Annotated in this window: 203 protein-coding genes and 1 tRNA gene (1 of these 204 running past the window's edge); 103 read left to right on the top strand and 101 right to left on the bottom strand. The window is 71.9% G+C overall.

What is annotated here, in order from left to right; translation table 11 throughout:
• Positions 1-781 carry the 5' portion of a M48 family metallopeptidase gene (locus ISG29_RS06210; protein ID WP_194502520.1) on the bottom strand. Its footprint begins 290 nt before the window's first position, so only the first 781 of its 1,071 coding nucleotides appear in the window; the start codon lies at positions 779-781; the stop codon falls past the left edge of the window.
• 25 nt (positions 782-806) lie between these two features.
• Here ISG29_RS06210 and dtd point away from each other — a divergent pair, with 25 nt between their 5' ends.
• The 5 genes from dtd (at position 807) to ISG29_RS06185 (ending at position 10,360) form a co-directional block, all read left to right on the top strand.
• Complete coding sequence (gene dtd, locus ISG29_RS06205) at positions 807-1,241, top strand: D-aminoacyl-tRNA deacylase (protein ID WP_194502519.1); 435 nt, start codon at positions 807-809, stop codon at positions 1,239-1,241.
• A 176-nt stretch (positions 1,242-1,417) separates the two neighbouring features.
• Entirely contained in the window at positions 1,418-2,752 is a 1,335-nt protein-coding gene (locus ISG29_RS06200; protein WP_194502518.1) for a choice-of-anchor P family protein, read from the top strand.
• A 113-nt stretch (positions 2,753-2,865) separates the two neighbouring features.
• Positions 2,866-4,071: an MFS transporter gene (locus tag ISG29_RS06195; protein WP_328828168.1), complete on the top strand. Its 1,206-nt coding sequence runs from the start codon at positions 2,866-2,868 to the stop codon at positions 4,069-4,071.
• Between the two features lie 83 nt (positions 4,072-4,154).
• The gene (locus tag ISG29_RS06190) at positions 4,155-6,644 is read left to right on the top strand and encodes an amidohydrolase family protein (protein WP_194502516.1); all 2,490 of its coding nucleotides are present in this window, start codon (positions 4,155-4,157) and stop codon (positions 6,642-6,644) included.
• Positions 6,645-6,781: 137 nt separating this feature from the next.
• Positions 6,782-10,360, top strand: a complete 3,579-nt coding sequence (locus ISG29_RS06185; protein ID WP_194502515.1) for a (Fe-S)-binding protein — start codon at positions 6,782-6,784, stop codon at positions 10,358-10,360.
• A gap of 243 nt (positions 10,361-10,603) precedes the next feature.
• Here the strand turns inward: ISG29_RS06185 and ISG29_RS20460 are convergent, their stop codons facing one another.
• Both ISG29_RS20460 and ISG29_RS20455 read right to left on the bottom strand, forming a co-directional pair.
• Positions 10,604-11,050 carry a hypothetical protein gene (locus ISG29_RS20460; protein WP_207792814.1) on the bottom strand — a complete coding sequence of 149 codons (447 nt, stop codon included), beginning with the start codon at positions 11,048-11,050 and terminating at the stop codon, positions 10,604-10,606.
• 57 nt (positions 11,051-11,107) lie between these two features.
• Complete coding sequence (locus ISG29_RS20455) at positions 11,108-11,398, bottom strand: hypothetical protein (protein WP_207792813.1); 291 nt, start codon at positions 11,396-11,398, stop codon at positions 11,108-11,110.
• Between the two features lie 132 nt (positions 11,399-11,530).
• Between ISG29_RS20455 and ISG29_RS06175 the strand changes: the two genes are divergently transcribed.
• From ISG29_RS06175 to ISG29_RS06165, 3 genes are all read left to right on the top strand, one after another.
• Positions 11,531-12,010: a SigE family RNA polymerase sigma factor gene (locus ISG29_RS06175; RefSeq protein ID WP_194502514.1), complete on the top strand. Its 480-nt coding sequence runs from the start codon at positions 11,531-11,533 to the stop codon at positions 12,008-12,010.
• Entirely contained in the window at positions 12,007-12,927 is a 921-nt protein-coding gene (locus ISG29_RS06170; protein ID WP_194502513.1) for a PASTA domain-containing protein, read from the top strand. Before ISG29_RS06175 ends, ISG29_RS06170 begins: the two co-directional genes overlap by 4 nt.
• A 91-nt stretch (positions 12,928-13,018) precedes the next feature.
• On the top strand, positions 13,019-14,935 hold the full coding sequence (locus ISG29_RS06165) for a CocE/NonD family hydrolase (protein WP_194502512.1): 1,917 nt from the start codon (positions 13,019-13,021) through the stop codon (positions 14,933-14,935).
• Between the two features lie 105 nt (positions 14,936-15,040).
• Here the strand turns inward: ISG29_RS06165 and ISG29_RS06160 are convergent, their stop codons facing one another.
• Genes ISG29_RS06160 through ISG29_RS06145 form a run of 4 tightly spaced genes read right to left on the bottom strand, consistent with a single transcriptional unit; the run spans position 15,041 to position 19,200 of the window.
• Entirely contained in the window at positions 15,041-15,973 is a 933-nt protein-coding gene (locus ISG29_RS06160; RefSeq protein WP_235958602.1) for an SDR family NAD(P)-dependent oxidoreductase, read from the bottom strand.
• A 17-nt stretch (positions 15,974-15,990) separates the two neighbouring features.
• On the bottom strand, positions 15,991-16,818 hold the full coding sequence (locus tag ISG29_RS06155) for a maleylpyruvate isomerase family mycothiol-dependent enzyme (protein ID WP_194502510.1): 828 nt from the start codon (positions 16,816-16,818) through the stop codon (positions 15,991-15,993).
• Positions 16,811-17,458, bottom strand: coding sequence for a hypothetical protein (locus ISG29_RS06150; RefSeq protein WP_194502509.1), 648 nt, complete (start codon positions 17,456-17,458; stop codon positions 16,811-16,813). The genes ISG29_RS06155 and ISG29_RS06150 overlap by 8 nt, the downstream gene beginning before the upstream one ends.
• The gene (locus tag ISG29_RS06145; protein WP_194502508.1) at positions 17,455-19,200 is read right to left on the bottom strand and encodes a SpoIIE family protein phosphatase; all 1,746 of its coding nucleotides are present in this window, start codon (positions 19,198-19,200) and stop codon (positions 17,455-17,457) included. The genes ISG29_RS06150 and ISG29_RS06145 overlap by 4 nt, the downstream gene beginning before the upstream one ends.
• An 81-nt stretch (positions 19,201-19,281) precedes the next feature.
• Between ISG29_RS06145 and ISG29_RS06140 the strand changes: the two genes are divergently transcribed.
• Positions 19,282-21,039 (top strand): thioredoxin-like domain-containing protein, encoded by a 1,758-nt coding sequence (locus tag ISG29_RS06140; protein WP_194502507.1) that lies wholly within the window; start codon positions 19,282-19,284, stop codon positions 21,037-21,039.
• A gap of 7 nt (positions 21,040-21,046) precedes the next feature.
• On the opposite strand, the gene ISG29_RS06135 is transcribed toward ISG29_RS06140, so the two are convergent.
• From ISG29_RS06135 to ISG29_RS06105, 7 genes are all read right to left on the bottom strand, one after another.
• On the bottom strand, positions 21,047-21,496 hold the full coding sequence (locus ISG29_RS06135) for a hypothetical protein (RefSeq protein WP_194502506.1): 450 nt from the start codon (positions 21,494-21,496) through the stop codon (positions 21,047-21,049).
• Entirely contained in the window at positions 21,493-22,878 is a 1,386-nt protein-coding gene (locus ISG29_RS06130; protein WP_194502505.1) for a lipase family protein, read from the bottom strand. Before ISG29_RS06130 ends, ISG29_RS06135 begins: the two co-directional genes overlap by 4 nt.
• On the bottom strand, positions 22,875-23,699 hold the full coding sequence (locus ISG29_RS06125) for a hypothetical protein (protein ID WP_194502504.1): 825 nt from the start codon (positions 23,697-23,699) through the stop codon (positions 22,875-22,877). Before ISG29_RS06125 ends, ISG29_RS06130 begins: the two co-directional genes overlap by 4 nt.
• Entirely contained in the window at positions 23,696-24,139 is a 444-nt protein-coding gene (locus ISG29_RS06120; protein ID WP_194502503.1) for a YtxH domain-containing protein, read from the bottom strand. The genes ISG29_RS06125 and ISG29_RS06120 overlap by 4 nt, the downstream gene beginning before the upstream one ends.
• A 97-nt stretch (positions 24,140-24,236) precedes the next feature.
• A complete protein-coding gene (locus ISG29_RS06115; protein WP_194502502.1) occupies positions 24,237-25,343 on the bottom strand; it encodes a sterol desaturase family protein in 1,107 nt (368 codons plus the stop codon).
• Between the two features lie 71 nt (positions 25,344-25,414).
• Positions 25,415-26,020 carry a LysE/ArgO family amino acid transporter gene (locus tag ISG29_RS06110; protein ID WP_194502501.1) on the bottom strand — a complete coding sequence of 202 codons (606 nt, stop codon included), beginning with the start codon at positions 26,018-26,020 and terminating at the stop codon, positions 25,415-25,417.
• A gap of 130 nt (positions 26,021-26,150) precedes the next feature.
• Positions 26,151-28,013 carry an acyl-CoA dehydrogenase gene (locus ISG29_RS06105; protein WP_194502500.1) on the bottom strand — a complete coding sequence of 621 codons (1,863 nt, stop codon included), beginning with the start codon at positions 28,011-28,013 and terminating at the stop codon, positions 26,151-26,153.
• A 222-nt stretch (positions 28,014-28,235) separates the two neighbouring features.
• Between ISG29_RS06105 and ISG29_RS06100 the strand changes: the two genes are divergently transcribed.
• Positions 28,236-32,144: a hypothetical protein gene (locus ISG29_RS06100; protein WP_194502499.1), complete on the top strand. Its 3,909-nt coding sequence runs from the start codon at positions 28,236-28,238 to the stop codon at positions 32,142-32,144.
• 12 nt (positions 32,145-32,156) lie between these two features.
• Here ISG29_RS06100 and ISG29_RS06095 read toward each other — a convergent pair whose 3' ends face one another.
• The gene (locus ISG29_RS06095) at positions 32,157-35,483 is read right to left on the bottom strand and encodes a BTAD domain-containing putative transcriptional regulator (protein ID WP_194502498.1); all 3,327 of its coding nucleotides are present in this window, start codon (positions 35,481-35,483) and stop codon (positions 32,157-32,159) included.
• 231 nt (positions 35,484-35,714) lie between these two features.
• Here ISG29_RS06095 and ISG29_RS06090 point away from each other — a divergent pair, with 231 nt between their 5' ends.
• Entirely contained in the window at positions 35,715-36,173 is a 459-nt protein-coding gene (locus ISG29_RS06090; protein ID WP_194502497.1) for an RrF2 family transcriptional regulator, read from the top strand.
• A 15-nt stretch (positions 36,174-36,188) separates the two neighbouring features.
• On the opposite strand, the gene ISG29_RS06085 is transcribed toward ISG29_RS06090, so the two are convergent.
• Positions 36,189-37,310 carry a hypothetical protein gene (locus ISG29_RS06085; RefSeq protein WP_194502496.1) on the bottom strand — a complete coding sequence of 374 codons (1,122 nt, stop codon included), beginning with the start codon at positions 37,308-37,310 and terminating at the stop codon, positions 36,189-36,191.
• Between the two features lie 120 nt (positions 37,311-37,430).
• Between ISG29_RS06085 and ISG29_RS06080 the strand changes: the two genes are divergently transcribed.
• From ISG29_RS06080 to ISG29_RS06070, 3 genes are all read left to right on the top strand, one after another.
• Positions 37,431-38,132 (top strand): GntR family transcriptional regulator, encoded by a 702-nt coding sequence (locus tag ISG29_RS06080; RefSeq protein ID WP_194502495.1) that lies wholly within the window; start codon positions 37,431-37,433, stop codon positions 38,130-38,132.
• Positions 38,133-38,296: 164 nt separating this feature from the next.
• On the top strand, positions 38,297-39,847 hold the full coding sequence (locus ISG29_RS06075) for an NCS1 family nucleobase:cation symporter-1 (protein WP_194502494.1): 1,551 nt from the start codon (positions 38,297-38,299) through the stop codon (positions 39,845-39,847).
• Positions 39,844-40,566 (top strand): aspartate/glutamate racemase family protein, encoded by a 723-nt coding sequence (locus ISG29_RS06070; RefSeq protein ID WP_194502493.1) that lies wholly within the window; start codon positions 39,844-39,846, stop codon positions 40,564-40,566. Before ISG29_RS06075 ends, ISG29_RS06070 begins: the two co-directional genes overlap by 4 nt.
• On the opposite strand, the gene ISG29_RS06065 is transcribed toward ISG29_RS06070, so the two are convergent.
• Positions 40,553-41,002 carry an MOSC domain-containing protein gene (locus ISG29_RS06065; protein ID WP_207792811.1) on the bottom strand — a complete coding sequence of 150 codons (450 nt, stop codon included), beginning with the start codon at positions 41,000-41,002 and terminating at the stop codon, positions 40,553-40,555. The two genes, ISG29_RS06070 and ISG29_RS06065, sit on opposite strands and share 14 nt — an antisense overlap.
• A 5-nt stretch (positions 41,003-41,007) precedes the next feature.
• Complete coding sequence (locus ISG29_RS06060) at positions 41,008-41,487, bottom strand: nuclear transport factor 2 family protein (protein WP_194502492.1); 480 nt, start codon at positions 41,485-41,487, stop codon at positions 41,008-41,010.
• 180 nt (positions 41,488-41,667) lie between these two features.
• Here ISG29_RS06060 and ISG29_RS06055 point away from each other — a divergent pair, with 180 nt between their 5' ends.
• The 3 genes from ISG29_RS06055 to ISG29_RS06045 are packed head-to-tail and all read left to right on the top strand — an operon-like array spanning position 41,668 to position 44,545.
• The gene (locus ISG29_RS06055) at positions 41,668-42,570 is read left to right on the top strand and encodes a hypothetical protein (RefSeq protein ID WP_194502491.1); all 903 of its coding nucleotides are present in this window, start codon (positions 41,668-41,670) and stop codon (positions 42,568-42,570) included.
• Positions 42,567-43,874, top strand: coding sequence for a methyltransferase (locus ISG29_RS06050; protein ID WP_194502490.1), 1,308 nt, complete (start codon positions 42,567-42,569; stop codon positions 43,872-43,874). The genes ISG29_RS06055 and ISG29_RS06050 overlap by 4 nt, the downstream gene beginning before the upstream one ends.
• On the top strand, positions 43,871-44,545 hold the full coding sequence (locus ISG29_RS06045) for a TetR family transcriptional regulator (RefSeq protein WP_194502489.1): 675 nt from the start codon (positions 43,871-43,873) through the stop codon (positions 44,543-44,545). The genes ISG29_RS06050 and ISG29_RS06045 overlap by 4 nt, the downstream gene beginning before the upstream one ends.
• Positions 44,546-44,606: 61 nt before the next feature.
• Here the strand turns inward: ISG29_RS06045 and ISG29_RS06040 are convergent, their stop codons facing one another.
• Complete coding sequence (locus ISG29_RS06040; protein WP_194502488.1) at positions 44,607-45,239, bottom strand: DUF2461 domain-containing protein; 633 nt, start codon at positions 45,237-45,239, stop codon at positions 44,607-44,609.
• Between the two features lie 33 nt (positions 45,240-45,272).
• Entirely contained in the window at positions 45,273-45,593 is a 321-nt protein-coding gene (locus ISG29_RS06035; RefSeq protein WP_194502487.1) for a hypothetical protein, read from the bottom strand.
• 104 nt (positions 45,594-45,697) lie between these two features.
• Here ISG29_RS06035 and ISG29_RS06030 point away from each other — a divergent pair, with 104 nt between their 5' ends.
• Positions 45,698-46,489: a glucose 1-dehydrogenase gene (locus ISG29_RS06030; protein WP_194502486.1), complete on the top strand. Its 792-nt coding sequence runs from the start codon at positions 45,698-45,700 to the stop codon at positions 46,487-46,489.
• A complete protein-coding gene (locus tag ISG29_RS06025) occupies positions 46,486-47,133 on the top strand; it encodes a TetR family transcriptional regulator (RefSeq protein WP_194502485.1) in 648 nt (215 codons plus the stop codon). Before ISG29_RS06030 ends, ISG29_RS06025 begins: the two co-directional genes overlap by 4 nt.
• Before the next feature lie 37 nt (positions 47,134-47,170).
• Here the strand turns inward: ISG29_RS06025 and ISG29_RS06020 are convergent, their stop codons facing one another.
• The 5 genes from ISG29_RS06020 to ISG29_RS06000 form a co-directional block, all read right to left on the bottom strand.
• Positions 47,171-47,971: a hypothetical protein gene (locus ISG29_RS06020; protein WP_194502484.1), complete on the bottom strand. Its 801-nt coding sequence runs from the start codon at positions 47,969-47,971 to the stop codon at positions 47,171-47,173.
• Complete coding sequence (locus ISG29_RS06015) at positions 47,955-49,286, bottom strand: C2 family cysteine protease (RefSeq protein ID WP_194502483.1); 1,332 nt, start codon at positions 49,284-49,286, stop codon at positions 47,955-47,957. The genes ISG29_RS06020 and ISG29_RS06015 overlap by 17 nt, the downstream gene beginning before the upstream one ends.
• Positions 49,276-49,569 carry a hypothetical protein gene (locus ISG29_RS06010; RefSeq protein ID WP_194502482.1) on the bottom strand — a complete coding sequence of 98 codons (294 nt, stop codon included), beginning with the start codon at positions 49,567-49,569 and terminating at the stop codon, positions 49,276-49,278. Before ISG29_RS06010 ends, ISG29_RS06015 begins: the two co-directional genes overlap by 11 nt.
• Before the next feature lie 372 nt (positions 49,570-49,941).
• Positions 49,942-50,017: transfer RNA gene (locus tag ISG29_RS06005), tRNA-Gly, on the bottom strand.
• 35 nt (positions 50,018-50,052) lie between these two features.
• Complete coding sequence (locus tag ISG29_RS06000) at positions 50,053-50,844, bottom strand: SGNH/GDSL hydrolase family protein (protein WP_194502481.1); 792 nt, start codon at positions 50,842-50,844, stop codon at positions 50,053-50,055.
• Between the two features lie 51 nt (positions 50,845-50,895).
• Between ISG29_RS06000 and dcd the strand changes: the two genes are divergently transcribed.
• The 15 genes from dcd to ISG29_RS05925 all read left to right on the top strand — a co-directional run bounded on the left by dcd (position 50,896) and on the right by ISG29_RS05925 (position 66,861).
• Positions 50,896-51,471 (top strand): dCTP deaminase, encoded by a 576-nt coding sequence (gene dcd / locus ISG29_RS05995; protein WP_194502480.1) that lies wholly within the window; start codon positions 50,896-50,898, stop codon positions 51,469-51,471.
• A gap of 53 nt (positions 51,472-51,524) precedes the next feature.
• Positions 51,525-51,827 (top strand): TraR/DksA family transcriptional regulator, encoded by a 303-nt coding sequence (locus ISG29_RS05990; protein WP_194502479.1) that lies wholly within the window; start codon positions 51,525-51,527, stop codon positions 51,825-51,827.
• Between the two features lie 26 nt (positions 51,828-51,853).
• Entirely contained in the window at positions 51,854-52,984 is a 1,131-nt protein-coding gene (locus ISG29_RS05985) for an acetamidase/formamidase family protein (RefSeq protein WP_194502478.1), read from the top strand.
• A complete protein-coding gene (locus tag ISG29_RS05980; protein ID WP_328828150.1) occupies positions 52,981-54,477 on the top strand; it encodes an AtzH-like domain-containing protein in 1,497 nt (498 codons plus the stop codon). The genes ISG29_RS05985 and ISG29_RS05980 overlap by 4 nt, the downstream gene beginning before the upstream one ends.
• Before the next feature lie 96 nt (positions 54,478-54,573).
• Positions 54,574-55,089 carry a 2-oxo-4-hydroxy-4-carboxy-5-ureidoimidazoline decarboxylase gene (gene uraD / locus ISG29_RS05975; RefSeq protein WP_194502477.1) on the top strand — a complete coding sequence of 172 codons (516 nt, stop codon included), beginning with the start codon at positions 54,574-54,576 and terminating at the stop codon, positions 55,087-55,089.
• Positions 55,086-55,409 (top strand): hydroxyisourate hydrolase, encoded by a 324-nt coding sequence (gene uraH, locus ISG29_RS05970; protein ID WP_194502476.1) that lies wholly within the window; start codon positions 55,086-55,088, stop codon positions 55,407-55,409. The genes uraD and uraH overlap by 4 nt, the downstream gene beginning before the upstream one ends.
• Position 55,410: 1 nt before the next feature.
• A complete protein-coding gene (gene pucL / locus ISG29_RS05965) occupies positions 55,411-56,352 on the top strand; it encodes a factor-independent urate hydroxylase (RefSeq protein WP_235958601.1) in 942 nt (313 codons plus the stop codon).
• Between the two features lie 59 nt (positions 56,353-56,411).
• Positions 56,412-57,914, top strand: coding sequence for a nucleobase:cation symporter-2 family protein (locus tag ISG29_RS05960; RefSeq protein WP_194502475.1), 1,503 nt, complete (start codon positions 56,412-56,414; stop codon positions 57,912-57,914).
• A 3-nt stretch (positions 57,915-57,917) separates the two neighbouring features.
• Positions 57,918-59,264, top strand: a complete 1,347-nt coding sequence (gene allB, locus ISG29_RS05955) for an allantoinase AllB (RefSeq protein WP_194502474.1) — start codon at positions 57,918-57,920, stop codon at positions 59,262-59,264.
• A 276-nt stretch (positions 59,265-59,540) separates the two neighbouring features.
• Positions 59,541-60,785: a pyridoxal-phosphate-dependent aminotransferase family protein gene (locus ISG29_RS05950; protein ID WP_235958600.1), complete on the top strand. Its 1,245-nt coding sequence runs from the start codon at positions 59,541-59,543 to the stop codon at positions 60,783-60,785.
• Positions 60,782-62,050 (top strand): allantoate amidohydrolase, encoded by a 1,269-nt coding sequence (locus ISG29_RS05945; RefSeq protein ID WP_194502473.1) that lies wholly within the window; start codon positions 60,782-60,784, stop codon positions 62,048-62,050. The genes ISG29_RS05950 and ISG29_RS05945 overlap by 4 nt, the downstream gene beginning before the upstream one ends.
• On the top strand, positions 62,047-62,868 hold the full coding sequence (locus tag ISG29_RS05940; protein ID WP_194502472.1) for a MurR/RpiR family transcriptional regulator: 822 nt from the start codon (positions 62,047-62,049) through the stop codon (positions 62,866-62,868). Before ISG29_RS05945 ends, ISG29_RS05940 begins: the two co-directional genes overlap by 4 nt.
• Complete coding sequence (locus tag ISG29_RS05935; protein WP_194502471.1) at positions 62,868-63,662, top strand: FAD binding domain-containing protein; 795 nt, start codon at positions 62,868-62,870, stop codon at positions 63,660-63,662. Before ISG29_RS05940 ends, ISG29_RS05935 begins: the two co-directional genes overlap by 1 nt.
• A complete protein-coding gene (locus ISG29_RS05930; RefSeq protein ID WP_194502470.1) occupies positions 63,659-66,385 on the top strand; it encodes a molybdopterin-dependent oxidoreductase in 2,727 nt (908 codons plus the stop codon). Before ISG29_RS05935 ends, ISG29_RS05930 begins: the two co-directional genes overlap by 4 nt.
• Positions 66,382-66,861, top strand: coding sequence for a nucleoside deaminase (locus ISG29_RS05925; protein ID WP_194502469.1), 480 nt, complete (start codon positions 66,382-66,384; stop codon positions 66,859-66,861). Before ISG29_RS05930 ends, ISG29_RS05925 begins: the two co-directional genes overlap by 4 nt.
• 146 nt (positions 66,862-67,007) lie before the next feature.
• On the opposite strand, the gene ISG29_RS05920 is transcribed toward ISG29_RS05925, so the two are convergent.
• A complete protein-coding gene (locus ISG29_RS05920) occupies positions 67,008-67,706 on the bottom strand; it encodes a YoaK family protein (protein ID WP_194502468.1) in 699 nt (232 codons plus the stop codon).
• Between the two features lie 230 nt (positions 67,707-67,936).
• On the opposite strand from ISG29_RS05920, the gene ISG29_RS05915 reads away from it, so the two are divergent.
• Positions 67,937-69,679: a sodium:solute symporter family protein gene (locus ISG29_RS05915; protein WP_194502467.1), complete on the top strand. Its 1,743-nt coding sequence runs from the start codon at positions 67,937-67,939 to the stop codon at positions 69,677-69,679.
• A 25-nt stretch (positions 69,680-69,704) separates the two neighbouring features.
• Complete coding sequence (locus ISG29_RS05910; protein ID WP_194502466.1) at positions 69,705-69,959, top strand: hypothetical protein; 255 nt, start codon at positions 69,705-69,707, stop codon at positions 69,957-69,959.
• A gap of 74 nt (positions 69,960-70,033) precedes the next feature.
• On the opposite strand, the gene ISG29_RS05905 is transcribed toward ISG29_RS05910, so the two are convergent.
• From ISG29_RS05905 to ISG29_RS05890, 4 genes are read right to left on the bottom strand one after another with little or no spacing between them, the layout of a single operon-like run.
• Complete coding sequence (locus ISG29_RS05905; protein ID WP_194502465.1) at positions 70,034-70,843, bottom strand: hypothetical protein; 810 nt, start codon at positions 70,841-70,843, stop codon at positions 70,034-70,036.
• A gap of 4 nt (positions 70,844-70,847) precedes the next feature.
• Positions 70,848-71,534 carry a hypothetical protein gene (locus ISG29_RS05900; RefSeq protein WP_194502464.1) on the bottom strand — a complete coding sequence of 229 codons (687 nt, stop codon included), beginning with the start codon at positions 71,532-71,534 and terminating at the stop codon, positions 70,848-70,850.
• Positions 71,535-71,577: 43 nt separating this feature from the next.
• On the bottom strand, positions 71,578-73,203 hold the full coding sequence (locus tag ISG29_RS05895) for a hypothetical protein (protein WP_207792810.1): 1,626 nt from the start codon (positions 73,201-73,203) through the stop codon (positions 71,578-71,580).
• Positions 73,204-73,233: 30 nt separating this feature from the next.
• Complete coding sequence (locus tag ISG29_RS05890) at positions 73,234-74,028, bottom strand: crotonase/enoyl-CoA hydratase family protein (protein WP_194502462.1); 795 nt, start codon at positions 74,026-74,028, stop codon at positions 73,234-73,236.
• 92 nt (positions 74,029-74,120) lie between these two features.
• Here ISG29_RS05890 and pgm point away from each other — a divergent pair, with 92 nt between their 5' ends.
• Entirely contained in the window at positions 74,121-75,761 is a 1,641-nt protein-coding gene (gene pgm / locus ISG29_RS05885) for a phosphoglucomutase (alpha-D-glucose-1,6-bisphosphate-dependent) (protein WP_194502461.1), read from the top strand.
• A gap of 369 nt (positions 75,762-76,130) precedes the next feature.
• Here pgm and ISG29_RS05880 read toward each other — a convergent pair whose 3' ends face one another.
• The gene (locus ISG29_RS05880) at positions 76,131-76,847 is read right to left on the bottom strand and encodes an MOSC domain-containing protein (RefSeq protein ID WP_194502460.1); all 717 of its coding nucleotides are present in this window, start codon (positions 76,845-76,847) and stop codon (positions 76,131-76,133) included.
• A gap of 96 nt (positions 76,848-76,943) precedes the next feature.
• Here ISG29_RS05880 and ISG29_RS05875 point away from each other — a divergent pair, with 96 nt between their 5' ends.
• A complete protein-coding gene (locus ISG29_RS05875) occupies positions 76,944-78,239 on the top strand; it encodes a lipase family protein (protein ID WP_194502459.1) in 1,296 nt (431 codons plus the stop codon).
• 173 nt (positions 78,240-78,412) lie between these two features.
• Here the strand turns inward: ISG29_RS05875 and ISG29_RS05870 are convergent, their stop codons facing one another.
• Together ISG29_RS05870 and ISG29_RS05865 are read right to left on the bottom strand one after the other, a co-directional pair.
• Complete coding sequence (locus ISG29_RS05870) at positions 78,413-79,648, bottom strand: fatty acid desaturase family protein (protein WP_194502458.1); 1,236 nt, start codon at positions 79,646-79,648, stop codon at positions 78,413-78,415.
• Positions 79,649-79,674: 26 nt separating this feature from the next.
• Positions 79,675-80,802 carry a ferredoxin reductase gene (locus tag ISG29_RS05865; RefSeq protein WP_194502457.1) on the bottom strand — a complete coding sequence of 376 codons (1,128 nt, stop codon included), beginning with the start codon at positions 80,800-80,802 and terminating at the stop codon, positions 79,675-79,677.
• Between the two features lie 93 nt (positions 80,803-80,895).
• Between ISG29_RS05865 and ISG29_RS05860 the strand changes: the two genes are divergently transcribed.
• The gene (locus ISG29_RS05860) at positions 80,896-82,053 is read left to right on the top strand and encodes a PucR family transcriptional regulator (protein WP_207792809.1); all 1,158 of its coding nucleotides are present in this window, start codon (positions 80,896-80,898) and stop codon (positions 82,051-82,053) included.
• Positions 82,054-82,692: 639 nt separating this feature from the next.
• Here ISG29_RS05860 and ISG29_RS05855 read toward each other — a convergent pair.
• On the bottom strand, positions 82,693-83,655 hold the full coding sequence (locus tag ISG29_RS05855; RefSeq protein WP_328828137.1) for a cation diffusion facilitator family transporter: 963 nt from the start codon (positions 83,653-83,655) through the stop codon (positions 82,693-82,695).
• Positions 83,656-83,714: 59 nt separating this feature from the next.
• Between ISG29_RS05855 and ISG29_RS05850 the strand changes: the two genes are divergently transcribed.
• Complete coding sequence (locus ISG29_RS05850; protein WP_194502456.1) at positions 83,715-84,662, top strand: SGNH/GDSL hydrolase family protein; 948 nt, start codon at positions 83,715-83,717, stop codon at positions 84,660-84,662.
• A 51-nt stretch (positions 84,663-84,713) separates the two neighbouring features.
• Here ISG29_RS05850 and ISG29_RS05845 read toward each other — a convergent pair whose 3' ends face one another.
• Positions 84,714-86,204, bottom strand: a complete 1,491-nt coding sequence (locus ISG29_RS05845; protein ID WP_328828135.1) for an amidohydrolase — start codon at positions 86,202-86,204, stop codon at positions 84,714-84,716.
• Between the two features lie 18 nt (positions 86,205-86,222).
• Here ISG29_RS05845 and ISG29_RS05840 point away from each other — a divergent pair, with 18 nt between their 5' ends.
• Positions 86,223-86,882: a hypothetical protein gene (locus ISG29_RS05840; RefSeq protein WP_194502867.1), complete on the top strand. Its 660-nt coding sequence runs from the start codon at positions 86,223-86,225 to the stop codon at positions 86,880-86,882.
• Positions 86,883-86,946: 64 nt separating this feature from the next.
• On the opposite strand, the gene ISG29_RS05835 is transcribed toward ISG29_RS05840, so the two are convergent.
• Entirely contained in the window at positions 86,947-88,467 is a 1,521-nt protein-coding gene (locus tag ISG29_RS05835; protein WP_194502455.1) for a serine/threonine-protein kinase, read from the bottom strand.
• A gap of 45 nt (positions 88,468-88,512) precedes the next feature.
• Here ISG29_RS05835 and ISG29_RS05830 point away from each other — a divergent pair, with 45 nt between their 5' ends.
• The 4 genes from ISG29_RS05830 to ISG29_RS05815 all read left to right on the top strand — a co-directional run bounded on the left by ISG29_RS05830 (position 88,513) and on the right by ISG29_RS05815 (position 92,884).
• Positions 88,513-89,088, top strand: a complete 576-nt coding sequence (locus ISG29_RS05830) for an RNA polymerase sigma factor (RefSeq protein ID WP_194502454.1) — start codon at positions 88,513-88,515, stop codon at positions 89,086-89,088.
• 194 nt (positions 89,089-89,282) lie between these two features.
• Positions 89,283-90,281, top strand: a complete 999-nt coding sequence (locus tag ISG29_RS05825) for an NAD-dependent epimerase/dehydratase family protein (protein WP_194502453.1) — start codon at positions 89,283-89,285, stop codon at positions 90,279-90,281.
• Positions 90,282-90,306: 25 nt separating this feature from the next.
• Positions 90,307-91,209: an aldo/keto reductase gene (locus ISG29_RS05820; protein ID WP_194502452.1), complete on the top strand. Its 903-nt coding sequence runs from the start codon at positions 90,307-90,309 to the stop codon at positions 91,207-91,209.
• A 181-nt stretch (positions 91,210-91,390) separates the two neighbouring features.
• A complete protein-coding gene (locus ISG29_RS05815; protein ID WP_194502451.1) occupies positions 91,391-92,884 on the top strand; it encodes a carboxyl transferase domain-containing protein in 1,494 nt (497 codons plus the stop codon).
• A 91-nt stretch (positions 92,885-92,975) separates the two neighbouring features.
• Here the strand turns inward: ISG29_RS05815 and ISG29_RS05810 are convergent, their stop codons facing one another.
• The 7 genes from ISG29_RS05810 to pdhA all read right to left on the bottom strand — a co-directional run bounded on the left by ISG29_RS05810 (position 92,976) and on the right by pdhA (position 99,071).
• Positions 92,976-93,419, bottom strand: coding sequence for a hypothetical protein (locus ISG29_RS05810; protein WP_194502450.1), 444 nt, complete (start codon positions 93,417-93,419; stop codon positions 92,976-92,978).
• Entirely contained in the window at positions 93,416-94,063 is a 648-nt protein-coding gene (locus tag ISG29_RS05805; protein ID WP_194502449.1) for a SipW-dependent-type signal peptide-containing protein, read from the bottom strand. Before ISG29_RS05805 ends, ISG29_RS05810 begins: the two co-directional genes overlap by 4 nt.
• Positions 94,060-94,656 (bottom strand): signal peptidase I, encoded by a 597-nt coding sequence (locus ISG29_RS05800; protein ID WP_328828127.1) that lies wholly within the window; start codon positions 94,654-94,656, stop codon positions 94,060-94,062. The genes ISG29_RS05805 and ISG29_RS05800 overlap by 4 nt, the downstream gene beginning before the upstream one ends.
• Positions 94,657-94,663: 7 nt before the next feature.
• The gene (locus tag ISG29_RS05795; RefSeq protein WP_194502448.1) at positions 94,664-95,215 is read right to left on the bottom strand and encodes an alternate-type signal peptide domain-containing protein; all 552 of its coding nucleotides are present in this window, start codon (positions 95,213-95,215) and stop codon (positions 94,664-94,666) included.
• A 246-nt stretch (positions 95,216-95,461) separates the two neighbouring features.
• Positions 95,462-96,892, bottom strand: a complete 1,431-nt coding sequence (locus tag ISG29_RS05790; protein ID WP_194502447.1) for a dihydrolipoamide acetyltransferase family protein — start codon at positions 96,890-96,892, stop codon at positions 95,462-95,464.
• Positions 96,893-96,903: 11 nt separating this feature from the next.
• The gene (locus ISG29_RS05785; protein ID WP_194502446.1) at positions 96,904-97,947 is read right to left on the bottom strand and encodes an alpha-ketoacid dehydrogenase subunit beta; all 1,044 of its coding nucleotides are present in this window, start codon (positions 97,945-97,947) and stop codon (positions 96,904-96,906) included.
• Positions 97,944-99,071, bottom strand: coding sequence for a pyruvate dehydrogenase (acetyl-transferring) E1 component subunit alpha (gene pdhA / locus ISG29_RS05780; RefSeq protein WP_235958641.1), 1,128 nt, complete (start codon positions 99,069-99,071; stop codon positions 97,944-97,946). Before pdhA ends, ISG29_RS05785 begins: the two co-directional genes overlap by 4 nt.
• A 356-nt stretch (positions 99,072-99,427) precedes the next feature.
• On the opposite strand from pdhA, the gene ISG29_RS05775 reads away from it, so the two are divergent.
• Both ISG29_RS05775 and ISG29_RS05770 read left to right on the top strand, forming a co-directional pair.
• Positions 99,428-99,868, top strand: a complete 441-nt coding sequence (locus ISG29_RS05775; RefSeq protein WP_194502444.1) for an SRPBCC family protein — start codon at positions 99,428-99,430, stop codon at positions 99,866-99,868.
• Positions 99,865-100,077 carry a hypervirulence associated TUDOR domain-containing protein gene (locus ISG29_RS05770; RefSeq protein ID WP_194502443.1) on the top strand — a complete coding sequence of 71 codons (213 nt, stop codon included), beginning with the start codon at positions 99,865-99,867 and terminating at the stop codon, positions 100,075-100,077. Before ISG29_RS05775 ends, ISG29_RS05770 begins: the two co-directional genes overlap by 4 nt.
• Positions 100,078-100,194: 117 nt before the next feature.
• Here ISG29_RS05770 and ISG29_RS05765 read toward each other — a convergent pair whose 3' ends face one another.
• Together ISG29_RS05765 and ISG29_RS05760 are read right to left on the bottom strand one after the other, a co-directional pair.
• Positions 100,195-102,477 carry a solute carrier family 23 protein gene (locus ISG29_RS05765; protein WP_194502442.1) on the bottom strand — a complete coding sequence of 761 codons (2,283 nt, stop codon included), beginning with the start codon at positions 102,475-102,477 and terminating at the stop codon, positions 100,195-100,197.
• Positions 102,478-102,819: 342 nt separating this feature from the next.
• Positions 102,820-103,788 (bottom strand): glutathione S-transferase C-terminal domain-containing protein, encoded by a 969-nt coding sequence (locus ISG29_RS05760; RefSeq protein ID WP_194502441.1) that lies wholly within the window; start codon positions 103,786-103,788, stop codon positions 102,820-102,822.
• A 66-nt stretch (positions 103,789-103,854) separates the two neighbouring features.
• Between ISG29_RS05760 and ISG29_RS05755 the strand changes: the two genes are divergently transcribed.
• A complete protein-coding gene (locus ISG29_RS05755) occupies positions 103,855-104,748 on the top strand; it encodes a M15 family metallopeptidase (protein WP_194502811.1) in 894 nt (297 codons plus the stop codon).
• Between the two features lie 49 nt (positions 104,749-104,797).
• On the opposite strand, the gene ISG29_RS05750 is transcribed toward ISG29_RS05755, so the two are convergent.
• Genes ISG29_RS05750 through ISG29_RS05735 form a run of 4 tightly spaced genes read right to left on the bottom strand, consistent with a single transcriptional unit; the run spans position 104,798 to position 112,617 of the window.
• On the bottom strand, positions 104,798-105,793 hold the full coding sequence (locus tag ISG29_RS05750) for a zinc-binding metallopeptidase family protein (protein WP_194502440.1): 996 nt from the start codon (positions 105,791-105,793) through the stop codon (positions 104,798-104,800).
• Complete coding sequence (locus tag ISG29_RS05745; RefSeq protein WP_194502439.1) at positions 105,790-106,758, bottom strand: transglutaminase family protein; 969 nt, start codon at positions 106,756-106,758, stop codon at positions 105,790-105,792. Before ISG29_RS05745 ends, ISG29_RS05750 begins: the two co-directional genes overlap by 4 nt.
• The gene (locus ISG29_RS05740) at positions 106,755-109,304 is read right to left on the bottom strand and encodes a circularly permuted type 2 ATP-grasp protein (RefSeq protein ID WP_194502438.1); all 2,550 of its coding nucleotides are present in this window, start codon (positions 109,302-109,304) and stop codon (positions 106,755-106,757) included. The genes ISG29_RS05745 and ISG29_RS05740 overlap by 4 nt, the downstream gene beginning before the upstream one ends.
• A gap of 34 nt (positions 109,305-109,338) precedes the next feature.
• Positions 109,339-112,617: a transglutaminase family protein gene (locus ISG29_RS05735; RefSeq protein ID WP_194502437.1), complete on the bottom strand. Its 3,279-nt coding sequence runs from the start codon at positions 112,615-112,617 to the stop codon at positions 109,339-109,341.
• A gap of 214 nt (positions 112,618-112,831) precedes the next feature.
• Between ISG29_RS05735 and ISG29_RS05730 the strand changes: the two genes are divergently transcribed.
• Positions 112,832-113,407 (top strand): ArsR/SmtB family transcription factor, encoded by a 576-nt coding sequence (locus tag ISG29_RS05730; protein WP_194502436.1) that lies wholly within the window; start codon positions 112,832-112,834, stop codon positions 113,405-113,407.
• Complete coding sequence (locus ISG29_RS05725; protein ID WP_207792808.1) at positions 113,404-114,672, top strand: MFS transporter; 1,269 nt, start codon at positions 113,404-113,406, stop codon at positions 114,670-114,672. Before ISG29_RS05730 ends, ISG29_RS05725 begins: the two co-directional genes overlap by 4 nt.
• 86 nt (positions 114,673-114,758) lie before the next feature.
• On the opposite strand, the gene hisC is transcribed toward ISG29_RS05725, so the two are convergent.
• Positions 114,759-115,826 (bottom strand): histidinol-phosphate transaminase, encoded by a 1,068-nt coding sequence (gene hisC, locus ISG29_RS05720; protein ID WP_194502435.1) that lies wholly within the window; start codon positions 115,824-115,826, stop codon positions 114,759-114,761.
• Between the two features lie 251 nt (positions 115,827-116,077).
• Positions 116,078-116,647: a VanZ family protein gene (locus ISG29_RS21530; protein ID WP_194502434.1), complete on the bottom strand. Its 570-nt coding sequence runs from the start codon at positions 116,645-116,647 to the stop codon at positions 116,078-116,080.
• Between the two features lie 92 nt (positions 116,648-116,739).
• On the opposite strand from ISG29_RS21530, the gene ISG29_RS05710 reads away from it, so the two are divergent.
• The 5 genes from ISG29_RS05710 to ISG29_RS05690 all read left to right on the top strand — a co-directional run bounded on the left by ISG29_RS05710 (position 116,740) and on the right by ISG29_RS05690 (position 120,781).
• Positions 116,740-117,120, top strand: coding sequence for a phage holin family protein (locus ISG29_RS05710; RefSeq protein WP_328828118.1), 381 nt, complete (start codon positions 116,740-116,742; stop codon positions 117,118-117,120).
• Positions 117,121-117,140: 20 nt separating this feature from the next.
• A complete protein-coding gene (locus ISG29_RS05705) occupies positions 117,141-117,656 on the top strand; it encodes a low molecular weight protein-tyrosine-phosphatase (RefSeq protein WP_194502432.1) in 516 nt (171 codons plus the stop codon).
• Entirely contained in the window at positions 117,653-118,534 is an 882-nt protein-coding gene (locus ISG29_RS05700) for a fructosamine kinase family protein (protein ID WP_194502431.1), read from the top strand. Before ISG29_RS05705 ends, ISG29_RS05700 begins: the two co-directional genes overlap by 4 nt.
• A gap of 75 nt (positions 118,535-118,609) precedes the next feature.
• Positions 118,610-119,305, top strand: a complete 696-nt coding sequence (locus tag ISG29_RS05695; protein ID WP_328828116.1) for a response regulator transcription factor — start codon at positions 118,610-118,612, stop codon at positions 119,303-119,305.
• 42 nt (positions 119,306-119,347) lie between these two features.
• Positions 119,348-120,781, top strand: coding sequence for a HAMP domain-containing sensor histidine kinase (locus tag ISG29_RS05690; RefSeq protein ID WP_194502430.1), 1,434 nt, complete (start codon positions 119,348-119,350; stop codon positions 120,779-120,781).
• Between the two features lie 194 nt (positions 120,782-120,975).
• Here the strand turns inward: ISG29_RS05690 and zwf are convergent, their stop codons facing one another.
• The 5 genes from zwf to ISG29_RS05665 all read right to left on the bottom strand — a co-directional run bounded on the left by zwf (position 120,976) and on the right by ISG29_RS05665 (position 128,830).
• The gene (gene zwf / locus ISG29_RS05685; RefSeq protein ID WP_194502429.1) at positions 120,976-122,418 is read right to left on the bottom strand and encodes a glucose-6-phosphate dehydrogenase; all 1,443 of its coding nucleotides are present in this window, start codon (positions 122,416-122,418) and stop codon (positions 120,976-120,978) included.
• Between the two features lie 49 nt (positions 122,419-122,467).
• Complete coding sequence (locus ISG29_RS05680; RefSeq protein ID WP_194502428.1) at positions 122,468-123,730, bottom strand: anthranilate synthase component I family protein; 1,263 nt, start codon at positions 123,728-123,730, stop codon at positions 122,468-122,470.
• Positions 123,727-124,311 carry an anthranilate synthase component II gene (locus ISG29_RS05675; protein ID WP_194502808.1) on the bottom strand — a complete coding sequence of 195 codons (585 nt, stop codon included), beginning with the start codon at positions 124,309-124,311 and terminating at the stop codon, positions 123,727-123,729. The genes ISG29_RS05680 and ISG29_RS05675 overlap by 4 nt, the downstream gene beginning before the upstream one ends.
• Positions 124,312-124,552: 241 nt before the next feature.
• Positions 124,553-126,484, bottom strand: coding sequence for an anthranilate synthase family protein (locus ISG29_RS05670; RefSeq protein WP_194502427.1), 1,932 nt, complete (start codon positions 126,482-126,484; stop codon positions 124,553-124,555).
• Positions 126,485-126,685: 201 nt separating this feature from the next.
• Positions 126,686-128,830 carry a HelD family protein gene (locus ISG29_RS05665; protein ID WP_194502426.1) on the bottom strand — a complete coding sequence of 715 codons (2,145 nt, stop codon included), beginning with the start codon at positions 128,828-128,830 and terminating at the stop codon, positions 126,686-126,688.
• A 201-nt stretch (positions 128,831-129,031) separates the two neighbouring features.
• Between ISG29_RS05665 and ISG29_RS05660 the strand changes: the two genes are divergently transcribed.
• Positions 129,032-130,615, top strand: a complete 1,584-nt coding sequence (locus ISG29_RS05660; protein WP_194502425.1) for a sulfatase family protein — start codon at positions 129,032-129,034, stop codon at positions 130,613-130,615.
• Between the two features lie 57 nt (positions 130,616-130,672).
• Here ISG29_RS05660 and ISG29_RS05655 read toward each other — a convergent pair whose 3' ends face one another.
• Positions 130,673-131,440 (bottom strand): enoyl-CoA hydratase family protein, encoded by a 768-nt coding sequence (locus tag ISG29_RS05655; RefSeq protein ID WP_194502424.1) that lies wholly within the window; start codon positions 131,438-131,440, stop codon positions 130,673-130,675.
• 56 nt (positions 131,441-131,496) lie between these two features.
• Here ISG29_RS05655 and ISG29_RS05650 point away from each other — a divergent pair, with 56 nt between their 5' ends.
• A complete protein-coding gene (locus ISG29_RS05650) occupies positions 131,497-133,059 on the top strand; it encodes a molybdopterin-dependent oxidoreductase (RefSeq protein ID WP_194502423.1) in 1,563 nt (520 codons plus the stop codon).
• Here the strand turns inward: ISG29_RS05650 and ISG29_RS05645 are convergent.
• Positions 133,052-133,687, bottom strand: coding sequence for a TetR/AcrR family transcriptional regulator (locus tag ISG29_RS05645; RefSeq protein WP_194502422.1), 636 nt, complete (start codon positions 133,685-133,687; stop codon positions 133,052-133,054). The two genes, ISG29_RS05650 and ISG29_RS05645, sit on opposite strands and share 8 nt — an antisense overlap.
• A gap of 153 nt (positions 133,688-133,840) precedes the next feature.
• Here ISG29_RS05645 and paaK point away from each other — a divergent pair, with 153 nt between their 5' ends.
• Entirely contained in the window at positions 133,841-135,148 is a 1,308-nt protein-coding gene (paaK, locus tag ISG29_RS05640; RefSeq protein WP_194502421.1) for a phenylacetate--CoA ligase PaaK, read from the top strand.
• Between the two features lie 16 nt (positions 135,149-135,164).
• Here the strand turns inward: paaK and ISG29_RS05635 are convergent, their stop codons facing one another.
• The 3 genes from ISG29_RS05635 to paaZ form a co-directional block, all read right to left on the bottom strand.
• On the bottom strand, positions 135,165-135,785 hold the full coding sequence (locus ISG29_RS05635) for a TetR/AcrR family transcriptional regulator (RefSeq protein WP_194502420.1): 621 nt from the start codon (positions 135,783-135,785) through the stop codon (positions 135,165-135,167).
• 205 nt (positions 135,786-135,990) lie between these two features.
• Positions 135,991-136,290 carry an EthD family reductase gene (locus ISG29_RS05630; protein WP_194502419.1) on the bottom strand — a complete coding sequence of 100 codons (300 nt, stop codon included), beginning with the start codon at positions 136,288-136,290 and terminating at the stop codon, positions 135,991-135,993.
• Positions 136,290-138,347, bottom strand: coding sequence for a phenylacetic acid degradation bifunctional protein PaaZ (gene paaZ, locus ISG29_RS05625; protein WP_194502418.1), 2,058 nt, complete (start codon positions 138,345-138,347; stop codon positions 136,290-136,292). Before paaZ ends, ISG29_RS05630 begins: the two co-directional genes overlap by 1 nt.
• Positions 138,348-138,447: 100 nt before the next feature.
• Between paaZ and paaA the strand changes: the two genes are divergently transcribed.
• From paaA to ISG29_RS05550, 15 genes are all read left to right on the top strand, one after another.
• Positions 138,448-139,401, top strand: coding sequence for a 1,2-phenylacetyl-CoA epoxidase subunit PaaA (gene paaA, locus ISG29_RS05620; protein ID WP_194502417.1), 954 nt, complete (start codon positions 138,448-138,450; stop codon positions 139,399-139,401).
• Complete coding sequence (gene paaB, locus ISG29_RS05615) at positions 139,398-139,697, top strand: 1,2-phenylacetyl-CoA epoxidase subunit PaaB (protein WP_194502416.1); 300 nt, start codon at positions 139,398-139,400, stop codon at positions 139,695-139,697. Before paaA ends, paaB begins: the two co-directional genes overlap by 4 nt.
• A gap of 11 nt (positions 139,698-139,708) precedes the next feature.
• Positions 139,709-140,644, top strand: a complete 936-nt coding sequence (gene paaC, locus ISG29_RS05610) for a 1,2-phenylacetyl-CoA epoxidase subunit PaaC (protein ID WP_194502415.1) — start codon at positions 139,709-139,711, stop codon at positions 140,642-140,644.
• A gap of 8 nt (positions 140,645-140,652) precedes the next feature.
• Positions 140,653-141,198: a 1,2-phenylacetyl-CoA epoxidase subunit PaaD gene (paaD, locus tag ISG29_RS05605; RefSeq protein ID WP_328828112.1), complete on the top strand. Its 546-nt coding sequence runs from the start codon at positions 140,653-140,655 to the stop codon at positions 141,196-141,198.
• A gap of 1 nt (position 141,199) precedes the next feature.
• Positions 141,200-142,255: a 1,2-phenylacetyl-CoA epoxidase subunit PaaE gene (paaE, locus tag ISG29_RS05600; protein ID WP_194502413.1), complete on the top strand. Its 1,056-nt coding sequence runs from the start codon at positions 141,200-141,202 to the stop codon at positions 142,253-142,255.
• Positions 142,252-142,719: a hydroxyphenylacetyl-CoA thioesterase PaaI gene (gene paaI / locus ISG29_RS05595; protein WP_235958598.1), complete on the top strand. Its 468-nt coding sequence runs from the start codon at positions 142,252-142,254 to the stop codon at positions 142,717-142,719. Before paaE ends, paaI begins: the two co-directional genes overlap by 4 nt.
• Entirely contained in the window at positions 142,716-143,486 is a 771-nt protein-coding gene (locus ISG29_RS05590) for an enoyl-CoA hydratase/isomerase family protein (RefSeq protein WP_194502412.1), read from the top strand. The genes paaI and ISG29_RS05590 overlap by 4 nt, the downstream gene beginning before the upstream one ends.
• 94 nt (positions 143,487-143,580) lie before the next feature.
• Complete coding sequence (locus ISG29_RS05585) at positions 143,581-143,976, top strand: hypothetical protein (RefSeq protein ID WP_194502411.1); 396 nt, start codon at positions 143,581-143,583, stop codon at positions 143,974-143,976.
• Between the two features lie 301 nt (positions 143,977-144,277).
• The gene (locus ISG29_RS05580) at positions 144,278-144,538 is read left to right on the top strand and encodes a hypothetical protein (RefSeq protein ID WP_194502410.1); all 261 of its coding nucleotides are present in this window, start codon (positions 144,278-144,280) and stop codon (positions 144,536-144,538) included.
• 203 nt (positions 144,539-144,741) lie between these two features.
• A complete protein-coding gene (locus ISG29_RS05575) occupies positions 144,742-145,401 on the top strand; it encodes a fasciclin domain-containing protein (RefSeq protein ID WP_194502409.1) in 660 nt (219 codons plus the stop codon).
• Between the two features lie 79 nt (positions 145,402-145,480).
• Positions 145,481-146,083 (top strand): ECF RNA polymerase sigma factor SigK, encoded by a 603-nt coding sequence (gene sigK / locus ISG29_RS05570; protein ID WP_194502408.1) that lies wholly within the window; start codon positions 145,481-145,483, stop codon positions 146,081-146,083.
• Entirely contained in the window at positions 146,080-146,820 is a 741-nt protein-coding gene (locus tag ISG29_RS05565; RefSeq protein WP_194502407.1) for an anti-sigma factor, read from the top strand. Before sigK ends, ISG29_RS05565 begins: the two co-directional genes overlap by 4 nt.
• Before the next feature lie 2 nt (positions 146,821-146,822).
• Complete coding sequence (locus ISG29_RS05560) at positions 146,823-148,871, top strand: FAD-dependent oxidoreductase (protein WP_328828105.1); 2,049 nt, start codon at positions 146,823-146,825, stop codon at positions 148,869-148,871.
• On the top strand, positions 148,868-150,196 hold the full coding sequence (locus ISG29_RS05555) for an SAM-dependent methyltransferase (protein WP_194502406.1): 1,329 nt from the start codon (positions 148,868-148,870) through the stop codon (positions 150,194-150,196). The genes ISG29_RS05560 and ISG29_RS05555 overlap by 4 nt, the downstream gene beginning before the upstream one ends.
• A complete protein-coding gene (locus ISG29_RS05550) occupies positions 150,193-151,512 on the top strand; it encodes an SAM-dependent methyltransferase (RefSeq protein WP_194502405.1) in 1,320 nt (439 codons plus the stop codon). Before ISG29_RS05555 ends, ISG29_RS05550 begins: the two co-directional genes overlap by 4 nt.
• A 67-nt stretch (positions 151,513-151,579) precedes the next feature.
• Here ISG29_RS05550 and ISG29_RS05545 read toward each other — a convergent pair whose 3' ends face one another.
• Both ISG29_RS05545 and ISG29_RS05540 read right to left on the bottom strand, forming a co-directional pair.
• The gene (locus ISG29_RS05545; RefSeq protein ID WP_194502404.1) at positions 151,580-151,771 is read right to left on the bottom strand and encodes a hypothetical protein; all 192 of its coding nucleotides are present in this window, start codon (positions 151,769-151,771) and stop codon (positions 151,580-151,582) included.
• Between the two features lie 47 nt (positions 151,772-151,818).
• On the bottom strand, positions 151,819-152,520 hold the full coding sequence (locus ISG29_RS05540) for a class I SAM-dependent methyltransferase (protein WP_194502403.1): 702 nt from the start codon (positions 152,518-152,520) through the stop codon (positions 151,819-151,821).
• Positions 152,521-152,621: 101 nt separating this feature from the next.
• Between ISG29_RS05540 and ISG29_RS05535 the strand changes: the two genes are divergently transcribed.
• The gene (locus ISG29_RS05535) at positions 152,622-153,428 is read left to right on the top strand and encodes a DUF1295 domain-containing protein (protein ID WP_328828100.1); all 807 of its coding nucleotides are present in this window, start codon (positions 152,622-152,624) and stop codon (positions 153,426-153,428) included.
• A 359-nt stretch (positions 153,429-153,787) separates the two neighbouring features.
• Here the strand turns inward: ISG29_RS05535 and ISG29_RS05530 are convergent, their stop codons facing one another.
• Positions 153,788-154,975, bottom strand: coding sequence for an endonuclease (locus ISG29_RS05530; protein WP_194502401.1), 1,188 nt, complete (start codon positions 154,973-154,975; stop codon positions 153,788-153,790).
• 104 nt (positions 154,976-155,079) lie between these two features.
• Here ISG29_RS05530 and ISG29_RS05525 point away from each other — a divergent pair, with 104 nt between their 5' ends.
• Positions 155,080-157,200, top strand: a complete 2,121-nt coding sequence (locus ISG29_RS05525) for an acyltransferase family protein (protein ID WP_194502400.1) — start codon at positions 155,080-155,082, stop codon at positions 157,198-157,200.
• Between the two features lie 175 nt (positions 157,201-157,375).
• Here the strand turns inward: ISG29_RS05525 and ISG29_RS05520 are convergent, their stop codons facing one another.
• From ISG29_RS05520 to ISG29_RS05455, 14 genes are all read right to left on the bottom strand, one after another.
• Complete coding sequence (locus tag ISG29_RS05520; RefSeq protein ID WP_194502399.1) at positions 157,376-158,155, bottom strand: tyrosine-protein phosphatase; 780 nt, start codon at positions 158,153-158,155, stop codon at positions 157,376-157,378.
• Positions 158,152-159,225, bottom strand: coding sequence for a YihY/virulence factor BrkB family protein (locus tag ISG29_RS05515; protein ID WP_328828096.1), 1,074 nt, complete (start codon positions 159,223-159,225; stop codon positions 158,152-158,154). Before ISG29_RS05515 ends, ISG29_RS05520 begins: the two co-directional genes overlap by 4 nt.
• A 79-nt stretch (positions 159,226-159,304) precedes the next feature.
• Positions 159,305-160,465, bottom strand: coding sequence for an acyl-CoA dehydrogenase family protein (locus tag ISG29_RS05510; protein ID WP_194502398.1), 1,161 nt, complete (start codon positions 160,463-160,465; stop codon positions 159,305-159,307).
• 148 nt (positions 160,466-160,613) lie between these two features.
• A complete protein-coding gene (locus ISG29_RS05505; protein WP_194502397.1) occupies positions 160,614-162,536 on the bottom strand; it encodes an acetyl/propionyl/methylcrotonyl-CoA carboxylase subunit alpha in 1,923 nt (640 codons plus the stop codon).
• Between the two features lie 5 nt (positions 162,537-162,541).
• Complete coding sequence (locus ISG29_RS05500) at positions 162,542-164,092, bottom strand: acyl-CoA carboxylase subunit beta (RefSeq protein WP_194502804.1); 1,551 nt, start codon at positions 164,090-164,092, stop codon at positions 162,542-162,544.
• Positions 164,093-164,139: 47 nt separating this feature from the next.
• A complete protein-coding gene (locus ISG29_RS05495) occupies positions 164,140-164,610 on the bottom strand; it encodes an SRPBCC family protein (RefSeq protein WP_235958596.1) in 471 nt (156 codons plus the stop codon).
• A gap of 90 nt (positions 164,611-164,700) precedes the next feature.
• On the bottom strand, positions 164,701-165,843 hold the full coding sequence (locus tag ISG29_RS05490; RefSeq protein WP_194502395.1) for an acyl-CoA dehydrogenase family protein: 1,143 nt from the start codon (positions 165,841-165,843) through the stop codon (positions 164,701-164,703).
• Entirely contained in the window at positions 165,840-167,585 is a 1,746-nt protein-coding gene (locus tag ISG29_RS05485) for an acyclic terpene utilization AtuA family protein (RefSeq protein WP_194502394.1), read from the bottom strand. The genes ISG29_RS05490 and ISG29_RS05485 overlap by 4 nt, the downstream gene beginning before the upstream one ends.
• A complete protein-coding gene (locus ISG29_RS05480; RefSeq protein ID WP_194502393.1) occupies positions 167,582-168,391 on the bottom strand; it encodes a TIGR03084 family metal-binding protein in 810 nt (269 codons plus the stop codon). Before ISG29_RS05480 ends, ISG29_RS05485 begins: the two co-directional genes overlap by 4 nt.
• Positions 168,388-168,987 (bottom strand): TetR/AcrR family transcriptional regulator, encoded by a 600-nt coding sequence (locus tag ISG29_RS05475; protein WP_328828091.1) that lies wholly within the window; start codon positions 168,985-168,987, stop codon positions 168,388-168,390. Before ISG29_RS05475 ends, ISG29_RS05480 begins: the two co-directional genes overlap by 4 nt.
• 160 nt (positions 168,988-169,147) lie before the next feature.
• The gene (locus ISG29_RS05470) at positions 169,148-171,796 is read right to left on the bottom strand and encodes an ABC transporter permease (protein WP_194502392.1); all 2,649 of its coding nucleotides are present in this window, start codon (positions 171,794-171,796) and stop codon (positions 169,148-169,150) included.
• Positions 171,793-172,518 carry an ABC transporter ATP-binding protein gene (locus ISG29_RS05465; RefSeq protein ID WP_194502391.1) on the bottom strand — a complete coding sequence of 242 codons (726 nt, stop codon included), beginning with the start codon at positions 172,516-172,518 and terminating at the stop codon, positions 171,793-171,795. Before ISG29_RS05465 ends, ISG29_RS05470 begins: the two co-directional genes overlap by 4 nt.
• Entirely contained in the window at positions 172,515-173,111 is a 597-nt protein-coding gene (locus ISG29_RS05460; RefSeq protein ID WP_194502390.1) for a PadR family transcriptional regulator, read from the bottom strand. Before ISG29_RS05460 ends, ISG29_RS05465 begins: the two co-directional genes overlap by 4 nt.
• A gap of 305 nt (positions 173,112-173,416) precedes the next feature.
• Positions 173,417-176,494, bottom strand: a complete 3,078-nt coding sequence (locus ISG29_RS05455; protein WP_194502389.1) for a S8 family serine peptidase — start codon at positions 176,492-176,494, stop codon at positions 173,417-173,419.
• A 200-nt stretch (positions 176,495-176,694) separates the two neighbouring features.
• Here ISG29_RS05455 and ISG29_RS05450 point away from each other — a divergent pair, with 200 nt between their 5' ends.
• On the top strand, positions 176,695-177,450 hold the full coding sequence (locus tag ISG29_RS05450; RefSeq protein ID WP_194502388.1) for an SDR family oxidoreductase: 756 nt from the start codon (positions 176,695-176,697) through the stop codon (positions 177,448-177,450).
• Here ISG29_RS05450 and ISG29_RS05445 read toward each other — a convergent pair.
• From ISG29_RS05445 to ISG29_RS05410, 8 genes are all read right to left on the bottom strand, one after another.
• The gene (locus tag ISG29_RS05445; protein WP_194502387.1) at positions 177,434-178,513 is read right to left on the bottom strand and encodes a VanZ family protein; all 1,080 of its coding nucleotides are present in this window, start codon (positions 178,511-178,513) and stop codon (positions 177,434-177,436) included. The two genes, ISG29_RS05450 and ISG29_RS05445, sit on opposite strands and share 17 nt — an antisense overlap.
• A 4-nt stretch (positions 178,514-178,517) precedes the next feature.
• Complete coding sequence (locus ISG29_RS05440) at positions 178,518-179,300, bottom strand: SDR family NAD(P)-dependent oxidoreductase (protein ID WP_207792805.1); 783 nt, start codon at positions 179,298-179,300, stop codon at positions 178,518-178,520.
• An 11-nt stretch (positions 179,301-179,311) separates the two neighbouring features.
• The gene (locus tag ISG29_RS05435; RefSeq protein ID WP_194502386.1) at positions 179,312-180,232 is read right to left on the bottom strand and encodes an NADP-dependent oxidoreductase; all 921 of its coding nucleotides are present in this window, start codon (positions 180,230-180,232) and stop codon (positions 179,312-179,314) included.
• 12 nt (positions 180,233-180,244) lie between these two features.
• A complete protein-coding gene (locus tag ISG29_RS05430) occupies positions 180,245-181,147 on the bottom strand; it encodes an LLM class flavin-dependent oxidoreductase (RefSeq protein WP_194502385.1) in 903 nt (300 codons plus the stop codon).
• Positions 181,148-181,159: 12 nt separating this feature from the next.
• Positions 181,160-182,713 (bottom strand): hypothetical protein, encoded by a 1,554-nt coding sequence (locus tag ISG29_RS05425; RefSeq protein WP_194502384.1) that lies wholly within the window; start codon positions 182,711-182,713, stop codon positions 181,160-181,162.
• Complete coding sequence (locus ISG29_RS05420) at positions 182,688-183,410, bottom strand: ABC transporter ATP-binding protein (RefSeq protein WP_194502383.1); 723 nt, start codon at positions 183,408-183,410, stop codon at positions 182,688-182,690. The genes ISG29_RS05425 and ISG29_RS05420 overlap by 26 nt, the downstream gene beginning before the upstream one ends.
• Positions 183,411-183,532: 122 nt before the next feature.
• Positions 183,533-185,749 carry a 3-hydroxyacyl-CoA dehydrogenase NAD-binding domain-containing protein gene (locus ISG29_RS05415; RefSeq protein ID WP_194502382.1) on the bottom strand — a complete coding sequence of 739 codons (2,217 nt, stop codon included), beginning with the start codon at positions 185,747-185,749 and terminating at the stop codon, positions 183,533-183,535.
• 167 nt (positions 185,750-185,916) lie between these two features.
• Positions 185,917-187,128, bottom strand: coding sequence for an acetyl-CoA C-acetyltransferase (locus ISG29_RS05410; protein WP_194502381.1), 1,212 nt, complete (start codon positions 187,126-187,128; stop codon positions 185,917-185,919).
• Positions 187,129-187,401: 273 nt separating this feature from the next.
• On the opposite strand from ISG29_RS05410, the gene ISG29_RS05405 reads away from it, so the two are divergent.
• The 3 genes from ISG29_RS05405 (at position 187,402) to ISG29_RS05395 (ending at position 190,098) form a co-directional block, all read left to right on the top strand.
• The gene (locus ISG29_RS05405; protein WP_194502380.1) at positions 187,402-188,295 is read left to right on the top strand and encodes an NAD(P)H-binding protein; all 894 of its coding nucleotides are present in this window, start codon (positions 187,402-187,404) and stop codon (positions 188,293-188,295) included.
• A gap of 57 nt (positions 188,296-188,352) precedes the next feature.
• The gene (locus tag ISG29_RS05400) at positions 188,353-189,540 is read left to right on the top strand and encodes an MFS transporter (RefSeq protein WP_194502379.1); all 1,188 of its coding nucleotides are present in this window, start codon (positions 188,353-188,355) and stop codon (positions 189,538-189,540) included.
• A gap of 63 nt (positions 189,541-189,603) precedes the next feature.
• Positions 189,604-190,098, top strand: coding sequence for a DUF3291 domain-containing protein (locus tag ISG29_RS05395; RefSeq protein WP_194502378.1), 495 nt, complete (start codon positions 189,604-189,606; stop codon positions 190,096-190,098).
• Positions 190,099-190,111: 13 nt separating this feature from the next.
• Here the strand turns inward: ISG29_RS05395 and yczR are convergent, their stop codons facing one another.
• Positions 190,112-191,626 (bottom strand): MocR-like transcription factor YczR, encoded by a 1,515-nt coding sequence (gene yczR / locus ISG29_RS05390; RefSeq protein ID WP_194502377.1) that lies wholly within the window; start codon positions 191,624-191,626, stop codon positions 190,112-190,114.
• A gap of 61 nt (positions 191,627-191,687) precedes the next feature.
• Between yczR and yczE the strand changes: the two genes are divergently transcribed.
• On the top strand, positions 191,688-192,389 hold the full coding sequence (gene yczE, locus ISG29_RS05385; RefSeq protein ID WP_194502376.1) for a membrane protein YczE: 702 nt from the start codon (positions 191,688-191,690) through the stop codon (positions 192,387-192,389).
• A 9-nt stretch (positions 192,390-192,398) separates the two neighbouring features.
• Here yczE and ISG29_RS05380 read toward each other — a convergent pair whose 3' ends face one another.
• The 8 genes from ISG29_RS05380 to ISG29_RS05345 all read right to left on the bottom strand — a co-directional run bounded on the left by ISG29_RS05380 (position 192,399) and on the right by ISG29_RS05345 (position 199,666).
• Positions 192,399-193,130: a CPBP family intramembrane glutamic endopeptidase gene (locus ISG29_RS05380; RefSeq protein ID WP_328828079.1), complete on the bottom strand. Its 732-nt coding sequence runs from the start codon at positions 193,128-193,130 to the stop codon at positions 192,399-192,401.
• A gap of 22 nt (positions 193,131-193,152) precedes the next feature.
• Complete coding sequence (locus ISG29_RS05375; RefSeq protein ID WP_194502375.1) at positions 193,153-193,347, bottom strand: CsbD family protein; 195 nt, start codon at positions 193,345-193,347, stop codon at positions 193,153-193,155.
• Positions 193,348-193,481: 134 nt separating this feature from the next.
• Entirely contained in the window at positions 193,482-194,924 is a 1,443-nt protein-coding gene (locus ISG29_RS05370) for a flavin-containing monooxygenase (RefSeq protein WP_194502374.1), read from the bottom strand.
• 146 nt (positions 194,925-195,070) lie between these two features.
• Complete coding sequence (locus ISG29_RS05365) at positions 195,071-195,814, bottom strand: glutamine amidotransferase (RefSeq protein WP_194502373.1); 744 nt, start codon at positions 195,812-195,814, stop codon at positions 195,071-195,073.
• Positions 195,811-196,983, bottom strand: coding sequence for a CaiB/BaiF CoA transferase family protein (locus tag ISG29_RS05360; protein ID WP_194502372.1), 1,173 nt, complete (start codon positions 196,981-196,983; stop codon positions 195,811-195,813). Before ISG29_RS05360 ends, ISG29_RS05365 begins: the two co-directional genes overlap by 4 nt.
• Positions 196,984-197,125: 142 nt before the next feature.
• The gene (locus ISG29_RS05355) at positions 197,126-197,899 is read right to left on the bottom strand and encodes an amino acid ABC transporter ATP-binding protein (RefSeq protein WP_194502371.1); all 774 of its coding nucleotides are present in this window, start codon (positions 197,897-197,899) and stop codon (positions 197,126-197,128) included.
• The gene (locus ISG29_RS05350) at positions 197,896-198,750 is read right to left on the bottom strand and encodes an amino acid ABC transporter permease (RefSeq protein ID WP_328828075.1); all 855 of its coding nucleotides are present in this window, start codon (positions 198,748-198,750) and stop codon (positions 197,896-197,898) included. The genes ISG29_RS05355 and ISG29_RS05350 overlap by 4 nt, the downstream gene beginning before the upstream one ends.
• A gap of 10 nt (positions 198,751-198,760) precedes the next feature.
• Complete coding sequence (locus ISG29_RS05345; RefSeq protein WP_194502370.1) at positions 198,761-199,666, bottom strand: ABC transporter substrate-binding protein; 906 nt, start codon at positions 199,664-199,666, stop codon at positions 198,761-198,763.
• A 94-nt stretch (positions 199,667-199,760) separates the two neighbouring features.
• On the opposite strand from ISG29_RS05345, the gene ISG29_RS05340 reads away from it, so the two are divergent.
• From ISG29_RS05340 to ISG29_RS05290, 11 genes are all read left to right on the top strand, one after another.
• A complete protein-coding gene (locus ISG29_RS05340) occupies positions 199,761-201,776 on the top strand; it encodes an NADPH-dependent 2,4-dienoyl-CoA reductase (RefSeq protein ID WP_194502369.1) in 2,016 nt (671 codons plus the stop codon).
• Between the two features lie 112 nt (positions 201,777-201,888).
• Positions 201,889-202,344, top strand: a complete 456-nt coding sequence (locus ISG29_RS05335; RefSeq protein WP_194502368.1) for a hypothetical protein — start codon at positions 201,889-201,891, stop codon at positions 202,342-202,344.
• A 78-nt stretch (positions 202,345-202,422) separates the two neighbouring features.
• A complete protein-coding gene (locus ISG29_RS05330) occupies positions 202,423-203,079 on the top strand; it encodes a M15 family metallopeptidase (protein ID WP_194502367.1) in 657 nt (218 codons plus the stop codon).
• The gene (gene alr, locus ISG29_RS05325) at positions 203,076-204,251 is read left to right on the top strand and encodes an alanine racemase (RefSeq protein WP_194502366.1); all 1,176 of its coding nucleotides are present in this window, start codon (positions 203,076-203,078) and stop codon (positions 204,249-204,251) included. The genes ISG29_RS05330 and alr overlap by 4 nt, the downstream gene beginning before the upstream one ends.
• The gene (locus ISG29_RS05320; RefSeq protein WP_194502365.1) at positions 204,248-205,216 is read left to right on the top strand and encodes a D-alanine--D-alanine ligase; all 969 of its coding nucleotides are present in this window, start codon (positions 204,248-204,250) and stop codon (positions 205,214-205,216) included. Before alr ends, ISG29_RS05320 begins: the two co-directional genes overlap by 4 nt.
• Positions 205,213-206,241, top strand: a complete 1,029-nt coding sequence (locus ISG29_RS05315) for an acyltransferase family protein (RefSeq protein ID WP_194502364.1) — start codon at positions 205,213-205,215, stop codon at positions 206,239-206,241. The genes ISG29_RS05320 and ISG29_RS05315 overlap by 4 nt, the downstream gene beginning before the upstream one ends.
• On the top strand, positions 206,238-207,536 hold the full coding sequence (locus ISG29_RS21525) for a sensor histidine kinase (protein ID WP_194502363.1): 1,299 nt from the start codon (positions 206,238-206,240) through the stop codon (positions 207,534-207,536). The genes ISG29_RS05315 and ISG29_RS21525 overlap by 4 nt, the downstream gene beginning before the upstream one ends.
• Positions 207,533-208,204 carry a response regulator gene (locus ISG29_RS05305; RefSeq protein ID WP_194502362.1) on the top strand — a complete coding sequence of 224 codons (672 nt, stop codon included), beginning with the start codon at positions 207,533-207,535 and terminating at the stop codon, positions 208,202-208,204. Before ISG29_RS21525 ends, ISG29_RS05305 begins: the two co-directional genes overlap by 4 nt.
• Before the next feature lie 179 nt (positions 208,205-208,383).
• The gene (locus tag ISG29_RS05300; RefSeq protein WP_194502361.1) at positions 208,384-208,821 is read left to right on the top strand and encodes an HIT family protein; all 438 of its coding nucleotides are present in this window, start codon (positions 208,384-208,386) and stop codon (positions 208,819-208,821) included.
• A gap of 23 nt (positions 208,822-208,844) precedes the next feature.
• Positions 208,845-209,996, top strand: coding sequence for a MalY/PatB family protein (locus tag ISG29_RS05295; RefSeq protein WP_194502360.1), 1,152 nt, complete (start codon positions 208,845-208,847; stop codon positions 209,994-209,996).
• Entirely contained in the window at positions 209,993-210,478 is a 486-nt protein-coding gene (locus ISG29_RS05290) for a hypothetical protein (RefSeq protein ID WP_194502359.1), read from the top strand. The genes ISG29_RS05295 and ISG29_RS05290 overlap by 4 nt, the downstream gene beginning before the upstream one ends.
• 128 nt (positions 210,479-210,606) lie before the next feature.
• Here ISG29_RS05290 and ISG29_RS05285 read toward each other — a convergent pair whose 3' ends face one another.
• The 3 genes from ISG29_RS05285 to ISG29_RS05275 are packed head-to-tail and all read right to left on the bottom strand — an operon-like array spanning position 210,607 to position 214,026.
• Positions 210,607-211,533 (bottom strand): glycosyltransferase family protein, encoded by a 927-nt coding sequence (locus ISG29_RS05285; protein ID WP_194502358.1) that lies wholly within the window; start codon positions 211,531-211,533, stop codon positions 210,607-210,609.
• The gene (locus ISG29_RS05280; protein ID WP_235958594.1) at positions 211,533-212,612 is read right to left on the bottom strand and encodes a sulfotransferase family protein; all 1,080 of its coding nucleotides are present in this window, start codon (positions 212,610-212,612) and stop codon (positions 211,533-211,535) included. The genes ISG29_RS05285 and ISG29_RS05280 overlap by 1 nt, the downstream gene beginning before the upstream one ends.
• Positions 212,613-212,658: 46 nt before the next feature.
• The gene (locus tag ISG29_RS05275) at positions 212,659-214,026 is read right to left on the bottom strand and encodes a glycoside hydrolase family 1 protein (RefSeq protein ID WP_194502357.1); all 1,368 of its coding nucleotides are present in this window, start codon (positions 214,024-214,026) and stop codon (positions 212,659-212,661) included.
• A gap of 64 nt (positions 214,027-214,090) precedes the next feature.
• Here ISG29_RS05275 and ISG29_RS05270 point away from each other — a divergent pair, with 64 nt between their 5' ends.
• From ISG29_RS05270 to ISG29_RS05260, 3 genes are all read left to right on the top strand, one after another.
• Entirely contained in the window at positions 214,091-214,708 is a 618-nt protein-coding gene (locus ISG29_RS05270) for a pirin family protein (protein ID WP_194502356.1), read from the top strand.
• Positions 214,709-214,858: 150 nt separating this feature from the next.
• On the top strand, positions 214,859-215,881 hold the full coding sequence (locus ISG29_RS05265) for a sigma-70 family RNA polymerase sigma factor (protein ID WP_207792804.1): 1,023 nt from the start codon (positions 214,859-214,861) through the stop codon (positions 215,879-215,881).
• On the top strand, positions 215,878-216,480 hold the full coding sequence (locus ISG29_RS05260; protein WP_194502355.1) for a DinB family protein: 603 nt from the start codon (positions 215,878-215,880) through the stop codon (positions 216,478-216,480). The genes ISG29_RS05265 and ISG29_RS05260 overlap by 4 nt, the downstream gene beginning before the upstream one ends.
• Here ISG29_RS05260 and ISG29_RS05255 read toward each other — a convergent pair whose 3' ends face one another.
• A complete protein-coding gene (locus ISG29_RS05255) occupies positions 216,481-217,149 on the bottom strand; it encodes a biliverdin-producing heme oxygenase (protein ID WP_194502354.1) in 669 nt (222 codons plus the stop codon).
• A 448-nt stretch (positions 217,150-217,597) separates the two neighbouring features.
• Between ISG29_RS05255 and ISG29_RS05250 the strand changes: the two genes are divergently transcribed.
• The 7 genes from ISG29_RS05250 to ISG29_RS05220 all read left to right on the top strand — a co-directional run bounded on the left by ISG29_RS05250 (position 217,598) and on the right by ISG29_RS05220 (position 225,824).
• Positions 217,598-218,665 carry a heme/hemin ABC transporter substrate-binding protein gene (locus tag ISG29_RS05250; protein WP_328828062.1) on the top strand — a complete coding sequence of 356 codons (1,068 nt, stop codon included), beginning with the start codon at positions 217,598-217,600 and terminating at the stop codon, positions 218,663-218,665.
• Positions 218,662-219,789: a FecCD family ABC transporter permease gene (locus tag ISG29_RS05245; RefSeq protein ID WP_194502353.1), complete on the top strand. Its 1,128-nt coding sequence runs from the start codon at positions 218,662-218,664 to the stop codon at positions 219,787-219,789. Before ISG29_RS05250 ends, ISG29_RS05245 begins: the two co-directional genes overlap by 4 nt.
• Positions 219,786-220,682, top strand: a complete 897-nt coding sequence (locus ISG29_RS05240) for a heme ABC transporter ATP-binding protein (RefSeq protein WP_328828059.1) — start codon at positions 219,786-219,788, stop codon at positions 220,680-220,682. Before ISG29_RS05245 ends, ISG29_RS05240 begins: the two co-directional genes overlap by 4 nt.
• Complete coding sequence (locus ISG29_RS05235; RefSeq protein ID WP_194502352.1) at positions 220,670-221,809, top strand: hypothetical protein; 1,140 nt, start codon at positions 220,670-220,672, stop codon at positions 221,807-221,809. Before ISG29_RS05240 ends, ISG29_RS05235 begins: the two co-directional genes overlap by 13 nt.
• Positions 221,802-223,160, top strand: coding sequence for an HtaA domain-containing protein (locus tag ISG29_RS05230; protein WP_194502351.1), 1,359 nt, complete (start codon positions 221,802-221,804; stop codon positions 223,158-223,160). Before ISG29_RS05235 ends, ISG29_RS05230 begins: the two co-directional genes overlap by 8 nt.
• Positions 223,161-223,223: 63 nt before the next feature.
• Positions 223,224-224,639, top strand: a complete 1,416-nt coding sequence (locus ISG29_RS05225; RefSeq protein WP_194502350.1) for an HtaA domain-containing protein — start codon at positions 223,224-223,226, stop codon at positions 224,637-224,639.
• Positions 224,640-224,834: 195 nt separating this feature from the next.
• A complete protein-coding gene (locus ISG29_RS05220; protein WP_194502349.1) occupies positions 224,835-225,824 on the top strand; it encodes a helix-turn-helix transcriptional regulator in 990 nt (329 codons plus the stop codon).
• Between the two features lie 41 nt (positions 225,825-225,865).
• Here the strand turns inward: ISG29_RS05220 and ISG29_RS05215 are convergent, their stop codons facing one another.
• The gene (locus tag ISG29_RS05215; RefSeq protein WP_194502348.1) at positions 225,866-226,873 is read right to left on the bottom strand and encodes a DUF2332 domain-containing protein; all 1,008 of its coding nucleotides are present in this window, start codon (positions 226,871-226,873) and stop codon (positions 225,866-225,868) included.
• A 55-nt stretch (positions 226,874-226,928) separates the two neighbouring features.
• Between ISG29_RS05215 and ISG29_RS05210 the strand changes: the two genes are divergently transcribed.
• Complete coding sequence (locus ISG29_RS05210; RefSeq protein ID WP_194502347.1) at positions 226,929-227,450, top strand: NfeD family protein; 522 nt, start codon at positions 226,929-226,931, stop codon at positions 227,448-227,450.
• 28 nt (positions 227,451-227,478) lie between these two features.
• Complete coding sequence (locus tag ISG29_RS05205) at positions 227,479-229,005, top strand: flotillin family protein (protein ID WP_328828055.1); 1,527 nt, start codon at positions 227,479-227,481, stop codon at positions 229,003-229,005.
• Positions 229,006-229,104: 99 nt separating this feature from the next.
• On the opposite strand, the gene ISG29_RS05200 is transcribed toward ISG29_RS05205, so the two are convergent.
• Positions 229,105-230,589, bottom strand: a complete 1,485-nt coding sequence (locus ISG29_RS05200) for an NAD-dependent succinate-semialdehyde dehydrogenase (RefSeq protein ID WP_194502346.1) — start codon at positions 230,587-230,589, stop codon at positions 229,105-229,107.
• Positions 230,590-230,686 lie beyond the last annotated feature (97 nt).

Genomic DNA, 230,686 nt, shown 5'->3' with positions numbered 1-230,686 from the left:
GCAACTCGGCCGCCCGCGACACCGCGAACGGATGGCTGGCGTTCTCCATGGCGAGCAGCTTGAGCACCGAGTCGCGCACATCGCCGGACTCGTCGTATTCCCGCGCCTGCTCGAGGAACGATGCCTGGTCGAGCTGCTCGAGGTGCCCGCCGCTGGCCAGCTGCATGTGCACCCGCACGACGACAGCAGGATCCTGGGTGGCGAGCAGGCCGGCGCGGTCAGCGGAGAGCTCGGCCTTGCGCGACCACTCGTACAACGCGGCGACGATCGCGCGCAGGCCCAGCCCGCCGAGAGGCACCGCACCGAACACCGCCGTCAGCTGGATCAGCCGCTGCAGCAACGTCTGGTACAGCGCGTGGCCCGACATTGCGTGGCCGAGCTCGTGGGCGATCGCGAACCTCAGCTCAGACTCGTCCAGCAGGTCGACCAAGCCCGAGTTGAGCACGATGACGGGCCGCTGCATGCCGATCGTCATGGCGTTGAGCATCGGGTTCGCGGTCACGTACATCTCGGGCAGCTCGGCGCAGTCGAGAGTCCGGCCGACCTCGCCGAGCAACCGGTGCAGCTCCGGGAACTGGCGGTCGTCGACGCGCACGGCCGAGCCGAGGAGCATCAGGCGCACGGCGCGTTCGTTGACCAGCCCCGAGAGCGCCTTGACCACGGAGTCGAAGCCCTTGAGCCGGCGCAGTGCCACCAGCGCACCCCGGTCGGCCGGGTGCTCCCAGGTTCGGGAACTGATGCCGGGCAGCAGCACCCGGGACCGAGCGATGTCGCCCACCATGGCCCCACTGTGTCACGGTGCGGTCATGCGCGCCGTCGTCCAACGCACCCTCTCTGCCCGCGTCGAGGTCGCAGGCGAGGTCGTCGGCAGCATCGAAGGGCAGGGCCTGCTGGTCTACCTCGGCATCACCCACGACGACACGGAGGCCGACGTCGCCTGGCTGGCCCGCAAGATCTGGGGGCTGCGGATCCTGCGTGAGGAGCGCTCGGCGTCCGACGTCGACGCACCCGTGCTCGTGATCAGCCAGTTCACGCTCTACGGCGACGCCCGCAAGGGCCGGCGTCCGAGCTGGACGGCGGCCGCACCCGGATCCGTGGCCGAACCGCTCTACCAGGCCTTCTGCGCCGAGCTCGAGACCCTCGGCGCGCACGTCGAGCGCGGGGTTTTCGGCGCCGACATGGCGGTGCACGGCGTGAACGACGGTCCGATCACCCTCCTGATCGACACGGCGACCCGCTGACCCCTCACCCGTTGTGGGTGTGACGCAGGCCACGTTCGTGCTCTATCGTTTCTTTACTTCTCGCCTATCCCAGCAATGCCCAGCGCGCGCGAGCCGCATCGGGTAACAATGCTGGCGTCAGCCCAGCCCCTCCCCCCACCGACCCGGATCCCCTGTCCGAGCCGCAAGGAGTACTCATGACATCCCGCACCCACCTCGCCGCCCTCGGCGTGGCGCTGACCCTGGCCGGTGCTGCGCTCGCGCCGACCTCCGCGCTCGCCGCTCCGGCGACCCCCAGCGCCCCGCCCGTGACCCAACCGGTGACCCAGCCCGAAAGCGGTCGCGTCACCACCGGAGCCACCACCCTCGACGTTCAGGGCAAGGGCCGCACGCCGTTCACCTACCAGGGCAGCGGCTACGGCACGTCCGTCACCGGCGGGCAGGTGCCGGTCGGCTCGGGCCGCACCGGCCTGACCCGCGTCTCGTGCACCAGCCAGACCGGCAAGTCCAACCGCAACTACGTCGCCGAGGCCGAACTGCCCGGCGCCGGCACCGTCGACGCCGTCAGCTCCAAGGTCGTCACGCGCCGCAAGGGCACCCGCTTCGAGACCTTCGCCAAGCACAAGGTCGCCTCGGTCGTGCTCGCCGACACCCCGCTGGGCTCACTCTCGGTGAGCGGCGTCGTCGCGGTCGCCAAGGCATTCCACACGCCGAAGGGCTTCGGTACCTACACGAACACCAAGATCGCGGGCATCACGTTCACCCCGCCGGTCGGCGACCCCCAGGTGATCCCGATCCCGACCCCCGGCCAGCCGGTCACCATCCCGGGCCTGGCCACCCTGACCCTGGGTCGCGGCATCGAGAAGCACAGCCAGCACGACGGTCGCGCCTTCGCCGTGGCCCTGGTCGTCAAGGTCATCCCGACCGAGACGGTGGTCAAGGTCGGCCGGAGCGTCGCGAAGATCACCGACGGCTACAAGACCGGCATCTTCCACGGCAGCTCGTTCCCGGCCAAGGCCTCCGTGCTCGGCGACATCGTCAAGGTCGGCCGCGTCATCAACCGCGTCATGCCGTGTGCCGGCACCGACGGCCAGCTCCAGGTCGAGAAGGCCGCCGACGTCAACATCGGCGACCAGGTCAAGGTCGGGGCCGCCGAGGCCAAGCAGATCGGACGCCAGAACCGTCAGCGTGCCACCGGTCGCGAGGCCTCGCAGGTGGCCGGCGTCGACATCGGCGGCCAGCTCCAGGTCGAGGCCATCAAGTCCTACGCCAAGATGACCCGCTACCGCTCGGGCAAGAGCAACCGCAACGCGGGTATGAGCGTCGGCGGCATCACCCTCGGCGGCCAGGAGATCTCGCTCGACCAGCTCAAGCAGGGCATCGAGATCCCGGGTCTGGCGAAGGTGCAGGCCGACATCCGCAAGAAGGTCGGCGGTGGCATCAAGGTCATCGGCCTGCGCATCACCCTGCTCGACGGCACCGGCGCCGTGGTCGACCTGGCCACCTCGCAGATCCGCATCGACAGCAAGTAGCACGTACGACGGCGCCCCTCCCCCCACTGGGGAGGGGCGCCGTCTGCTTTCTCACAGCTCGCTCCCCGGGACGCGCGTCACTCCAGGCATGCGGGTCATGTCTCATGAGGGGTGTGCGCTCCCTCCTCCCGAGTTCCCCGGTCACCGGGCCCGGCCCCGCTCGCCGCTGGGCCATGCTGGGTGCCTCGACGCTGGCGCAGGCGGCCGCGGCCACGGCGATCCACGGGCCGGCGTTCCTCATCCCGGTGCTGCACACGCAACGGGAGTTGAGCCTCGGGGCGGCAGGCCTGGTGGCCGCTGCCCCGACCATCGGCGTCATGCTCACCTTGGTCGGGTGGGGCTTCCTCACCGACCGCTACGGCGAGCGCGCCGTACTGCTCACCGGTCTCGGGGCCACCACGATCGCCAGCGGGGCCGCGGCCCGCGCCGACTCGACGACGCTCCTCGCAGTGACTCTGTTCCTCGCCGGGGCCGCGGCCAGCAGTACGGCCGCGGCGAGCGGCCGCGTCGTCGTGGGCTGGTTCCCGCCGCGTCGCCGGGGCCTGGCCATGGGCATCCGGCAGATGGCCCAGCCCGTGGGGGTCGGTGTGGCGGCGGTGAGCATCGCGGTCGTCGCGGAGTCGCGGGGTATCGGACACGCTCTGCTCGTGCCCACGGTCGCGACCGCGGCGGCCCTCGTCGTGGTCGCGCTCGTCGTGCTCGACCCGCCGCGGCCGGACCGCAGCCTGACGCCCGCACCGAATCCCTACCGCGACGGCTACCTGGCCCGCGTCCACGGCGTCTCGGTGCTGCTGGTGGTGCCGCAGTTCCTCGTGTGGACCTTCGCCCTCGTGTGGCTGGTCGACGACCGCGGCTGGTCGGCCGGCGCGGCCGGTACCCTCGTCGGCCTCGCCCAGGTCGCCGGCGCGCTGGGCCGGATCGCCGCCGGGCAGGTCAGCGACCTGGCGTCCAGCCGGCTCCGACCGCTGCGCTGGGTGGCGTGGATCGCCGCCGCCACCATGGCCCTGCTCGGCCTGACGGCGGCCCTGGGCCTGGCGGTCGCCGTCCCGCTCGTGGTCGTGGCGACGGTGGCGACGGTGGCCGACAACGGACTCGCCTTCACCGCGGTGGCCGAGCGTGCCGGGCCGTTCTGGTCCGGTCGGGCGCTCGGACTCCAAAACACCTCCCAGTTCCTCACGGCCTCGGCCGTGCCGCCGCTGGCCGGCCTGGCGGTCGGTCACCTCGGCTACGCCGCCACCTTCGCGATCGCCGCGCTGTTCCCCGTCGCCGCGGCCCCCCTCGTGCCCGTGCGTGGCGAGCATCCGCTGGGCCACAACTGAGAAACAGGTGAGGGAAAGAGGCGACAACCTCAGCGTCCGCGGCGCATGATGCGCGGATGCAGCGTCGCTCCCTCCGGTCCCGGGTGAGGCCCAGCCTCCGACTCGCCCTCGCCGCCGCCACCGCGGCAGGCCTGATCGGGGGCGCTCTGGTCGCCACCGGCACAGCCGGGCCGGTCGCAGCAGGCGACGTGCCGCGCGTCGACCTGCGCACGGTGCACGAGGTCGACAGCGGTCAGGGCCTGCCGCTGGTGACCGCGGACGGCGAGCGCATCCACGTGCACGCCGAGAACGGCGACAAGAACGCCATCTCCCGGGCAGTGCTGGCCGACGACTCCGACCAGAGCGTCGACGTCAGCGACCCCACCACGCCCGCCGAGCGGGTCTCGGCCGAGAACTACGTCGAGCGGGAGCGCGAGCGGCGCGACCCGCGCCTGACCACCGCGCCGATCACCCAGAAACGCCGTCTGCACCCGCAGGACCGCTACGCGCTCGCGAGCGGCTGCTACTCCTTGGTCGACGGCGGCGAGCCGCTGTACTTCAAGGCCACCGACCTCGGCACCTACCTCATCCAAGACGCCGACAGCCTGCTGCTGGCCGCCGGCGGCGAGCGCACGTCGTCCGCCACCTCCGAAAACGTGTGGACGGCGCGCGGACCCGGACGACGGCTGCGGTTCGCCGCGGGCGGGAGCGCGCTGGAGATCGGCGGCGCGAACGTCTTCGCGCCGACCCGCACGAGCGGCTGCTCGACGTTCCCCGAGTCGCAGATCTCGGTGAGCGGCCGGCCGCACGCGGGCGTGACGCCGTACCAGGAGGTGCGCGGCTACGTCGACGCGCACACCCACGGCATGGCCTTCGAGTTCCTCGGCGGCGACGCGCACTGCGGCAGGCCGTGGGATCCGTTCGGCGTGACCGTGGCGCTGGTCGACTGCCCCGACCACACCTACACCGACGGCTACGGCGCCCTCCTCGAGACCGCGCTGTCGGGCAAGCCCGGCCACGACCCGGTCGGCTGGCCGACCTTCAAGGACTGGCCGGCACCGGACTCACTGACCCACGAGGGCACCTACTACCGGTGGCTCGAGCGGTCGTGGCGCGGCGGTCAGCGGATCTTCGTGAACCTGCTGGTCGAGAACAACCAGCTCTGCCAGCTGTACCCCATCAAGCACAACTCCTGCGACGACATGGACTCCATCCGGCTCCAGGCCGCCGACATGTACGCGATGCAGGACTACATCGACGCGCAGTTCGGTGGCCCCGGCAAGGGGTTCTACCGGATCGTGAAGAACCCGTTCCAGGCCCGACGCGTGATCAACCGGGGCAAGCTCGCGGTGATCATGGGCATCGAGACCTCGGTGCCGTTCGGCTGCACGTTCAAGAGCGTGCCCGGCGTGGGCGACGTCCCGGCCTGCGACGCAGCAGACATCGACAAGCAGCTCGACGAGGTGCACGCGCTGGGTGTGCGCCAGATGGAGCTGGTGAACAAGTTCGACAACGCCCTCTCGGGCATCACCGGCGACAACGGCTCCACCGGCGTGCTCGTCAACGGCGCGAACTTCCTCGAGACCGGCACCTTCTGGGACATGCAGCACTGCGAGCCGGCCGACGGCGAGAGCAGTGACCACGAGCAGTACGCCGCGCCCACCATCTCAGCGGAGCAGCAAGACGCACTCTTCGGGGCGGTCGCGCAGGTCTTCGGGGCCGCGAGCCTGCCGGCAGTGCCGTTGTACCCGCCGCCCGCGCACTGCAACAGCCGAGGGCTCACGACGCTCGGCGAGCACACCATCGCCGGGCTCGCCGCGCGCAAGATGATCTTCGACCCCGACCACATGAGCGTGAAGGCGCGCAGCGCCGCGCTCGACCAGATCGACGCCATGGGCTACCACGGCGTCATCTCCAGCCACTCGTGGTCGACGCCCGACGCCTACCCGCGGGTCTACGCCGACGGCGGCACCATCACGCCCTACGCCGGCGACAGCACCGGCTTCGTGGCCAAGTGGCGCCGGCACCTCGGCTGGGCCGACTCGCGCTACTACTACGGCATCGGCTACGGCGCCGACATCAACGGCCTCGGCGCGCAGGGCGACCCGCGCGGAGCCGACGTCCCGAACCCGGTCACCTACCCCTTCGAGGGTCTGGGCGGTGTGACCATCAAGAAGCAGCACGCCGGAGAGCGCGTCTACGACATCAACGTCGACGGCGTCGCGCAGTACGGCCTCTACCCCGACTGGATCGAGGATCTGCGCAAGATCGCCGACGCCGAGCACGCCGGCGACGGCGCGAAGATCGTCGCCGACATGGAGCGCGGCCCCGAGGCCTACCTCCAGATGTGGGAGCGCGCCTACGGCATCGCCCCTGACTCCTGCCGCAATCCGGGCGAGCGCCAGTCCCTGACCCGAGTCAAGCACCGCCTGGGCACCGGCATGAGCACGACGCAGGTCATGCGCGCCGTCGGTCAGCCCACGACGCGCCTGGCCCACACCTTCGGCTTCTGCGCGAAGAACGGTCGCGGCGGCACCGTGCACGTCAAGGCGGTCTTCGACGCCTCCGGGCACCTGCGGGCCGTGCGCAGCTGAACCTCCGGCGCCTGCCCGAAGTTACCTCTCGGTAGGATCATGCTCATCCCGGACGGGGGCCACGCGCCGGCGTCCGAACCCCTAGGCTCGGCGGGCGGCCGTCGACGCGGCCGCAAGAGACGAGGAGCGCCCCCAGCATGCAGATCTTCGCCATCGTGGTGGCCCTGGCTTTCACAGCCGTGGCCGCCGTCATGACCGTCCGTGCGGTGCGGCACATCCTAGGGGTGGTGCGCATCGGCCAGCCGGCCACGCGCAGCGACAACCCCGGCGCCCGTACCGTGACGCTGCTCAAGGAGTCGTTCCTGCACACGCGGATGCTCCAGTGGACCTGGGTCGGCATCTTGCACTGGTTCGCCTACGCAGCGTTCCTGCTGCTCTCGACCGCGGTCGGCGCGGCCTACATCCAGCTCTTCGAGCCGGAGTGGGCGATCCCGCTCCTCGGCCACTTCTTCGTCTACGAGTGGCTGGCCGAGTTCCTGGGTCTCATGGGCTCGCTCGCGATCATCCCGCTCATCGTCTACCGGCTCACGCACACGCCGGCCAAGCTCGGACGCCGCAGCCGCTTCTTCGGCTCCACCATGTGGCAGGCCTACTTCGTCGAGGCGATGGTGCTCATCGAGAGCTCCGCGATCCTCTTCATCCGCGGTGCGGAGTACAACCTCGGTCAGGCGAACGGCGAAGACCACGCCAGCGGTCTCCACTTCCCGATCGCGCAGTTCTTCGGTCACCTCTACCCGACCGGCTCGGGCTCGATCGACACGCTCGAGAACATCATCATCGTCATCGCGCTCATCAAGATCGTCTCGGCGATGGTCTGGCTGATCGTGATCAGCGCGAACCTCACCATGGGTGTGGCCTGGCACCGGTTCGTCGCCTGGTTCAACATCTGGTTCAAGCGCGAGTCGGTCGGCCGTGCCACCGACGGCGCCACCACCGCGCTGGGCGCCGTCAAGCCGCTGACCAGCAACGGCGAGGCCGTCTCGCTCGACGACGTCGAGGAGCTCGACGAGGAGGCCACCCTCGGCGTCGGCTCGGTCGAGGACTTCGCCTGGAAGGGCATCCTCGACTTCACCACGTGCACCGAGTGCGGCCGCTGCCAGAGCCAGTGCCCGGCCTGGAACACCGACAAGCCGCTCTCCCCCAAGCTGCTCATCACCGCGTTGCGCGACCACGCCTACGCGAAGGCGCCCTACCTCCAGGCGCCCGAGGGCGAGCGCGAGGCCCTGCTGACGGAGGATCCCGCCCTCGCGGCCGAGGTCGAGAAGGCGCTGATCGGCGAGACCGGCGGCCGCCTCGACGGCATCGACGACGGCGAGTGGTTCTACAACCCGCCCGGTGGCGAGGCCGTGATCGACCCCGACGTGCTGTGGTCGTGCACCAACTGCGGCGCGTGCGTGCAGCAGTGCCCGGTCGACATCGAGCACGTCGACCACATCGTCGACATGCGCCGCTACCAGGTGCTCGTCGAGTCCAACTTCCCCGCGGAGCTCAACGGCCTCTTCAAGGGTCTGGAGAACAAGGGCAACCCGTGGAACATGAACGCCTCCGGGCGGCTGGACTGGGCCAAGGATCTGCCCTTCGAGGTCAAGGTGCTCGGCGAGGACGTCGAGTCGATGGACGACGTCGAGTGGCTGTTCTGGGTCGGCTGCGCCGGCGCCTACGAGGACCGCGCCAAGAAGACCACCCGCGCCGTCGCCGAGCTGCTCGACACCGCCGGCGTCGACTTCGCCGTGCTCGGCAAGGGCGAGACCTGCACCGGCGACCCCGCCCGCCGCGCGGGCAACGAGTTCGTCTTCCAGGGCCTGGCCAGCCAGAACGTCGAGACGTTCACCGAGTACAAGGTCAAGAAGGTCGTCTCGACCTGCGCGCACTGCTTCAACACGCTCAAGAACGAGTACAAGCAGTTCGGTGTCGAGCTCGAGGTCGTGCACCACACGCAGCTGCTCAACCGGCTGGTGCGTGAGGGCAAGCTGACCCCGGTCAAGGACGGCGCCGGCGCGCACAAGCGCTCGATCACCTACCACGACCCGTGCTTCATCGGCCGTCACAACGGTGTCTACGCCCCGCCGCGCGAGCTGCTCCAGGTGCTGCCCGGTGCCGAGGTCGTCGAGATGGAGCGCAACTCCGAGCGCTCGTTCTGCTGCGGCGCCGGCGGCGCGCGCATGTGGATGGAGGAGAACCTCGGCGAGCGGATCAACATCAACCGCACCACCGAGGCCATCGGCACCGGTGCCGACCAGATCGCCGTCGGCTGCCCCTTCTGCCGCGTGATGCTCTCCGACGGTCTCACCATGGCGCAGTCCAAGGGCGAGGCGCGCGAGGAGGTCGAGGTGCTCGACGTCGCGCAGATGCTGCTCGCCTCGGTCAAGGGCGAGCAGGCCACCAAGCTCGCTCCGGGCGAGGGGGCAGCGGCCGAGCCCGCGCCGGCAGCCAAGGCCGCACCGGCGGAGGAGACCAGCGAGGAGCCCGCGGACGCGCAGGACGTCGCCACCCAGGCGGAGCCCGAGGAGGGCGACGTCACCGACACCGACACCACGGTCACCGAGACTGCTGACGCCGGCCCGGCCGCCAAGGCCTCCGGCGGTTCCTCGCTCTTCGACGACGCGTCGTCGATGTTCGACGACGACGGCACCGACTCCGAGCCGGACGCCGAGCCCGAGACCGCAGCCGACGACAAGGCACCCGCCGAGGAGGCGAAGGCCGCCGAGTCCGCCGGTGACTCGTCCGGTGACTCGTCGGACGACGCGTCCGGCGACGCGTCGGACGACTCCGGCTCCGGCGGCGGTTCACTCTTCGACCTCGGCGGCGACGAGGACGACGAGCCGGCCGCGAAGACGGAGCCCGAGGCGAAGTCCGAGCCTTCGTCCAAGGAGTCGGCGGACAAGCCGGCAGACGAGGAGCCGGCTGCCAAGACGGAGGCGAAGCCGTCGGCCGACGAGGGCGACGACCTGGGTTCGGGGGGTTCGCTGTTCGACCTCGGTGGCGACGACGAGCCCGAGGAGAAGCCTGCCGCGAAGGCGGAGCCTGAGGCGAAGTCCGAGCCCGAGCCCGAGCCCGAGCCCGAGCCCGAGCCCGAGCCCGAGCCCGAGGCGGAGCCTGAGGCGGAGGCCGAGCCCGCGCCTGAGAGCACTGACGAGGCCGAGACCGAGACCGAGGCCGAGGAGTCCGCCGCCCAGGCGGAGTCCGAGCCGAAGGCGGACCTGGGTTCGGGCGGTTCGCTGTTCGACATCGCCGCACCCGAGGAGGCCGCTCCGGCCCCGAAGGCGCAGGACGAGGCCGAGCCCGAACCCGAGGACAAGGCCGAGCCGGAGGCCAAGGCCGAGCCGGAGCCGGAGTCAGAGGCCGAGCCCGAACCGGAGGCGAAGACCGAGCCGTCGCCGGCGTCGTCCGGCGAGGCGGTCGAGCCCCGCAGCGACGTAGACTTCGACGACCTGGGCTCGCTCTTCGACATCGAGGAACCCGAGACCACGGTCGCCTCGAGGCCAGCCGCCGCAGCGGCCCCCGAGCCAGAGCCGGAGCCCGAGCCGGAGCCCGAGCCCGAGCCCGAGCCCGAGGTCAAGCCCGAGCCGGAGCCGGAGCCCGAGCCCGAGCCCGAGCCGGAGAAGGCCGAGAAGGCCGAGAAGGCCGAGAAGGCTAAGCCGACCTCGAGCGGGGAGGCCCACCAGCCCAAGACCGACGTCGAGATCAGCGACGAGGGCTCGCTCTTCGACCTCTGAGGCCGGAAGTCTCCCCGTCGCCTCACTGTGTGGTGGATCGGTTCAACCAGGTTGAACCGATCCACCACACTGTCGTTTCAGGGGTGTCGGTCGGCGCACGGTTGGCAGGTCGTCGGCGCCCCGTACCAACCACGGCGGCGCAGCACGGCGGCGACTGCCCGTGCGGTCGCGCACGGCCGCTCGACCACCTGCCCCCACCCGAGCCGGACGACGCGACCCGACTCCGCCGCCGCCACGGCGAGGTCACGCTCGAGATCCCGGTCGCCGGGCTCGGGCCGAGGAGTGGTGCAGCCGACCGTCGAGCTCGACCACCACGCCCGCCACGTCGTACCGGACGTCCGCGAACCCCGTGTGGCCGCCGTACTCGATCCGGGCCTGCCGGGTGCCCGACGGCAGCCCGTGCGCTCGCTCCACCCGGCTCAGGTACTCGCGCTCGAGAACCGAGCACGTCCCGGCTGCGACGTCGTCGCGCACGCCCGCCAGCCACAGCCGGCGGCGCACCCGCGGGCGGCCGGCGAGCGCGCGACGCAGGTGCGCGGGCGTCGTCCGTCGTGACCCGCAGGCATCGGCCAGTGCCGCCACGGCATCGAGCAGGGAGTCCGCCTCGAGGGCGACGTCGAGTGCGGCCTCGGGGTAGAGGAGCCGCGGAGGACTCAGGTTCCAGGCCACCCGGTCGGTGAGCCCAGCCACCCGCAGCAGCCGCACATCATCGGGTGCCTTCCGGTGCCGCCCGCGCTCCACCACCACCTACAGCACCCGCGCGTCCCGGCCGGTGCGCCCGGGCCCGTCGTAGGCGCGCAACGCCGACTCACCTGTGAGTGCGGCCTCGGGGCCGGCCCAGAGCACGGCCGTCCAAGCGCGCTGGAGCCACGTGAGCGAGCCGTTGTGCCCCACGTAGACACCTGCGTGGACAGTCACCAGCTCCCGTCGACGGATCGTGCGCGTCACCGCCGTGCGGTCGACGTCGTCGATCGCGAGCAACTGACGCCGCGCGACGACGCCGTCCTGCTGGCGGAGCAGCCGCGCGATCTCGTCCATGCCTCTCACCCTGAGGCCGGCGCCGAGCGACGCACCCGCGCACGAGCGCGTCTGTGGAGAACGCGGGAACCAGATCGACCTGTGGACCAGTCATACGGTCAGCACACCCACCCACGGCCAGTAGAGGACGCCATGGAGCTCGCCGAGTACGTCGCCGCGCGCCGCACCGCCCTGGTGCGCAGCGCGGTGCTGCTCGGGTGCCCCGAGGCCGACGTCGAGGACGTCGTGCAGGCCACGCTGCTGCGCTGCCATCGCCAGTGGCGGCGCATCGGGCGCGCCGAGCGGCCCGACGCCTACGTGTACCGGATGCTCGTCAACGTCCTGCGCGATGCCCGTGCCCGACGGTGGAACGCCGAGCACCCGACGTCCGACCTGCCGGACGAGGCCCGCGAGCACGACCCCACCACCGGCCTCGCCGTGCGGGCGGCGCTCGCCCGGATGCCTGCCGAGCAGCGCGACGTGCTGGTGCTGCGCTACTACGCCGACCTCTCCGAGGCCGACATCGCCGCGGCCCTCGACATCGCGCCGGGCACGGTCAAGAGCCGAGCGTCGCGGGCGCTCGCGGCGCTGGCCTCCGACTCCAGCCTCACCCCCGACGGGAGCCACGGATGAGCGACCAGACGACCACCCCCGAGGCCGAGGACCACGCACGCACCCTGCTGCTCGCCGCGGCCGAGACCATCGACGTGCCGCCCGGCCTCGGCGTGCCGCAGAGCACCGGACGGCGCTGGGCTCTGCCCGCGATCGCGGCCGGGGTCGTGCTGGTGCTGGGCGTGGGGGTGGGCGTCGTCGCCCACCAGCTGCGCGTGCCGGTGAACGTGGAGCCTATGCCGCTCGAGGTTCCCGGGCACACCGTCGGCGGCGTCGTGCCACAGACGGGACTCATGACGCCCGACCAGGCCCGGACGACTCTGACCGACGCCGGGTACACCGTGCGACTGGTGGACTCCTCGAAGCTGGGGTGTCGCCCCCTGCTCGGCCGGGTGTTCGAGACTCGACCGATGGCCGGTAGCGCTGTGGAGCCCGGTTCGACCGTCACCGTGCGGGTGGCCGTGCCGGGACCGACCGACGACTGCATCATCCAGGAGAACCGACCCGAAGCCGTCGCGGCGGCTCTGCTCGACCGACTGCGGTTCGGCGCCCGGGCGCAGACCGAGGAGAAGTGGCTGCGCTACCGCGTCGAGTTCGCGCCCGAGGTGCAGGTCTACGTCGACGGCGACCTCGCCGGCATCGTGCTCGGCGACGAGACCACGTCTCTACCTCCCGAGCAGTGGCCCGACGCCGCGGTGGCCGCGTTCCTGCGCTCGCTGGAACGCGGCGTCGTCTCCGTCGGCGAGGACGACGGAGACGACTTCGCCTGCGGCGACACCGATCCACCGCGCGCTCTGCAGGGCCGGCCAAGCATCGTCGTCTCGTCCGGCGACCCCCGCCCCAGCGACTTCATCGCGGCCGGTTGCTCGTGGCTTCGCATCTACCGCGACGCCCGGGGCCGCATCGACGCCCTTGCCTGGACCCCCTGGCCCGAGTGAGATCGCGCCGCACATCATCGCTCCGATCCCGTGACGGCCACCACACTCACTCGTTACCCTTGTTGAACACCCGTCAACACCGGAGGTACCCGTGGCGCCCCGTCGTCCGCTCGCCGCCTTGCTCGGGCTCGCCCTCAGCGCCACCGCGCTGAGCTTCGCCGCGCCCAGCCAGGCCGCACCCGCCAGCCCGCACCGGCCACCCGTCGTACAGACGAAGGGCGCCGACGCCAAGGCGCCGCGCATGCACTGGACGCCGCGCAAGGCGCAGTACCCCGGCACCGTCACCCGCAGCGACCTGCCGATCACCATGTCGGACGGCGTGGTGCTGCGGGGAAACCTGACGCTGCCCGCCGACGCCGACGGGCAGGCCATCGGGAGGAGGTTCCCGGTGATCGTGACGATCACGGCCTACAACAAGTCCGCCACGAGCGGAACGCCGATCGCGGGCGACTCCGGCGACTACCTGGTGCGGCGCGGCTACGCCCGGCTCGTCGTCGATGCGCGCGGCACCGGCTCGAGCAACGGGCAGTGGAACGCCTTCGACACCCGGGAGAACAAGGACTCCGGCGAGATCATGACGTGGGCCCACGAGCAGAAGTGGAGCAACGGCAAGACCGCCATGGCCGGGCCCTCCTACATGGGCATCAACCAGATCTGGGCCGCCGCCGCGCACCCGCCGGGGCTCAAGGCGCTCTTCCCGCAGGTACCGGGCGCCGATGTGTACCGAGACGTCGTGGCCAGCGGCGGCGCGATCGACGTCGGGTTCATCCCACTCTGGCTGGGTCTGGTGACCAGCACCGGCCTCATCCCTCCCGCCTACGGCGCCGACGACCCGCAGAGCGCCTTCAGCGTGCTGCTCGACCACATCCAGGGCGCCCTCGGGTTCACGGCCCAGGTCGTGCCGGCCTCGCTGCTGGCCCAGGAGCCCGCCTACGACGGCGATTTCTACCAGCAGCGCTCGAACATCAATGTCGTGAACAAGGTGAAGGTGCCGGCGTTCTTCGTCTCCGGCGAGTACGACCTCTTCCAGCGCGGCACCCCGCTGCTCTTCGAGGCGCTACAGAAGAACCACGTGCCCACGAAGATGATCGTCGGCCCCTGGGACCACCTCCAGGGCTCCTCGGGCGAGGGCCTGGACGATGCGGGCTACGGCACGCTCTCGGAGCTCCAGTTGCGCTGGTTCGACCACTACGTCAAGGGCATGCCCGACCCGTGGCTGAACCGCGACATCAAGGCGCTCACCTACTACGAGCAGGGCTCGGGCAACTGGACCCACGCCGGCCGTTGGATCGGCCACGACCTCCAGGGCGTCTCGTACAAGCTGTCCGGCAGCGCGACCAACCTCCAGGGCGGCGATCTCGGCCGCGCCCGCCCTGCCACCGGCTCCGCCACCGTGCTGCCGGTGCCGGTCTCGGGGCTGTGCACGCGCTCGGCCAACCAGTGGACCGCCGGGGTGGTGAACTCGGCGACATCCCAGCTGCCCACAGGCAACCCGTGCCTGCAGGACAACCGCGTCAACGACGCCACCGGCGTCGTCTTCGACACCGCGCCGATGAAGCGTGGTGTGCGTCTCCGCGGCCCGATCGACGCCCGGCTCTACACCTCGGTGCAGGGCGCGGGCGACGGCATGCTCTCGGTCTCGGTCGAGGACGTCGCTCCCGACGGCACCGTCTCGCGGCTCACCGGCGGGTGGCAGGTGCTGAGCCTGGCGAAGCTCCAGCGCAAGAGGAGCCGCATGCTCGACGGCACGATCATCCAGCCCTGGCACCCGTTCACGAAGGCCTCCCAGAAGCCGCTCGAGGGCACCCGGCCGGTCGACGTCGAGGTGTTCCCGACCGCGGCCAAGATCGCGAAGGGGCACCGGCTGCGCATCGCGGTGCAGGCCTTCGACGTCCCGCACCTGCTCCCACCTCTGCCCACGCTGGTCGGCAGCCTCTCCGCCATCACCCTGCACACCGGCCCCGAGACGCCGTCCAGCCTCAACGTGCCGGTGGTCACCCGCCACTGACCCGCGAGGGGTCGCAAATATCGCCTCGAGGGGTCGCATATCGTTCCTGAGTAACGCGATGTGCGACCCCTCGAGCAACGATGTGCGACCCCTCGCGGGTGACGGTCAGGGGTAGTGGAGGCCGGTGATCTGCTCGGAGAGGGTCCAGAGGTGGTCTTGCGCCGACTCGTCGTAGGCCAGCTTCGCGGCCCGCACGACCTGGGGGTGGCCCGCGAACTCACCGGGTCCGCTCGGACCACAGAAGGTGGTGCCGGGCAGGTCGGCGGTGGCGGCCATCAGGGTGGGCTGCGCCCCTGCCGCCGGGGACTGGCCGGTCGCACGGATCACCGCGTCGAGGACGGCGCCCGCGCCACGCGCGCGCCCGCCGAACGGCCCGTTGAGGGCGAGGTGCGTGCCGGCGAAACCCGGGTGCGCGGCCAGGGCCTTGACCGGGATCTCCGCCTCACGGCAGCGCCGGTCGAGCCCGTAGGTGAACAACAGGTTCGCCAGCTTGGTGCGGCCGTAGGTGCCGTAGGCGCTCTCGCGGCCCCGGCCGTGCGGTGAGCGCGGGTCGTCGAAGCGGGCCGAGCGCGGCACCCGGTGGAACAACGACGACACCGTCACGACCCGTCCGGCGCCGCTGGCGATCAGTTGCGGCAGCAGGAGGCCGGTGAGCAGGAAGGGTCCGTAGTGGTTGGTGGCCCACTGCGCCGCGGCGCCACCGGTCGCCGGTGCCATCACCCCGGCGTTGTTGACCACGAGGTCGATCGCCCCCACCGACCCCGCCCGGCCACCCGCGGCCCGCACCGAGTCGAGATCGGCCAGGTCGACCCGCAGCAGTTCGAGAGACGCCTGCGTCACCTCGGCCGCGATGGCCCCGGCCGCCTCGTCGAGCTTGGCCTGGCTGCGGCCGGCCAGCACCACGCGCGCACCCCGACGGGCCAATTCCAGCGCCGTGAAGTAGCCGATGCCACCGACGCTGGGGCCGGTCACGACGACGGTGCGTCCGGCCTGGTCGCCGATGTCGGCCAGGCGCCAGACGTCGACCGGCTGCTCCATGCGAGCCATCGCCGCGGCTACGGAGTGGTGGCCAGGGCGTCGAGCACCCGGGCACCGAGCTCGGGGTCGCCCTCGATCACGACCGCGGAGGTGTCGACGTCGCCGCGCCCGCCCGCGAGTCGGATGAACGTCTCGCGGTCGACCCGCATCACCACGGTGGGGTCTGCCGGGCGCGCGCAGGGTCGCGCCTTACCGTCGTCACCGACCTGCACCGACCACGGCTCACTGCCCTCGACCTCGAGCACCATCGAGGTCCCGGCCGGGGCACCGGCCTTCTTGGCGAGCACGAAGCCGATCGACTCTCGCAGGTAGTCGGCGGTGTGCTGGGCTCCCGCGGTGTCCAGGCCGCCCGGGCGGTCGACGGCCCGGCGCACGTCCTGCTCGTGCATCCACACGTCGAGCGGGCGGTTGCGCAGCAGCGTGCCCCAGCTCCACGGCACGCCGCCGGGCGTGCGGTCGGGGGTACCGGCGGCATCGGAGGGCGCCAGCTCGGCCAACTGCTCGCGCCGCACCCCGGTGGCCTCGCGGATCTGCTGCACGATCGAGGAGGTCGGGGTGTCACGCCGGTTGATGACACCGATCTCGGTGTAGGTACCCATCAGGCTCGTGATGTGCGGCGCCTCGGGCACCTCGGCGTGCTCCTCCTGGCCGGTCGCGAGCACGACCTCCAGGTGGGCGGTGTGCGAGGCGACGGCCTTGACGTCCCACCCCGGCAGGTCGGTGGGGGCCGACCACTCGTCGGGGTCGAGGGTGTCGAGCAGATCGCAGAGATCCTGCACGCTCGTCCACCAGGCGTCGATGTAGCCGCGTAACCGCGCGGCGTCCGGGCCAGCGTCGTCACTCATGAGGCCACCTTAGGACGACGACGGCGGCGTCGAGGAGCACGTCGGCCACCTCGTCGGGAGCAGTGAGCAGGTGCAGGTGCTGGCCGGGAATCCGCCGGATCACCCAACCGGCGCGGTCGACGAGCGCCGCCTGGCCTGCGTAGGTGTCGCCGAAGGACACGTACCCACCGCCGAGCTGCAGCCAGCCCGCCGGGACCGGGGGCTCCTCCAGCAACAGTCGCAGGGGCACCCGGGGCTCGTCGCTGGTGAGCAGTTCCCAGTGCGGACCCACCACCGCCTCGACGTCGGCCCTCGGCCACCACCGCGACCACGGCGCGAGCAGCCCGTCGGAGCGCTCTTGCTCCCGCAGGAACGTCGTCCACGACGCGTCGTCCTCTTCACCGGGCAGCAGGGAGTCCAGGCACACCAGCCGCGCCCCCACCGCGGCGGCGACGGATGGCCCGAACCGCCCCGCGTTGGAGTGGGGGACCACGATATCGGCGCCGGCGGCGGCCGCCACGAAGGCATCGAGCAGCGCGTCCACGTCGTCCGCCCTCGAGCACGCGACCACCGCCTCGTGGCCTCTGGCCCGGAGTGCCTCGGCGAGCGGCTCCGCCACGGCGGACGTCGTGAGTGGACTCGGCAGCAGCGCCAGCCTCACGACACGAGCCGGACGACGAAGACCGACACGTCGTCGCCGGTGTGACCCCTGGTGGCCTCGACGAGGGTGTCGGCGATCGTCTGCACCGGTTCGTCGCGCAGTGACTCGGCCAACCGCCGTAGGCGCGAGGCTCCCACACCGAAGCTCTCGTCACGGCGCTCGAGAGCCCCATCGGTCATCAACACCAGGGTGGTGCCGGCGGCCAGCTCCTCGATCGAGTCGTGGCGGGCGACGTCGGGGTCCACCCCCACCATCAGGTCGCCCAGCGGCCCCTCGAGCCAGCGAGCGGGGTGGCCGGGCTCGAGCACCAGCGGCGAGGGGTGGCCGGCGTTCGACCACGTCCACCGACGGCTGCCGTCGGGCGCAGGGGTGCCGAGGTAGCCGTACACCAGGGTTGCGAGGGTCTCGCGGCGTTGCTCGGCCATCGTGCGATCCAGAGCGCTCAGGACGACGGACGGCGCCAGGTCGCTGGTGCTGGCGAGGGTCCGCACCGCGGTGCTCAGGCGACCCATGAGGGCCGCCGCCCCCACGTCGTGACCGGCCACGTCACCGACGACGATCCCCGCCCGCCCCCCTGGCACCTCGAACAGGTCGTACCAGTCCCCGCCGATGTGCTCGAACCGACCCGCGGAACGGTAGGCGGCACCCGTCTCGAGACGCTCCACCCGAGGCAACTGGGGGCGGATGACATCGAGCAGGCTCTCCAGCGAGGTCTGCTGGTCGGCCAGCAGCAGTGAACGGCTCACCGCCTGGCTGCAGAAGCTGGCGAGCGCCTTGAGAGTGCGCTGATCCTCGCGGCCCGGCGCCCGGGGCCGGCTCCATGAGAGCGCCAGCACCCCCTCGTGGCCGTCGCGATGTCGCATCGGCAGGCACGTCCACGCCTCACCCGGGAGCCGCTGAGGCCGCAGTCCCGGGAACTGCGCCTCCAGTTCGGCGCGGCCCGGGAGGGCCACCAGTCGGTTCTCCAGCAGCGCGAGGCCGGGCGGGTTGGAGGCGTCGATGGGCAGGTGGTCGGTCGGCCCCGTGGGGGCGTCGGGGCTCTCGGTCACGAATCGCAGCCCGGTCGGCGCGCTGCCGGGACGGGGTCGCTCGACCAGCCAGAGGCCCACGCGCTCGCAGTCCAGCTCCGCGGTGACCACCCGCTCCACGGCCTGCGCCAGTTGGTGCAGGCACCCGATGCCGTCGATCTCGATGGCCAGGCGCAGCAGGAGCTCGTTGCGCTGCTGGAGCCTGCGCTCGCGCTCCGCCGCCGCGCGGGCACGCACCGAGAGCCCCCGTTGCCGGAGCTCCGAGGTGCAGGCGTCGGCCAGGTCCGCGAGGGCGGCCAGCACGCCGGGCGGCCACGCGTGGGGCTCGGTGTCGATCACACACAGCGAGCCGACGACCCGCTCGTCGACGTCGCGCACGGGGAACCCGGCGTAGGCGATCGCCTCGTAGTCGGCGATCGCGGGGTTGTCTCGCAACAGGTGGTGCTGGCGCGCGTCGACCACCACCAGCGCAGTCTCGTGCTCGACCACGAAGCGGCAGTAGGAATGCGTGATGGGGGTCTCCCGCGCCTGCGCGAGCGCGCCATCGAGGCCGGCCGCGCCCACGAAGAGCTGGCGGACGTCGTCGGGCAGGCTGATCAGTGCCGTCGGCGCCCCGGAGATCTGTCGTGCCAGGCGCGCGTAGCGGTCCAGCGCGTCGTCTGGACCCGACGGCACCGGTGGCTCGGGAGGGTCGATCGGCAGCGCCTCGAGCATCGCCGCGTCTCCCTTCGCTCACGCTGTGGCCCCGGTACCCCGTCTGCCTCGTCCCGAACACCGCGGGCGAGAATCTCCCGCATGCGCGTACGAGCACCCGAGCTGGTCGGTCGCGGGTGGTTGAACACGTCCGCGTCTCTCTCCATGCGAGGGCTGCGGGGGCGGTTCGTGCTGCTGGACTTCTGGACGTTCTGCTGCCTGAACTGCTTGCACGTGCTCGACGAGCTGCGCCCGGTCGAGTCCACATTCTCCGACGAGCTGGTCGTGATCGGCGTGCATTCGCCGAAGTTCGTCCACGAGGGTGACCCCGTCGCGCTGGCGGCCGCGGTGGAACGGTACGACGTGCACCACCCCGTGCTCGACGATCCCGACCTCACGACGTGGTCGGCCTACACCGCGCGCGCCTGGCCGACCCTGGTGCTGGTCGACCCGGAGGGCTACATCGTGGCCACCTACGCGGGCGAGGGCCACGCCCACGCCATCGAGGCGTCGTTGCGCGAACTGGTGCCTCGGCACCGCGCCGCCGGCACGTTGCAGCCGGGGGACTCGCCGTACGTGGCGCCGCACGTCGAGAGCGGCGACCTGCGCTTCCCGGCCGACGCCGTGCCGCTGCCCGCCGCCCTCGGCGACGGGGTGCTGGTCGCCGACGCCGGGCACGACGAGGTGGTGCGTCTCGGGCCGGACGGCGAGGTGGTGGCCCGGTTCGGCGGGTTCCGCGAGCCCAACGGCGTGTGTCTCCTGCCTCCGGAGATCGCGGGCGAGGTCGGCTACGACGCCGTGGTCGCCGACACCGTCGGGCACCGCCTGGCCGGCCTCTCGCTCGCCACCGGCGCCGTGACGACGCTGGCCGGCGACGGCGAGCAGTGGCGGCCCGGCGACGGCGTCACCCGCCTCTCCTCGCCGTGGCACGTGTGCTGGTGGCGCGGCCGGGTCTGGGTCGCGATGGCCGGTATCCACCAACTCTGGACCCTCGACCCTCGCACCGGCTTGGTCGAGGCGATCGGCGGCACCACCAACGAGGGCCTGCTCGACGCCCCACTCGGCGAGGCCTGGTTCGCCCAGCCCTCCCGGCTCGCGGTCAGTGCCGACGGTTCGCGGCTCTGGCTCGCGGACGCCGAGACCTCGGCGTTGCGCTGGGTCGGTCACGACGGCGAGGTGCACACGGCCGTCGGCACCGGGCTCTTCGACTTCGGGTTCCGCGACGGCGCCGCCGACCAGGCACTGCTCCAGCACCCGCTGGGGGTGTGCGTGCTGCCCGACGACTCCGTGGCCGTGTGCGACACCTACAACGGCGCCGTGCGGCGCTTCGACCCCGCCACCGGCGTGGTCGGCACCCTCGCCGACGGTCTGGCCGAGCCGTCGGCGGCGTACGTCGACCCGGACGACGCCGGCGTGCTCGTGGTCGTGGAGTCGACCGCCCACCGGCTCACGCGCATCGCGCTGGGCGGGGCCGTGCGGTCGGTCGACGGCTTCGCCGCGGTGACGCAACGCCCCGTGACCGACGTGGCGTCGTCCTGCCAGCTGGTGGTGACGTTCAGCCCGCCTCCGGGCCAGAAGGTCGACGAACGGTTCGGACCAGCCACCCAGCTGATCGTCGAGGCGACTCCGCCCGCACTGATCCGCTCCGGAGGCGGCCGCGACACAGACCTCACCCGACACCTCGTGCTCGACCCGGCCGTCGGCGAGGGCGTGCTGCACGTGGCCGCCCGCGCCGCCTCGTGTGACGCGGACGGCGGCGAGGGCGCTGCCTGCCGGATGCACCAGCAGGACTGGGGCGTGCCCGTGCGCATCGACCCCGCGGCTCCCGCCACGCTCACCCTGCCCCTCGGCGGCAGCTGAGAGGCGCTCAGGAGTCGTCGGAGACCGGCCGCGGACCGTACTCGCGCTCGAGCCGATCGGCGTCGGCGAACAGCGACACACTCGTCTCCCGCTGGCCCGGCTTCGCCTCGACGTAGATGGTGTCGAGCGGCGTGATCTCCGAGGTCCAGACGGCCTCGATGGCACGGTCGGCCAACTGCTCGAAGGCGCAGCCGTCGCAGCGGAACTCCACGAAGACCTTGACCGACTCCGACGGGTTCGCCACGTAGCTGACCTCGACGCCGGGGTAGTCGGAGCCCGCACTGAGATCCTTCTGGATCTGCCGGGCGAGGTCGTCGTTCGCCGCCACCTGCTCGGGACTCGCGCCCGCTCCGCATCCCGCGAGCGAGATCGCCAGACCTGCGACCAGCACGGCGACCAGGGGGGCGATCACGCCGCGTCGCCCGGTCGGCCGGGTCGTGGCGTGCGGCATGGTCACCCGTCCCTCCTGGTCATGTGGAACGTGTTGATGGTCGACTGCTGACCCGAACCTCTCATGGCATCGACCACGCTCTGCGCATCACCCAGCGCGCTGTCGTCTCCGTCGGCGGAGTCGACCTGTCCGGCGATGGTCACGTAGACGTCCTGGATGTCGTGGTTGGCTGCCACGCTGCCGCGCTGCATGTCGGCGACCACGGTGGTGTGGTTGGAGGAGTCCTCGTACTTCTCGCCGTCGAGTCGCGGCACGATGTCGTGCTCGTTGACCAGCGAGAGCACCTGCACCGAGTCGGGCACGTCGATCGCGTCGACGGGCGAACCGGCGGTGAGCACCGCGCCGACGTGGTACTGCGGGTAGCCGCTGTCCGGGTCGGAGAGCTTCTGGGCCAGCCTGGCCGCGACGATGCCGCCTTGGGAGTGGCCCACGAAGTTGACGGTGGCGTCGGGCGGCAGGTCGGAGTCCTCGAGCGCCTGCAGCACCGACTGCTCGTAGGCGTTGTCGGAGCCCCCGACGGCAGCCAGGTTGGTGCCCATGTTCTGGATCAGGTCGGACTCGCCTCCGAACGGCGCGTCGAACGCCTTCGTGCCCGGCAGATAGACGTTGTAGGTGGGCGGGTCGCCCGGCACGGTCTCGACCGCCAATCGGTCGTCGAGGCTGCGGTGGTCGTCGTGATAGATCTCGTAGAGCCGCTCGAGCAGATCCTGCGCCCCGTCGGGGGCCTTGTTGTCGGTGCTGGTGCCGACGTGCTCGAGATCCCCCGCCTGCTGGTGGTAGAGCTGCGCGAGCAGCGCCGCTCCCTGCGCGGTGTCGAAGGGGTAGCCGAGGCCGGGCAGGATCGCGTCGAGGGCACCCGGTGCCGAGGCGACGATCTCCTCGACGAGATCGGGGTGCTCGGTCAGCCACAGCTGCGGATCGTCGGCGATCTTCGCGATCTCCTCTGCGGCCCCACCGCGGTTCGTCACCTGCGCGGCGATCAGCAGCCCCGCCAGACTCACGGGCGCCGCCTGCCCCTGAAGGAACTGCCGGATGTCCTCGCCGTACTCCAGCGACTGGTCGGTGAGGTAGTAGGCATGGGCCTTGGCACGCATGAAGGTGCCGGCCACCCCCATGCTCACCGCATGCGCGCTCAGGCCACCGGGCCCGTCGAGTGCCGAGAGCAGCTTCTGCTCGACCTGCGCGAACGACCCCGGCGAGAGGACGGCGCTGCTGAGGAAGTTCGGATCCACCAGGAACGCGTGGGTGTCGAGGGCGATGTCGCCCACGTCGTCGCTGCGCCCGGCGATGGCCTCGCCGGTGCGGTCCATGTCATCCACGTCGGCCTCGACGCCGTAGGCGCCGCCGACGACCTGCAGGTCACCGGACCCACCCTTGTCGCCACTCACGTCCACGCCTCCGTCATCAGCGACGCCACGTCCGCGAGTACCCCGGAGCGGTCGGTGGGCTGGAGTCGCACCCACTGCTCGCCGTCGGCACCGGCGGGAGCGGTCGTCGGCGTCGCGGCCCACCATCCGTCCGCAGCCAGGAACGCGACGAGGGCGCGGGGCACACCGACCCCGTCGTCGGAGGAGATCGCGACGTGCAGCACGGCCTGCACCGAGGAGTCCCACCGTCGCAGCCGCTGCAGCACCTCCGACGAGAGGTCGCGCGCCTCACCGAACGGCACCGCCGCCTCGCCGTCGGCCGCCACCACCGACAACGTCTCGAGCGGCACCGCGAGCGGCTGCCGATCGGCCACCGGCACCGGGTCGGGCAACAACGTGGCGACCTCGTCACCCAGCGCGCGGGTGTCGAGGAGCGAGAGCGTGCACCGCGAGCCGTGTCGCACCAGCGAGCCGGCCAGGTCGGCGCCCGCCCACAGGTAGGCGAGCAACGCCTCGCCCCTACCGGCCAGGGAGAGCCGCACCCGCCGCGGGTTGCCGGCGAGCTCGACGAGATCGGCGGCGATGGACGGCACCACCGCGCCGTCGGCGTCGAGGGCACCGCGCGAACGCAGCGCCTCCTCGCCTTCGGCCAGGAGGTCGGCGAGGTCGCGGCCGGCGATGCCCGCCCCGCTCTCGGCCTCGTTCCACGACGTGGGCCGCAGCTCGGCCGGCAGTGCGTCGTCGGTGCGGTGGGCCAGCGCGAGCAGTCCGGGGAGACCGATCTCGAGGCGGCGCGGCTCGGCGATCGGGCTGCGCTCGCCGAGGAAGACGACCGGGCTCACAGGAACGGCACCTTGTGCACGGCGCCGGATACGACGTCCTTGACGTTGTCGACCCCGTCGCTGACCGTGTCGGAGACGTAGTCGAACGCCTCGTCGGCCTTGTCCTGGGTCCACTCGAAACCGCGCTCGGCGTCGTCCCACAGATCCTCGGCCTTGCCGCGGATCAGGTCGACCATCGAGTGCATCCACGCGATCTTGTCGCGCACGTTCTGGGCGTGGGCGCGCAGCAGGTCGGCAGCGGCGGCGATGTCGTCGGCGTCGTCGTTCAGATCGGCGGCGATGTCGGCGCACTGGTCGCGGTACTTCTGCGCCCCGTGCGATTGCCATGTCACCTGGTTCACGCTCAGGCGGAACTCGAAGATCTCACGCCGGACGTCGGCCGCCTTGCCGTCGAGGCGTCGCGCCAGGGCTTCCAGCTCGTCGGGATCAGCCAGCCCCATGCCCGATTCCTTTCCTCGGTGGAGGTCTCACCGTGCCCCGAGTCGAGCCGCGAGAAACATCGGGCCCGCCCCCGGCAGTCCGCCGTGGCGTGTGGCCCTAGGCCACGTGGTCGACGTACTCGCGGTCGCCACGGAACGGCATGAGGGTCTGCGCCACGATGCCCTGCGGCACCGTCTCGAGCTTCAACACGCCGTACTCCTCGGGCCAGCTGCCGTCGCGCGGGAGCTTGAAGCTGCCCATGAGCATGTCGACGACGGGGAAGTGGATGGCGTAGTTGCGGTCCCAGTAGTCGATGTGGCGGGCGTGGTGCCAGTGGTGGTAGCGCGGCAGCACGACCAGGTACTCCAGCCAGCCGAACCGGATGCCGAGGTTGGCGTGCGCCACGACCGCCTGGAGGCCGACGAGGATCACGTAGGCGTTGACCGCCGGCACGGAGAAGCCGAGCACCAGCAGGGGCAGCAGCACGATGCTGCGGGTCAGCACCGTCTCGACGAGGTGCACGCGCGAGCCGGCCAGCCAGTCCATGTCGCGGCTGGAGTGGTGCACGGCGTGGAACCTCCACAGGGCCGAGACCCGGTGGTAGGCGCGGTGCAGCACGGCCTGGGCGAGGTCGGCGACGAACGCGGCGGCCAGGAACTGCACCCAGAACGGCAGCCCCGCCACGAAGGCCTGAACGCCGGGGAGGCTCACCGCCCGCGCCACGGGCGCGGTCAGCACCGTCACCGCGATGAGGATGAACTGCACCAACACGTGGCTGACGAAGAAGTACGTGAGGTCGGTGCGCCACCCGGTGCGGGCGACGTCGATCTGCCGGACGCCGAGGTGGCGCTCCAGCGGGATGAACACCACTGCGGAGAAGAAGAGCGCCAGCACGAACCAGTCCACACCCAGCGAGTACCGGGTGGGCGCGAAGGGCTCCACCGCCACGTCGGAACCACCCAGCAAGACGGCGACACTCGCGGCGCCCACGCCGACGAGCGCGGCGCGGCGTCCGCGATCGAGCAGCACCGCGAGGGTGCCGAGCACGAAGGAGGCGACCAGGCCGAAGAGCAGCAGGTCGCGGGCGAAGTCGACCGAGTAGGCGGAGCGGAACTCCGCACTGGTCAACTCCCGCGGGAAGTGGAAGCACATGACGCCGAGGAGGCTCAAGAGGCCGAACAGGCAGGACGAGGCCGGGAGCAGGGAGCGGAGGCGCTGGTTCATGTCTCCAGGCTCGCGGCCAGCGCGGTGTGCCCGCGCGAGTACGAGTACTCAAAGAGCGGGGCAGTGATTACTCAGGTCGTGGCCAGTCGCACGGCGACGAGCACCATGACCGCCGCGACGAGCGCGTCGAGCACCCGCCACGAGCTGGGTCGGGCGAAGAGCGGTGCCGCGCCCCGTGCGCCGAGGCCGAGCCCGGCGAACCACACCGCTGACCCCAGCGCGGCGCCCGCCGCGAACACCCACCGGCCACCGGCGCCGTGCTGGTTGGCCAGCGTGCCGAGCAGCAGCACGGTGTCGAGGTACACGTGCGGGTTGAGCCACGTGAGCGCCCCGGCGGTGAGCAGGACGCCGGCGAAGTCGCGGCCGGTGCCTCGCTCGACGCGCAGCGACTCACCGCCTCGCCAGGCGCGGCGCCCGGCCAGCACCGCGTAGCCGAGCAGGAAGGCCACGCCGGCCCAGCGCAGCGCCGTGAGCACGGCCGGCGCCTGCGACACCAGGGTGCCGACGCCGAGCACACCCGCCGCGATGAGGGCGACGTCCGAGAGGGTGCAGAGCACCACGACGGGCACCACGTGCCGACGCAGCAGGCCCTGCCGGAGCACGAAGGCGTTCTGGCTGCCGATCGCCACGATCAGCGCCAGTCCGGCGGCGAAGCCGGTCGCGGCGAGGGCGAGCACAGCCGCACGGTACCGCCCCTGACCGCGAGGGTCGGACGACGAAACAGCCCCTGGGACGGTGAAATATCACCGTCCCAGGGGCGAGTTCACCGGACGTCCGGTGAACTCGCCCACCGAGCGTCCGACCTGGTCAGAAGGACGCCTCGTCGATCTCCATGATCGAGAGGTCGGTCGCCTCGGCGATGACGCGCTCGGCGGCCAGCTTCGGCAGCACGTTCGCCGCGAAGAACTGGGCCGCGGCGACCTTGCCCTCGTAGAAGGCCTTGTCCTTGCCGCCGCCGTCGGGGCCGCCCAGCTTCTCGAGCGCGACCTCGGCGCCGCGCAGCAGCAGCCAGGCGCACACGACGTCGCCCAGAGCCATCAGCAGACGGGAGGTGTTGAGGCCCACCTTGTAGATGTTGGTGATCTCCTCCTGCGCGCTCATCAGGTCGTTGATGAGGTGGCCGACCATCGCCTGGGCGTCGTCGAGACCGGCGGCCAGCAGGGCGCGCTCGTTCTTGAGGCGGCCGTTGCCGGCCTCGGAGTCGATGAACGCCTGGATCTGCTCGGCGACATGACCCAGCGCCTTGCCCTGGTCCTTGACGATCTTGCGGAAGAAGAAGTCCTGGCCCTGGATCGCGGTGGTGCCCTCGTAGAGGGTGTCGATCTTGGCGTCGCGCACGTACTGCTCGATCGGGTACTCCTGCAAGAAGCCGGAGCCACCGAAGGTCTGCAGCGACTCCGTGCCGAGCAGGGTCCACGAACGCTCGGAGCCGTAGCCCTTCACGATCGGGAGCAGCAGGTCGTTGACGGCCTCGGCGAGCTTGTCCTCCTCACCGTTGTGCGCGGCCATCGCGACACGGTCCTGCCACGAGGCGGTGTAGAGCACGAGCGCGCGCATGGCCTCGACGTAGGACTTCTGCGTCATCAGCGAGCGGCGGACGTCGGGGTGGTGCGTGATCGTGACGCGCGGGGCGGTCTTGTCGCCCGACTGGGTCAGGTCGGCGCCCTGCTGGCGCTCCTTGGCGTACTCGAGCGCGTTGAGGTAGCCGGTCGAGAGCGTCGCGATGGCCTTGGTGCCGACCATCATGCGGGCGTTCTCGATGACCTGGAACATCTGGGCGATGCCGTCGTGCACCTCACCCAGGAGGTAGCCGACGGCGGGCTCGCCGCCACCCACGGAGGAGTCACCGAAGGTGAGCTCGCAGGTGTTGGAGATCTTCAGACCCATCTTGTGCTCGACGTTGGTGACGTAGACGCCGTTGCGCTCGCCGAGCTCTCCGGTCTCGAGGTCGAAGTGGAACTTCGGCACGACGAAGAGCGAGAGTCCCTTGGTGCCGGGCCCGCCGACACCCTCGACACCCACCGGGCGCGCGAGCACGAGGTGGATGATGTTGTCGGAGAGGTCGGACTCGGCCGAGGTGATGAAGCGCTTGACGCCCTCGATGTTCCAGGTGCCGTCGTCGTTCGGCGTGGCCTTGGTGCGGCCCGCACCGACGTCCGAGCCGGCATCGGGCTCGGTGAGCACCATCGTGGCGACCCACCCCTGGTCGATGGTCAGCTGGGCGATCTTCTGGTCGCGCTCGGTGCCGTTCTTGAACATCACGCCCGCGAACATCGGGCCGGCGCCGTACATCCAGATGGCCGGGTTGGCGCCGAGCACGAGCTCGCCGATGGCCCAGGAGATGGTCGAGGGGGCGGGGGTGCCGCCCAGCTCGGCCATGGTCTGGAGGCGCCAGAACTCGGAGTCCATCCACGCCTCGTAGCTGTCCTTGAACGACTGCGGCAGCGGGGCGGTGTTGGTCTGGGGGTCGAAGACCGGCGGGTTGCGGTCGGCGTCGACGAAGGAAGCGGCCATGTCCTCGCGGGCGAGACGGTCGACCTCGGCGAGCACCTCGCGCGCGGTCTCGCCGTCGACCTCTGCGAAGGGCCCGGTGCCCAGCACCTCGTCGCGGTTCAGCACCTCGAAGAGGTTGAACTCGATGTCTCGCAGATTGCTCTTGTAGTGGCTCATGGCTTTCGATCCACCTTCACTGAAGTCGGGGGGCACTCGATGGGGGACTCGGGGACGCCACCATGAGGGCGCGTACTCGCGAGTAACTTAATGATACGGGGCAGTAACTTAGAGGGCAAGCCACGGTGCCGATCGCGTCGTCGTTGCCGTTCCGTTGGTCCAGGCTGATTCGCTGCCAGCGCGCGCGGTCGAGTCGCGCGCCGGGATCCCTGGGGAGCGGTCATGGTGTGGCGTCGACTCGTGGTGTGCGTGCTCGCACTCGTGCTGGGGGCCCTGCTCTCGGCGAATCCGGCCCACGGCACGGTGATACGTCCCGGCACGACCGGGTCCAGCGCGCCGGTCGCTGCCGAACCCGCGGTGGCGCACTCGTCGGCGGCCGCACCTCGGCGCCGGGCGACTCCGGGCAAGCACGCCACCTCGCTGGGTGCGACCGGCGCCGGGTTCTGCGCCACCACCGAGGACAACCGCGTCTGGTGCTGGGGCAGCAACATCGGCGGGGCCCTCGGCGACGGCACCGGGCACGTGGCCTACTACGACGCCCAGGCGCGCACCGTTCCGATCCAGTCCCAGGCGGTCGGCCAGACCACCAGCGGCGCGTGCGCCGTGAGCGGCGCAGGCGCGGTGCAGTGCTGGGGCGGCGCCGAGATCATCGAGGACGGCGACGCGTCGCTCTGGTCGGATCCCCCCTGGGGCAGCACGACGCCGCAGAGCCGCGGCTTCGGCACGGCCGTCAAGACCGAGGGACGATGCGCCCTGCTGCGCTCCGGTGGTGTGCAGTGCTACGGCAACGACATCTTCGGCGAACTCGGCGTCGGCAGCGGAGGCTGGCCGGGCACCGACTACGCCTACCCGGTGCCGGCGTCCCTCATGGCGACCTCCGCCAGGAACGTCGTGGACATCGGCGACGCCGTCGACCTCTCCGCCTACGGGGCCGTGTGCGCACTGCGCGAGTCCGGCCGGGTGCTGTGCTGGGGTAGCAACTACAACAACGGGCTGGGCCGCGGCGACGACGTCGCGCTCTCCGGGACACCGATACCGGTGCCCGGCCTCACCGGAGCCGTCGCGCTGCACGACAGTTGCGCCACCCGAGCCGATGGCACCGCCTGGTGCTGGTCCTCCCTCGGGGGCGGTGCCTTCGGCGACGGCGGCCCGGGGGCACGAGTCGTGCCGGCCTTCAAGAACGCCACCGACGTGGCGGTCAACCGGTCGGCGGCCTGCGCCGTCTTGAAATCCGGGTCGTTGGTGTGCCTGGGCTCCGGCATCGCGCGGCCCGGGATCGTGCCGGGCATCGACGACGCCGCCGAGGTCGACGTATCGGGCGAGACCTGGTGTGTACGGCGGCTCAGCGGCGGCATCTCGTGCTGGGGCAAGAACCGAGACGGCGAGCTGGGACGCGGCTTCACCTCGGCCTACGACGTGCGATTCGCCGAGCACGCGCCCGTCAAGGGCTTCGTCGACACCGACGCCATCGGTGTGGCCGGCCTGGTCGTGCGCGGCACGGCACCCGGCGTCGCCGCCGACCCGGCCAGCCCGGTCGCCGGCATCGGAGTCCAGGCCGAGGGCGTCACGACCAAGGGCGATGACGTGGTGCGTGAGACGAGCACCGACGACGACGGCGGCTGGTCCTTGACCCTCCAGCCGGGGACCTACACCGTGAGCTTCCCGGCGGGCGTCTGCGTCACCGCGATCGACAGCGACTGCGTGAGCAGCCAGCAGGTCATCGTCACCGACGCCGACCAGACGATCGTCGACGCCCTCGTGGTCGGCGGCGTGCTCGAGACGACGATCGCCTTCGACCCCAAGCTGGTCGAGCTCGAGACCGATCCCGAGACCGGCGAGACCATCCCGCAGAAGGTCGCCACCACCATGACGATCAAGAACACCGGCACGTTGCCGGTGCGGGGGGCGTTCTGGTCCGACGAGCTGGGGCTGGGCTGGGCGCCGGGGTTCACCCCCGACGTCCCCGAACTGCCGCTGCGGGGCAAGGCCACGACCGTGACCGGTCCCATCGAGGAGCTGGCACCCGGCAAGAAGGTGGTCGTGCCCTACGAGCTCGAGGCGCATGCCAACGGCACCTTCGAGGTCACCGGCTGGGCGCGCGGAGAGGACGACTTCGGCACCGTGCGGGGCCACCAGGAGAAGATCCTCCACGTCGCCGCGCCGGAGTTGGTGACCAGTTACGAGATGGGTCGTTCCACGGCCTCGGGTGCGGCGCCCTCGTTGTTGAAGGGTGGTACGCCGTACACCATCAAGGTCACCTACGAGAACCGCAGCTACGACAAGCGGCTCTACGTCGAGCCCGCGAAGGTGACCTGCATCGGCAACGCCAGCGGGTGCAGCCTGCAATACGACGGTCTCGCGCTGGGCCCGCCCCCGACCGATTCCCCGTTGATCCCCCAAGCGGTCACCATCGAGCCCCGCGGCACGTTGGAGATGGAGCTGGTCGTCTACACCACCAACATCGCCGCCACGGTCCTCACCGGCGCCACAGCGACCGGTGGCGGCACCCGCTCGGAGGTCGAGCTGGGTGAACCCGACGTCTATGAGATCAGCGACGACGACGAGCTGATGGGCGAGCTCGACCCGGAGAACTCCGTGGTGCTGGGCGAGACCCACTACCGCCACGGGGTCGACGTGCGCGACCTGCTCGACCCGCCGGAGTGGAGCACCTCGCTGTTCGCGTGGTCGATCACCCGAGGAGTGTTCGAGGCGCTGTACAACCTGACCGTCGGCATGGTCAGCGGACTGTTCCAGCTCGCCGGCCAGCTGCCCGAGATCATCGTCGGCGGCAGCGTGCGCGTGGCCAAGGGACTGGTGGCCTGCGTGCAGGCCACCGCCGAGATGTGGGACGCACTACGCCACGACCCCGACCGCATGGAGCTGTTCATGGCCCAGCTCTGGGCCAAGATGAAGGACGCCGGCTACCGGACCGAGGCCAGCTACGAGGCGTTCGTCGCCGGCGTCCAGGCCCGCTACAAGGCCATGTGGGACGCCTGGTACGTCGGCGACTGGCCCGGCGCCGTGCGCGCCATGACCGCCGAGGGCGTCGAGCACACCGTCGACGTCGCGACCGCGCTGATCCCGGGCATGATGGCGCGCTCGAAGCTGGTGCGCACCGCGGTCGAGGGCGCCCAGGCCAAGGCGATCGCGAAGGGCACCCGGATCCTCAGCGCCACCCGCGAGGCCGGGTACAAGGCCGCCGACGCGATCATCGCGCTGAAGAAGGTCACCCCCGGGTTCGAGTTCACCAACCTGCACCTGCGCCGCCTCTACGGACTCACCGCCCAGGAGGCGAACTTCCTGCGCACGTTCGCCAAGGACAACCAGCTCATCATCACCATCCGCTCCCGCGCCAAGGAGTCGGTCAAGTGGCTCGAGGAGCGCGGCGCTGTCCTCAAGCCCGAATCGATCAAGATCAAGACCGTCAACGAGACCGACGCCAGATGGCTCGGGTTCCGCAAGGACGACGTCGGTCGGGTCGTGATCCGCAAGCACCTGCCCGTCCGAGACGCCCTCGAACGCCGGCTGCGCTCTGCCGGGCTCGGCCCCGGGGACGGCGAGTGGGTCACCACCATGAAGCGGTGGGAACAACGCCGCGAGGAGCTGACCAAGACCAAGGCCGGCTACTACAAGCAGCTCAAGAAGGCCGACAAGGACGGCTACATCGAGATGCACTGGAACTTCAAGGACAACGCGGTCGACCCCAAGTACGCCACCGAGAAGGCCCACAAGTACGAGTTCCGGATGAACGCCGACAAGCACGGCAACCTCGTGCCCGAGTTCAAGGTCAAGGGCAAGTGGCGCTCCATCACCGGCGACGTCGACTTCTTGGCCATCACCAAAGCCGACGGATCCCCCCTCAGCGACCTCGCCCGCGTCGAGATCTACAAGGCCTTGGCGAAGTCACCGGTCGGACTGCTCCACCCGGAGACGGCGACCTGGATCCTCGAAGGACTCTTCAACTTCGAGACCAAGGTCAACGAGTTCGTCCGCGGCGGCACCGTCGCCCAGTTCGGCCCCGACAAGATCGCCCGAGCCGTGACCTTCAACCCCATCTCGACCTTCATCGACAAACTCGACTACCAACTCGTCTGGAACGGCGGCTTCCTCTCCCTTGGCACCACCCTCTGACCCACCTCGCACTCATCTCCCGTCCTCGAGGAGGGCGTGAGCCTCGGCCGCGTAGACCGGGGATCCGATGCGCTGCGACCACTCCACGGCGGCACGCGCGTGTGCCTGGGCCGCCTCACGGTCGCCGAGCACGAGGTCGAGGGCCGCGAGCACGGTGCCGGCGGGTCCATAGGTGCAGGTGCCCTGCCAGACACCCACGGCGGCCCATGGGGCCAACGCCTCGCGACACCGGACGGCGTGTGCCAGCAGGCGATCGTCGGCGAGATCCTCCCCCAGCAGGATCCGGACGGCGCGACCGGCGTAGGTCCACCCGGCCAGCCAGAGGAAGTCGCGGGTCAGCGGCTCGGCCGGCGCGAGGAGGGCGTCGAGGTGGGCGCGCGCCGCGCCCGGGTCGTGGCCGTCGCCCGACACCGCGCGGGCGTGGGCAGCTGCGGCCCGCCAGGCAGCGGTGGTGGGCTGGTCGAGCACGGCCTGCTCCAGCATCGGCACCAGTTCCGAGAGCCGGCCGTCGAGGCGACGCAGCTCGAGTAGTTGCCCACCGTAGGCCGCCATCGCCCGCGACGGCGCCACACCGCTGGCCGCGGCCAGAGCGGCTTCGGCGTGCCGCTCGGCGGCCGCGAGGTCGCCGTCCACGGCGTGGGTGGCGGCCCGCACGTACTCCGCCTGCCACCGGCGACCGGCGTCGCCCACGACGCCGGCGAGCAGATCGAGCCGCTCGCAGGCGGAGCGCAGCAGCTCGCCGTCGCCCGACTGGAGCGCGCACGAGGCGAGCAGGTGCCACCCCTCGTACTCCGCCTCGGGGTCGTCGGCGCTCGTCCCGGCGTCGCGCAGCTCGGTGCCGTGCGCGACGCGCCGCTCGAGGTCGTCGGGACGCCCGAGCGACAGGTACGCATAGGGCAGCACCGCCCGACGCGGACGCCCGCGCACCGGGTCGGCGGCGTCGAGATCGGTCGTGAGCCGATCGGCGGCCTCGAACAGTCCCCGGCATCTCTCGACGTCACCGGTCATCGAGTGCAGCAACGAGGTGGCGGCCGCCAGCACCGCGCGCTCGTGGGGGTCGGGCTCGGCGGCGAGGGCCTGGTCGGTGAGGTCGACCGCGCGACGGTCGAGCGCACCGACCTCGCTGGTGCCGCCCAGGCGCGCGACGCTGAGGGCAGCCCGGCGCCGCACGGTCGCGGACGCCGGGTCGTCGGGGTCCGGGGCCGGGCCCTGGATCAGTTCGGCGAGCTCGAGCAAGGTCTGCTCGTGCCCTGGGGTTCCCGCGAGGCGCGACGCCTCTTCGCGCCGCTGTCGCAGGTCGAGCACCGTCCACGGCGGGGCCTCCTCGCCGAGCAGCGCGAGCGCGTCGTCGAACCAGGCACACGCCTCGGGATAGGTACCGAGCTGACACGCTTCGTCGCCGGCTTCGGAGACCGCCGCCAAAGCGGCGCGCGGGTCGAGGTCGTAGGAGGCGAGTCGGTGCGGTGCGATCTGGGCCCAGGCGGCTCCGCACCGCTCCGCGGTCTCGGCGACGGCCAGGTGCAGCTCGGTGCGCTGAGCGTCTGCCAGGTCGCGGTCGACGGTGTCGACGACCATGCGCGAGGTCGGGGCGCCGTCGGCGGTGAGGAAGGAGGCGACGCTCGCGGCCCGGCGTCCGTGGTCGTCGGCGAGGCCGGGGAGCACCACCGGCGCCAACGCTCCGCCGGCCACCACCGCCACCTCGACCGCCCGGCGAGCGGCCGGCGACAACGACTCCAGCTGCTCCTGCAGGCGCCTGGCCACGACGCCCGACGAACGCTCGGCCAGCACCCTGATCTGGTCGAGGGTGGGCGGTGCCGCGGAGCGTGACTGCGCGTCGACCGACGCCGCGAGGGCCAACAGCTGCCCCACCAGGCCGCCGGTCTGCTCCATCAGCCACCGCGCCAGCGCGTGCTCGCGTCCCTCCGGGATGGCGATGAGGGCGGGACCGATCCGCTCCAGCTCACCCGTGGTGAGTGGCGGGACCGCCAGCACGCCGTCGGGTCCAGCCACGTCGCGCACCGAACGGGCGAGGGAGTCTGCGTCGCAGACGGTCAGGAGCACCGAGACGCGGCCCTCCGCACCGAGCCGGGCCAGAGCCGCCGCGGTCGTCGGGCCCGCCAGGTGCACGTCGTGCACGACGACGAGCCGGGTGCCGGTGCGCTCCGCGAGGTCGCCCACGAGCCGCAGGAGGCGCTGCGTGGGATCGCGGACGGCGCCCAGCTGCGAGGCCCCGTATCCCGGGCGTCTCGTCGGCGTCAGCACCTGGGCGACCTCCCAGGCCAGCTCCGGCGGCAGCGTGTGCCCGCCCTTGTCGTCGAGGCGCCGCAGGATGTCGACGAGCGGCTGCAACGGCGCGGGCGGGGTCCGGTCGCACCGGGCGGTGACGGTCGACGACGACCGCGAGGCGGCGATCGCCGAGGTCGCGACCTCGACGCCGTGCCACTCGCCACCGGTCAAGACGGCGACACCGTCACGATCGAGCAGCTCGCGCGCGGCTCGGACGAGCGTCCAGGAGTCCGCGAGCAGGGCCGCCAGCCGAGCCCGCGTGCGGACCAGGCGCAGCTCGGCGTGATCGGGCGGCTCATCGGACTCGGGATCGTCCCAGAGTCGAGACACCGCCTGGCTGAGTGACGGCCCCGGCTCGAGCCCGAGCTGGTCGACCACGACCTGGCGCGCCTCGCTCCAGGTCGCCAGCGCGTCGGCACGTCGTCCGCTCGCGATGAGCGCCTCGATGAGCAGGGTCCACCGGTGCTCGCGCAGCGGCTGCGCACGGGTCAGCTCGCGCAGCAGGGACGCCGCGGTGCGGTGCTGGCCGGAGCCGAGGAGGGCCTCGGCGCGCAGCTCCAACAGCGACTGGGCGGCGTCCTGACTGGCCCGCAGCAGCCCTTGCTCGGGCCCTTGCCCGAAAGCGTCGAGATCGGCGGCGTCGAGAGTCGGGGCCAACCGCAGCCCCTGCTCGGCGAGACGCAGGGCGCGAGCGTGGTCCCCCGCGCACACCGCGGCGTCGGCCCGCGTCAACGCGTCGTCGAGCTCGCGCGCGTCGAGACCGACACCCACCAGCCGGTACCCGTGCGAGGTGCGCACCACGGTCGGATCACCGAGCTTGCGCCGCAGCCGGGAGAGGTGGTTGTGCAGACTGGCGCGAGCCGACGACGGCGGGCCGTCCGGCCAGAGACGGCGCTCGAGTCCGACGAGGCTCATCGGCTCGGGATAGACCGACGCCAGGGCGCGAAGCAGCACCTCCTCGGTGGGCGTCAGCGGCACGTCCTCGCCGGCGCACTCGACGCGCAGCGGCCCGAGCAGCCGCACCCGAACGTCGCCGGTCACAGCGTCGGGCATGCCGATACCCAATCACGCGGCGCGGCTGCCCGGCGGGCGAATCAGCGGCCCCGCCCCCACCGTGGAGGCGCTGTTGCCGTTTCGTTGGCGCTCCTTGCTCCCCTCCGGCACCTCCCACTCACAGCCCACTCACCTCCCGCCTCCGAGGAGGGCGATGGCGCCGTGGCCGGCAAACTCGGTCGAATCGCCCAGGTCGAGCGAGTCACCTGTGTTCTCTGCGAGAATGCACCCGTGCGCGTCTCAGCCAAGTCCGATTACGCGTTGCGGGCCCTCATCGAGCTGGCCTCGCTGCGCGGAGCGACCGCGGTGAGCGCCGAGGAGCTCGGACGCCGTCAGGGCATCCCGCGCACGTTCCTCCAGGCGATCCTGGCCGACCTGCGCAAGAGCGGGGTGGTGCGCAGTCAGCGTGGTCAGGCGGGTGGGTGGCTGATGGCCCGGGACGCGCGCAGCGTGAGCGTCGCCGACGTGATCCGGGCCGTCGACGGCCCCTTGGTCTCCGTGTACGACCAGCGCCCCGAGGCGGTGGAGTACAACGAGAACGCCGAAGTGCTCCAGCACGTGTGGATCGCCGCCCGACGCTCACTGCGCGACGTGTTCGAGGAGGTCTCGATCCAGCAGCTCGCGGAAGCCGACCTGCCGGCCTGCGTCACCGAGCGCACCGCCGACGAGGACGCCTGGCAGCCGCACTGATCTGCGACTCGGGGCTCAGCCCAACGCTCGGGCGAGCTTGGTCTTGAGCTTGCGCCTCTTCTTCTCCAGCTTGGCGTTGCGCTTCTCCAGGCCCGCGATCTGCTCCCGCGCCCGGGCCAACTCGACAACGAGGTCGGCCAGCGCCTCGGTGGTGCCGACCAGCCGCTCCTCGGTCGAGGTGGAGGCCGCCCTCGCGGGACGTGGGGAGGCAGCCGGCACCAGGTGTGCGGTGTCGCCGGTGACGGCGTAGCCGGCCTCGGCCAGTGCCTTGGCCCACCGCTCCCCCAGCTCGACGAGCTCCTCGTCGAGGTCATGGGGCAACAGCGCCGGCACCGCGCCCTGGGTGGAGCACGCCTCGACCACCCGCTCGAGCACCGGCGCGTGCGCCGCCAGGTCGGCGCGACCGTCGACGGCGCCGTTCACGGCGGCGAGGTCCTCCAGCGCGGCCGCGTCCACGGCGACGGCCGTGCCCTCGGCGGCGGGCACGAGCGCCGCGTCGACGCCGAGGAGTCGGGCGAGCGCTGTCCACGCGAGCTGCGTCGGGTCGTCGTCCGGGGCGGGGGCGACGACGTGCACGCGGTCACGGCGCCCGAGCTCGACGGCCCAGCGGCTGAGCACGGCGGGCGCGTCCTGGTCGGCCCAGAAGGCCTCGGACTCCTCGTGCACGCGGCCGGGGTCGAGCACTCGGCGCGCGTAGCGACGCAGGCTCAACGCGCCGCCGCGACGCACGCTCTCCTCCCAGGCACGCACGATCTGGCGGGCGGGGTCGGCCACGACCGCGACCACGTGCACCTCGAAGCCGTGCAGGGCGTCGGTCAGCAGGTCGATCTCGGACGCCGAGGCGCCCGCGAGGTGCTCGGCCACGACCAGGACGGCGTCCGCGCTCTTGGCGCCCTCGCGGCGGGCTCGCTGGGTGAGCAGCGCCCACGTGCCCTCGACGTCCTTGCGCTCGAGTCCGTCGCTCTTGTGGGTACGGCGCAGCTCGAGCGCGGCCCGGCGCGCCTCGTCGGCGGTGCGGGCGGGCACGCGGACACCCGCCTCCGCCAGGCTCGCGGCGCTTTCCGCGGCGAGGTCGGCGAGGGGCCCGGCCCCCGCGTGGGGCAGACCGACGACGAGCACGAAACGACGCTTGGGCATGGCCTCAGGTTCGGGTCTGCGAGCGAGCGCCAGGTGAACAGCCGGTGAGGATCGGCGGGAACACGCGCGAAACACTCCTCCCCTAGCGTGGGCCCCGTCACGCCGGTGAGGGAGGCCGCGATGTCCGGCACGCGTCGTCGTTCGGCGTTCACCCGTGGCCTCGTGCGCTCCCCGTCGGAGGGCACACCGCGCGTGGAGGACGACCTGCGGCGCGCGATCCTCTCCGGCGACGAGCCCCCGGGCACGCTCATCCCGATCGAGGCGGTGGCGCGGTTCTTCGGCGTCAGCCAGATCCCGGTGCGCGAGGCCCTCAAGGTGCTCCAGGGCGAGGGGCTGGTCGAGCACGTGCCACACGTCGGCTACTCCGTGAGCAAGATGAGCTTCGCGGAGTTCCGCGAGCTCTACGACGTGCGGCAGGCCCTCGAGGCCGCAGCCATGCGGGCGGCGGTGGCTCGGGCGGCTCCGGCGCACGACGACGCCGTGCGGTCGGCCTACCAGGAGATGGACGCCGCGGTCGCGCACGGCGACGTGCGGGCCTACCACGTGGCCTCCCGCAGCTTCCATCGTGCGCTGATCACGCCGTCCGGCATGGAGCGGATGGTGCACATGTACGACTCCGCCTGGAACATGACCGAGCCGGCCCAGCCGATGGCCCGCGTGCCCGAGACGCTGCGCGGGGGGCTGCACGACGACCACCTGCCGATGATGGCGGCCTTCCTCGCCCGCGACGCCGAGGCGCTCGTGGCCCACGCCGCCACTCACTACGCTCGGCTGCGCGAGGCGATCGACACCTTCGCCGGCGATCCCGACGTGTTCCGCTGAGCCGGGCCCGGGCTTGGAGACGGCGGGGTCGTATACCCCTATATGACTCCCGTGATGCGGGTTTCACCTCACGCGAGGGCCCGCGAAACACCCGATTCCTAGGTTGCCGGACAACCGGTCCTGCCATGTGCGGTGCAGGATCCAGCGGACACCAGGGAGTCCCGATGACCCAGACCGACCTCACCCCGCCGACGGCACCCGCCGGCTCCGGCGGCGCCGCCGTCGAGACGAACGGGCCGGCGCCCCGCGACCTCGCGCGCCGGCCCTACGACCCGCGTCTCTCCAACGAGGATCTCGACCCGCTGCCCGAGCAGAGTTGGTCGACCTACAACATCTTCGCGTTCTGGATGTCGGATGTGCACAGCGTCGGCGGGTACGTCACCGCCGGCACCCTCTTCGCCCTCGGCCTCACCGGCTGGCAGGTGTTCGTGGCCCTGATCGTCGGCATCGTGATCGTGCAGTACTTCTGCAACCTGGTCGCCAAGCCCAGCCAGCGGGCGGCCGTGCCCTACCCCGTGGTGAGCCGGGCCTCGTTCGGCGTGCTCGGCGCGAACATCCCGGCCATCATCCGCGGCCTGATCGCGGTGGCCTGGTACGGCGTCCAGACGTTCCTGGCCGCCGGGTCACTCACGATCGTGCTGCTCAAGCTGTTTCCGGGCCTCACCGACTACGCGACCGACTCCTACTCCTTCCTCGGCCTGAGCCTGCTGGGCTACGTCAGCTTCGCCATCCTCTGGGTGGCCCAGGCGCTGGTGTTCTGGCGCGGCATGGAGGCGATCCGCAGGTTCATCGACTTCTGCGGCCCGGCCGTCTACGTGGCGATGTTCGCGCTGTGCGCCTACATGCTCGTGCGCGCCGACTTCGACATCTCGTTCTCACTGTCGGACAAGAGCCTGACGGGCACCCAGCAGGTGACGGCCATGCTCGGCGCGATCGCGCTCGTGGTGTCGTACTTCTCCGGGCCGATGCTGAACTTCGGCGACTTCGCCCGCTACGGCAAGAGCTTCGAGTCGGTGAAGAAGGGCAACTTCTGGGGTCTGCCCGTCAACTTCGTGGTGTTCAGCCTGCTGGTCGTGCTCACCGCGAGCGCGACCGTCCCGGTGTTCGGCGAGCTCATCACCGACCCGGTGCACACGGTCGAGAAGGTCGACACCTACACCGCCGTGCTGCTGGGCGGCCTGACGTTCGTCATCGCGACCGTCGGCATCAACATCGTCGCCAACTTCATCAGCCCGGCGTTCGACTTCTCCAACGTCGCGCCACAGCGCATCTCCTGGCGCATGGGCGGCATGATCGCCGCCGTCGGTTCGGTGCTGCTCACGCCGTGGAACTGGTACTCCAACCCCGATGCGATCTTCTGGACCCTCGGCCTGCTCGGCGCCCTCATCGGCCCGCTGTTCGGCATCCTCATCGCCGACTACTACCTGGTGCGCAACCAGACCATCGTGGTCGACGACCTCTACACGCTGGAGCAGGACGGCAGCTACTTCTACTCCGGCGGCTACAACCCGGCGGCGGTGTTGTCGGTCGTCGCAGCCGGCCTCGTCTCGATCGCGTCGGTGGTCGTGCCCAAGCTGAGCGGTCACGCTGCCTGGCTGCCTGACTACAGCTGGTTCCTCGGCTGCGCCCTCGGGTTCGCGATCTACGTGGTCTCCGCCTCCGTGTTCGAGGTCGCGACCCGCTCCGGCGTCTCGAAGGAGACCGCGGCGGCATGAGGATCCTGGTCGTCAACCCCAACACCACGGAGTCGATGACCGCCCTGATCGAGCAGAGCGCCCGGGCCGCCGTCGGCCCGGGCGTCTGCGTCGACGCGGTCAACCCGGTCTCCGGGCCGGAATCGATCGAGAGCCACTACGACGACGCGCTGGCGACCCCTGGCGTGCTCGCCGTGATCGTGGAGGGCGCCACCCGCGGCTACGACGGATTCGTCATCGCCTGCTTCGGCGACCCCGGCTTGCTCGCCGCCCGCGAACTGGTCGAGGCGCCGGTCGTCGGCATCGCGGAGGCCGCCCTGCGCACGGCCGGCTACCTGGGTCGCACGTTCAGCGTGGTCACCACGCTCTCGCGCACCCTGGGTCACTCCCGCGAGATCGCATACCGGTACGGCGTCGCGTCGCTGGTCGGCGGCATGCACGCCTGCGAGATCCCGGTGGTCGACCTCGAGACCGACCCGACGGCGAGGGCGGCGATCCTCGCGGCGTGCGAGCACGCGCTGAGCGTCGACGGCTCCGACGCCATCGTGCTCGGCTGTGCCGGCATGGCCGACCTGGCCCGCGACCTCTCCCGCGAGCTGTGCGTACCGGTCGTCGACGGGGTCGCCGCCGCCACCGCGGAGGTCGAGAAGCTGGTGCGCCTCGGGCTCAAGACCGGCAAGCGAGATGAGTTCGCGCCGCCGCCACCCAAGCGTGTGTACGCGGCCGCTACGACGCGCTGACCTCGACTGCGGCGTCGCCGAGGACGATCGGCCCGCCCTCGAGCACCCGGAACACGGTGCCGGCCCGGCGCCGCAGCGCCTCCTGGGCCCCCCGCCCGATGGTGTCGTCGAGCAGCTTGCACGGCGCCGCGACGCGCACGGCCTCGAGGAGCACCGAGCCCATGCGCAGCCGGGCTCCGGGGTCGCGCGGCACGTCGCCGTGGCTCAGGGTGATGTTGCGTCGGGTCAGGTGCTCGGGCACGTCGGCGCCGAAGTGCTCGGCGGCGGCGAGCAGCGCCGTCCGGCTCTGCACCGTGACGTGTCGGTGCTTCGTGCCGTGGTAGCGGTCACCGACGATGCCGCGGCCCGCCTCGACGTGCACGCTCTCGACCGCGCGCATGGGCAGCCGGGTCGCCTTCGCGAGGTGCAGGGCGACGACGGTGGGCTGATCGGTCACGCCACCTAGGGTGCCGGAGTGAAGGTCGCCATCGTGCGCTCGGGCTCCCAGAAGGCGCGCATCGAAGCGACGCGGCCGTCGTCGTGCACGACGTAGACCATGATCAGCTCGGTCGTGGTGAAGGAGCCGTCGGGAAAGCTCGTCTTGATCCGGCCGAGGTTGGCGCAGGTGTTGCTGCCCGGATTGGCGAACGACTCGGTGATGGTGAACTCGAAGCGGTCGATCGGCGCGATCGCGGCGGCCCAGAACGCCCGGATGCCGTCGTGGCCGTGGTGTCCGTTGCCTTCGGGGTCGAACATCGAGGGCCCCACGGGATCCTCGAGCACCGCGTCGTCGGCGTAGACGGTGAGCCACTCCTCCAGGTCGCCCTTCGCCACCGCGGAGTAGGAACGCATCGACGCCGTGCGCGCCGGGTGCTCGTCGGTGGCCGCCTGCCAGTCGATGGCGTCGTGGGTCAGGGCGGCGGGGCGCTGCGCGGTGGTCATGGCCGCAGGCTAGCCCCGAAACGAGAACAGGTTCTAGTGCCAGGCCAGGGCTGGTCCGGGCGGCACCGCCCGCGGCGGCGAGCGGCGAACGGCAAACCGATTCGCGTTCACTGTCGGCTGCCGACCCACCCCTGCTTCCCATACTTGAGCATTCGCTCAACTTGAGCATATGCTCAACGCATGACCGACCTCCCGCCGCAGCACGACCTCGCTCCGCAACCCGCGACCGAACCCCGCCGCACGGCGCAGTTCGCCCTGGTGGCCCTCGTCGTCGCCGTCGCCTTGCTCGGCGCCTGGACCGCCGTGCAGACCGGGCGCGGCGACACTGCCCTCCTCTTCGTCGGGGTGCCGACCCTGCTCGCGCTCGGGCTGGTCTTCCTGCCCACCCGCGGCGGCTGGGGCAGCCTCTTCCAGGCCGTCACGCTGGTGCTGCTGCTGGTCTCGGCACTCATGCACGAGGGCGCGATCTGCGTGCTCATCGCCTCGCCCCTGGTCTACGGCGTGACCGCCGCGATCTACGGGTCGATCCGGCTGGCACGGTCGGCCACCCAGCGCCAGTACAGCGGGCTGCCGCTGGCCGTGATCGCCGTCCTGGCCCTCGAGGGCACCGTGCCCGGACTGCGCGTCGATCCCGAGCAGCGTGCCGAGGCGACGACGAGCGTCCCGGCCGGCTGCGCCGCCTTCGAGCAGGCGCTGCGCCGCGGGCCGCGACCTCAGGCCTCCGACCGCAGCAGGCTGCTCGACCTCACCGGCTACGCCACCCCCGTCGCCGCCACGGGCGATGGGCTGTCGATCGGTGACCACTGGACCCTCACCTTCGCCGCTGGGGCCATCGACACCGAGGTCACCGACGCCGCTCCCGGCCGGGTCGACTTCACCGTGCTCGACGACACCTCCAAGACCGCACGCTTCGTCCGGCTCAGGACCGGCACGCTGACCTGGCGGGCCACGCAGGGCACGTGTGAGGTGCAGATGATCTTCGACTACGAGCGCAAGCTCGACCCCAGCCTGTGGTTCGGGCCGATCACCGACCGCATGATGGACGCCGGCGCCGCTGCCTTCCTGCACAGCCTCGCCCGATGACGCACGCCGACCTCCTACGCAACCTGCTGCTGCTCGTACCCGTGGTCGCGGTGCTCACCGCGGCTGCCGTCCGACGTCCCGATCGCTCGACGGTGGCGACGGCCGGACTGTCGTCCCTGCTGGTCGTCGTCGGCCTGATGGCGGTCGAGGTCGGCACCGACTGGTGGGCGTGGGCAGCCACGCCGACGGCGGTACTCGGCGTGCCCACCGAGGCGATCGCGGGGTGGGCGCTCATATGGGGCGCGTTGCCGGCCCTGGTCGGCGGCGGGGTGCGAGCGTGGCCGATGTGGCTGCTCGGTTTCGCCTGGGCCGATGCGCTGCTCATGCCGCGGCTGGCGCCGCTGGTGGTGCTGGTGGTGCTGGACGATGCCTGGTGGCACGGCGAGGTTCTCCTGCTGCTCGCGGTGGCACTGCCTGCCCTCGCGCTGGCCACGGCGACCCGACGGCGGCACTGGCTCACGCTGCGGGTCCTGCTCCAGATGGGGGTCTTCACCGGCCTCGTCGGGTGGCTGACACCGACCCTGGCCCTGCGCCACGACGGCCTTGGGTGGAGCGATGTCGTCGACCATCGGCTCGGCGTCCGGACGACGCTGCTCGTCGTCGCGGCCGTCGCGGGCGTGCCGACGCTGGCCGCCGTCGCCGAACTCGCCCGAGTCGGGCACGGCACGTCGTGGCCCTGGGATCCGCCCGACCGTCTCGTCACCACCGGCCCGTACGCCTACCTCGCCAACCCGATGCAGCTCGGCGCCAGCCTGCTGCTGCTCGTGCTCGCCCTGGCGGCGGGCAGCCCCACCCTCGCGCTCGGCGCGGTCGTCGCCGCGGTGTTCTCGGCCGTGCTCGCCGAGCGGCACGAGCACGACACCCTCTCCGCGCGGTGGCCCGAGTACTCCGCGTACCGGCGAGCGGTGCACGCCTGGCGCCCACGGTGGCGGCCGTACCTGACACCCGTCAACGGGCTCGCGACGCTGCTGGTGAGCGACGACTGCGGACTGTGCCGCGCCACCGGCGACACCCTCTGGCGGCTCCACCCGGTCGGGTTGCACCGCCAGGCGGCCGAGAGCGCCGACCGGCCGGTGACCCGGATGACCTGGGCTGGCTCCGCCCCCACCGAGGTGGGTATCGCGGCGCTCGGCCGCGCCCTGGAGCACACCACCCTGGCCGCCGCCTGGTGGGGCTGGGCGGTGCGGCTGCCCGTCGTCCGGCCCTGCCTCCAGGTGGTGCTCGACGCGTGCGGCCTCGGACCCCGCCGGCTGAGGACTCCCGCACCGTTGCGCTCCACGGGTACTGAGAGGCTGACCCCGTGAGGGGAGAGCAGACGCGGCAGGCGCTGCGCGACGCCGCCCTGGCCCTGGCGCGCCGCGAAGGCGTGCGCGCGGTGACGGCGCGGGCGGTCGCCGCCGAAGCCGGCGTCAACCAGGCGCTGGTCTTCTACCACTTCGAGAGCGTCGAGGGCCTCATGCAGTCGGCCTACGACCACGGCACCCGGGCCATGGTCGCCGAGCACGTCGCGGACCTCGCCCGGGTGCGTTCGCTCACCGACCTCCACGCCGTCGGAGTACGGCTGGCCGAGCGCTCCCGCGCCGACGGCAGCGCCGCCCTGCTCGCCCAGGTGGTCGCGGCAGCCCACACCGAGCCGGAGCAGGCCCGCCTGCTGACGGCGTCCCTGCGCGCGTGGCAGGCGGCCATCGCCGACGCCGTGCGCCGGGTGCTCGACGAGGCCGGCCTCGCGGACGTCGTCGACGTCGAGGCCACGACGTCGGCGATCGCGGCCGCCGCGATCGGCATGATCACCCTCGACGCGGTCCCGCCGCCCGGGCCCCGCGAGGGCGAGCCCGACACCGGGCAGGTCATGGCCGGCCCGCCGCTGGGAGAGACGCTGGCCGCCGCCGGCTCGCTCGCTCGCCTGGCCGACCGGGTGTTGCGCCTGGTGCCGCGGGCAGTGGCCCGCCGGGTGCTCACGAGCCTGCACCGCTAGCCGCGTCGCTGGTCGAGCAGCGAGCGCTGTCTCACCGCTCGACCACCGAGAGCGCAGCCGATCAGTCCTGGCAGTGCCGCTGCACCCACTCCACCAGCGGTCGCAGCGTGCGCCAGTCATCGCGCACGAGGTCGAGCGCCGCCGGCGTGTGGATCACGGGCTCGAAGCCGTGCGAGCGACCCAGCGTCAGCGACTTGTGTCGCAGCAGCTCGATGCGCGGGTGGTCGGAGTCGTAGCCTCTCGGCGAGGTCTTGAGCCGCTCTCCCCCGACCTCGAAACCCTTCTTCTCCAGACCGGCGACGAGCGCCTCCAGTTCCGGGCCGAACCGGTCGTGGGCCACGGCCTCGCGGAACGCGGCGAGCCGGGTGCCGGAGGCCTCGTAGAAGCCGGCTCCGGTGCGCAGCCCCCGGGGGCTGACCTCGACGTACCAGCCCGTCGACGGGCCGACGGCGACGTAGGCGCCCTGATGCGTCTTGTACGGCGTCTTGTCCTTCGCGAAGCGCACGTCGCGGTAGGGCCGGAAGATCTTGGCGGTGCCGAACTCGGCCTCCAGCGCGGAGCACAGCGCGGTCATCGGCGCCTTCACCGACTCGGCGTAGACGTGCTTGTGGGCCTCCCAGAACGACTTGGTGTTGTCGACCTCGAGATCGTCGTAGAAGTCCAGCGCCGCGACGGGGAAGCCCTCGAAACTCACCTGTGAAGCCTAGGCCGTGGCGCCGACCGCGGATCACCCCTGGGCGGGAATCGTCACCTCGGCGTCGCCGTCGAGCAGCGCCTGCTGCCAGGCCGAGGCGAAGTGGTGCAGCAGCGGCTCGTTGCGCCCGAAGTAGACCCGGTCGTGTAGCTGCCCGGGTGGGCGATCTCGCCCGCCCACGCCACGACGTGCGGCACCCCGGAACAGCTCGACGTCGGCGGCATGCCGCTCCGGACTGGTGAAGGCGTCCCGGGACTCGCTCCACACGCCGTCGGCGATCTCGAGCGACTTCTGCTGGGTCATCGCCAGTACGCGGCGGGTGAGGTCCAGGGCTTGGCGACGCGTGATGGGCACTCCTGAGACCAACGGTTGACAACCAGTGCATACGAGTTCGTATGTTTGTGACGAGCACAACATACGAGTACGTATGTTGTCGAGGTTCCGACACGAGGAGTGGCATGAACCAGACCGGACGGCTGGCGGGCAAGGTGGCCCTGGTGAGCGGCGGCGCCCGGGGCATGGGCGCCTCCCACGTGCGCCGCATGGTGGCCGAGGGGGCCCGCGTCGTCCTCGGCGACGTCCTCGCCGAGGAGGGCGAGGCCCTGGCCTCGGAGCTGGGCGAGAGCGTGCGCTTCGTCGCGCTCGACGTCACCGAGCTGTCCCAGTGGGAGGCCGCCGTCGACATCGCGACCCGTGAGTTCGGCGGGCTCGACGTGCTCGTCAACAACGCCGGCATCCTCAACTACGGCTTCTTCGAGGACTACGCCGCCGAGGACTGGAAGCACATCCTCGACGTCAACCTCACCGGCGTGTTCTTCGGCATCAAGGCGGTCGTCCCGACCATGAAGGCGGCCGGGCGCGGCTCGATCGTGAACATCTCCTCCATCGAGGGCCTGCGCGGCACCATGGCGTGCCACGGCTACACCGCGTCGAAGTTCGGCGTCACCGGGCTCACCAAGTCGGCCGCCTGCGAGCTCGGCCCGAGTGGCATCCGGGTCAACTCGGTGCACCCGGGGCTCATCCGCACTCCGATGACCGAAGGAGTCCCCGACGACATCTTCCAGACCACCCTCGAGCGCGCCGGCGAACCCGACGAGGTCTCCTCGATGGTCGTCTACCTGGCCTCCGACGACTCCGCGTACTCCTCCGGCGCCGAGTTCGTCGTCGACGGCGGCAGCAACGCGATGCTGGGCCACAAGGATCTCAGCGACGTCGGCGCGCCCACCAGCGTCGCCGAGACGACGGCGTGACTGCACGAACTCCCGGCACGAAGCGCGCCGAGCCGAGCGGACGTCGAGCCCGCACCCGCGCCGCCCTGCTGACCTCCGCCGCCGAGCTGTTCGCCGAGCGGGGCTACGACGCGGCATCACTCGACGACATCGCGGCCCGGGCCGGCTTCACGCGTGGCGCGTTGTACGCGAGTTTCGCCGACAAGGAGGATCTGCTCCTCTCCCTCCTGGCCGAGACGACCGAGGCGTGGCTCACCGAGCTCGCCGACGCCTTCGCGGGCCTCGGCACCGACGTCGACCGAGGCGCCCTCGACGACTCCGCGGCCATGTGGGACTCCTTCGTCGAGGCACACTCGCAACGCCTGCTGCTGCTCGCGGAGTGCCGCGTGCAGGCCGCGCGCCGGCCCTCGGTCGCTGCGCGGGTGGCCGAGCTCGACGCCCTGCTCACCGCCGCCCTGGCCGAGGTGGTGCGGGGCCAGGAGCAGGCCGGCCTCTTGACGCTGCGGCTGCCCCCCGAACGCCATGCGGCCCTGATGATCGCCACCGCTCAGGGCCTCGTGCTGGCCCACCTCGTCGACGGTCGCCGTGGCGGGGAGACGTTGGCCGACGCGCTCCGTCTTGCCACCTCGGCGCACTCCCCGGGCGGCAGGAAGGGAGCGGAGTGAGGCACCGCGACGCCGCGAGCGCCCGAACGTCCGCGGGCTACTCGGGCATCGGCACGAGTCCGAGGGCGGTGAGATCGGAGTCGACCACCTGCCACGGCAGGAAGGAGTAGCTCGGTCGCAGCGAGCCGGTGCTGTCGTCGAAGAAGACCGTGCCGTATTGGGCGCCGGTGGCAGCGGCGTCGAGGAAGGTCCACGGACCCCCCGGCTCGTCGGTGTCGGGGGCGCGCAACTCGACCTCGCTGGGCGGATCGCCCTTGAACGCGTGCTGGAGCGTGGCGTGCACGGAACGCCCGTCGGACTCCGGGTCCGCCGACCAGGCGTAGGAGCCGACCGCGGGGGCCTGCTCGAAGGCCGTGCGGATCTGTCCGTGCGTGGGGGTCGGGTCGGACTCCGGAAGCCCCGCCAGCAGGCGGAGCGCCGAGCGCTGGTCGAGGCCGGCGGAGGTGGCGCGGTAGCTGCCGTCGAGTTGGAGCTCGACCGGCACGACCAAATCGCGGTGCGCCGACTTCTGTGGGATCCGGTAGGGCCACTCGAGCGACACGGAGTCGCCTCGATGCACCCCGGCGTGGCCGTCGACGTCGATCACGCCGCGCAGGTCGACCTCGTTCGTGCCCGGCTCGGCGCCCGCGAGCACGAAGAGCAGACCGGCGTGGGTGAAGGCGTTGAGGTTCGTCGTGAGCGGGTTGGTCGCGGCCGGCGCGGTGGTCATCGTGGCTCCCGTCGGGGTCGGGGCGGGCTGGGGGTCGGGGCTGTCGGTGCCGCACGCCGAGCCGAGCGTCACCGCGAGGATGACACCCGCAGCGGCGGGCGTCGTCCGGGCCCTAGTAGTAGGTCGCATAGGCGAGCTGCTCCAGCTCGTCTTCGGTGAGGGTGAGGGTGCTGCCGTAGTCGACCTCGCGGCCACCAGGAGCGTGGCCCTGGTAGTTCTGTGCGTTCCACGGATTGCGGAGCACGAAGTAGCGCACCCCGTTCGACTCATAGGTGCCCACGACGGTCAGGGCGTGGTTGGCGCCTTCGTCGGGGAACGAGGCGGGGTCGAGGTCGTGCAGGTCGACCGCGACCGCGGCGGGTTGCCCCTGCGACACCTGGTCGGCCAGGTCGCGCACGTCGCCGGCGTCGTGCCCGTGGCTGCCGATGTCGACGCCGAACGCCTCGCTGAGCGCCTGGTCGGGGAACCCGCCGGAGATGTCGGGGTAGGAGCCACCTCGCTGGGCGAACGCCTTCTCGAGGATGGCCACCCAGTAGCCGCGCTCGTCGCTGGTGTGCGCGTAGCCGCCGTTGCCCGAGGCGTCGACGGCGATCTCACCGTCGACGGTCACGTCGCCGTCGGCGAAGTGCACGGTGAAGGTGCCGTCGGGGTTGCGCTCGATCATGTCGCGGATCTTCTCGGGCCCGCCGGGCATGTTGAGGATCGCGATGATGGCGCTGAGGAAGTAGCAGTCGCCCACGCCACCCTGCGAGACGTCGTCGATGTCGGGTACGCCGTCGGTGCCGAAGAGCGGCTTCTCCCAGAAGTCCTTCCAGGTCAGGCCGGAGTCCTCGGTGAGGCCGGGATCGTCGAGGTCGCGGCGGGCGACGGCGTACACGAAGTCGATGCCGGCGAGGGTGTTGGAGAAGGTCTCGGTGATCTCGGAGTACCGGGCGAGCAGCGCATCGACCCTGGCCTGCGCGTCGTCGACCGCCTGCTCGGCCGCGCGGAGGGCGCGCTCGGTGTTGCGGAGATCCTCGGCCGCACCGTCGGCCCCGACCGCGTCGAGGATCCCGCCGAGCACACCGAGCCCGCCTTGGACGACGTCGAGCGCCTTCTCGTGCAGGGAGTTGTTCGTCGCGTAGTGCGCCTCGGCGGTCTCGAGGTCGGCCTTGGCCGATCGGTACTTCACCTGGATCTCGCGGACGTCGTGCCCGTAGTCGCGCATCAGCCGGCTGGCCTGCTCCAGCTCGGGCACGCGGGCACGCAGCGACTTCGCGTAGGCCTGCACTGCGGAGGCGATGCCTTCGACGGCGCTGCCCTCGTTCTGCTCGGCGAAGCGCGCCGCCGCCTTGTCGATCTCGTCGGCGGCGTCGGTGTAGCGCTGGGCGCTGCGGTGGAAGTCGTCGCCCAGCGCCACCATGTCGTCTGGGCGGGCTGCGAGCAGCTGCGACTCAGTGGCCACCTCCGCCTCCCTTCCCCGCCTGCTCGGCGAGCATCTTGTCGAGGGCGAGCATGGTGCGAAGGAAGCGGTCGGCGTAGGTGGCGACCTCCTCGGCGTCGTCGACGAACGCGGTCGACATCGTGCGCAATCCCTCGTCGGCCGAGCTCGCCGCGCTCACGGCGTCGGGCGCGGCGAAACCGGAGGTGTCGTGGCAGACCCGCGGACTCAACCCCGCCGCGACCCGGTCGAGGTCGCTGGTCAGGTCGTGCACCGCCGCCGCGGTGACCTTCAGCTTGTCGCGCATGCGGGGCCTTTACCCGGAGGGTTGCCCCGCGAAACCGGCGCCCCGGCGTGTGTGGGGGCGGGATGACGAGACTGGGACTCGCGACATCGACCTCGCCGAAGCGTCCAACACCGCGTCGCGCTCGTGAGCGCGACCTTCCCTGAGTACAGAACTGGAGGTATGGAGCGGATGACGAGACTCGAACTCGCGACATCGACCTTGCCGAAGCGTCCAGCACCGCGTCGCGCTCGTGAGCGCGACCTTCCCTCAGTACAGAACTGGAGGTATGGAGCGGATGACGAGACTCGAACTCGCGACATCGACCTTGCCGAAGCGTCCAACACCGCGTCGCGCTCGTGAGCGCGACCTTCCCTGAGTACAGAACTGGAGGTATGGAGCGGATGACGAGACTCGAACTCGCGACATCGACCTTGGGAAGGTCGCGCTCTACCAACTGAGCTACATCCGCAGGGCCTCGTGGGAGGCCGGGGTCAGCCTAGACGATCACGTGCCGGAGTCGGCACCGGCCGGTCGCACGGGGATCGGCCAGCGTGGGGAGAGTCCGTCGCCGGAGGACCGTCCCGTGAGGCGGCGGTGCACCCACGGCAGCGCGCCCGTGCGCAGCCATTCCGCGTCGGCGGCCACGCGAGCGCGCAGGCCGCCGGGCGCGCGAGCCGACGGCGCGACGTCCGGCAGGTCGTGGGGAAAGCCGAGGGCGTCCAGCACGGCGGCCGCCATCCGGGCGTGGCCGGGGGTGCCCATGTGCATACGGTCCTCGCTCCAGTAGCCCCAGTCGCGGAACTCGGTGAGGTGCCAGTAGTCGACCAGGGTCGCCCCGTGGCGGGCGGCGGCGTCGCGCACGAAGTCGGAGTACCGCTCGAAGCGTGGGCGGATCGGCCGGTAGACAGCGGAGCCGCCGGGGTCGAAGGCGGTGAACACGACCAGGTGTGCGCCGCTGGCGGCGATGCGCGCGAGGGCGTCGTCGTACCTGGCGAGCAGGGCGTCGAGGTCGACGCGCGGGCGCAGGATGTCGTTGGCCCCGGCGTAGATGCTCACGAGATCGGGCTCGAGCGCCATCGCCGCCTCGATCTGCTCGGCCAGGATCTGGTCGAGCTTGCGGCCGCGGATCGCGAGGTTGGCGTAGCCGAACGCAGGATCGCGCGCGGCCAGCACCTCGGCCACCCGATCGGCCCAGCCGCGGACGCCATGCGGGCGGCTGGGGTCGTCGTCGCCCACGCCCTCGGTGAACGAGTCGCCCACCGCGACGTATCTCAGGAACCTGGGCGACTCAGCCATGCCCCGACCATAGAAGGTCAGCGGGAAACGGGGGCGGCTAGGCTCACGCCCGTGCTGCTCTCAGACCGCGACATCACCGTCGAGCTCGACGCGGGGCGCATCGCGCTCGAGCCGTACGACCCGGCCATGATGCAGCCGTCGTCGATCGACGTCCGGCTCGACAAGTTCTTCCGCGTCTTCGACAACCACAAGTACCCGCACATCGACCCGGCGCAGGACCAGTCCGACCTGACGCGTCTGGTCGAGGTCGAGGGCGAGGAGCCCTTCATCCTGCACCCGGGCGAGTTCGTGCTGGGGTCGACCTATGAGGTCGTGACGCTGCCCGACGACATCGCCGCCCGCGTCGAGGGCAAGTCGTCGTTGGGGCGGCTGGGCCTGCTCACCCACGCCACCGCTGGCTTCGTCGACCCGGGCTTCTCGGGTCACGTGACCCTCGAGCTCGCCAACGTGGCCACCCTGCCGATCAAGCTCTACCCCGGCATGAAGATCGGCCAGTTCTGCTTCCTGCGGCTCTCCTCGCCCTCCGAGCACCCCTACGGCTCGAGCAAGTACGGCTCGCGGTACCAGGGCCAGCGCGGACCCACCCCCTCGCGGTCGTTCCAGAGCTTCCACCGGACGTCGATCTGAGCGACGCCGGCGACGGCACGGCCCGCACACGGCTCGAGGCCGAGCGGGCCGACATGCACCGTCGGCTGGCCGGACTGCGGGCCGATCTCGACGCGATCGCCGAGGCGCGGGAGGCCGCCAACGTCGACGACGAGCACGATCCCGAGGGCGCCACGATCGCGTTCGAGCGGGCCCAGGCGGCGGCCGTGGCCGCGCAGCTCGAGCGCCGTGCGTCCGCGCTCGAGGAGGCCCTGACCCGGCTCGACGCGGGCACCTACGGCACGTGCGAGCGGTGCGGCGAGCCGATCCCGGCAGCCCGGCTCGAGGTGCGTCCGGCGGCCGCGACGTGCGTGGGCTGCGCGACGCCACACGGCTGAAACACGCGTTCCGTAGGTTGCGCCCCATGTCAGCAGCCCCTCGTTCGGCCCCTCGTTCGGCCCCTCGTTCGGCCCCTCCCTCGGCCCTGCAGCCCGGTGCCGGTCCGGTGCGGTCGGGCACCTACCTGCCGAGCACGCCCGAGCACGTGCTGTGGGGGCGGCTGCCGTGCGCGGTCGACGCCGCCGTGCTCACGGTCGACCCCGGCACCGAGGTCACCTTCGACACGATCAGCCACGAGGGGATCCTCGAGGACCAGGGCCGCGACCCGCGCGCCTTCTTCGGTGGCCACGGCGCGACCGAGGTGCTCGACGACGCGGCCGCGCTGGCGGCGTCCGGCGACGACACCCACCCGCGCACGTTCGGCGTCGACGGCCCGCACGTGGTGTCGCGGCCGGTGGCGGTGCGCGGCGCCCGGCCCGGCGACCTGCTCGCGATGACGGTGGTCGAGACGCTGCCGCGGGTGCCCTACGGCGTCATCTCGAACCGGCACGCCAAGGGCGCGCTGCCCCGCGAGTACCCCCTCGACGGCGAGGTGTTCAGCGCCTTCGCGAGCGTCTCGGACGACGGCACCCGCGGCCTGCTGCCGCTCGTGCCCGGGGCCGAGCCCACCGTGTCGTTCCCGCTCGCGCCGTTCCTCGGGATCATGGGCGTCGCGGTCGCCGTCGACGAGCGGCCGCACTCGGTGCCGCCCGGCCCGTTCGGCGGCAACATCGACATCAACCTGCTCACCGTCGGCAGCACGCTCTACCTGCCCGTGCAGGTCGACGGCGCCCTCGCCTACGTCGGCGACCCGCACTTCGCGCAGGGCGACGGCGAGGTGGCCCTCACCGCGATGGAGGCCTCGTTGCGGGCGACGGTGCGGCTCGACGTCGTGCCCCGCGAGGAGGCGGTGCGGGAGTTCGGCGAGCAGGTGGGCCCGCTGGCCCGCACGGCCGAGTACCTCGTGCCGACCGGGCTCGACGTCGACCTCGATGTCGCCGTCCAGAACTGCGTGCGCGCCGCGATCGGCCTGCTCGGCGCCCGCTACGGGATGGACCCGCGGATGGCCTACGCCTACCTCTCCGCGGCCACGGACTTCGACATCTCCCAGGTCGTCGACGTCGTCAAGGGCGTGCACGCGCGGATCCGGACCGGCGACTTCGAGGTGGCCCGGTGAGCGCGTCGGACGGGTTGCCGCAGGGTCTGATGGACGCCTTCTGGGCCTACGAGCGCGCCCTCATGGACGACGACCTCGAGGCCCTCGACCGCCTCTTCGCCCCCGGGCCGGCGACGTTGCGCGGCGACGCGGCCGGGCTGCTGGTCGGCCACGAGACCATCAGCGCGTTCCGCGGGGGTCGCGGCGGCGCGCCCCGGCGCACCGTGCTCGCCGCGCACGTGCAGGTGGTCGACGACGACCACGCGACCATCGTCGCCGAGACCGAGCTCGCGCGCGGCGGCCGGGGCCTGCAGACCCAGACCTGGGCCCGGCTGCCCACCGGCTGGGCGGTCACCGCGGCGCACGTCATGGTGCCGGCCCCGGCGCTCGACACCCGGGTCTGGCGCGAGGTGGGCGCTCCGTTGGTCGCCGGCTCCGGCGCGGGCCCGCTGGCCGGGGAGACGGTCGCGGTCAAGGATCTCTACGCCGTCGCGGGGCACCGGGTCGGCGCGGGCAACCCGGCCTGGTTGGCGGCGTCCGCACCGGAGCCGGCGCACGCGGAGGTGGTCGCGCAGCTGCTCACGGCAGGGGCCGACGTGCGGGGCCTGGCGCAGACCGACGAGTTCGCCTACAGCCTGGCCGGACAGAACGCACACTGGGGCAGCCCGCCGAACCCGCGGGCGCCGTACCGACTCGCGGGCGGGTCGAGCTCGGGCTCGGCCTCGGCGGTCTCGCTGGGCCACGCCAGTATCGGGCTGGGCACCGACACCGGCGGCTCGATCCGGGTGCCGGCGGCCTACCAGGGCCTGTGGGGCATCCGCACCACGCACGACGCCGTCGACCGCACCGGCCTGCTGCCGCTCGCGCCGTCGTTCGACACCGTGGGGTGGCTGACCCGCTCGGCCGCGCTGCTGCAGGCCGTCGGCGACGTGCTGCTGCCGCCCTCGCCGGGTGGCGGCACCGAGCTCGTGCTCGTCGACGAGCTGCTCGACCTCGCCACCCCCGACGTCGGGTCGGTGGTCGCCACCGCGGCCTCCCGGTGGGGCGCGGCGCGGGAGGGCTGGGGGCTCGACGACCTGGGCGGCTGGCTCGGCGCCTTCAGCACGCTGCAGTCGTGGGAGGCGTGGCGCGCCCACGGCGATTGGCTCAAGCCGCGCCTCGACACCCTCGGCGCCGACGTGCGGGGGCGCTTCGAGAGCGCCTCCCGCGTCTGCGCCGACGAGGCGGACGCCGCCCGCACGGTCGTCGACCGCGCCCGCGCCGAGATCCGCGAACGGGTGGGCGACCGCCTCGTGGTGGTGCCGGCCACCTCGTCGGTCGCGCCGCGGCCCGGCGACGACGTGCAGGCGGTGCGCCACGCCACCCTGCGGCTGACCTGCGTGGCGGGCCTCGGCGGCCTGCCAGCGGTCGCCGTCCCGCTCGAGACGGCCGACGGCCTGCCGTGCGCCGCCACGCTCCTCGCCGCCCCCGGCCGCGACCGCGACCTGCTGGCCTTCGTGGCCTCCCGCGTCTGACCGCCGGAGCGCCGGCATCGAAACGGAGATGAAACGCGTGTTTCGATCATCCTTCACACACGACGCCTAGCGTCGGGGACCGGGAGGGCGGAGACGATGGACCTGCAGGACTTCAACGCACTGGGGGTGGCCGAGGCTGCCACCGCGGTGCGGCCGTGCGTCGACATCGACCGCTTCGTCGACGCCGTCGTGACGGGTCGGCCCTACGCCGACCTCGAGACGCTGCTCGCGACCGCCCGAGCGCACGCCGCCACCTGGACGCCGGCCGAGGTGAGCGCGGCGCTCGCCGACCACCCGCGCATCGGCGAGCGACCCGCGGGCGACGACGCTTCGGCGGCACTGTCTCGCTCGGAGCAGGGCGGCGTGACCGGTCTCTCGGACGACGAACTCCAAGCCCGCATCGCCGCCGGCAACCGGGCCTACGAGGAGCGCTTCGACCGCATCTTCCTCATCCGCGCCGCCGGTCGCAGCGCCACCGAGATCCTCCATCAGCTCGAGCAGCGGCTGGCGAACGACCCCGACCACGAACTCGCCGTGACCGCGGGCGAGCTCGCCGAGATCGCCGTCCTGCGGCTGCGTGGCCTGGTCACCGAGGGGGTGGGCGCGCGATGAGCAGCACGCTCTCGACCCACGTGCTCGACGCCGAGCGCGGCCGGCCGGCCGCGGGCCTCGTCGTCCGCCTCAGCAACGCCGCGGGCACGACGCTGGCCGAGGTCACGACCGACGACGACGGCCGGGCCCGCCCAAAGGTGAGCCTCGACGCCGCCCCCTACACCCTCACCTTCGACACCGGCGCGTGGTTCGCCGCGTCGGGCCGGGCGACGTTCTACCCCGAGGTCACGGTCGCCTTCGCGGTCGACCCCGCGCTGTCGCACCACCACGTGGCGGTGCTGCTGAGCCCGTACTCCTACACCACCTACCGAGGGAGCTGACATGGCCGAGAGCCAGCCGGGAGAGATGCCGCCGGGAGAGATCAGGCTGGGCGCCAACCAGTACGGCAAGGCCGAGGTGCGGCTGGTGCGCGTCACCCGCGACACCGCCGTGCACGAGATCGAGGATCTCAACGTCACCTCCCAGCTCCGAGGCGACTTCACCACGGCCTACACCGAGGGCGACAACGCGAGCGTCGTGGCCACCGACACCCAGAAGAACACCGTCTACGGCTTCGCCAAGGAGCACGGCGTCGGCTCGCCCGAGGCCTTCCTCACCACGCTGGGCCGGCACTTCGTCGACGAGTTCGCGTGGGTGAGTGGCGGCCGGTGGGCGGCCGAGCAGTACGCCTGGGAGCGCATCGCCGTCGACGGCCAGCCCCACGACCACGCCTTCGTGCGCAGCGGTCGCGAGGTGCGCACCGCCGTCGTCCAGATCCACGGCGACACCACCCACGTGCTCGCCGGCCTCCAGGACTGCACGGTCTTGAAGTCGACCGGGTCGGAGTTCCACGGCTTCCCGCGGGACCGCTTCACCACCCTGGTCGAGACCGACGACCGCATCCTCGCGACGTCGATCACCGCGTGGTGGCGCTACCGCCCGGGCGCCACGGACGGCGGGGGCACCGACTGGAACGACCTGTACGCCGGGATCCGCGACACGATCCTCGCGACCTTCGCCCGAGTGCACAGCCTCGCGCTGCAGCAGACGATGTTCGAGGCCGGTCGGGCCGTGCTCGAGGCCTTCCCCGCCGTCGCCGAGATGAAGATGTCCTGCCCCAACAAGCACCACTTCCTCGTCGACCTCGAGCCCTTCGGCCTCGAGAACCCGGGCGAGGTGTTCTACGCCGCCGACCGGCCCTACGGGCTGATCGAGGCCACGATCGAGCGCGAGGGCGAGCCCGCCGCGCCCGAGGCCTGGGCAACGGTGCCCGGCTTCTGCTGAACCGACACCGTCCACGGCTGCCACCTTCGGCAGCACCCAGCCATCCGGGGGATCCCGCCATGTCCCACCACGAGCACGACCACGAAGGCAGCGTCACTGGCACCACCGCTCCAACACCAGCCCCAACAACCGACCTGACGACCGGCACGACCGGTCGCCCCGAGGACGAGATGCTGCCCCCGCCGCAACTGCTCGGCTACGGCGTCCAGCACATCCTCTCCATGTTCGGCGGCGTCATCGCGGTGCCGTTCATCATCGGCGGCGTCGCCGGGCTCTCGGCGTCCGACACCGCACTGCTCGTCTCGGGCGCGCTGTTCGTCAGCGGCCTCGCCACCATCCTCCAGACCATCGGCGTGCCGTTCTTCGGCTCCCGCCTGCCGCTCGTGCAGGGCATCTCGTTCGCCTCGGTCTCGACGATGATCACCATCGTCACGGCCGAGTCGGACGGCGAGCGCGGGCTGCGCGTCGTGTTCGGCGCCGTCATCGTCTCGACGCTCATCGGGCTGGTCATCGCGCCGGTCTTCTCGCGCGTCGTGCGGTTCTTCCCCGCCGTGGTGACCGGGTCGGTCATCACCGTCATCGGCCTCTCGCTGCTGCCCGTCGCCGGCGGCTGGGTCACCGGCCAGGAGCCCAGCGCCTCGGGCGCGGCCGTAGCGCTGGCCGCGGTCGCGCTGCTGCTCGTGCTGGTGTTCGCCAAGACGCCGATGCTCTCGCGCCTGGCGATCCTGCTGGCCCTCGTGGTCGGCACGGTGGTCGCGGCCCTCGCCGGCCAGACCACCTGGAACGGCAGCGACGCCGCGATCGTCGCGATCCCGACACCGCTCGCGTTCGGCGCCCCGGTCTTCGCGTGGGGCGCGATCGTCTCGATGACCATCGTGGTGCTGGTGATCATGGTCGAGACCACGGCCGACATCCTCGCCGTCGGCGAGGTCGTGGGCACCGACGTCGACAACAAGCGGATCGCGGCGGGGCTGCGCGCCGACATGGTCTCCTCGGCGATCGCGCCCCTGTTCAACTCCTTCCCGGCCACGGCCTTCGCCCAGAACGTCGGACTGGTCGCGCTGACGGGGGTGCGCAGCCGGTACGCGGTCGCGGTCGGCGGCGGCGTCCTCGCGATCCTCGGGCTCTCACCGCTGCTGGCCGCCGTGGTCGGCCTGCTACCGCTGGCCGTGCTGGCCGGCGCCGGCATCGTCTTGTTCGGGTCGGTCACGGCCAGCGGCATCCGCACGCTCGGCAAGGTCGACTACGACGGCACCAACAACATGATCATCGTGGCCACCGCGATCGGCTTCGGCGTCGTCCCGATCGCGTGGCCGCAGTTCTGGGGCGCGTTCCCCGACTGGTGGCAGACCGTCTTCGACTCCGAGATCAGCGCCGCCGCGATCGTCGCGTTCGTGCTCAACCTCTTCTTCAACGTGCTCCTGCCGGGCACCCCGAAGGATCCCACCGACGTCGCCGCGGCGCCCGCCACCCAGGTGCGGGCCGACGAGGCCGACGTCCTCGCTCGAGGCGGTAGCTTCACTGCCGGCCGTCCCGTCCTGCCACCCGAGGAGTCCAGCTAACCCATGCGTATCGACGCGGTCGCCGGCCAGCGCGTGCTGGTCGGCGAGGAGTTCCGGCCCGCCACCGTGACGTTCCACCAGGGCCGGATCACCGGCATCGAGCCGGTCGACCACGTCGCCGACCCGGCCTTCGAGGGCCTCGTGCTGAAGGTGCCCGACACCGCCTACGTGGTGCCCGGCGTGGTCGACACGCACGTGCACATCAACGAGCCCGGACGCACCGAGTGGGAGGGGTTCGTCTCGGCCACCGAGGCGGCCGCGCTGGGCGGCGCGACGACGTTGATCGACATGCCGCTCAACTCGATCCCGCCGACCACCACGCTCGAGGGCCTACGGGTGAAGCAGGAGGCGGCGCTCGGAGAGCTCATGGTCGACGTCGGCTTCTGGGGCGGCGCGGTGCCGGGCAACCTCGCCGACCTCGAGCCGCTGTGGGAGGCCGGCGTGTTCGGCTTCAAGTGCTTCCTCTCAGCCTCGGGCGTCGACGAGTTCCCACCGCTGTCGCCACCGCAGTTCACGGCCGCGCTGAAGCAGGTCGCCGCGTTCGGCGGGCTGATGATCGTGCACGCCGAGGACGCCGGGGTGCTCGACGCCGCGCCCACCGCTCCCAGTCGCTCCTATCGCGACTTCGTGCTGAGCCGGCCCGACGCCGCCGAGGTCGACGCGATCAGGCAGGTGCTGGACGGCGCCCGCGAGACCGGCGCGCGGGTGCACATCCTGCACCTCTCCAGCGCCCGCGCGCTCGACCTCATCGCCGACGCCCGCGCCGAAGGCCTTCCCGTCACCGTGGAGACCTGCCCGCACTACCTGTGCTTCGCGGCCGAGACCATCCCCGACGCCGCCCCGCAGTTCAAGTGCTGCCCCCCGATCCGCGACGCCGGCAACCGCGAGGCGCTGTGGCAGGCGCTGCGCGAGGGCCTCATCGACATGATCGTCAGCGACCACTCTCCGGCCACGGCGGAGGAGAAGCTCAAGGGAGACGGCGACCTCCAGCAGGCCTGGGGCGGCGTGTCGGGACTCCAGGTGGGCTTCAGCGCCATCGCCCAGGAGGCCCGCCGCCGCGGCATCGGCCTGCCCCACGTCGTCCGATGGATGTCGCGCAACACCGCCGACCTCGTCGGCCTCGCGCACAAGGGCCGCATCGAGGTCGGGGCGGACGCCGACCTCGCCGTCTACGACACCGGCGTCGACTTCCGCATCGAGGCCACCCGGCTGGCCCACCGCAACCCCATCTCGGCCTACGACGGCCTGCGCTACGGCGGGCGCGTCACCCGCTCCGTCGTGCGCGGCAACGCCATCGACGTCGAGCGCCCCGACCACGACTGGGGCCGGATGCTCACCCGCCCCCGCTGACCCGTCGCCAGTATTCACGTGACCTGCCGCCAGTTTTCACGTGACCTGCCGCCAGTTTTCACGTGACCTGCCGCCAGTTTTCACGTGACCTGCCGCCAGTTTTCACGTGACCTGCCGCCAGTTTTCACGGCAGCTGAAACTCGCGGCAGGTGGAGTGAAAACTCGTGACGGGTCAGCGGAAAACTCGTGGCAGGTCAGCGGAAAACTGGTGACGGGTGAGCGGGGTGGTACCTGGGTGAAACACTCGCGAAACTCCTGTTTCATAGGGTCGGGGTCATGACGTCGCCTGGAGCAGAGCTGCCCGGACCGATCAGCCCCCCGCCCCGGCTGTTGATGGGTCCGGGTCCGATCACGGTCGACCCGCGGGTGCTGCACGCGATGTCGGCGCAGTTGGTGGGGCAGTACGACCCGTTCATGACCGCCACCATGAACGAGGTGATGGCGCTCTATCGAGGCGTGTTCCGCACCGAGAACGAGCAGACGCTCCTGGTCGACGGCACCTCCCGGGCCGGCATCGAGGCAGCGCTGGTGTCGCTGCTCGAGCCGGGCGACCGGGTGCTCGTGCCGGTGTTCGGCCGGTTCGGGCACCTGCTCGTCGAGATCGCCGAGCGGTGCGGTGCCGCGGTGCACACCATCGAGGCCGAGTGGGGCACGGTGTTCACCGCCGAGCAGATCGACGAGGCGATGGCCCAGACCCGCCCGAAGGTGCTCGCCGTGGTGCAGGGCGACACCTCCACCACGATGTGCCAGCCGCTGGCCGACCTCGGCGAGATCGCGCACCGCCACGGCGCCCTGCTCTACTGCGACGCCACCGCCTCCCTGGGCGGCAACCCGTTCGAGACCGACGCCTGGGGCCTGGACGTCGTCACGGCCGGGCTCCAGAAGTGTCTCGGCGGTCCGTCGGGCAGCGCCCCGATCACGCTCTCACCTGCCGCGGTCGACGTGATCAACGCCCGCAAGCACGTGGAGGCCGGCATCGCCACCGACTCCGACCGGCCCCGCGGCGCGCGCATCGCCTCGAACTACTTCGACCTGGCGATGGTCATGGACTACTGGGGCCCGCGCCGGCTCAACCACCACACCGAGGCCACGAGCATGCTCTACGCCGCCCGCGAGTGCGCGCGGCTGCTGCTGGTCGAGGGCATCGACGATGCCGTGGCGCGACACCGGCTGCACGGCGAGGCGATGCTGGCCGGCGTCCGCGGCCTAGGCCTGGAGGTCTTCGGCGACACCGCGCACAAGATGACCAATGTCGTGGCCGTGCACATTCCCGACGGGATCGACGGCGAGGCGGCGCGCACCGCGATGCTGGAGGAGTTCGGGATCGAGATCGGCACGTCGTTCGGTCCGCTGGCCGGCCGGGTCTGGCGCATCGGCACCATGGGCTACAACGCCCGCCACGACGCGGTACTCACCACCCTCGCCGCGCTCGAGCAGGTGCTGCGCGCCGGCGGCGCCGGCGTCACCGCGGGCGGTGGCGTGGGGGCCGCTCGCGAGGTCTACGAGGAGGCGCGCGCATGAGTACGACCACCGCGGCGGCCACCCGTGCGCTGGAGCGCTGCGCCGAGCTCGACCGGTTCAGCTCGCTCCCGCACGCTCTCGAGCGCGTGTACCTCTCCCCCGAGCACGCCGCCGCCAACGCCTTGGCCGCGACCTGGATGCAGCAGGCCGGTCTACGCACCTGGGTCGACGCCGCCGGCAACCAGTGGGGCCGCGTCGAGGGCCGCCTGCCCGGACTACCCGCCCTCGTGCTCGGCTCCCATCTCGACACCGTGCCCGACGCGGGCTCCTACGACGGCATGCTGGGCGTGGTCATGGCCATCGAGGTCGTCGAGCGGCTGATCGCCGATGGCCGCGCGGCCGACCTGCCGTTCGCGATCGAGGTCGTCGGGTTCAGCGACGAGGAGGGCACCCGCTTCGGCAAGGCGCTGCTCGGCAGTCAGGCCGTCGCCGGCACCTGGGACGACGACTGGTGGACGCTGCGCGACAAGCACGGCACCACGCTGCTCGACGCCTTCACGGAGTTCGGGCTCGACCCGCGGCGGGTCGGCGAGGCGGCGCGTCGTCCGGACGAGCTGACGGCCTACCTCGAAGCGCACATCGAGCAGGGGCCCTACCTCGAGGCCGCCGACGCCTCGCTCGGCTTCGTGACCACCATCGCCGGCGCCCGACGCTTCAGCATCACCGTGCACGGCGAGGCCCGGCACGCGGGCGGCACGCCGTTCGAGCGCCGACGCGACGCGCTCGTGGGCGCCAGCGAGATGGTCTCCGCGATCGAGCGGCTGGCCATCGACGACGGCACCATCGCCACGGTCGGGCGGCTGGAGGTGTCGCCGGGCGCGGTCAACGTGATCCCGGGCCGGGCGGTCTTCAGCCTCGACCTGCGCGGCGAGACCGACGAGGCCCGCGACGGCACCTGGCTGCGGATCGAGACCACCATGCGCGAGCTGGCCCGGGCCCGCGGCCTGCGGGTCGACGTGTTCGAGTCGCACACCGCGCCGGCCGCCCCGTGCGCGCCGTGGCTCCAGCAGGCCGTGATCGAGGGCATCCGGGCGACGGGTACGGCGTCGATGGGCGGCAGCGAGCCGATCGGCCTGTGGAGTCGAGCCGGCCACGACGCCATGGCGATGGCAGCCGTCAGCGACATCGGCATGCTCTTCGTGCGCTGCTTCGACGGCATCAGCCACCACCCGGGCGAGGACGTGCGCGAGATCGACGTCGCCCGCGGCATCGACGCCTTCGAGCAGGCGGTGCTCAAGGTCGCCCGCGTATCGGACGCACGATGACCACGCTCGACGCCGGCTCGATCGACGAGCGGATCGCCCGGCATCGCGATGCCCTCTCCCCGCAGGAGCGTCGGGCCGCCGCCACCCTGCTGGAGCACCTCGACGACCTGGCGACCTACCGGGCCGCCGAGCTGGCCGACCTGGCAGGCGTGTCGAAGGCGACCATGAGCAGGCTGTTCCGCAGTTTGGGCTACACCGGCTTCGACGAGGTGCGCGAGCACCTGCGCGCCCTGCGCGCCGCCGGTGAGCCGCGCGCGCTCGAGCCCCGCGCCGACGCCGCGGGTCACGCGGCGCAGGAGGCCGAGGCCGTGCGGCGGGCCGTGAGCCAGCCGGCCCTCGGCGAGGCCGTCGACCTCATCGCCCGGGCCGGACGCGTGAGCGTGGTCGGGTGGCGCAACGGCTACCCGGTGGCGCTGCACCTGCGCCAGCAGCTCGCGCAGGCGCGCGGCGACGTCCGGCTCGCACCGCAGCCCGGCCAGCTCATCGGCGAGGAACTGGCCGACGTCGGCCCCGGCGACGCGTTGGTGGTGCTCGGCTTCCGACGCCGCCCCGCAGGCTTCGCGGCGTTCCTCACCGCGGCGCGTGCCACCGGTGCCGCGATCGTGCTGGTGGCCGACCCGAGCGCCGCCCGCTACGCCACCGACACGGTGTGGCTGGAGTGCGAGGTGCACGGCGTGCTCGCCTACGACAGCTACGCGGCGGCGATGAGCCTGGCCGCCGTGCTCGCCGACGGCGTGCTGCGGCACCTCGGCGAGCCGGCCCGGGCCCGCGTCACGGGCATCAGCACGACCTACGACCGCATGCACGAGGTGGAGTGATGGACCTCGTCGAGGTCCGCGCGTGGCGTCGCGCCGCCGACCGGTCCGACCTCGCCCTCCTGCCCGGCGAGACGGTGGTGGCCGGCGGCACCTGGCTGTTCTCCGAGCCCCAGCCCGGCACCACCGGGCTCGTCGACCTCACGACCCTGGGCTGGCCCTCCCTCACGGAGACCGAGGCGGGTATCACCGTGGCCGCCACCTGCACCATCGCCGAGCTCGCCCGGGCACCGCATCCGGGTCTGGCGACGCTGGCGGCGGCGTGCGCCGACGCCCTCTTGATGTCGTTCAAGGTGCAACGCGCCGCCACGGTCGGCGGCAACCTCTGCCTCGGCCTGCCCGCGGGCGCGATGACCGCGCTGTGCGTGGCCCTCGACGGCGTCGCCGTCGTCTGGCAGCCGGACGGCGGCACGCGGCGTGAGCCGGTGGCCTCCTTCGTGCGCGGCGTGGGGCAGACCACCCTCGCGCCCGGCGAGATCCTGCGCGCGGTCGAGCTGCCGGCGTCCGCCCTGGCGCAGCCGACGGCCGTGCGGCAGACCTCGCTGGCGCCGCACGGACGGTCGGCCTCACTGGTCGTCGGCCGCACCGACTCCGACACGTTCGTGCTCACCGTCACCGGTGCCACGACGCGGCCCGTGGTGCTGCGTCTGGGCGGGATGCTCGACCTCGAACCGGCCCTGGCCGGCATCGACTGCTGGTTCGCCGACCCGCACGGGGCCGCCGACTGGCGCGCCGCCGTGACCGGCGTGCTGGCGGCCGAGGTGCTGTCCGTCCTGGTCGAAGGGCCGGTCCGATGACCCGCGTCGACGGCACCGACCTGAGCGCACGGCCCGTGCCGGGGCAGTGCCTGCGCACCTGGCTGCGCGAGCACGGGGCGACCGCGCCCAAGAAGGGCTGCGACGCCGGCGACTGCGGCGCGTGCACCGTGCTGCTCGACGGCGAGCCCGTGCACTCCTGCATCACGCCGGCCGTACGTGCGGTGGGGTGTGAGGTCACCACCGCCTCCGGCCTCGGCACGCCCGAGGAGCCTCACGAGGTGCAGCAACGCTTCGTCGACGCCGCCGGGTTCCAGTGCGGGTTCTGCACGGCCGGGTGGGTGGTCACGGCCAGCGCCGTCGACGCCCCCGGCCTCGACGACCGCGCCCTGGAGCGCACCTTCAAGGGCAACCTCTGCCGCTGCACCGGCTACCGGTCGATCCGCGACGCCCTCGCCGGGCGGTCCGTCGACCGGACCGCCGATGGGGCCGTCGATGGGGCCGCCCGTGGGGCCGCCGATGGGACCGCCGATGGGGCCGTCCATGGGAATGGGGGCGGGCCGTTCGGCCGCTCCGTGCCCGCCCCCGCGGGCCCCGGCCTCGTCACCGGTCGGGAGCCGTTCACCCTCGACCTGCCCGAGGCCGACGTGCTGCACGTGGCGCTGGTGGCCAGCCCGCACGCGCACGCCCGGATCGTCTCGATCGACACCGGCGCCGCCGAGGCCGTGCCGGGCGTGGTGCTCGTGCTCACCCACGCCGACTCCCCCGACGTGCTGTACTCCACGGCTCGGCACGAGAGCCGCCTCGACAACCCCGACGACACCCGCCTCTTCGACGACGTCGTGCGCTTCGTCGGCCAGCGGGTCGCCGCCGTGGTGGCCGAGTCGGCCGCCGCGGCCGAGCGGGCAGTCGCCCTGGTGCGCGTGGAGTACGCACTGCTCGACGCCGTGTTCGACCCCGAGCTGGCTCGGTCGCCCGGGGCGCCGCTGGTGCACGGCGACAAGACCGCGGCCACGTCTCGCATCAGCGAACCGGGCCGCAACGTGGTGGCGCAGACCCACGGTGAGGTGGGCGACGTCGACGCCGGCCTCGCGGGCGCCGTCCACCGGGTGGCGGGTGTGTGGCAGACGGCGCGGGTCAGCCCGGCCGCGCTGGAGACGCACGGGGCGCGCGCGTGGGTCGAACCCGACGGCACGCTCACGGTGCGCACCAGCTCGCAGGTGCCGCACCTGGTGAAGAAGGAGCTGGCGCACGTGCTCGACCTCGACCCCGCGCGGGTGCGAGTCGCGGTGGCGCGGGTCGGCGGCGGGTTCGGCAGCAAGCAGGAGATGCTCGTCGAGGACGTCGCCGCTCTGGCCGCGCTGCGTCTGGCCGAGCGCGGCGACCACCGGCCGGTGCAGCTGGAGCTGTCGCGCGAGCAGCAGCTGGCGGCGCTGCCGTGCCGGCATCCGTTCCGCGTGGCCCTCGAGCTGGGCGCCGACGCCGACGGTGTGCTCACCGCGATGAAGGTCGACGTGCTCAGCGACGCCGGCGCCTACGGCAACCACAGCACGGGCGTGCTGTTCCACGGCTGCCACGAGTCGATCGCGCTGTACCGCTGCGCCAACAAGCGGCTCGACGGCGAGGCGGTCTACACCCACCAGGTTCCCTCCGGCGCGTTCCGCGGCTACGGCCTGGGCCAGGTGATCTTCGCGATCGAGCAGGCGATGGACGACCTCGCCCGCGCCGCTGGACTCACCCCCGCCGAGGTGCGCCGTCGCAACGCCGTGGTGCCGGGCGACGAGTTCGTCGTCAACGGACCGGCCGACACCGACCTGGAGTTCGGCAGCTACGGACTCGACCTGTGCCTCGACCTCGTCGAGTCCGCACTCACCCGGGCCGACACGGTGGTGCCGTCCCCCGTCGGAGGCCGTGAGTGGCTGGTCGGCGACGGCCTCGCGGCCGCGATGATCGCGACCATCCCGCCGCGCGGGCACTACGGCGAGGCGACCGTGACGATGGACGTCGACGGCTCGGTGGCCGTGGCCGTCGGGAGCGCCGAGTTCGGCAACGGCACCGCCACGGTGCACACCCAGGTCGCCGCGCAGGCGCTGGGGGTCGAGGTCGACCGGGTACGGCTGGTGTCGGGCGACACCGCCACCAGCGGCTACGACACGGGCGCGTTCGGGTCGGCCGGGTCGGTCGTGGCCGGGCTCGCCGTGCACCGGGCGGCCACCGCGCTGCGCGAGCGGCTCGACCGGCGCGAAGGCGCGCTGCCCACCGAGCCGCTCTCGGCCACCGGCACCGCCGACGGCGCCCGGCGGTCGGTGGCGTTCAACGTGCACGGCGTGCGGGTGGCGGTGGCTCCGGCCACCGGCGAGGTGCGCGTGCTGGCCTCGGTGCACGCCGCCGACGCCGGGGTCGCCATCAACCCCGAGCAGCTGCGCGGGCAGATCGAGGGCGGCGTCGCCCAGGGCTTCGGCAGCGCGCTCCAAGAGGAGCTGCTCATCGAGGACGGACGCATGCGCACCCGCACCTTCCGCGACTACCGGATGCCCAAGATCGGCGACATCCCGCACACCGAGGTGCTGCTCGCCGACACCTACGACACGCTCGGCGTGGCCGGCGCCAAGTCGATGAGCGAGGCCCCGTACAACCCCGTCGCCCCCGCGGTGGCGAACGCGATCGCCGACGCCACCGGTCGGCGTCCGCACGAGCTGCCGATGAGCCGCGACCGCGTCTGGCGACTGCTGAACGCTCCCCCGACGCCTGAGGAGACCCGATGACCCACGACCCCCACGACCAGCGCTGGCTCGCGCGCGCTGTCGAGCTGGCCACCGCCAACGTGGGCGCCGGCGGCGGCCCCTTCGGCGCGCTCATCGTGCGCGACGGCGCCGAGGTGTCCACCGGCGTCAACCGGGTCACCCGCGACCTCGACCCGACCGCCCATGCCGAGGTGGTCGCCATCCGCCTGGCCTGCACGGCGCTGGAGACGTTCTCGCTCGAGGGCTGCGTGCTCTACACCTCGTGCGAGCCCTGCCCGCTGTGCATCTCGGCCGCGTTGTGGGCCCGGGTCGACCGCGTGGTGTTCGCCGCCGACCGCGACCACGCCGCCGAGGGCGGCTTCGACGACCGCGAGTTCTACGACCTCTTCGGTCGCGACCGCGCCACGTGGTCGATGCCGGTCGCCCACGTCACCACCGGCGACGACTTCGCCCCCTTCCGCACCTGGCTCGCCGACGAGCACCGCACCCACTACTGACCTGCCGCCAGTTTCCCGCTGACCTGCCACGAGTTTTCAGCTGACCTGCCACCAGTTTTCAGCCCATCGACCCCTCGCCGCACGATTCACGACCCCTCGCCGCACGATTCACGACCCCTCGCGGGACGATTCACGACCCCTCGCGGTCAGCGCGGGTGGAGTCGGGAGTGGGCGGTGCCGAGGAACGTGGCGACCAGGACGACGGCGCCGGCGAGCAGGAGCCCGACCCCGGCGTGCCAGCGCAGCAGCGTCGCGCCCACGGCCGCCCCGGCGATGAGCAGCAGGACGGCGGCCACGCGGCGCGGCGTGCCGCCGTCCGCACCGCTCCCCTTGCCGCTGCCGAGCCAGGAGTCAGCAGCGAGGCCGGTGATGGTGGAGGTGACGACCACGGTGGTGACGTCCTTGACCGCCACGAACCGGGCCGTCGCGGCCTGCACGCCCATGGCGAGGCCGAGCAGCGTGGTGATGACCAGGGCCAGGAGTCTCGGCGCGTCCTCGCCCACCACCAGCAGCACCACGGCCAGCACCAGCAGCAACACCCCGACGCACGAGAAGAGCACGGTCGTGAGGCGGGTCCACGTGCCGGTGGCCCGCTTGAGCACCCGCCCGCCGGTCGCGGCCCCCGCCATGAAGCCGGCCAGGGCGAGCAGTGGTCCGAGCACCGGCAGATCCTGCGCGCCGACCAGACCCATGCCGAGCACGACCACGTTGCCGGTCATGTTGCCGGTGAAGACCCGGTCGAGGCCGAGGTAGCCGACCGCGTCGACGATGCCGGTGCCGAAGGTGAGGGCCAACATCAGGCCGAGGTGCATGCGCTCGGGGGTCACGGTGCCCAGACGTTCCATGGCGAGAGGCTAGAGCTGTGGCGGGCGTCACTTCGGGGTCGCCCGCCCGTGGCGGTGCTGGTCGGACGCGCGGCGTCGCGCCGGGAACGTCGGAGGAACGCGCTCGCGCGCATGGACGACGGGTATGGCCGCCCGACCACCCCGAGGGTGGGGTGACGCGTGGGGCAGGTGAGGTCTACGGTCGGAAGTTGCCGTGCGCAACGGGGCGTGCGGGAACGGGAAGGACCAGCATGACCAGTCCGGTCGTCGCCCTCGCCGGCGACACGATCATCTCGGCGCACCCCGTCGACTACCTGATCGTCGCGATCTACTTCGTCTTCGTCATCGGTATCGGCGTCGTGGCCCGGCGCCAGGTCTCCGACTCCGTCGACTTCTTCCTCTCCGGGCGATCGTTGCCCGCCTGGGTGACGGGCCTGGCCTTCATCTCGGCCAACCTCGGCGCCGTCGAGATCATGGGCATGTCGGCCAACGGCGCCCAGTTCGGGCTGCCGGCGGTGCACTACTTCTGGATCGGCGCCGTGCCGGCCATGCTGTTCCTCGGCGTGGTGATGATGCCGTTCTACTACGGCTCCAAGGTGCGATCCGTGCCGGAGTTCATGCTCCGCCGGTTCGGGCCGGGGGCCCACCTGGTCAACGCGATCTCGTTCGCGGTCGCCCAGTTGCTGATCGCGGGTATCAACCTCTACCTGCTCGGCTCGATCATCCAGGCGCTGGTGGGCATCCCGCTGTGGCTCTCCACGATCATCGCGGCCGCGATCGTGCTCTCCTACATCACCCTCGGCGGACTCTCGGCCGCGATCTACAACGAGGTGCTCCAGTTCTTCGTCATCGTCGCGGCGCTCACCCCGCTCACCTGGCTCGGCCTCAAGCGCGTCGGCGGCTGGGACGGTTTGAAGCAGGGCATCACCGAGGGCGCTCAGAACAAGGGCGTCGCCTCGGCAGCCGAGCAGCTCCACTCGTGGCCGGGCACGGCGCTCACCGGCTTCTCCTCCGACATCCTCTCGGTCATCGGCATCGTGTTCGGCCTGGGCTTCGTGCTCTCCTTCGGCTACTGGACGACGAACTTCGTCGAGGTGCAGCGCGCCATGGCCACCGACTCCATCTCCTCGGCCCGCAAGACGCCCATCATCGGCGCCTACCCGAAGATCTTCATCCCGTTCATCACGATCCTGCCCGGCATGATCGCCGCGGTGCTGGTGCCGCAGATCGCGGACTTCAAGGCCGGCCAGAGCGTCGCCGGTGGAGCTGAGGGCTCCATCACCTACAACGACGCACTCATCTACCTGATGCGTGAAGTGCTGCCCAACGGCCTGCTCGGCGTCGCCATCACGGGCCTCCTCGCGGCGTTCATGGCCGGCATGGCGGCGAACATCTCGGCGTTCAACACCGTGCTGAGCTTCGACCTCTGGGAGCGGTACGTCGTGAAGGACCAGAGCGACGACTACTACTTGCGCGTGGGGCGCCTGGCCACCGTGGCGGCCACCGTGATCGCGATCGGCACGTCGCTGCTGGCGTCGAACTTCTCGAACATCATGAACTACCTGCAGACGCTGTTCGGGTTCTTCAACGCCCCGCTGTTCGCCACGTTCATCCTCGGCATGTTCTGGAAGCGGATGACCGCGACCGCCGGCTGGGTCGGCCTGGTGGCCGGCACGCTGTCGGCCGTGGCCGTCGCGTTCCTCTCCGAGGACGCCTTCGGCTCGGTCTCGCTCGGGGTGTTGCCGCTCTCGGGTCAGGGTGCGTCGTTCGTCGCCGCGGGCACCGCGTTCGTCGTGGACGTCGTGTTGAGCATCGTCGTGTCGATGGTCACCGCACCGAAGCCGGTCGAGGAACTGCGCGGGCTGGTCTACTCCGAGACACCCAAGGAGGATCTCGTCGACGAGCACGAGAAGACGCTGCCGTGGTTCCGCCGGACCATTCCGCTGGCCGTGATCGCCGGCGTCATCACCATCGCCCTCAACTTCGCGTTCTGACGCAGCGGACACCTAGGAGCACACCATGCCTGCCAACACCGTGGAGTCCCGTCGCACCCACAGCGCCGGGTTGTTCGACATACGCAACATCATCGGCGCCCTGCTCACCATCTACGGCGTCATCTGCCTGCTCATGGGCCTGTTCGGCGACCCCGAGACCGACAAGACCGGCGGCCCCAACGCCAACCTGTGGAGCGGGCTCGTCATGCTCGTCGTCGGGGTCGCGTTCATCGCCTGGGCGCGGCTGAAGCCGGTCAAGGTGCCTGAGGTGAAGGAGTAGCCCGGAAGGCGATCCCGCCTGGCCGCTTCGACGACGTCGACCTCGACCGACACCTGGCGTTCGGCTCGGCCGGATCAATCGCTGGCAGTGAGAATCTCCAGAGCGGCCTCCGCATCAATGCGGGACTGGCCTGAGAGCACGCTCCAGGAGATGTCTCCTGGCCTGAGGCGGCGTCGCAGGCTCAGGAGCCGGGACCGGTCGGAGCCGGTGAACTCCTCGCGGTCCGCGAACGGGTCATCGATGCAGGCCAACAGCGCCACTGCGTCGTTGAGGTGTCTGTCCTTGTCGCGCGAGTCCGTCGTGTAGGCGGCGGCCTTCAGGATCAGGGCGCCGAGAGGGCGTGGAACCGAGATGGTGGTGAGAGCGCCTTCCTGGATCTCCAATTGCGCGTTGACAGTGCGTCGCAGCGCCTGCGTGCCTCCTTCGATGCGGACCATCTCGCGGCCAGCGAGTCGTTGGGTGACGCTAGGAGCGTGGTGGTCGGCGACCAGGACGTCGACGACCTCCTCGACTGCGTCGCCGGAATCCACGCCGGGGTGATCGGTGACTAGGTCGACTTTGCTGTGTCCCCGAACGAACCGATGGGCGGTGTTGTCGCGAGGGTCGAAGGTGGGGCGGAGCTTGTAGCCGAGCGACCGCAGCGCGATCGCGGTCTCGTCGGCGACTCCTCGAGAGGTCTCGACATGCACAACGATGTCGACGTCGTTCGTCGGTCGAACGACGCCGAGACCGTGGTGGATCGAGTGGATCTGGACCATCAAGCCACCGACCAGGGTCCACTGCTCGGCGGGAATCACCGCTGCGATCTCGGCGACGTTCGGCCATGGGTCTGGCCAGTCCCCAGGAGCGGCGGCTACGCGGATGGTGGGACGCTCGGTGGGCACGGCGCTACCTCAGGGAGTTCTCGCGAAACAGGTCCAGGCGGTCTGCCAGAATCCGTGTGCCGACGCCGCGCTCGCGCGGGTCGAGAGATGTCGCGGCGTCAATGCCCGCGAGTGTCCTCATGAAAGCCGGCCTCTCCTTGAAGAAGTCGACGGCGATGCTGTCCGTGACCCGCAGGGTGATCGCGCCGGAGTCGTCCTGCGTCAGCCGGTGGCGGCGCACCACCTCGTGAACGCGCTCGGAGTGGATGTAGCCGTCGACGTGGGTGTCGTCTTCGACGAGCCCGATTCGGCTGCGGCCGGGGACGACGAGATCGTCACGAAGGCGGGGCACGGCAGAACGGTGACCGGCCCACGTCGTGACCGTCGCACGATCGCGAAACCGGACAGCCAGTTCGCTCGGGTCGGTGATCTCGCGCAGGGTGGCACGGAGCCGGTAGGTCTGGGTATCGCCGAGGCCGAGGGGTGCCACCTGGGAAAGGAGGGCGACCGCTCCCCAGGCTGTGTGCTCGGCCCACGTGCGGGTCAGTCCAGTGCCACGCGCGGCCCGGTGCCGCTCGACGGAGGTTCGGTCGAAGAGGCCACGCGCCACCCGCGTTATCTGTCCGTTCTCAGCCATCTGCTGGGCGCGCCGCTCCGACACCCCGAGTCTGAGAGCGGCCTCGCTGAGCGTCAGTATCTCCGTCAGCGCCATGACAGAATACTGCGCCTTTACGTAGCTATCTGTAAAGGCGGCCCTAGCCCGACTGACGCCGATCCCGCACCCGCACCAACCCAGCAAGCGTGGCGACGTACGCGGAGCCGTCAGGACCAAGGGTGATCGCGGAGTAGTGGTTGTTGTAGAGCGGGCCGCGGCCGGTGCGCACCGACCAGGCGGTGCGGCCGGTGGTGGGGTCGATCGCGGTGAGGTACCACGCGTCGACGCCGAGCCAGCTCTTGCGCTTGGTGTAGGCGTAGAGCAGGCCGGTCGCGAGCGACAGCTTGGCCACCGAGCTGGGGGCCACCTCGGGTGAGGTCCAGGTGAGCGAGCAGCGACCGTCGCGGACGTCGACGCGCGCGAGGCCGCCGGCGGGGCGTCGACCGAGCAGGGTGCGCAGGGGTGAGGAGTAGCCCTCGTTGTTCTCCACGACCAGGCCGGTCGGCCCGACCAGCACCAGGGAGTTCTCGGTGGCCGAGGCGTCGTCGTCGAACACCTCGGTCTGGCACACCTCGGAGCCGTCACCGGTGCGCAGCACGATCACGTGCATCCGCGGGTTCGCGTTGTCGGTGATCGCGATCAGCCCACCGGGCATGAGCGTCGGGGTGGTGCCGGCCCCCTGGCTGAGCTGACCCGGCTTCACGCCGCTGCCGCGCTCGTACGGCGTCCGCCAGTCGACCACCGGGCCGCTCCCACCGGCGTGCAGCCGGTAGAGCGCGTCGACCGTGACGGCGTACACACCGCCGTCGGCGTCGGAGGAGATCGAGTTCGCGACCTCCTCGCCGAGGTCCAGCACGCGCGGTCGGCCGCCGTCCGTCACGTAGCCGATGCGACCGCCTTGCGTCACGAACCAGGTGCGGCCCGCGCTGTCGGGCAGCACCGCGAGCAGGCAGTCGTCGGCCGGCATCACGGCAGAGAGGTCGGTCTCGTCGAGCGTGGCCAGGTCCGGGTCACCGGAGCCGTCGGACGTCGACACGGTGAGGATGCGCCGGTCGGTGGTCGCGACGACGGCGTGGTCGTCGGCGTCGAGGTAGAAGTACGCGCCGGCACAGAGGTCGGCCCACGGCGGCTTGTCGGAGTCCGGCCGGTCGGGCAGGTTCTTCGTCGCGAGCGGGCGCATCGACTCGGGGTCGATGACCCGTAGCTGAGGTCCGCTGCGGGTGCCGCACAGCCCGACCATCCGGCCCTGGGAGTCGAAGGCGAGCGTCGCGCACTCCTCCACGCCGTACCAGGCGGAGTCGACCTGCGGGCTGAGCCCGGTAGGCCCGGGGCCGGGGTGCGCGTCGGAGGCCCAGGCGTCCTCGTGCATCGAACTGCGCCCGTTCGGCGCCATCGCCTCGTTCTGGGGGATCTTCAGGTCGATCGGCTTGGTCTCGATCGGTCGGCCGGTGTAGCCGGGCGTCACCCACGCGCCCGACCCGGTCGGGATCGGCAGCCGTCCGTCGGGCACCACCCACACCAGCCCCGCCACCAGGACGACGCCCGCGGCGACCCCGCCCAGCGTGCGACGGGTGGGGCGCAGCCATGGCCACACCCGACGCCGCACCCGGGGCACGGTCAGCGCCAGCACGCTCAGCACCGGCACGAGCGGGCCGAGGCCGAACCACAGCAGCGCCCAGAACAGCACGGCGGCGGCGGTGGTCACCGCCGGCCGGACCCACCTCACGCGCCGGCCCCCACGCAGGAGCTCAGCGGGTCACCGGGCGCGCGGCCCGTACACCGGCGGCACCTTGGCGAAGGCCGCCTTCTGCGCGGCCTTGGTGTTGCGACCGACGAGCAGGAAGGCCTGCTCGATGCGCTCGCGGGAGAAGGTGTGCCGCGCCGAGGCGGTCCAGGAGGACTCGAAGACGCGCTTGGCGGCGGCGAGCTGGTCGGGCGAGCGCTGCTTGAGCTTCTCGGCGAGCGAGTAGGCGGCGGCCAGCGGGTCGGCGTCGACCTCACCGACGAGACCGAGCTCGGCGGCCTCCTTGCCGGAGAACATCTCGGCGGTCATGGTGAGCCGCTTGGCGGTCTCGATACCGACGAGCTGGCTCAGCGAGCGGATGCCGCTCATGTCGGGGATGATGCCCCACTTGGCCTCGAGCACCGACCACTGCGAGTCGGGGGTGGCGACGCGGAAGTCGGCGGCCAGCGCGATCTGGAGGCCCCCGCCGAGGCAGTGCCCCTGCACCGCCGCGATGACCGGCACGGGCAGCCGGCGCCAGGCCCAGCACGCCTCCTGGAAGGTGTTGGTGCCGCGCCACGGACGCGGCACGAAGGCCTGCACGATCTTGCGCGGCGCCTTGAGCACGTGGCCGAAGTCGAGCCCGGCGCAGAACGCGTCGCCGGCACCGGTGAGGATCACCGCGCGCAGGTTCTTGTCGCGGCCGAGCATGCGCGCGGTCGAGACGAGGTCGTCGAGGATCTCCAGGGTCAGCGCGTTGAGCTTCTCGGGGCGGTCGATGCTCACCAGGGCGATGCCGTCCTGGACGGTGCAGGTCACGTGCGACATGCCCACCATCATCCCACCCCATCGGTGCCGACTGCCCACGGGCGGAGCACACGGCTTCCGGCGACCACCGGCGAGCGGCATGATCGGGTGGCATGAGCCACCCACGTGCCGGAACAGTCGCGCTGCCCCAGGATCTGGTCGACGTCGCCCACCTCGTGACGGCGTACTACACGACCGCACCCGATCCGGATGACGTCGCCCAAGAGGTCGCGTTCGGCACCAGCGGCCACCGGGGCAGCTCGCTCACAGGCTCGTTCAACGAGGCGCACATCGCCGCCACGACCCAGGCGATCTGCGAGTACCGCGCCGGGCAGGGCATCGACGGCCCGCTGTTCATCGGCCGCGACACCCACGCGCTCTCCGAACCCGCGTGGGCGACCGCGCTCGAGGTGCTGGTGGCCAACGACGTCACCGTGCTCGTCGACGATCGCGACGCCTACACCCCCACCCCCGCCGTCTCGCACGCGATCCTGCGCGCGAACCGGGGTGCCGCCGGACGCCGGGGTGACGCCGACGGCATCGTCGTGACGCCGTCGCACAACCCGCCCTCCGACGGCGGCTTCAAGTACAACCCGCCGCACGGCGGCCCGGCCGACTCCGACGCCACGAAGGTGATCGCCGCGCGCGCCAACGAGCTACTGAAGGCGGATCTCGACGGCGTGCGCCGGGTGCCGTTCGCCCGCGCGCGCGCCGCGGCGCAGGGCTACGACTTCATGGGCACCTATGTCGACGACCTGCCGAACGTCGTCGACCTCGCCGCGATCAAGCGGGCCGGCGTGCGCATCGGGGCCGACCCGATGGGCGGGGCGTCGGTGCACTACTGGAGCGAGATCGCCGAACGACACGACCTCGACCTCACCGTGGTGAACCCACTGGTCGACCCGACGTGGCGGTTCATGACCCTCGACGGCGACGGCAAGATCCGCATGGACTGCTCCTCGCCCAACGCGATGGCCTCGCTCATCGCGCAGAAGGAGAAGTACGACCTCGCCACCGGCAACGACGCCGACTCCGACCGGCACGGCATCGTCACGCCCGACGCCGGTCTGATGAACCCCAACCACTACCTCGCCGTGGCCATCGGCTACCTCATGGGCGGCGCCCGGCCGGGCTGGCCGACCGGCGTCAGGGTGGGCAAGACGCTGGTGTCGTCGTCGATGATCGACCGGGTCGCCGCCGACGTCGGCGCCACCCTGGAGGAGGTGCCGGTCGGGTTCAAGTGGTTCGTGCCCGGGCTGCTCGACGGCACCTGCGCGTTCGGCGGCGAGGAGTCGGCCGGCGCCTCGTTCCTGCGCTTCGACGGCACGGTGTGGTCGACCGACAAGGACGGCCTGCTGCTGTGCCTGCTGGCCGCCGAGATCACCGCCCGCACCGGGCGATCGCCGTCCGCGCACTACGCCGACCTCGTCGCGAAGCACGGCGACCCCGCCTACGCGCGCGTCGACGCCCCGGCCGACCGGGAGCAGAAGGCGAAGCTGGCCGCGCTCACACCCGACGCCGTGAGCGCCACCGAACTGGCGGGCGAGCCGATCACCGCGAAGCTCACCGAGGCACCCGGCAACGGGGCAGCCATCGGCGGACTCAAGGTCACCACCGAGTCGGCCTGGTTCGCGGCGCGCCCCTCGGGCACCGAGGACGTCTACAAGATCTACGCCGAGAGCTTCCGAGGGCCCGACCACCTGCGGCAGGTGCAGGACGCCGCCCGCGAGGTGGTCGGCTCCGCGCTGGGGTGAGTCGCGCCGAAACCCTCAACTGGGCGGCAGGGACGCCGATCCTCCAGGTGACCGCCGCGCTGACCTGAGGGGCATCAGAGAACAACGCGACGGCACCCATGCCGGAATCCGTGCCCGGGGGTAACGCGGGGACAGACCCGGCAGCCTGGAGTCGTCGGGCGCGCGCACACGCCCGGCGCGGGAGGGTGACGTGACGTCCGCACGGCTCAGCGTGTGGTGAATGGCCATGTCGTTCCCCCCGAAACGAGCCCCGCGGAGTACGGGGCGCGAGGCCTCTCTACCCGATCATCCGGCCCCCAAACCTCCGCGGCCCCTCGATCGCGACGTGTGACCAGCGACACGCCACGAGCGACACCGGATCGGCCGCCGTCAGTGCACGACCACGACATCGCCCGGGCGCACGTCGCCGGGTCGGCTCACCTCGCCGTCGACCCCCAGCCGCGGGCCCATCCCGTCGGGGTTGCCCCGACAGTCCGCCAGGGCGCGCAGCACCGGCAGGTCGCGGCGACCCGACCCCGGCTCCAGGTCGAGGACGGCGCACCGCGGCGTCGCGGTCAGCACCCGCACGCGGGCCTCGCCGAGCGCGACCTCACGCCCCACCCAGCCCTCCTCGATCCACGGCTCCGGGCCGGCATCGACCACCACCGACGCGCGGGTGCGGGCGGGGTCGACCGGAGCGCCCAGGCGCGCCGAGAGGGCCGCCAGCGTGGCCGTGGCCACCAGATGCACCCCGCCGCCGTAGACGACCGCCGCCGGCGGGGCCAGGGCCAGGGCGAGGGCGCGCGGTGGCCGGTCGAGCAGCCTCGCGGCGAGATCGACCACCGGGTGCTCGCACAGCCGCAGCTCGACCGGTCGACCCCAGTAGTCGCAGGTCAGGATGGCTCCCGTCGGCCGCGGCGTCGCCTCGGCGCGCTCGCCGCCGGGCCCCCGCACGACGAGTGCGTCGTCCGGACCCTCGGCCAGCACGTCGAGCGCCATCAGCCGAGGATGGGAGACGGTGCGCAGCACCTGCCGACGAGCGGCGTCGACGAGGCACCAGCGGCGATCGCCCGACACCCCGGCGCCGTCAAGGCGGATGCTCGGCATCGAGCGGTGCCTACTGCCCTTGAGGCGAGCACACCCGACGGAGACGACCTGCACGCCGCCATGGTCGCACCCAGATGGCGCGACTACCGTGGCCCCATGCCCCGCCGTTCCCTGACGGCCACGTGGCGGCGCGCGTCGACGCTCGCCACGACGGCCACGCTGTGCCTCGGTCTCGCCGCGTGCCAGCAGAGCGCCACGCGCGTCGCCGAACAGCCCGCAACAGCCACCACCTCCCCCAGCGCCTCCCCCAGCGCCTCACCCAGCGCCTCACCCAGCGCCTCAGCGACCACGTCGCCCACGGCCTCCGCGAGCGCCACGGCGGCCCCGCGGGCCAAGCGAGACCCACACGGAGCCCTGGTCTCCCAGGTGCCGTTCACCGGCAACGACCGCTTCGACCACGCCGTCAACACGCTGATCCGCTACCGCATGCGGGGCGTGTCCGGGCGGATGGTCACCGCCACCGCCATGCTCACCGTGCCGGACGCGGCCCCGCCCGCCGGAGGATTCCCGCTGCTGGTCTTCGCCCACGGCACCGTGGGACTCGCCGACCAGTGCGCGCGCAGCCGCGTGCCGGCCGTGCCCGGCGACAGCGGCGAGCGGCCCGGCGACCCGCTGCAGGCGTGGATCGACGCCGGCTACGCGCTGGTGCGCCCGGAGTACGAGGGCCTGGCCGCACCGCGCCGGCATCCCTACATGGTCGGCGTCTCTGAGGGCCGTTCGGTGCTCGACTCGGCGATCGCGGCCGAGCGGGCCGACCGGCGCATCGGCACCAAGGTCGCGATCGAGGGCTTCTCCCAGGGCGGGCACGCCGCGCTCTGGGCGGCCGGGCTGGCGTCGTCCTATGCGCCGGGGCTGGATCTGCGCGGCACGGTCGCGATCGCCCCGCCCTCACACCTCGCACTCCAGCTCACCGACCGCATCGCCCACCCCGAGCAGGCGTCGAGCGGCGGGACCGACTCCTCGCTCGCAGCGATGCTGCTCGCCGGGTACGCCGCCGCGTACCCGGGCCTCGAGCCGCGGCGACTGCTGACGGCCCGGGCGCGCGCGGTGTTCCCCACCGCCTACCGAGAGTGCCTGGAGCAGATCGACGAGACGTTCTCACCGATCCCGCTCGACCAGTTCTTCAAGCGCGACGCCCGACTCGGGGACTTCGTGCGGGATCTCAAGCGCAACGACCCCGCACGCAACCGCATCGACGTGCCGCTGATGATCACCCAGGGGCGCAACGACTACACCGTGCTGCCGCAGTACACCGACCGGCTCGTGAACACGCTCCGCTCGCAGGGGGTCGACGTCGACTACCGCACCTACGCCGGCGTCGGCCACGACGACGTCTCGTCGGTCGGAGACGCCGACACCCGCGGCTTCCTCGCCGCCGTGCTGACGAACTGACCCGCGCACGCACGCGCATCCGCGGCCTGCCCGCTCCCTGCCGCGGCGTCTGGCCCATGTAACGCGGTGTTACGCGGACTGGTCACCCTTCATAGCCCCGCACCAGCCGGGGTAACACCGCGTTACATGCGCGCGGCGAGCCGGACGACGGGAGTCAGGCGGGACGACGCGGCTCAGGCGGCCTGGGCGAGCCGGCGGCGCTGCTGGGTGAGCCGCGCCTGGGCGGCACGACGCACGCGCGGACCCTTAGTCGACATCGCCCAGAGCACCTTGAGCTGCTGGGGCAGGTTCTTGGGGGTGGTGGTGGCCAGCCAGTCGTTGGGCAGCGAGAGCCGCACGACCTTGTGCCAGGCCGAGTAGACCTGGGCCGGCAGCGGGGCGCTGTGGTAGTTCAGGCCGTACTCGTCGAAGAGCGCCTTCACCTGCGGGGCCACCTCGGCGTAGCGGTTGCTGGGCAGGTCGGGGAAGAGGTGGTGCTCGATCTGGTGGCTGAGGTTGCCGGTCATCAGGTGCATGAAGCGGCTGCCGGAGATGTTGGCCGAGCCGAGCATCTGGCGCACGTACCACTGACCGCGCGTCTCGTCGTCCGGGATCGACTTCTTCTCGAACGTCTCGACGCCCTCGGGGAAGTGCCCGCACATGATCACCGAGTGCGACCAGACGTTGCGCACCAGGTTGGCGGTGAAGTTCGCCGCGAGGGTGGGCAGCGCGGCACCGAAGGGCAGCGCGAGGGCCGGGTTGACGACGTAGTCCTTGGTCGCCTGCTTGCGGATCTTCGCCAGGGTCTTCTTGGCGTTGGCCTTGAAGGTCTCCGAGCGCTTCTCCTTCGGGATGGAGAGGTTCTTGCCGAGCTCGAGGTCGTAGGCTGCGATGCCGTACTCGAAGAAGCAGGCGTTGACGAAGTTCCACAGCGGCTGCAGCAGGTAGAAGGGGATCCACTTCTGCTCCTCGTCGACGCGCATGATGCCGTAGCCGAGGTCGTTGTCCTTGCCGACGATGTTCGTGTACGTGTGGTGGATCTGGTTGTGGCTGTGCTTCCAGCCCTCGGCGGTCGAGGCGTTGTCCCACTCCCAGGTGGTGGAGTGGATCTTCGGGTCGCGCATCCAGTCCCACTGACCGTGCATCACGTTGTGCCCGATCTCCATGTTCTCCAGGATCTTGGCGACCGAGAGGCCCACGGTGCCGAGCAGCCACAGCGGCGGCAGTGCCGAGCCGAGCAGTACCGCGCGCGAACCCAGCTCGAGGTTGCGCTGGGTCTTGACCAGGCGGCGGATGTAGCGGGCGTCGGACTCGCCGCGGGCGTCGAGCACCTCCTGGCGGATGGCGTCGAGCCGGACGCCGATCGCCTCGACGTCGGCCGCGGAGAGGTGGGCGGTGGGGTCGACGGGCTTCTTGGTGATGGTGGTCATCGTGGTGCCTTTCGTCGCAGGGGTGGTCAGTGGTCGAGGTGGCAGTCGCCGGCGGCGGCGCTGATGCAGGTCTGGATCGGGACGCCGCCGCGGCCGGTCTCACCCGGCACGGCGACGGTCAGGGCGCCGTTGCGCAGGTCGCGCACCGCGCCGTCGGTCATCGGCAGCACGCAGCCCATGCAGATGCCCATGCGACAGCCGCTGGGCATCAGCCGGCCCGCGCCCTCGGCCACGTCGAGCAGCGGAGTGGCGCCGTCGGCCTCGAGGGTGCTGCCGTCGGAGAAGGTTACCGTGCCGCCCTCGCCTGCCTCGGCGAGCACGACGGGGCGGAACCGCTCGGTGTGCAGCGTCAGGCCGCGGGCCTCGTGGTGGACCTCGAGGGCGTCGAGCAGCCCGGCCGGGCCGCAGGCGTACGTCGGCCGCTCGGCGAGGTCGGGCACCCGCTCGGTGAGGGTGTCGACGTCGAGCAGGCCGTGGGTGTCGGTGTGCAGCTCCTCGAGGCGGATCAGCCCGCGGGCGGCGTAGTCGCGGATCTCAGCCCCGAAGATCACCTCGGCCTGCGCGAGCGCGGAGTGGATGAGCACGATGTCGAGGTCGGGGATCTCGGCGCGCGAGAACAGGTTGCGCAGCATGCCGATGACCGGGGTGATGCCGGAGCCGGCCGTGACCAACAGCAGCTTGGCCGGCAGCGGGTCGGGCAGCACGAAGTCGCCGTCGGCCTGGGCCAGTTGGAGCATGGTGCCGGGGCGGGTGCGGTGCACGAGGTGGTTCGACACCACACCGCCGTCGATCGCCTTGACGGTGATCGAGATGCAGCGGTCGGCACGCGGGCCGTGGGTGAGCGAGTAGGTGCGCCACAGTCGCACACCGTCGACGTCGACGCCGACGCGCAGGTACTGGCCGGGCACGTGGCCGGACCATCCGCGACCCGGCTTGATGAGGATCGTGGCCGACTGCTCGGTCTCGGGGGTCACCGAGACGACACGCCCGACGAGGTCGCTGCCGCCGCGGCGCAGCGGGTGCACGTGGTCGAGCACGTCGTCGAGGTCGAGCGGGGTGAGCGCGGCGTCGGCCACCTGGCGCAGACGGTCGGCAACGGTGCGCCGCAGGGTGCCGGTCGGCACAGCGCCGCGGGTGACGGCAACGGAGGTCATGACAACGAGTGTCGTCGTCCCGGCAGGTAATACCTAGGGCGCGTCAACGTGAATCGTTGGCGTTTTCTTGTTCGATATGAACAAATTAAGGTCATGAGATGGCAACGCAAGATGCCCGGACACGACGTGCGCCTCAGTTCGGAGGCCGTGGCCCCGATGCGCGCCGAACTGCCGCGGGTGGCCGAGCGCGTGGTCGACGCCGTGATCGAGGAGGTGCCGAGCTACGCCGACGCCTTCGACTCCGAGATGGCGGCCACCATCCGGAACGCCGTGCAGCTCGCACTCTCGGGCTTCTTGACCCTCGCGGGCGGACGCCGGGGAGCCGACACGCCCCGCGCGCCCGCCGTCGAGGGCTCCTACCAGCTCGGTCGCGGCGAGGCGCGCAGTGGACGGTCCACCGACGCCCTGCTCTCGGCGTTCCGCATCGGCGCGCGGGTGGCGTGGCGCGAGATGTCGGGCACGGCCGTCGAGCACGGCGTCGACGGGATCGCCCTCGTGGAGTTCGCCGACCTCGTGTTCGCCTACATCGACGAGTTGTCGGCGGCCGCCGTCGCCGGGCACACCGACGAGCTCGCCACCAGCGGCCGTGTGCGCCAGCGGCTGCTGGAGCGGATGGGTCGGCACCTGCTGGCCGGCGCGTCGCCCGAGGTCGTGCACGAGGCCGCCCAGCGGGCCGAGTGGGAGCCGCCGTCCACCCTCACGGCGGTGATCGTGCCGGAGTCGCAGGTGCGCCCCGTGCTCTCCTCGCTCCCGGCCGCCACAGTGGTGCTGCCGGAGGCGCCCGACCTCACCGAAGGCGTACTGCTGCTGGTGCCCGACGTGCACGACGCCGCGCGCGCGGCGGTGCTGCGAGCCGTCGAGGGCCGCGGCGCGGTGGTGGGTCCGGCGCGGGCCTGGTTGGCGGCGCGGGGCTCCTACCAGCGGGCACTGCGCGCGCGCCTCGCCGGGCTCGGACCCGACACCGAGCAGCACCTGCCGCGGCTGGTGCTCGACGCCGACGCCGACGCGCTGGTCGACCTGCGCGCCCGGGCCCTGGCACCGTTGGCCGACGTCCGGCCGTCGACCGCCGAGAAGCTCACCGAGACCCTGCGCGCCTGGGTGCTGCACCAGGGCCGGCGCGACGAGATGGCCGAGGCGCTCTTCGTGCATCCCCAGACCGTGCGCTACCGCCTCCAACGGCTGCGCGAGCTCTACGGCGACGCCCTCGAGGATCCCGACACCGTGCTCGCACTCACCCTGGCCCTGGCCTGAGCCCGCCGGCGCTGGACCGCTGGTGGTCGAGCCGCTGGTGGTTGAGCCGCCGGTGGTTGAGCCGTGAGGAGCCCTAGCGACGAGCGCGTCGAAACCCAGCGACTGTGAAGGCAAGGCCGATTAGCACCTCACCGGGTTTCGACACGGTCTCGCCTAGCGGCTCGACCGGCTCAACCACCGGCGGGGAACCTCGCCCAGCGCCTCGACCGGCTCAACCACCCGCGGGGAACCTCGCCCAGCGCCTCGACCAGCTCAACCACCGGCGGGGAACCTCGCCCAGCGGATCGACCGGCTCAACTACCGGCGTTCAGGGCTGCAGCGCGGGCTCGTCGGGCGGGGCCAGGGTGAGTACGGCGTCCACGATCTGGGGATCCTTCTCGATCTGGCGCTCCACCTCGCGGAACCCAAGCACCAACCGATGGATTGAGCCGCTGGTGGTTGAGCCGTGAGGAGCGCCAGCGACGAGCGCGTCGAAACCCAGCGACTGTGAAGGCAAGGCCGATTAGCACCTCACTGGGTTTCGACACGGTCTCGCCTAGCGGCTCGACCAGCTCAACCACCGGCGGGGAACCTTGCCTAGCGGCTCGACCGGCTCAACCACCCGCGGGGAACCTCGCCTAGCGGCTCAACCACCGGCGTTCAGGGCTGCAGCGCAGGCTCGTCGGGCGGGGCCAGGGTGAGCACGGCGTCCACGATCTGGGGATCCTTCTCGATCTGGCGCTCCACCTCGCGGAACCGGAGCGCCAGGTCGGGCTCGGGGTCGTCGCCGACGAGGTCGACGGCGGCGACGACGAAGAGCTTCTGCGGCCCGACGTACTCGACGTGCAGGTAGGTGATGCGCTCGATCTCGGGGTGCTCGTAGAGGCTGGTCAGCACCCGTGAGCGCAACTGGGGGCCGAGCCCCTCGCCGAGCAGGTACTCCATGTTGCGGCGCATGAGGAAGACCGCGACCACGCCGAGCAGCACGCCGATGCCGATCGATCCGATGGCATCGAAGCGCGGGTCGCCCGTCGCCTGATGCAGACCGATGCCGGTCGCGGCGAGGAGGATGCCGACGAGCGCGGAGGAGTCCTCGAAGAACACCGCGCGCAGCGTGGGGTTGGAGGTGCGGCTGACGAAGCTCAGGGGGTGCATCCGCCAACGGCGGGCCTGCCCATGCACCTGCCGGCTGGCCTGCACGAACGAGATGCCCTCGAGCACGAAGCCGACGGCCAAGATGACGTAGTTCAGCGTGTAGTGGCCGCCGTCCTCACGGGGGCTGCGCAACTCCTCGACACCGGTCCAGATCGAGACCAGCGCACCCAGGGTGAAGAGCCCGAACGCCGCCACGAGCGACCACACGTACGTCGCCCGGCCGTAGCCGCGCGGGTGCTCCTCGTCGCGCGGCCGGTTGCCGGACTTCTCGGCCACCAGCAAGAAGACCTCGTTACCGGTGTCGGACCACGAGTGGGCCGCCTCCGCGGTCATCGACGCCGAGCCGCTCAACACCGCGGCCGCGGTCTTCGCCACGGCGAGCAGGCCGTTGGCCAAGAGCGCGACCACCACCGTGACCATCGACTCCCCGGCGCCGTCGCTGTCGTGCTCCTCCGCTGGTTCACCCACACCTCAGGGTTACCGCCCGCGGCCCCGGCGGCGCACACCCCGGGGGTAGCGTCCTGCCCATGCGCCGAGCCAGGAGACTGACCGCAGTCCTCACGATCGCCGGAGTGCTGGCGGTGGGTGCGGCGGCCTGCACGAGTTCGGACGACGACCCGGACGCCGCGCCGTCGTCGGCCTCGCCGAGCAGTTCGTCGTCGGCGGACGACGAGGATCCCTTCGCACCCTCGAGCAGCGCCGACGTCGGGACCGGCGCCTACCCCCGGTACGTCGCCCTCGGCGACTCCTACACCGCGGCGCCGCTCGTGCCGAAGACCGACCCGGCCAGCGCCTGCCTCCAGTCGACGGGCAACTACCCACACCTGATCGCGGCCCAGCTCGAGGGCACCGTGCTCGACGACCGGTCCTGCTCGGGCGCCGACACCACCTCGCTCATCGGGGTGCAGACCACCGGGCGCGGCGACGTCCCACCGCAGCTGAGCGCCGTGACACCGCGGACCTCACTGGTCACGCTCAGCATCGGCGGCAACGACTTCGGCGTGTTCGGCAGCATCATCGGCGCCTGCTCGCAGTCCCAGGGCAGTGGCACCCGCTGCAAGGACGCCGCAGAGGTCAAGGTCGGTGCGACCCTGAAGAAGATCTCGACCCGCGTCTCGTCCGCCGTCACCGGGGTGCTCGACCGAGCCCCCGACGCCACCGTGATCGTCGTCGGGTACCCGCAGGTGATCCCCTCGACGGGCAGCTGCCCCGACCTGCTCCCGGTCGCAGCGAAGGATCTGCCGTTCGCGCTGCGCGTGAACCGGATGCTCAATGCCGCGCTGGAGCAGGCGGCGACTCGCAGCGACGCCGGCTTCGTCGACACCTTCGCCCTCAGCAAGGGTCACGACATCTGCGCCGACGACCCGTGGGTCAACGGCCAGGCAACCCAGCCCGATGCGGCGCTCGCCTACCACCCCTTCGCCGCCGAGCAGCAGGCCGTGGCGAAGGCCGTGCTGAGCATGCTCGAGCAGTAGTCCGTGATGGCGCTCCCGGCCCGCCCGTGCCACCGCGCCCCATCGACGCGCTCAGAACGCGGAGTACACCTCTTGCCCGTCGACCCAGGTGGCGGCGACGGTCATGGCGCGCAGGGCGGTGGCGGCGTCGGCCGGTGAGTCGGACGCCGCCAGCGGGTCGGAGTCCAGCAACGCCAGGTCGCCACGGCTGCCGGCCCCCACCATCGGCTGACCGTCGACGCTGGCGGCCAGCACCTCCTGCGGCGTGAGGGCCTGCTCGCCGTGCCAGGCGTCGCGGTCGTCGGCGCTGCGGTGCACGCCGGCGGCCATCGCCAGCCACGGGTCGAGCGGGCTGACCGGGGCGTCGGAGCCCATGGCGAGGGTGACGCCGTCGTCGAGCATCCAGCGAAACGCGAAGCAGCGCGCCGACCGCTCGCCCCAGATCTTCTCGGTGAGGTCGCGGTCGTCGAGCAGGTGCGCGGGCTGGATGCTGGCCCGGATCCCGAGCCGCGCCATCGTGGCGACGTCGGCCCGGTTCACCATCTGCGCGTGCTCGATCGACCCACGAGCGCCCGTGTCGGCGTACGACGCCAGCGCCTCGGCCACCGCGGCGTCGCCGATGGCGTGGCAGGCCACCTCGAGCGCGTTCCGGTGCGCGGTGCGCAGCAGATCGCGCAGCTCGGTGCCGGAGAGGTTCGGCTGGCCCGAGGGGTACTCCAGGCGGTGCGCGTCGCCGTAGGGCTCGCAGCACCAGGCGGTGCGGGTGTTGAGCGAGCCGTCGCTGATGATCTTCAGCGGACCCATCGTGATGCGGCCGTCGAGCTCCGGCAGCGGGTCGCCTGTGCGCAGACCGCGCGTCAGCACGTCGTCGAGACCCTCCGCGTAGGTCGACATGCGGATCTTGAGCAGGTCGCAGCCGGCCGCCCAGCGCTCCTGCCAGTCGGCCACGCCGCCGGAGAACTCGAAGTCGACCAGGCCGACGACGCCCATCGAGGCCGCGTGGTCGAGGGTGCGGCGGTAGGCCTCGGGGCTGGTGCCGTCGTTGCCGACGAGCGTCGCCAGGCGCGGGTAGGCAGCGAACCACTCGGCCTCGCGCACCACCGAGTCGCGCACCGGCATGGCGAGGAACAGCAGCGCGGTGGTGTTGAGCCACGCATGGTGACCGTCGCCGGAGATGAGCACCACGGGGGTGTCGCCCGACACGGCGTCGAGCTCGCTGACGGTGACGTCGCGGTCCCAGCCCGCGGAGCGGTGGCCCCACCCGATGACGGGCAGCTCGGGGTACTCCTCGACCCGCTCCTTGACCTGCGCCAACGCCTGCTCGGGCGACTTCGCACCAGCCAGGTCGAGACGGCCGCTGGTGAGGGTCCACTGCGCGAGGTGGACGTGCTGGTCCCAGAGCCCCGGCACCAGCCAGCGACCGTCGGCGTCGACCTCGCGGACACCGCCGACAACAGTGGACCCCGGGCTGGGGAGCCCGGGGCCGACGGCGGTGACCTGCGTGCCCTCGACGAGCACGTCGACCGGATCTCGCGGCGCGGGGTCGCCGGGGCGCAGCGGCACCAGCCGGGCACGCCGGCCGTGAGCTGGCGTGGCGCGGTGCTCGGGGTCACGACGGTGCTGGCCGTCGCGGCGGTCGGTGCTGCCGTCGGCTACGAGCGGTCGGACGACGCCACGACCGGTCGCGTGTGGGTCACGCCGTCGCCGGTGGTGGCCGCCGACCCGTCCTACCCGCGCGACAAGCCCGTCGACGTGCAGGACGACCCCGACTACCCCACGCTCGAGCCCGACCTGAAGGTCGAGCGGCGCACGCTCGGCGACGCCTTCGCCATCTCGCTCCCCCTGCCCCGCGGCTGGGAGGTGTCGCCCTCGAGCGTCTCGGAGTTCAAGATCTATCCCGAGCAGCTGCAGCCCGACACCCTCAACACCTACTTCGCCCGCATCCGGTTCGTGGACTCCGACCACCGGACCACGCAGTCGCAGGTCGACTCCCGCCTCACCGCCCTCGCGACCGCCTCGGGCATCTCCGACCTCCAGACCGAGGCCAGCAACGGCGACAGCCTGGTGGCCACCTACATCGCCGATGCGCACCGCCGCGTCGAGATGGACCGGTTCGTCACCAAGCCGGGCAGCGACGAGGCCTACCTCAGCATCGCCGTGATCGGCCGGGAGCAGGACCGCGACGGCCTCGGCTGGCTGCTCGACACGATGGTCCGGGGGCTCGACCTCGACCCGTCCTGACGACGTCCGGCTCGCGTCAGCAGCCGTGTCAGCAGCCGTGTCAGAAGCCCTGTCAGAAGCCGTGTCAGTAGCCGTAGGTGGTGACGCTGCTGAGCACCCGGTAGGCGGTGCCGGTGGTCTGGCTGCGCACCTGCACCCACAGCAGCCGTTCCGAGCTGACCTGCTCGACCCGCTCGACCACGACGCCGTCGGGGCACCCGGAGAAGACCCGGGTGGTCGAGGGCTGCGAGCCGCCCTCGGCGCTGGTCGACGGCGTGCCACTGCACTCGGGGTGACCGGGCAGCTGTCCGGGCAGACCACTGCCGGGCATCAGGCCCGCGAACACGCCCTGACCGGAGGCCTCGGCGTCGGTCCAGTCGGTGGCGGTGCCGGCCGAGACCGCCGGGTAGTCCTGCTCGTCCTGGGGTGCCTGCCAGGCTCCGGTGCCCACGGCGGTCGTCCAGTCGTGGGGCACGGTGACCTCGAGCCGGCCGGTGTCGTCGGTGATCTGGGCCGTCGTCGGGGCGGTCTCGCGGGCGATCTCCTGCCCTCCCACGGCACCCGCCCCACCCGCGAACGGCAGCAGCACGAGGACGGCGAGCACGCCCAGTAGCCGACGACGTGCGCGGCGGGGCGGATCGGACGCAGCGGGGTCGGTGGCCCCGGTGCCGAGCGAGGGCGCGGCGCCCGCGGCCGTGGCGTCCGGGTCGAACGGTAGCCACGGCTGGGCCACGATGGTGTCCACCGGCTCCTCGACCCGTGAGCCCACCGAGCCGGTCACGGCATCGTCGAGTGCGGTGACGAAGGTCGCGACGTCGGGCCACCGATCGTCACGCTCGATCGCCATCGCGCGACGCACCACCGCGTCGACCCGCTCGTCGCCGCCCTCGCCGAACCCGCCGTCGGAGGACGCCAGCGGCGCGGGAGCCGCGGGGTTCGCCGCCTGCTTGAGGTCGGCGTGGGAGTAGGCCGAACGCCCACCCAGCAGCAGGTAGGCCAACGCCCCGAACGAGAACTGGTCGGCGCGCGCGTCGAGCGACTCCGCACGCGCCTGCTCCGGCGCCACGTAGGACGGCGTGCCCGCGGCCATCGTCAGCCGCGAGGAGGCGTCGAGGGCCTTGCCGAGACCGAGGTCGCCGAGCATCGCGCAGACCTCACCCTTGCGGCTGCGGAAGAGCACGTTCGCCGGCTTCACGTCGCGGTGCAGGATGTCGCGGTCGTGCAGCGCCTGGAGGCCCGCGCCGACCTGCCGCAGCACCACCATCGCCTGTCCGGTGGTGAGGCTGCCGGCATCGAGGCGGTCACCGAGGGTGCCCTGGTCGGCGTACGACATGACCAGGTAGGGCCGGCCGTCGGGCAGCTCGCCCGCGTCGTACACGCTCACCACGTGCGGGCTCTCCACCCGGCGTAGGTAGCGACCCTCCTCGAGGAACCGCGCCCGCACCTGCGCATCACCGGCCCAGTTGTCGGCCAGCACCTTCACGGCAACCGGAGAGTCCAGTTGCGCGTCATAGGCAAGCCAGACCGTCGCGAACGCGCCTGACCCCAGGCGTCGCCGCACCGCGTAGCGACCGATGCGCTGCGGTGCCGACGGTGTGAGGTCCACGCAGGCATGATGGGCCATACCAGGTAAAGGAGACCAGTGACCCCCATGGACGACCCCGTCTACGGACCCGACGAGATCGACGACCTGGCGCGCCGTGCGCAAGGCGGCGACCGCGACGCGTTGGAGGTTCTCCTCGGCGCCGTGCGGCCGCGGGCACTCAACGTGTGCCGCGGCGTCCTGCCCCATCTCGCCGACGCCGAGGACGCCTGCCAGGAGGCGCTGATCAACATCAGCCGCAAGATCGACACCTGGAACGGCCGCGGCCGGTTCACCACCTGGATGCACGTGGTGTGCGTGAACTCGGCCCGTTCGACCTACCGCAAGCTGAAGAACCAGGCGGTGGCCGCCGACCCGACCGAGGTCGGCCCCCTGGAGTCGCCCGACCCGCGCACCACGAGCGTCATCGCCGGCACCCGGCTCGACCTGCTCGAGGCGATGGAGACGATCGAGCGCGACCACCCGCAACTCGTCGAGCCGCTGCTGTTGCGCGACGTCTACGGCCTGCCCTACGACGAGATCGCCCGGCTCGTCGATGCGCCCTTGGGCACGGTCAAGGCGCAGATCCACCACGGCCGCAAGATGACCCGCCCCCTCCTGAGCGCCGAGCGCACCACCGACTGACCTGGATGGGTGCTGCCCGGGGGTTCTCGCGCCCGTGGGAGTTCCACCTGGCGCCAGCCAGAGTCCCGGTGTGCGGGTGAGGCACCACCCCTACACCGACAGATCCATCGGCGCACAGCTGAAACACCCTCCCGACGGCTCTGCTGAGAGCAGAGCCGCTTGTGGCGGCCGAGCCGAGGGGCGAGGGTCGAACCATGCGCATGCTCGTGCTCGGCGGCACCGTCTTCGTCTCCTCCCACGTGGCCACCGAGGCCCTGACCCGAGGCCACGACGTGACCGTCGCCTGCCGGGGCACCTCCGGCGAGGTTCCGCACGGCGCCACGCACGCACGGCTCGATCGCACGGGTCCGATCCCGCCGGCGCTCGCGGAACAGGAGTTCGACGCGGTGGTCGACGTCGCCCGGCAGCCGTCATGGGTGCGGGCAGCGGTCACGGCCTGGCCGGGCGCGCACTGGACGTTCGTGTCGTCGGTGAACGTCTACGTCGACGACGCCACCCCGCACGCGAGCACCGACGCCGCGCTCCACCCGCCGCGCCATGCCGACGCCGACCTGATCTGCGAGCCCGAGGCGTACGGCCCGATGAAGGTGGCCTGCGAGCAGGTGGTGACCGACGGCGCTACGCGGGCGTTCGTCGTCCGGCCGGGTCTGATCGTGGGGCCGAGGGATCCCACCGGCCGATTCGGATACTGGGTCGAGCGCCTGGCGGACGCGGCTGCAGGTGAGCCGGTGCTGGCCGGCGGTCACCCGGGCGATCTGGTGCAGGTGATCGACGCCAGGGATCTGGCGGGGTGGATCCTCGACGCGGCCGAGTCCGGTCTCACCGGGGTCTTCGACGGCGTCGGCCCCAGCCGGCCGATCGGCGACCTGCTCGCCGAGATCGCCCACGGCGTCGGCGCCTCCCCCCACCTGACCTGGCACGACGACGCCGGCCTCACGGCCGCGAAGGTGCAGCCTTGGACGGGTCCGCACTCACTCCCGCTGTGGCTGCCTCGTCCGGAGTACGACGGCATGCTGGCCCGTGACTGGACGCCTTCGGCCCGGGCCGGGCTGCGCGTGCGCCCCATCGCCCAGACGGCGGCAGACACGCTGGCCTGGCTGGAGTCGACCCCCGAGGGGGGCCGCACCGGCCTCACCCGCACGGAGGAGAGGGCGATACTCGGACTCTCGTGCTCGACCGGGCCTGGTGGGTAGTCCCACGACGACGCAGTCTGGAGCCATGACCACCACGGCAACCCACTCCAGCTTCCTCGGCGACAAGCCCGTGCAGCGCATCGGCTTCGGGGCGATGCAACTCGCCGGCCCCGGCGTCTTCGGCTCCCACTCCGACCCGGACGGCTGCCGCGCGGTGCTGCGCCGGGCGGTCGAGCTCGGGGTCGACCACATCGACACCGCCCAGTTCTACGGCCCCGACATCGTGAACGATCTGATCCGCGAGGCCCTGCACCCCTACGCCGAGGGGCTGCGCCTGGTCACGAAGGTCGGTGCACGCCGCGACGACGAGGGCGGCTGGATCCCGGACCAGACCCCCGCGGGCCTCACCGCGCAGGTCGAGCAGAACCTGCGCTCCCTCGACGTCGAGCGCATCGACCTGGTGAACCTGCGGCGTTTCGAACGCGACGCCCCCGGCACCGACGAGGTGCCCCTGGCCGACCAGCTCGGCGCGCTCGCCGCACTGCGCGAGGCCGGCAAGATCGACCTCATCGGCGTCTCGAGCGTGCAGGCCGACACCGTGCGCACGGCCATCGAGACCGTCGGCATCGGATGCGTGCAGAACCCCTACAGCCTGCTCGACCGGGCCGACGCCGAGGTGCTGGAGGTGTGCCGCGAGCACGACGTCAGCTACGTGCCGTACTTCCCGCTCGGCTCCGCGTTCGGTGGTGGCGGGCCGAAGGCACTCGCTGCCGACGAGCACGTCTGCGGTGTGGCCGAGAAGCACGGTGTGTCGCCGAGCCAGGTGGCGCTCGCCTGGCTGCTTGCGCAGTACGACCGGCTCCTGCTCATCCCCGGCACCAGCTCGGTCGCCCACCTCGAGCAGAACCTCGCCGTCGTCGACATCGAACTCGACGACGCCGACCTGGCCGCACTCGAGCACGTCACCCCGGTCACCCCGGAGCACTGATCGCCGGGCCGCCCACTCCCGGTGGCGCCTGCACGACGTTTCTGAACGTGCCGCCACGCCGCCACCCCACTCCGGGCGACCTGGCAGCACGCAGACCGCCGCCTTCTCACCTCACCTGCCGGGCGGAGCGACGCGCGATCGCGCACACCGTGACGGCGCTCCCTACGTTTGAATACGGGGCATGCCCAGCGACCGGCTCACCGCCCAGAACCTCATCGACCTCGTGCTCGACGACGCCTCCTGGCGGTCCTGGGATGCCCCACCCGACCACGGCGACATCGCCGAGGCGTACGCCCAGGATCTGGCCCGTGCGCGGGAGAAGTCCGGCTGCGACGAGGCGGTGCTCACCGGCCAGGGACTCCTACGCGGCCGCCCCGTGGCCGTCGTGGTGGGCGAGTTCGGGTTCCTCGCCGGCTCGATCGGCCGCGCCACCGCCGACCGCCTCGTGAGCGCCATCCATCGCGCCACCGAGGAAGGACTCCCGCTGCTGGCGGCGCCCATCTCCGGCGGCACGCGCATGCAGGAGGGCACGCCGGCGTTCGTGCAGATGGTGCGCATCGCCGAAGCCGTGATGGCGCACAAGACGGCGGGCCTGCCCTATCTGGTGTACCTGCGCAACCCGACCACCGGCGGCGTGATGGCCTCCTGGGGCTCGCTCGGTCACGTGACCGTGGCCGAGCCCGGGGCCCTCGTGGGCTTCCTCGGCCCGCGTGTCTACCAGGCGCTGTACGGCGAGCAGTTCCCCGAGGACGTGCAGACCTCGGAGAACCTCTACGCCCGCGGCATCATCGACGCCGTCGTCGCGCCCGGGGACATCCCCGACATCCTCGACCGTGCGCTCACGATCATGCTGCCCTCGCGGCAGGCGCTCACCGCCGTGCCCGACCCGGTCGACGCCGAGTTGCCCGACGTCGACACCTGGGACGCCGTGACCCGCTCCCGCGACCCCGAGCGGCCCGGCGTCCGGCGCCTGCTGCGCTACGCGGCCTCCGATGTGGTGCCGCTCAACGGCACGGGTCAGGGCGAGTCCGACCCCGGACTGCTCATCGCTCTCGTGCGCTTCGGCGACGTGCCGTGCGTGTTCTTGGGCCAGGACCGCCGCGGCCAGACGCCCTCACGGCCGCTCGGCCCGGAGGCGCTGCGTGAGGCGCGGCGTGGGATGCGGCTGGCCGCCGAGCTGCGGCTTCCGCTGCTCACCGCCATCGACACCGCCGGCGCCGCACTGTCGGTCAACGCCGAGAACGGCGGCCTCGCCGGTGAGATCGCCCGCTGCCTCGGCGACCTGGTCTCCCTCGACGCGCCGACCCTGAGCCTGCTGCTGGGCGAGGGCAACGGCGGCGGCGCGCTGGCCCTGCTGCCGGCCGACCGGATCGTCGCCGCCCAGCACGCCTGGCTCTCCCCGCTGCCGCCCGAGGGTGCCTCGGCCATCGTGCACCGCGACACCGACCACGCCCCCGAGATGGCGCGCGCCCAGCACGTGCTGGCGATCGACCTGCACGAGCGCGGCATCGTCGACCGAGTCGTCGCCGAGCAGCCGGACGCCGCCGCCGAGCCCGAGGCCTTCTGCCAGCGGCTCGGCGCCGTTCTGGCCTTCGAGCTGGCGCGCCTCTCGGCCGTGGGCCCCTCCGCCCCGAGTGAACGGGCGCAGCGGTACGCGGGCGCTACCGGGGAGTGAGCCTCGAGACCCTCTCGTCGTGGGGCGCCGCAGACGAGGTCGCCAGCCGGCCGGACGGGAGACCCGAGGCTGGACGGTACGAGTCGACCGTCTAGGGGCACGTGAGGCCACCGGCGCCGAGGATGATCGGCGTGTAGCGCAACGTGATCTGCTGGGTGGTGACCCAGAGGGTTCCGGGCAGACTGCCCGTCACCACGACCGTCACGGTCGAGCCGAGCAGAGCCCCGAGCAGACCGACCAGCAAGGTGGTGGTGACCGTGGTCGAGGAGTTGCCGGTCACGGGCAGAGCCGTGGCCGACTGACTCGTCTTGGCGGTGTAGGTGAGCGTGGCCGGAGAGGTCGACGGCGTCCACGAGATCGTGACCGACGCGCCACCTCCTGTGCAGGAGAGCGGCACGCTCTGCAGTGTCCTGGCGGAGAGGGTCCCGCTCGTGACCGAACCGGAGTCCGTCCACGAGGCGAGACTGCCCCGCACCGGCGCGAGCACCAGGCAGAGCGCCAGGGCAGCGAGCACCACCGGCGCACGCAGCGTCACGACGTCGCCTGCGCCGCGGTGAAGGTGAACGAGGGCTGGTAGGTCTTGCCCTGCACGGAGTCCGGAGCGTCGGAGTCCATGGTGACCTGCACGCACACGCCGATCGAGGCCGACTTCGCGAGCCTCGGATCGGTGCCGCCGCCGGTGGGCAGCACCTGCACTGCGCCGCTGGCGTCGAGGTGGGCGTCGAAGGTGTCGGTGCCGCCCGAGCAGGTCTCCTGGATCGGGTAGGCGTTGTCGTTGTCGGGCACCTTGACGCCGCCCAGCACGACCCTGATCGTCATCGTGCCGCGCAGCCCGGCGTCTCCTCCCGAGGCGCCGGTCGCGTGGTAGGTGAATGGCACGTCGCCGGCGTTCGCGACGGTCATCACCGCCGCCCGGCTCTCACCCGGCGCCAGGCCGGAGGTGGCCAGAGCCGACCACGTGTAGCTGGTCGGGTTGCCCTGCTGGCCGTCGATCGTGAGATCGAGGCTGCCCGAGACCAGCGCGCCGCCTTGCACCGTCGCGGAGTCGGTCCAGTAGGCGTACGTGCCCATGCCTCCGACCGTCAGTACGGTCACGCCGGCGAGAGCCGGGAGAACGGTGCGCAGCCGCGGACGCCGCCGCGGTGCGGCGTGCCTGCGAGCCGCGTGCCTGCCGCTCATGGCATCCTCCTGCGGGCCTTCGGTCGCGGACGGTTGCGCAGCCAGCCGCTCACGACGATGCCGGCGGCGTACGCGAACAGCCCGCCGGCCACCAGGTAGGTCAGCCGCTGGCGTTGGTCGGGGCTGAACAGCACCCCGAGATGGCCGACCCACGGGACGGCGTACCAGAGCTCGCCGCGCACCTGCACGGCCCGTACGGGCTTGGCGTCGGGGGTCTTGTTGGCGTCGCCCTGTGTGGTGAGCACGCGCTCCCCGTCGGCGCGGTAGCCGACACCCACGACGCGGTGGGTCACCACCGTCGGCTCGCCGCTCTCGACCTGATAGGTGATCACGTCGCCGACCTCCACCCGGTCGAGGTCGACCGGGCGCACCACCATGAGGGTGCCGGGCGGGTACTTCGGAGTCATCGAGCCGGTGAGGATCGTGTACGGCGTCGCGCCGGCCACGCGCGGCACCAGCACCGACGCACAGATCACGAGGAACAGCAGCCCCGACACCAGCCAGCCCAGCGCCGATCCCACGACGCGAAGGTTGGAGCGCACCCGCCGCGACGTCGCGATGGACGCCGCGGCAGGTGCGAGCTGGGTCGTCACGGAGTCACTACGAGGCGTCGTGCTGCTGCGTGGCGGTGATGGTGATGTCGTCGAGCGCGGCAGTGAGCGCCTTGCTGTCGTTCGGCGCGGCGTCCGCGAAGCCGACCGAGATCGTGGCCCGCAGCTCCTTGCCGTTGTCGGCCTCGGTCAGATCGATGGTGCTGCCGTCCATGGACGGCGTTCGCGTGGTGGCGTCGCTGTTCACGATCGCGTAGGTCGCGCCGATGGTCAGCTGGTCCTCGAGCAGGTTGTCGACGGCACCGGCGGCGGTGGCGCTCAGGTCGGCGGCGGCGTGCTTGCCCTCGATGGCGATGGTCGAGTCGCACACGAGAGTGAGCGAGTCGCCGGGCACGATCTTGTCCGATGCCGGGTCGAAGCTCTGAGCTCCGTCGAGCGTCCAGTCACCGCACACGCTGTCACCGAGCGTCAACGTGCCGGACACCAGATCCCCCGGCTGCGCGACCGTCGTGTCGTTCCAGTACGCCAGCGAGCCGGCGCCACCGAGTAGTAGCGCCACACCGGCGCCGGAGGCGAGCGTGGCTTTCAAGGCAGACTTCATGGTCGGGTTCCCTCCCAGGGACACGGGTTTCAGCGGCCCCCGGGAAAGACCTCTCCACCGGCTGCATCGGCCGTCGATGCGACCACCTGAGCGCCCTGGCCCCGAAGTGACTCATCCGACCCGGCTCCCTAGTCCGACCGGACTATGTCTGCACTGGGTCGGCCTCGGCGCGGTCGGACCCGGCCGATGCGGCCCCCGTCGGAGCGGTGGCGGGGTCGTGGACCTCCCGGCCCACGACCCCGCACCTCAGAGCAGCAGCCCGGTGGCGGGATCCTCCAGCACGGACGCGACGTCGGCCAGGAACCGTGAGCCCTTCTCACCATCCACGTGCCGGTGGTCGAACGACAGCGCGAGGGTGGTGACGTGGCGCGGCACGATCTTCTCCTCACCGCCCTCGACGACGACCCACGGCTTGCGGGTGATCGACCCGAAGCAACAGATCGCGGACTCGCCGGGATTGATGATCGGGGTGCCGGCGTCGACGCCGAAGACGCCCACGTTGGTGATCGTGAATGTGCCGCCGCTCATCTCGGCGGGCTGCGTCTTGCCCTCCCGAGCGGTGGCGGTGAGCGAGGCCAGCGCGTCGGCGAGCTCGCGCAGCGACATCGCGTCGGCATCCTTCACGTTCGGCACCACGAGCCCCCGCGGGGTGGCGGCGGCGATGCCGAGGTTCACGTAGTGCTTGTAGACGACCTCGCCGGCGGCGTCGTCCCAGAAGGAGTTGATCTCCGGGGTGCGGCGCATCGCGAGCAGGCACGCCTTGGCCAGCACCAACAGCGGGGAGACCTTCACGTCGCGGAAGTCACGGTGGCTCTTGAGCCGCTCGACGAGCTCCATCGAGCGCGTGACGTCGACGGTGACCCACTCGGTGACGTGCGGAGCGGTGAAGGCCGAGTCGACCATCGCCTGCCCCATCATCTTGCGCACGCCCTTGACCGGCTCGCGCGTCTCGCGGGCACCCGCGCCGGCGTCGGACGTGGGAGAAGGCTGGGCGCTGCGCCCGGATGACGCTCCGCCGGCCGTCGCGGCGGCCTCGACGTCGGCTCGACTCACCGTGCCGTGCGGCCCACTCGGCGTGAGCGCGGTGAGGTCGACGCCGAGATCCTTCGCGAGCTTGCGCACCGGCGGCTTGGCCAGGGCACGGGCCTCGACCGGAGCCTGGGGCGCCGGGGACGGCTCCACGACCGGGGCAGGCTCGTCGGCCTGCGCCTCGGCGTCGGCCAGCTCGGGGGCCGGCGCGCTGGGGTCGAACGCGGCCTGGGCCTGCGCATGCACGGCCGCGCCACCGCCCCCGCGGCGGGCCCGCCGCTGCGCGCCGCGGTCGGCCTTGTTGCGCCCGACCAGGCTCTCGCCCTCTCCGCCCCCGCTGGCAGCGGGGTTCGACAGATCCAACTCGGGCTCGGGGTCGGGCTCCGGCGCTGGGGCAGCCTCGGGCGCTGACGTCTCGGCGCCGATCCGGATGATCGGGGTGCCCACCTCGACGGTGTCACCCTCCTGAACCAGCAGCGCGGTGACCTCGCCGGCGTACGGCGAGGGCAGCTCGACGATCGACTTGGCGGTCTCGATGTCGCAGACGATGTCGTTGACCGCGATGGTGTCGCCGACCTTGACCCGCCAGGCGACGAGCTCGGCCTCGGTGAGGCCCTCGCCGACGTCGGGAAGCTTGTACTCGGGCACGCGGTTCCTCCTCAGAATCCGAAGGTGCGGTCGACGGCGTCGAGCAGCCGGTCGAGATCGGGCAGGAAGTCCTCTTCGATGCGCGAGGCGGGGTAGGGGATGTCGAATCCGCCCACCCGCAACACCGGCGCCTCGAGGGAGTAGAAGCACTCCTCGGTGACGCGGGCAGCCAGCTCGGAGCCGAGCCCGAGGTTCACGTGAGCCTCGTGCACGACGACACAGCGGCCGGTCTTGCGCACCGAGTCGTAGACCGGAGCCATGTCGAGCGGGCTGAGGGTGCGCAGGTCGATCACCTCGATCGAACGGCCCTCGTTCGACGCCGCCTCGGCCGCCGACAGCGCGGTGCGCACGGTCGGACCGTAGGCCAGCACCGTGACGTCGGTGCCCGGGCGCACCACCTGCGAGGAGAACAGCGGCGGGGGCGTCGCGGTGTCGTCCAGCTCGGCCTTCGCGCCGTGGTACTGCCGCTTGGGCTCGAGGAAGACCACCGGGTCGTCGGAGGCGATGGCCTGCTGGATCATCCAGTAGCCGTCGACGGGGTTCGAGCACGCGACGACCTTGAGACCGGGCGTGTGCGCGAACTGCGCCTCGGGCGATTCGCTGTGGTGCTCGACCGCGCCGATGCCGCCGCCGAAGGGGATCCGGATGACCATCGGCATCGGGCTGTGGCCCTTGCTGCGGTAGCGCATCTTCGCGACCTGGCACACGATCTGGTCGTAGGCCGGGTAGACGAACCCGTCGAACTGGATCTCCACCACCGGCCGGTAGCCGCGCAGGGCCAGGCCGACGGCGGTGCCGACGATGCCTGACTCCGCGAGCGGCGAGTCGATGACGCGGTCCTCGCCGAAGTCCTTCTGGAGGCCGTCGGTGATGCGGAAGACGCCGCCGAGCTTGCCGACGTCCTCGCCCATGACGAGCACCTTCTCGTCGTGCTCCATGGCCGCTCGCAGGCCCATGTTGAGGCCCTTGGCGAGGGTGATCTTCTGAGACGGCGCCTGGGACGTCGCCTGGGGGGTGGCCTGGGGGGTGGCCTGGGGGGTGGTCTGGGTGCTCATGCGCGGGCCTCCTCGAACGACTCGAGGTAGTCGGCGAACCCGGCGCGCTGGGCGGCGAGCTCGTCTGGCACCTCGGCGTACACCTCGTCGAACATGTCGAGCGGTTGCGGGTCGGGCATTGAGGTGCAGCCGGCGCGCAGCCGTTCACCGAGCTCGTCGGCCTCGGCCTTGACCGTATCGACGAGGCCGTCGTCGACGAGTCCGTTGCGCCGCAGGTAGGCCTCGAGCCTCGCGATGGGATCCTTCAGCTTCCACGACTCCACGTCGGCCGAGAGCCGGTAGCGGGTGGGGTCGTCGGTCGTGGTGTGGGCACCCATCCGGTAGGTGTAGGCCTCCACGAAGGTGGGGCCCTGACCGTCGCGGGCGCGCTGCAGCGCGGCCTGGGTGACGGCGTACGTGGCGAGCACGTCGTTGCCGTCGACGCGGATGCCCGGGAAGCCGAACCCGAGCGCCCGCTGGTACAGCGGGATGCGCGTCTGGCGCTCGATCGGCTCCGAGATCGCCCACTGGTTGTTCTGACAGAAGAACACCACCGGCGCGTTGTAGGAGGCGGCGAAGATGAAGGCCTCGTTCACGTCGCCCTGGGACGACGCGCCGTCGCCGAAGTGCGCGATGACCGCGGCGTCCCGCTCGGGGTCGCCGGTGCCGACGACACCGTCGCGCTGCATGCCCATCGCGTAGCCGGTGGCGTGCAGGCACTGGGCGCCGATGACGATCGTGTAGAGGCCGAAGTTGTGCTCGGCGGGATCCCAGTCACCGTGGTCGACGCCGCGAAAGAGGCCGAGCAGGCGCAAGGGGTCCAGCCCGCGGCACCAGGCGACCCCGTGCTCGCGGTAGGTCGGGAACACGAAGTCCTGCGGGCGCAGGGCGCGGCCGGCACCGATCTGCGCGGCCTCCTGGCCGAGCAGCTGGGCCCAGATTCCGAGCTCACCGTGCCGCTGGAGCGCGGTGGCCTCGACGTCGAGGCGGCGCACGAGCACCATGTCTCGGTAGAAGCCGCGGATCTGCTCGGCCGAGAAGTCGAGGTCGAACTCGGGGTGGTGTCGGCGCTCGCCCTCGGGCGTGAGCAGCTGCACCAGCTCGGGGCCACCGTCGGCGGCGGCGGGGCCGAAGACCTCGGCCAGGTCGGGTCCGAACGCCTCGGGAGTTCCGGGGGTGTCGGTTGCTGGGGACGAGTCGGCCACGCGCACTCCTTGCAGTTCTTCCGGCTCGGTGGGGTCTCCACCTGCACGGGGTTCGAGCGGTCGGGTCGGTGTGCGGGGGTGGTGCACGTGTGACCCGGACCACAGGGGCGGCACCACCCTAGCGCGTGGTCTCGCCGAACGCGCTCCTGGCCACACGCCGCCGACGAGCACCACGTCAGTGGCTTTCCCCGGAGTCTCCGCGCCCGTCCAGGTCCGCGTAACCGCGACGGGTGCCACCGACGGGTGAGCCCTCAAGGGCGTGGCGGCGTGACTCGCGGCCGCCTACCGTCGTCACCATGGCTGTGACCGGAACCCTGACCATCGACGCACCTCCCGACAAGGTGTTCGCGATCCTCGCCGACCCCAGGCAGCACTCCCGCATCGACGGGTCGGGCACCGTGCTCGACTCGGTGACGGGGCCGAAGCGACTGACGCTGGGCTCGGAGTTCTCGATGAGCATGAAGCAGGGCGTGCCGTACACGATCAAGAACAAGGTCGTGGAGTTCGACGAGGGCCGCACCATCGCGTGGCGGCACATCGGACTGCACCGGTGGCGTTACCAGCTCGCTCCGACCGACTCCGGCGCCTGCGTGGTCACCGAGACCTGGGACATCTCCCCCTATCCCGGTCCGATGCGCGTCGTCATGGCGAAGCTGTTCGCCAAGAAGACCCAGGCCGGAATCGACGCCACGCTGCCGAAGCTCAAGGCCGCAGCCGAGTCGGACGCCGTCTCATGAGCATCCGCAAGGGCACCGAGGTTCGTTGGAGCTGGGGCAACGGGTCGGCCACGGGCACGGTCACCGAGGTGCACCACGACAAGGTCGAGCGCACCACGAAGGGCGAGAAGATCACCCGCGACGGCACGAAGGACGACCCCGCCTATGTGATCGAGCAGGACGACGGCACCGTCGTGTTGAAGCTCAAGAGCGAGGTCGAGCGGGCGTGAGCGACGCCCGCGGCCGGCGGCCCGCTTCGTGAGCCGGGCGCGGCTTCGGCCCGTACGGAGGGTGGCGGCCCGCATCGCTGCCACCCTCCGTGGGTCAGACCGGTGCTCGGTGTCGCCTCACCGGGCCGCACTCACCCCGGTCAGCCGACCGCGCGGAGCCAGCTGACTCAGCTCGGCGTCGACCAACGGCGTGAACGCACCGTCGCAGAGCAGATGCATCGAACCGTCGTCGATGCGGAACCAGAGCCCCACGAAGGTCAGGTCGCCCGCCCGCTCGCCGGCCATGGCGCGCAGCCGATCCAGCGCGACCGCCACGTTGACCTGCGAGAGCTGGTCCGCCTCCGACTCCCCGGCCGCCGCGGCGGCTCGGCCGATGGGATGACCGGAGCGCCAGGCGTCGACGGCCTCGTCGGCGTGTGCCATCCACTCGCCGATCGGACCATGCAACCGGTCACCGAGGGCCGCCGCCATCGCACCGCAGCCGGAGTGACCGAGCACCGCGACCAGGGGCACGTCGAGGTGGTCGACGGCGAAGTCGAACGGCGCGCTGACCGAGCAGTCGGCACCGGCCGGGTCCGGCACCAGGTTGCCCATGGTGCGCACGGTGAAGAGGTCACCGGGGCCACTGGCGGTCACGAGGTTCAGCACCACCCGGGAGTCGACGCAGGAGAGCACCAGAGCGTCGGGGGACTGGCCGTCGCGCAGCTCGTCGTAGACCTGCTCCAGCACGTCGGGGCCACGACGGTGGTACTCGCGGATGCCACCGGCCAGCCGCTCGGTGGGGGTGCGCGCCGAGCCGTCGACAGGCTGCCAGTGGTCCCAGGGCAGCATCGTGCGCAGCGTGACCGGGTCGGGCTTGCCCGACCGAACCTCGCTCGCGCTCGCCATGGTGCCCGAGGCCTGCACCTCGACCACCCCACCGGCGGCGTGGTAGCGCTGCATCCAGCCGTCCAGGGTCTCCTGGGTGGCCGGGTCGAGGTAGTCGACCAGCAGGTCGATCTCGACGTGCTGACCCGGGGGCACCTGGTCGAGGGCACGCACCAGTCGCGGCGTGGAGAGGAAGCTGACGGTGCCGCGTACCGAGACCACCCAGACGTCACGGCCGTCGGCGTCGACCCCGGAGCGCCGGGCCGAGATGCCGACTCGAAGGATCCGGAACAGCAGCACGAGCACGGCCCCGGTCAGGCCGATGAGCACGCCCTCGACCAGGTTCAGGGCGAGGACGCCGGCGATGGTGGCGCCGTAGATCCATCCCTCGCCTCGCTGTTGGGCGGTGGCGATGTCACGAGGCTTGACCAGGCCGACGCCCATGACGATGAGCAGGCCGGCCAGGGCGGCGAGCGGGATCTGCTCGACCAGCGCGACGAGCAGCAGCGAGAACACGACGACCCAGGCGCCGTGCAGGATCGCCGACATCTGCGTTCGGCCACCACTGGCGACGTTCGTGGCACTGCGCACGATGACGCCGGTGACCGGCAGCCCGCCGAGAAGACCGGAGAGCGAGTTGGCGGCGCCCTGGCCCAGCAGCTCCCGGTCCAGGTTCGACGGGCGCGGGGTCGGGGCGTCGGCGCGCTGGGCAGCGAGCTTGTCGACGGCCACCGCCGAGAGCAGGCTCTCGACGCTGGCGATGAGGGCGACGGTGATCACGGCGCCGGCGATGCCGAGCCACTGGCCGTCGGGCATCGGCGGCAGGCCGATCTGGGAGAGCACCGAGCCACCGAGGTCGACCCGCTGGGCCTGCGGCAGCACGAGGGCGGCCACCACGGTGACGCCGGCGATGGCCACGAGCGCCGCGGGGACGGCACGCACGCGCGAAGGCAGCCGCGGCCAGGCGACCATGACCGCCACCACCGAGGCCGCGGCGACGAGCGCCTGCAGGTCCAGCGACGCCAGCGAGGTGGCGTACTGCGTGAGGTTGCCCCACGCCGAGGACTGCGACTGTCCGCCCATCGCCACGTTCAGCTGGCCGAGCACGATCGTGATGCCGATGCCGGCCAGCATGCCGTGCACGACGGTGGGCGAGATCGCGAGCGCCAGGCGACCCACGCGGGTCGCGCCGAGCAGGATCTGCAGGATCCCGGCGCCGGCGGTGATCAGGCAGGTGACCTCCCACCCGTAGGAGGCGACCGTCTCGGCGACGATCACGGTGAGCCCGGCCGCAGGTCCGCTGACCTGGAGCACCGAGCCGCCGACCAGGCCGGCCACGATGCCGCCGACGGCTGCCGCGATGAGCCCGGCGGCCACCGGTGCGCCCGAGGCCACGGCGATGCCGAGCGAGAGAGGGATCGCGACCAGAAAGACGACCAGCGAGGCCGGCACGTCGAACCGGGCGTCCTCGCGCAACCACCTCCCGATCGGTGGTGGGCGCAGAGGGAGGGAGGGCAGGGGGGAGGTACTCATGTCGGGGCTCCTCGAGATAGCGACGACGATGGGGCAGACGAGGCCGCCGTGCCTGGCGGCGCTCGTGGCGTCGAAGATGACAGAGAGAACGCCTGTACACCCCACCCACGGCCGGTGAGCATGGCCACCTCTGCTGGGGGAACTCCGCCGTGCCCCCGGTCGTTGGTCGAGTGGTTGGGGCTCGGTCCGCGTTGCGCCTTCTGCCACCCGCACGCGCCGCTACCTCATGGCGTCCGGCCTCAGAGGTAGTCGCTGCCCATCTGCGCGGCGGCACCCCAGACGACCGGACCCCACGGCACGAGGGCCGCGGCGACCACGACGACGGTCGCACGAGCCACCGCGTCAGAGGCGCTCGCGCCCGTGGGCGGTGTGCCAGACCTCGGCGTCCGGGCCCTTCGGCACGACGCCGGTGGGGTTGATGTCGGTGTGCACCACGTAGTAGTGCGCCTTGATCTGGTCGAAGTCGATCGTGTCGCCGAAGCCGGGGGTCGAGAAGAGATCGCGCGCGTAGCCCCAGAGGTTCGGCATCTCGGTGAGCTTGTTGCGGTTGCACTTGAAGTGGCCGTGGTAGACGGCGTCGAAGCGGGCCAGCGTGGTGAACAGCCGGACGTCGGCCTCGGTGATCGTCGGCCCCATCAGGTAGCGGCGGTCGGCCAGGCGCTCCTCGAGCCAGTCGAGGGCGTCGAAGAGGCGGTCGTAGGCGGCCTCGTAGGTGTCCTGGCTACCGGCGAAGCCGCAGCGGTACACGCCGTTGTTCACCTCCGTGAACACCCGCTGCATGACCTGCTCCATCTCCTCGCGGAGGTCGTCGGGCCAGAGGTTCGGCGCGTCGGGCTTGTGGTGGTCGCGCCACTCGAAGAAGAAGTCGTGGGTGATCCACGGGAAGTCGTTGGTGACCAGCTCGCCGGTCGGCACGTCGACGATCGCGGGCACGGTGATGCCGCGCGGGTAGTCGGGGAAGCGCCGGTCGTAGGCGTCACGCAGGAAATGGATGCCGAGCACCGGGTCGACGTCGCCCTCGTCGAGGGTGAAGGTCCACGACCGCTGGTCGTGCGTGGGGCCGGGCATCCCGAGCGAGATCGCGCCCTGGAGCCCGAGCAGCTCGCGCACGATGATCGCCCGGTTCGCCCAGGGGCATGCCTTGGCCGCGACCAGCCGGTACCGGTCGCGCTCGACCGGCCACAGCTCCCCGTCGACCGGACCGTGCTCGGGCCGCTCACCGCCGCGGGTGATGCGGTCGGGCACGTAGTTCATGTCGCGGTCGAACTCCTTGCCCTGCTCGACGTAGGTGGGCGTGTGCTCGTCGCTCATGAACTCAGGGTAGGTGAACACTCAATCACCCCATCGGGCACGACCTACCGTGGCGACGTGCGACGGATGGCGGCCCTGCTGGTGTGCTGCCTGCTCGCGACCGCAGGGCTCGCCGGGTGTGCACCCGGCGACACGGTCTCCCCGACCCGATCGCGGGCGATCGCACCGGGGGCGACGCTGTCGCCTTCCGTCTCGACTTCACCCTCACCCACCCCCTTGCCCTCGGCCTCATCCGATCCGGGCTCGGTGCCGCCGCCCTGGCTCGGCACCCGCCCCCTACCCACCGACGCGGCAGGGTTCGGCGAGGTACGCCCCACCCCACCACGGCTGCGGCACCGGGCGTTCACGCTGCCCGACTCGGTGGCCGAGCTGCCCGGGCACGGATTCACCTCGCGCATCCTCAGCCCCGCGCCGGCGTCGGTGATCGCGCGCTCCACGTGGCAGCCGGGGTGCCCGGTGGCGGCGTCCGACCTGGCGTGGATCCGGCTCGCGTTCTGGGGCTTCGACCACATCCGGCACACCGGCGAGCTCCTCGTGAACGCCGCCGCCGCGAACGACGTCGTGCAGGTGTTCACAGAGCTCTACCGGGCACGATTCCCGATCGAGCAGATGACCATCACCACCCGGCCCGAACTCGACGCCGAACCCACGGGCGACGGCAACGACACCGAGTCGTTCGTGTGCCGGCCCGTGCGCGGTTCGACGGTGCTCTCCCAGCACGCCTACGGCCTCGCGGTCGACCTCGACCCGTTCCAGAATCCCTACGCCAAGGACGTCGACGGCGTACGCCGCGTGCTGCCCGAGCTCGCGTCGTCGTACCTCGACCGAGGCGATCTGCGGCCGGGCATGATCACGCCGAGCGGACCCGTCTTCGCCGCCTTCGCCCGCATCGGTTGGGGTTGGGGCGGGGCGTGGAACTCACTCAGGGACTACCAACACTTCAGCGCGAACGGCCGGTGAGGGTTCCGCTGACACCAGCTGGAACTCACGCCCCCGAGACGAGTGGTCCTCAGCGCACCAGCGAGGCGACGAACTCGAGCTTGTCGACGACCGGGTCGGGGATGACGAAGGGGTAGAGATCCTCCTTGCCCATCGACCGGTTGATCATGTTCAACGCGACCGACAGCGGCACCCACACGCCGGTCACGACATCGCCGAAGTTCGAGAACGCCGCGACCGGAGCGACCGCGGTGAGGCCGTACTCGCCGGCCGTCTCGATGGTGTCGCAGATGTGCAGGAAGTGCGCGAAGGTCTCGGCGAAGTCCTCGAAGGGGTGCATGGTGGCGTAGGTCGAGATGAAGCGCTCCGCCCAGTCGGCCGGGGGCCCCTCGTTGTAGTGCCGCTGGATCTGCTCTTGGTAGTCGACCGACTCGTCGCCGAACAGCTCGCGGGCACGTTGCATGCGTTCCGCACCGCGCACGAGCTGCCACTCGTAGTAGTGGCCGATCTCGTGGCGGAAGTGCCCCAGCATGGTGCGGTAGGGCTCAGCCATCTGGGCGCGCACCTTCTCGCGATAGGCGTCGTCGCTCTCGGCGAGGTCGATCGTGATGAGGCCGTCCTCGTGGCCGATCACGACGTTCTCCTCGACCGAGCTCAGCAGGTCGAAGGCGAGACCCTCCTCGGGGTCACCGCCGGTGGCGGCGTCCTTGCCGACCACCGGGAAGCCCAGGGTGTCGAGCTCGTAGACGAGGTGACGCTTGGCCTCCTCGGCGAGCCGGAACTGCGCCAGACCCTCCTCGTCGTCATCGGCCGGTCGCGTGCGGGTGAGGTCGCAGCAGGAGCACTGCCCGCCCTCGAGTGCAGCCAGCCAGGTGCAGCCGGAGAGGTTGAGGTTGCGGCAGACGTGCCAGATCGCACCGCTGGCATCGGTGTAGGTGCCGGCTTCGGTGACCGGCACCAGGCTGCGCTCCTGGCGCGAGTAGGCCACCCCCGTGCCGCACGCGACGCACACGGAGTTGCGGAAGAAGATCTGGTTGTCGCACACACGGCAGCGGAAGGACTTCACGTCGAGAACTTTCCCATGCCCGCGGGGTCTTGCCCGACCACCCGGCCGGGTTCACCCGCGCGGGCGCAGTGGCCCTCACCGGCCACCGGGGCCACGTCGACCTGCACGTCGAGAGTGGACTTCTCGGCGTCGGTGAAGATGACGCCCTTGACCGGCGGCACGTCGCCGTAGTCGCGGCCCCAGGCGACGGTGACGTACCGCTCCCCCACCCACTGGTCGTTGGTGGGGTCCAACGCCAGCCACTCACCCGGGCCGGTGGGCGTCGGCAGCCACACGGCGAGCCACGCGTGCGAGGCGTCGGCTCCGAAGATCCGCTCCTTGCCGGGGGGCGGGTCGGTGGCCAGGTAGCCCGACACGTAGCGGGCGGCCACGCCGTGCGCGCGCAGCCCGGCGAGCATCAGGTGGGCGAAGTCCTGACAGACCCCGGCGCGCTTCTCGAGCACGTCACCGATGGTCGAGGTGACGGTGGTGGCCTCGGGGTCGTAGTGGAAGTCCGCGTAGACCCGGTGCATCAGGTCGGTCGCGGCCTCCGCCAGCGCGCGCCCGGGCCGCAGCGAGGAGGCCGCGTACTCCCGCGCCCCGGCCGAGTGCTGCACGAGTTCGGACTCCACGGCGAACTCGGCCGCGCTCCACGCCCCGGGGATGGTCGGGTCGAGCAACGGACGCGCCCGCTCCCACGGGGTGGCCAGTGCCTCCTGGCCGTGCAGCTCGGCCACCACCTCGACGTCGGAGGTCGCCTCCACGACCAGCTGTCGGTGCGGCTGACTGACCTGGAAGTACGTCGACTGGTTGCCGTAGCAGTCGATGCCGGTGGCGAGGTCGCCCGGGGTGGGCGTGATCGTGACCGCGCACGCGTCGACGTGCTGGAACGGCAGCGGGCGCGGCCGCACGTAGGCCTGGCCGTAGGAGTTGCCGACGTCGGCGTCGTAGGAGTACGTCGTGCGGTGCAGCACCCGGTACCTCACGACGCCTCACCCCTGGCGTCGCCGAGCTCGCTGAGATCACCCGGCGCAGGCTCCGCAGGGAGCGCATCGACGAGTGCGACCTGGCCGAACGTCCGCGGCGGCGGCCCGGTGCGCACGTGCAGCTCCTCGATCGCCTCTCCGATGCGCAGCAGCTGCGGGGCGATGGAGTCCAGCAGCCGGACCAGGTGCGGGCGGCCCTCCCCGCCGACGGCGACCAGCGTGGCGATGTCGAGCTCGTCGAGGTCGCTGAGCAGGTTCTCGACCAGCCGCTCCGGGCGCGTCGACCCGGTGGACGCCGGCAGCGCGCGCAGGTGCGCACCCAGCTCGGTGAGGGCGAAGCGCAACGAGCGCGGGTTGTCGACGTCGAGCAGCAGCAGGTCGAGCACGCCGCCGGCGCGGATCCAGCCACGGTAGCGGCGCCGGTGGGTGACGCCGGACTCCGCCGCCGCCAGCACCCCCTCGAGCACCTTGCGGTCGACGTCGAGGCCGCGGCGCACGGTGCTGGCGTGCAGCAACCGCACGAGTTGCTGGCAGCGCTCGAGCATGCGCCCCGCACCGAGCATGTGCCAACCGGGGTCGCGGACCATGCCGGCGGTCACCCCGTGCAGGGCGAGGATGCCGGTGAGGATGCGGCCCGCCGAGTCGGCGGTCTGATGGCTGTACGGCGTGGCCAGCAGCGCCTGGTTGGCCCGCTCGATGACACCGAACGTGCGCCAGGTGTCGGCCGAGAGCTGGTCGCGCACCCCGGTGAGTGCGTCGCGCAGGCGGGCCACCGAGTCGGCCACGCCGCCGGTGCGGTCGTCGTCGAGCAGCAGCGAGCGGAACTCCGCCTCGAGGTCGTCGTGACGCCGGCCGGCCAGATGCGCCAGCACCCCCAGCAGCACGTCGAGGCTGGCGGCGCCCACGGAGCCAGGGCGCGTGCGGTAGTCCTCGGCGACGGCGTGGGTGACCAGCAGCAGTCGGAGCAGATCCTCGGTACGCTCGGCGTAGCGGCCGACCCAGAAGAAGTCCTCGAGGACGCGCGGCACGATCACCGGCGTCGAGCGGGCCGCCGTCATCGAGAGCACGTCGGCGAGGCCCTGGTCGGGGTCGGCGGGATCCTCCTTGAGCACCCAGACGTCCTTGCTGCTCACCGTCGACAGACCGGTGCCGCGCTCGTCGTAGACGTTCGCGAGCCCGCCGATCAGCGGCCGGTAGGCGCCGCCGTAGCGCAGGCTGAAGGTGCGCAGCGTGACCGGTGCCGCCGATGCCCGGTGCCCGATCCAGCTGGGCGCCTGGCTGAAGGGCAGCCGGCGCTGCCCGACGTAGCGGTGCGGCTCGTCGGTGATGCGCGCGAGCAGCTCCGCGAAGGAGCATCCGGCCAGCTCGGTGGTGCTGCCGTCGATGGCACGGACGACGGTCGGGGCACCAGGCCGCTCGAGGTCGTCGAGAACCCGCCGCAGGCCGTCGGGGTCACCGCACCACCACGTGTCGACCGACTCCAGCAGCAGCGGCTCACCCAGCAGGTGCTCGCAGGCGGCCGGCAGGTAGGGCAGCAGGCCGGGGTTGTCGAGCACACCCGAGCCGAGCCCGTTGACCATCCGCACCCGGCCGCGGCGCACCGCCTCGACCAGACCCGGGACGCCGAGCTGGGAGTCGCCGCGCAGGGCCAGCGGGTCGGTCCACGCAGCGTCGACGCGGCGCAGGATCACGTCGACCCGCTCGAGCCGGCCGTACCCGGGCTGGCGCAGGTAGACCCAGCCGTCGCGCACCACGAGGTCGTTGCCTTCGACCAGCGGGAAGCCGAGGGTGGAGGCGATGAACGCCTGGTCGTACGCGGTCTCGGAGTGCGGCCCGGGCGTCAGCACGACCACGCGCGGGTCGGCGAGGTCGCCGTTGGCCGACTGGAGCAGCGCCGAGCGCAGCGCCCAGAAGTACGGCTCCATACGGTGCAGCCCGGCCTCACGGTAGAGCTCGGGCAGCACGCGAGACACCACACGCCGGTTCTCCATCGCATACCCGAGCCCGGACGGCGCCTGGGCGCGGTCGCCGATCACGCGCCACTCGCCCGCACCGTCGCGGGCGAGGTCCGTGGCCGTGAACACCAGGGGTCGGGGGTCGACCTCGGGCGGGCGCACCACCTGACGCGTGTAGCCGGCATGGGCGGTGACCACCGGCGCCGGCACGATGCCCTCGGCCAGCAGCGACTGTGCGCCGTAGAGGTCGACGAGCACCGCGTTGAGCAGCTCGGCTCGCTGGGCCAGGCCCGTCTGGAGACCGCTCCACGTGCCGGGGTCGAGCACCAGCGGCACCGGGTCGAGCTTCCACGGCTGGCGCCGGGCGCCCGGGCGCGCATAGCTGACGCCGTCGTCGGCGAGGAACCGGGTGACGTCGTCGTCGAGGCGCACCAGGTCGCGCTCGGTGAGCTGGCCGGCCAGGTGCGCCAGCGGTCGCCACGGCGCGCGCAGGCTGCCGTCCGGAGCGACGACCTCGTCGTAACGGGCCACGAGGGAGTCACCCAGATGCGACTGGGTCGAGGCGGTGACGTAATCGCGCAGGACGGTCATGGCCGACCCGCGCATCGGCCCACGTGCACGGTGCTCATGTGCGCAGCGATCCGCCGGCTCGGCGCAGGTCGAGGGTGTGCGGCGTCTCGGGGGCGGCGGCTCGGCGCGCAGCCTCGCGCATCGCCCCGACGTCGAGCGTGCCGGGCGTGTGGCCACGCGGCTCGAAGCGCACCGCGCGGCGCGCCTCCGCCTCGTTCGCGTTGACCGGCGGGGTGTCGTAGTTGCGACCGCCCGGGTGCACCACGTGATAGGTCGCGCCGCCCAGGCTCACCTCGGCCACGGTGTCGACCACGTCGACGTGCAGCGGCGCGTGCACCCCGATGGAGGGGTGCAGGGACGACCACGGCTGCCAGGCGCGGTACCGCACGCCGGCGTACATCTCGTCGGGTCGACCGGTGGGTGTCAGGGGCACCGGCACAGCGTTGCACGTGACCAGGTGCCGGCGAGGGTCGAGATTGCGAACCGTGACCTGGAGCCGCTCGACGGAGGAGTCGACGTAGCGGGCGGTACCACCGCTGCTGGACTCCTCGCCGAGCACCATCCACGGCTCGATGGCGGTGCGCAGCTCGAGCTCGACGTCCGGATTGCCGGGCGTGGTGGGAATCTCGGTGTACCCGATGCGGGGGAACCGGAACTCGGTGAACGGCGCGAGCCAGTCCTCCTCGAAGGCGATGCCCGCCGCCCGCAGGTCGGCCGCCACGGCGGCGACGTCGTTGATGCAGCCCTGAGGCAGCAGGAACTCCTCGTGCAAGCGCGAGCCCCAGCGCATCAGCGGCTCGTCGTAGGGGCGATCCCAGAACATCGCGACCAGGCTGCGCACGAGCAGTGCCTGCACCAAGGCCATCTGGGGGTGCGGTGGCATCTCGAAGCCGCGCAGCTCGAGCAGGCCGAGGCGCCCGCGTGAGGAGTCGGGGCTGTACATCTTGTCGATGCAGAACTCCGCGCGGTGAGTGTTGCCGGTGAGGTCGGTCAGCAGGTGGCGCAGGGCGCGGTCGACCAGCCAGGGGCGCGGCTCGAGGTCGTGCTCGGCGAGATGCTCGGCGATACGGCGCACCTCGCCGAGCGCGATCTCCATCTCGTAGACGGCGTCGGGGCGGCCCTCGTCGAAGCGCGGCGCCTGGCTGGTCGGGCCGATGAACCGGCCCGAGAACAGGTAGCTCAGGCTCGGGTGCCGCTGCCAGTAGGTGAGGAGGCTGGCCAGCAGGTCCGGACGACGCAGCATGGGCGAGTCGGCCGGCTGGTGGCCTCCCAGCGTGAGGTGGTTGCCGCCCCCGGTGCCGGTGTGCAGGCCGTCGAGGTCGAACTTCTCCGTCGTCAGCCGCGCCCTGCGGGCCTCGTCGTAGAGGGTGGTGGTGAGGTCGCGCTGCGCCGCCCAGGAGCGGGTCGGCTGCACGTTGACCTCGATGACGCCGGGGTCGGGCGTGACGCTGAGCGTGGTGATGCGGGGGTCGGGCGGGGCGCTGTAGCCCTCGATCACCACGGGCGTGGCGAGATCGGCGGCCGCGTGCTCGATGACGTGCAGCAGGTCCGTGTAGTCCTCGAGTCGCTCGGTGGGCGGCAGGAACACGTGCACGTGCCCGTCGCGGGTCTCGAAGGCCAGCGCGGTGGTGGCCGCGCCCTCGGGGTCGACCACCTCGACGGATGGGATGCCGGGCTCCAGTGCCGGTCCCGCCTCGAGGTAGGAGGGCCGCTCGGGCTCCTCGGGGTCACGCCACGAGATGGCGTCCAGCGGCAGCCGCAGACCCACCGCGCTGGTGCCCGGGGTCAGCACGAGGCGACCGCGGCGGAACCGCCAGGCGGGACTGACCCACTCCTCCCCCGGGACGATGGGCAGCACCCAGCCGACGGCGTCGCCGTGCTCCTCGAGCAGGTCGTGCCAGGCCTGCTGGTCGGCGGGTTCGCCGGGCCGCTCCCCCGCGGGGCGGCGGACGTCGGCGGTCACCGCGGCGAAGGGATCCTCGTAGGCACCCAGCAACTGCTCCGCGGGCAGCCCCAGCGCCGCGGTGACCCGGGCCGCCAGCGCGTGCGCGGCGTCGTCCTCTGCTCCACCGGCCAGCCACGGCTCGGCCAGCAGCGCCGGGTCGCGCCACAGCGGCTCACCGTCGGTACGCCACTGGAGCGCGATGCTCCAGCGCGGCAGCGGCTCGCCGGGGTACCACTTGCCCTGACCGCGGTGCACCACGCCGCCCCGGGCGTAGGTCTCGGCGAGTCGGTCGGCGAGCACGCGGGCGAGCTCGCGCTTCTCCTCGCCGTCCGCCTCGGTGTTCCACTGCGGGGTCGTGGAGTCGTCGAGGCTGACGAACGTGGGCTCCCCACCCATCGTGAGCCGGACGTCGCCCTCGACCAGGCGCTCGTCGACGGCCTCGCCGAGCGCGTCGATGCGCTGCCACTGGGCGTCGGTGTAGGGCTTGGTGACGCGGGGATCCTCGTGCACCCGCCGCACCTCGTTGAGGAAGCTGAACTCGACCTCGGTCTTGCCGGTGCGGCCCTCGATGGGGGCGGCCGAGGAGGGGTGCGGCGTCGCGGAGAGCGGGATGTGGCCCTCGCCGGCGAACAGCGCCGAGGTGGGGTCCATGCCGACCCAACCGGCACCGGGGATGAACACCTCCGTCCAGGCGTGCAGGTCGGTGAAGTCGGACTCGGGACCGCTCGGACCGTCGAGGCTCTCCTGATCGGCGGTCAGCTGCACCAGATAGCCGGACACGAACCGCGCGGCCAGGCCGTACTGACGCAGCAGGCTCACCAGCAGCCACGCGGAGTCGCGGCACGACCCGATCCCCAGGCGCAGGGTCTCGTCGGGGCTCTGCACCCCGGGCTCCATGCGCACGCTGTAGGCGACGTCACCGTTGACCGCCGCGTTGAGTTGACTGAGAAACAGAACGGTCGCCAGGCCGTCGTCCGGCAGCTCGGGCAGCTTCTTCTTCCACTGCGCGAGGTCGTCGGAGTCCTCGACCGGGCGCAGGTAGGGCGCGAGATCGGCGGCGAGATCGGGCTCGTAGGCGAACGGGAACCGCTCGGCGTGCTCCTCGATGAAGAAGTCGAACGGGTTGATCGTCATCATGTCGGCCACGAGTCCGACGGTGAACTGCAGCCGCGTGACCGGCTCGGGGAACACGAACCGCGCCAACCAGTTGCCGAACGGATCCTGCTGCCAGTTGACGAAGTGGTCGGCCGGCTCGACGTCGAGGGAGTAGGCGTCGATCGGCGTACGGCAGTGTGGCGCCGGCCGCAGCCGCACCACGTGCGGGTACACCTGCACGGGGGTCGGGAAGTCGTAGGTGGTGCGGTGAGTCAGCGCGACCTTGATCGACATGGCCCCAGCCTGCCCTGCGCCGTGTTTCGATCGCGACACCCCCTCCGCATTGGGGGCGGGTGGCGGCGATCCGGCGGGAGATTTATCGGCTCGCCGACAAATCTGCGGGTTCCCCGATGAAGCAACGTCGGGGCACCCGAGGGTTCATCGGCGAGCCGATAAATCGGTCCAGAATCGATTGCAAACATTCCTTTGCAAAGATACCTTCGCAATCATGCCGCGCGACTTCATCAACCCCACCGCGACCCAGCTCAAGGCGCTGAGCCACCCCGTGCGACTGCGCATGCTGAGCACGCTGCGCCGCGAGGGGTCGGCCACGGCCACCACGCTGGCGCAGGCGCTCGGCCTCAATACCGGAGCGACCTCCTATCATCTGCGCCAGCTCGCCACGCACGGCTGGATCGAGGACGACGAAGGGCGGGGTAACGGCCGCGAGCGCTGGTGGCGGGCCACGGCGGCATCCACGCGCACCGACCTGCACGAACCCGACTCCGACGCCCGCGACGTCAACGACGCCTATCTGCAGAGCGTCGTCACGGTCTACAGCGAGCAGATGCAGCACAGCATCGAGGAGCGCGCCCTGCTGCCCGACCGGTGGCGCCGCGCCACGACGTACTCCGACTGGGGTCCGCGGCTGAACCCCGATCAGGCCCGCGCACTGCTCGACCACATCGACGAGTGGCTCACGAACCTGCCGGAGGCCGACGCCGACGACCCCGAGGCCGCGACCTTCGTGGTCAACGTCAACGCCTTCCCACAGCCGGGCACGGTCACCGAGGATCCGTCGTGAGCGCCGCCCTGACGCCCGCGACACCGACGCGGACGACGACCCGACGGCGCCCGCTCGTCGCGTTCCTGGTGGCCGAGGGCGTGTCGTTGGCGGGCACCCGGCTCTCGATGATCGCGATCCCGCTGCTCGTGCTCGCCACCACCGGCAGCGCGGCCCGCACGGGCATGGTCGCGGCCGCCGAGCTGGTGCCGCTCGTGCTGTTCAAGATCGTGGCGGGCCCGGCGATCGACTCCCTCGGCCCGCGCCGCGTGGCCCTCACGTGCGACACGCTGTCGGTCGTCGCCGTGGCTGCGGTACCGCTGCTGCACACCGCCGGTCTGCTGTCGTTCGGTGCCCTGCTCGCGCTGGTAGCGCTCGCGGGTGCTCTGCGGGGGCCGGGCGACGCCGCCAAGCACGCGATGATCCCGTCGGTCGTCGCGGCGGCGCGGGTGCCGATGGAGCAGGTCACCGGCCTCTACTCGGCGGTCGAGCGGACGGCGAGCATGCTCGGCGCGGCCCTTGCCGGTGTCCTCGTGCTGGCCCTGGGGCCGGCCGACGCCCTGCTCGTCGACGCCGCCAGCTTCGGCATCGGCGTGCTCGTGCTCGGCCTGGGCACCCGCCGGCTGGCTCGCGTGGGCGACGCCGGTGAAGAGCCGGCCGACGCCCTCGGCTACCGCGTGCGGCTGCGCGAGGGATGGCGGTTCCTACGCACCGACCGGCTGCTCATGGGCATCGCCGTGATGGTGGCCCTCACCAACATGCTCGACCTCGCGTGGTCTGCGGTGCTGATGCCGGTGTGGGCGGTCGATTCAGGACACGGCGCCGGAGCGCTGGGCCTGCTGTTCGCCGTCTGGGGCGGCTGCTCTGCCCTCGGCTCGCTGGTCGCCGCCAAGTGGGGCGACCGGCTCCCGCGGTTCCGGGTCTATCTGGTGGCATTCCTGGTGACCGGACTCCCCCGCTACGCGGTGCTCGCGCTCGGCGCCCCGTGGGTCGTCGTGCTCGGCGCGTTCGTGGTGGGCGGGGCGGCGTCCGGCTTCTTGAACCCGATCCTCGGTGCGGTCGAGCTCGAGCGGATCCCACCTGCGCTGGTCGGCCGCGTCACCGCCCTGGTCTCGGCGATGGCGTGGGGGCTGATGCCGCTGGGCTCGCTGCTCGGCGGAGTCGCCACGCAGGCATGGGGGTTCGCCGCCACCACCCTGGCGACCGGCCTGGTGTACTTCGTCGTCACCACCGCGCCCGCCCTCGACCCGGCCTTCCGGCAGATGGACGGCGCGCGAGGAGCGTGATGGAACTGCCCGGGTGCGGGTGATGCGTCAGCCGCACACCGGGAGTCTCAGCCGACGCCAGCCGAAACTCCCGCGGACTGCTCCCCTCACACGAACCGAGCGGCCACCTGCACGAGCCGGTCGTTGGCCTCGGTCTCGCCGACGGTGACCCGGCAGCCCTCGCCGGCGAAGGGGCGCACCACGATGCCGGCGTCGTCACAGGCGGCGGCGAACTCGGCGGTGCGCTCACCGAGCGCGAACCAGAAGAAGTTGCCCTGCGCCTCGGGCACCTGCCACCCCACCTCGCGCAGGGCGGCACCGACCCGGTCGCGCTCGGCGACCAGGTCGTCGACTCGCTCGAGCAGCGCCGCCTCGGCGTCCAAGGAGGCGATGGCGGCGACCTGCGCGACCGCGTTGACGCCGAACGGCAGCGACACGGCGCGCAACGCACCCGCGATCGGTGCGGGCGCGACGGCGTACCCGACCCGGAACCCCGCCAGCCCGTAGGCCTTGGAGAACGTGCGGAAGAGGCAGACGTTCTCGTGGCCGCGGTAGGTGGCGATGCCGTCGACGGCGTCGGGCATGCGGACGAACTCCAGGTAGGCCTCGTCGACCACGACCAGCACGTGCGAGGGCACCTTCCCCAAGAACGCGTCGAGCTCGGTTTGGGTGACCGAGGGCCCGGTGGGGTTGTTCGGCGTGCAGACCATGACGACCTTGGTCCGGTCGGTGATCGCGGCGGCCATGGCGTCGAGGTCGTGGTGTCCGTCGGGCAGCAGCGGCACCTGCACGGAAACCGCACCGGCGCTCGTGACGGCGATCGGGTAGGCCTCGAAGGAGCGCCACGCGTAGACGACCTCGTCGCCGGGGTCGCAGAACGCGGTGAGCACCTGGTAGATCAGCGCGACCGAACCCGTGCCGGCGGCGACGTGCTCGACCGGCACGCCCAAGCGCCGCGCCAGCCCGGCGTAGAGCGCCGTGTTGCCCATGTCGGGGTATCGGTTCATAGCGCCCACCGCCGCCTGCGCCGCCTCGACCACGCCCGGCAGCGGCGGGTAGGGGTTCTCGTTGCTCGAGAGCTTGTAGGTCACCAGGTCGTCGCGCTGCGCCGGAGGCTTGCCGGGCACGTACGCCGGGATGTCGAGCACGTGGGAGCGGGGCTGCGGAGAGGCCATGCCGGCCACCCTAGGCCTCGGTCACCACCGAGGAATCCTGGCGGCCCCCCACCATGGACGCCGAATCGTTCGCGGGGGTGCCCGCCGCAATCGGTTCGGCGCTCCCGGTCGCCGGAGGCGACCGGCAGGTGGGGAGCCGATGTCACGGTAAAGGCGCCGGCGTGATGGGCGCCTCATCCGGGAGGGGGAGCGGCCAGCGCACCGGATCCCTGCCCAGCCGTGTGACGTCTCGCCACCGCCGCGCCGCATGCTCAGGGATGGGTGCGCGACCTCCGGCCATGCCGCCACGGCCGGACGACGGGGAGCAGCGCCAGCCCGACGATGCCACCGATCAGCGCGCCGGTGGTGTTGTCGACCATGTCGGTGACGTCGCACGCCCGATCGAGTCGGGCGAGTTCGAGTTGCGTGAGCTCGATGCCCACCGAGTACGCCGCCAGCAGCACCAGGCCGATCGGCACGGTGACCCACGCCGTCCGCCACCGGGCGAGCGTCAGCACGAGCAGGGCTCCGGACGGCACGAAGATCACCGTGTTGAGCATCCGCTGACCACCCGAGAAGATCCAGAACCCATCGGGGGCGGGGCCGCCGTAGTCGAAGGAGCACCCGGGCAGCCGGTCCTCGGCGAAGACGACCTGCACCGGGCCGTTGGCCGGCAGCAACGTGAGCAGGCCGATGCACACCACAGACCACACCAGCAGCGCGACCGTCACAGCCCAGGTGGTGCCGAAGCGTCGTCGCAAGGTCAGGGCGAGCAGTGCCGCCAGCACACCGGACAGCACCGCACCCACGAGCATGGCGCCGACACCACCGACCGGGAACACGCGCTCGAGGCTACGGGGCGGGCCGCTGCGGCGGGATCGCCGTCGCCGGCACCGCACTGGCGCGCTCCCAACCGCCTGCCATGATCGGGGGCGTGCGATTCGTGACCTGGCTGTTCACCAACGCCGTGTCCCTGGCGGCCGCGGCGTGGCTGATCGACGGCATCCGGTTCCCGCCGGCGCGCGGGGACATCTCCGACAAGATCCTGCCGCTGGTGCTGGTGGCGCTCATCCTGGGCGTGGTCACGTCGTTCGTGAAGCCGGTGCTGAAGTTCCTCTCCTTCCCGCTGATCATCGTGACCCTGGGCCTCTTCCTGCTCGTCATCAACGCCGCGATGCTCGAGCTCACCAGCTGGATCGCCGACCAGGCCGGGATCGACTTCCACGTCGACAGCTTCGGGGCCGCGGTGCTGGGTGCCATCGTCATCACGCTCGTCACCTGGGTCGTCGACGCCGCCGTCGGCGCCGACGACTGACCCGGCAGCCACGAGACGCCATGACCCACGACCGCTCCGTGCCGTCCCCGCGCACCCCCGGCCACTACCGCCTCGGGCTCGTCTGCCTGGGCAACATCTGTCGCTCCCCCATGGCCGAGGTCGTCCTGCGCGCCCGGGTCGACGACGCCGGCCTGGCCGGGTGTGTGGACGTCGACTCCTGCGGCACCGGAGGCTGGCACGTGGGGCGGCCGATGGACGAGCGGGCGGCGTCGGTGCTCCTCGCCGGCCACTACGACCCGTCCGACCACCGAGCCCAGCAGTACGACGACACCTGGCCCGCGGCCCACGACCTGCTGCTCGCCATGGACGCCGACAACCTGGCCGAGCTGGGTGGGCGCAGCGAGCGCGTGCATCTCTTCCGCGATCACGACCCGATCGGCACCGGGGACGACGTTCCCGACCCCTATTACGGTGGGGAGCGAGGATTCGAGGAGGTGCTGGCCATGGTCGAGCGCACGTGTGCCACCCTCGTCGCGGCTCTGCAGCGGGAGCCGGATCTCGGAGCGCGCCCGTGACCCGCAACGTTCAGCTCGCCGAGCGCGCCGAGGAGCTGCTGGGCCTGGCCGTGCGGGCGACCGCCCCGGTCGCCGGTGGCGACGTCGCGCGTGCCACGAAGCTGCGCCTCTCCGACGGAACCAGCGCGCTGATGAAGGCGGTGTCGCAGGCGCCGGCCGACTTCTTCGCCGTCGAAGTGGCCGGGCTGCGATGGTTGGGCGAGGCGACGGACGGCGTGAGCGTGCCCGAGGTGCTCGCCGCCGACCGCGACTGCGTGATCCTCCGGTGGATCGAGCCGGGTCGCACCCATGCCGACGCCGCCAGCCGCTTCGGCACGGCCCTGGCGCACACGCACGACGCCGGCGCCCCGAGGTTCGGTGCCCACCTCACGGGCCCGGACGGCTACCGAGACGGCTACATCGCCACGTTGCCGCTGCCCAACCGCCCGGCCGACTCCTGGCCCGAGTTCTACGCCGTGCGGCGGGTGCTGCCCTACCTCAAGCTGGCGCGCGATCGCGGCGCGATCGAAGCCGACGACGCCGCCGCGATCGAGGCGCTGGTGGGCCGGTTCGCGACCCTGCTGCCCGAGGAGCCCCCCTCCCGCCTGCACGGTGACCTCTGGAGCGGCAACGTGCTGTGGGGTGCCGACGGCGAGCCCTGGCTCGTCGACCCGGCCGCCCACGGCGGGCACCGCGAGCTCGACCTCGCGATGCTCGCGCTGTTCGGGCTCCCGAACCTCGCCGAGGTGCTCGACGCCTACCAGCAGGTGCACCCGCTGACCGACGGCTGGGAGGAGCGCCTGCCGCTGCACCAGCTGTTCCCCCTGCTCGTGCACGCCTGCCTCTTCGGGGGCGGCTACGGCGCCCGTGCTGCCGACACGGCGCGCCGGGTCGGCTGACCCGGGCTGAGGTTCCGGGCAGGTTTTCGACTCACCTCTCAGCGCCGGCTCAGCGGTCTTTGGCAGAGTAGGGGTGTGAGCACTGCCCCCAAGCCGCACATCCTGGTGGTCGACGACGACCGCGCCGTGCGCGACTCCCTGCGCCGCAGCCTCGAGTTCAACGGGTACGAGGTATCCCTGGCCGGCGATGGGGCCGAGGCCCTGGCCAGCATCGGCTCCGCCCGTCCCGACGCCGTGGTGATGGATCTCATGATGCCGCGGCTCGACGGTCTGGAGACCACGAAGGCGCTCCGCTCGGCCGGCAACGACGTGCCGATCATCGTCTTGACGGCGCGCGACGCCGTGGGTGACCGGGTCGAGGGTCTCGACGCGGGGGCCGACGACTACCTCACCAAGCCGTTCGCGCTCGCGGAGCTGCTGGCCCGGTTGCGCGCCCTGCTGCGCCGCGCGGTGCCCTCGGACGACTCCGAGGAGGTGCTGACCTTCTCCGACCTCTCGATGAACCTGGCCACTCGCGAGGTTCATCGCGGCGAGCGGGTGATCGAGCTGACCCGCACGGAGTTCACGCTCCTGGAGATGTTCCTGCGTCGTCCGCGCCGGGTTCTCGAGCGTTCCTTCATCCTCGAGGAGGTCTGGGGCTACGACTTCCCGACCACCGCGAACTCCCTCGAGGTCTACGTGGGCTACCTGCGTCGCAAGACCGAAGCCGAGGACGAAGCGCGCCTGCTGCACACGGTGCGGGGCGTCGGCTACGTGCTCAAGGAGTCCTGATCCGGCCATGAGCGCCGCGACGGTCGCGTGCGAGCCCCGTCCGTGAGCGCCCCGCACGCCCCTCGCTGGCACTACCGGCGCTCGCTCGCGAGCCGGGTCGTGGTGCTGACGACCCTCGCCGTGGGTATCGCGGTCACGTTCGTGTCGCTCGGCGCCTACGTGACCGCCCGCATGCAGCTCCGGGACAGCCTCGACTCCTCCCTGCTCAGCCGCGCCAAGCAGGCCACCGAGGCCACCACGCTCCAGCGCTCGGTCATCAACGACGTACCGCCCTTCGCGCTGGGCGCGGGCGACATCCGCATCGCGTTCATCGATGTGGGAGCCGTGCCCCCGGTCATCTCGGCCGACCCGGAGGGGCCGGTCATCAACCTCGGCGACGGGCGCCCCGAGCTCGGGGTGGCGCTGCGGCAGAACCCGTACTCCATCCGCACCGTCAGCACCGTCGAGGGCAACTACCGGGTGGTGGCGGTGCCGGGGGCGCAGCCGGGTCAGGCGCTGGTGCTGGCCCAGTCGCTGGGCCCGCAGGAGCAGGTTCTGGAACGGTTGGGCGTGGTGACCCTCATCTTCGGCATCGCCGGCGTGATCGCGGCCGCCATCGCCGGGTGGGCGGTGGCCCGCAACGGTCTGCGCCCGGTGCGCAAGCTGACCCGCTCGGTCGAGACGATCGCGCGCACCGAGGATCTCACCCCGATCACCATCGAGGGCGACGACGAGATCGCCCGTCTGGCCACCGCGTTCAACCAGATGCTCGCTTCGCTGGATCTCTCCCGCGAGCGACAGCGTCGCCTCGTGGCCGACGCCGGCCACGAGCTGCGCACCCCGCTCACCTCGCTGCGCACGAACCTCGAGCTGCTCGCGCAGGTCGACCAGGCCGGCGCCGGCGGCATGACGCTCGACCCGGCCGCTCGCCGCGACCTGCTCGACGACGTGCGCGCGCAGATCGAGGAGCTCAGCACGTTGGTGGGCGACCTCGTCGAACTGGCCCGCGACGAGCCCGCGTCGTCGTCCGTGCAGAGCGTCGAGCTCGAGGAGATCGTCGGGCAGGCGCTCAGCCGGGTCCGGCGCCGCGCGGCTACCGTCACCTTCGAGGCAGAGACCGAGCCGTGGACGGTCGAGGGCGACGTCGCGATGCTGGAGCGTGCGGTCACCAACCTGCTCGACAACGCCGCCAAGTGGAGCCCACCGGGGGGCACCGTGTCGGTCAGCCTGCGCGAGGGCACCCTCGTGGTCGTCGACGACGGGCCCGGCATCGCCGAGGTCGACCTGCCGCACGTGTTCGAGCGCTTCTACCGCTCCGAGGACAGCCGCTCCATGCCCGGCTCCGGCCTGGGTCTCTCGATCGTCGCGCAGGCCGCGGCCCGGCACTCCGGGGAGGTGCGCGCCGATCGCGCGCCAGGTCGGGGCGCGCGACTCGTGCTGAGCCTGCCCGGTGCCTCCGCCACCGCGACCCCCACACCCGCCGCGGCCGGGCGGTAGCCGCCGCCCGCGCCGTTCGCCGCGCGATCAGCCTGGTCGACGACGGGGCGCAGCTGCGCTCCGGCGACGCCGTGGTGCGGGGCCTGCGTACCGCAAGGTCGGACGGCGATCCTGCCCCCGGGACGGCCGAATTTCACCGTCCCAGGGGCGAATTCACCGGACGTCCGGTGAATTCGCCGCTCCCCACCAGCCGCCTACGGGTGGCTGGTGGCGCCGGTGCGCCAGGCCCGCTCGAACGGGAGCCGCCAGGCGTGGGGGGCGATGAGTTGGTGGATGGCGTTGGGGCCCCACGAGCCGGGCTGGTAGGAGCGCACGGGCGGCGGGTTGTCGAGCAACGGCATCGACTTGGCCCACAGCTCCTCGATGCCGTCGGCGGTGGTGAACAGCGTGTGGTCACCGCGCATGGCGTCGTGGATGAGTCGCTCGTAGGCCTCGAGCACGAGGCCGGAGTTGGCGGTGTCGTGGGTGGCGAACTGCATGGAGAGCTTGTCGAGCTTCATGCCGGGGCCGGGCCGCTTGCCGTAGAACGACAGCGACATGCGGGACTGGTCGGCGAGGTCGAAGGTGAGGTGGTCGGGGCCTTGCGTGCCGACGCCGGAGCCCTCGGGGAACATCGTGAGCGGCGGCTCCTTGAACGCGATCGAGATGATGCGCGCACCCTCGGCCAGCTTCTTGCCGGTGCGCAGGTAGAAGGGCACGCCGGCCCACCGCCAGTTGTCGATCTCGACCTTGAGCGCGACGAACGTCTCGGTGTCGGAGTCGTCGGCGACGTCCTCCTTGCCGCGGTAGCCGGAGTACTGTCCGCGCACCACGTTGGCCGGCTTGAGCGGCTGCATCGAGCGGAAGACCTTGAGCTTCTCGTCGCTGATCGGGCCGGGCGAGAGCGAGGTGGGCGGCTCCATGGCGGTGAAGGCCAGCACCTGCATCAGGTGGGTGACGACCATGTCGCGGTAGGCGCCGGTGGACTCGTAGAACTTGGTGCGGCCCTCGAGGCCGAGGGTCTCGGGCACGTCGATCTGGATGTGGTCGATGAACTGGCGGTTCCAGATCGGCTCGAACAGACCGTTGGCGAACCGGAAGGCCAAGATGTTCTGCGCCGCCTCCTTGCCCAAGAAGTGGTCGATGCGGAACACCTGCGACTCGTCGAACACCTCGTGCACCCGCGCGTTGAGATCCTTCGCGGACTCAAGGTCGGTGCCGAATGGCTTCTCCATGATGATCCGGGCCCGCTCGACCAGGTTGGCGTCGCTGAGCTCCTTGAGCACCGCGAGCGCCGCCCTCGGCGGCACGGAGAGGTAGTGCAGCCGACGCTTGTCGTGGATGTCGCCGGGCAGTTCCGTCTCGACCCGGTAGACCTCCTGGGCCAGCGCCTCGGGCCCCTTGCCGGTCGGCACGTAGCTCAGCATCGGCTCGAAGGCGGCCCACGACTCGTCGGTGTAGTCGTCGCCGAACTCCACGCAGGCCTCGTGGGCGAGCTTGACGAAGCCCTCGGAGTCGAGATCCTCCAGCGAGGTGCCGACGATCACGGAGTCTTGGAGCAGCCCCGCCTGGTGCAGGTGCAGCAGCCCCGGCAGGAGCTTGCGCTTGGCGAGGTCGCCGGTGGCTCCGAACAGCACGACGACGGTGGGCTTCTCCATGCTCTCGACACTAACCACGCTCTGTTGCCTCCTCGTGACACTCGACGGTCTACTCCTCGAAGACTGCCACCAACCTGTCCAGCTTGTGCAGGGCCTCGCGGTGCTCTTCGGCCACGTCGGAGGCCACGGTGATGCCGCCGCCGGTGCCGATCTCCCACGCGCCGTCACCACTCGAGACGAGCGACCGGATGACGACCCCGAGGTCGGCGCGGCCCGCGCCGTCGATCCATCCGAAGGCACCCGCGTACACGCCGCGCGCATCGGCCTCGACCTCGTCGATGATCTGCATGGTCCGCAGCTTGGGTGCGCCGGTCATCGACCCGGCCGGGAACAGCGCACGGAGCGCCCGCACCGTGCTCACTTCCGGGCGCAGCCGACCGCGCACGGTGCTGACCAGCTGGTGCACCGACCCATAGGACTCCACCCTCATCAAGTCGGGCACCGCCACCGTGCCGGGCTCGGCCACCATCGCGATGTCGTTGCGCAGCAGGTCGACGATCATCAGGTTCTCGGCGCGGAACTTGGCGTCGCTGCCCAGCCGCTCGCGCTCGGCGTCGTCGGCCTCGGGGGTGGCACCGCGCGGGGTGGTGCCCTTGATCGGCCGGGTCTCGATCCAGCGCTCGCCGGCCGGGTCGAAGGCCACCGTGGCGTAGCGCTCCGGGCTGCTGGAGAGCAGCCACGACCGCGCGCCGGGCAGGTCGTGCTGCACGAAGCCGGCGTAAGGCGCGGGGTTGAGGATGCGCAGCCGCTGGTAGAGCGAGACCGGGTCGAGGCGGCTGGTGCGCCGCTCACGCCAGGTCAGGTTGACCTCGTAGGAGTCGCCCGCGCGCAGCCGCCGCTGCACCTCCGCGAAGGCGGCGCGGTACGACGGCGGCACCCCCCACGGGTCGTCGCTCGGCGCCCGCCGAGGCGTGGCCGACGCCGCGTCGTGTTCGACACCGCGCAGCCTAGAGGGCCGCATCCACACGGCGTCCGGCGCGTGCGCGGACGGACGCGCCGGCAGGTCGGGGCGGCCGGCGTACCCGAGGTAGCCGAACCAGCGATCGTCCGGATCGCCCTCGGCGAGCTCCGCTTCCAAGACGGCGAACACGTCGTCACCCGCGACCTCGCTGCGGGGCGTGCCGTCGGGGGCGATCGTGTGCCGGCGCACCTCGCGCCGGGCTGCGTCGTAGGTGAGGGAGGGATCCTCCGGCTCCAGCCAACCGACCAGCGAGCGGCGACCCGACCAGCCACGACCGCCCGCGCCGTCCAGCCACACGCAGCGGGCGTGCGTGCGTGCGATCTCGGGGAACCACTGCTCCGGCGGGCTCACCGGGGATCTACCAGGAAGTTCGCCACCAGGGCGCGGCCGTGCTCGGAGAGCACCGACTCGGGGTGGAACTGCACGCCCTCGAGCGGCAGGTCGCGGTGCCGCACGCCCATGACGACGGAGCTCTCGGCGTCCGGCTCGACGCAGGTGGCCGACACCTCGAGGCAGTCGGGCACCTCGACGGCGGCCAGCGAGTGGTAGCGCACGGCGGCGAAGTGCTGTGGCAGGTCGGCGAGCACGCCGCGGCCGTCGTGGTCGATCCGCGCCACCTCGCCGTGGGCCGGCCGGACGACGTCGACCCGGCCGCCGTAGGTCTCGACGAGACCCTGCATGCCCAGGCAGATGCCGAGCACCGGGCGGGTGCCCGCGGCCAGGACGGCGCGGCCGACGGCGAAGTCGTCCGGCTTCGCTGGGTGTCCCGGCCCGGCCGACAGCACGATGTGCGAGTGGGCGAGCACCTCCTCGGGTCCGACCTCGTCGTGGCTCACGACACGGGGCAGCACCCCGGTGACCTCGGCCAGCAGATGCGCGAGGTTGTGGGTGTAGGAGTCGTGGTGGTCGACCAGCACGACATCGGCCGGCATGCTCACCGGGTCGGAAAAAGGGGAAGGCCCGGCGCAGCTGGGGGGCAGTCAGCGCCGGGCCTCGACATCCCGTGGTTCCGGTCTCGACGGCCGGCGTAGCTGGGGGGCAGTCTGCGCCGGATATCGATGCCTCGGGGGGAGGTCGTGTCATCCACAATAGGCCAACTTTTCATCCACGTCACCCCTTCGATCCCAATTTCCGGCCACCGGTCTGCACCGGTGGGCAACCATCCACCAACCTTCACTGGAGCAGACGGACCACGATCCGGTGAAGCACGTCGAAGCCGCGCTGGGTCAGGATCGACTCCGCGTGGAACTGGATGCCCGTGTAGTGCGGGCCGCGCAGCGCCACGACGTCGCCGTGATCGGGGTCGGTGTCGACCTCGATGCCTCGCGCAAGCAGCGCGGGCCTCTCGCTGTCGCGCACGCGCCCGACGAAGGTGTTGTAGAAGCCCACCCGCTCGGTGCGGCCCTCCAGGGACACCGGCGACTGGGTGCCCTGGAAGACGATGTCCTTGTAGGCCAGCTCGATGCCGAGGTGGTGACACAGCGCCTGGTGGCCCAGGCACACGGCGAGGAACGGCTGCTCGCGCTCGACCAGCTCCGCCACCACTTCGCGCAGCACCGCCATCTTCGGGTCGGCGTCGTCGCGCGGGTCGCCGGGGCCCGGACCGACGATCACCAGGTCGTAGCCCTCCAGACAGCCCGGCGTGTAGGCATCGTGGCGCACCACCCTCGAGGTGAGGCCCATGACGCCGAGCACATGGCGCAGCATGTTCACGAAGGCGTCCTCGCCGTCGAGGATCACCACGCTGCGCCCCGCGAGGTCGCCCTCGGGCAGCGCGTCGCCCTGGTCGGTGAGCCAGAACGGCGAGAGCCGTCGGTTGCGCTGGTTGAGGGTGAGCAGCACGTCCTCGTCGGCGACGAGCTCGGCCACGTCGACCTCGGAGGCCGGCGCCGGGGGCACCAGCCCGAAGGCGGAGAGGATGCCGCCGGCCTTCGCGTGCGTCTCGGCCACCTCGTAGGTGGGTTCGGAGTCGCGCACCAGCGTGGCACCGGCGGTGACGCTCAGCGTGCCGTCGGGTGCGACGTCCGCACTGCGGATGACGATCGGGGAGTCGAGCACCGGGTCGCCGTCGGGATCGCGGCCGAGCATCGCGAGCGCGGCGCCGTAGTAGCCGCGGCCGTGCGGCTCGTAGGCCTTGATGAGCCGGCAGGCGTTCTCGACCGGGCTGCCGGTGACCGTGGCGGCGTACATGGTGTCGCGCAGCACCTCGCGCACGTCGCGGTCGGTGCGGCCCGCGAGCAGGTACTCGGTGTGCACGAGGTGGCTCATCGGCTTGAGGAACGGCCCGAGCACCTGGCCGCCCTCGTGGCAGATGTCGCACATCATCTTCAGCTCTTCGTCGACGACCATGAAGAGCTCGTAGATCTCCTTCTCGTCGTGCAGGAAGTCGACGAGGTCGCGCTTGAGGTCGGGCGTGGCGCCGTCGTCGTGCTGCGGGCGCCGCAGCCGGAAGGTGCCGGAGATGGGGTTCATCCGCACGTCACCGCCGTGCACGCTCACGTGGCGCTCGGGGCTGGCGCCGACGAGGTAGCGGTCACCGGTGAAGAAGAGGTAGGTCCAGTACGAGCCGTGCTCGCGAGCGAGCAGCCGTCGAAAGACGGTGAGCGCCTTCTGGGCGTCCCAGCCGGCGACCTGCGCGCGGTAGCGGCGTCCGATCACCAGGTTCGCGCCTTCGCCCTGACCGATCTCGTCGTCGATGATGGCGCGCACGATCTCGGCGTAGGCCTCGTCGTCGATGTCGAACCCCCCCGGATCGGCCATCGCGATCTCACCGTCGGGGATGGCGTCGAGGATCTCGGCGACCGAGAACTCCTGCTCGGACTCCACGTCGACCACCACCAGCGGAGTGCCGTCGTCGTGCGCCTCGAAGCCGCGCTCGCTCACCTGCCGGAACGGCACCGCCACCAGGCGGTCGCACTGCCTACCCGGGGCCGGGGGGCCCTGCTCGAGCGGCACGTTCATCAGCGACTCGGCCACCCAGCGGCGTCCGCCCACCAGACCGACGGTCGGCTTGTCGCCCGCCCGCGTCGACCGCCGGATGATCGCCCAGGCCTCGTGCCCCTGGAGCGCCTCGATGGCAGAGCGGACATCGGGCGTGGCAGGCATGGGTCGATGCTAGGGCGTGCGCTGTCTTTGCCCACGATTGGTGGGGAACTGCACCTGCGGGCCGGAATTTACCCACGTTTGATCCCAAACGACACCGGCCTCGACGCTTGGGCGAAAACTGCACTCCACAGCGCGATTTTACCGTCGTTTGGGATCAAACGACGCCCCCAGCGGACCCCACCGACCCAGCGACCCGGCGGATCAGCCGACGGTGACCAGCAGTTGCGTGGCGCGGGTGAGCACGACGTAGAGGGTGGCGCGACCGGTGGAGGACTCGCCCTCGATCTCGGACGGCGCGACGACGACGATGCCGTCGAACTCCAGACCCTTGGTCTCGAGGCCGGTGAGCACGGCGATGCGGCCGTCCTCGCGCTCCACGTCGAGCCACTCTCGCACCTCGGCCTGCCGGTCGACGGCGGCGACGACGCCGACGGTGCCGCCGACACGGTCGGCCAGATCGGCCACCGCCGCGACGACCGCCTCACGCAGCGAGGGCGAGGCCGGCATCTCGCGCGGCTCCTCGCCGGTCGAGCGGACGGCGGTGGGCAGGTCGGCGTCCAGTCCGACACGTCGGGCGTAGTCGGCCGCGAAGGCGTAGATCTCCGAGGAGTTGCGGTAGTTCGTGGAGAGGTGGAAGGCGTGCACGGGCTTGCCCTCCAGCGCGGCCGCGCGAGCGGCGTCGGCCTCGGCGGGCACCGGCCACGACGACTGGGCGGGGTCGCCGACGATGGTCCAGGTGGCCGTGCGGCCGCGGCGTCCGACCATCCGCCACTGCATCGGGGTGAGATCCTGCGCCTCGTCGACGAGCACGTGGGCGAAGGGGTCGTCCTCGATGCGGTGCGTGGGCGGCGTCCAGGCCCGCCCGGACGGCGCGTACTCGCGGTCGGCGGCTGTCATCAGCTCGGCGACGTCGCGGCCGCCTTCGTGCAGCCCGGTGTCGTCGAGGCTGGTGTCGTCCTCGGTGCGCTGCGGCACGTCACCGATCGCGTAGCGCAACTCGTCGAGCAGCGGCACGTCCTCGACGCAGAGTTCGCGCAAGGGGTCGCTCCACGACGCGACGAGCAGCGCCTGCTCGTCGCGGTCGAGCACACCGTCGGCCACCCGCGCGAGCAGCGCCGGGTCGCGCAACCAGCCGAGCACCTCTCGGGCGTCCAGCGGCGGCCACCAGTCGGCGGCGAACTCCAGGAAGCGCGGATCCTCGAGCAGGTCGGCGTCGAAGGACTCCCGGCCGCGCTCGCGGCCGCGCTCGCTGCGCACCTGGCGCCACAACACGTCGAGCAGCGCGCGCGGCACGCGCGGCAGCTGCCGGTTGCGGCGGCCTTGGCTCATGAGCGAGCGGCGCACACGCCCCAGTGAGCCGCGATCGAGGGTGAGCACGTCGTCGCGCCAGAAGATGCGGAACGAGTCCGGGCTGTTCGGCGCCTGCTGGCGGGCCACTCGGCGCAGCACCTCGGCCATCCGCCCGCTGCCCTTGACGTCGGCCACGGCGGGTGGGTCGCGGCGTACCGCGCGGACGCCGTCGACCACCTCGCCCAGCGAGCGCAGCGCCACGGCGGTCTCGCCGAGGGAGGGCAGCACCCGCTCGATGTAGCGCATGAACACCCCGCTCGGGCCGACGATGAGCACGCCGCCCGTCTCGTAGCGGCGGCGGTCGGTGTAGAGCAGGTAGGCCGCCCGGTGCAGCGCGACCACGGTCTTGCCGACGCCTGGGCCACCCGAGATCGTGGTGACACCCTTGGCGGGCGCGCGGATCGCCTGGTCCTGCTCGGCCTGGATCGTGGCCACGATGGAGTGCATGGTGCGGTCCCGCGCCCGGGAGAGCTGCGCCATGAGCGCGCCCTCACCGACCACCGGCAGGTCGAGGTCGAACTTCTCGGCCGCCTCGGCGTCGAGCAGCTCGTCCTCGACGCCGACCACCTCGGCACCGGCGCACCGCAGCACGCGGCGACGGACGACGTCGTGCGGCTCGGCGGCCGTGGCCTGGTAGAACACGGCGGCCGCCGGGGCCCGCCAGTCGATCACGAGGCTGTCGTACTCGGCGTCGCGCAGACCGATACGACCGACGTAGCGCGGCCGGTCGTCGACGTCGGGAGTGAGGTCGAGGCGTCCGAAGACGAGGCCCTCGTGGGCGGCGTCGAGCTGAGCGATGCGGCGCGCTGCCTGGAAGACCATGGCGTCGCGTTCGACCAGACCGCCCTCGTGACCGAGCCGGCCGCGGTCATGGCCCTCGCGGGCCAGCCGCTGGGCGCTCTGGGCCGATGCCGCCAACTGCACGTACACCCGGTCGACGTAGGCCTGCTCGGCGGCGACCTCCCGGGCGGCCAGGACGTCAGGATCGTCGCTCACCGGGTGCTGCACTCCACTCTCGTCCAGGACCGTCACTGCGGGGCCCACGCGTGAGGGGCGCACCGAAGAGACAACTTTACCGGTTTCCTCGAGGCCCGGGCGCACGGGCGTGCCGTTCGCCCCCGACTGAAGGATCTCTCAGGTCAGGCCCCTATCCTGACTGCTCCCCTACATGCTCCCTCCCTTCCAGGACATGCTCTCGTGAACGACGCCAGCACTCCGGCACGCCCGGAGCAGCGCCGCACCCAGCGCACCGTCGGGATCGTGTTCCTGGTGCTTCTCCTGCTCGCCGGGTTGGGCGTGGCGCTGACGCTCACCGGGCACGCCCGGATCGGCGGTGGCGGCGAGCAGCAGCAGACCGACGACCGGCCGAACATCATCCTCTTCTCCAGCGACGACCAGCGCGTCGACGAGATGGAGTTCCTGCCGACGGTGCAGAAGGTGCTCGGGGCGCACGGGTTGACGTTCAGCAACGCGATCACACCGCACCCGCTGTGCTGCCCGGCCCGCGCCGAGATCCTCACCGGGCAGTTGGCCCAGAACAACCACGTCTGGACCAACTTCCAGCCCAAGGGCGGCTACCCGAACCTCGACAAGTACTCGACGATCGGCACCGACATGAGCGGCGCGGGGTACAACACCGCGTTCCTCGGCAAGCCGCTCAACGGCTACAACAACGACGACGGCCACGACCCCGGCTGGACGATCTTCAACGCCTCCACCCACGGGTTCTCGAACTACTACGACTTCACCCAGTTCGAGCAGGACCACGTCGAGCACGTGAAGGGCTACTACACCGACTACGTGGCCGACAAGACCGTCGAGTACCTGCACGATCTGCACGAGAGCGACAAGCCGTTCTTCATGTGGGTCAGTCACTTCGCCCCCCACGCCAAGGCGGGTGGGCCCGGCTGCCACGACTCCGCGTGTCGGCACGGCCCGCCGCCGATGTCGCCGTCCTACCGGCTCCAGGCCAAGGGCACCGGCGAGAAGCCGAACCAGGAGCGTGCCGACCAGCTGGCTCGCGACATCATCAACTCGCCGGCCTGGCACGAGCGCAACGTCTCCGACAAGCCGCACATCATCCGTCGCCAGCCCTTCCACTCCCCGCGCAAGGTGGTCCGCCAGCGCGAGGGGCGAGCGGCCGCGCTGGCCTCGCTGGACGACGCGTTCTCCCGCATGATCGACCAGCTCGAGGCCGACGACGAGCTCGACAACACCTACATCGTGTTCATCACCGACAACGGCTACCAGCTCGGCGAGCACAACTGGTTCGGCAAGATCCTCCCCTACGAGGAGAACGTGCGTACCCCGATGCTCGTGCGCGGGCCGGGTATCGCCCCGAACACCACGACCCCGCAGATCGTCTCCATCGTCGACCTGGCCGCCACCTTCCTCGACATCGCCCACGCCCAGCCCACCGACGGCCGGGTGCTCGACGGCCGCTCGATGCTGCCGATCTGGCACGGCGACCGCGAGGCCAACCTGCACCCGGGTGGCCTGCTCGTGCAGGGCGGCCCGTTCAAGCCGGAGAACGGCACGACGGGCTGGTTGTTCCGCGGCGTCCGCACCGGTCGGTACTCCTACGCGAAGTGGTACGACGGCTTCGTGGAGCTCTACGACCGCAAGAGCGACCCCCTCCAGATGCACTCGGTCGCGAAGGATCCGCGCTACCGCGCCATCCGACGCGAGCTGGCCCGGCGCACCGACATCCTCAAGACCTGCTCCGGACCGAACGCGTGCAATCGGCAGTTCGGTCCACTGCCACCGATCAAGCGGCGCTGAGGGCGCCGCACCGCCCGCCCAGCAGCCGAGACGCCGACCCACCCACACACACCGCGCTCAACGCTTGCGGCTGAGGAAGGCGGTCATGGCCGCCTTGGCCTCCTCGGAGCCGAACAACCGGGCCGAGAGGGCCGCCATCTGCTCGGCGCGCTCGTCGAGCCGGGCCAGCACGTCGGCGTTGAGCAGGGTCTTGGTCTCGCGTAGGCCCTGGGCCGCGCCGGTCGCGAGCGAGGCGCACACCGCGGCGACCTCCTCGTCGAGGCCGTCGTCGGGCACCACGGAGGTCACCAGATCCCAGGCGGCCGCCTGCGCCGCGGTGAACACCTCACCCCCGAGGGCCGCCAGCGAGGCCGCGCGTGGACTCATCCGCGGCAGCACGCTGAGCGAGATGGCGGCGGGCGCCAGGCCCAGCTTGACCTCGGTGAGCGCGAAGGTCGCCCGCTCGGCCGCGATCACCACGTCGCAGGCCGCCACCAGGCCGATGCCCCCGGCCCGCACCGGGCCCTGGAGCCGACAGACGACGGGCTTGGGGTGGGCGAGCACGGCGCGCTGCATGCGCACCATCTCGCGCGCCCCCTGCTCCATCGAGCCCGCCCGGGCCTCGGTGAGGTCGGCGCCGGAGCAGAACACCGATCCGGTGGCGGCGATCACGACGACCGTCGCGGCGTCGTCGGTGGCCGCGCGGTCGAGGGCCTCGAAGAGGCCGGTCACCAGGGCCCTCGAGAGGGCGTTGCGGTTGTGCGGTGAGTCCAGGGTGAGGGTCGCGACGCCGTCGGCGACGTCGTAGTGGACGGCGGGTTGCGGGGTGCTCTGCTCGGCAGACATGGGATCCATCTTGCCGCCCACCCCATCGGCGGGGCCATCGGCTCCGAACACCTTTCATGCGACCGATCTCCCGCCTCCTCTGGGCCCTTCTCGGCGTCGTCTCCACGATGCTGGGGATGGCCGTCGGCCACTTCGCGGCGTCGCTTGTCGACACGTCGTCCTCACCCGTGCTGGCGGTGGGGTCGACCGTCATCGACGCGACGCCCACGCCACTGAAGGACTGGGCGATCCGTAACTTCGGCAGCAACGACAAGACGGTGCTCATCGGCAGCGTGCTCGTCGTCGTGCTGCTGCTGGCCGCGGTGGCCGGCCTGCTCGCCCGACGCCGGTTCGTCTACGGCGCCGTCTTCGAGGGGGTGCTCGTGCTCGTTGCCGCCGTCATGGTCGTGCTGCGGCCGGGCTTCGGCGGACTCGACCTGCTGCCCGCCGTGCTCACCGCGATCGCCGGCATCGGCTCGCTGTACCTGCTCGCGCGGCTGGCCACCCGCCCCACCGTCAAGGGCGCCGAGCACGACGTCGAGCACGACGCCGGGCACGAAGACAGCGCCACCGCGGGCCCCAGCCGACGCGGCGTGCTCATCGGCGCGGGCGTGGTCACGATCGCCGCGGCGGTGCTCGCCGGTGCGGGTCGGCTCATCACCTCGCTCAAGGCGAGCCCGGCCGATGTCACGCTGCCCGAGCCGGCCGACCCCGCGCCGGCGTTCCCGAGCGACGACCTCGCCCAGAAGTACGGCATCACCCCGCTGCGCATCGACAACAACGACTTCTACCGCGTCGACACCCGCCTCGACGTGCCCATCGTCGACCCCGGCAGCTGGAGCCTGACCATCGACGGCGACGTCGACCAGGAGGTGACCTTCACCTTCGAGGATCTGCTCGGCATGGAGCTGATCGAACGCGACATCACCCTCACCTGCGTCTCGAACAGCGTCGGCGGCGAGTACGTCGGCGGCGCCCGGTGGCTCGGCGTCCGGCTCACGGATCTGCTCGACAAGGCCGGGGTCGGCTCGAAGGCCGATCAGATCTTCTCGACCGACGTCGACGGCATGACCATCTCGACCCCGCTCGAGGTCGCCACCGACGGCCGCGACTCGATGATCGCCATCGGCATGAACGGCGAGGCCCTGCCCCGCGAGCACGGCTTCCCGGCCAGGATGATCGTGCCCGGCCTCTACGGGTTCGTGAGCGCCTGCAAGTGGATCACCAAGATGACGCTGACCACCTACGACCAGGACAAGGCCTACTGGACCGATCGCGACTGGGCCACCAAGGCGCCGATCAAGATCTCGGCGCGCATCGACACCCCAGACTCGCTGGCCCAGCTCGACGCCGGCGACCAGATCGTCGGCGGCGTCGCCTGGGCGCAGGAGTCCGGCGGCGTGAAGAAGGTGCAGGTGCGCATCGACGGCGGGGCCTGGACCGACGCGACCATGGGCCCCGACGTCAACAACGACTACTGGCGCCAGTGGTACTACCAGTGGAAGGACGCCAAGCCGGGGGCGCACTCCATCGCCGCCCGTGTCATCGACGGCAACGGCCAGACCCAGACCGCGGCACGAGCCATGCCCTTCCCGGACGGCGCCAGCGGCATCGAGTCGCTCCAGGTCACCGTCAGCTGACGCGGGAGCGGGCGCCGAGCCCCTCGAAGAGGACGCCGCGTACCGCCGCCGCCAGGGCGGCCGGCCCGGACCGGCCGCCCGGCTCGTACCAGTCGGTCAGCGAGTTGACCATGCCGAAGACGAGTCGGCTGATCACCTCCGCAGGCACGTCGGCCCGCACGTCGCCCTCGTCGACCGCCTCGACGACGAGGGCGGCCAGTGCGGCGTCGATGTGTCGACGGCGAGCGAGCGCCGCCTGCTCGACGGCGCTGTTGCCGCGCACGCGCAGCAGCAGCGTCACCGCCGCGCGGTGCTCGACCAGGATGCCGACAGCTGCCACCACGGTCTCCTCGAGCCGCTCGCGGGCCGAGCGGTCGGACGCAGCCTGCGCCGCCGCGACCAGTGCGTCGAGCTCGGTGAGCGCCTCGTCGAGCGCCGCGGCGAGGATGTCCTCCTTGCTCGCGAAGTGGTGGTAGACCGCCGACTTCGTGACCCCGAGGTCGGCCGCGAGGTCGCTGACCGAGGTGGCGTCGTAGCCCTGGACGTTGAAGAGGGCGATCGCCCGCCGCAGCACGGCAGCCCGGTCGTGCCCGGGTCGGCCGCGCGGCCGGCGTCCGGGCTGGGCGGGCGTGGACCCGGGCGACGGCATGACGTCATGGTCGCAGACCCCGCCCGTCGCACCGCCGGGCAGACGTGTGCCCTTTCGGTAGGCGCGCTCCCGCGATAGCGTCCTCCCATACCGAACGGTCGGTCGGGTCAACGCTGTGGAGCCCGGCCCGGCAACCGAGAGAAGGCGCTGCGCATGCTGGACCTGAGCCCCCGGCCGGGCGATCTGGAGCCCATCGAGACCGCCTCGCTCGACGAGCTCCGATCGCTCCAGCAGAGCCGGCTGCGCGACTCCGTGCAGCACGCCTACGACCACGTGCCGCACTACCGGGCAGCCTTCGACGCCGCCGGTGTGCACCCCCACGACGTGACGTCACTCGACGACCTCGCCACCCTGCCCTTCACCACCAAGGCCGACCTGCGCGCGAACTATCCCTTCGGCATGTTCGCGGTACCGCGAGAGCACGTGGCGCGCGTGCACGCGTCGTCGGGCACGACCGGTCGACCGACGGTGGTCGGCTACACCCGGGCCGACCTGGAGATGTGGGCCGACGTCGTGGCGCGCAGCATCCGCGCGGCGGGCGGTAGGGCCGGGCACATCCTGCACAACGCCTACGGCTACGGGCTGTTCACCGGCGGCCTGGGTGCGCACGCCGGCGCCGAACGCCTGGGCTGCACGGTGGTGCCGGTCTCGGGCGGCATGACCGAGCGCCAGGTGCAGCTCATCGAGGACTTCGAGCCCGACATCATCACCGTGACGCCGAGCTACATGCTCTCGGTGATCGACGAGATGGAGCGCCAGGGCATCGACCCGCGCGCCACCTCTCTCAAGGTCGGGATCTTCGGCGCCGAGCCGTGGACCAACGACATGCGCCGCGAGATGGAGGAGCGCCTCGACATGCACGCCGTCGACATCTACGGCCTCTCCGAGGTCATCGGCCCCGGCGTGGCCAGCGAGTGCGTCGAGACCAAGGACGGTCTGACCGTCTGGGAGGACCACTTCTACCCCGAGGTCGTCGACCCGATCACCCTCGAGCCCCTGCCCGACGGCGAGGAGGGCGAGCTGGTCTTCACCTCGCTGACCAAGCAGGCGATGCCGATCATCCGCTATCGCACCCGCGACCTCACGCGGCTGCTGCCCGGCACCGCGCGCACGATGCGGCGCATCGAGAAGATCACCGGGCGCACCGACGACATGATCATCCTGCGCGGGGTGAACCTGTTCCCGACCCAGATCGAGGAGCTGGTCATGGGCCTGGCGCCACTCTCGCCGCACTTCCAGTGCGTGCTCACCCGTCGGGGCTCGATGGACGCGATGACGGTCGTGGTCGAGCACCGTGTCGGCGTCGCCCCGGACGCCGCGACCGCGGCCGGCGCCGAGCTCGAGCGGCTGGTGAAGAACCGGATCGGCGTGAGCATCGACGTCGACGTGCTGCCGCCCGACAGCGTCGAACGCTCGGTCGGCAAGATGCGGCGCATCGTCGACCGGCGACCCAAGACCTAGCGGCGTCGACCCCGGGTCAGTGCACCCGGATGCCCTCGAGCACCAGGGAGCAGATCTGGTCGGCGAGCTGGTCGGGCTTCACGCTGCGCTCGGGGTGGTACCACTCGCGGGCGGAATTGATCATGCCGAACACCAGCCGTGCCGTCGTCCGGGCATCGACGTCGCTGCGCACGCTGCCCTCGTCGATGGCCTCGGCCACGACGGCGGCGACGATCTTGTCGTAGGCGCGGCGCTGGTCGAGCGCCCAGCGCTCGGTCTCGGTGTTGCCGTGCACATCGAGCAGGAGAGTCACGTACGGCAGTCGTTCGGCCAGGATCGCCACGTTGCGGCGCACCAGGTGCGTGAGCCGGTCGATGGCCGGGCCGGTGGTCGACTCCGGCTCGGTGGTGCTCGCCATGAGCGGCTCGAGCGCCCGCTCCAGCCCGAGGCGCAGCAACTGCTCCTTGCCCTCGATGTGGTGGTAGATCGAGGACTTCGAGAGGCCCGAGGCGTGGGAGAGGTGCTGCACGCTGGTGCCGTCGTACCCGCGCTCGGTGAACACCCGCACGGCCACGTCGAGGAGCCGGTCGAGGGTGTAGGTCGGTCGCGCCTCACCCGACGGGAGACGCCTGTCCCGCTCCGGGGGCCCACTGCTCATGCGGTCATGCTTCCACGGCCGCTGCCGTCGCACCCCTGGAGCCTCAGCCTGGATCCAGCGAAGGTCGCCGTCGCGAGCCTCACCAGGCGGGTGCGATGGCAAGGCGCCCGTCGCGACGGCGGGCCGGTGGCCCGTCGAGGGGCGGCAACGCAGCCAGCGCGCCCGGATGGTGGCGCGCAGCAGGCGAGATGCGGTGGATCCAGGCTCAGCCCCCGGACACCTCGCCGGTGAACATGACCCGGGCGGCCGGGAGGGTCTCGGCGTCCTGGCCGACGGTCGCCATCTCCGGCGACGTCATCGCGGCCCTGAACGCCTCGCCGTCGGCGAAGTCGAGCTCGGCCACCAGGTAGGGCGCCGGGCCCGGGCCGAGCGGGCGCGGCTTCGAGAAGGAGGCGCCGACCAGCCCGGGCAGCGTGCGGCACAGCGGCACGTGCCGCTCGAAGTAGGCGCGGTCGAACGCCTCGGGGTCGGCGGGGGTCTCGTACTGCACGGTCATCCGGAACATCAGGCATCGACTCCCTGGGTCTGTTGGGGCCAGGTCTTCGCCACGAGCGTGAGCACGTCGTAGGTGGCGACCGGGTCGCCGTCGGCGTTGGTGACCACGGCGTCCCAGCGCACCTCACCGTAGTCGGCCGACGTGCGCGGGGTGATCTGCTTGACGGTCAGCGTCACGGCGATGGTGTCGTCGGCCTTGACCGGGGTGAGGAACCGCAGCCGGTCGACGCCGAAGTTGGCCAGCACCGGGCCCGGGTCGGGGTCGACGAACAGCCCCGCGGCCAGCGAGACGACCAGGTAGCCGTGCGCCACGATGCCGCCGAACAGCGGGTTCTTCGCTGCCGCCTCGGGGTCGGTGTGGGCATAGAAGGTGTCGCCGGTGAATTCGGCGAAGTGCGCGATGTCTGCCTGCGACACCGTGCGCGGCGCGGAGGTGATCGTGTCGCCGATGGCAAGGTCGGCGAGCGACTTGCGGAACGGGTGCACCGTGCTCTCGCTGCGCCGGGCACCCGGCGTCCACCGACCTGCCACAGCGGTGAGCATGTCGGGCGAGGCCTGCACGGCGGTGCGCTGCATGAGCGCGAGGACGCCGCGCATGCCGCCCAACTCCTCACCGCCGCCGGCGCGGCCCGGCCCGCCGTGCACGAGCACCGGCAGCGGGCTGCCGTGACCGGTCGACTCGCCGGCATCGTCGCGGTCGAGCACGAGCACCCGGCCGTGCCACGGCGCCAGCCCGAGCACGACCTCGCGCGCGATCGCGGGATCGTGGGTCACCACCGACGCCACCAGGCTGCCCCGGCCGCGCGCGGCCAGCGCCACGGCCTCGGCGGTGTCGGCATACGTGATCACCGTGCTCACCGGGCCGAACGGCTCGACGTCGTGCGGCTCCGCGGCCCCGGGGTGTGCGCGCAGCAGCACGGGCTGCATGAACGCCCCGCCCTCGGCGTCCGCACCGATCGGCTCGACCCGCTCCGGGTCGCCGTACATGAGGTCGGCGCTGGCGCGCAGCGCCTCGACCGCCTTGCGCACCTCGGCGCGCTGCTCCAGGCTGGCCAGCGCACCCATGCGCACGCCCTCGGCGTCCGGCGCGCCGACGCTCGTGGTGGCCAGCCGGGCGCTGATCGCCTCGATCACCGGCTCGGCCATCGCCTCGGGCACGAGGACGCGCCGGATCGCGGTGCACTTCTGGCCCGCCTTGACCGTCATCTCGGTGACGATGCCCTTGACGTACAGGTCGAACTCGGGGTCGTCGACGGTGACATCGAGTCCGAGGATCGAGCAGTTGAGCGAGTCCGCCTCGACGCCCAGCCGGACGCCGCGCTCGGCCACCGCGGGATGGTTGCGCAGGATCGACGCGGTGTGCGCCGAGCCGGTGAAGGCGACGTGGTCCTGCTCGCCGAGCTGGTCGAGCAGGGTGCCGGGACTGCCGCTGACCAACTGGAGGCTGCCCTCGGGCAATATGCCGGACTCGACGATGCGCCGCACGACCGCCTCGGTGAGGTAACCGGTCTGGCTGGCGGGCTTGACGATGCTCGGCAGGCCGGCCAGGAACGCGGGCGCGAGCTTCTCGAGCATGCCCCAGACCGGGAAGTTGAAGGCGTTGATCTGCACCGCGACTCCGGGCCGCGAGGTGTAGACGTGCTGACCGACGAAGGTGCCGCCACGGCCCAGCGTCTCGACGTCGCCGTCGAGCACGAGGGTGTCGTGGGGCAGCTCGCGCTTGGCCCTGCTGGCATAAGAGAAGACCGTGCCGATCCCACCGTCGATGTCGACGGCCGAGTCGCGGCGGGTCGCGCCGGTGCGGGCCGAGAGGGCGTAGAACTCGTCCTTGAACCGGCCCAGGTGCGTGGCCAGTTGCTTGAGCAGCCCGGCGCGCTCGTGGAACGTCAGCCGACGCACGGCCGGCCCGCCGACGTCGCGGGCGTGATCGACGAGCGCTGCGTAGTCCAGCCCGTGGCTCGAGACCCGAGCGGCCTCCTCTCCGGTCACGGCGTCGAGCACGGGCTCGCCCTCGTCCAGGGCACGGAACCAGGCTCCGGCCACGTAGCTCTCGAGCAGTGTGCTCACGTCGCACGTCCCTTCTGATCGCTCGTCGCGCAGGTCGTTGCGCACCCTGCGCCGCTGTGCCACGCTAGTACAGACCGTTCGGTCAGTAAATGGAGGAGCGATGACCGCACCCAGCCCCGAGCTGGAGCAGCAGTTCGACGCGACCGTGGCCCGCAAGGACCGCATCGAGCCGCGCGACTGGATGCCCGAGGCCTACCGCAAGACGCTCGTGCGGCAGATCGCCCAGCACGCGCACTCCGAGATCATCGGCATGCAGCCCGAGGGCAACTGGATCGGGCGCGCGCCGTCGCTGCGCCGCAAGGCGATCCTGCTCGCGAAGGTGCAGGACGAAGCCGGCCACGGCCTCTACCTCTACTCCGCCTGCGAGACCCTCGGCGTCACCCGCGACGAACTGACGCGGATGCTCATCGAAGGCCGTCAGAAGTACTCCTCGATCTTCAACTACCCCACACTGAGCTACGCCGACGTCGGCACCATCGGCTGGCTGGTCGACGGCGCGGCCATCTGCAACCAGGTGCCGCTGTGCCGCACGTCGTTCGGGCCTTACGGCCGAGCGATGATCCGCATCTGCAAGGAGGAGTCCTTCCACCAGCGGCAGGGTTTCGAGCTGCTGATGACGATGATGCGGGGCACCGACGAGCAGCGCGCGATGGTGCAGGAGTCGGTCGACCGGTTCTGGTGGCCGGCGCTGATGATGTTCGGCCCTCCGGACGCCGACTCGCCCAACACCGAGCAGTCCATGGCCTGGGGCATCAAGACCCACACGAACGACGCGTTGCGCCAGAAGTTCGTCGACATGAGCGTGCCGCAGGCGACGGCCCTCGGCGTCACCTTGCCCGATCCCGAGCTGCGCTGGAACGAGGAGCGCGGTCACCACGACTTCGGACAGCCCGACTGGGCGGAGTTCATGCGCGTGGTCAAGGGCGGCGGCCCCTGCAACGCCCAGCGCGTCGCCCACCGCAAGCGGGCCTGGGAGGACGGCGCGTGGGTGCGCGAGGCCGCGCTCGCGTTCGCCGAGCGCGAGGCCGCCGCTCAGCAGGAGGTCTCGGCATGACCGGCAGCAGCCCGCGGGCCGAGTGGCCCCTATACGAGGTGTTCGTGCGCGGCAAGCGCGGCCTCAACCACGTGCACGTCGGCTCCCTGCACGCCGCCGACGACCAGATGGCGGTGCGGCACGCCCGCGACGTGTACACCCGCCGTAACGAGGGCGTGAGCATCTGGGTCGTGCGCGCCGACGCCGTCACCGCCTCGAGCCCGGACGAGAAGGATCCGCTCTTCGCTCCCAGCGGCGACAAGGTCTACCGCCACCCGACCTTCTACGCCATCCCCGACGACGTCCCTCACATGTAGAGGCCATCGCCATGCCCGAGATCCACACCCACACCCCCGACGCGCACGACTCCGCCTACGACGGCCTGCTCGTCGACGACGCACACTGGGCCTTCGGCACCGACTTCGAGGATCCGCTGGCCGGGGTCGACACCTCGGTGCCGGACGACGTCGACGCCGGCGCGCTGGCGACCTACTGCCTCATGCTCGGCGACGACGCGCTCGTGCTCTCCCAGCGACTCGCCGAGTGGTGCAGCAACGCACCCGACCTCGAGGAGGACATCGCGCTGGCGAACATCGCGCTCGACCTGCTCGGCCAGGCGCGCCTGCTGCTGGCCCGTGCCGCGGCCGCCGACCCGTCGCTCGTCCCGGCGCTGCCCGACGGTTCCCCGGTGCCCGACGAGGATCGGCTCGCCTTCTTCCGCGACGAGGCGCAGTTCCGCAACGTGCGCCTGGCCGAGGTGCCGAACGGCGACTTCGCCGAGGTGATCGCCCGGGTGCTGCTGTTCTCGACCTGGCGATTGGCGCTCTTCGAGCAGCTGCGCCACAGCCGCGACGCCGTGCTCGCCGCCGTCGCCGCCAAGGGCGTCAAGGAGCTCGCCTACCATCGCGACTTCTCCGGGCGCTGGTTCGTCACGCTCGCCCGCGGCACCGAGGAGTCGCGACGCCGCCTGCTCACCGCGCTCGACGACCTCTGGCCGCTGTGGCCCGAGCTGCTCGCCACCCACCCGGTCGAGCAGCAGGTGGCGAGCGCCCGCGTGGGGGTCGCGCCGTCGACCGTCGCCGCCCAGGCCGAGGTGATCCTCGAGCAGGTCTTCGCCGCGGGCGACGTGACCCGCCCCGAGCGGCCCGCCATGGGCGGCGTGGCCGGAGGCACCGGCCGCGACGGACGCCACACCGAGACGATGGGGCGGCTGCTCGCCGAGATGCAGGTCGTCGCGCGCGCCCACCCTGAAGGTCTGTGGTGATGGCCGGGGTGACCGCCCAGAGCGCCCCGTCGGCCCCGTCGGCCCCGACCGCCCCGTCGGCGGAGCGCACGGCCTGGCAGGTCGCGGCAGGCGTCGTCGACCCCGAGCTGCCGATGCTCACCCTGCGCGACCTCGGGGTGCTGCGCGAGGTGCAGGTGAGCGACGACGGCGCGGTCGTCGCCTCGATCACCCCGACCTACTCCGGCTGCCCGGCGATGGCCACGATGCGCGACGACCTGGTGCGCACGCTGCGCGCGGCCGGCTTCGCCGACGTCTCGGTGCGGGTGGTGCTCGAACCGCCCTGGACGACGGACCAGATCACCGCCGAGGGGCGGGCCGCCCTCGCCGACGCCGGCATCTCCGCACCGGGAACCGCCCCCCGCCACGAAGGCCCGGTCGCGCTGAACCTGGGTCCGATACGCCGTGCGGTGCGGTGCCCGCGGTGCGGGAGCGGCGACGTCCGGCTGGTCTCGGAGTTCGGGTCGACGGCGTGCAAGGCGCAGTACTCGTGCCGGGCCTGCTGGGAGCCCTTCGACCACGTGAAGGAGATCTGAGGTGGCCGCCACCTTCCACCGACTCACGGTGACCGAGGTCGAACCGCTCACCGACGATTCCGCCGCGGTGCGATTCGCGGTGCCCGACGACGCAGCCGCGCTGTTCGACTTCGCCGCCGGGCAGTCCCTGACCCTGCGCCGCACCATCGACGGCGCCGAGCACCGGCGCAGCTACTCGATCTGCTCGCCGGCCGGCACGGCGCCGCGCATCGGCGTCAGGGAGATCCCCGACGGGCTGTTCTCGCGCTGGCTGGTGCGCGAGGTGCGACCCGGCGACGAGATCGAGGTGCAGACGCCCACCGGGAGTTTCCGCGCCGACCCGAGCGAGGGCGGCCGGCACCTGTGCATCGCCGCGGGGTCGGGCATCACGCCGATGCTCTCGATCGCGGCGACCGTGCTCGCGCACCCCGCCGCGCACGTCACGCTGCTCTACGGCAACCGCACGACCGGCTCGGTGATGTTCGCCGAGGAGCTGGCCGACCTCAAGGACACCCACCGCCACCGGCTCGATCTCGTGCACGTGCTCTCCCGCGAGCCGCGCGACGTCGAACTGTTCTCCGGGCGACTGGACGCCGCTCGGCTGCGAGCGCTGCTGACCGCGGTCGTGCCCACCGGCGACATGGACCACGTGTGGCTGTGCGGACCGTTCGGGCTGCTCACCGACGCCCAGGCGGTGCTCGCCGAACTCGGCGTCTCGAGGGAGAGGGTGCACGTCGAGCACTTCTTCGTCGACGAGCCACCGCCGCAACTGCGGCACGCGGACGCCGTCGCCGACGGCGTGACCAGTGACGTCACGGTGGTGCTCGACGGGCGTTCGACCACGAGCGCGTTGGCCCGCGACGTGAGCATCCTCGACGGCACGCAGTCGGTGCGCACCGATCTGCCGTTCGCGTGCAAGGGCGGGGTCTGCGGCACCTGCCGGGCGAAGGTCGGCGCCGGCGAGGTCGACATGGTGCGCAACTACGCGCTGGAGCAAGCCGAGGTCGATGCCGGCTTCGTGCTCACCTGCCAGACCTACCCCGTCAGCGACGACGTCACGATCGACTTCGACGCATGACCTCGACCCACCCGACCAGGAGCGCCATGCCGCGACCCGCCGACCCGACCCTGCTCGCGCGTGCCTGCGCCGAGGCGCTGTGGGCCGGCGACGCTGCCAGTCAGGCCCTGGGCATGAGCCTCGAGTCGGTCGGACCAGGCACCTCGCGGGTGCGGATGACCGTGCGAGACGACATGGTCAACGGCTACGGCCACTGCCACGGCGGCATCCTCTCCGCGCTCGCCGACACCGCCTTCGCGTTCGCGTGCAACAGCCGCGACGTCGTGACCGTCGCCGCGGGCTTCGACATCACCTTCCTCTCCCCCGGCCTCCTCGGGGCACTGCTCGTGGCCGAGGCCCAGGAGGTGGCGCTTCGTGGCCGCTCCGGCCTCTACGACGTGACCGTGCGCGACGGCGACACCGTCGTGGCGGAGTTCCGCGGGCGCAGCCGTGCGCTCGGCCGACCCATTCTGGAGGAGTCATGAGCACACCCGTCAGCCTCGACCGTGACGACGCGGTCGCGACCATCACCCTGGCCGGCCCCGCCCTCTCGACGGAGTCGAAGGTGGCGCTGCGCGACGCCCTCGCGACCGTGGCAGATGACGCGACCGTGCGTGCCGTCGTCCTCGCGGGCGGGCCGAAGGCGTTCTGCGTCGGGCAGGATCTCACCGAGCACGCGGCCGCACTCGAAGGCGGCGCCGAGGCGGCGTTCGCCACGGTCGAGGAGCACTACTCCCCCATCGTGTGGTCGCTGATGACGATGCCGAAGCCGGTCGTCGCGGCCGTCACCGGTGCTTGCGTCGGCGCCGGCCTCGGGCTCGCCCTGGCGTGCGACCACCGGGTGCTCGCGAGCGGAGCCACGCTGGGCACCGCGTTCACCGGCATCGGGCTCACCTTCGACTCCGGCCTCTCCTTCACGCTGCCGCGCGCCGTCGGCCACGCCCGCGCCGGCGAGCTGGTCCTGCTCGGCACCACCTTCACCGCCGAGGACGCCGTGGCCTGGGGCGTCTCGGGCGAGATCGTCGCGACCAACGCCGTGCTCGCCCGTGCCACCGAGGTGGCCGGTCGGCTCGCCGCCGGGCCGACGGTCGCGTTCGCCGAGAGCAAGGCACTGCTGCTCGACGTCCCCGCCCTGGAGGCAGCGCTCGCGGCCGAGGCCGCGGCCCAGACCCGCTGCGGCGCGACGACCGACCACGCCGGCGCGGTCACCGCGTTCCTGAACCGGGAGCGGCCGAGCTTCGTAGGAGCCTGACGAAGCGACCGCTGAGAGGTCGCGCGATCCTTTAACATTCTGCCGTCGGGGTGGCCCCGGCTCCGTGCCCGGACCGGCGAAAGCGAGCGACCGCGTGATCCTTCTCGACGACTCCACGATCGACCAGTACTTCCTGCCCGACGGCCTGGCACGACACTTCTTCGCCACCTCCCTGCTGCTCGCCGTCGGGTTCGTGCTCGCGCTGGTCGTGGCTGCGCTGCTCCTCGGTCGTCGTGCCGCGAGTGTTCCGGGCTCGCTCACGGTCGCCGCGGGTGCGGTGATCGGCTTGATCGGCGCCGGCTTCTCGATGACCGAGTGGGGGGCCGCCTGGATCGGTGACGATCTCGGCCCCTTGGCCTGGCTGAGTCGCCACCAAGCGGTCTCGCGACTCGTGGACTGGAGCGCTCCCGTCGCCGTGCTGCTGATCGTGATCGGTTTCGCCCTCGCCCGCACCGGCTCGCTACCGAAAGCCGCTGCTGCAGCGGGTTGAACACCTGCGCCGGTGGTCGAGCAGGGAGCGCCAGCCGGTGGATTGAGCCGCCGGATGCCGGAGGCGAAGGCGTGTCGAAATCGAGCGTCGTCGAGACCCAGCGAGCCAACCAGCGGCGTCCCCCGACTCCTCCGCCCGAGGAACCGAGCCGAGACCATCGCGTCCACTGGTCATGAGAAGCGAGTACGCAACAGCACTGGTAGTCGTCGCGTCGCTCGCGGCGTGCTCATCGACCGAGGTCACCTCCGAGTCGACCCCTCCTGCGGCAGCCGCCCCGAGCACCGAAGCCTCTCGGAGTCCCATGGACGAGTTCCCGGTCGGATCCACCGCGCACTTCGCGGTCTACGCGCACTGCGGGGTGGAATTCACGCGCATCGACGGGGCGACGTGGCGCACGACGCGCCGCGACGACGGCAGCGGCAACCCGCCGAAGGGGTGGCCGCAGAGCATCCGAGGCACGCTGAGGCGGACGGCGTCCGACCGTGCCGTGTTCACATCCACCGAGATCCCGGTGAGGCTCGTCTTCACGCCTGCCTCCCACGCCCAGTACTTCTGTGACTGATCGTTCCGGCTGAAAACTCGTGGCAGGTCACGTGAAAACTGGCGACGGGTCACGTGAAAACTCGTGGCAGGTCAGTGAAGGTGTGACCCAGAACACAGGAGAACAGCGCAATCGGGGAAATCCGCACCCATCCGACCTGGGTACGGCACCGAAGGACTCACCGACAGCAACATCGAGCCAACCCTGAAGGAAGGCATCTCCCCATGAAGCGCACCACTCTCCGCCGCACCTCCGCCATCACCGCCACCGCGGCCGTCCTCTCGTTCGGCCTCGCCGCGTGCAGCAGCGACGACGACGGCGGCTCCACCGCGAGCGACAACTCGTCCTCCTCCTCCAGCGCCTCGAGCGACGACAGCACCGAGGCCGCCTCGGGTGCCGGTGCCGACACCTTCGGCGAGGGCTGCTCGGCCATCCCGACCTCGGGCAAGGGCTCCTTCGACGGCATGGTGAGCGACCCGGTCGCCACGGCGGCCAGCAACAACCCGCTGCTCACGACGCTGGTCACGGCCGTGGGCAAGGCCGATCTCGTCGACACGCTGAACAAGGCCGACGCCCTCACCGTGTTCGCCCCGACCGACGACGCGTTCAAGAAGATCCCCGAGAAGACCCTCAACAAGGTTCTCGCCGACAAGACCACGCTGACCGCCATCTTGACCCACCACGTCATCGGCGAGCAGCTCGACCCATCGGCCATCGTGGGCACCCACGAGACGCTCAACGGCGACAAGGTGACCGTCGACGGCGACACCAGCGGCATGACCGTCGAGAACGGCGACACCCCGGCCAACGTGATCTGCGGCAACATCCCGACCGCGAACGCCACGGTGTACGTCATCGACTCCGTGCTGATGCCCGCCTCCTGATCGATCCGATCAGCCGACCGGTGGTGAATCGATGCATCTCGTCGACACCGGTCACGCAGACAAGGGAGAATCGGTCTCGATGATCGAGCCGACACCTCTCGCCGACGGGGCCCCGCACCGCGGGGCCCCGGCCGGCGGGCCCGACCTCGCGGCACTGCTGCGCTCCGCCGCCCGCGGCGACCAGCAGGCGTTCGCCGAGCTGTACGACGCCACCAGCAGCCGGGTCTACGGCCTCGCCCTGCGGATCGTGCGCGACTCGGCCCAGGCCGAGGAAGTGGCCCAAGAGGCGTTCCTCGAGGTCTGGCGCACCGCCGCCCGCTTCGACGAACGCCAGGGCAGCCCCATCTCGTGGCTGCTCACGCTGACCCACCGAAGGGCGGTCGACCGGGTCCGGTCGGCCGAGGCGTCGTCACGACGAGACACCACGTATCACCACCGCAACCAGGCCACCCCCCACGACGCCACCGCCGAGGCAGCGCACGCGTCGCTGGAGGCCCGCCGGGTGCGGTCCGCGCTCGACTCGCTCACCGCCGTGCAACGCGAGGCGGTCGAGCTGGCCTACTTCGGTGGCTACACGCACACCGAGGTCGCCGGGCTCCTCGAGCTCCCCGTCGGTACCGCGAAGACGCGGATCCGCGACGGACTCATCAGACTTCGAGACACGCTGGGAGTGGGATCATGAACGCCCGATCCGGCTGGTCGGAGCGCGACCTGCACGCACTGACCGGCGCCTACGCCGTCGACGCCCTCGACGACGACGAGCGCGAGCTCTTCGAGCAACACCTCTCCGAGTGCGCCGACTGCCGCGCCGAGACCGCCGAGCTCGCGGCCACCGCCACCGTGCTCGCCGACCTCTCCGCCACCGTGCCCCCGGCGTCGCTGCGCGACCGGGTACTCGCCGACGCTGCCGCCGTCCGGCCGCTCCCTCCGCTGGTCACCTCGCTCGCCGAGGCACGGCGTCGGCGCGCGCCGCGACTGGTGGCCGCTGCGGCCGCGGTCGTCCTGCTCGCTGCGGCCGGCGCCGTCGGCTACGAGACCGTACGCGACCGCACCGGCTGCCCCGCCGACCTCGGCGCCGGCGAGTGCCGGGTGTTCAGCGCGAGCGACGCCCAGACGGTCACCACCCGACTCGACAACGGCGCCACCGCGACCGTGGTGCGCTCACACACCCTGGGCCGCGCCTACATCGTGACCAGCGACATGCCCGACCCGGGCAAGGACAAGGTCTTCGAGCTGTGGCTGCGCAAGGACGGTCAGCTCACCGGTGCCGGCCTCATGCCGTCGGGCCCCGACAACATCGTCCTGCTCTCCGGCGACGCCGCGGGAGCCGACGCTGTCGGCATCACCGTCGAGCAGGCCGGCGGCGCGACCACGCCCAACCTCTCCTCGGCTGTGCTGATCGATCTCGACGAGGCTTGAGCGTGCCCGACTCCCCGACCACTCCCCGCACGGTGGCCGTCATCGGGTCCGGCGTCGCCGGACTCGTGGCCGCCTACATCGCCTCGCGCACCGCCGAGGTGACCCTCTACGAGGCCGACACCCGGCTCGGCGGGCACGCCGACACCCACGATGTCGTCGACCCCCAGACGGGGCACACGCTCGGCATCGACACCGGGTTCATCGTGCACAACCGGCGCACCTACCCCACGATGCTGCGGCTCTTCGCCGAGCTGGGCGTGGCGACGCAGCCCTCTGAGATGTCGATGTCGATCAGCGACGAGACCTCCGGGCTGGAGTGGGCCGGTGCCCTCGGGCGCCGGGGCGTGCTGCCCAGCCGCGGCCACCTCACCAACGCCGCCTATCTGCGCATGCTCACCGAGATCCCTCGGTTCCACCGGCAGGCCAAGGCGCTGCTGGCGGCCGCCGAGGGCGCGGACGACGACCGGACCCTGCGCGCCTTCCTCGCCGACGGCGGCTTCTCGGCGTACTTCGTGCAGCACTTCATGGAGCCGATGGTGGCCGCAGTGTGGTCCTGCGACCCCGAGGTGGCCCTCGACTACCCGGCGCGCTATCTCTTCGCATTCCTCTCCCACCACGGCATGCTGAGCGTGTTCGGCTCGCCCACCTGGCGCACGGTCAGCGGCGGCTCGCACCGCTACGTCGAGAAGGTCCAGGCCGCGCTCCTCGGGGCCGGCGGCACCATCCGCACCGGCACCAAGGTCACGTCGCTGCGCGAGACGCCCACGAGCGTCGAGATCACCGACGGCAACGGCGCGGTCGACGCCTACGACGCCGTCGTCGTGGCCACCCACCCGCACCAGGCGCTGGCGATGCTGGCCGAGCCGACGACGCTCCAGCGCGACGTCCTCTCCGCCATGCCGTACTCGAGCAACCCGGCGCTGCTGCACACCGACACCTCGCTGCTGCCGGACAACGAGAACACGTGGGCGAGCTGGAACTTCCGGCGTCCGCGCCGGGCCGGCGACGGCGTGACGGTCACCTACGACCTCACCCGCCTACAGCGGCTCGACACCCAGACCCACTACCTCGTCACCCTCGGTGGCGAGCACCTGGTGGACCCCTCGACGGTGCTCGACCGGATGGAGTACGAGCACCCCCTCTACACCCCCGCCTCGGTAGCGGCGCAACGGCGGCTGCCCGAGATCGGCACCACCCGGGTCGCCTTCGCCGGCGCCTACCACGGCTGGGGGTTTCACGAGGACGGCGCACGCTCGGGCTCGGTGGCAGCAACCCGCCTGGGTCTCAGCTGGCCCGCGCCGGCCGTCCTCACCGACGGTGCACCGCCGGCGCCGCACACGCCGGCGGTGTACCGCACGACCATCACGCACACGCGCAGAACGCCGTGGAAGCGGTCGTTCGAGCATGCCTCGCACCACTGGCTCGTCGACGTCGACGACCTGCCCGACCACCGTCCGCTGGCCTTCGCCCGCGGCACGTTCGAGTCCCGCGACCACCTCGGCGCCCCTGAGCGCACCCTGCGCGAGAACCTCGAGGCGTTCCTGGAGACCCAGGGTCGCACTCTCGACCCGGCCGGGCGGATCCTGCTCGCGACCCAGCCGCGTGCCTTCGGCTACTGCTTCAACCCGATCTCGGTGTGGTGGGCGCTGGACCATCATGGTCGCCAGGAGGCGTGCGTCGTCGAGGTGCACAACACCTACGGCGATCGGCACGCCTACCTCGTCGACCCCGACGAGCAGGGTCGAGCGCGCACCCCGAAGTCGATGTACGTCTCCCCCTTCCACGGCACCGACGGCGACTACGAGCTCGCGGTGCCGCTGCCCGGCGACCGGATCTCCATCGCCGTCACCTTGCATCCCTCGACCGAGAGCGGGGACGCCGCATTCAGCGCACACCTCACCGGGTACCGTGCCGACGTGCGGCCCCGGCGGGCTGCCACCGCTGCTCTGCGCGGGTCGGCGCTGATCCGCATGCACGGCATCTGGCTGTGGCTGCGGCGCCTGCCCGTGCGCCCCCGGCCCGCCCACCACCAGGAAGGCGTGACCCGATGACCACTCCCACCGCCGTACCCCCGCGCCCGACGACGCGCCCCGACGCCCAGCGCTGGCCCGGCCTCGCGCCGGTCCCGGCCGGCTTCCGCACGCGCGTCTCGAGCCGGATCGCCCAGCGCCTCTTCACCGCCGCCGTGGAGCGACTCGACGTCACCGTGCACGTCGGGGGTCGCACCCTGGGCCGGGGCGGTCCGGAGATGACCGTGCACGACCCGGAGGAGTTCTTCGCGCGCATCGGCCGCGACCAGCTCATCGGGTTCGGCGAGGCCTACCAGACCGGTGCGTGGGACGCCGCCGACCTCGGCGGGTTCCTCACCGTGCTGGCCGAGGAGATCGCCGACCTCGTGCCCCAGTCGCTGCAGCGGCTGCGTGCGCTGGTGGTCAAGCGTCCGCCGCGCCGCCAGCGCTCGAGCAAGAAGAACTCACGCTCGAACATCTCTCACCACTACGACCTCTCCAACGAGCTCTTCGAGTTGTTCCTCGATCCGACGATGAGCTACTCGGCGGCCCTGTGGGACACCGCTGTCACCGAGACCGCCGACACCCTCGCCGGGCGCGACGCCGTCCGACTGGTCGCCTCTCCTCCGGGTGCAGTGGCCGCCGACACGCTCGAGGAGGCCTCGGCGCGCAAGATCGAGCGGTTGCTCGACGCCGCCGGCGTCACCGAGGGCAGCCGGGTGCTCGAGATCGGCTCGGGCTGGGGCGAACTCGCCATCCGGGCCGCGCGCCGCGGAGCCACGGTGCACACCATCACCCTCTCCAGTGAGCAGAAGGCGCTCGCCGACGAGCGCATCGCCGCCGCCGGCTTCTCCGCGGCCGTCGACGTCACGCTCACCGACTACCGCGACGTCACCGGCAGCTACGACGCCGTCGTCTCGGTCGAGATGATCGAGGCCGTCGGCTACGACTTCTGGGACACCTACTTCGAGACCATCGACCGGGTGCTCGCCCCCGGCGGCAAGGTCGCCATCCAGGCGATCACCATGCCCGACGACCGGATGCAGGCCACGCGCAACACCTACACGTGGATCCACAAGTACATCTTCCCGGGTGGGCTGCTGCCCTCGGTCGAGGCGATCGACCGGATCACCCGCGAGCACACCTCGCTCCGGCTCACCGAGCGGCTCCAGTTCGGCCAGCACTACGCCGAGACGCTGCGGCTGTGGGACGACGCGTTCCTCGCCGCACGCGAGCAGGTGCTGGCGCTGGGCTTCGACGAGGTGTTCTGCCGCATGTGGCACTTCTACCTGGAGTACTCCCGCGCCGGCTTCGCGTCGGGCTACATCGACGACTACCAGCTGGTCCTGACCCGGGAGATCGCATGACCGCCACGACGACCACCTCCGCTCCCGCTTCCGCACAGCAGGGGGGCGTCGCCCACCGACTCGCGGAGGTGCTGCACCCGTTCCTGCGCGGTGAGCTGCCGGTGCGGCTGCGCTGCTGGGACGGCTCGGAGTTCGTGCCCGCCTCCGACCCCTCGGCCCCGGTGGTCGCACTGCGCTCCCCCGACGCCGTACGGCGGCTGCTCTGGCACCCGGGCGAGTTGGGGGCCGCCCAGGCCTACGTCACCGGCGAGCTCGACGTGCTTCCGATCGACGGATGGGATCTCGACGCTGCCCTGACGCACGCCTTCGCCGTGGCCGCCGAGCGCGGCCTCTCGGGGGTGCGGCCGACTCCCGGAGCCGTGGTCGAGGCCGTACGCGCCGCACTCGACCTCGGCGCTCTCGGCCGTCGTCCGGCCAACCCGGACTCGCAGGCGAAGGTCCGCGGTCGTCTGCACTCCAAGCTGCGTGACCGCTCGGCCATCTCGTTCCACTACGACCTCTCCAACGAGTTCTACGCGTTGATCCTCGAGCCGCAGATGGCCTACTCGTGCGGCTACCACTCCGACCCCGACCAGCCGCTGGAGGAGGCGCAGCGCGCCAAGCTCGACCTGGTGTGCACCAAGCTCGGCCTCGAGCCCGGCATGCGGATGCTCGACATCGGCTGCGGTTGGGGTTCGCTCTCGCTGCACGCCGCCGAGCACTTCGGCGCGCAGGTCACCGGTGTCACGATCGCGGCGGAGCAGAAGAAGTTCATCGACGCCCGCATCGCCGAGCGCGGCCTGGGCGACCGAGTCGAGATCCGGCTCCAGGACTACCGCGACGCCGTCCCGGCCCGCGGCCAGGAGTACGACGCGGTCGGCTCGCTCGAGATGGGTGAGCACGTCGGTCAGAAGAACTACCCGACCTACGCGCAGGTGCTGCACGACTCGGTGCGGCCGGGCGGTCGGGTGCTGATCCAGCAGATGTCGCGCACCGGCAAGTGGCCCGGCGGCGGGCCGTTCATCGAGAACTTCATCGCCCCCGACATGTACATGCGCCCGGTCGGCGACACCGTCTCGCTGCTGGAGAAGGGCGGTTTGGAGGTGCGCGACGTGCACGCGCTGCGTGAGCACTACGTGCTCACCGTCGCCGGCTGGCTCCAGCGCTTCAACCTCAACCGCGAGCGGCTCGTCGACCTCATGGGCGAGGAGGTCGTACGCGTGTGGGAGCTCTACCTCGTGGGCGGCTCCATGGCCTTCCGCGACGGTCGCATGGGAGTCGACCAGATCCTCATGGTGCGCCCCGGCGCGCCGCACACGTTGCCCGCCGTCCGCTGAGGGCCGGCCAGAGGACTGGCCCGAAGAACAGGCCCAGGAACAGGCCGGGACCGGCGTCAGACCGGCGTCAGACCGGGGCGAGCACGTCGATGCCCAGGTCGCGACAGCTCTGTGCCAGTCGCTGGTCGTAGGTGAGCACTGCATCGACGTCCAAGGCCAGCGCGGCCGCGAGATGTAGCGCATCGAGGGAGCGCAGGTGGCTGCCCGGCAATAGTCCGGCGTTGTCGTTGCGAAGCTCGCGTTGGGAGATGGTGCCCATGCCCACGCCCGTAGCACGGCGTAGCACTTCGGCTCGGTCGCGCTCGGTCACGCGGGGCGCAGGGCGCAGGTACCGCGACGCTTCCAGGCCGGGGGCTCGCGGTAGTAGGACTTCAGCCCGCCCCGCTTGCGCCGCGGTACCCGCTGCCAGTCGGTCCACTCCGTGCTCCAGCCGAGCGATTCGGCCATCAGCTCCATCGCCGAGAAGCTCGGGACGCCGATCGGGCTGCCGCCGGACTCCGCGCGCTCGATCGTGTTGAGGTGCACCTCGGGATCCTCCCGGGCGATCCGGATGACCGGCTCGGGCGCGAGCGCGAACTCGCTGTCGACGATGACCAGCCTCGGGGAGAGGTCACGGATCATCCGCAGCAGTCGGTAGTGGTCCATGACGTGGTAGAAGACGCCGTACACCGCCACGACGTCGAAGGTCTGATCGCGCAGGGTCGGCAGCACGTCGTACATGTCGCCGACGATCTGGCTCACGCGCTGCTTGACCGCCCCCTCGGGGTAGTCGGCGAACTGCGCGGCCATGTCGGCCCTCGCCTCGACGCCCACCACCTCGCGCGCGCCGGCGGCGGCCAACGCATAGGACCAGCGCCCGTCGTGTGCCGCGAGGTCGAGTACCCGAGCGTCGCTCAGTTCCTCGGCGAACGGGGTCACGATCAGGTCGTGGCGCGTGTTGAGGCGGTTGATCGCCAGCTTCTTCTCCGCATAGCGCGGTAGGTCGTCTAGAAAGTCGAAGAAGCCCACCTGGGCATCATGCCCGTGCCAGGGGGCGCGGCCGGGATTGGACGCACAGTGTCGGCGCAGGGGTGGACAGCCGTGGGCCACGACCGGGGAGGATGGCGGGCGTGAGCATCGTGTGGATCCTGCTGGTAGCCCTGGTCTGTGCGGCCGCGACGATGACGGCGGCCGCGCTGCGGGCGCGTCAACTCGGCGTGGTGGCGGTCGTCGACGTCGCCTGGGGGCTCGGGTTCGTGGTGGTCGGCCTGGTCACCGCTGGTGTGGGCGGCCTCGACGCCGACAGCGACGCCCGGCGCTGGCTGGTCGCCGCCTTGGTGCTGGCGTGGGGCGGTCGGCTGGCGTGGCACGTGCGCTCGCGGGCACTGGGCGAGCACGGCGGCCAGGAGGATCCGCGCTACGCCGAGCTGCTGGGCGGCTCGCTGCGGGAGGTCGGCTTGGCCACCGCGGTCAAGCGCGTGTTCCTCGTGCAGGGCCTGGCGCAGTGGTTCGTGGCCGTGCCCGTGGCGGTCGGTGCGGTGCTCGGCACGGCGTGGTGGTGGGTCGCCGTGCTCGGCGTGCTGGTGTGGTCGGCGGGCCTGGTCTTCGAGGCGGTCGGCGACGCCCAGTTGCGGGAGTTCAAGAAGCAGCCTCGCGACGAGCGGCCGAACGTCATGGACCGCGGCCTGTGGGGCTGGACGCGCCACCCCAACTACTTCGGCGACGCGCTCGTGTGGTGGGGTCTGTGGGTCACCTCGGCCCTGGCCGCCGGCTGGCTTCCCGGCCTGCTCACCTTGCCCTGCCCCATCGTCATGACGGTGTTCCTGCGCAACGTCACCGGCGCCAAGCTGCTGGAGAAGACGATGTCGCAGCGCGACGGGTGGGACTCCTACGCCGCCCGGGTGCCGATGTTCGTGCCCCGGCCCCCGCGCCGCTAGCCGGCGGTTGAGCCGCGAGGAGCGTCCACCGGTGGTTGAGCCGCCGGATGCCGAAGGCGGAGGCGCGTCGAAACCCGGCGAGCGCGTCCGCCGGTGGTTGAGCCGTGAGGAGCGCCAGCGACGAGCGCCCCCGCCGGTGGTTGAGCCGTGAGGAGCGCCAGCGACGAGCGCGTCGAAACCCGGCAACTATGAAAGCAAGGCTGCTTGACACCTCACCGGGTTTCGACACGGGACTCGGCTAGCGCCTCGCCCGGCTCAACCACCGGTCCGGGACGGACTCGGCTAGCGCCTCGCCCGGCTCAACCACCGGTCCGGGACGGACTCGCCTGGCGCCTTGCCCGGCTCAACCACTGGACGGATCAGTTGTAGATCGCGTCGACCCACTCGGGGTGGTCGATGAACGGGTTGCGGTTGCCCTGCCAGTTCTCGTAGATCTTGTCGTTGCGAGCGTGCTCGAACGCGTCCGGTGGATCCTCGTCGTTCCACTGCTCCAGCACGGAGAGCCGCCCCATGAACGGGCTGGTGCCGTTGTCCGTGCTCTCGTCGGGCTCGAGGTCGGGGAAGCCGTCGTCGCCCTCATAGCGCACCGCCATGTAGAAGATCATCCGGGCGACGTCGCCCTTGACCCGGTCCGGCGGCTCGAAGGAGTCGGCGTCGTAGAAGCAGCCCGAGCAGCCGCTGACGGCCGAGCCGCCCTCGTCGAAGTCGAGGTTGCTGCGGGTGCCGTTGACCTGCACGTCGGCCGGACGCAGGTGCTGGATGTCGGTGCCCGGGCCGTTGGTCGTGCCGAAGTCGCCGTGGCTCTTGGCCCACACGTGCTCACGGTTCCAGTCGCCCACCGCGCCGCCGTTCATCGACTTGGCGATCGAGGTGCCGGAGTAGAGCTCGATGACGTTGCTCGCGTTGTTCGGATCCTCGTCGGTGTCCTTCAGCGCGGTCCACACCTCGCTGTAGCTGAGCACGGTCTGGTCGCTGATGATCGTGTGCAGCGACGACTTCAGCGCCGCGCCGGTCTTGCCCATCGCGTTCGCGTAGTAGGTGGAGTCGTAGCTGCTGTCGCCACCGGTGCCACCGGTGCCGCCGCCCGTGCCACCGGTGTCGTCGGAACTGCCGGTGAGGGCGAACGCAGAGGCGTTCTTCAGCCCCGGGTGGGAGAAGTAGGCCGCCAGCTGGCCGGTCACGTCGATCTGCTGCCCCAACAGGTCGGGGTTGCTCCGCAGGCCCCAGGTCGAGCGCGACGCCGATGGGATCTGCACGTAGAGCATCTGCGACGTGCCCGTCTCGCCCGCGGAGTCGGCGATGGCCAGCGCGTAGTCGTTCGGAAAGTCCGAGGTGACCACGGTGTCGGTGGCCGTGGGCTGGCCCACGACGTACCCGCGCACGGTGTGGCTGGCGCCGTCCTGGGTCGAGATCGCCTGGGCGACGGTGAGCTCGCCGGCGGCCTGCGCGGTCGGCGGCGCCAGCAGGCCGACGCCGAGCAGGAGGGAGAGAAGGGAGATGACGAGGGCAGGCGCAGGCGCGCGCACCCTCCCGAGAGTGAGGGTCATGGCCGCACCCTCCCGCAGTTGTGTGAACAGCGGGAGTCCCGACGGTCACGATCCGAGAACCGGCCTCCCCGAGATGGGCCACAGCGCGTGCCACCATGGGCGCCGTGTCCGACGCTCCCACCGCCCCGACCGGTGAGTCGTCCCCTCCGCGGCTGCCGCAACGAGCCGACGTCCAAGGACTGCGGGCGCTGGCAGTCGGGCTGGTGGTGCTCGACCACGTCGGTGTCTCGTGGCTGCCGGGCGGGTTCGTCGGCGTCGACGTGTTCTTCGTGGTGTCGGGCTACCTGATCAGCTCGCTGCTGCTGCGTGAGCTCGGCACCACCGGCCGGGTGCGCATCGGCGCGTTCTACGCGCGCCGGGCCCGGCGGATCCTGCCCGCGGCCACCGTGGTGCTGGCGCTCGTCACGGTGGCCTCGGCGCTGCGGCTACCACTGGCCAGGTCGGCCGAGGTCGCGCACGACGTGCTGTGGTCGACGCTCTTTGCCGCCAACATCCACTTCGCCCGGGTCGGCACCGACTACTTCGGCGCCGATGCTCCGCCATCGCCGGTGCAGCACTTCTGGTCGCTGGCAGTCGAGGAGCAGTTCTACCTGGTGTGGCCGGCGACCCTGGCGCTCGTGGGGCTGCTCGCCGTCCGGGTGCGGGGGCTGCGCACGCTGCGCGTGGTGACCCTGATCGTCGCCGTGGCGTGGGCGCTCTCGTTGGTCTGGTCCGTCGTGCTCACCGGGCACGACGCCATCGCCGCCTACTTCTCCACACCCGCGCGCGCATGGGAGCTCGCCACCGGCACCCTCCTCGCCCTCTTCGCCCAGCGCCTCATGCGGCTGCCGGACGCCGCCCGACTGGTGCTGGCGCCCCTCGGCGCGGTCGCGATCGTCGTCGCAGCGGTGGCCTACGGCCCGCAGACGCCGTTCCCCGGCTGGCAGGCCCTGCTGCCCGTGCTCGGCACGGCCGCGATCCTGGCTGCCGGAGCCGACGGCCGTGCCGTGGGGGCCGCGCGCGCGCTCACGCTGCGGCCGGTCACCTGGGTCGGCGACATCTCCTACTCGCTGTACCTCTGGCACTGGCCGGTGATCGTGCTCGGAACGCGCCACGTACCCGGGCCGTTCGTGGCGCAGGTCATCGTGCTCATCGCGATCTCCATCGCCCTGGCCGCCGCGAGCTACCACGTGGTCGAGGCACCGTTCCGCACGCCTCGCCGGCTCTGGTCCACCACGCCGCGGGCCCTGGTGCTGTGGCCGGTGGCCGTCGCGCTGGTGCTCGGCACGATCGCCTGGAGCGCGCGGCACCGCGACGGCGTGGTCGCCGACCGCACCGCCTCGGCGGCGTCCTTCGACCCCTCCAGCGTGCCGCCCGACGAGCGCGCGCAGCGCACGGGCGACCGGGTGCACGACCTCATCGCCGCCTCGCTCGATCGCGCGACCGTCGGCGGGCCGATCCCGTTCCCGATCGAGAACGACCTGACCGACCTCGACGCCGACCGGCCGGCGTACCCGCAGCAGTGCACCGCCCTCGACGAGCAGTCGACCGCGAAGATCTGCCCGATGGGCGACACGAGCAGCGACACCCTCGTGGTGCTCCTCGGCGACAGCCACATGCAGATGTGGTTACCCGGGGTGCTCGCCGAGGCCGAGAAGGCCGGGTTCGAGGTGGTGCCGATCATCAAGTACGGCTGCCCTCCCGCCGATGTGCCACTGAAGAACCTCTCGCAACCGGGCGACCCTCCGTACCAGGCCTGCTACGACTGGCGCTCGTGGGCGCTGGAACAGATCCGCAGGCTCGACCCCGACCTCGTGGTCATGACCTCGCGCGCGCCGCCGCCGGGGGTGATCGTGCCGCCCGGGAGCACCCGCGAGGAGGTCTGGACCGAGGCCGTCGCCCAACGGGCCCGCGACCTCACCGAGATCGCACCCCGCGTGGTCGTCGCCGGCGACGTCAGCTACCTGCGCCGCGACCCGGCAGCGTGTGTCGGCCGGCAGGGCACGACCATGGCCGACTGCACGACCGAGGTCGACCCGGACAGCCTCGCCTTCATGGAGGCGACGAAGCGTGCCGCGCAGAGTGCGGGCGTCGCCTACGCCGATCTCAACCAGTTGGTCTGCCTCGACGGCAAATGCCCCATGGTGGTCGATCACGCGGTCACCTACCACGACGGCCAGCACGTCAGTGCCACGTGGGCTGCCGAGGTCGGCCCCGAACTCGGCCGTCTCCTGCAGTTGCCCTGACGGTGGTTGAGCCGCCGGTGGTTGAGCCGCCGGTGGTTGAGCCGCCGGTGGTTGAGCCGCCGGATGCCGAAGGCGGAGGCGTGTCGAAACCCGATGACCGTCGAAGCGGCGCTGCTGGTCGACTCACCGGGTTTCGACACGGCCTCGGCTGGCGCCTCGACCGGCTCAACCACCGTCAGGGCAGCAACCGGGCGACGACGCGGGCGCGCGTGGCGTCGTCGACGCCGAGGCCCTCGCGCACGTAGGTGTCGAGGTCGCCGAACATTTCGACGACGGCGGCGTCGGCCGCCGCGACGTAGTCGAGGTCGGCCAGCATGACGGCCTCGTAGACCGGCACCTTCTCCTCCCCGAGGTGCTCGCGGATCATCGCGACGTACTTCTCGCGGGTGCCGGCGTGGGCGTTGGTCTCCAGGTAGTCCTCACGCACGGTCTGCTCCGGCACCCCGGCGAGCCGGAGCAGCAGCACCGAGGCCCAGCCGGTCCGGTCCTTGCCGGCGGTGCAGTGAAAGAGCTGCGCGCCGTCGGCGTCCGCGATGCGCCGCAGCAGTTCGCCGTACGCCGCTCGGGCACCGGGCGCCTCGACGAACGCGCGATAGACCGCGCGCATGACCTGCTCGGCCTCCTCGCGCGACGCGAGCTCGGCGACACGCAGCATCGGGATGCCGGCGACCTCCACATGGTGCCACGTGGCGCCGGGCACGTCGATGTCGGGGTGGGCCTCGATCTCGTCGGCCCCGCGCAGATCGAACACGTCGACCACACCGAGGGAGGCGATGCGGTGCGCGTCGGCGTCGCTGAGCTGGAGCTCGTTGGAGCGGAACAGCACGCCGGTGCGCAGCGCGACGCCGGCACCGGTCAGATAGCCATCGCCCGCGACGTCTCGGAAGTTGTCGGCCGAGGCGAGCCGGACGAGCTCGGAGCCCTCGTCGACCTGGTCGGCGTCCGGTGTGGTCATCGCGGGTTGTCCTCCGGGATGGGGTCCATCGCGAAGATGGACGTCGTGGGCGGCTCGTTGCGCTCGGCCACGGGGTCCGCGGGTGCCCCGTCGTGGCGGTCGTCGAACACGACGTCGACGGTCTCGAATCCCTTGTGCCGCTGCATGCGCGCGTAATAGGTGTAGGCCCGCTTGTCGGCCTCGGTGAGATCGACCTTGTCCGTGAACGGCGTGAGCAGCGCGCGCGGCCACAGCCGGCGGGCCAGCACCACGTTGATCTCCATGCCGAGCACACCCATGAAGGCCGCGACGTAGATGATGCCGATGAGACCGAGCACCAGCGCGTAGGTGCCGTTCATCGTGCCCTCGGTCTCGGTGATGACGCGGGTGACGTAGAGCGTTCCGATCACCTGGAGCGCCTGCCACATGATGGCCACCGAGATCGCCCCCGGCGCGGCCTGGCGCCAGGTCAGACGTCGCGCGGCGGCAAGCCGGAAGAGGAACGTGAGACCGGCCCCGATCAGCAGCACCGTGACCAAGCGGATGCCCCAGCGCAGGGTGCCGTCGAGCCGCGGACCGAACACCTCGGTGTCGGAGCCGAGCGCGGAGAACACCGACACCGCCAGCACGGCCGCTCCCGCCGAGACGAGGAGCGCGAGGCTCTTCAACCGCAGCAGGAACGGGTTGGGGCGGGAGTTGCGCGGCACCGACCAGGCGGTGTTCATCGCGTTCTGGAGCGCCTGCCCCAACCCCAGCGAACCGTAGAGCGCGGTCACCGTGCCGACGACGACCGCCGTCCGCGACCCCTGGAGGCCCTGGGGCCGACCGAGCTCGTCGCCGATGATCGGGAACTGGCTCAGCGCCGAGTTGAGCACCTGGTTCTGGAGCTCACCGTTGCCCTGGAGCAGGAAGCCGAGGATGGAGGTCGCCAGGAGCAGCAGCGGGAAGATTGCGATGAACCCGTAGTAGGTGATGATGGCGGCCAGATAGGGGCCTTGGTCGTCGACGAACTTGTAGATCACCGACAACGGCACCGAGATCACCTTGTGGCGTCGCTGGAAGTGGTCGACACCTTCCACGACCCCTGCCACGGACCCCACGGTATCGGTCGAGCCGTGTCTTCCTGCCGCTGGCCGTTCGCGGCGCGGCGTCCGGGAGACCTACCCGACGTCAGTAGGACTTCGGCAGGCCCAGGGAGTGCATCGAGACGAAGTTGAGGATCATCTCGCGGCTGACCGGCGCGATCCGCCCCACGCGGGCAGCGACGAGCAGGCTGGCCACGCCGTACTCCTGGGAGGCCCCGAACCCGCCATGCGTCTGCACGGCGCGGTCGGCGGCGTCACAGGCGGCCTCGGCGGAGGCGTACTTCGCCATGTTGGCCGCCTCACCCGCGGCCATCTCGTCACCGGCGTCGTAAAGGGCTGCGGCCTTCTGCGTCATCAGGCGCGCCATCTCGATCTCGATGTGGCTCTGCGCGAGCGGGTGCGCGATGGCCTGGTGGGAGCCGATGGGTCCGTTGAACACCTCGCGCTCCTTCGCGTACGCCACCGCGCGGTCGAGGGCGTAGCGGGCCAGACCGGTGTTGAAGGACGCCGCCATGATCCGCTCGGGGTTCAGCCCGGCGAACAGCTGCGCCAGGCCGCCGTTCTCGTCGCCCACCAGCGCGTCGGCCGGCAGCCGGACGTCGTCGATGAACACCTGGAACTGCTTCTCGGGGCTGACCAGCTCCATCGGGATCGCATTGAACTCGAACCCGTCGGCATCGGTGGGCACCACGAAGAGGCAGGGCTTGAGCTTGCCGGTCTTCTCGTCCTCGGTGCGTGCGACCACGAGCACGTTCTGCGCCTCGTCGACCCCCGAGATCCAGATCTTGCGACCCCTCAGCACCCAGCCGTCGCCGTCGCGGCGGGCCGTGGTGGTGATGTTGTGGGTGTTGGTGCCGGCGTCCGGCTCGGTGATCGCGAACGCCATGGTGCCGGTGCCGTCGCAGATGCCGGGCAGCCACTTCTGCTTCTGCTCATCGGTGCCGTAGCGCCCGATCACGGTGCCGCAGATCGCGGGGCTGACCACCATCAGCAACAGCGGGCAGCCCTGGGCTGCGAGCTCCTCGCACACCGCCGCGACGTCGCCGATGCCCCCGCCCCCGCCGCCGTACTCCTCCGCGACGTTGATGCCGAGGTAGCCGGCGCCCGCGATCGCCATCCACAGCTCGGTGGTCTTGCCTCCGTTGCGGGCCAGATCGGTGAAGTACTCGCGTCCGAAGCCGGACGCCAGCTTGGCGACCTGCTTGCGGAGCTCCTGGCGCTCCTCGGACTCGGCGAATGCGCTCATGCGTGCTCCTTGTTCGACGGTGAACTGGCGGGGTCGGGTGTCGAGATGTGCGCGGCGGGGGCGCCGTCCGTCGTCCTCGGGCGTCGCAATCGACCCCTCGAGGCACGATTCGCGACCCCTCGAGGGACGATTCGCGACCCCTCGCGAGTCATGAGACGACCGCCAGCACTTCGCCGGAGGCCACCTGGACGCCGGCCTGGCAGGCCAGCTCGCTGACGACTCCGTCGGCGGGGGCGGTGATGGTGTGCTGCATCTTCATCGCCTCCAAGACGACGACCGGCTGGCCCGCGGACACCTCGGCCCCCTGCTCGACCAGCACCTGCACGACGCTGCCGGGCATCGGCGCGAGGAGCGAGCCGGTGGCGACCTGGTCGGCGGGGTCGAGGAAGCGCGGCACCCGCACCAGCCGCACGTGGCCCGTGGGGGCGTCGACGTCGACGGTCTCGCGACCCGGGAGCCCGGTGACGGCGCAGTCGTACGTGGTCGCGACCCCGTCGCGCGCCAACGTGACCGCCGTGGGCGAGGCGGCGAGCACCGCGACGTCGTCGCACGCGTAGCCGTCGCGACCGCCGAGCCACACGGCCGTGACCTCCTCGGCGCCGAGGGCGAAGGTAGTGGTCTGCGGTTGCGAGACCACGTTGCGCCACGCCACGGGCAGCCGCCGCTGCACGGTGCGGGCGGCACCGGCGCGTTCGGCGATCGCGAGCGCGGCGGCCAGGGGGGCGTCGATCAGCGTGGTGGGCTCCGGCGCTCGGTCGGCGAGGAACGCGGTGGAGACCCGCCCGGCCAGGAACTCGGGGTCGGTGAGCACCGAGACCAGCTGGTCGCGGTTGGTGACCAGACCGTGGATCCGAGCCCGCTTCAGCACGCCGGCCAACTGCCGCGCGGCCGCGGCACGGGTGGGCGCGTGCACGACCACCTTCGCGAGCATCGCGTCGTAGAACGTCGACACCGCGGTGCCCGACGCGAAGCCGGTGTCGACCCGCACGCCCGGCTCCTCACCACTGGTGCCGGGGATCTCGAACGTCGTCAGCGCCCCGCTCTGCGGCTGGTAGTCGGCAGCGGGATCCTCGGCGTAGAGCCGGACCTCGATGGCGTGGCCGTGCGTTGACCCACTTCCGGGCCCGCCGGCCTCGACCACCGGCGTCTCGCCCTCGGCCACGGCCACCTGGAGTGCGACCAGGTCGACGCCGTGGACCGCCTCGGTGACCGGGTGCTCGACCTGGAGCCGCGTGTTCATCTCCAGGAAGTAGAAGCGGTCGGCAGCCTCGTCGTAGAGGAACTCCACGGTGCCAGCGCCGCGGTAGTCGATGGCCTCGGCGGCCGCCCTCGCAGCAGCATGGAGCGCCTCCCGGGTCGGCTGCGGCAGCGCCGGAGCGGGCGCCTCCTCGACGACCTTCTGGTGGCGGCGCTGGAGCGAGCAGTCGCGCTCGCCGAAGACCAGCGCGCCGGCGGGAGTGCCGACGACCTGCACCTCGACGTGGCGGCCGCGTTCGACGTACGGCTCGACGAACACGGTGCCGTCACCGAAGGCGGACGCCGCCTCCGAGCGCGCGATCGCGATCTCGCCGTCGAGCTCGGCGAGGGTGCGCACGATGCGCATGCCGCGCCCCCCGCCTCCGGCCGAGGCCTTGACGATGAGCGGCAGGTCGGCCTCGGTCGGCTGCTCCGGAGCCTCGAGCACGGGCACGCCGGCGGCCCGCATGAGGGTCTTGGCGCCGATCTTGGAGCCCATCTGCTCGATGGCCTCCGGCGCCGGGCCGACCCAGATGAGGCCGGCGTCGATCACGGCGCGGGCGAAGTCGGCGTTCTCGGAGAGGAACCCGTAGCCGGGGTGGATCGCGTCGGCCCCGGCGCGCCGCGCGGCGTCGACGATCAGGTCGGCCCGCAGGTAGGTCTCGGCCGGGGCGTGGCCGGGCAGTCGCACCGCCGTGTCGGCCTCGGCCACGTACGGCAGGTCCGCGTCGGCGTCCGAGTGCACGGCGACGGTGGCGATGCCGAGCTGGCGGCAGGTGCGGAACACGCGGCTGGCGATCTCGGCGCGGTTGGCGACGAGGAGTCGGGTGATCATGCGGCTCACATCCTGAAGACGCCGAAGCCGGCGCTGCCGGTGAACGGCACGTTGTCGATGACGGAGAGGCAGATGCCGAGCACGGTGCGGGTGTCGCGGGGGTCGATCACGCCGTCGTCGTAGACCATCCCGGAGAGGAAGTGCGGCAGCGACTGCTCCTCGACCTGGTTCTCGACCATCGCCTTGATGCCGGCAAAACCCTCGGCGTCGAAGGTCTCGCCCTTGGACTCCGCGGAGGCCTGCGCGACCAGCTCGAGGACGCCGGCCAGCTGGGCCGGCCCCATCACGGCGGACTTGGCGCTGGGCCAGGTGAAGAGGAAGCGCGGATCGTAGGCGCGCCCGTTCATGCCGTAGTTGCCGGCGCCGTAGGAGGCGCCCATGATCACGGTCAGGTGCGGCACCGAGGAGTTGCTGATGGCGTTGATCATCATCGCGCCGTGCTTGATGATGCCGCCCTGCTCGTACTCCGCCCCGACCATGTAGCCGGTGGTGTTGTGCAGGAACAGCAGCGGGGTGTCGGACTGGTTGGCCAGCTGCACGAACTGCGCGGCCTTCTGCGCCTCCTCGCTGAACAGCACGCCCTGGGCGTTGGCGAGGATGCCGATCCGGTGCCCGTGCAGTCGCGCCCAACCGGTGACGAGCGAGGTGCCGTAGAGCGGCTTGAACTCGTCGAACGCCACCGCGTTGGCGGCGCTGACGCCGTCGACGACGCGGGCGATCACCGCGCGCGGGTCGAAGGGCTCCTTGAGGTCGCTCGGCACGAGGTCGAGCAGGGTCTCGGGGTCGGCGTCCGGCTCGGCGTAGTCCGGGCGCGCGGTCGCGGGGCGGTCCTTGCGCAGGCGGGCGATGATGCGGCGGCCGAGGCGGATGGCGTCGAGCTCGTCCTCGGCGAGGTAGTCGGCCAGCCCGGAGACCCGCGCGTGCATCTCGGCCCCGCCGAGCGACTCCTCGTCGGTGACCTCGCCGGTGGCCATCTTGACCAGCGGCGGCCCGCCCAGGAACACCTGCGCGTGCTCCTTGACCATGACGGTGTAGTCGCTCATGCCGGGCACGTAGGCGCCGCCGGCGGTGGAGTTGCCGAAGACCAGCGCGACGGTCGGCTCCTTGCGCGCGCTGGCACGCGTGAGGTCGCGGAACAGCTTGCCGCCGGGGATGAAGATCTCCTTCTGCGTCGGCAGGTCGGCACCGCCGGACTCCACCAGCGAGAGGGTGGGCAGCCCGTTCTCCTGGGCGATCTGGGCGGCCCGGAAGATCTTCTTGACCGTCCACGGGTTGCTCGCGCCGCCCTTGACCGAGGGGTCGTTGGCGCTGATGACGCACTCCACGCCCTCGACGACGCCGATGCCGGTGACCACCGAGGCACCCACGGTGAAGTCGGAGCCCCATCCGGCCAGCGGTGAGAGCTCGAGGAACGCCGAGCCCTCGTCGATGAGCAGCTCGATGCGCTCACGCGGCAGCAGCTTGCCGCGGGCATGGTGGCGGGCGACGTACTTCTCGCCGCCTCCCGCGACCGCCTTGGCGTGCTCGGCGTCGAGGTCGGCCAGCTTGGCGAGCATCGCCTCGCGGTGAGTCTGCTCGACCGGAGCCTCCGCATCGGTGGTCGTCACTTCTCCAGCACCTCCTTCATGGCCTCCAGCGTGGTGCGCATGCCCCTCTGGTTGGTGCGCGTGCGCAGCCGGCCCAGCACGAGCCAGTACGCCTTGGTCAGCAACCCGGCCTCGAGCCGGAAGTACTCGGTGACCGCGCAGCTACCCTCGCCGGTCGACTCGATGCGGTAGCCCCAGTTGTTGATCGTGGTGTCGTCGGTGCCCACCGCGAACTCGAAGACGCCCGGCTCGGCGGCCGTGGGCGGGCTGCAGGCGGTGACCCGGCACCCCGTCCAGTACGTCGGGCCGACGCCGTTGCGCTTCACGTGGCCCTTGAAGAACGCACCGACCGCGGGGCCGGTGGAGCCGCGGCTCCAGCGCGCCTCGAAGGTCTCGGGCGAGAACTCACCGATCCGGGTCACGTCGCTGACCAGGTCGAACGCCGCGGCGGCCGAAGCCTGCACGGGCAGCGTGACCTCGCCAGTCATCGGGGTGATCAAAGGCATGGGATCCCTCTCGCTCGCTCTCGTCGGGTCAGGTCTGGTCGGGTCAGGTCTGGTCGGGTCAGGTGAGGCGGGTCAGCTCGCGTAGCCGAGCAGGCGGGCGGCCAGGTCGGTGAGCACCTCGGTGGCGCCGCCGCCGATGGGCAGGATGCGTGCGTCGCGGTAGTGCCGCTCGACCTCGGTGCCGTGCAGGTAGCCGGTGCCGCCGTGCAGTTGCACCGCGGCGTCGCAGACGAAGGACGCCGCGTCGCACGCCGTCTGCTTGGCGAGGCACGCCTCGGCGACGACGTCCTCTCCTGCCACGTGCCGCCGCGCGACCTCGCGGGTGTAGGTGCGGGCCACCTCGACCTGGCGCCGCATCTCGACCAGCCGGTGCCGCACGACCTGCCGGTCGGCCAGCGGCCGACCGAAGGTCTCGCGCTCGGCGCACCAGGCGGCGGTGAGGTCCAAGGAGCGGGCGGCGATGCCGTAGGCGTGCACGGCCAGCGCGATCCGCTCGACCACGAACTGGGCGGCGATCTGGTAGAAGCCGGTGTTCTCGGCACCGATGAGGTTCTCGGCCGGCACGCGGACGTCGACGAAGGACAGCTCGGCGGTGTCGGAGCAGTGCCAGCCCATCTTGGGCAGCGCGCGGGTGACGGAGAACCCGGGGGTGTCCTTGTCGACGACGAGCAGACTGATGCCGCCGTGGCCCTCGGCGCCGGTACGCGCCGCGACGGTCACGAAGTCGGCGCGCACGCCGGAGGTGATGAACGTCTTGGCGCCGTTGACGACGTACTCGTCGCCCTCACGGACGGCGCGGGTGCGGAGGCCGGCGACGTCGCTGCCGCCGGCCGGCTCGGTGACCGCGAGCGAGCCGATCGCCTCGCCGGCCAGGGTGGGTCGCAGATAGCGCTCGACGAGGTGCGGCGTGGCAGCGGCCGCCATGTGCGGCAGTGCGATGCCGCAGGTGAAGAGCCCGGCCAGCAGTCCGCTCGAGGCGCCCGCGGCGAGGAGGCCCTCCTGGAGGTCGACGGTGTCGAGGAGGTCGCCACCGGCGCCGCCGACCTCCTCGACGAATCCGAGTCCGAGCAGGCCGTGCTCCCCGGCCGCGAGGTGCACGCTGCGCGGGATCTCTCCGCCCGTCTCCCAGTCGTCGAGGTGGGGCACGATCTCGCGCCGGGCGAACTCGGCACCCAGCGCGAAGACATCGGAGGTGTTGATGATCGCGGGTCTCATATCAGGCCTTCCTGCACGTGCACCGAGCGCGAGCGCATCCACTCGCCGAGGCCCTTGGCCTGCGGGTCGAACCTCGTGGACGCCGCGACGCCGCGGCCGAGCAGGCCCTTGATGACGATGTTGACGCCGCCGAGGTTGGGCAGCACGTGCACCTCGATCGCGTCGTCGGGCAGGTGCTCGGTCTCGGGGATCAGCTCGCGCACCTTGCGTGGGCTCATCAGTTTGGCGAGCCAGGTGACGCGGGCGTCGTACTTGGGCGAGCCGTCGTGGGCGATCCAGAGTCCGAGGTTGGCGTCGCCGCCCTTGTCGCCCGAGCGCGCGTGCACGAAGGTGCCCAGCGGCAGTCGCCGATTGAGGGTGTCGGGCGGAGCCGGGTACGGCGAGGGGCGCAGGCTGATCGCGTGGTCGACCTCGGTGGTCCGTTCGGGATCGGCGATGCGCTCCCGGCTGCCGTCGGGCAGCACGACCAGGTGCTCGACGGCGGACCGGTCGACGAAGGCAGGTGCGTACACGCCGTACGGCGTGGGCTTCGGCGGCGGGGAGGTGAGGGTGAAGCCGGGGTAGGAGCCGAGGGCCACCTCGACCACGGGGGCGGTGAAGGCGGCCCCGCACGGCCCGGGTTCGTCGTCCATCACGGTGATCCGGAGCAGCGTCGACGCCGCCTCCTGCGTGTCGGCGTCGGCCACCGGCAGTGCGATCGGCGTCCACTCGACGTGACTGGCGACCAGGCGCGGCTCGATCTGCTCGCGCGCCCAGTCGGCCTTGGCCTCCACGTCGAGCCCGGTGAGGACGAGCTCGACGCTGTTGCGCCAGCCGCCGAGCTGGTTGACGCACACCTTCAGTTGCGCGGGCGGGGCCTCGCCGACGACGCCGCTGATGCCGACCCGGTCGGGGCCGAGCTGCTCGAGGCGCACGGAGTCGAGGTGGGTGGTGACATCGGGGTTGAGGTAGCGGCTCGAGCCGATCTCGTAGACCAGCTGGGCGGTGACCGTGTCGACGGTGACGGCGCCGCCGGTGCCCGCCTGCTTGGTGATGACGCTCGACCCGTCGGCGTCGATCTCGGCGACCGGGAAGCCGAGCGGCCGGCGCGGGTCCATGCCGTGCTCGATGAGCTCGCGGAATCCGCTGAAGTTGCCGCCGGTCGCCTGGGTGCCGCACTCGATGACGTGCCCGGCGACGACGGCGCCGGCCAGCTCGTCGTGGTCGGCCGGCGTCCAGCCGAAGTGCGCGGCCGCGGGGCCGACCACCAGGGCGGCGTCGGTGACGCGACCGGTCACGACGACGTCGGCGCCCGCCTCGATCGCCCGCGCGATGCCGAACCCGCCGAGGTAGGCGTTGGCGGTCAGGGCGCCGCCGAGGCCGAGCTCGGCGGCCTTCGGACGCAGATCGTCGCCCTCGACGTGGGCGACGTTCGCCTCCAGCCCGAGCCCGCGGGCGACCTCCCGCACCTGGTCTGCCAGGCCGGCGGGGTTGAGGCCGCCGGCGTTGCTGACGATGCGGATACCGCGCTCGAGCGCGGTGCCCAGGCACTGCTCGAGCTGGCGCAGGTGGGTGCGCGCGTAGCCGAGCGAGGCGTCCTTCATGGTGTCCTTGCCGAGGATGAGCATGGTCAGCTCGGCCAGGTAGTCGCCGGTGAGCACGTCGAGGGCGCGGCCGTCTTCCTGCGCCCCCTCGACCATCTCACGCATGGCCGAGAACCGGTCGCCGTAGAAGCCGGAGCAGTTGCCGATCAGCAGGGTCATCGCGGTTCTCCTGCCTGGTTGCGACCCTCGCCGGACGGACCGGCGAACGCCTGGGCGATGTCGAGCCAGTGGTCGGCGTCGGCGCCGGTGGCCACCAGGTCGGTGTCGTCGCGGTGCACGCGCTGGGTGACTAGGCAGCAGAAGTCCCAGGCCGACCCGCGCACCCGCTGGGCGGCGTCGTCGGGGCCCCACGACCAGGTCTCCCCCGACGGCGCGACGAGCGCGATGCCGAACGGCTCGGCCGGCGCAGACTCCTCGCGCACCGAGTAGGCGAAGTCGCGGGTGCGCACGCCCAGGTGTGCGACGTGACGGATCCGGTCGGTGCGCGCGGGCGCGGCACCGAGGGCCTCGTGCACGTCGAGCCCGTGGGCCCAGGTCTCCATGAACCGCGCGGTCGCCATCGAGGCGGGCGACATGGGCGGGCCGAACCACGGCATCCTCTCGCCCTCGGGCACCGCTCGCAGCGCCGCCGACAGCGCCGCCCGCGAGGCCTCCCACCGGATCAGCAGGGCCGCCGGGGCCAGCTCCGCGAGCTCGTGGGCCGCGGTGTCGACGAAGCCGTGTGGATCCTCGAGGGCCCGCACCACCACGGCGTCCCAGGCCCGCTTGCCCTCCGGCGTGCTGGCGCAAGCGGCCAGCACGGCCTGCTCGTCGGTCCACGTGAGGTGGGCGACCTGATCGGCGACGGTCCAGCCCGCGGCGGGCGTGGGCGTCGCCCACCCCGCGTCGTCGAGATCCGCGACGAGGGTCCACAGCACGTCGCCCTCGGCGGCCAGGTCGTCGAGCAGGCTGTCGAGCAGGGTCATGCTGTTCTCCCGAGGGTCTGGTCGAGGGTGGCGGCCCACTGGTCGAGGATGCGTTCTCGACGGCGGTCGTCGTCGCCGAGCGTGGTGGCGAGGGCCAGGCCGCGCATGAGGTCGAGGGTGGCCTGCACGAGCTCGCGCACACCGGGCACGGACTCGTCGGCACCGAGCAGCTCGACGGTGACACGGTGCGTCTCGCGGCCGGTCTTGGCCTCCAATGGAGCGACGGCGGCGAGGAGGTCGGCGTCTGTACGCGCCGCGACCCACAGCTCGAGCGCCGCGGTGAAGACGGACGACGTCACGTGGTCGGCCAGCAGCTCGAGCACGGCGCGGGTGCCGGGGTGGCCCAGCGAGCGGGCCGCCTCGTCGAGCGCGATGCCCCGCTCGGTCATCACGTGCTCGACCGCAGCCACCACCAGGTCGGCCTTGGTCGGAAAGTGGTGCAGCTGCGCACCGCGGCTCACACCCGCCCGCTCACTGACCAGCGTGGTGGTCGTGCCGGCGTAGCCCCGCTCGACCAGCAGCTCGACGCACGCCTCGAGCAGCCGCGCCCGCATGACCCGGCTCCGCTCGGCCTGCGGCACCCGGGTCGTCGTCACGAGCCGAGCCAACCACCGACACAACAAACAGTCAACCCTGCATGTATTTTCCCGCGAGGGGTCGCAAATGGTCCACCGAGGGGTCTCGAATCGTCCCTCGAGGGGTCGACCCCACAGCGATTCACGACCCCTCGAACAGCGAATTGCGACCCCTCGTGGGTCACTGGAGACGGGCCACCATGGGCAGTCGGGAGCGAGCGGCGGCTGCCATCACGAGCGCGGTGAGCAGCGGCAGGCCGAGGACGACGCCGGCGATCATCAGCCAGGGGATGTCGATGTAGTGCGTGGCCAGCCCGTCGGGCACCGGCCCACTGAAGTACCCCGACCGGTCGGTGAGCGGATAGGTGATGGCCAGACCCGGGATGGCGCCGATCAGCGCCCCCAGCACCGACCCGACGAGACCCACGACCAGGGCATAGCCGCCCGCGACACCGCGGCGGGTGCGGGGCCGAGCTCCGACCGCGGCGAGGGTCGCCAGGTCGGGCTTGGCGTCCGAGAGCGCCAGGAACGTGGCGGTGAGCGTGCCGCCCAGCATGAGCACCGCGCCGAGACCGGCGAGGATCAGCTTGATGATCACGACGGCGGAGTCGGCCTGGTAGCCACGCTCGACGTACACCTCGGCCCGCGAGCTGATCGCCGCCACCTTCTCCGACAGATCCTGCTGTTGCGCCGACGACAGCCCGCCCGGCACCAGCACTCCCACGTCGGCGACCGGCGCGTGCAGTCGCCGCGCCACCGACGTCGGCAGCACCGCCTGCACGGGCGCGTAGGCCTGCGCGACCGGTACGGCCACCGCGTCGACCTGCACCTGCCCCAGCGTCGTCATGCGCCGCTCACGCGGCGCCTGCTGCTTCACGGTGAGTCGGGCCGGACCGTCGGGCACTGCACGGTCGGCGAAGACCACCGGCTGCCCGGCCGCAAGTGCTCGTCGGGCGCGGCCCGCCGCCTCGGCGTCCAGGCCCAGTGCGTCGACGTCCGCCGGATCCCGAGCTACGACCACGCTGGTCGCGAGCTCCCCTCCCCACGAGCTCAGCATGCTGCGCGGCTGCCCCACGAAGCGGGCTCGGAAGTCGACATACGTCCGCCCACCACTCGGGATGCCCCGGATCAGGGTCGGCCCCGACTCCGGCGCGACCTCGCGAGCGGCGGCGAGATAGGCCGGCCAGTCGGCCTTCTGCGCGTAGTCGGTGACCGACGCCTGCCCCATCGCCAGCCGAGGCGTGTAGGTCTCGCGGTTCTCTGCCTCGTCCGAGGTGATCGAGATGCCCAGGGCGACGACACCGGCCACGGTGGCCGCCACCGCGGCCACCGCGGGCACCGTGCGGGTGCGATGCCGGGCGGCGTCGCGCGCGGCGAATCGCAGGGGCAGCGGCAACCGGCCGGCCAGTCGCGCGAGGGCGACGACCGCGACGGGCGCGAGCAGGATCATGCCGAGCACCGCGACCACGGCCGACAGCGCGATCGGCACCTCGCCGCCCCCGCCCATCCCCGAGGCCCGCCGGACGCCGAGTGCTGCGAGCGCGACCGCCACGCCGACGAGCACCAGTCCGATGAGGGGCGAGCGGCGCGACGCTCGCGTGTCGCCGCGGCGTCCGCCCAGGACGGCCACCACGTTCTGCCGCGAAGCGATGAACGCCGGAACCACGGCGGCGAGCAGCGCGCTCACCAGACCGAACGCGGCGACTCCCCCCAGCGGCAGCCAGGGCACGTCGAAGGGGCCGAAACGTTGGACGTCGAAGTGCTGCACCAGCGGCTGGAGTGCCCGCGCGGCTGCGATGCCCAGCACCACGCCGAGCACCGCACCAGCAGCCCCGAGCACGACACCCGAGGCGAGGATCACGCGCCGCGCCTGGCGCGGCGTCCCGCCGGCGGCGGCGATGAGGGCGAGGGTGCGGGTCTGCTGACGCGCGCCCACCGCGAAGGCCGGACCCGCGAGCAGCACGACCTCGATGAGCACCATCACCACGATGAGCACGAGGATGGTCAGCTCGGCGCTGTCGATGCCCGCGTCGGAGTACTGCATGTCGGGGTCGAGCTGTGAGGCCGACGGCGGGTCGGCCAGTACGGCGCGCGAGACGACGAAGGCGCCGAGGTCGTTGAGCTGGCGTACCTGCTGCCAGACGACCGGGCCGCCAGCGACCAGCCACGCCTGGTCGCCCGAGCTGCCCGTGGTCGGCAACACTCCGGGGCGCGCGAACACGAAGGCGGTGTCGCGATAGCTGGTGGACTCCGCCGTGCCCACGATGTCGAGCTTCGTGCCGCCGCGCAGGGTCAGCTGCTCGCCGGGGTCGCGGTCGAGCAGCGCCTGGCTGACGACGACCTCGTCGTCGCTCTCGGGCCAGTGGCCTGAGCTCAACGTCGCGATCCCGGCTGTGAGCGGGTCGTCGAAGTCGGTCGCCACGCTCTGGGCATCGCCCATGCCCTCGGCCGTGCGGTAGCGCAGGTATCCGGTGGCGATCGGGACGGCCCGCCGCTCACCGCCGAGCGTGTCGAGCACTTGCCGCTCGGTGGGCGGGGTCGCCCTGCGCCGGGTCGCCCAGCTGGCGCCACCCGTCTCGGGGTCGGCAGTCTGCGCGACGTCGGCCGCGTGGCGATAGGTGTAGACCTTTGCCGCCGCCGTGCCGAGGCGACGGTCGACACCCTCCGAACCGGTCATCTGGTGCGTCTCGTAGAGGGTGGCCGCGGCCGTGACCGCGAGCACCGGGAGCGCGATGAGCACGAGCACCAGGCCGCTGCGCACCCAGGAGCGACGAGCGTCGCGGCGGGCCAGGCGGAGCGCCAGGCGCCAGCTCGTGAGGCGTCCGCTCATCGGCTGGCCGCCGGCTCGTCGAGCAGTCGGTCGACCGGCGCCGACCCGGACTCGTCGATCACCACGCCATCGCGCAGGAACACGACGCGGTCGGCCCAGGCCGCATGCCGGGCCTCGTGCGTGACCAGTACGCCGGCCGCTCCCGCGTCGCATCGGGCGCGGATGAGCCGCAGGATCTCTTCCCCGGTCTCGGAGTCGAGCGCTCCCGTCGGCTCGTCCGCCAAGATCAGCCGGCGCTCCCCCACGACCGCGCGGGCGATGGCCACGCGCTGCTGCTGGCCGCCCGACATGTCGTCGGGGAACCGGTCGGCGAGGTCGACGATGCCGACCTCCTCCAGTGCTGCGCGGGCCTCGGCCCGCGCCGTGCGCGACCGGACGCCGTCCAGCTCTCGCGGCAGCGCCACGTTCTCGACGGCCGTGAGGGCCGGGATGAGGTTGAAGCCCTGGAACACATAGCCGATGGAGGTTCTTCGCATCCGCGCTCGCTGCGCCTGCGAGAGGGTCACGAGGTCGGATCCCTCGACCTCGACCCGCCCGGAGGTGGGCTGGTCGAGCCCGCCGGCGATGGTCAGCAACGTGGACTTGCCCGAGCCCGAGGGGCCCATGACGGCGACCAGCTCACCGGAGTGGACGGCGAACGAGACCCCGCGCAATGCGTGGACCGCCGCCTCGCCCTCGCCGTGGGTGCGGTGCACGTCGACCAGGCGCAGGACGGCGCTCATCGAGCGGCCTGCTCGTTCGACGCGTCGGCGTTCCGGGCGTCGGAGGGAGCGGCCGCCGGGCGTTCCACGACGGCTCGTCGCAACCGCGCCTCGCAGTGGTCGAGCCACCGGATCTCGGCCTCGGCCGCGAAGACGAGGGAGTCGAGCACCAGTCCCCATGCGAGTTCCTCGCGGCGGTCGGTGCCGCGGCCCGCCTGACGCTTGAGTCGGGTGTAGTCCTGCAGGGCCGTCATGGAGGCTCCGCGCTGCTGTTGGATCACGGTGCCGACGTCGACGCCGGGCACGGTGACCGCCAGGGCCAACTTGATGGCGAGCTCGTCGCGCGGGGGCTGGGTGCGGGCCACCGGCGTGGTGAACCACGTGGCGACCTCGTCGCTCCCGGCGGCGGTGAGCTGCCAGCGCTCGTGGCCCTCGTCGTCCTCACCCGCCGGCTCGATGAGGCCGTCGCGCTCGAGCCGGGTCAGGGTCGTGTAGACCTGCCCGACGTTGAGCGGCCAGGTCGCGCCGGTGCGCGACTCGAACTCGGTGCGGAGCTGGTAGCCGTACATCGGCTCCTGCTCCAGCAGCGCCAGCATCGCCTGCTTGACGGACATGAGGTCTCCTCGAGGTCACCGCCCGGCGCCATACCGGGTATGCAGTGACAGATATACCACGTATGCATACCGAGTAGGCAAGAGCCACGAGGAGTCGGTCGAGAACGGCGCAGGGGTCACCGGCACGCCGGTCGCGACCCCTCGCGCAACGATTCCCGACCCCTCGCGGGACGATTCCCGACCCCTCGCGGGACGATTCCCGACCCCTCGCGGGACGATTCGCGACCCCTCGCGCACGACGACGGCCACCCCCGGAGAGTCCGGGAGTGGCCGTCGGTGGTGCAGGTGGAGCTGGTGACCTGACGTCAGCCGTTGCTGCCCGTAGAGGCGGCGTCGGCCGGCGTGGTGACCCGGAGGTCGGTGGTCAGGCCGGTGTCGCCGTACCCGATGATGCCGAGGTAGTGCGAGTCGGCGTCCAGACCGGTCCACGACGCGGTGTAGGACGTGTCCTCGCCTCGGGTCACCGAGAGCGGGTTCGGGTCGAACGTGACGTCACCGAACTGGTTGTCCGGGTTCACGTCGAAGACATCGAGCCGGTAGTCCATCGGAGCTCCGAGGTCACCCTTGGAGTAACCGTCGACCTCGATGAACATCGCACCGAGACCGTCGTAGTCCGAGGGGTCGATGCGGAACGACTCGTCCGCCGAGCCCGTCGCGGCCTCGATCGTCGTGCCCACGGCCTTGTTGCAGCCGGCGTCGGTCGGGATCCCGAAGAGATCCAGGTCGGCGGTGTCGTCGACGGCGTCGAGGTCGACCTCGTAGACCGTGCTGTCGGCAGAGACCGGCACGCAGTAGCCGTCCGCGCCACCCACGTCGACCGAGCCTTCGGCGGAGTCCGCCTGGGCCAGACCGTTCATCGTGAGGTCGACGTCATCGGTGGTGCCGCTGGTGACGTCGACGTCGACCGAACCGTCGGTGCCCTCGCCGCTGACCGACGCCGGCACCTTGAGGGCCACCGGCTGGAGCGCCACGGGCATGGTGATCTTCTTGCGACCGTTCTTCAGCGAGATCGAGCCCTGGGCCCACTCGTTGAGCGCGGTGTCGGGCTGGACCGTGAAGGTCACCTTGACGCGACGCTTGGCGCCGGACTTGGTGGCCATCAGGTTCGCGCGACCGAAGGACACGTCGAAGCCCGGGACGTCGCCCGAGGGGATCCACTTGCCCTTCTTCATGAACTCCACCTTGCGCACGAACGTGGTCGAGTAGGTGACCGCGTGGTCGGCCATCGACGGGATGTTGACCTTGCGGGGGTCGACGGCCGGCTGACCGGTGTCGTAGCCCTGGTCGGTCATCAGGCCGTACCACTGACGCGCCGTGGAGGTCACGAACGCACCCGGGTTGAACATCGGGCCTCGCGGCGAGACCTCGCCGGCACCCTGCGCGAACGCGTCGGTGCTGTCGGAGCCGTCGTCGTTCTTGGTCGGCTTGGCGGTGGTCATCATGGCCGACTGCACCATCTGCGGCGTCCAGTCCGGGTGGACCGAGAGCAACAGGGCACCGAGGCCGGTGATGTGCGGGGCCGCCATCGACGTACCGGAGTAGAGGTCGTAGTCGCGGTCGTGGTTGGACGGCGGGGCCACCGCGGCGAGAACGGTCTGACCCGGGGCCGCGATGTCGGGCTTGAGCAGGTCGGAGTCGTTGGCCAGGGCCGGACCACGCGAGGAGAACCCGGAGACCTGCGGCAGCGGGGCGCTGGGCTTGTCGGTCTGGTTGCCGGGCAGCAGCGCGGCGGTCGGGTCGTCGGTGTTGTCGACGTAGTCGTAGACGGCGTCGGCGTCGGTGCTCTGCAGGTGCACGGTGGGCACCGAGTGCAGGTCGGCGTCGAGGCTGTTCTCGCTCGGGTTGACCATGATCATGCCGACGCCGCCGACACGCTTGACCTCGGCCGACTTGTCGGTGCGGGCGTAGGTTCCGCGCAGGCAGAGCACGATCTTGCCGGTGGCCGAGTCGTCGGTGAGGCTGTCGGGGCCACAGATCTGGGCGTCGGCGTCGTCACCGGCAGAGAGGTCGACCGAGTCGACGACCGGGGTCTGCTCGGGTACGCCGGTGCCGTCGATCATGGCGCCCAGGAACTTCTGACCGTCGCCGAACTCGACGGTGCCGTCGAAGTTCTTCCAGGTCGAGGCCGCGACGGTGGTCAGCCAGGGGCTGTTGTGTGCCACGGTCGAGGCCGTCGGGCCGCTGTTGCCGGCCGAGGCCGACACGAAGACGCCGGCCTGGGCCGCGCCCGCGAAGGCGATCTCGACGGGGTCGATCACGGTCGCGAGCGCGCCCGAGATCGAGAAGTTGAGCACGTCGACGCCGTCACGCACGGCGTCGTCGATGGCGTCGAGGATCGCGTCGGTGTAGCAACCGCCGGTGTCCTCGTCGTCGTCCTCCCAGCACACCTTGTAGATCGCCAGCGAGGCGCCGGGCACCATGCCGGTGACCTCGCCGAAGTCGATGCCGTCGACCGAGACGTCCTTGACGACGTTGCCCGCCGCCGTGCTCGCGGTGTGCGAGCCGTGGCCGCCGCCGTCACGGGGGGAGAGGTACTCGGTGTCGGCGCGGTGCTCCGGCGGCACGCCGGCCACGAAGGAGTCGTCGTAGTAGCGCGCGCCGATGATCTTGGTCGAGCAGTCGTCGAGGGTGAACTCCTCGCCGGTCTCGCACGTGCCGTTGAACTGGCCACCGTCGGACTTGTCCATGTGCGTGTCGCCCAGGGGGTCCATCGTGGCGCCCCACCGGCCGGACGGCTTGGCGCTCAACGGGTCACCCGCGAAGGAGTCGCTGTCGGGCCAGATGCCGGAGTCGATGTCGCCCACGACGACGCCGGAGCCGGCGTTCGCCTGACCGCCGTCCTTGCTCCAGGCGCCGTGCTTGGAGTACATGCCGAGGAAGTTCGCGGTGTTCTCGGCGTCGGCCTTGTAGTCGGGCGTGCGCTGCTCGACCGGGACGACGGCTGCGACGCCCCGGGTGGTCGACAGGTTCGCTGCCTGCTCACCGGAGAGCGACGCGGAGAATCCGTTGGACGCGATCGTGTAGCTGCGCTGGATCTTCGCGCCGGCCTGCTTCGCGACGCTCGTCTGCTGCTTGGCCAGGTAGGAGCTGTAGGCAGCCACCGCCTTGGAGTTGCCCAGGAACGCGCGGCCCTCGGCCGGCTTCGTCGCAGCGAGACCGTTGACCCCGCCGGTGTACTCCGAGGCCGACTTGCCGGACAGCAAGACGATGTAGTTGCCGGCCTTGAAGGACGGCTTGGACGCTGCGGTCTTCAGGGGCTGAAGACCGTCACCGCCTTCGGCAGCGTTCGCCGGTACCAGGCCGGCGAGACCGACGGTGAGCGCGCTCGCCGTCAGGAGGCCGAGCGCGCGGATGTGGCGTCGGCGTGGGGTGGACTTCGACACGGATTCTCCCTCTACCCGAGAGTGCGGGCGTGCGCCGGCTTCCGACGACCGGACATCTACACGCGAGCATCTGCACCTCAATCCACCGGCGCCGCAAAGTCAAGGGTCGTCACCCTTCATGACGAGAAAAGTTCCCGGAACGCAACACCGTCGTGGCGTCTGACTGGTCACACCCGGTCGCGGCCGGGAAGACTGACACCATGACGACCCTCATCACGGGGGCATCCTCCGGCCTCGGCGCGGAGATGGCCCGACAGCTCGCCTTCCTCGGCCACGACCTCGCCCTCGCAGCGCGACGCACCGAGAACCTCGAGGCCCTGCGCGAGGAGATCCTCGCCGCCCACCCCGAGCGCAGCGTCACCGTGCACGCCCTCGACGTGACCGATACCGACCGCGTCTTCGCGGTCGTGCACGAGATCGCGGACGCCGGCGGCCTCGACCGTGTCATCGTCAACGCCGGTCTCGGCAAGGGCACCCCGCTGGGCACGGGCGGCTTCGCGGCCAACCTGGAGACGGTCCAGACCAACCTCGTCGGCGCGCTGGCCCAGATCGAGGCGGCCATGGAGGTCTTCCGGGCGCAGCGCTCGGGCCACCTGGTCGTGGTGTCGTCGATGTCGGCCTTCCGCGGGTTGCCGAAGGCGATCACCGCCTACGCTGCCACGAAGTCCGCCGTCGCGATGCTCGCCGAGGGGCTGCGCACCGAGCTGCACGGCACCTCGCTGGGCCGCGCTGTCGACATCACCGTGCTCTACCCGGGCTACATCGTCTCGGAGATGAACGACGCCGCCGACCAGGCCACCAACCCGTTGCTGGTCTCGACCGAGAAGGGCGTGCGCTCGATGGTGTCCGCCATCGAGAAGCGGGTCGACTCCGCGTGCGTGCCCCAGCTGCCGTGGCGACTGCTCAGGCCGGTCATGGAGTACGCGCCACTCCCGTTGTTCAAACGGCTGATCTGACGTCGTCCTCGGCGCCCTCGACGGCACGTCCCGGAGGCGTGACGACCTCGAGCCGCATCCGGGCGACCGCGTGCGAGAGCCCACCGTGCCGAGGCGTGAGCAGGGCCGCGAGCACGGTGGTGCCCAGGAAGCCGATGAGCACACCGCCCCGGTAGGGGATCGGCAGGATCACCAGGCACCACACGGGCGCCAGCCCCGTGGCGAGCTTGACGGCGCGTGAGAGCGGCGCGAGCCACCGGTGCCGGGCGCGGGCACGCACCGACACGACGAGCTCGCCGACCGTGCGCCCCTGGGTGAGCACGAGCACCGCCTGGAGCACGAACGGCACCGTCCACTGCACACGCCACTGCTCGTCGCGGAAGGGCCGCGTGTCGAGCACGAAGAAGGTCGCCCCCCGCCACGCGGCCGCGATGAGTCCGCCGAGCAGCAGCACGAACAGCGCGTCGCACACCAGGCCCATGAGACGCCGGCCCCAGGTGAGCTCCGAGGGCAGCGGCCGCGGGTCACCGCTGCGACGGCGAACCACGACGGCCGAGAGCAGCGAGCCGCCGAGGGCGCCGACGGTGTTGAGCAGCAGGTCGTCGACGTCGAGCTGGCGATAGGCGCAGCCGAAGATCCCCCACACGGCGGTGTACTGGGTCAGCTCGATCGCGAGGGACGCCGCGAACCCGACGAGCGTGGCCACGGCGACCCCGCGCTTGAGCACCACCCGCACGTAGTAGCCCAGCGGCACGAAGAGCAGCACGTTGAAGAGCACCTGGAGCACGGCCGGGTCGCGCAGGAACGGCTGCAGGCCGCGTTCGGGCAGGCCGATCTGGCCGATCGTGCCGAACACGTGCCACTGCGCGACCTTGCACCGGTAGGTGCCGGCCGGCAGCGGCAGCAGGGTGTAGGTCCACAGCGCCAGCCCGTACACCGCCGCCCCGAGCAGGGTGACGAGGTCGCCGGGGCCGAGCCGGCCGTCGCGCCGGTACTGCACGGCGGCCGTCGGGATGAGCAGCACCACCGCCAGCGCGCTGCCCAGCCCGACGGCGACGATCGCGTTGACCGCCTGCTGGCTCACGGGCTCAGCCGAGCGAGTCCAAGCGCGCGGCCTGGGCGCGCATCACGGCGTCGTAGGCGGCCCGGTCGTCGCGCTTGAGCGCCACCGCCTGCTGGGCCGGCTCGTCGGGCACGATCAGCTCCTCGCCCGCCTCGAGCCCGGCCAGGACGGCGCCCGCGACGTCGTCGGCCGCGATCGGCGAACCGGTCACGAGGTGCTCCATGACGCCCGCGAGCGCGGAGTCGGCACCGCGGATGGAGTTCATCAGGTTGGTGCGGAAGAAGCCGGGGCACACCACGTGCGCGGTGATGCCGTACCCGGCGAGCTCGTGACCGGCGGTCTCGGTGAGCGCCACGACCGCTGACTTCACCGCGTTGTAGGAGGCCATGCCGCCGGGGTGCACGAGCCCCGCGAGCGAGGCGACGTTGACGATCTGCCCGCCACGCTGGTGCTTGAAGACCGGCACGAAGGTGCGCAGCCCGGCGACCATGCCGAAGAGGTTGATCTCGAAGATCCACCGCCATTCGTCGAGCCCGGCTACGTCGAGGCGCCCGCCCCCGGCCACACCGGCGTTGTTCACCAGCACGTCGAGCCCGCCCCAGGTCTGCTCGACGTGCGCGCGGGCCGTCGTCCACGCCGACTCCGAGGTGATGTCGAGAGGGAGCCAGCCGTCGTCGTCCGGGGCGATGTCGTGAGGCACCGCGACGTCGGTGCGCAGCACCCGGTCGCCGCGCGCCTCGAAGGCGGCGGCGAGAGCCGCACCGAGTCCGGAGGCCGCACCCGTCACCAGCACGCGTCGAGAGGTCACGACCGCTGAGGTTACGGGACGAGGGCGACCTTGCCACCGGGGTGAGCGGTGCCGACGAGCTCGAGTGCGGCGAGGGCGTCGTCGAGGGCAAAGGTGTGCGCCACGTGCACGTCGAGGTCGCCGCTGCCGGCGAGGTCGACCAGGTGCTGGCGCTGGCTGTCGCGGTAGGCGGCGGACTCCGGGTCGGTGCCGCTGAGTCCGGTGAACCCCTCGGCCCGGGCCCGCGCCTGGCCGGCGGCCGTCACCAGGCGGCCCGGCCCGACCAACGAGAGGGAGGCGTCGATCGCCTCGTCGGTGCCCGCCGCGTCGAGGGCCGCGTGATAGCCCTCGACGGGTGCGAGGTCGCGCAGCCGCTCGAGCAGGCCGGGACCGTAGTCGAGCGGGGTGCCGCCGAGCGCTCGGACGTCGTCGGCGCGGGTCGGACCGCACGTGGCGACGACGCGGACGTCCTGGCGGCGGGCCAGCTGGAGCACCATCCGGCCGACGCTGCCGGACCCGGCGTGCAGCACCACGGTGGCACCCGCGGGGGCGGCCACCCGGTGCAGCAGGTCGGCGGCCGTGCTGCCGGCCAGCAGCAGGTTCGCCGCCTCCGCCCAGCCGAGGCCGGGCGGCTTGGCGAACACGTCGGACGCCGGGGCGACCAGGTGGTCGGCGTACCCGCCGAGCACGCGGAAGGCGAGCACCTCGTCGCCGGCCCGCCAGTCGGTCACGTCGGGCCCGACCCCTTCGACGACGCCCGCCACCTCGTAGCCGACCGGCCGTGGCCCGGCGAAGCCGCCACGCGCCACGTGCTTGGCGTCGGCGGGGTTCACCCCGGCGGCGCGCACCCCGATGAGCACCTCACCCCGTCCGGGTGCTGGGACGTCGCGCTCCTGGAGTCCGAAGACCTCGAGCCCGCCCGGACGCATCGCCACCCACCGTCGTGACCGCATCGGCGCAGGCTCTCACACGTGATCGGCCAGCAGGCCGAGCTGGGTCACGTCGGCGGAGGTCGGGATGAGCTGCACCTCGTCGGCGCCGATCGCCGCGAATCGGTCGAGCAGGTCGCGCAGCTGCACGGGGGTGCCGGCGAATCCGGCGCCCACGGCCAGCGCGTCCACCAGGTCGGACGGCAGCCAGGACATGTAGTGCCGCAGGTGCCGGTGCACCTGGGCGCGAGCCGACCCGTCGCCCTCGTCGAGGGCGAACCAGAACGACGTCGTCAGCAGCGGCGCGGGTCGGCCGGCGCGCGCCCACGCCTCACGGGCGACCTGGAAGAGGCGGGCGGTCTCGTCGACGTCTGCGTTCATCGTGACGCCGGCCAGTCCGGTGGCCCACGCGGCGGCGGAGCGCACGGTGCGCGGCCCCATCGTGCCGACGAGCAGCGGCGGACCGCCCGGCTGCACCGGCGGCGGACCGATCCGGCCCACTTCGGCACCGGGAGTCGCACTGCGGGGCTCGCCCGACCAGAGCCGGCGCAGCTCGTGCGCGCTGTCGGCCAGTCCGGCCATCGTCTGGGTGCCGAGGTCGGCGCCGACGCTGCGGTAGTCCTCCTCCCGGCCGCCGACACCGAGGCCGACCGTGAGCCGACCGCCGCAGAGCCGATCGGCCGTGGCGCACGCCTTGGCCAGTCGGGCGACGTCGTGCAGTTGAGGCACGACGACCGTCGTCACCAGCCGCACCCGCGACGTCCAGGCCGCGACGGCGCCGAGGGTCGTCAGCGCCTCGGGGTTGTCGAAGGCCATGCGCTCGCCGAAGCACAGCGACGACCAGGGGCCGGCGTCGATATCTCGCGCCCACCGCTCGAGGGTGCCGGCCCGCTCCCAGAGGTCGGGCTCCATCACGGGCAGGGTCATGCCGACGTCCATCGCCCCACCCTCCTACGCCGCGGTCGTCACGATCACCGCCGCCCGCTGCTGCGGGTCGACCCAGCGGTTGCGGGCGCGCACCCAGCGGTAGCTCGACCACAGCAGCATCGGCAGGGCGAGCACCGGCGCCGCCGTCGCATCGCCCAGGGTGGCAGCCAGCGAGAACACCATGACGGTGACGGTCGTCGACAGCGCCAGTCGAGAGGAGTAGCCGATCATCGCCACCGGCGGGGCCGGCGTCGCGCGGGCCGAGCGCAGGTCGACGGCGTGGGGCGCCTTGATCGACCAGCGCATGGCGGCGGCGAGCACCTGCACGGTCACCACGACCACGGCGCACCCGAGAGCCACCGCCTCACCGGCCGAGGGCAGGCCCGAACGCAGACCGCCGACGAGCAGGGTGCCGAGCGACACCGCCAGCAAGAACTCCGCCACGACCCACGAGCGGGCGTCGAAGACCAGGCCGGACTCGACCGGCAGCGACTCGCGCCAGAGGCCGCCGCGTCCGTCGAGGCACCACGCGTTGACGCCGAACAGCAACGCGCCACCCGCGCACACCAACCCCGGCAGCAGGACGAGCTGTGCCCAGGCGAGGTCGCCGATGAGTGCGATCACGGCCGGCGCCAGGGCCAGGACGGCGGCACCGCGACGCATCGGGACCGCCCGCCAGACCGACCCACGGTCGACCCGCACCAGTGCGAGCACGTCACTGCGCGGCTGGGGCAGCGCCCGGCGGGAGCCGGACTCCGCACGCAGCTCGTCACGTGGGATCCGGCGCGCCACGGCATGGGCCAGCAGGGCGCCCAGACCGACGGCCGCCAGCACCAGCAGCACCAGGGCCGAGACGGTGAGGCACCACCGCGGGGTGAAGCCGAAGACCAGCCCCACGACCACCTGGAGGGTCGGCAGGTGGTCGAGTACCGGCACGAGCCGTTCGGTCATCTGCAGGCCCACCAGGGCACCCAGCAGTACGACCGCACCACCGCGGATGACCCCCACGCCGTAGCGGATCCGCCGGAGTCCCTCGAGCGCCCAGGCCACCACCTGGGCGAGGCTGGTGGCCAGCACCAGCCACAGCAGCATGCCGACCTGGGCTGCGGCCAGCCGCGCCGGGCGGTCGGCGCCCAGCGCGAAGGCCGTCGAGCCGAGCAGCGCCCACGACTGGATGACCCAGGCGATGTTCACCGGCGCCAGCAGCAGTGCGCCGAGGTGGTCGGTGGTCGGGCTGATCGGGTGTACGGACGCCGGGTCACGGGCGACGAGCTCGCGACCGCCGCCGGAGGCGACCGCCGAGATGACCGCGATGAGGACCAGCGCCGAGAGCACGGTGGGCAGCAGCACCGCGGCGTCCTGGGCACGTGGGGAGCTGCCTGCACCCGGCAGCAGCGCGGGCGCGACCGCCGCTGCGAGCGTGACGGCGGCGAGGAGGGCGAGGCCCAGGCGCATCGCCCGGGGCCGACGCACCGACGAGGCGCGGAACCGCAGCAGGATCCCGACGTCGACCACGGCCCGGCGTAGGTCGGAGCCCACGCCGGGCGGCGGTTCAGTCGAGGAGCGAGCGGTAGGCACGCGCACCCTCCTCGCCGGCCATCTCGGCCGCCGACATCAGCGCCACCTGGGAGCCACCGCGCAGCACGGTCACGTGCGAGCAGGCCTCGATCGCGAGCTCGCGCAGGTGGGTCGAGACGAGCACGCAGGCGCCGCGGGCCCGCGCGTCGGCGACGACCTCGAGCGTGGCCTCGACGCCGATCGGGTCGACGCCGTCGAAGGGTTCGTCGAGCAGCAGCACCTGCGGCTCGTGCAGGGCGGCCAGCACGACGGAGAGCCGACGCCCCATGCCGTGCGAGAACCCGGCGCTGATCCGGTGGGCGACGTGCCCGAGCTCGAAGCGCTCGAGCAGCTCTCGCGCCCGCTCCTCCCACCCGGCCGGCAGCCGGCGCAGCCGGGCGGCGAGCTGGAGGTGCTCCCAGGGGGTGGCACGCGGCACCAGGCCACCCACGTCGGGGCAGTAGCCCACCGCGCGCTTCACGGCCAGCGGCTCGTGCCGGACATCGTGGCCGGCCACCAGCACGAGACCCTCGGAGGGCGGCACCACGCCGGCGAGCACGCGCATCGTCGTCGACTTGCCGGCGCCGTTGCGGCCCAGCAGGCCCACGGACCGCCCCGCCTGCGCCTCGAGGTCGACGCCGGCGACGGCCTCGACCTCGCCGAAGCGCACCCGGAGCCCGCGCACGCTCACCGCGGGCGCGTCATCGGAGGCAGTCACCGGTCCATGGTGCCCGGCTGCGCGCGCGCCCGTCGGGGAATCCCGGTTCTCCGGTGCCTGCCGGTGGTGACCCGTGACCCCCCGGCAGGCGTTCCACCCGGCGGTGGTGACCCGCCGCGTGATCAGGCCGGGAAGGACTCCCCGTTGGCGGCCATCTCCCGCAACCGGTCGGTGGGTGCGAACCGCTCGCCGTAGGCGGCGGCCAGCTCGTCGGCACGGGCGACGAAGGCGGCCAGGCCGATGGCGCCGTCGGCCGCCTCGTAGCCCGTCATGTACTGCGCCGCACCGCCGGTCATGGCCGGGAAGCCGATGCCCATGATCGAGCCGATGTTGGCCGCGGCCGCGGACTCGATGACGCCCTCCTCGAAGCACTTGGCCGTCTCGATGGCCTCGGCGAAGAGCATCCGCTCCTTGAGGTCGCGGATCGGCGGCTGCTCGGAGGCGACCGGGAAGACCTCGGCCAGACCCGACCACATCGAGCCCCGCCTGCCCTCGGCGTAGTCGTAGAAGCCGGCGCCCTTCAGGCGCGAGGGCCGCTCGATCTCGATCATCTTCTCGACGACGGCGACGCCCGGGTGCGGCTCGTAGGCAGCGCCGTCGCGCTCGGCGGCGTCCTTCGTGGCCCGGGCGATCTTCGCCATGAGCTCCATGTTGAGCTCGTCGCTGAGCTGGAGCGGACCGACCGGGTACCCGGCCTGGGTGCCGGCGCGCTCGATCGAGTACGGCGCGACGCCCTCGGCCACCATCGCCAGACCCTCGTTGACCATCGTGCCGATGACGCGGGAGGTGTAGAAGCCGCGCGAGTCGTTGACGACGATCGGCGTCTTCTTGATCTGCTGGACGACGTCGTAGGCCTTCGCGAGCGCCTCGTCGGAGGTCTTCTCGCCGCGGATGATCTCGACCAGCGGCATCTTGTCGACGGGGCTGAAGAAGTGCAGCCCGATGAAGTCGGCCGGTCGATCGACGCCCTCGGCCAGCTCGGTGATCGGCAGCGTCGAGGTGTTGGAGCAGAGCAGTGCGTCGCCCCGGTCGTGCCCAGTGACGTGCTCGGCGATCTCGCCGAAGACCTTGGCCTTGAGAGCCGGGTCCTCGAAGACCGCCTCGATGACCAGGTCGCAGCCCGCGAGGTCGGCCGGGTCGGCGGCGGGGGTGATGCGACCGAGGAGCTCGTCGGCCTGCGCCTGGGTGAGCTTGCCGCGCTCGACGCCCTTGGCGTTCAGCCCTTGCGTGTAGGCCTTGCCCTTCTCGGCGTTGGCCTGCTCGACGTCCTTGAGCACGACCTCCATGCCGGCGCGGGCGCACACGTAGGCGATGCCGGCGCCCATCATGCCGGCGCCGAGCACACCCACCTTCGTGGCCTTCCAGGGTGCGATGCCCTGCGGGCGCAGCTTGCCTGCGTTGATGGCCTGGAGGTCGAAGAAGAACGCCTGGATCATGTTCTTCGAGCCCTGCTCGGTGACGAGCTTGGTGAGGTAGCGCGACTCGATGCGGGAGGCGGTGTCGAAGTCCTTGCCGGCGCCCTCGACGGCTGCGGCGAGGATCGCGCGCGGGGCCGGGTAGACGGCGCCCTTGGTCTGCTGGCGCAGGAGCGCGGGGAAGACGGGCAGGAAGGCCGCGAGCTGCGGGGACTTCGGGGTGCCGCCCGGCATCTTGTAGCCGGGCGCGTCCCACGGGTTGGCGCTGGCCTCGGGGTTGGCCTTGATCCAGGCCTTCGCCGCGGGCACGAGCTCGTCGCGGGTGGCGACCAGCTCGTCGACCAGGCCCTTCTCCTTGGCGTCGGACGGCTTGAACTGCTTGCCCTCGAGCAGGACGCTCATCAGGCCGTCCTGGAGGCCGAACATGCGCACGATGCGGGTGACGCCGCCACCACCGGGCAGCAGTCCGAGGGTCACCTCGGGCAGACCGAGCTTGACCGAGGGGTCGTCGACGCAGACACGGTGGTTGCAGGCCAGCGTGATCTCGAGGCCACCTCCCAAGGCGGCGCCGTTGATCGCGGCCACCACCGGCACCGGCAGCTTCTCCAGCGCGCGCAGCGGGGCCTTGACGTCTTCGGCCATCGCGAAGATGCGCGGGGCGTCCTCGGGCTGGGCCATCACCATGTTCTTCAGGTTGCCGCCAGCGAAGAAGGTCTTCTTGGCGCTCGCGATCACGACGCCTTTGACCGACTCGGGATCGGCGGCCAGCTCGTCGTGGAGGTGCTGCACCGCCGCCTTCATCGAGGCGGTGTAGAGGTCGTTCATCGTGTTCGCCGACGCCGTCGGGTCGTCGAGGGTGAGGGTGACGATGCCGTCGGCGTCCTTCTCGTACTGCACGGCGGTCTGCTCGGTCGTGGTGCTCATGGGTTCGTTTCGTTCCTGTTCGGTTCAGGTTCGTAGGTTCACAGGGACGGCGACCCGTGGGTCGTCGTTTCTCGGTGCTGACGTCGGTGGTCGGCGTCGGTGGTCGGCGTCGGTTTCCGTCTCACCGGGTCTCGACACGCGGGTCACGGCCTCGCAAGCTCAGCCGCCTACACGCGCTCCACGATCGTGGCGATACCCATGCCGCCGCCGACGCACAGCGTCGCCAGACCGCGCCGCAGGTCGCGGCGCTCGAGCTCGTCGACCAGCGTGCCGAGGATCATGGCCCCGGTGGCGCCCAGGGGGTGACCCATCGCGATGGCGCCGCCGTTGACGTTGGTGATCTCGTGGCTGATGTCGAGGTCGCGCATGAACCGCATGGCCACGGCGGCGAACGCCTCGTTGATCTCGAAGAGGTCGATGTCGCCGACCTCGAGGCCCGCCTTGGCCAGCGCCTTGCGGGCAGCCGGGGCCGGGCCGGTGAGCATGATCGTCGGGTCGGCGCCCGAGACGGCCATCGACACGAAGCGGGCACGCGGGGTCAGGCCCAGCTCGTGGCCGATCTCCTCGGTGCCGATCGCCATGAGCGCGGAGCCGTCGACGATGCCCGAGGAGTTGCCGGCGTGGTGCACGTGGTCGATCTTCTCGACCCAGTGATACTTCTCCAGCGCCACGGAGTCGAAGCCGCCGTCGCGGCCCATCTGGGCGAACGAGGGCTTGAGGGCGGCCAGACCCTCGACGGAGGTGTCGGGGCGCACGAGCTCGTCGTGGTCGAGGACGGTCACGCCGTTCATGTCGGTGACCGGGACGACAGCGTCGGCGAAGTAGCCGTTGGCCCACGCCTTGGCGGCGCGGTGGTGCGACTCGGCGGCGAACGCGTCGACGTCCTCGCGGCTCCAGCCCTCGAGGGTCGCGATGAGGTCGGCGCCGATGCCCTGCGGCACGAAGCCGGTGTTGAGCGCGGTGGTCGGGTCGCCGGCCCACGGGCCGCCGTCGGAGCCCATCGAGACGTTGCTCATCGACTCGACGCCACCGGCGAGGATGAGATCCTCCATGCCGCCGCGGATGCGGGCGGCCGCCTGGTTCACGGCCTCGAGGCCGGAGGCGCAGAAGCGGTTCAGCTGCACGCCGGCCACGGTCTCGGGGTAACCGGCCGCCAGCGCGGCGGTCTTGGCGAGGTCGCCGCCCTGCTCGGCGATGGGCGTGACGATGCCGAGGACGAGGTCGTCGACGCGCTCGGGGTCGAAGCCGGGGTTGCGCTTGCGCACCTCGTCGAGCAGACCGACCACGAGGTCGATCGGCTTCACCTCGTGCAGGGCGCCGGCGGCCTTGCCCTTGCCACGGGGGGTGCGGAGGTGGTCGTACACGAATGCTTCAGCCATGGTCGTCCTCGATCGATGGGCAGGTGGGCTCACGCGGCACGCGACGGCGCCACCACGATTGTGACACCGATACTGTCACGGTCGCCACCGTGGCCTACGTCACGTGCGACGGGCACCGGGACTCGTCGGGCTCCTGGGCCTCGGCCACGCCGTCCACGACCAACTCCGAGAACCCGTGGGGACCGCCGCCTCCCACCGGTGCGCGGTGGAGGACTTCACTTCCCTCACCTCTGGGTGATCGGGTTTCGCCCTTCGCCTTCCTAGGCTCAGCACATGAGCACCGTGCTGGTCACCGGAGCCTCCGGCTTCGTCGGACGCCGCCTCGCGCCCGCGCTGGCCAAGGCCGGCCACGAGGTGCGGGCCATGACCCGGCGTCCCGACGACTACGACGGTGTCGGCGAACCGGTGTTCGGCGACGTCGCCGACCCCGGGTCACTGGCAGCACCACTCGAGGGCGTCGACACCGCGGTCTACCTCGTGCACTCCCTCGACGACCACGACTTCGAGCGCAAGGACGCCGAGGCCGCGCGTGCCTTCAGCCTGGCGGCGGCCGCCCAGGGTGTGCAGCAGATCGTCTACCTCGGCGGACTCGGCGCCGACGACGGCGAGCTCTCCGCGCACCTGCGCTCGCGCCGCGAGGTCGAGTCGCTGCTGGGCGAGTCCGGGGTGCCGGTCACCGTGCTGCGCGCGGCCATCGTCGTCGGCTCCGGCGGAGTGTCGTGGGAGATGACCCGCGAGCTGGTGAAGAACCTGCCCGCGATGATCGTGCCCAAGTGGGCCGCGACCCGCACCCAGCCGATCGCGCTCGACGACGTCGTCCGCTACCTCGTGGGCGTCGTCGACAACGACGAGGCCAAGGACCGCGTCTTCGAGATCGGCGGCGCCGACCAGCTCTCCTACCGCGGCATGCTCGCCCAGGCCGCCCGGGAGATGCACGGCCGGTTCGTGCCGATCGTCCAGGTGCCGGTCGGCACTCCGATGCTCTCGTCGTGGTGGATCAAGCTCGTCACCGGCGTCGACGCCACCACCGCCGGCAACCTCATCGACTCCATGGGCACCGAGGTGCTCCAGACCGACACCTCGATCCGCGACGTGGTGCCCTTCGAGCCGATGACCTATGCCCAGGCCGTGCGGCTCGCCTTGGGCGAGGACTCTCGCGAGCGCTGAGCAGAGGAATAGCCGGCCACCCCGGCGGCGTTGTCGAGCCACGTGACCACCGCCGACGTGTCTGCCTCTGCCGCACCCCCCGCTGACGAGCTGACCCGGCTGCACGTCGCCCTGCTGGCGCTGACTTCGGGGCTGGCTGTCGCCAGCCTCTACTACGTGCAGCCGCTGCTGGCCGAGATCGCCGACGCGTTCGACATCGGCACCGGGCGGGCCAGCCTGCTGGTCACCGGTACCCAGGCGGGCTACGTGTTGGGCCTGGCCCTGGTGGTGCCCCTGGGTGACGTCGTCGACCGGCGACGCATGATCACGGTGCTCATGTCGGCCTCGGCCGTGGTGCTCGGGCTGACGGCCGCCGCGCCCGCGTTCGCACTACTGCTGGTCGCGATGGTGGCGATCGGGCTCACCGCCTCGGCCGCGATGGTCGCCGTTCCCTTCGGCGCCGCGCTGGCACACCCCTCGCGCCGAGCCGGGGTCACCGGCAGCGTGATGGGTGGCCTGCTCCTCGGCATCCTGCTGGCCCGGACGGCGTCCGGGGCGCTGGCCGAGATCGGCTCCTGGCGACTGGTGTTCGCGGTCGCCGCGGCGCTCGGTGTCGCCTTGGTGGTGCTCACGCGCACCGCCCTGCCTGCGGACTCCGAGACCAAGCAGCACCACTCCTACGGTGCGCTGCTCGCGTCGATCGCCGGGCTCGTGCGACGCGAGCCCGCGCTCCGGGCTCGCATGTGGCTGGGGGCGCTCTCGATGTTCTCGTTCTCGGCGATGTGGACCTCGCTGACCTTCCTCTTGGCTCGTGACTACGGGTACTCCGAGCTGGTCATCGGACTGTTCGGCCTGGCCGGGGTGGCCGGGGCGATGGGTGCTCCCGTCGTCGGGCGCTTCGCCGACAAGGGTCACAGCGCCCGCGCCACGACGATCGCCGTGCTGTGCGTGCTGCTGGGTTGGGGGCTGCTCTGGGCGGGCGCCCACGTGCTGGTCCTGGTCATCGTGGGGATCCTCGTCTTCGACTTCGGGGTGCAGGGCACCCAGATCACCAACCAGGGCCGCATCTACCAGCTCGACCCGGCTCAGCGCGGTCGGATCACCACCGCCTACATGGTGGCGTTCTTCACCGGAGCCGTGCTCGGCTCGGTGGCGTCGGGTGCCGCCTACGCCCACGGGGGCTGGAACCTGGTGTGCGGCCTCGGCGTCGGCGTCGGGGTGGTCGCGCTCGGCAGCTGGGCACTGTTCGCGCGCCGCGGCTGGTGAGCTCGAGGCGCTCCGTGCCGCGGGATCCGGCCGCTCGGCGGCCTGGTCGATAGGGTGGCGACCGTGCGGAGACACGATCTCGCCCAGCTCAACGTCGGACGCCTGCTCGCCCCGCAGGACTCACCGGTCGTCGCCGACTTCGTGAACGCGCTCGACGAGATCAACGCGCTGGCCGACGCCGCGCCCGGCTTCTGCTGGCGCTTCCAGACCGACGACGGCAACGCGATGGCCGAGCGCCCCTTCGTCGGCGACGACGAGATGCTGGTCAACTTCTCCACCTGGGAGTCCCACGAGTCGCTGGCCGACTACGTCTACCGCAGCCACCACGTCGACTTCCTGCGCCGGCGCCGCGAGTGGTTCGAGCACCTCGGCGAGGTCGTCACCGTGCTGTGGTGGGTGCCGCGCGGCCACCGGCCGACCAGCGCCGAGGCCCTCGAACGGCTGGCGCACCTGCGCGAGCAGGGGCCCACACCCTGGGCGTTTACCTTCCGCACCCGCTTCGAGCCGGGGGCAGGCACCGCCGTCCCGGGCGCCGATCGCGACGTCTGCCCGGCCTGAGCACCCGGACCACTCACCCCAGCGGCGGCAGCCCCGGGGCGGCGCGCGCGTGCTCGGCGTCCCGCTCCTCCCACGCGGCGGCGAGCCGGCGGGCGATGGCCTCGAGCACGTGGGGCGGTCGGGCGAACGGCAGCCGCACGAACCGCTCGTGGCCGCCCCCCGGAGCGAAGCGCGGACCAGGCGGCAGCAGGACGCCGTGGCTCTCGGCGGCCCGGACGAACCGGGTGGCGCACGGCTCGGGCAGCTCGCACCACAAGGCGAGTCCACCGGACGGCGGGACGCACCTCCACCCCGGCAGGTGCCGCGCCAGGGCTGCGACGAGCGCGTCCCGCGAGGCGGTGAGCTCCACGCTCCGGATGGCGCGCATCTCCTCCTCGCGCTCCAGCATCGCCATGAGCACCAGCTGCTCCAGGGGAGCCGAGGCGAGATCGAGGGTCAGGCGGGCGTCGACCAGCGATGCCACGAGGTCGCGCGGCGCGCGCAACCAGCCCAGCCGCAGCCCGGCCCAGAAGGCCTTGCTCGCCGAGCCGATGCTCACGGTGCGATCGTCGTGCGCGGCGAACGGGGCCGGCATCGCCACGGGCTTGCCGCCGGCGTCGAGCATGGTCACGTCGACCAGGGACTCGTCGACCACGGCCACCGTGCCGGCGCGCCGCAGCGCAGCGGCGACCCGCTCCCGGTCCGCGTCGGCCATGAGGCTCCCCGTCGGGTTGTGGAAGTCCGGGATGAGGTAGGCCACTCGCGCGGCGCCGCCGCCCCGCGCGCCGGCCGCGGCCAGCAGGGTCCGTTCCAGGCCGGGGACGTCCCAGCCCTCGCTCGCGTCGACGGGCGTCGTACCCAGGCGCACCCGGTGCCGGTGCCAGAGGGCGATGGCGTTGGGGTAGCTCGGCGTCTCGATGAGCACGCGGTCACGCGGCGCCGCGAGCGCCGAGGCCGTGACCGCGAGCCCGGCCAGCCCTCCGTTGACCACCAGGATCTGGTCGGGCGAGGTCGGGACGCCGCGGTCGGCGTATCGCTGGGCCAGCCGCTCGCGCAGCGCGGGCACGCCGCTGGGGTAGTAGCCGTGACCGGCGAGGAAGGCGGGCAGTTGCTCGAGCGCCTGCTGGTAGGCGGCCATCGCACCGGGTGGGCCCGGCACGGTGAGGTTGGTGCAGTCCGCGACCACCGGGGCACCGTCGTCCGCGAGCTCGCCCACCCGCCCGTCGCCTTGCGGCACCAGCATGTGGTCGGTGCGCGCGGAGCGCGAGAGAGGCAGGCTCGCCCGCGTGCCGGAGCCACGCGAGGACGTGGCGTACCCCTGCTCGCGCAGCAGGTCGTAGGCGCGGGTCACCGTGCTGCGCCCGAGGGGCAGCACGGCGGTCAACGCCCGCTCCGAGGGCAACCGCGTGCCGACCGGCAGCCGGCCGTCGCTCACCAGGTCTCGCAGGCCGTGGGCGAGGATCGTGTAGGCCGGACCCGTGGCGTCGTCCAGGCTGCCTCGCAGCCACGAGGCCACGCGCGACGCCGAGACCTCGGGCGGTGCGCTCACCAAGCCAGCACATCACAAGTGGCTCTGTCAGACCAAGCCACTCGTGCAGAAGACTCGTGCCATGAGCACGCTGCAGGATGCCGGTCCGTTCACCCAGCTGCGCGCGGGAGCGCTGCCCGCGCGACTGGTCCAGCTGCTGCTCGGGCTCGCGTTGTACGGATGGTCACTCGCGCTCATGGTGCGCGGGGGGATGGGCGTGGCTCCCTGGGCCGTTCTCGACACCGGCATCGCACGCCACGCGCCGCTGAGCCTGGGCGGGTCGGTGATCGCGGTCAGCGTGCTCCTGCTGGTCGCCGTGTGGCCGTGGCTCGGGGAGAAGCCGGGCCTCGGCACGCTGCTCAACGCCGTGCTCGTGGGCGTGTTCGTCGACCTGTCGCTGGTCGTGCTGCCCGCGGTGTCGTCGCCGGCGGTCGAGATCGTGCTCATGGTCGGCGGCGTCGTGCTCAACGGCGTGGCCACCGGGCTCTACATCGGCGCCGCGTTCGGTCGCGGGGCGCGTGACGGGGTGATGACGGGCATCGCCCGCCGCACGGGTCGAGCGCTCCGCCCGGTGCGGACGGCGATCGAACTCGCAGTGCTCCTCCTCGGCGTGGCCCTGGGCGGCAGCCTCGGCGTCGGCACCGTCGTCTACGCCCTCGCGATCGGGCCGCTGGTGCAGCTGACCCTGCCGTGGTTCGACCGGGGTGCGAGCGCGGCCGCGACCTCAGGCGCCCGTCGGCAGTCACGGCTCACGCCGAGCCGGAGGTCAGGAGCCATGCCGTAGCGCATCTGTCTAGAGGAAGATCCAGGGCAGCACGACGAGCATCGACAGCGACCACGTGAGATGGGTGATGATCGGGGCCTGGATGCCGCCCGACGCGCGGCGCTCGAGGCCGACGACGAAGCCGAGCAGCACGGCGGCGAAGGTGAGCATCACGTTGCCGGTGGCCAGGGTGGCGACGACGTAGGCGAGTGTCGTCCACGAGACCGGGTGCCACGGGATCGCGGCGTAGGCGGCGCCGCGAAAGAAAAGCTCCTCGGCGGCCCCGTTGATCGCGGTGATGAGGGCCAGCGCCCACAACGGCGAGGAAGCGGTGTAGCCGAGCACGTCTTGGATCTGGTGCGTCAGCGGGTCGAGGAACGGAATGGATCTGACGAGGAAGCCCCCGCCCACGAACAGCAGCACCATGGCGATGCCCACGACGAAGGGCGTGAAGGTCGGGCGCCGCAGATCCTCGCGCCAGTGGATGCGCCCCAGGTGCAGTGGACCGGACGCGAACGCCCCGACGACCCAGATGCCGGCGACGACCAGTGTCAGGGCGTAGAACGCCCGGCTGCCCGGCGCGGTCCGCAGACCGAAGCCGAGCGTGACGGCGCCCGCGAGCACGAAACCGACGACGACCCATTGCCGACGCCGCAGGACAGCGGGAGCCTCACGGTGGTCGCGGGGCACTTTGTCCCACAGCGCCCGGCGCACCTGGTGCGCCAGCGGCTGGGTCGTCGTCCGGCTTCGGGGCTCGCTCACGGGCGTCGCCGCAGGGTCGGCGCTACTTGGTGAGGCCGTCCTTGATGTCCTTGGCGGCGTCCTTGACCTTCTCGACGCCGTCCTTGATGGAGGCCGAGGCCTGATCGGCCTTGCCCTCGTTCTTCAGCTCTTCGTCGCCCGTGGCCGCGCCCGCGGACTCCTTGCCGCGACCCTTGAGATCCTCGGCCTTGTTCGAGATCTTGTCTCCGATACCCATGATGTCCTCCGTCGGATCGAGTGGGTGTCTTGCCTCTCCAGTACACCAGCGGCTCGGGGCCGCCCACTCACCCTCGCGGATGTGAGGCATCAGACCCCACCGACGGGTGAGGGCGACCTCGAGATCCGCTCGATTCAGGCGAACTCGAGCACGCCGTCGTCGAGCTTGCCGCGGTGGATCGTGCGCCGGTCGACGAGATAGTTCTGCTTCAGCTGCCAGGGGGCGCGGTCGCCCTGCCGGGGCAGTTCGTCGAGAGCGCGCAGCACGTAGCCGGACTGGAAGTCCATGAACGGCCGCTCGCCCACGCCGTCCTCGCGGCGGGCGACGAAGCTGGAGGTGCCGGTCTTGTCGAGATGCCCGAGCAGGCGCACGACGAAGTCGGAGACGAGGTCGGCCTTGAGGGTCCAGGAGGCGTTGGTGTAGCCGATCGTGTACACGAAGTTCGGCACGTCGGAGAGCATGAGCGACTTGTAGGCCATGGTGTCGCTGGGCTTCACCTCACCGCCGTCGACGACGACCGTGATGCCGCCGAACGGCTTGAGCTTCAGGCCGGTCGCGGTGACGATGACATCGGCGTCGAGGTGCTCGCCCGAGGTGAGCCGGATGCCGGTCTCGTCGAACGTCTCGATGGTGTCGGTGACGACGCTCGCGTCGCCGCGCCGGAACGCCTTGAACAGGTCGGCGTTCGGCACGAAGCAGAGGCGCTGGTCCCAGGGGTCGTAGGTGGGCGAGAAGTGCGGGTCGACCGCGACGTGCTCGGGCAGCAGTTGCGTCGTGCGCTGGGCGAGCAGCTTCTTGGCGCGCTCGGGGAAGCGCTGGAAGAACTGGTAGGAGCCGACCGTGACCAAGATGTTGGCCCAGCGCACGATCGGGAAGCGCACCTTCTCCGGCAGCCGGGCCAGCTTCTGCGCGAGGGGGTCGCGCCCCGGGCGGTTGAGCACGTATGACGGCGAGCGCTGGAGCATCGTGACGTGCTCGGCGTCCGGCGCCATGGCGGGTACGAGGGTGATCGCGGTCGCGCCCGAGCCGATCACGACGACCTTCTTGCCGGTGTAGTCGAGATCCTCGGGCCAGAACTGGGGGTGCACGAGGTCACCCGCGAACGTCTCCTCCCCGGGGAACGTGGGGCGGTGGCCGGTCTCGTAGTCGTAGTAGCCCGAGCAGCCCCAGAGGATGCCGCAGGTCAGCTGCTGCTCGGCCCCGCCGTGGAGGTAGGTGACGGTCCAGCGCTGGTCCTCGCTGCTCCACTCGGCCCGCATGACGTGGTGGTCGTAGCGCACCAGCTCGGCGACGCCGTACTCGTCGGCCACGGTGCGGATGTAGTCGAGGATCGACGCGCCGTCGGCCAGTGCCTGGTCGCCCGGCCACGGCCGCCAGGCGAAACCGAACGTGAACATGTCGGAGTCGGACCGGATGCCGGGGTAGCGGAAGAGATCCCACGTGCCGCCCATCGCCTCGCGGGCCTCCAGCACCGCCACGCTCTTGCTCGGGTGGTGCGTGCGCACCTGCGCCGCCGCGCCGACCCCCGAGAGACCTGCACCGATCACCAGCACGTCGACGTGCTCTAGCTGTTCCATGGTGAGACCGTACGTTATTGACAGATATTCAGCAAGGGCGGGGGCAGATTTATCGGGGCGCCGATGAACCTGCGGGTCCCCCGGTGTTGCTTCATCGGGGAACCCGTCGATTTGTCGGCGCCCCGATAAATCTGACGAACCGCGCCTCAGCGGGCGAAGAGCTCCACGAACCGGGACAGCAGGCGCGGGGGCGCGTGGACCTCGGCCGCCCGGGCCGCGGCGATCAGCCCCTCGGCGTCCGCGGGGTCGAAGTAGCCGTAGTCGCGGTAGACGCCGATGCGGGTGATGAGCCCGTCGACGTCGAGTTCGGGGTGGAACTGCGTGGCGTAGACGCGGCGACCCAGGCGGAAGGCATGCACCGGGCAGGTGGCTGTCGACGCCAGCAGCACCGCGCCGCGAGGCAGCACCGACACGGCCTCCTTGTGGCCGAGGAAGGCCTCGAAGGTCGCAGGCAGGACGCCGAGCAGCGGGTCGTCGCACCCGGCGGCGGTGAGCGTCACCGGGAGCGCGCCGATCGGCTCGGCGTAGGTGCGGTCGACGCGGCCGCCGTCCAGTACCCCGAGCGTGCCGATGCCATAGCAGGCGCCGAGGAACGGCGAGTCGGCCGCGACCACCTGCTCGACCAGCGCTCGGAGCTCGCCCTCGACGCGCAGTTGGGCGGCCGACTTGTCGGCGAGCGGGTCGGAGACGTTGAAGGGTCCGCCGCCGAGGATGATGCCCGACCAGTCGTCGGTGTCGACCACGCCGACGGCGTCGGCGAGCGGTACCGACTCCAGGCGCACCCGGCGCAGGTCACCTTCGTCGAGGCCCGAGAAGCGCAGGACCGCGTCGTACTCGCCGTCGGCGGCGACGTCCTCGGCCCGGGTGCCGAGGAAGAGGAACGGCTTCACTCCGCGGGTTCGTCGGGCTGGACGGCGACGCCGCGCTCGAGCAGCCCCTCGACGTCGTCGATGCCCCAGGCGACGAGCGCGTCACGGGTGTGCTCGCCCGGCTGCCGGGGCGGGGCCGTGGTGAGGGTCGCGGCGGTGCGGGAGAAGCGGGGGGCCGGGTTCGGCTGGACGATGCCGTCGCGCTCGACGAAGACCTCACGCGCGGCCATGTGCGGGTGGTGCTGTGCCTCGGTCAGCGTGACGATGCCGGCGACGCAGGCGTCGGTGCCCTCGAAGACCTCGATCCACTCCGCCTGTGTCTTGGCCGCGAAGGTATCGGCGAACAGCCGCTTCATCTCCGGCCACCGTTCGGTCTCGAACTGACCGGGGCAGGCGCCCTCGACGCCGAGGAGCCGTACGAGCTCGGCGAAGAACTGGGGCTCCAGCGACCCGACGCTCATGTGACGGCCGTCGGAGGTGGCGTAGATGTCGTAGAACGGAGCGCCGCCGTCGAGCAGGTTCACCGCCCGCTCCTCCTTGAACTGGCCGCCGGCGACGAACGCCGACGTCATGGCGTTGAGGCTGGCGGTGCCGTCGACGATGGCGGCGTCGACGACCTGCCCCTCGCCGCTGGTGCGAGCCTCCAACAGGGCGGCGAGGATGCCCATGACCAGGTAGGTCGAGCCACCGCCGAAGTCCCCGACGAGGTTGCTCGGGAAGTGCGGCCTGGCCGGATCCTGACCGAGACCGAACAGCGTGCCGGTGATGGCGATGTAGTTCATGTCGTGCCCTGCGGCCGTGGCGAACGGGCCGGTCTGGCCCCAGCCGGTCATCCGGCCGTAGACCAGGCGCGGGTTGACCGCGTGGCATTCCTCGGGCCCGAGACCCAGCCGCTCGGCGACGCCCGGGCGCATGCCCTCGACGAGCACGTCGGCGTCCTCGACGAGATCGAGCACGACGCGGACCGCGGCGGCATCCTTGAGGTTCAGCGCCACACTCGGCCGGCCCCGGTTGAGCAGGTTGTGCGCGCCCCCTGCCAGCATCTGACCCCCCGGCCGCTCGACCCGGATCACGTCGGCCCCCAGGTCGGCCAGCAGCATGCAAGCGTGCGGACCCGGCCCGATGCCCGCGATCTCCACGACCTTGATGCCCCGCAAGGGTCCCGTCTTCTGACCCAGCTCGATGCTCATGGGCGGCATCTTGACAGCACCGCTGTCACGGTGCGAGGGGTGGCAGGTTTATCGGCTCCCCGATAAATCTGCGGGTTCCCGCACGAGGCTTCATCGGGGAACCCGGATGTTTATCGGCTCCCCGATAAATCTCCCGCGCCGCTCACCCGAGCACCCGCCGCAAGAAGGCGCGGGTGCGCGGGTGGGCGGGGTCGGTGAACATGACGTCGGGTGGGGCCTGCTCGAGGATCCGCCCCCCTTCGAGGAAGCACACGGTGGTGGCGACGTCGCGGGCGAAGGCCATCTCGTGGGTGGCCATCACCATGGTGGTGCCGCGGGCGGCGAGGTCGCGCACGATGTCGAGCACCTCGCCGACGAGCTCGGGGTCGAGGGCGGCGGTGATCTCGTCGAGCATCAGCAAGGTGGGCTCGGTGCACAGCGCCCGGACGACGGCCGCTCGCTGCTGCTGCCCGCCCGAGAGCCGGTCGGGGTGCTTGTGGGCGTGCTCGGCCAAGCCGAACCGCTCCAGCAGTTCCAGCGCCCGCTCGCGAGCAGCCTTGCTCCGGAGTCCGTGGGCGCGGCGGGGTGCGAGCACGCAGTTCTCGAGCACGGTCAGGTGCGGGAAGAGGTTGTAGGCCTGGAAGACCATGCCCATGCGCCGCCGCACCCGCTTGGCGTCGACGCGCGGGTCGGTGATGTCGTCGCCCTCGAAGAGGATCTGGCCGTCGTCGACGGTCTCGAGCAGGTCCAGGCAGCGCAGCAGGGTCGACTTGCCCGAGCCCGAGGAGCCGATGAGGCACACCACGTCGCCCGGCGCGACCGTGAGGGAGACGTCGTCGAGCACGACGCGGTCGCCGTAGGCCTTGCGCAGTGAGCGCACCTCCAGCAGCGGTGCGAGCTCGACCTCCTGGGAAGGATCCTTCGTAAGGCTTGTCATCGGGCCCCCGCCCGCTCGCGAGCCACCACGCGCGCCTGGAGCCAGTCGGTGAGTCGGGCCAACGGCACCGTCATGAGCACGAAGAACCCGGCCACGACGAGGTACGGGGTGTAGTTGAAGTTGTAGTTGGTGTAGTCGCGCGCGGCGAACACGGCGTCGAAGACACCGACGGCGGAGACCAGGGCGGTGTCCTTCTGCAAGGAGACGAAGTCGTTGAGCAGCGGCGGCACGATGCGCCGCACCGCCTGCGGCACCACCACGTGCCGCAGCGTGCGCACGTGCCCGAGCCCGAGCGCCTGCGCGCTCGCCACCTGGGAGGGGTGCACCGAGTCGATGCCGGCCCGGAACACCTCGGCCACATAGGCGGAGTAGGAGATCACCAGCGCTACCCCGGCCCAGAAGATGCGGTCGTTGGTGAGGCCCTGCAGCTGGAGCGCGGGCACGCCGAAGCCGAGCATCACCACGAGCAGGATCGTCGGGATGCCGCGCACCACGTCGGTGTAGACGACGGCGACCACTCGCAGCGGGGCCAGCCACGGCGACCGCGTGCCCCGCCCGATCGCGATGAGCAACGCGAGCGGCAGGATCGCCAGCTCGCAGAGCAGGAACAGCCGGATGTTGAGCCAGATGCCGTCGCGGATCGCGGCGAACGAGGCACGCGCGTCGCCCCAGGAGAGGAACGTCTCGCTGAACCGCTCCCAACCCGGCGAGAGCACGAGAACGAGCCCCAGCAGGCCCAGCACGAGGGCGGTCATCACGGTCGCGATCACCAGCGACACCGTGCGCTGACGACGCCGGACGGCGCGCCGGGCGAGCTCGACGTCGCTCGGCGTCCAGATCGTGTCGCTCACGAGGGCGCGATCACTGCAGCTCGGGCACGTTCACGGAGTCGGAGAGCCACTTCTTCTCCAACGCCTTCAGCGTGCCGTCGCTGGTCATCGCCGCCAGCGCCTCGTTCACGCAGCCAACGAGCGGGTCGCCCTTCGCGAAGAGCATGCCGAACTCCTCCTGCTCACCGGTCTCGGGCTGGAACTGCCCGACGATGACGGACTTCGAGATCTCGACGGCGGAGATGTAGAAGGCCGTGGGCAGGTCGGCCAGGATCGCGTCGACCTGGTCGTTGACCAGCGCCTGCTTGGCGGCGTTGGTGTCCTCGAAGACCGCCGGCTCGGTGGCGGGCGCGATCACGTCGCGGATCGCGGTGAGCGACGTGGTGCCGGTCTGCGCACCCAGGCGCAGGTCCTTCAGGTCGGCCAGCGACGCGGCCTCGGCACCCTTGCTGCCCTTGAGCGCGATGACGGCCTGACTGGCGGCGTAGTAGCCGTCGGAGAAGTCGACGACCTTGGCCCGCGCGGGCGTGATCGAGATCTGGTTGATGTCGAAGTCGAAGTCTTTCGCGCCCGGGGCATAGGAGGTGTTGAAGGGCACCTTGACCCAGGTCACCTGGTCGCTGGAGAACCCAAGCCGGTCGGCGACCTCGTAGGCGACGGCCGACTCGTAGCCCTTGCCGTTGGTGGGGTCGTTGTCGACGAACCACGGGTCGTAGGCGGGGCTGTCGGTACCGACGGTGAGGGTGCCGGCCTTCTGGAGCATGTCGTCGCTGACGCAGTCGGCCGGGTCACCCGAGGCCGAGGCGGACGCCGTCGCGCCGGGGTCGCTGGCGGTGGGCTCCTCGTCGGCGGGGGCGCACGAGGCCAGGGCACAGACGGCGAGAGCGGTGAGGACGGCGGCAGGAGCGGCCGCGACGCGACGAGGACGAAGGCGCATGGCGGCATCGTAGGACCGTGCGGCCACGGTCGCGTCCCCCGCCGCACCACGACCGGGTTACCGACGAGTAACGAAGCGGGTAGGCTCCCCGCTCATGGGCTATCCGCACCTGCTCGAACCGTTGGCGATCGGCCACCTCACCCTGCGCAACCGCGTGGTGATGGGATCGATGCACACCGGCCTCGAGGACTTCTCCTGGGATCTCCCCAAGCTCGCCGCGTACTTCGCCGAGCGGGCCGCCGGCGGCGTCGGACTGATCGTCACCGGGGGCTACGCACCCACCAAGCGCGGGTGGCTCAAGCCGCTCGCCTCGGAGTTGACCAACCGGCTCCACGCGGCCCGGCACGTACAGATCACCGACGCCGTACACGAGCACGGTGGCGCGATCGCGCTCCAGGTGCTGCACGCCGGTCGCTACGGCTACCACCCGCTGTCGCAGTCGGCGTCGGCGCGCAAGAGCCCGATCACGCCGTTCAAGCCGTCGGCGATGACGGCGAAGCAGGTCGACCACACGGCGTCCGCGTTCGCCCGCTCGGCCGCGCTCGCGGTGAAGGCGGGCTACGACGCGGTCGAGGTCATGGGCTCCGAGGGCTACCTCATCAACCAGTTCCTGGCCGCGCGCACCAACGACCGCACCGACGCGTGGGGCGGCAGCGCGACGAAGCGGATGCGGTTCCCGGTCGAAATCGTGCGGCGCACCCGCGAGCTGGTCGGGTCCGATCTCCCGCTCGTCTACCGCATCTCCCTGCTCGACCTGGTCCAGGGCGGTCAGACCTGGCAGGAGGTGCTCGAGCTCGCGCACCTGCTGGAGGAGGCCGGCGTCAGCGTGCTCAACACCGGCATCGGCTGGCACGAGGCGCGGGTGCCCACGATCATCACGCAGGTGCCACCGGGTGCGTGGCGACAGCACACGGCACGACTCAAGCGCGAGGTGTCGGTGCCGGTGTGCGCCTCGAACCGCATCAACACCCCCGAGCTGGCCGAGGAGATCCTGGCCGCGGGCGAGGCCGACCTGGTGTCGATGGCCCGGCCGCTGCTGGCCGACCCCGAACTGGTGAACAAGGCCGCCGCGGGCCGCAGCGACGAGATCAACACCTGCATCGCCTGCAACCAGGCCTGCCTGGACCACGTGTTCGCGAACAAGCACGCCTCGTGCCTGGTCAACCCGCGCGCCTGCCGTGAGACCACCCTGGTGCTCACCCCCACCCGCTCGAAGAAGGCCGTGGCGGTGGTCGGAGCCGGACCGGCCGGCCTGGCCGCCGCCGTCTCGGCCGCCGAGCGCGGGCTCGCGGTCACGCTGTTCGAGGCGGCTCCCGAACTCGGTGGCCAGTTCCGGCTCGCGATGGCCGTGCCCGGCAAGGAGGACTTCGCCGAGACGCTGCGCTACTACACCCGGCGCCTGGAGGTGCTCGGCGTCGACGTCCGCCGCTCGACCCGCGCGGACGTCGCCGCGTTGGCCGGCTTCGACGAGGTCGTGGTCTGCACCGGGGTGACGCCGCGAGTGCTCGACCTGCCGGGGGCCGACGACCCCCGCGTGGTCTCCTACGCCGACGGGCTCGCCGGCCGCGTCGTCCCCGGCCGCCGCGTGGCCGTCATCGGAGCGGGCGGCATCGGCGTCGACGTGTCGCACTGGCTCACCCACGACGCCTCCGAGACCGACGAGGGCTGGATGGCGCGCTGGGGCGTCGGCGACCCGGCGCAGCACCCGGGCGGCCTGATCGAGCCGGTGCGTCGCGCGCCGATGCGGGAGGTGACCCTGCTCCAGCGCAAGACCACCCCCATCGGCATCGGACTCGGCAAGACCTCGGGCTGGGCGCACCGGGCGGTGCTCAAGCAGGCCGGCGTGACGCAGGTGCCGGGCGCGACCTACGACCGCATCAGCGGCACCTCCGAGTCGGTCACGCTGCACTACGCGGTAGCCGGCACCTCGCACTCGTTGAGCGTCGACCACATCGTCGTGTGCGCGGGCCAGGAGTCGGTGCGCGGGCTGTACGACGACCTCGTCGCCGCCGGCCACCCCGCCTCTCTCGTCGGCGGCGCCGACGTCGCCGCCGAGCTCGACGCCAAGCGCGCCATCGAGCAGGGCACGCGCGTGGCCGCTGGGCTCTGAACGCCGGCGCGGCCCCCGAGTCGTCGAGGGGTGGGCGGCCCACGGCCCAGGACGGGGTCTACCCGCACGGCGCCAGGGGCAGTCATGGGGCACCCCGAGCCAGGAGATCCCCATGAACCGCACCGTCGCCCGGCTGCTCACGTCGTTGCTCGCCGGCCTGCTCGCCCCCAGCCTGCTCGGAGCCTCACCGGCCCGGTCCGAGACCACGTCGTACGACTTCAAGGTGACCTCCGGCTCGAGCTACTTCCAGGGCGGCGTGAAGTTCTCGACGAGCAAGTACCTGGCCTGGAAGGGCAAGCTGCGCGGGCCGTACTGCGAGGGCAACCGGTACGCGGTCGCCACGATCCGGGTGAAACTGCGGGGCGTGGACCAGCTACAGGAGTACCGGGCGCTGCGCACGTGCGACGGCGCCACGTCGGGCGAAGGCGTCATCAAGCCCCGGCGCAAGATGGTGTGGGCGCGGGCCGTGCTGTACGTCTGCGACTCCGACAAGGCCTCCGCGTGCGGTGCCCCGAAGGCGATCGGGCCCACGATGAAGCGGCACTACCCGCCGCAGCAATCGGGCTGAGACGCCTCGTCCTGAAGGACACCGGATCGGTACCTGCGGCCGACGCGACCGACCCCGGGTGAGCGCCAGCCTGGAGGCATGACGATCCTCCTGAGCGACCCCCGGGTCGCGGCGGTGCCGGTGCACGAGTGCGGTGAGCCGCTGGTGCGGCTGCCGCTCGACCTCGGTCCGGCCCGCGCCTGGGTGCGGCACTCGCTGGCCGCACGGCTCATCGCCGCGCAAGGCGACCTGATCGAGCGGTTCCCGGCGCTGCGGCTTCGCGTGGTCGAAGGGCACCGGTCGGTGGCCGACCAGGAGTGGATCGTCGCCGCCTACGCCGCCGAGGTGCTGAACCACCGCCCCGAGCTGGCCGAGCCCGCGCACCGGACCGAGCTGGAGCAGCTGGTCAGTCGCTTCGTCTCGCCCGCCGCCGTCGCCCCGCACGTCGCTGGCGCGGCGGTCGACCTCACGCTGGTCGACGTCACCGGAGCCGAGCTCGACCTCGGCACGCCGATCGACGCCACGCCCGAGGTCTCCGGCGGGCGCTGCTTCACGGCGTCCCCCGACATCTCGGACGACGCCCGCGCTCACCGCGACCTGCTCGCCGCCGTGCTGGGCGGCCAGGGCCTCGTCAACTATCCAACGGAGTGGTGGCACTGGAGCCACGGCGACCGCTACTGGGCTCTGGTCACCGGCGCTCCCGCCGCCCTCTACGGCCCCGCTGACGCAGGGTTGACGGGCGAGACCGCGGCATGACCGCCCTGGCCGTCGCCGCGACGCGCTCGGTGGCACCCGCCGCGACCCTCGAGATCGACCTCGCGGCCGTGGGCCACAACGCCGCGCTCCTGGCCCGTACGGTGGCTCCGACCGCAGCGCTGATGGCCGTCGTGAAGGCCGACGGGTTCGGCCACGGCGCCATCGACGTCGCGCGCACCGCGTTGACCCACGGCGCGACCTGGCTCGGCGTCACCGGGCTCACCGAGGCCCTCGACCTGCGTGGGGCCGGCCTCACCGCGCCCCTGCTCAGCTGGCTCAACCCGGTCGACCTCGACGCTGCCACCGCGCTCGAGGCGCGGGTCGACCTCGCCGTGCCCTCGATCGCGCACCTGCGCACCATCGCCACGGCCGCCCACCCGAGCCGACCGGCCCACGTGCACCTGCACCTCGACACGGGGATGGCGCGCGACGGAGCCGCGCCCGAGGAGTGGACCGAGCTGTGCCTGGCCGCCAGAGCCGTCGAGCGCACCGGCCGCGTGCGGATCGTCGGCCTCATGGGACACCTCGCCTGCGCCGACGCTCCGGGCCACCCGGCCAACGCCGCCGCGCGGGCGCGCTTCGCCCGCGGCACCGCCGTGGCCCGGGCCCTCGGTCTGCGACCCACGCACCGGCACCTCGCCGCGACGTCCGCGGCGCTGACCGACCCGCTCACCCACCACGACCTCGTGCGCGCCGGCGCCGGGCTCGTGGGCATCGATCCCACCGGCGCGCCCGATCGGCACGGGCTGCGCCCCGCGATGCGGCTGACCGCGCCGGTGGTCGGTGTGCGGCGAGTGCCCGCCGGCACGGGCGTCGGCTACGGCCACACCCACCTGACCGACCGCGCCACGACGCTCGCGCTGCTCCCGCTCGGATATGCCGACGGGCTGCCGCGCCTGGCCTCCGGGAGGGCCGAGGTGCTGCTGGCCGGGCGACGTCGCTCGATCGTCGGGCGCATCTCGATGGACCAGGTCGTGGTCGACCTCCGCGACGACGCGGTGGTACCGGGCACACCCGCCACCGTGCTCGGCCCCGGCGACGACGGCGAGCCGACGGCGGCCGACTGGGCCGCCTGGTCGGACTCGCTCGAGCACGAGGTGCTCACCGGCCTCGGCACCCGACCCCGCCTGCTGCACACCACCCGCACGCCCCAGCTGAGGAGCCTCTCGTGAACGTCCTGCCCACTCCCCCGACCCTGCCCCGCCTGCGCGTGGCCGTCATCGGGGGCGGCGCCAACGGCGAGCACGACGTCTCCCTGGCCTCGGCGGCCTCGGCCGTCGAGGCGATGGCGCCTCGTCACGACGTGGTGCCGCTGACGATCGGCCGCGACGGACGCTTCGAGCACGGTCTGGCCCGCGCCGCCGAGGCGATCGAGGGCTGCGACGTGGTGCTGCCGCTGCTGCACGGTCCGCGCGGTGAGGACGGCACGATCGCCGCCCTCGCCGACCTGGCGGGCGTGCCGCTGGTGGGCTCGGGGCTCGCTGCGGGCGCGCTCGCCATGGACAAGCACGCCACCAAGCTGGTGGCCTCCGCTGCCGGAGTGGCCACGGCCCCCGGCAGCGTCGTGACTGCCGCCACGTCCCTGCCGCGGCCCGGCCACGCCGCGGTGGTCAAGCCGGTGGCGGCCGGCTCCAGCCTCGGGGTCACCTTCGTGCCAGTCGGCGGCGACCTGACCGCAGCGGTGCGCGAGGCGCTGCGCCACGACTCCCGGGTACTGGTCGAGCGGGCCATCGAGGGCCGCGAGGTCGACCTCGCCGTGCTCGGTCGCCCCGACGGCAGCCGCTACGTCGCACCGGCGCTCGAGATCATCTGCCCGGGCGTGTTCGACCTCGACACCAAGTACGACGGCACCGCCGACTTCCATGTGCCTGCCGCGCTCGCAGCCGGCGACCTGGCGGTGCTCGAGGAGGCCGCGCTGGCGACGTACGACGCCCTGGGCTGCGCCGGGCTCGCCCGCGTCGACTTCTTCCTCACCACCGACGGCCCGGTGCTCAACGAGGTCAACACCACCCCCGGGTTCACCGCCGCCAGCCAGGCACCCCGCATGTTCGCCGCGGCCGGACTCGGCTACGCCGACCTGCTCGACGTGTTGCTGGACGACGCCCTCGTCTGCGCGCGCGGCCTCGCCGCCGCGTGAGCGCGCGCACCGGGCGCATCGACGGGCTCGACCTGCTGCGCGGCGTCGCCGTCGGCCTGGTCGTGCTGCGGCACGCGGTGCCCGGCCCGTTCCCGGGGGCGGGCGTGGTCGGCGTCGTCATGTTCTTCGCGCTGTCCGGCTGGCTCATCACCGGGCTGCTCGCCGACGAGCTGGCGCGCACGGGGCACCTCGACCTGCGCGCGTTCTACCGGCGCCGGGTCCGGCGGCTGGTGCCGCCGCTGCTGGTGATGCTGGCCGGCTACACCCTGGTCACCCTGACCCTCGACCCGCTCGGCGAGCGAGGCGACCTGCTGCGCACCCTCGCGGTGGCCTTGACCTGGATCGGCGACCTGCCGGTGCTGCACGCCGACGGCGCGACCTTCCACCTCTGGACCCTGGCCCTGGAGGAGCAGTTCTACCTGCTCTGGCCCGGATTGCTGCTGCTCGCGCACCGCCGCGCGCGCCGCGGTCTCGGCGTCGCGGGCGCCGCGCTTGTCTGCCTGACCGGGCTGCTCGCCACCGCGGCGTGGCTGTGGCCCGACCCCGACCTCGCCTACGCCCTGCCCACCTCGTGGGCGGGTTGCTTCGTGGTCGGTGGCGGGGCCAGGCTGTACGCCCGTCGACTGCCGAGAATGCCGCGTTGGACGGCCCCCGTGGCGCTCGCGGTGCTGGGGGTGCTCTGCGTGGTTCCATGGCGTGGCCACACCTCAGCCCACTGGCTGACCTATCTCGTAGGAGGGCCCGTGATCGCCGCGCTGACGGTCGTGCTCGTGCTCGCCTGGCGCGACCGGGTGCGCGTCACCGGACCGGCCCGGGTGCTGGTGTCGCTGGGCGTCGTGTCCTACGCGGTGTACCTCTGGGACTACCCGCTGGCGCTGTGGTTGCGCCCGCACGGCGCGTGGGCCGCGGGGGCGGCGGTGCCGCTGGCGCTCGCCGCGGCCTGGCTGACCCGGCGTTTCGTCGAGTTGCCGCTCGCCCGCCGGCGGCAGGCGACGCCGCGGGTCGTCGTCCGGGATGCGGCGTGACCGCCCCGGTCTGGCAACGGTGGCTGCCGGACTGCACGGCGGGCCTGGCGACTCTCGTGCTGGGTCTCCTCGAGACCTACGTGGTCGGATTCACCTCGTCGGTCGGGAGACGTCCCGACATCTTGCTGTTCGTGCTCCTGCTGACCGCCGCGGTCACGGTGGCCCGGCACCTTCCGGCCGCGGCCCTGACGCTGATCTGGGTCGCCGGGTTCCTCCAGGTGGCCTGGACGCTGCCCTTGCTCCTCGTCGAGGTGTGCGTCTGCTACGTCGCCTTCGCGTGCTCGCGCTGGGGTCGCCTGGCCACCCTGTGGACCAGCCTCGTCTCGATCCCCGCCGTGGCGCTGATCGGCGCGATCGTGGTGCGGGAGAACCCCTACGGCACCCTCGTCCCGCTCCTCCAGCAGCACAGGTCGCTGCAAGCGCGGCTCTACGACGGCTACGACGCCGGCCTCCCCCTGATCCTGGTCGGCATCGTCGGTCTCGGGCTCCTCCTCGGCCTTCCGTGGCTGGCCGGACTCGCCGTCCGCATGACCACCCGCGCCCGCACCTCGGAGGCGCACCAGGCCGAGGCCGAGGCCGACCGCGCCACCGCGCTGGTGCAGGCCGAACAGGCCGAGCAGATCGCCCAGCTCCGTGAGGACCAGGCCCGCCTGGCCCGCGACGTGCACGACGTCGTGGGGCACTCCCTCGCGGTGATCCTGGCCCAGGCCGAGTCGGCCCAGTTCCGCGACGACCTCGACAGTGCCAAGCTCAAGGAGACGATGGCGACCATCGCCACCTCTGCCCGCTCCTCGCTGCGCGACGTACGGCAGGTGTTGCGCACCACCTCCGAGGCGGGTGCGCCCGCCGCGGCGGCGGCCACCGACCGGTTCACCGAGCTCGTCGACGGCGTCCGCGGTGCCGGCGCGCAGGTCGAGGTGAGCGAGGAGGGTCGGCCCCAGCCGCTGCCTCCCGACCTCGCCGAGGTCGCCCACCGGGTGCTCCAGGAGATGCTCACCAACGCCATGCGGCATGGCCGCCGGGGTGCGGTGATCCACGTGGAACGCCACTGGGAGGGCGAGCTGAGGCTCGAGGTGCGCAATCTCGCCGACCCCACTCCGAGCGCCGACGAGACCCAGCCGATGGTCGTGACGGCACCGGACGCCGAGGGCGGGCAGGGACTCCTCGGCATGCGGCGCCGGGTCGAGGCCGTCGGCGGCCATCTCGACGTGCGCCGACGCGCGGACGCCGCGCCCGGCGGCGAGGCCGTGGTGTCGTGGACGACGACCGCCTGGATCCCGGTGCGTGCCCGATGACTTCCTCCACCCCCGAGATCGGCGTGCTGCTGGTCGACGACCAGGATCTGTTCCGCGAGGGCGTGCGCACCATCGTCGACGCGCAGCCCGGCCTTGCCGTGGTGGGGTCGGCGTCCGACGGCCTCGAGGCGGTGCGCCTGGTCGAGGAGCTGGTGCCCGACGTCGTGCTCATGGACATCCGGATGCCCGAGATGGACGGCGTCGAGGCGACCCGGCAGATCTTCTCCCCCGACCGCGTGGCCCGCCGCGCCAAGCCGGTGCGCGTGGTGGTGCTGACCACCTTCGACCTCGACGACCGAGCCGCCACCGCGATCCGCCACGGCGCCTCCGGCTTCCTGCTCAAGGACGCCACCCCACTCCAACTGGCCGACGCGATCCGCACCGTGCACGCGGGCAACGCGGTGCTCGCCCCCACCGACCTCACCACCCTGCTCGACGGCGCCTTCCGCGCGCGGGTGAGCGTGCCGGCGTCCTTCTCGGGCCTGACCGACAAGGAGCGCGAGGTGTTCGCCGCCGTGGCAGCCGGACTCTCCAACACCGAGATCGCCGCCCGCGTCTTCGCCTCCGAGTCGACCGTGAAGACCCACGTCGGCGCGATCCTGCGCAAGCTCGACCTGCGCGACCGCGTGCAGATCGTCGTGTTCGCCCACGAGCACGGGCTGGTGTGAACGCCCGCAGCATGTAACGCGGTGTTGCGCATGTAACGCGGTGTTGCGCATGTAACGCGGTGTTGCACATGTAACGCGGTGTTGCACCGGCTGGCGCGGGGCTATACACCCGTCCCAGTCCGTGCAACACCGCGTTACATGCGCGATCGGCGACCACCGGCACCGGGTAGGTTCAGGTCATGCCTGGTGAGGTGAACCGCGACCCCGTCTGCCTTTTCTGTCGCATCGTCGACGGCGAGATTCCGAGCATCACGGTGCACGAGGACGATTCCACGTTGGCGTTCATGGACATCAGCCCGGCCACCGACGGCCACCTGCTGGTGATCCCGAAGAAGCACGCGAAGGATCTCGGCGAGATCGGGGCCGACGACCTCGCCGCTGTCACGTCCGTCGCCCAGAAGCTGGCCCGAGTACAGCTCGACAAGCTCGGCGCCACCGGCGTGAACCTCATCAACAACTGGGGCGAGTCGGCCTGGCAGAGCGTCTTCCACTTCCACCTGCACGTGATCCCGCGCTACGCCGACGACCCCGCCAAGGACTCGCTGAAGCTGCCCTGGAACCCCACCCCTGGCGATCAGGACCGGATCGCCGCGGCGGCCGCCGCACTGACCGACTGAGCCCGCGACCTAGGCTCGCAGCCATGGCCGGACAGATCCGCGACTACACCGACTCCGAGGCCAGGGCGGCCCTGCCCTGCAAGTGGGGGGCGGTGCCCGAGGGCACGCTGCCCGCGTGGGTGGCGGAGATGGACTACGCCCCCGCCTCGGCCATCACCGCCGCCCTCAACGGTGCGGTCGGGCGCGGCGTGCTGGGCTACCCGCCCTTCGGCGGCCACGGGCCCGACGGCGACCTCGAAGCCGCGTTCCGCGGCTTCGCCGAGCGGCACTGGGGTTGGTCGCTGCCCGCGGGCGCGACGACGGTCGTCGGAGATGTCGTCGATGGCATCCGGCTGGCGCTCGACCACCTCTGTCCGCCCGGACCCGTCGTCATCCCACTGCCCTGCTATCCGCCGTTCCGCGAGGTCGTCGAGCTGGCCGGGCGCGAGGCGCGGTACGTCGCGCTCGACCCGGACGCCGAGCGCGCCGAGCTCGACCTCGACGCCGTCCGCACAGCCTTCGACGAAGGCGCCCGAACCCTGCTGCTGTGCAGCCCCCACAACCCCTGGGGCCGGGTGTTCACCCGCGCCGAGCTCGAGGCCGTCCGGGATCTCGCGGCGCAGTACGACGCCCGCGTCGTGGCCGACGAGATCCACGCGCCGCTGGTGCTGCCGGGCGGGGCGAAGTTCACCCCCTACCTCGACGTCGACCCGACCGGCCTGAGCGTTCTGAGCCACTCCAAGTCGTTCAACACCCCGGGCCTGAAGTGCGCGCAGCTGATCAGCCTGCGCGACGACGACCGCGAGGCGATCGCCGCGCTGCCGCACAGCGCCAACCACGGCTGGTCGGTGCTGGGCATGATCGCCGGGGTCGCCGCCTGGCGAGACAGCGACCTGTGGCTGCTCGCCCTGCGCCAACGGCTCGACGTCCTGCGCGAGGATCTCTCCGAGCACCTGGCCGAGCGCCTGCCGCAGGCCCGGATGCGGCCCCTGGAAGCGACGTACCTGGCCTGGATCGATCTGCGCGCCTACGGCGTCAGCGACCCGGCGACCCTCGGACGCAAGCACGGGGTGAGGGTCGCGCCCGGGCACGACTACCAGCCCGGCCTGGACGGCCACGTACGACTCAATATCGCCACCTCGGCCGACCGGCTCGAGGAGATCGTCACGCGGCTGGCGAAGGCGTTGACTGCATGAGCGCACCGGAGCCCGACCCGGCCGCGGGCTCGCGGCCGGTGCACCTGCCACCGGGATTCGCGGCCGAGCTCATCGCGGCGGCGGCCCTCGACGCGGTGCACGTCGGCCGTCACACCCGGGGCCACGACCTCCTCAGCGACCGACGGCGTCTCGAGGTGAAGTCCGCGTCGGTCAAGCCCACCGGAGAGCTGGAGATCCGAACGGGCCTCTCCTTCCCGCCGAGCGACACCGACATCGTGCTGGTCACCACCAGCGGGGCCGAGGAGACCGCGACCGCGCGCGTCGCGATGCACGGCACCTCGATCAGCGTGCATCTCCAGGCCACGCTCTCCCGCTCGGAGGGCGCCGTCGGCGTCTACCTCTGGACGGCGGATCAGGCTGCCGCAGCGACCCCGCACCGCGCCAACCACGACCGGGAGGGTCGACACGTCGGCAACACCTGGCGTATCGACCCCACCACCTGCCAGCACGTGGCGCTCTGACCCTCGTTCGGCGCAGCTCTCTTCAGCGCCTCCACCGCCCACGTTTGGTCGGAAACTGCATCCAGATCGCCGATTTTGCCCACGTTTGGGACCAAACGGCGTCCACAAGACCACAAACCCGGGCCAACTCACGCCTCGATCCGGGCCCGCTTCCGCACGAGGGGCCGGGCGGCGTGGGGCAGCCAGGTGCGGGTGATGTAGTCGACGACGTGCACGCCGGCGGGGGCTTCGATGCGGTGCAGGCCGGGCACCTTGTCGCCACGACCCTCCATCAGCGCGGAGTAGACCTCCCACTCCCGGCGCTTGCGGGGGGCGCGGGAGGCGTCGAAGTCGATGGCGCTCCAGTGGGCGAACTCGTCCTGGTCGAGCCACTTCAGCTCGATGCACAGCCCCTCGGGGGCGATGAGGCGCTGGGAGGACTCGGGGAACTCGCGCACCTCCCACTCGAAGGCCTTGACGAACGTGAACTCCGGGCCCATGGGGTAGATCCACGGCTCGAGGAAGCGGTAGCCGAGGTCGATCCACGCCACCTGCTCGCTCTCGACCGAGACGGGGTGGCGGGGCACGGCCACGACGGCACCGGAGTCGTGCAACTGCCAGGAGAGGTCGCGCAGCACGTCGACACCCTCGGTGGTGAGCACCATGTCGCCGTCCCACTTCATCGAGTAGGCGGTGCGCACGTGGCTGAACGACCAGTTGTAGAAGTGCACGAGCGAGTGCACGGAGTCGTGCCGGGTGCCGAGGTGCTCGCTGCCCGCGCGCGCGACCTGGTGGGGATAGGTGAGCCCGAGGTAGCGCTCGCTCGCGCCGCACTCGGCGGCGATGCGCTGGCCGAGCTCGCCGGTGCCGTCGTCGGAGAGGTTGTCGACGAGGACGACCGCATCGACGGCCTCGAGCATCGGCGGCAGCACCCACGGCAGGTTGCGCGCCTCGTTCTTCACGCGGAAGACGCAGCTCAGCCCCGGGGCCAACGGTCCGCGCTTCCACGGCCACCGCACGTCGAAGTCGTGGTGGCCCTCGAGTGTGGGGACGTCGGCGCCACGCACCGGGCTCATCAGCGCTCCCGCCCAGCCGCCTTGCGCAGCCCCTGCCGAACGCCCGTGGGCACCATGGCACGCACGCCGTGCGGCACCCGGTCCGACATCCGCTTCGCCGGCGGTTGCTGGTTCAGGCCGGCGCGGAACCGTGCCGCGGCCGTCGACTGCGTGAGCGCCTCCGCCCCTTCGTACATCGCCGTGTAGGCGGCCCGCAGCTCGTCGAGGGCGTCGTGGACGGCGGGGGTGTCGCCATCGTCGTCGGCGAGGCCGTCGAGATGGGTCCACGCCTCCTGGGCGATCTCGCGCAGGGGAGCCGGGATCTCCAGCTCGTCCCACCCGATGTCGACGCGGCGCAGGGAGGGGTCGATGAAGGCGTGCACCTTGCGGATGTCGTTGGCCGCCGCGGACTTCACGGCGTCGAGGTCGAAGCGCTGGCCCAGACCGAAGGTCGGCACGGTCCAGTCGTCGAGCATGTCGTGGTAGCGCACGAAGGCGCGTTCGTGGCCGCGGGTGGCCCGCTCGGTGTGCAGCATCATGTTGATCCAGGCCGCGGTACGCCCCACCTCGGTGGAGCGGGCGTCGTAGACGCGCTGCTTGCTGCCGACCACCTCGGTCACGGGTCGCAGCATGGTCACGTATCCCACCCGGGCATCGCAGCGCGTGGCGGCCGAGCGCCACAGGCCGAGGAACCACGCGAGGCGAGGATCCTTGATCACCAACTCCGGACCATGCTCGGTGAACTCGGCCTCCAGCCACTCGTGCAACCGCCGGCGCACTCGCTCGTGGTTGGTCAGCTTGCCGGACTCGAACCACGCCTGCGGGCGGGCGTCGGAGACGGCGACGTTGCACCTGCGCAGCAGGTCGTCGTGGAAGTCGACGACCCACTGGGGCTCGCCGAACCCCTTGGGGTTGCTCTCGTCGGCGTCGACCTCGGGCTGCGGCACGTGCATGCCGAGCGCCTGGAGGGAGCCGGCCATGGTGCTGGTGCCGCTGCGCCCGGAGCCGACGACGAAGACCAGTCGGCGCCCCGCGGGAGGCTGGAGGATCTCGGGGGGCCCGGCAGCCGGGCTCGGCGCTGGGCTCGGCGCATCGACCATGGGCGACAGCCTAACCAGGGGCAGCGTCGGGCCATCCCCCGACGCGTCAGCCCAACGAGCGGGTCTGCGCGGCGACTACCTCCGCGAGCCAGTGGAACGAGGCCTTCGGTGTGCGCCGCCCCGTGGTGGCGTCCACGTGGACGAGTCCGCGCTGGTCGGAGCGACCCCGTGACCACGAGAACCCGTCGAGCAGCGACCACACGTAGAGACCCCGGACGTCGACCCCGCGGTGCACAGCCTGCGACACGGCCTCGAGATGACCGGCCAGGTGCTCGATGCGACGGACGTCGTCGATCTCGCCGTCCGTGCCCACCGGGTCTGCGAACGAGGCACCCAGGCCGGTCACCACGAGCGGCGGTAGGGCCGCCCGGTACCTGGCACGGAAGGTGATCAGCCACTCGCGCAGAGCCGTGGGCACGACCGGCCACCCGGCGTCCGTGGTCGGGTAGCCGACCGTCTCGAACATCTCGAACGGCATGAGGGATCCGGGGTCGCTGGCACCGATGCGGAACGGGGCATGGTGGCTCACTCCGTAGAAGTCCAGCGGCTGACGCATCGTCGCGACGTCGCCGTCCAGCAGCAGGTCGTCGAGCAGGGGTGTCAGGTCGGCCGGGTAACGGCCCAGCAGCATGGGCTCGGTGAACATGCCGTTCCACAGCGCGTCGAAGATCTTGCTCGCCCCGACGTCGGCGTCGTCCTCCGAGAGCGGCCACACCGGTGCGTGCTGATTGGCACAACCCACCTGCTGCACCCCCGTCGCTCGCAGCGCCGCGACGGCGCGCCCGTGCCCGAGGACGAGGTGGTGCGCCACGTGCAGGGCATCGAGACCCAGTTCACGACCGGGAGCGTGCTGACCGAAGGCGTTGCCCGCGAACGCGGCGACGGCGGGCTCGTTCACCGGTACCCACTGCGGCACCCGGTCCGCGAGACGGCCAGCCACGATCGCCGCGTAGTCGGCGAAGCGTTCGATCGTCTCGCGGTTGAGCCACCCGCCGTCGTCCTCGAGCGCCTGCGGCAGATCCCAGTGGTACAACGTCACCATCGGCGAGATGCCCGCCGCGAGCAGCCGGTCGACCAGCCGGTCGTAGTGGTCCAGGCCGCGCGGGTCGAGGGTGCGGCCGTCGGGCTGCACCCGTGGCCACGACACCGAGAACCGGTAGCCGCGCACGCCGAGATCGGCCAGCAGGTCGACGTCCTCACGCGCGCGACGGTAGTGGTCGGCGGCCTGCGCCGGAGTGCTGCCGTCGTCGATGCGACCGGGCTGGGCGGCGAAGGTGTCCCAGATCGACGGCCCCCGGCCGTCGGCGTCGGTCGCGCCCTCCACCTCGGTCGCCGAGGTGGCCACACCGAGTACGAAACCGGGCGGCAGCTGCGGGAGCGGCCACCCCGGCCGACTCTCCGCCGCCTGCGACATGGGCAGAATGATGCCCGTGGTCGTCGAGGTACGAAGGGGAAATGCTCGCTTCTTCACCCGTGAGGTGGGCAGGCAGACCCGGCATGCTTTCTCGTTCGGAGAGCACTACGACCCCGAACGGCTCTCGTTCGGGGCCGTGGTCTGCCACGACGAGCACGTGCTCGGCGACGGCCGCGGCTTCGACACGCACCGCCACAGCGGGCTGGAGATCGTCACGGTCGTGCTCTCCGGCGCCCTGCGCCATCGCGACTCCTCGGGCACCGACACCGTACTGAGCGCCGGATCGGCGGCCCTGCTCTCCGCCGGCGCCGGGGTGGAGCACTCCGAGCACGCCGTCGGGCCCACCCGGTTCGTGCAGGTCTGGCTCACCGGCGACGACCCCGACGCCGCGCCCGCCTACACGGCGACCGTGCTGCCGACGTCCGAGCAGCTCGCGGACGCCGGACTCTCACCCGCCGCCGGCGGCGCGCGGCTGCTGGTGGCCCAGGTGCCGGCGGGGCGCACGCTCACCCTGCCGGCCGCTCCCCGGCTGCACGTCTACGTGGCTCGTGGAGCATTCAGGCGCTCCTCGCTCGCCGAGCCGCTCGAGGCTGGCGACGCCTTCTTGTGCACCGACGAGCCGGACCACGACGTCGTCGCTGCGGTCGACTCGACGGTGCTGGCGTGGCAGCTGGACGGGTAGCTCGGCCGGCAGGCCGTGACCGCGAGCCGGCCCGCGGGCCGGCCGACGCATCACCCGGCGACCCTGGGCGTCGTTCGCGACGGCGCCGATGAGTTCCCGGGCCTGGCCGGGTCCACCCTCGTGAGGGCACACTTCAGGCGAGAGGCAGCCATGACCGCAGCGGCAGTGGAGAAGGATCCGATGACCCAGACCGGCACCGCCCACGACGAGCTCACCGATTTCGACACCCTCACCGGTCGCTACCAGCGCGAGCTGCTCGCGCACTGCTACCGGATGAGCGGGTCGGTGCACGAGGCCGAGGATCTGGTGCAGGAGACGTTCCTGCGCGCCTGGAAGGCGTCGGCCGGCTTCCAGGGCCGTAGCTCGGTGCGCACCTGGCTGTACCGCATCGCCACCAACGTCTGCCTGACCAATCTGGAGGGCCGCCCTCGGCGGCCGCTGCCCGTCGGGCTCGGCACCGCCGACCAGCAGGCAGGCGGCGAGCTCGCCCAGGACACCGACGTCGCCTGGCTCGAGCCCGTGCCCGACACGGCGATCACGGTCGAGGACCGCGACACCGTGCGCCTCGCCTTCGTCGCCGCCCTCCAGCACCTGCCACCCAGGCAGCGTGCCGTACTGGTGCTGCGCGACGTGCTGCGCTGGAGCGCCAAGGAGGTTGCCGAGGCGCTCGACACCACCGTCGCCGGGGTGAACTCCGCGCTCCAGCGCGCGCACGCACAGATGGGCGAGCGCGCCCTCAGCGCCGACACCGTCTCCTCCGAGGAGCTGACCCGCGAGCAACGCGAGCTGCTCGACCGCTACACCGAGGCGTTCTGGAAGAAGGACGTCGACACCATCGTCTCCCTGCTCACCGCCGAGGCCGTGTGGGAGATGCCGCCGTTCACCAGCTGGTTCAAGGGTCGGGCCAACATCGCCTGGCTGATCGGCAACGAGTGCCCCGGCGGCATCGAGGACATGCCGATGATCGAGACCCGGGCCAACGGTCAGCCGGCGTTCGGGCTCTACATGCGCACCCCCGAGGGCCACTTCGAGCCGTTCCAACTCCAGGTGCTCCAGTGGGGCGCCGACCCGGCCAACCCCGAGCTGGAGCAGGTCGACGCCTTCTTCGACCCGCGTCTCTTCGCGGTGTTCGGGCTGCCGACGAGTCTGCCCGCCGACCACCGCACGTCGTGACCGCCGCCCTCGTCGCAGGTGCGACGGCGGGCGGGTCCGTGGAGCTGCTGGAGCGCGCCCTGGGCTACGGGCGCGTCGTGCTCGGCGACATCGAGCCGCAGCACCTCGGACTGCCCACGGCCTGCACCGACTGGTCGCTCGCCACGCTGCTGGCCCACCTCGACGACGGGCTCGACGCCTTCCTCGAGGCGGCGGGCGGGAGGGTGCGTCCCGCCCTGCTCGACACCCCACTCGGCACTCCCGAGGCGGCTCGCATCCGCGACAAGTGCTGTTCGCTGCTCGGTGTCTGGACGCCGGGCGGGGCTGCCGTGGTCGGGTGCGGGGCGTTCTCCCTCGACTCCGCGACCCTGCTCGGGGCCGCTGCCCTCGAGATCGCCGTGCACGCCTGGGACGCCACCTGGGCCACCGGCGTGGCGAGACCGCTGCCGCCTGCGCTGAGTGACGACCTGCTGCCGGTCGCCGTCGCCCTCATCGCCGGCGGCCGGCGCGGCGCCGAGTTCGGACCGGCCGGGTACGCCGACACGGCCGCTGCGGCTGCCCTGCTCGGATTCCTGGGGCGTGCGCCGGGCGGCCCGGCGATCACCGGTCATCGCCGGTGATCAGCGGCGATAGGCATCCAGGTTCTGGCCCAGCTCGGCGAACAGGGCACGGTTGAGCGCGAAGGCGACCCGGGTCTCCTCGACTGCTCGCGCCACGTCGGAGGGGCTCAGGGGCAGCGCGTCGAGTCGAGCACGGTAGCGGTCCTTGTAGGGCTTGGGCTTGGCGATCGCCGGGAAGGAGTAGAACGCCACCCCGCGTCCGGCCGGCAGGTCGTAGGTGCGCTGCAGCATGCGGCCGATCACCTGACCACCGGACAGATCGCCCAGGTAGCGGGTGTAGTGGTGAGCGAGCACGAGGCCTCCCCACGAGGCGGCGCTGCGCAACCGGTCGGCGTAGGCGTACGCGGCGGGTGAGTCCACCGGCTCCAGGCTCCGGTCGGGCGCCCACCACGTCAGGTCGGCGTCGATGGCGGCCAGACGCTCGAGGGCCGGGTCGTACAGCGCGGAGACCAGGGCGTCCTCGGCAAGGGTTCGCACCGTGGCCTCCAGCGCCTCGTAGACGATCCGCAGCCGCATCAGCAGGTCGGCATAGGCCTCCGGAGCCAGCCCGCCCTCCAGCAGCTCGGACATGAAGGGCGAGTTCTCCGCCTGCTCGTGCTCCGCGCGCGATCCCTCTCGCAGGGCCGTCGAGAGGGTCGGGCGCAGCTCAGGAGCGGTCGCGAGGGTCATCGGGCCTCCATGGGCTGGGCTTGGGACGCCGCGAGGGCGTCCGGCCGGGTAGGGGAGCGCGTCGCCGGCGAGTGACGCGCAGTGATCCTGACAGAAGGGCATCTTCTTGCCAAGGTAAGCCTAACCTAAATTAGGTTAGGCTTAGTTCACACCCGCGCTTCCGGGCGGGAAACAGCCCGGCCCGATCCGGCCAGCCGGCTCGCGACGCCGAGCCGGGCGCTCCCGTCCCTCGATCGAAAGACCGCCCGTGCCCCGACACCGCTTCCCGTACCGGCGACCGCGCCCCCTGCGCGGCCGCCCGCCCACCGGGGTACGGACACCGACCACGCGAAGCATCCCTCGCCCGGCCCCGCGTCCGGCCCCGCGTCCGGCCCCGCGTCCGGCCCCGCGTCCGGCCCTGCGTCCGACCCTGTGTCCAGCCCTGCTTGCGATCCTGCTGTCCCTGACCGTGGCCGGCGCAGTGTCGGGCTGCGGGCTCGCGTTAGGTGGCACGTCGCGGCCCGGCGATGCGGCGCCGGCATCGAGCCGGGTGGCGCCGCCGCTGGCCCAGACCACCCCGCTCGACGACCCCCGGGCCTGGGACGGTGTCGCCGAGGCGGTGATCGACGCCCAGGTCGACCCGGTGTCGTCTGACGCCGTTCCCCGGCTGCCGGTCACCGTCACCGACGCCCAGGGCACCGAGGTCACCGTGACCTCGGCCGATCGCATCCTGGCCCTCGACGTGTACGGCACGCTGGCGCGCACCGTCTACGACCTCGGCCTCGGTGACCGGCTGGTCGGGCGCGACGTCTCCACCCAGTTCTCACCTGCCGACCAGCTGCCGCTGGTCACGCAGAACGGGCACGACCTGGCGGCCGAGGCGATCCTCGCCCTGGACCCGACCGTCATCCTCACCGACACCTCCCTGGGGCCGTGGGACGTCGTGCTGCAGCTGCGCGACGCCGGCATCCCGGTCGTGGTGCTCGACAGCCACCGCTCGCTCGACGACGTGGCCGCGCTGACGCGCAGCACGGCCGCGGCACTCGGGGTGCCCGAGCAGGGACGCGAGCTGGCCCGGCGCACCCAGACCCGCATCGATCAGGCCGAGCAGGCGATCGGCCGAGTGGCCCCCGCGAGCGAGGCCGACCGGCTGCGCACCGTCTTCCTCTACGTCCGAGGCGACGCCGGGGTCTACTACCTCTTCGGCGAGGAGTCCGGGGCCGACGACCTCATCGACGCACTCGGCCTCTACGACGTCGCCGAGGAGATCGGCTGGAACGGCATGAAGCCGGTCACCGACGAGGCGATCGTCGCCGCGCAGCCCGACCTCGTCGTGATGATGACCAAGGGGTTGGCGTCCGCCGGTGGCGTCGAGGGGCTGCTGGAGCGCCTGCCCGCGCTGGCGAACACGCCGGCGGGCGAGCACGAGCGTTTCGTCACGATGGCCGACTCGCAGATCCTGGGCTTCGGCCCGGACTCGGCGGCGGTGCTCAACGCGCTCGCCGTGGCCGTCTACTCGCCCGAGGCGCTGCGATGACGGCGCTCGCCACGCCCGCGGCCCCAGCCGACGAGCCCGGCCGTGCCCGGGGGGCCGCCGCGACCTGCGCCCCCCGGCACGGAGGGCACCGGATCCTGACCGGGACGGGTCTGCTCGGCGCGCTGGTGGTGACCTTGACTCTCGCCCTGATCGTGAGCGCCGGCACGGGCCAGCTGCACATCCCGGTCGACGAGGTCGTGGGCTCGGTGCTGCACCACATCGGACTGCCCTGGGGGCCGGTGCCCACCCATCCGCGCGGCGATGCCACCTTGTGGGAGGTCCGCTTCCCCCGCGTGGCGATGGCCGCCCTCGCCGGCGCCTCGCTGGCGACGGCCGGGGCGGTCATGCAGGGGGTCTTCGGCAACCCGCTTGCCGAGCCCGGAGTCGTGGGCGTCTCCTCGGGGGCCGCAGTGGCGGCCGGCGTGGTCATCGCCTTCGGTCTCACCGGTGCCGGTGTGTGGACGGTCCCGGCCGCGGCCTTCGCCGGGGGTCTGCTCAGCACGTTGCTGGTCTACCTGCTCTCCCGAGACGGCGGGCGCACCGAGGTGGTCACGTTGGTCCTGACCGGTATCGCCCTCAACGCCATGACCAGCGCCGGCCTCTCGTTCCTGTTGTTCCTCGGCGACCAGCAGGCCCGCGAGCAGATCGTGTTCTGGACCCTCGGCAGCCTCAACGGCACCCGATGGTCGGCGGTGCTCGTCGTGGCTCCCCTCGCCGCGCTCGGGATCGCAGCGGCCATCCTGCTCGCCCGCTCCCTGGACCTGCTCGCTCTGGGCGACCGTGGCGCGCGGCACGTGGGAGTCGACGTCGAGCGCCTGCGCATCGGCGCCATCGTCGTCGTCGCCGTACTCACCGCCGCGGCCGTGAGCTTCTGCGGCATCATCGCCTTCGTCGGCCTGGTCGTGCCGCACCTGATCCGGCTGCTGGCCGGACCGGGGCACCTGCTGCTCATCCCCGCCAGCGCGCTGGGCGGGGCCCTGCTGCTGGTGGTGGCCGATCTGTGGGCCCGCACGGCGGTCGCCAACGCCGACCTGCCCATCGGCCTGCTCACGTCCCTGGTGGGCGGGCCGTTCTTCTTCTGGCTGATCCGTCGTGCCCGCCGCACCGCAGGGGGTTGGGCGTGACCGGCACCGAGACCAGCACCGAGACCAGCATCGAGACCAGCATCGAGACCGGGGCCACCGAGACCGGGGCCGCCGAGGTGGGGGCCGAGGTGGGGGCCGTCATCAGCGTCGTGGGCGCCGGGGTACGCATCGACCGGATCGACATCCTCGACGACATCGACCTTCACCTGGCCCCGGCCCAACTGGTGGCGCTCGTCGGACCCAACGGCGCGGGCAAGTCGACGCTGCTGGCGCTGTTGGCCGGCGACCAGGAGCCGTCCTCGGGCCGCGTGCTGCACGCGGGCCGACCGGTCACCGCCTACGGTTCGCGCGCCCTGGCTCGGCGGCGCGCGGTGCTGACGCAGCACCAGGGCCTGGCCTTCGGGTTCACGGTGCGACAGGTGGTCACCATGGGCCGGGCGCCCTGGCGTGCGAGCGACGTCGAGGACCAACGGGTCGTGGAGGAATCGATGCGGCGCGCCGACGTGGACGCGCTGGCCGCGCGCGCGTTCCCTACCCTCTCCGGGGGCGAGCGCGCCCGGGCCTCGTTCGCGCGGATCCTGGCCCAGACGACGCCGGTCATCCTGCTCGACGAGCCGACGGCGGCGCTGGACATCCGCCACCAAGAGGCCGTGCTCGCCACCGCGCGTGCCGAGGCCGACGCGGGAGCGCTGGTCGTCGTGGTCCTGCACGACCTCTCCCTGGCCGCCGCCTACGCGGACCGGGTCTGTCTCGTGAGCGGGGGCCGCCTGGTGGCCGACGGACCACCACGGCAGGTGCTGCGCGCCGACCTGCTCGGCGACGTCTACGGGCATCCCGTGCAGGTCATCGATCACGACGGCAGCGTGGTCGTCCTCCCAGACCGGCGCCACGCCGGTCGAGCACCCGAGCAGGTGGTCTCGTGCAACGACTGATTCGCAGCGTCACCGGGGCCGCCGTGGTCCTCGGTCTCGCGCTGGCCCTCGGCGCGGCGGCCTCGCCCCCGGCCGCGGCAGACCAGGGCGCCGTCGTCACCGTCGCCGGACCGGGCGGCGCATCCATCGACCCCACCTACGCGACCACACTCACGGTCTCGGGCCGCGGGTTCCAGTCGATCCGCGGAGGCCACGGGGGCATCTACGTCTTCTTCGGCACGGTCCGCGCAGGGTGGCGGCCCAGCCAGGGCGGCGCCACGGGAGCCGACTACTTCTACGTTCCCGACAGCGAGGCGAAGGACAACGCGGGGTACCAGCGCTACGTCGCCTTCCCCGGGTCCGACACGGCCGCGTCGGCCAACGGGGGCGTGATCTCCGCCGACGGCCGGTGGAGCACGACGCTGACCGTGCCGGGCGCGGTGTTCACCACCGTCGACCGCGATGGCGCTACCCGTCGCGTCGACTGCCGCCAGGTCACCTGCGGGGTGATCACGATCGGCGCACACGGGGTGACCAATGCCCGCAACGAGACCTTCACTCCCGTGCGGGTGCGCGACCTCGGTGCCGCGACGGCCTCGACGCCGACAGCGGGGTCGGGCACTCCCAGCGCCGCCGCGACCCCGGCGAGCGAGGCCTCGACCGAGACGAGCGGCCAGCCGTCGACGTCGCCGGCACCTGCCCGGTCCGAGCGCGGCCCGGCGCTTCTCCAGGTCGATCGCGCGTCGGCACGAGCCGGCGGGGTGCTCTCCTTCCGCGCCTCCGGTCTCCCCGCCGGCCGCCAGGTGGTGGCCGTCTTCGACGACGGGCTCTCGGCCAACGGACCCTTCCTCGTGGGCGACGACGGTCGGCTCGCCGGAGTGGTCACGCTGCCCGCCACGGTGCGGGCCGGAACCCACGAACTGCGGCTCTACGGCCTCGAGCGGGCCGAACCGGCGGTGCGGTTCGCGGTGACCTCGGCCGAGGAGACCGAGCTCGGCACGGCGGCGCAGCGCGACACCGACCGGGTCTCCTCCGTCGTGGGCTCGGCCGGAGTCTGGTTCTTCGTGCTCTCCTCGCTCGTGCTCGTCGCGGCACTGCTGCGGGCCGGGCTGGACTGGCGCAGGGTCCGGGTGGCTCGCCGTGCCTGAACGCCACCACCCCGTGCACACGATGCGAGGTCGCCGCGCCGCGATCGGTCTCCTCGGCATCGTCGTGCTCGTCCTCGCCCCCGCCGTCGGCGTGCGTGCCTCCGGTTCGCAGCCTCCCGCGACCTCCACCGCCGAGCCCACCGCCGAGCCCACCGCCGAGCCCACCGCCGAGCCCACCACCGAGCCCACCACCGAGCCGAGCCCCAGCGACGACCCCTCGGAGACCCCCTCGGCCGAGACGGCGATCGACGACGCGACGTTGCGGTGGGGCATCAACCTGGAGTCCAACACCGCGGCGTACGCGCCCGGCACCTTCAACTTCTTCTCCGCCGGCGCCGTGCCCGACCCCGGCCGAGGGGGCACGAAGCTGCCGCGCCGCTCCTGGCGGGCCTCGGAGGGGGCCGTGCGGATCGAGAAGTACCGGCCCGCCGAGGGGGCATGGCGTCGCGCCACCTGGAAGGGCCTCTTCACCGACGGTGCCGGCGAGCGGCTCAGCGTGGGCGCCGACAGCAATCACACCTTCGTGTTCACCGGCGGGACCGGCCAGGCCGATGCGACCACGGGCGAGGCCCGCCTCTCCTGGAGCGGCACGGTCAGCGTCCTCTATTACTCCGGGTACTCGATGTTCTTCCTGCGTGACCCCGTGCTCGAGGTGTCCTCCGGCACGGGTCGGCTCACCGCCGAGGTCGGCGGCTTCGCCTCGTCCCTGGAGAACACCGGCGAGTGGAGCGAGATACCCGCCGAGCGGGTCACGGTGGCCACCTTGTCGGAGGTCGACCTCGCCGAGGCCGGCTTCTCGGCGACACCGGACTACGCCGGTGTGCGCATCTCGCCGAGCCAGGGCACCCAGATCACCACCGGGGCCTCGTGGGGCTCCTTCCCCGCCGAGTTCGTCGCAGTGATGGAGCGCCTGGGCACCGGCGCGTTCTGGTACTCCTCGGGAGGGGCCGCCGACCCGCGCAAGCCTCCGCGGGCCCTCACGGTCTCCCTCTCGGCCGACGATCCGATCGAGCCGACTCCAGGCCCCACCGCGACGAGCACTCCCTCGGTCACCAACACCGCACCGCCCCTGCCCACCCCCGCCGCGATCGCCGCCGCCGTCCCGGCCGTGCCCACGGCCTGGACCGAGGACGCCGCGCGGGCGGCACCGCTCGCTGCTCCGGTCCCCGCAGCCGGGGACGTCGTGACCAGGAACGGGGTGCTCGGGCCGCTCGGGCCACGCACGGCCGCCGACCTCGCGCCCGTCGCCGCGGTGTCGGCGCCGGCGGGCCTTCCACACGACTGGACCTGGTGGGCAGGCGGGATCGCCCTGCTGCTCACCGCCGGTGTGCTGCACGCACGGCGCACCTGAACCGTGGCCGCCACCCGTGCGGCCCATCTCGGACACCCCACCCACGAAGAGGAGACGAGCACGATGTACACCACGACCACCGCCCGGACCCGGGGGCGCACGCGCGCCGTGGCCGCCTGCGCCGCGGCGGGCCTGGCGGCCTCCGGACTGGCGCTGCTCGCCGGACCGGCCGCAGAGGCGACCGCGCCGGCGCGCGCGGAGGCCGACGACCTCTCCCTCGCGTGGGAGATCTCGCCGCGCTTCGACGACCATCTCTCCACCCACGAGCTCGGCGACGGTGCCACGGAGGACAGCGACGGCGTCATCACCTTCCCCGACGGCGCCGGCAGCTACGACCCCGGCACCGGGGTGGCCTCGGTGGCCTACCAGGGCTCGGTGTCGGGATCCTTCGCCTTCGCCGGCACCACCTACTACACCGTGACGTTGGAGGACCCGACCGTCACCGTCGACGACGAGGGCCACGGCGTCATCTCCGCCGTGGTCTCCGCCTCCAACGCCGCCGCCATGGGCAACCCGGCCGACAGCACCGAGCCCGCCCGCGTCGTCGTGACCACCTTCGACGCCGCCGCCTCGGACTGGTCGGTCGCCGACGGCGTCGGCAGCCTCACCGCGACCCCGCACTGGGACGGCACGCTGCCCGAGGGTGAGGAGTCGCGTGCGCTGGGCATCCCGGAGGGCCAGCCCGTGGAGGGCCGTTCCTTCGCAGCCACGTTCCTGGGCCAGCTCACCTCCGGTGTGCGCGCTCACTTCTACGCCAGCGGTGCCTCGAGCGACGACGCCAAGGCGCCGTCCGCGTTCACCATGACCGCCAGCGAGAGCAGCAGCCCCACGGTCAGCCTCACCTCGAGCACCGCCGAGGAGACCCTCACGGTGGAGGTGGCCGGCACCGGCTTCACCGCCGTCACGAACCCCGGTGACGCCGGCATCTACGTCGGTCTCGCGGAGTCGGGCGGTCTGCCGCCCACCGACGACTCCTCCGACCAGGACGGCTTCGTCGACGCCGCCTGGGTGACGCCCGCCCAGATGCCCGACGGTGACTTCACGACGACCCTCAGCGCCTCCGGCTCCGACCTCGACCCGCGCCTGCAGTACTCCGTCTACACCTGGCAGGCGCACACGCACTCCAACACCACGCAGGACACCGAGACCCCCGTCGACATCGACTGGAGTGCTGTGGGCTACCCCCTGCGCTCGGCGACCGCCGCCAAGCTCACCAAGCCGCGCACCACGCGCGCGGGGGCGGTGAAGGTCACCGTGAGCGGACGCCGCTACGTGCCCGGCGGCAAGGTCGCCCTCACCTGGAAGGCCCCCGGCCAGCAGAAGCGCACCTGGGTCAAGAAGCTCAACGCCCAGGGCGCCAAGCGATTCGTCCTGCCGCGTTCGGCGAAGAAGGGCCGAGCCCGACTCGTCGTGGTCTACCGCGGTGACGAGGTCCACCAGGGCTCTCGCACCACGAAGACGGTGCGCATCACTCGATGACACTGGCGGGCGGTCGACGCACTCGCGGTGCGTCGACCGCCGTCGCTCATCGCCCGGTCTGGGCGCACCACGCACTCCTGCCCGACCGGGGCCGGGGGCCGGCGTGGTCCTGGCTGGACCAGACGGGCGGTCGGATCCGACGCCCATCCGCCCATTCGCCGGACACGGAGCGCCAGGGTTCCTAGTCTCGTGACCATGCTCGCTTCCTCTGGCGACGTGCTCGACCGGGCACTCGACACGACCGTTCCGAGTCGTCCTGACGTCGTCGCGGTCGGCGCACTGACCCGGTCCGGTTCGATCGCCGCGGCGGCCGACGTGCGACTCGTGCCGGAGACCTTCGACGACGTCGACGACGCCCACGCGGTGTCGCTGCTGCTCGATCTGGATCTGGCCCGAGGAAGTCTCGGAGACGCACGCCGCCTGCTCCCTGCGCTGACCACTCTCGAGCGCTCGGGCCGGGCGGCCACGGAGGCCGTCGCCCAGCACGCCCGGGGACGCCTGGCCCTGGCCGAGGGCCGCGTCGAGGCTGCGCTGGTGCATCTGGAGTCGGCGGCTCTGCTGACCCCGGACGCCGATCCGGTGTGGCTGGGCTGGCAGACCGACTACGCCCCGGCCCTCGTCCGCGTCGGGCGCACCGCCGAGGCCGAGCGCGTCGGCGTGGCCTACGAGAGGTCCGCCCGCGCGCACGGGTCCGACCACGCGGTCGCCTCCGCGCTGCGCGTACGCGCCATGGTGACCCTCATCGGCGACCGGATCGCCATGCTCGACGAGGCGCTCGAGCACGCCGAGCGCGCCGGGTCACGTGGGCTCGCCGCCACCATCGGCTGCGACCTCGCCTCGCTCCTGCTGCTGCCCGGCGATGCCGAGCGCGACCGCGCCGTGGCGCTGCTGCACGCCGCCGAGCAGTACGCGACCGTCGAGGGCGCCTCGCCGCTGCTCGGCCGCGTACACCGGCTGTTCGATCGATGTGGCGCCGAGCCCGGCCTTCCCGGCGGTAGCCCCTCGTCGGTGCTCACCGACGCCGAGCACCGCGCCGCCCTGCTGGCCGCGCGCGGGCTGACCAACCGCCAGGTCGCCACCCAGCTCGACCTCACCGTCCGCGCCGTCGAGTGGCAGCTCACCTGCGCCTACCGCAAGCTCGGCATCCGTACCCGGCGCCAGTTGGCCGGGCGCCTCGGGGTCTGACCGGGTCTGACCGAGGCTGACCGGGGCTGACTCGGCCCGGGTCAGGCGACGCAGGTCATGGTGCGCCCGTGACCGTGCGTCCAGGCGAGCGCCCGGCCGTCGAGCCCGAGCACGAAGGTGTACCGGTCGGCCGGCACGGAGGGTCCGGTGGCGGTGATGTCGGGCAGCACGTCCTTGCCCTCGTTGCTCACCCAGTGGCAAACGCCGCTGCCCACGAGGTCACGCATCATCTCGGTGAACCGAGCACGGTCGGGCTCGTCGAGGTAGGCGATGACGGCGCTGTGCTGCACGACGACGGTGCCGTGCGCGGCCGCGCCGTCGATGACCTCCGGCAGGTGTTCGAGCAGGTCTCCGGCGGTGAGGCTGGGCGGGTCGGTCGCCGCGATCTCGGCGGCCTGGAGCAGCCGGGCGCGACGGTCGTGGTGCTCGGGCCAGACCAGCGTGGCCAGCCACCGGGCGGTGTCGGGGTCGGTGATGTCGAGGGGGTTGAGGTCGATCCCGCCGCGCCAGGCGATCGTCGGCAGACGGGTCGGCAGGTCGAGCCGACGCCCGGGCAGCGCGTCGACCCGGCACTCCAGCCACGGACCGTCGCTCGGGCCGAGTTCCTCGACACCGGAACCGGTGTGCCAGCGGTAGGACCACCTGTCGGGGTAGAGGCACAGCCCGGCGCTCGCGCCGACCTCGACGAGCGCGACGGGGGCGCCGTCCGCCACGCCCGGCACCCGGTTCAACGCCGGCATCAGGGTCGCCATGCGCCCCGCCTCGTTGGTCTGCGTCGCACGCGCCAGGATCGTCTGCTCGACCCGCCCGTCGTCACCGAGCAGCAGATCTCGCAGGGCGTCGAACGCGGCATCGTCGTCGAGACCGTGCCACCGTGCCGCGGCGATGACGAGGTTCGGCTGCTGCTTGAGCTGCGGTAGCCGCGCGATCCAGGCGCGGACGTCGGCGTCGTCGGCCACGCCCAGCGACCACCGCACCATGGCGGGAGAGTCGCCGGCCGCCGCCGCGAACCGGCGGTACTGCTCCTCGATCTCGGTGAACAGATCCACCCCTTTACTCTTTCACGCGACGTGACGGCGGACGACAAGGCAGGATGGACGGGCCATGACCCTCTTCCTCGTGCTCGGCTTCGTCGGTCTGGGCATCATCGCGCTCGCGTTGCTCGTCGGTGACGTCTTCGACGGGATGCTCGACCTCGACGTGCTCGACGGCGATGTCTTCTCCACCGCAGCCATCGGCGGCTTCCTCTCCGCGGGCGGCTTCGGTGCCGCCATCGCGGGCGGCGTGGGCGCCCCCTTGATCGTCTCGCTCCCCGTCGGCGCCGTCGCCGGTGTGGCGATGGCGTGGTTCGCCATCTGGCTGACCCGTCTGCTCAAGGACGACGCCACCGACGCCACCCCGACCACCGGCGACGCCGTGGGGCGCGAGGCCACCGTGGTGACCGCCGTCCCGGCCGACGGCTTCGGCACCGTGAGGGTGCGCATCGGCGGGCACGAGCGCCGGCTGAACGCCCGCCTCGACTCCGACCACCCGATGGCGATCGAGGCCGGCACCGCCGTGCACGTCACGGGCATCCTCTCCCCCACCGCTGTGAGCGTCGCCCCCGTGTGGCGCGAGCTGAACTGACCCACCACCACCACGAAGGAAACCCGCTGTGCCCACCTCTGTGCTCGTACCCATCGGCGGCATCGTCGTCCTGCTCGTCCTGCTCGTGCTGCTGGTCACCAGTCGGTACAAGGTCGCCGGGCCGAACGAGGCGTTCATCGTCACGGGTCGCAAGGGCAAGGCCGTGGTGAACCCCGAGACCGGCGAGATGACCACCGACCTCTCCGGGCAGAAGGTCATCCTCGGTGGCGGCACCTTCGTGATCCCGTTCGTGCAGAAGCTGGCCAGCCTCGACCTCTCCTCCCGCCGCATCTCGGTGCAGATCCGCGGCGCCGTGTCGGGCCAGGGCATCAAGCTCAACGTCGAGGGCGTCGCCATCGTCAAGGTGGGCGGCAACGCCGACCAGATCCGGCTGGCCGCGCAGCGCTTCCTCTCCCAGCAGGCCGACGTCGAGCCCTTCACCCAAGAGGTGCTCGCCGGTGCCCTGCGCTCCATCGTGGGCGGCCTCACCGTCGAGCAGATCATCCGCGACCGTGCGGCGTTCGCCCAGCGGGTGGCCGATGAGTCCGAGAACTCCCTCACCGGCCAGGGCCTGATCCTCGACACCTTCCAGATCCAAGACGTCACCGACGACGGCACCTACCTCGCCGACCTCGGCCGCCCCGAGGCCGCCCGGGTCAGCCAGGAGGCGCGCATCGCCGAGGCGAACGCCCGCCAGGCCGCCGAGCAGGCGCAGATCGCCGCGGAGCAGGAGATCGCCGTCACCCAGCGGGTGCTGGCGCTCAAGCAGGCCGAGATCAAGGCCGAGACCGACGCGGCGGCCGCCCAGGCCGCGGCGTCCGGTCCGCTGGCCCAAGCCGACCGCGACCAGGCGATCCTCACCGAGCAGGAGAAGGTCGCCGTCCGCCAGGCGGCGCTGACCGAGCGCACGCTCGAGACCGAGGTGCGCAAGCCGGCCGACGCCGAGCGCTACCGGGTCGAGCAGGAGGCCGAGGCCAAGCGCAACGCCGAGATCGCTGCGGCCGAGGCCCGCAAGGCCTCGACCATCGCAGCCGCCGAGGCGCAGGCCCAGCAGGCGCGGCTCTCCGGTGAGGCCGACCGCGCCCGTCGTGCGGCTCTCGCCGAGGCCGAGGCCATCGAAGGCGAGAAGCGCGGTGCGGCCGAGCGGGCCCGCCGTGTCGCCGAGGCCGAGGCGTTGCGGGCCGAGGGTGAGGCTCAGGCCGCCGCCACGCTCGCCGTCGGTCAGGCCGAGGCGGAGGCGATGGACAAGCGTGCCGAGGCGTTCGCCCACTACAACGACGCCGCGGTGCTCCAGATGCTCATCGAGGTGCTGCCCAAGATCGCCTCCGAGGTCGCCGCTCCGATCGGCGCCATCGACCAGCTCACCGTCATCTCCGCCGACGGCGCCAACGCCCTGCCCAAGCAGGTCACCGAGAACCTCACCCAGACACTCTCGATGCTCAAGACCGCCACCGGCCTCGACCTCGACGCCCTCATCAAGCGATCCGTCGCCCAGGCCAGCGACTCGATGGGCCTCGAGGGGGGCGAGCCGGCGAGTTCACCGGCCGGCCGGTGAACTCGCCCCTGGGACGGTGAAGTTCCACCGTCCCAGGGGCAGGATCGCCGTCCCACCCCGCGGCCCGCGTCCGAGCACCGTGGACGACGACCCGGGCGCTCAGCCGGCCGGCAGCGCGACGTAGGTGGTCTCGAGGTACTCCTCGATGCCCTCGAATCCGCCCTCGCGACCGAAGCCTGAGGCCTTGACGCCGCCGAACGGCGCGGCGGCGTTCGAGATCAGACCGGAGTTGATGGCGACCATCCCGTAGTCGAGCGACTCCGCCATGCGGATCGTGCGGCCGAGGTCGCGCGTGTACACATAGGCGACCAGGCCGTACTCGGTGTCGTTCGCGCGGCGCACCGCGTCGTGCTCCTCGGTGAACGTCGCGATCGGGGCCACCGGGCCGAAGATCTCCTGGCCGTTGATCTCGGCTTCGGCGGGCACGTCGACCAGCACGGTCGGCGAGAAGAAGTAGCCGCTCTGGAGGCCGGCGTCGTCGGGCGCGGAGCCGCCGGTGAGCACGCGCGCCCCGCCGGCGACCGCGGCATCGACCAGGTTGCCGACCGACTCGACGGCGTCGGGGTTGATCAGCGGGCCGACGTCGACGCCGTCGTCTTGGCCTCGTCCGACCGTCAGCGCAGCCATCCGGTCGGCGAGCTTGGTCGAGAACTCCTCGGCCACGTCGGCGTGCACCAGGAACCTGTTGGCGGCCGTGCAGGCCTCGCCGATGTTGCGCATCTTCGCGGCCATCGCGCCGTCGACCGCGGCATCGACGTCGGCATCGGCGAACACCAGGAACGGCGCGTTGCCGCCGAGCTCCATGCTCACCCGCTGGAGCTGGTCGGCGGACTGCTTGACCAGCAGCCGGCCGACGGCCGTCGAGCCGGTGAAGGAGACCTTGCGCAATCGATCGTCGGCCTGAAGCGCCTTGCTGATGTCGGCATCGTGCGTGGTGGGCACGATGTTGAGGACGCCGTCGGGCAGGCCCGCCTCGCTCATGATGGCGCCCAGGGCGAGCATCGTGAGCGGGGTCTGCGAGGCGGGCTTCACGACCATCGTGCAGCCTGCGGCGACCGCGGGGCCGATCTTGCGCGTGCCCATGGCCAGGGGGAAGTTCCACGGCGTCACGAAGAGGCACGGACCGACCGGCTTCTTCAGGGTCAGCAGCCGCGTGCCGCCGGCGGGGTTCTGGAGCCAGCTGCCACGGATGCGCACGGCCTCCTCGGAGAACCAGCGGAAGAATTCGTTGCCGTACGTGACCTCGCCCTTGGCCTCGGTGAAGGTCTTGCCCATCTCCAGGCTCATGAGCAGGGCGAGATCGTCGGCGCGGTCGTTGATCAGCTCGAACGCCTGCCGCAGGATCTCGCTGCGCTCGCGCGGGGCCGTGGCCGCCCAGTCGGCCTGGGCCGCGACCGCGGCGTCCAGAGCGGCGCGCGCGTCGTCGACGCTGGCGTCGGCCACGGAGGCCAGCACCGACCCGTCCGCCGGGTCGATCACCTCGAACGTCGCGGCGCCGGATGCCTCCCGCCATTGCCCTCCCACCAGGAGGCGGCGGTGCTCATCGGGCAGCAGGGAGGCGAGGTCGACTGAGGTGGCGGTCATGGCTCAGATGCTGCCACCGAGTCGAGGCGAACCCGAATACTGCCGGGTGGGGTATGTGGCATACTCGATCTCGTCGACTTCGGAGGGAGCACTCAGA

Source organism: Nocardioides acrostichi (assembly GCF_015319165.1).
Taxonomy (GTDB): Bacteria; Actinomycetota; Actinomycetes; order Propionibacteriales; family Nocardioidaceae; genus Nocardioides; species Nocardioides acrostichi.
Note: the sequence above shows the minus strand (reverse complement) of the source record. Positions and strands in the feature narration are given on the sequence as shown.

Bases quoted from the DNA above. Each gene is read 5' to 3' on its own strand.
- ISG29_RS05415 (WP_194502382.1), bottom strand. From the start codon at position 185,749: ATGAGCACCACGACCGAGCAGACCGCCGTGCAGTACGAGAAGGACGCC.
- ISG29_RS05865 (WP_194502457.1), bottom strand. From the start codon at position 80,802: ATGACCTCCGTTGCCGTCACCCGCGGCGCTGTGCCGACCGGCACCCTG.
- ISG29_RS05825 (WP_194502453.1), top strand. From the start codon at position 89,283: ATGCGCATGCTCGTGCTCGGCGGCACCGTCTTCGTCTCCTCCCACGTG.
- ISG29_RS05305 (WP_194502362.1), top strand. From the start codon at position 207,533: ATGACTTCCTCCACCCCCGAGATCGGCGTGCTGCTGGTCGACGACCAG.
- ISG29_RS05550 (WP_194502405.1), top strand. From the start codon at position 150,193: ATGACCGCCACGACGACCACCTCCGCTCCCGCTTCCGCACAGCAGGGG.
- ISG29_RS06020 (WP_194502484.1), bottom strand. From the start codon at position 47,971: ATGCGACCTACTACTAGGGCCCGGACGACGCCCGCCGCTGCGGGTGTC.
- ISG29_RS05900 (WP_194502464.1), bottom strand. From the start codon at position 71,534: ATGGCGCTGACGGAGATACTGACGCTCAGCGAGGCCGCTCTCAGACTC.
- ISG29_RS05740 (WP_194502438.1), bottom strand. From the start codon at position 109,304: ATGACCGTCCTGCGCGATTACGTCACCGCCTCGACCCAGTCGCATCTG.
- ISG29_RS05580 (WP_194502410.1), top strand. From the start codon at position 144,278: ATGGACGAGTTCCCGGTCGGATCCACCGCGCACTTCGCGGTCTACGCG.
- ISG29_RS06120 (WP_194502503.1), bottom strand. From the start codon at position 24,139: ATGGGGCTGGCTGATCCCGACGAGCTGGAAGCCCTGGCGCGACGCCTC.
- ISG29_RS05870 (WP_194502458.1), bottom strand. From the start codon at position 79,648: ATGACCACCATCACCAAGAAGCCCGTCGACCCCACCGCCCACCTCTCC.
- ISG29_RS05635 (WP_194502420.1), bottom strand. From the start codon at position 135,785: ATGAGCAGTGGGCCCCCGGAGCGGGACAGGCGTCTCCCGTCGGGTGAG.
- ISG29_RS06155 (WP_194502510.1), bottom strand. From the start codon at position 16,818: ATGAGTGACGACGCTGGCCCGGACGCCGCGCGGTTACGCGGCTACATC.
- ISG29_RS06145 (WP_194502508.1), bottom strand. From the start codon at position 19,200: ATGCTCGAGGCGCTGCCGATCGACCCTCCCGAGCCACCGGTGCCGTCG.
- ISG29_RS05655 (WP_194502424.1), bottom strand. From the start codon at position 131,440: ATGTCTGCCGAGCAGAGCACCCCGCAACCCGCCGTCCACTACGACGTC.
- ISG29_RS05940 (WP_194502472.1), top strand. From the start codon at position 62,047: ATGACCACGCTCGACGCCGGCTCGATCGACGAGCGGATCGCCCGGCAT.
- ISG29_RS05500 (WP_194502804.1), bottom strand. From the start codon at position 164,092: ATGCTCGCCAAGCTGGCCGACCTCGACGCCGAGCACGCCAAGGCGGTC.
- ISG29_RS06075 (WP_194502494.1), top strand. From the start codon at position 38,297: ATGACCCAGACCGACCTCACCCCGCCGACGGCACCCGCCGGCTCCGGC.
- ISG29_RS05565 (WP_194502407.1), top strand. From the start codon at position 146,080: ATGAACGCCCGATCCGGCTGGTCGGAGCGCGACCTGCACGCACTGACC.
- ISG29_RS06010 (WP_194502482.1), bottom strand. From the start codon at position 49,569: ATGCGCGACAAGCTGAAGGTCACCGCGGCGGCGGTGCACGACCTGACC.
- ISG29_RS05890 (WP_194502462.1), bottom strand. From the start codon at position 74,028: ATGTCGCACGTGACCTGCACCGTCCAGGACGGCATCGCCCTGGTGAGC.
- ISG29_RS05255 (WP_194502354.1), bottom strand. From the start codon at position 217,149: ATGACCCTCGCGACCGCTCCTGAGCTGCGCCCGACCCTCTCGACGGCC.
- ISG29_RS06175 (WP_194502514.1), top strand. From the start codon at position 11,531: ATGGAGCTCGCCGAGTACGTCGCCGCGCGCCGCACCGCCCTGGTGCGC.
- ISG29_RS05490 (WP_194502395.1), bottom strand. From the start codon at position 165,843: ATGAGACCCGCGATCATCAACACCTCCGATGTCTTCGCGCTGGGTGCC.
- ISG29_RS05850 (WP_194502456.1), top strand. From the start codon at position 83,715: ATGCGCCGAGCCAGGAGACTGACCGCAGTCCTCACGATCGCCGGAGTG.
- ISG29_RS05370 (WP_194502374.1), bottom strand. From the start codon at position 194,924: ATGGAACAGCTAGAGCACGTCGACGTGCTGGTGATCGGTGCAGGTCTC.
- ISG29_RS05485 (WP_194502394.1), bottom strand. From the start codon at position 167,585: ATGACCCTGCTGATCGGCAACTGCTCCGGCTTCTACGGCGACCGGTTC.
- ISG29_RS05935 (WP_194502471.1), top strand. From the start codon at position 62,868: ATGGACCTCGTCGAGGTCCGCGCGTGGCGTCGCGCCGCCGACCGGTCC.
- ISG29_RS05495 (WP_235958596.1), bottom strand. From the start codon at position 164,610: ATGACTGGCGAGGTCACGCTGCCCGTGCAGGCTTCGGCCGCCGCGGCG.
- ISG29_RS05300 (WP_194502361.1), top strand. From the start codon at position 208,384: ATGCCTGGTGAGGTGAACCGCGACCCCGTCTGCCTTTTCTGTCGCATC.
- ISG29_RS05520 (WP_194502399.1), bottom strand. From the start codon at position 158,155: ATGACCACACCGGACGCCGACCAGGTCGACGAGGGCTCCGAGCTCGTC.
- ISG29_RS05200 (WP_194502346.1), bottom strand. From the start codon at position 230,589: ATGACCGCCACCTCAGTCGACCTCGCCTCCCTGCTGCCCGATGAGCAC.
- ISG29_RS05765 (WP_194502442.1), bottom strand. From the start codon at position 102,477: ATGAGTACCTCCCCCCTGCCCTCCCTCCCTCTGCGCCCACCACCGATC.
- ISG29_RS05265 (WP_207792804.1), top strand. From the start codon at position 214,859: ATGACCGCAGCGGCAGTGGAGAAGGATCCGATGACCCAGACCGGCACC.
- ISG29_RS05630 (WP_194502419.1), bottom strand. From the start codon at position 136,290: ATGTTCCGGATGACCGTGCAGTACGAGACCCCCGCCGACCCCGAGGCG.
- ISG29_RS05985 (WP_194502478.1), top strand. From the start codon at position 51,854: ATGTCAGCAGCCCCTCGTTCGGCCCCTCGTTCGGCCCCTCGTTCGGCC.
- ISG29_RS05210 (WP_194502347.1), top strand. From the start codon at position 226,929: ATGACCCTCTTCCTCGTGCTCGGCTTCGTCGGTCTGGGCATCATCGCG.
- ISG29_RS05650 (WP_194502423.1), top strand. From the start codon at position 131,497: ATGCGACCGATCTCCCGCCTCCTCTGGGCCCTTCTCGGCGTCGTCTCC.
- ISG29_RS06105 (WP_194502500.1), bottom strand. From the start codon at position 28,013: ATGAGCCACTACAAGAGCAATCTGCGAGACATCGAGTTCAACCTCTTC.
- ISG29_RS05345 (WP_194502370.1), bottom strand. From the start codon at position 199,666: ATGCGCCTTCGTCCTCGTCGCGTCGCGGCCGCTCCTGCCGCCGTCCTC.
- ISG29_RS05925 (WP_194502469.1), top strand. From the start codon at position 66,382: ATGACCCACGACCCCCACGACCAGCGCTGGCTCGCGCGCGCTGTCGAG.
- ISG29_RS06070 (WP_194502493.1), top strand. From the start codon at position 39,844: ATGAGGATCCTGGTCGTCAACCCCAACACCACGGAGTCGATGACCGCC.
- ISG29_RS05860 (WP_207792809.1), top strand. From the start codon at position 80,896: ATGAGATGGCAACGCAAGATGCCCGGACACGACGTGCGCCTCAGTTCG.
- ISG29_RS05460 (WP_194502390.1), bottom strand. From the start codon at position 173,111: ATGTCCGTCAAGCAGGCGATGCTGGCGCTGCTGGAGCAGGAGCCGATG.
- ISG29_RS05645 (WP_194502422.1), bottom strand. From the start codon at position 133,687: ATGCCGTCGCCCGGGTCCACGCCCGCCCAGCCCGGACGCCGGCCGCGC.
- paaA (WP_194502417.1), top strand. From the start codon at position 138,448: ATGACCGCACCCAGCCCCGAGCTGGAGCAGCAGTTCGACGCGACCGTG.
- ISG29_RS05340 (WP_194502369.1), top strand. From the start codon at position 199,761: ATGGGCTATCCGCACCTGCTCGAACCGTTGGCGATCGGCCACCTCACC.
- ISG29_RS05220 (WP_194502349.1), top strand. From the start codon at position 224,835: ATGCTCGCTTCCTCTGGCGACGTGCTCGACCGGGCACTCGACACGACC.
- ISG29_RS05450 (WP_194502388.1), top strand. From the start codon at position 176,695: ATGACGACCCTCATCACGGGGGCATCCTCCGGCCTCGGCGCGGAGATG.
- ISG29_RS05505 (WP_194502397.1), bottom strand. From the start codon at position 162,536: ATGATCACCCGACTCCTCGTCGCCAACCGCGCCGAGATCGCCAGCCGC.
- ISG29_RS05950 (WP_235958600.1), top strand. From the start codon at position 59,541: ATGACGTCGCCTGGAGCAGAGCTGCCCGGACCGATCAGCCCCCCGCCC.
- ISG29_RS06000 (WP_194502481.1), bottom strand. From the start codon at position 50,844: ATGGCTGAGTCGCCCAGGTTCCTGAGATACGTCGCGGTGGGCGACTCG.
- ISG29_RS05575 (WP_194502409.1), top strand. From the start codon at position 144,742: ATGAAGCGCACCACTCTCCGCCGCACCTCCGCCATCACCGCCACCGCG.
- ISG29_RS05775 (WP_194502444.1), top strand. From the start codon at position 99,428: ATGGCTGTGACCGGAACCCTGACCATCGACGCACCTCCCGACAAGGTG.
- ISG29_RS06160 (WP_235958602.1), bottom strand. From the start codon at position 15,973: ATGGAGCAGCCGGTCGACGTCTGGCGCCTGGCCGACATCGGCGACCAG.
- ISG29_RS05815 (WP_194502451.1), top strand. From the start codon at position 91,391: ATGCCCAGCGACCGGCTCACCGCCCAGAACCTCATCGACCTCGTGCTC.
- ISG29_RS05225 (WP_194502350.1), top strand. From the start codon at position 223,224: ATGTACACCACGACCACCGCCCGGACCCGGGGGCGCACGCGCGCCGTG.
- ISG29_RS06095 (WP_194502498.1), bottom strand. From the start codon at position 35,483: ATGCCCGACGCTGTGACCGGCGACGTTCGGGTGCGGCTGCTCGGGCCG.
- ISG29_RS05330 (WP_194502367.1), top strand. From the start codon at position 202,423: ATGACGATCCTCCTGAGCGACCCCCGGGTCGCGGCGGTGCCGGTGCAC.
- uraH (WP_194502476.1), top strand. From the start codon at position 55,086: ATGAGCAGCACGCTCTCGACCCACGTGCTCGACGCCGAGCGCGGCCGG.
- yczE (WP_194502376.1), top strand. From the start codon at position 191,688: ATGAGCACGCTGCAGGATGCCGGTCCGTTCACCCAGCTGCGCGCGGGA.
- ISG29_RS05280 (WP_235958594.1), bottom strand. From the start codon at position 212,612: ATGGTCGATGCGCCGAGCCCAGCGCCGAGCCCGGCTGCCGGGCCCCCC.
- ISG29_RS06185 (WP_194502515.1), top strand. From the start codon at position 6,782: ATGCAGATCTTCGCCATCGTGGTGGCCCTGGCTTTCACAGCCGTGGCC.
- paaK (WP_194502421.1), top strand. From the start codon at position 133,841: ATGCTGGACCTGAGCCCCCGGCCGGGCGATCTGGAGCCCATCGAGACC.
- ISG29_RS05920 (WP_194502468.1), bottom strand. From the start codon at position 67,706: ATGGAACGTCTGGGCACCGTGACCCCCGAGCGCATGCACCTCGGCCTG.
- ISG29_RS05290 (WP_194502359.1), top strand. From the start codon at position 209,993: ATGAGCGCACCGGAGCCCGACCCGGCCGCGGGCTCGCGGCCGGTGCAC.
- ISG29_RS05675 (WP_194502808.1), bottom strand. From the start codon at position 124,311: ATGCCGGCCGATGTCGTGCTGGTCGACCACCACGACTCCTACACCCAC.
- ISG29_RS05590 (WP_194502412.1), top strand. From the start codon at position 142,716: ATGAGCACACCCGTCAGCCTCGACCGTGACGACGCGGTCGCGACCATC.
- ISG29_RS05435 (WP_194502386.1), bottom strand. From the start codon at position 180,232: ATGCGGTCACGACGGTGGGTGGCGATGCGTCCGGGCGGGCTCGAGGTC.
- ISG29_RS05730 (WP_194502436.1), top strand. From the start codon at position 112,832: ATGCCGCGCGACTTCATCAACCCCACCGCGACCCAGCTCAAGGCGCTG.
- ISG29_RS05670 (WP_194502427.1), bottom strand. From the start codon at position 126,484: ATGCCTGCCACGCCCGATGTCCGCTCTGCCATCGAGGCGCTCCAGGGG.
- ISG29_RS05875 (WP_194502459.1), top strand. From the start codon at position 76,944: ATGCCCCGCCGTTCCCTGACGGCCACGTGGCGGCGCGCGTCGACGCTC.
- ISG29_RS05915 (WP_194502467.1), top strand. From the start codon at position 67,937: ATGACCAGTCCGGTCGTCGCCCTCGCCGGCGACACGATCATCTCGGCG.
- ISG29_RS06100 (WP_194502499.1), top strand. From the start codon at position 28,236: ATGGTGTGGCGTCGACTCGTGGTGTGCGTGCTCGCACTCGTGCTGGGG.
- allB (WP_194502474.1), top strand. From the start codon at position 57,918: ATGCGTATCGACGCGGTCGCCGGCCAGCGCGTGCTGGTCGGCGAGGAG.
- ISG29_RS05735 (WP_194502437.1), bottom strand. From the start codon at position 112,617: ATGTCGATCAAGGTCGCGCTGACTCACCGCACCACCTACGACTTCCCG.
- ISG29_RS05470 (WP_194502392.1), bottom strand. From the start codon at position 171,796: ATGAGCGGACGCCTCACGAGCTGGCGCCTGGCGCTCCGCCTGGCCCGC.
- ISG29_RS05910 (WP_194502466.1), top strand. From the start codon at position 69,705: ATGCCTGCCAACACCGTGGAGTCCCGTCGCACCCACAGCGCCGGGTTG.
- sigK (WP_194502408.1), top strand. From the start codon at position 145,481: ATGATCGAGCCGACACCTCTCGCCGACGGGGCCCCGCACCGCGGGGCC.
- ISG29_RS05430 (WP_194502385.1), bottom strand. From the start codon at position 181,147: ATGGACGTCGGCATGACCCTGCCCGTGATGGAGCCCGACCTCTGGGAG.
- pgm (WP_194502461.1), top strand. From the start codon at position 74,121: ATGAGCCACCCACGTGCCGGAACAGTCGCGCTGCCCCAGGATCTGGTC.
- paaI (WP_235958598.1), top strand. From the start codon at position 142,252: ATGACCTCGACCCACCCGACCAGGAGCGCCATGCCGCGACCCGCCGAC.
- hisC (WP_194502435.1), bottom strand. From the start codon at position 115,826: ATGGCCTCTCCGCAGCCCCGCTCCCACGTGCTCGACATCCCGGCGTAC.
- ISG29_RS05760 (WP_194502441.1), bottom strand. From the start codon at position 103,788: ATGAGCGACGAGCACACGCCCACCTACGTCGAGCAGGGCAAGGAGTTC.
- ISG29_RS05805 (WP_194502449.1), bottom strand. From the start codon at position 94,063: ATGAGCGGCAGGCACGCGGCTCGCAGGCACGCCGCACCGCGGCGGCGT.
- ISG29_RS05705 (WP_194502432.1), top strand. From the start codon at position 117,141: ATGACCCACGACCGCTCCGTGCCGTCCCCGCGCACCCCCGGCCACTAC.
- alr (WP_194502366.1), top strand. From the start codon at position 203,076: ATGACCGCCCTGGCCGTCGCCGCGACGCGCTCGGTGGCACCCGCCGCG.
- ISG29_RS06085 (WP_194502496.1), bottom strand. From the start codon at position 37,310: ATGCCCAAGCGTCGTTTCGTGCTCGTCGTCGGTCTGCCCCACGCGGGG.
- paaC (WP_194502415.1), top strand. From the start codon at position 139,709: ATGCCCGAGATCCACACCCACACCCCCGACGCGCACGACTCCGCCTAC.
- ISG29_RS06060 (WP_194502492.1), bottom strand. From the start codon at position 41,487: ATGACCACCGCGCAGCGCCCCGCCGCCCTGACCCACGACGCCATCGAC.
- ISG29_RS05755 (WP_194502811.1), top strand. From the start codon at position 103,855: ATGGCGGCCCTGCTGGTGTGCTGCCTGCTCGCGACCGCAGGGCTCGCC.
- ISG29_RS05285 (WP_194502358.1), bottom strand. From the start codon at position 211,533: ATGAGCCCGGTGCGTGGCGCCGACGTCCCCACACTCGAGGGCCACCAC.
- ISG29_RS05880 (WP_194502460.1), bottom strand. From the start codon at position 76,847: ATGCCGAGCATCCGCCTTGACGGCGCCGGGGTGTCGGGCGATCGCCGC.
- ISG29_RS05375 (WP_194502375.1), bottom strand. From the start codon at position 193,347: ATGGGTATCGGAGACAAGATCTCGAACAAGGCCGAGGATCTCAAGGGT.
- ISG29_RS05820 (WP_194502452.1), top strand. From the start codon at position 90,307: ATGACCACCACGGCAACCCACTCCAGCTTCCTCGGCGACAAGCCCGTG.
- ISG29_RS05405 (WP_194502380.1), top strand. From the start codon at position 187,402: ATGAGCACCGTGCTGGTCACCGGAGCCTCCGGCTTCGTCGGACGCCGC.
- ISG29_RS06055 (WP_194502491.1), top strand. From the start codon at position 41,668: ATGACCGACCTCCCGCCGCAGCACGACCTCGCTCCGCAACCCGCGACC.
- ISG29_RS05275 (WP_194502357.1), bottom strand. From the start codon at position 214,026: ATGTCGCAGGCGGCGGAGAGTCGGCCGGGGTGGCCGCTCCCGCAGCTG.
- ISG29_RS05335 (WP_194502368.1), top strand. From the start codon at position 201,889: ATGAACCGCACCGTCGCCCGGCTGCTCACGTCGTTGCTCGCCGGCCTG.
- ISG29_RS05480 (WP_194502393.1), bottom strand. From the start codon at position 168,391: ATGACCCTGCTCGACAGCCTGCTCGACGACCTGGCCGCCGAGGGCGAC.
- ISG29_RS06140 (WP_194502507.1), top strand. From the start codon at position 19,282: ATGCGCGTACGAGCACCCGAGCTGGTCGGTCGCGGGTGGTTGAACACG.
- dtd (WP_194502519.1), top strand. From the start codon at position 807: ATGCGCGCCGTCGTCCAACGCACCCTCTCTGCCCGCGTCGAGGTCGCA.
- ISG29_RS05545 (WP_194502404.1), bottom strand. From the start codon at position 151,771: ATGGGCACCATCTCCCAACGCGAGCTTCGCAACGACAACGCCGGACTA.
- ISG29_RS05360 (WP_194502372.1), bottom strand. From the start codon at position 196,983: ATGAGCATCGAGCTGGGTCAGAAGACGGGACCCTTGCGGGGCATCAAG.
- ISG29_RS05530 (WP_194502401.1), bottom strand. From the start codon at position 154,975: ATGACCCTCACTCTCGGGAGGGTGCGCGCGCCTGCGCCTGCCCTCGTC.
- zwf (WP_194502429.1), bottom strand. From the start codon at position 122,418: ATGGAGAAGCCCACCGTCGTCGTGCTGTTCGGAGCCACCGGCGACCTC.
- ISG29_RS05295 (WP_194502360.1), top strand. From the start codon at position 208,845: ATGGCCGGACAGATCCGCGACTACACCGACTCCGAGGCCAGGGCGGCC.
- ISG29_RS06200 (WP_194502518.1), top strand. From the start codon at position 1,418: ATGACATCCCGCACCCACCTCGCCGCCCTCGGCGTGGCGCTGACCCTG.
- ISG29_RS05510 (WP_194502398.1), bottom strand. From the start codon at position 160,465: ATGAGCGCATTCGCCGAGTCCGAGGAGCGCCAGGAGCTCCGCAAGCAG.
- ISG29_RS05770 (WP_194502443.1), top strand. From the start codon at position 99,865: ATGAGCATCCGCAAGGGCACCGAGGTTCGTTGGAGCTGGGGCAACGGG.
- ISG29_RS05830 (WP_194502454.1), top strand. From the start codon at position 88,513: ATGGACGACCCCGTCTACGGACCCGACGAGATCGACGACCTGGCGCGC.
- ISG29_RS05555 (WP_194502406.1), top strand. From the start codon at position 148,868: ATGACCACTCCCACCGCCGTACCCCCGCGCCCGACGACGCGCCCCGAC.
- ISG29_RS05410 (WP_194502381.1), bottom strand. From the start codon at position 187,128: ATGGCTGAAGCATTCGTGTACGACCACCTCCGCACCCCCCGTGGCAAG.
- ISG29_RS06170 (WP_194502513.1), top strand. From the start codon at position 12,007: ATGAGCGACCAGACGACCACCCCCGAGGCCGAGGACCACGCACGCACC.
- ISG29_RS05795 (WP_194502448.1), bottom strand. From the start codon at position 95,215: ATGAAGTCTGCCTTGAAAGCCACGCTCGCCTCCGGCGCCGGTGTGGCG.
- ISG29_RS05990 (WP_194502479.1), top strand. From the start codon at position 51,525: ATGCACCGTCGGCTGGCCGGACTGCGGGCCGATCTCGACGCGATCGCC.
- ISG29_RS06080 (WP_194502495.1), top strand. From the start codon at position 37,431: ATGTCCGGCACGCGTCGTCGTTCGGCGTTCACCCGTGGCCTCGTGCGC.
- ISG29_RS20455 (WP_207792813.1), bottom strand. From the start codon at position 11,398: ATGGACGAGATCGCGCGGCTGCTCCGCCAGCAGGACGGCGTCGTCGCG.
- ISG29_RS05930 (WP_194502470.1), top strand. From the start codon at position 63,659: ATGACCCGCGTCGACGGCACCGACCTGAGCGCACGGCCCGTGCCGGGG.
- ISG29_RS06115 (WP_194502502.1), bottom strand. From the start codon at position 25,343: ATGAACCAGCGCCTCCGCTCCCTGCTCCCGGCCTCGTCCTGCCTGTTC.
- ISG29_RS05355 (WP_194502371.1), bottom strand. From the start codon at position 197,899: ATGACAAGCCTTACGAAGGATCCTTCCCAGGAGGTCGAGCTCGCACCG.
- ISG29_RS06030 (WP_194502486.1), top strand. From the start codon at position 45,698: ATGAACCAGACCGGACGGCTGGCGGGCAAGGTGGCCCTGGTGAGCGGC.
- ISG29_RS06050 (WP_194502490.1), top strand. From the start codon at position 42,567: ATGACGCACGCCGACCTCCTACGCAACCTGCTGCTGCTCGTACCCGTG.
- ISG29_RS05960 (WP_194502475.1), top strand. From the start codon at position 56,412: ATGTCCCACCACGAGCACGACCACGAAGGCAGCGTCACTGGCACCACC.
- ISG29_RS05245 (WP_194502353.1), top strand. From the start codon at position 218,662: ATGACGGCGCTCGCCACGCCCGCGGCCCCAGCCGACGAGCCCGGCCGT.
- uraD (WP_194502477.1), top strand. From the start codon at position 54,574: ATGGACCTGCAGGACTTCAACGCACTGGGGGTGGCCGAGGCTGCCACC.
- ISG29_RS05945 (WP_194502473.1), top strand. From the start codon at position 60,782: ATGAGTACGACCACCGCGGCGGCCACCCGTGCGCTGGAGCGCTGCGCC.
- ISG29_RS05785 (WP_194502446.1), bottom strand. From the start codon at position 97,947: ATGAGCACCCAGACCACCCCCCAGGCCACCCCCCAGGCCACCCCCCAG.
- paaB (WP_194502416.1), top strand. From the start codon at position 139,398: ATGACCGGCAGCAGCCCGCGGGCCGAGTGGCCCCTATACGAGGTGTTC.
- pucL (WP_235958601.1), top strand. From the start codon at position 55,411: ATGGCCGAGAGCCAGCCGGGAGAGATGCCGCCGGGAGAGATCAGGCTG.
- ISG29_RS05465 (WP_194502391.1), bottom strand. From the start codon at position 172,518: ATGAGCGCCGTCCTGCGCCTGGTCGACGTGCACCGCACCCACGGCGAG.